Annotated in this window: 234 protein-coding genes, 5 pseudogenes, 2 riboswitches and 1 other annotated feature (2 of these 242 only partly in view); of the genes and pseudogenes, 74 read left to right on the forward strand and 165 right to left on the reverse strand. The window is 40.9% G+C overall.

Annotated features, from left to right (window positions below; translation table 11 throughout):
• Positions 1 to 2,153, reverse strand: the 5' portion of a protein-coding gene (gene helD, locus ACJ9PY_RS21140) for an RNA polymerase recycling motor HelD (RefSeq protein WP_411738923.1). Its footprint begins 187 nt before the window's first position; 2,153 of the gene's 2,340 nt are visible here — the first part of the coding sequence; it begins with the start codon at positions 2,151 to 2,153; its stop codon lies beyond the left edge, outside the window.
• Between the two features lie 410 nt (positions 2,154 to 2,563).
• Between helD and ACJ9PY_RS21145 the strand changes: the two genes are divergently transcribed.
• Positions 2,564 to 2,821, forward strand: a complete 258-nt coding sequence (locus ACJ9PY_RS21145) for a zinc ribbon domain-containing protein (protein WP_057276990.1) — start codon at positions 2,564 to 2,566, stop codon at positions 2,819 to 2,821.
• A 422-nt stretch (positions 2,822 to 3,243) separates the two neighbouring features.
• Here the strand turns inward: ACJ9PY_RS21145 and ACJ9PY_RS21150 are convergent, their stop codons facing one another.
• Both ACJ9PY_RS21150 and ACJ9PY_RS21155 read right to left on the reverse strand, forming a co-directional pair.
• Positions 3,244 to 4,158, reverse strand: coding sequence for a response regulator (locus ACJ9PY_RS21150; protein WP_187050009.1), 915 nt, complete (start codon positions 4,156 to 4,158; stop codon positions 3,244 to 3,246).
• On the reverse strand, positions 4,155 to 5,426 hold the full coding sequence (locus ACJ9PY_RS21155; protein ID WP_411738924.1) for a sensor histidine kinase: 1,272 nt from the start codon (positions 5,424 to 5,426) through the stop codon (positions 4,155 to 4,157). The genes ACJ9PY_RS21150 and ACJ9PY_RS21155 overlap by 4 nt, the downstream gene beginning before the upstream one ends.
• A 205-nt stretch (positions 5,427 to 5,631) precedes the next feature.
• Between ACJ9PY_RS21155 and ACJ9PY_RS21160 the strand changes: the two genes are divergently transcribed.
• The gene (locus tag ACJ9PY_RS21160) at positions 5,632 to 6,903 is read left to right on the forward strand and encodes a cation:dicarboxylate symporter family transporter (protein WP_145504437.1); all 1,272 of its coding nucleotides are present in this window, start codon (positions 5,632 to 5,634) and stop codon (positions 6,901 to 6,903) included.
• 373 nt (positions 6,904 to 7,276) lie between these two features.
• On the opposite strand, the gene ACJ9PY_RS21165 is transcribed toward ACJ9PY_RS21160, so the two are convergent.
• Together ACJ9PY_RS21165 and ACJ9PY_RS21170 are read right to left on the reverse strand one after the other, a co-directional pair.
• Positions 7,277 to 8,254, reverse strand: coding sequence for a 2-hydroxyacid dehydrogenase (locus ACJ9PY_RS21165; protein ID WP_411740304.1), 978 nt, complete (start codon positions 8,252 to 8,254; stop codon positions 7,277 to 7,279).
• A gap of 97 nt (positions 8,255 to 8,351) precedes the next feature.
• Positions 8,352 to 9,665 carry an Nramp family divalent metal transporter gene (locus tag ACJ9PY_RS21170; RefSeq protein WP_411738925.1) on the reverse strand — a complete coding sequence of 438 codons (1,314 nt, stop codon included), beginning with the start codon at positions 9,663 to 9,665 and terminating at the stop codon, positions 8,352 to 8,354.
• Positions 9,666 to 10,100: 435 nt separating this feature from the next.
• Between ACJ9PY_RS21170 and ACJ9PY_RS21175 the strand changes: the two genes are divergently transcribed.
• The gene (locus ACJ9PY_RS21175; RefSeq protein ID WP_057276994.1) at positions 10,101 to 10,361 is read left to right on the forward strand and encodes a hypothetical protein; all 261 of its coding nucleotides are present in this window, start codon (positions 10,101 to 10,103) and stop codon (positions 10,359 to 10,361) included.
• Between the two features lie 193 nt (positions 10,362 to 10,554).
• Here ACJ9PY_RS21175 and ACJ9PY_RS21180 read toward each other — a convergent pair whose 3' ends face one another.
• The 6 genes from ACJ9PY_RS21180 to ACJ9PY_RS21205 all read right to left on the reverse strand — a co-directional run bounded on the left by ACJ9PY_RS21180 (position 10,555) and on the right by ACJ9PY_RS21205 (position 15,538).
• Positions 10,555 to 10,824: an excalibur calcium-binding domain-containing protein gene (locus ACJ9PY_RS21180; RefSeq protein WP_034304099.1), complete on the reverse strand. Its 270-nt coding sequence runs from the start codon at positions 10,822 to 10,824 to the stop codon at positions 10,555 to 10,557.
• Between the two features lie 156 nt (positions 10,825 to 10,980).
• Positions 10,981 to 11,538: a competence protein ComK gene (locus ACJ9PY_RS21185; protein WP_034304100.1), complete on the reverse strand. Its 558-nt coding sequence runs from the start codon at positions 11,536 to 11,538 to the stop codon at positions 10,981 to 10,983.
• Positions 11,539 to 11,693: 155 nt separating this feature from the next.
• The gene (locus ACJ9PY_RS21190; protein ID WP_411738926.1) at positions 11,694 to 12,725 is read right to left on the reverse strand and encodes a DNA sulfur modification protein DndB; all 1,032 of its coding nucleotides are present in this window, start codon (positions 12,723 to 12,725) and stop codon (positions 11,694 to 11,696) included.
• On the reverse strand, positions 12,712 to 13,818 hold the full coding sequence (locus ACJ9PY_RS21195; RefSeq protein WP_411738927.1) for a DNA sulfur modification protein DndB: 1,107 nt from the start codon (positions 13,816 to 13,818) through the stop codon (positions 12,712 to 12,714). The genes ACJ9PY_RS21190 and ACJ9PY_RS21195 overlap by 14 nt, the downstream gene beginning before the upstream one ends.
• A gap of 314 nt (positions 13,819 to 14,132) precedes the next feature.
• Complete coding sequence (locus ACJ9PY_RS21200; protein ID WP_411738928.1) at positions 14,133 to 14,444, reverse strand: protealysin inhibitor emfourin; 312 nt, start codon at positions 14,442 to 14,444, stop codon at positions 14,133 to 14,135.
• Between the two features lie 32 nt (positions 14,445 to 14,476).
• A complete protein-coding gene (locus ACJ9PY_RS21205) occupies positions 14,477 to 15,538 on the reverse strand; it encodes a M4 family metallopeptidase (RefSeq protein WP_241635300.1) in 1,062 nt (353 codons plus the stop codon).
• Positions 15,539 to 15,889: 351 nt separating this feature from the next.
• Here ACJ9PY_RS21205 and ACJ9PY_RS21210 point away from each other — a divergent pair, with 351 nt between their 5' ends.
• Entirely contained in the window at positions 15,890 to 17,233 is a 1,344-nt protein-coding gene (locus ACJ9PY_RS21210; RefSeq protein ID WP_063575249.1) for a PepSY-associated TM helix domain-containing protein, read from the forward strand.
• A gap of 27 nt (positions 17,234 to 17,260) precedes the next feature.
• Positions 17,261 to 17,731: a FixH family protein gene (locus ACJ9PY_RS21215; RefSeq protein ID WP_063575248.1), complete on the forward strand. Its 471-nt coding sequence runs from the start codon at positions 17,261 to 17,263 to the stop codon at positions 17,729 to 17,731.
• 92 nt (positions 17,732 to 17,823) lie between these two features.
• Here ACJ9PY_RS21215 and ACJ9PY_RS21220 read toward each other — a convergent pair whose 3' ends face one another.
• Positions 17,824 to 17,961 carry a hypothetical protein gene (locus tag ACJ9PY_RS21220; protein WP_176548547.1) on the reverse strand — a complete coding sequence of 46 codons (138 nt, stop codon included), beginning with the start codon at positions 17,959 to 17,961 and terminating at the stop codon, positions 17,824 to 17,826.
• 804 nt (positions 17,962 to 18,765) lie between these two features.
• Between ACJ9PY_RS21220 and ACJ9PY_RS21225 the strand changes: the two genes are divergently transcribed.
• Positions 18,766 to 18,942: a hypothetical protein gene (locus ACJ9PY_RS21225; RefSeq protein ID WP_411738929.1), complete on the forward strand. Its 177-nt coding sequence runs from the start codon at positions 18,766 to 18,768 to the stop codon at positions 18,940 to 18,942.
• Positions 18,943 to 19,168: 226 nt separating this feature from the next.
• On the opposite strand, the gene ACJ9PY_RS21230 is transcribed toward ACJ9PY_RS21225, so the two are convergent.
• The gene (locus ACJ9PY_RS21230; protein ID WP_034304108.1) at positions 19,169 to 20,368 is read right to left on the reverse strand and encodes a phosphoglycerate dehydrogenase; all 1,200 of its coding nucleotides are present in this window, start codon (positions 20,366 to 20,368) and stop codon (positions 19,169 to 19,171) included.
• Positions 20,369 to 20,473: 105 nt separating this feature from the next.
• Positions 20,474 to 20,552, reverse strand: a riboswitch (ZMP/ZTP riboswitch).
• A gap of 148 nt (positions 20,553 to 20,700) precedes the next feature.
• Complete coding sequence (locus tag ACJ9PY_RS21235; RefSeq protein WP_411738931.1) at positions 20,701 to 21,129, reverse strand: ATP-dependent metallopeptidase FtsH/Yme1/Tma family protein; 429 nt, start codon at positions 21,127 to 21,129, stop codon at positions 20,701 to 20,703.
• Between the two features lie 150 nt (positions 21,130 to 21,279).
• On the opposite strand from ACJ9PY_RS21235, the gene ACJ9PY_RS21240 reads away from it, so the two are divergent.
• On the forward strand, positions 21,280 to 21,798 hold the full coding sequence (locus ACJ9PY_RS21240; RefSeq protein WP_411738932.1) for an N-acetyltransferase family protein: 519 nt from the start codon (positions 21,280 to 21,282) through the stop codon (positions 21,796 to 21,798).
• Positions 21,799 to 21,857: 59 nt separating this feature from the next.
• Here the strand turns inward: ACJ9PY_RS21240 and ACJ9PY_RS21245 are convergent, their stop codons facing one another.
• The 4 genes from ACJ9PY_RS21245 to ACJ9PY_RS21260 all read right to left on the reverse strand — a co-directional run bounded on the left by ACJ9PY_RS21245 (position 21,858) and on the right by ACJ9PY_RS21260 (position 24,096).
• Positions 21,858 to 22,274: a VOC family protein gene (locus ACJ9PY_RS21245; protein WP_098863860.1), complete on the reverse strand. Its 417-nt coding sequence runs from the start codon at positions 22,272 to 22,274 to the stop codon at positions 21,858 to 21,860.
• 109 nt (positions 22,275 to 22,383) lie between these two features.
• Positions 22,384 to 22,875: a PTS glucose transporter subunit IIA gene (locus tag ACJ9PY_RS21250; protein ID WP_411738933.1), complete on the reverse strand. Its 492-nt coding sequence runs from the start codon at positions 22,873 to 22,875 to the stop codon at positions 22,384 to 22,386.
• Between the two features lie 91 nt (positions 22,876 to 22,966).
• Entirely contained in the window at positions 22,967 to 23,359 is a 393-nt protein-coding gene (locus tag ACJ9PY_RS21255) for an iron chaperone (protein ID WP_411738934.1), read from the reverse strand.
• 86 nt (positions 23,360 to 23,445) lie between these two features.
• A complete protein-coding gene (locus tag ACJ9PY_RS21260) occupies positions 23,446 to 24,096 on the reverse strand; it encodes a hypothetical protein (protein WP_063577629.1) in 651 nt (216 codons plus the stop codon).
• 199 nt (positions 24,097 to 24,295) lie between these two features.
• Between ACJ9PY_RS21260 and blaOXA the strand changes: the two genes are divergently transcribed.
• Together blaOXA and ACJ9PY_RS21270 are read left to right on the forward strand one after the other, a co-directional pair.
• On the forward strand, positions 24,296 to 25,087 hold the full coding sequence (gene blaOXA, locus ACJ9PY_RS21265; RefSeq protein WP_057277005.1) for a class D beta-lactamase: 792 nt from the start codon (positions 24,296 to 24,298) through the stop codon (positions 25,085 to 25,087).
• A gap of 183 nt (positions 25,088 to 25,270) precedes the next feature.
• Entirely contained in the window at positions 25,271 to 26,005 is a 735-nt protein-coding gene (locus tag ACJ9PY_RS21270; protein ID WP_411738935.1) for a DUF1796 family putative cysteine peptidase, read from the forward strand.
• Between the two features lie 48 nt (positions 26,006 to 26,053).
• On the opposite strand, the gene ACJ9PY_RS21275 is transcribed toward ACJ9PY_RS21270, so the two are convergent.
• From ACJ9PY_RS21275 to ACJ9PY_RS21315, 9 genes are all read right to left on the reverse strand, one after another.
• Positions 26,054 to 27,811 carry a SulP family inorganic anion transporter gene (locus ACJ9PY_RS21275; RefSeq protein WP_411738936.1) on the reverse strand — a complete coding sequence of 586 codons (1,758 nt, stop codon included), beginning with the start codon at positions 27,809 to 27,811 and terminating at the stop codon, positions 26,054 to 26,056.
• Positions 27,812 to 27,827: 16 nt separating this feature from the next.
• Complete coding sequence (locus tag ACJ9PY_RS21280) at positions 27,828 to 28,421, reverse strand: beta-class carbonic anhydrase (protein WP_411738937.1); 594 nt, start codon at positions 28,419 to 28,421, stop codon at positions 27,828 to 27,830.
• 338 nt (positions 28,422 to 28,759) lie between these two features.
• The gene (locus ACJ9PY_RS21285; protein WP_411738938.1) at positions 28,760 to 29,494 is read right to left on the reverse strand and encodes a PepSY domain-containing protein; all 735 of its coding nucleotides are present in this window, start codon (positions 29,492 to 29,494) and stop codon (positions 28,760 to 28,762) included.
• Between the two features lie 28 nt (positions 29,495 to 29,522).
• A complete protein-coding gene (locus ACJ9PY_RS21290; RefSeq protein WP_057277010.1) occupies positions 29,523 to 30,866 on the reverse strand; it encodes a sensor histidine kinase in 1,344 nt (447 codons plus the stop codon).
• Entirely contained in the window at positions 30,863 to 31,564 is a 702-nt protein-coding gene (locus tag ACJ9PY_RS21295) for a response regulator transcription factor (protein WP_034304119.1), read from the reverse strand. Before ACJ9PY_RS21295 ends, ACJ9PY_RS21290 begins: the two co-directional genes overlap by 4 nt.
• A gap of 170 nt (positions 31,565 to 31,734) precedes the next feature.
• Positions 31,735 to 32,616, reverse strand: a complete 882-nt coding sequence (locus tag ACJ9PY_RS21300) for a PhzF family phenazine biosynthesis protein (RefSeq protein WP_063575238.1) — start codon at positions 32,614 to 32,616, stop codon at positions 31,735 to 31,737.
• 283 nt (positions 32,617 to 32,899) lie between these two features.
• Positions 32,900 to 33,619, reverse strand: a complete 720-nt coding sequence (locus ACJ9PY_RS21305; protein ID WP_411738939.1) for an alanyl-tRNA editing protein — start codon at positions 33,617 to 33,619, stop codon at positions 32,900 to 32,902.
• On the reverse strand, positions 33,588 to 34,664 hold the full coding sequence (locus ACJ9PY_RS21310; protein ID WP_411738940.1) for a threonine aldolase family protein: 1,077 nt from the start codon (positions 34,662 to 34,664) through the stop codon (positions 33,588 to 33,590). The genes ACJ9PY_RS21305 and ACJ9PY_RS21310 overlap by 32 nt, the downstream gene beginning before the upstream one ends.
• Positions 34,651 to 35,109 carry a MarR family winged helix-turn-helix transcriptional regulator gene (locus ACJ9PY_RS21315; protein ID WP_197483631.1) on the reverse strand — a complete coding sequence of 153 codons (459 nt, stop codon included), beginning with the start codon at positions 35,107 to 35,109 and terminating at the stop codon, positions 34,651 to 34,653. Before ACJ9PY_RS21315 ends, ACJ9PY_RS21310 begins: the two co-directional genes overlap by 14 nt.
• 349 nt (positions 35,110 to 35,458) lie before the next feature.
• On the opposite strand from ACJ9PY_RS21315, the gene ACJ9PY_RS21320 reads away from it, so the two are divergent.
• A complete protein-coding gene (locus tag ACJ9PY_RS21320) occupies positions 35,459 to 35,674 on the forward strand; it encodes a hypothetical protein (RefSeq protein WP_054399744.1) in 216 nt (71 codons plus the stop codon).
• 209 nt (positions 35,675 to 35,883) lie between these two features.
• Here the strand turns inward: ACJ9PY_RS21320 and ACJ9PY_RS21325 are convergent, their stop codons facing one another.
• The 5 genes from ACJ9PY_RS21325 to ACJ9PY_RS21345 form a co-directional block, all read right to left on the reverse strand.
• Entirely contained in the window at positions 35,884 to 37,179 is a 1,296-nt protein-coding gene (locus ACJ9PY_RS21325; protein ID WP_145504422.1) for a hypothetical protein, read from the reverse strand.
• 222 nt (positions 37,180 to 37,401) lie between these two features.
• Positions 37,402 to 38,721 (reverse strand): argininosuccinate lyase, encoded by a 1,320-nt coding sequence (gene argH / locus ACJ9PY_RS21330; RefSeq protein WP_411738941.1) that lies wholly within the window; start codon positions 38,719 to 38,721, stop codon positions 37,402 to 37,404.
• 33 nt (positions 38,722 to 38,754) lie between these two features.
• Complete coding sequence (locus ACJ9PY_RS21335; RefSeq protein WP_063575231.1) at positions 38,755 to 40,326, reverse strand: APC family permease; 1,572 nt, start codon at positions 40,324 to 40,326, stop codon at positions 38,755 to 38,757.
• 858 nt (positions 40,327 to 41,184) lie between these two features.
• Entirely contained in the window at positions 41,185 to 42,009 is an 825-nt protein-coding gene (locus ACJ9PY_RS21340; RefSeq protein ID WP_411738942.1) for an SAM-dependent methyltransferase, read from the reverse strand.
• Positions 42,010 to 42,506: 497 nt separating this feature from the next.
• On the reverse strand, positions 42,507 to 43,214 hold the full coding sequence (locus tag ACJ9PY_RS21345) for a DNA alkylation repair protein (RefSeq protein WP_411738943.1): 708 nt from the start codon (positions 43,212 to 43,214) through the stop codon (positions 42,507 to 42,509).
• A gap of 460 nt (positions 43,215 to 43,674) precedes the next feature.
• Here ACJ9PY_RS21345 and ACJ9PY_RS21350 point away from each other — a divergent pair, with 460 nt between their 5' ends.
• Positions 43,675 to 44,292, forward strand: a complete 618-nt coding sequence (locus ACJ9PY_RS21350; RefSeq protein WP_411738944.1) for a cell wall hydrolase — start codon at positions 43,675 to 43,677, stop codon at positions 44,290 to 44,292.
• 204 nt (positions 44,293 to 44,496) lie between these two features.
• Here ACJ9PY_RS21350 and ACJ9PY_RS21355 read toward each other — a convergent pair whose 3' ends face one another.
• From ACJ9PY_RS21355 to ACJ9PY_RS21370, 4 genes are all read right to left on the reverse strand, one after another.
• Positions 44,497 to 44,715: a hypothetical protein gene (locus ACJ9PY_RS21355; RefSeq protein ID WP_063575226.1), complete on the reverse strand. Its 219-nt coding sequence runs from the start codon at positions 44,713 to 44,715 to the stop codon at positions 44,497 to 44,499.
• 469 nt (positions 44,716 to 45,184) lie between these two features.
• On the reverse strand, positions 45,185 to 45,589 hold the full coding sequence (locus tag ACJ9PY_RS21360) for a YbaN family protein (protein ID WP_053536221.1): 405 nt from the start codon (positions 45,587 to 45,589) through the stop codon (positions 45,185 to 45,187).
• A 187-nt stretch (positions 45,590 to 45,776) separates the two neighbouring features.
• Entirely contained in the window at positions 45,777 to 46,421 is a 645-nt protein-coding gene (locus tag ACJ9PY_RS21365; protein ID WP_411738945.1) for an MBL fold metallo-hydrolase, read from the reverse strand.
• A 218-nt stretch (positions 46,422 to 46,639) separates the two neighbouring features.
• Positions 46,640 to 47,185, reverse strand: coding sequence for a TetR/AcrR family transcriptional regulator (locus tag ACJ9PY_RS21370; RefSeq protein WP_095393386.1), 546 nt, complete (start codon positions 47,183 to 47,185; stop codon positions 46,640 to 46,642).
• 270 nt (positions 47,186 to 47,455) lie between these two features.
• Between ACJ9PY_RS21370 and ACJ9PY_RS21375 the strand changes: the two genes are divergently transcribed.
• Positions 47,456 to 48,505, forward strand: coding sequence for an alpha/beta hydrolase (locus ACJ9PY_RS21375; protein WP_411738946.1), 1,050 nt, complete (start codon positions 47,456 to 47,458; stop codon positions 48,503 to 48,505).
• 306 nt (positions 48,506 to 48,811) lie between these two features.
• Positions 48,812 to 49,978 carry an MFS transporter gene (locus tag ACJ9PY_RS21380; RefSeq protein WP_411738947.1) on the forward strand — a complete coding sequence of 389 codons (1,167 nt, stop codon included), beginning with the start codon at positions 48,812 to 48,814 and terminating at the stop codon, positions 49,976 to 49,978.
• Positions 49,979 to 50,408: 430 nt separating this feature from the next.
• Here the strand turns inward: ACJ9PY_RS21380 and ACJ9PY_RS21385 are convergent, their stop codons facing one another.
• From ACJ9PY_RS21385 to azlC, 3 genes are all read right to left on the reverse strand, one after another.
• Positions 50,409 to 50,555: a hypothetical protein gene (locus ACJ9PY_RS21385; RefSeq protein ID WP_411738948.1), complete on the reverse strand. Its 147-nt coding sequence runs from the start codon at positions 50,553 to 50,555 to the stop codon at positions 50,409 to 50,411.
• A gap of 72 nt (positions 50,556 to 50,627) precedes the next feature.
• Positions 50,628 to 50,960 carry a branched-chain amino acid transporter permease gene (locus ACJ9PY_RS21390; RefSeq protein ID WP_063575223.1) on the reverse strand — a complete coding sequence of 111 codons (333 nt, stop codon included), beginning with the start codon at positions 50,958 to 50,960 and terminating at the stop codon, positions 50,628 to 50,630.
• Positions 50,957 to 51,712 (reverse strand): azaleucine resistance protein AzlC, encoded by a 756-nt coding sequence (gene azlC, locus ACJ9PY_RS21395; protein WP_095679027.1) that lies wholly within the window; start codon positions 51,710 to 51,712, stop codon positions 50,957 to 50,959. Before azlC ends, ACJ9PY_RS21390 begins: the two co-directional genes overlap by 4 nt.
• 188 nt (positions 51,713 to 51,900) lie before the next feature.
• On the opposite strand from azlC, the gene ACJ9PY_RS21400 reads away from it, so the two are divergent.
• Positions 51,901 to 53,289 (forward strand): PLP-dependent aminotransferase family protein, encoded by a 1,389-nt coding sequence (locus ACJ9PY_RS21400; RefSeq protein WP_053536227.1) that lies wholly within the window; start codon positions 51,901 to 51,903, stop codon positions 53,287 to 53,289.
• Positions 53,290 to 53,762: 473 nt separating this feature from the next.
• Here the strand turns inward: ACJ9PY_RS21400 and ACJ9PY_RS21405 are convergent, their stop codons facing one another.
• The gene (locus ACJ9PY_RS21405; protein ID WP_411738949.1) at positions 53,763 to 54,449 is read right to left on the reverse strand and encodes an MBL fold metallo-hydrolase; all 687 of its coding nucleotides are present in this window, start codon (positions 54,447 to 54,449) and stop codon (positions 53,763 to 53,765) included.
• A 176-nt stretch (positions 54,450 to 54,625) separates the two neighbouring features.
• The gene (locus ACJ9PY_RS21410) at positions 54,626 to 55,075 is read right to left on the reverse strand and encodes an NUDIX hydrolase (RefSeq protein ID WP_369315316.1); all 450 of its coding nucleotides are present in this window, start codon (positions 55,073 to 55,075) and stop codon (positions 54,626 to 54,628) included.
• Positions 55,076 to 55,304: 229 nt separating this feature from the next.
• Here ACJ9PY_RS21410 and ACJ9PY_RS21415 point away from each other — a divergent pair, with 229 nt between their 5' ends.
• Complete coding sequence (locus tag ACJ9PY_RS21415; RefSeq protein ID WP_411738950.1) at positions 55,305 to 55,712, forward strand: hypothetical protein; 408 nt, start codon at positions 55,305 to 55,307, stop codon at positions 55,710 to 55,712.
• Between the two features lie 40 nt (positions 55,713 to 55,752).
• Here the strand turns inward: ACJ9PY_RS21415 and ACJ9PY_RS21420 are convergent, their stop codons facing one another.
• The 3 genes from ACJ9PY_RS21420 to ACJ9PY_RS21430 form a co-directional block, all read right to left on the reverse strand.
• Positions 55,753 to 58,923 carry a bifunctional cytochrome P450/NADPH--P450 reductase gene (locus tag ACJ9PY_RS21420; protein WP_411738951.1) on the reverse strand — a complete coding sequence of 1,057 codons (3,171 nt, stop codon included), beginning with the start codon at positions 58,921 to 58,923 and terminating at the stop codon, positions 55,753 to 55,755.
• Positions 58,924 to 58,992: 69 nt separating this feature from the next.
• The gene (locus tag ACJ9PY_RS21425) at positions 58,993 to 59,568 is read right to left on the reverse strand and encodes a TetR/AcrR family transcriptional regulator (protein ID WP_034304153.1); all 576 of its coding nucleotides are present in this window, start codon (positions 59,566 to 59,568) and stop codon (positions 58,993 to 58,995) included.
• A 279-nt stretch (positions 59,569 to 59,847) separates the two neighbouring features.
• Positions 59,848 to 60,168 (reverse strand): MazG nucleotide pyrophosphohydrolase domain-containing protein, encoded by a 321-nt coding sequence (locus ACJ9PY_RS21430; protein ID WP_411740305.1) that lies wholly within the window; start codon positions 60,166 to 60,168, stop codon positions 59,848 to 59,850.
• Positions 60,169 to 60,265: 97 nt separating this feature from the next.
• Between ACJ9PY_RS21430 and ACJ9PY_RS21435 the strand changes: the two genes are divergently transcribed.
• Positions 60,266 to 60,847, forward strand: coding sequence for a TIGR00730 family Rossman fold protein (locus ACJ9PY_RS21435; RefSeq protein ID WP_034304154.1), 582 nt, complete (start codon positions 60,266 to 60,268; stop codon positions 60,845 to 60,847).
• Between the two features lie 61 nt (positions 60,848 to 60,908).
• Here ACJ9PY_RS21435 and ACJ9PY_RS21440 read toward each other — a convergent pair whose 3' ends face one another.
• From ACJ9PY_RS21440 to ACJ9PY_RS21450, 3 genes are all read right to left on the reverse strand, one after another.
• Positions 60,909 to 61,331: an NUDIX hydrolase gene (locus ACJ9PY_RS21440; RefSeq protein WP_411738952.1), complete on the reverse strand. Its 423-nt coding sequence runs from the start codon at positions 61,329 to 61,331 to the stop codon at positions 60,909 to 60,911.
• Entirely contained in the window at positions 61,331 to 61,756 is a 426-nt protein-coding gene (gene fabZ, locus ACJ9PY_RS21445; RefSeq protein ID WP_063575217.1) for a 3-hydroxyacyl-ACP dehydratase FabZ, read from the reverse strand. Before fabZ ends, ACJ9PY_RS21440 begins: the two co-directional genes overlap by 1 nt.
• A gap of 108 nt (positions 61,757 to 61,864) precedes the next feature.
• The gene (locus ACJ9PY_RS21450) at positions 61,865 to 62,479 is read right to left on the reverse strand and encodes an undecaprenyl-diphosphatase (protein ID WP_283929245.1); all 615 of its coding nucleotides are present in this window, start codon (positions 62,477 to 62,479) and stop codon (positions 61,865 to 61,867) included.
• A gap of 333 nt (positions 62,480 to 62,812) precedes the next feature.
• Here ACJ9PY_RS21450 and ACJ9PY_RS21455 point away from each other — a divergent pair, with 333 nt between their 5' ends.
• The 3 genes from ACJ9PY_RS21455 to ACJ9PY_RS21465 all read left to right on the forward strand — a co-directional run bounded on the left by ACJ9PY_RS21455 (position 62,813) and on the right by ACJ9PY_RS21465 (position 64,409).
• The gene (locus ACJ9PY_RS21455) at positions 62,813 to 63,331 is read left to right on the forward strand and encodes a histidine phosphatase family protein (protein WP_411738953.1); all 519 of its coding nucleotides are present in this window, start codon (positions 62,813 to 62,815) and stop codon (positions 63,329 to 63,331) included.
• Between the two features lie 52 nt (positions 63,332 to 63,383).
• On the forward strand, positions 63,384 to 63,746 hold the full coding sequence (locus tag ACJ9PY_RS21460; protein ID WP_411740306.1) for a VOC family protein: 363 nt from the start codon (positions 63,384 to 63,386) through the stop codon (positions 63,744 to 63,746).
• 69 nt (positions 63,747 to 63,815) lie between these two features.
• On the forward strand, positions 63,816 to 64,409 hold the full coding sequence (locus ACJ9PY_RS21465) for a dienelactone hydrolase family protein (RefSeq protein WP_411738954.1): 594 nt from the start codon (positions 63,816 to 63,818) through the stop codon (positions 64,407 to 64,409).
• Between the two features lie 15 nt (positions 64,410 to 64,424).
• Here ACJ9PY_RS21465 and ACJ9PY_RS21470 read toward each other — a convergent pair whose 3' ends face one another.
• From ACJ9PY_RS21470 to ACJ9PY_RS21510, 9 genes are all read right to left on the reverse strand, one after another.
• The gene (locus tag ACJ9PY_RS21470) at positions 64,425 to 64,619 is read right to left on the reverse strand and encodes a Fur-regulated basic protein FbpA (RefSeq protein WP_258249091.1); all 195 of its coding nucleotides are present in this window, start codon (positions 64,617 to 64,619) and stop codon (positions 64,425 to 64,427) included.
• Between the two features lie 25 nt (positions 64,620 to 64,644).
• The gene (locus ACJ9PY_RS21475; RefSeq protein ID WP_411738955.1) at positions 64,645 to 64,848 is read right to left on the reverse strand and encodes a Fur-regulated basic protein FbpA; all 204 of its coding nucleotides are present in this window, start codon (positions 64,846 to 64,848) and stop codon (positions 64,645 to 64,647) included.
• Positions 64,849 to 65,021: 173 nt separating this feature from the next.
• Positions 65,022 to 66,224: a M20 family metallopeptidase gene (locus tag ACJ9PY_RS21480; protein ID WP_411738956.1), complete on the reverse strand. Its 1,203-nt coding sequence runs from the start codon at positions 66,222 to 66,224 to the stop codon at positions 65,022 to 65,024.
• A gap of 34 nt (positions 66,225 to 66,258) precedes the next feature.
• Complete coding sequence (locus ACJ9PY_RS21485) at positions 66,259 to 67,131, reverse strand: MetQ/NlpA family ABC transporter substrate-binding protein (protein ID WP_098863891.1); 873 nt, start codon at positions 67,129 to 67,131, stop codon at positions 66,259 to 66,261.
• Positions 67,132 to 67,152: 21 nt separating this feature from the next.
• Positions 67,153 to 67,803 carry a methionine ABC transporter permease gene (locus ACJ9PY_RS21490; RefSeq protein WP_411740307.1) on the reverse strand — a complete coding sequence of 217 codons (651 nt, stop codon included), beginning with the start codon at positions 67,801 to 67,803 and terminating at the stop codon, positions 67,153 to 67,155.
• Between the two features lie 21 nt (positions 67,804 to 67,824).
• Positions 67,825 to 68,841: a methionine ABC transporter ATP-binding protein gene (locus ACJ9PY_RS21495; protein WP_411738957.1), complete on the reverse strand. Its 1,017-nt coding sequence runs from the start codon at positions 68,839 to 68,841 to the stop codon at positions 67,825 to 67,827.
• Positions 68,842 to 68,907: 66 nt separating this feature from the next.
• Complete coding sequence (locus ACJ9PY_RS21500) at positions 68,908 to 69,087, reverse strand: hypothetical protein (protein WP_411738958.1); 180 nt, start codon at positions 69,085 to 69,087, stop codon at positions 68,908 to 68,910.
• A gap of 221 nt (positions 69,088 to 69,308) precedes the next feature.
• Positions 69,309 to 69,420, reverse strand: a riboswitch (SAM riboswitch).
• 140 nt (positions 69,421 to 69,560) lie between these two features.
• The gene (locus tag ACJ9PY_RS21505) at positions 69,561 to 70,034 is read right to left on the reverse strand and encodes a GNAT family N-acetyltransferase (RefSeq protein WP_411738959.1); all 474 of its coding nucleotides are present in this window, start codon (positions 70,032 to 70,034) and stop codon (positions 69,561 to 69,563) included.
• Between the two features lie 67 nt (positions 70,035 to 70,101).
• Entirely contained in the window at positions 70,102 to 70,470 is a 369-nt protein-coding gene (locus tag ACJ9PY_RS21510) for a DUF4440 domain-containing protein (protein WP_411738960.1), read from the reverse strand.
• Positions 70,471 to 70,868: 398 nt separating this feature from the next.
• Here ACJ9PY_RS21510 and tnpB point away from each other — a divergent pair, with 398 nt between their 5' ends.
• Positions 70,869 to 72,074, forward strand: a complete 1,206-nt coding sequence (tnpB, locus tag ACJ9PY_RS21515; RefSeq protein WP_411738961.1) for an IS200/IS605 family element RNA-guided endonuclease TnpB — start codon at positions 70,869 to 70,871, stop codon at positions 72,072 to 72,074.
• 248 nt (positions 72,075 to 72,322) lie between these two features.
• Here tnpB and ACJ9PY_RS21520 read toward each other — a convergent pair whose 3' ends face one another.
• Positions 72,323 to 73,633 (reverse strand): amidohydrolase family protein, encoded by a 1,311-nt coding sequence (locus tag ACJ9PY_RS21520; RefSeq protein ID WP_063575207.1) that lies wholly within the window; start codon positions 73,631 to 73,633, stop codon positions 72,323 to 72,325.
• Between the two features lie 176 nt (positions 73,634 to 73,809).
• Positions 73,810 to 74,787: a zinc-dependent alcohol dehydrogenase family protein gene (locus ACJ9PY_RS21525; RefSeq protein WP_411738963.1), complete on the reverse strand. Its 978-nt coding sequence runs from the start codon at positions 74,785 to 74,787 to the stop codon at positions 73,810 to 73,812.
• 183 nt (positions 74,788 to 74,970) lie between these two features.
• Here ACJ9PY_RS21525 and ACJ9PY_RS21530 point away from each other — a divergent pair, with 183 nt between their 5' ends.
• A complete protein-coding gene (locus ACJ9PY_RS21530) occupies positions 74,971 to 75,309 on the forward strand; it encodes a YmaF family protein (protein WP_053537360.1) in 339 nt (112 codons plus the stop codon).
• 97 nt (positions 75,310 to 75,406) lie between these two features.
• On the opposite strand, the gene ACJ9PY_RS21535 is transcribed toward ACJ9PY_RS21530, so the two are convergent.
• The 10 genes and pseudogenes from ACJ9PY_RS21535 to ACJ9PY_RS21580 form a co-directional block, all read right to left on the reverse strand.
• Complete coding sequence (locus ACJ9PY_RS21535) at positions 75,407 to 76,195, reverse strand: ABC transporter ATP-binding protein (RefSeq protein ID WP_063575205.1); 789 nt, start codon at positions 76,193 to 76,195, stop codon at positions 75,407 to 75,409.
• A gap of 15 nt (positions 76,196 to 76,210) precedes the next feature.
• On the reverse strand, positions 76,211 to 77,224 hold the full coding sequence (locus tag ACJ9PY_RS21540) for a FecCD family ABC transporter permease (RefSeq protein ID WP_411738964.1): 1,014 nt from the start codon (positions 77,222 to 77,224) through the stop codon (positions 76,211 to 76,213).
• Positions 77,221 to 78,225 carry a FecCD family ABC transporter permease gene (locus ACJ9PY_RS21545; protein ID WP_063575203.1) on the reverse strand — a complete coding sequence of 335 codons (1,005 nt, stop codon included), beginning with the start codon at positions 78,223 to 78,225 and terminating at the stop codon, positions 77,221 to 77,223. The genes ACJ9PY_RS21540 and ACJ9PY_RS21545 overlap by 4 nt, the downstream gene beginning before the upstream one ends.
• 85 nt (positions 78,226 to 78,310) lie before the next feature.
• Positions 78,311 to 79,279, reverse strand: coding sequence for a helical backbone metal receptor (locus tag ACJ9PY_RS21550; protein ID WP_411738965.1), 969 nt, complete (start codon positions 79,277 to 79,279; stop codon positions 78,311 to 78,313).
• A gap of 769 nt (positions 79,280 to 80,048) precedes the next feature.
• On the reverse strand, positions 80,049 to 80,894 hold the full coding sequence (locus tag ACJ9PY_RS21555; RefSeq protein ID WP_411738966.1) for an HAD family hydrolase: 846 nt from the start codon (positions 80,892 to 80,894) through the stop codon (positions 80,049 to 80,051).
• A 118-nt stretch (positions 80,895 to 81,012) separates the two neighbouring features.
• Positions 81,013 to 82,281, reverse strand: coding sequence for a PTS ascorbate transporter subunit IIC (locus ACJ9PY_RS21560; RefSeq protein WP_063575201.1), 1,269 nt, complete (start codon positions 82,279 to 82,281; stop codon positions 81,013 to 81,015).
• A 31-nt stretch (positions 82,282 to 82,312) separates the two neighbouring features.
• Complete coding sequence (locus ACJ9PY_RS21565; RefSeq protein ID WP_053536259.1) at positions 82,313 to 82,579, reverse strand: PTS sugar transporter subunit IIB; 267 nt, start codon at positions 82,577 to 82,579, stop codon at positions 82,313 to 82,315.
• A 17-nt stretch (positions 82,580 to 82,596) separates the two neighbouring features.
• Complete coding sequence (locus ACJ9PY_RS21570) at positions 82,597 to 82,863, reverse strand: PTS sugar transporter subunit IIB (protein WP_098863911.1); 267 nt, start codon at positions 82,861 to 82,863, stop codon at positions 82,597 to 82,599.
• A complete protein-coding gene (locus tag ACJ9PY_RS21575; protein ID WP_411738968.1) occupies positions 82,860 to 84,926 on the reverse strand; it encodes a BglG family transcription antiterminator in 2,067 nt (688 codons plus the stop codon). The genes ACJ9PY_RS21570 and ACJ9PY_RS21575 overlap by 4 nt, the downstream gene beginning before the upstream one ends.
• Before the next feature lie 355 nt (positions 84,927 to 85,281).
• Positions 85,282 to 85,497: pseudogene (locus ACJ9PY_RS21580) on the reverse strand (NAD(P)H-dependent oxidoreductase); the annotation flags it as partial.
• A gap of 220 nt (positions 85,498 to 85,717) precedes the next feature.
• On the opposite strand from ACJ9PY_RS21580, the gene ACJ9PY_RS21585 reads away from it, so the two are divergent.
• On the forward strand, positions 85,718 to 86,809 hold the full coding sequence (locus ACJ9PY_RS21585; protein ID WP_411738969.1) for a low temperature requirement protein A: 1,092 nt from the start codon (positions 85,718 to 85,720) through the stop codon (positions 86,807 to 86,809).
• Positions 86,810 to 86,948: 139 nt separating this feature from the next.
• A complete protein-coding gene (locus tag ACJ9PY_RS21590) occupies positions 86,949 to 87,599 on the forward strand; it encodes an O-methyltransferase (protein ID WP_106026252.1) in 651 nt (216 codons plus the stop codon).
• A 415-nt stretch (positions 87,600 to 88,014) separates the two neighbouring features.
• Here ACJ9PY_RS21590 and ACJ9PY_RS21595 read toward each other — a convergent pair whose 3' ends face one another.
• From ACJ9PY_RS21595 to ACJ9PY_RS21615, 5 genes are all read right to left on the reverse strand, one after another.
• The gene (locus tag ACJ9PY_RS21595; RefSeq protein WP_065310844.1) at positions 88,015 to 88,170 is read right to left on the reverse strand and encodes a DUF1540 domain-containing protein; all 156 of its coding nucleotides are present in this window, start codon (positions 88,168 to 88,170) and stop codon (positions 88,015 to 88,017) included.
• A 143-nt stretch (positions 88,171 to 88,313) separates the two neighbouring features.
• Positions 88,314 to 90,107 (reverse strand): carbon starvation protein CstA, encoded by a 1,794-nt coding sequence (gene cstA / locus ACJ9PY_RS21600; RefSeq protein WP_411738970.1) that lies wholly within the window; start codon positions 90,105 to 90,107, stop codon positions 88,314 to 88,316.
• Between the two features lie 141 nt (positions 90,108 to 90,248).
• A complete protein-coding gene (locus ACJ9PY_RS21605; RefSeq protein WP_063575195.1) occupies positions 90,249 to 90,995 on the reverse strand; it encodes a LytR/AlgR family response regulator transcription factor in 747 nt (248 codons plus the stop codon).
• Positions 90,992 to 92,749: a LytS/YhcK type 5TM receptor domain-containing protein gene (locus ACJ9PY_RS21610; protein WP_411740308.1), complete on the reverse strand. Its 1,758-nt coding sequence runs from the start codon at positions 92,747 to 92,749 to the stop codon at positions 90,992 to 90,994. The genes ACJ9PY_RS21605 and ACJ9PY_RS21610 overlap by 4 nt, the downstream gene beginning before the upstream one ends.
• Before the next feature lie 226 nt (positions 92,750 to 92,975).
• Entirely contained in the window at positions 92,976 to 94,091 is a 1,116-nt protein-coding gene (locus ACJ9PY_RS21615) for an endospore germination permease (RefSeq protein WP_336058999.1), read from the reverse strand.
• A gap of 672 nt (positions 94,092 to 94,763) precedes the next feature.
• Here ACJ9PY_RS21615 and ACJ9PY_RS21620 point away from each other — a divergent pair.
• The 3 genes from ACJ9PY_RS21620 to ACJ9PY_RS21630 all read left to right on the forward strand — a co-directional run bounded on the left by ACJ9PY_RS21620 (position 94,764) and on the right by ACJ9PY_RS21630 (position 96,322).
• Positions 94,764 to 95,459, forward strand: a complete 696-nt coding sequence (locus tag ACJ9PY_RS21620; protein ID WP_411738971.1) for a response regulator transcription factor — start codon at positions 94,764 to 94,766, stop codon at positions 95,457 to 95,459.
• Between the two features lie 315 nt (positions 95,460 to 95,774).
• On the forward strand, positions 95,775 to 96,095 hold the full coding sequence (locus ACJ9PY_RS21625; protein ID WP_034304199.1) for a YbjQ family protein: 321 nt from the start codon (positions 95,775 to 95,777) through the stop codon (positions 96,093 to 96,095).
• Positions 96,095 to 96,322, forward strand: coding sequence for a hypothetical protein (locus ACJ9PY_RS21630; RefSeq protein ID WP_411738972.1), 228 nt, complete (start codon positions 96,095 to 96,097; stop codon positions 96,320 to 96,322). The genes ACJ9PY_RS21625 and ACJ9PY_RS21630 overlap by 1 nt, the downstream gene beginning before the upstream one ends.
• A 64-nt stretch (positions 96,323 to 96,386) precedes the next feature.
• On the opposite strand, the gene ACJ9PY_RS21635 is transcribed toward ACJ9PY_RS21630, so the two are convergent.
• The 5 genes from ACJ9PY_RS21635 to ACJ9PY_RS21655 form a co-directional block, all read right to left on the reverse strand.
• Entirely contained in the window at positions 96,387 to 96,848 is a 462-nt protein-coding gene (locus ACJ9PY_RS21635; RefSeq protein ID WP_411738973.1) for a carboxymuconolactone decarboxylase family protein, read from the reverse strand.
• Between the two features lie 84 nt (positions 96,849 to 96,932).
• Positions 96,933 to 97,802 carry an RNA polymerase sigma-70 factor gene (locus ACJ9PY_RS21640; protein WP_411738974.1) on the reverse strand — a complete coding sequence of 290 codons (870 nt, stop codon included), beginning with the start codon at positions 97,800 to 97,802 and terminating at the stop codon, positions 96,933 to 96,935.
• Between the two features lie 242 nt (positions 97,803 to 98,044).
• Positions 98,045 to 98,740 (reverse strand): hypothetical protein, encoded by a 696-nt coding sequence (locus ACJ9PY_RS21645; RefSeq protein WP_411738975.1) that lies wholly within the window; start codon positions 98,738 to 98,740, stop codon positions 98,045 to 98,047.
• Between the two features lie 316 nt (positions 98,741 to 99,056).
• Complete coding sequence (locus ACJ9PY_RS21650) at positions 99,057 to 99,233, reverse strand: hypothetical protein (RefSeq protein ID WP_164468801.1); 177 nt, start codon at positions 99,231 to 99,233, stop codon at positions 99,057 to 99,059.
• A gap of 372 nt (positions 99,234 to 99,605) precedes the next feature.
• On the reverse strand, positions 99,606 to 100,502 hold the full coding sequence (locus ACJ9PY_RS21655) for a LysR family transcriptional regulator (RefSeq protein WP_052137140.1): 897 nt from the start codon (positions 100,500 to 100,502) through the stop codon (positions 99,606 to 99,608).
• A 134-nt stretch (positions 100,503 to 100,636) separates the two neighbouring features.
• Between ACJ9PY_RS21655 and ACJ9PY_RS21660 the strand changes: the two genes are divergently transcribed.
• Positions 100,637 to 101,620 carry a DMT family transporter gene (locus ACJ9PY_RS21660; RefSeq protein WP_411738976.1) on the forward strand — a complete coding sequence of 328 codons (984 nt, stop codon included), beginning with the start codon at positions 100,637 to 100,639 and terminating at the stop codon, positions 101,618 to 101,620.
• Between the two features lie 10 nt (positions 101,621 to 101,630).
• On the forward strand, positions 101,631 to 101,774 hold the full coding sequence (locus tag ACJ9PY_RS21665) for a YrzO family protein (protein ID WP_134402094.1): 144 nt from the start codon (positions 101,631 to 101,633) through the stop codon (positions 101,772 to 101,774).
• A gap of 72 nt (positions 101,775 to 101,846) precedes the next feature.
• Here ACJ9PY_RS21665 and ACJ9PY_RS21670 read toward each other — a convergent pair whose 3' ends face one another.
• The 9 genes from ACJ9PY_RS21670 to ACJ9PY_RS21710 form a co-directional block, all read right to left on the reverse strand.
• On the reverse strand, positions 101,847 to 103,751 hold the full coding sequence (locus ACJ9PY_RS21670) for an endonuclease MutS2 (RefSeq protein ID WP_411738977.1): 1,905 nt from the start codon (positions 103,749 to 103,751) through the stop codon (positions 101,847 to 101,849).
• Between the two features lie 655 nt (positions 103,752 to 104,406).
• On the reverse strand, positions 104,407 to 104,559 hold the full coding sequence (locus tag ACJ9PY_RS21675; protein WP_153246156.1) for a hypothetical protein: 153 nt from the start codon (positions 104,557 to 104,559) through the stop codon (positions 104,407 to 104,409).
• A 186-nt stretch (positions 104,560 to 104,745) separates the two neighbouring features.
• Positions 104,746 to 106,464 (reverse strand): adenine deaminase, encoded by a 1,719-nt coding sequence (locus ACJ9PY_RS21680; protein WP_411738978.1) that lies wholly within the window; start codon positions 106,462 to 106,464, stop codon positions 104,746 to 104,748.
• Between the two features lie 15 nt (positions 106,465 to 106,479).
• Entirely contained in the window at positions 106,480 to 107,544 is a 1,065-nt protein-coding gene (locus ACJ9PY_RS21685) for an ABC transporter ATP-binding protein (RefSeq protein ID WP_411738979.1), read from the reverse strand.
• A 15-nt stretch (positions 107,545 to 107,559) separates the two neighbouring features.
• The gene (locus tag ACJ9PY_RS21690) at positions 107,560 to 108,348 is read right to left on the reverse strand and encodes an ABC transporter permease (protein ID WP_048687496.1); all 789 of its coding nucleotides are present in this window, start codon (positions 108,346 to 108,348) and stop codon (positions 107,560 to 107,562) included.
• 6 nt (positions 108,349 to 108,354) lie between these two features.
• Positions 108,355 to 109,179, reverse strand: a complete 825-nt coding sequence (locus ACJ9PY_RS21695; RefSeq protein ID WP_096340021.1) for an ABC transporter permease — start codon at positions 109,177 to 109,179, stop codon at positions 108,355 to 108,357.
• A gap of 24 nt (positions 109,180 to 109,203) precedes the next feature.
• A complete protein-coding gene (locus tag ACJ9PY_RS21700; RefSeq protein ID WP_098863931.1) occupies positions 109,204 to 110,133 on the reverse strand; it encodes a nucleoside hydrolase in 930 nt (309 codons plus the stop codon).
• A gap of 21 nt (positions 110,134 to 110,154) precedes the next feature.
• On the reverse strand, positions 110,155 to 111,192 hold the full coding sequence (locus ACJ9PY_RS21705; RefSeq protein WP_230135139.1) for an ABC transporter substrate-binding protein: 1,038 nt from the start codon (positions 111,190 to 111,192) through the stop codon (positions 110,155 to 110,157).
• Positions 111,193 to 111,384: 192 nt separating this feature from the next.
• A complete protein-coding gene (locus ACJ9PY_RS21710; protein WP_095679093.1) occupies positions 111,385 to 111,735 on the reverse strand; it encodes a DUF2294 domain-containing protein in 351 nt (116 codons plus the stop codon).
• A 360-nt stretch (positions 111,736 to 112,095) separates the two neighbouring features.
• On the opposite strand from ACJ9PY_RS21710, the gene ACJ9PY_RS21715 reads away from it, so the two are divergent.
• The 3 genes from ACJ9PY_RS21715 to ACJ9PY_RS21725 all read left to right on the forward strand — a co-directional run bounded on the left by ACJ9PY_RS21715 (position 112,096) and on the right by ACJ9PY_RS21725 (position 115,352).
• Complete coding sequence (locus ACJ9PY_RS21715) at positions 112,096 to 113,631, forward strand: maltose/glucose-specific PTS transporter subunit IIC (protein WP_057278334.1); 1,536 nt, start codon at positions 112,096 to 112,098, stop codon at positions 113,629 to 113,631.
• A gap of 31 nt (positions 113,632 to 113,662) precedes the next feature.
• Positions 113,663 to 114,355 carry an N-acetylmannosamine-6-phosphate 2-epimerase gene (locus ACJ9PY_RS21720; protein ID WP_098186299.1) on the forward strand — a complete coding sequence of 231 codons (693 nt, stop codon included), beginning with the start codon at positions 113,663 to 113,665 and terminating at the stop codon, positions 114,353 to 114,355.
• A gap of 154 nt (positions 114,356 to 114,509) precedes the next feature.
• Entirely contained in the window at positions 114,510 to 115,352 is an 843-nt protein-coding gene (locus tag ACJ9PY_RS21725; protein ID WP_057278473.1) for a MurR/RpiR family transcriptional regulator, read from the forward strand.
• A 121-nt stretch (positions 115,353 to 115,473) separates the two neighbouring features.
• On the opposite strand, the gene ACJ9PY_RS21730 is transcribed toward ACJ9PY_RS21725, so the two are convergent.
• From ACJ9PY_RS21730 to ACJ9PY_RS21805, 16 genes are all read right to left on the reverse strand, one after another.
• Positions 115,474 to 115,923, reverse strand: a complete 450-nt coding sequence (locus tag ACJ9PY_RS21730) for a YfmQ family protein (RefSeq protein WP_063575182.1) — start codon at positions 115,921 to 115,923, stop codon at positions 115,474 to 115,476.
• Between the two features lie 209 nt (positions 115,924 to 116,132).
• Positions 116,133 to 116,327: a hypothetical protein gene (locus ACJ9PY_RS21735; RefSeq protein ID WP_411738981.1), complete on the reverse strand. Its 195-nt coding sequence runs from the start codon at positions 116,325 to 116,327 to the stop codon at positions 116,133 to 116,135.
• A 1,139-nt stretch (positions 116,328 to 117,466) separates the two neighbouring features.
• Positions 117,467 to 118,897 (reverse strand): PLP-dependent aminotransferase family protein, encoded by a 1,431-nt coding sequence (locus ACJ9PY_RS21740; protein ID WP_411738982.1) that lies wholly within the window; start codon positions 118,895 to 118,897, stop codon positions 117,467 to 117,469.
• Positions 118,898 to 119,066: 169 nt separating this feature from the next.
• Complete coding sequence (locus ACJ9PY_RS21745) at positions 119,067 to 120,635, reverse strand: SagB family peptide dehydrogenase (protein WP_411738983.1); 1,569 nt, start codon at positions 120,633 to 120,635, stop codon at positions 119,067 to 119,069.
• A 23-nt stretch (positions 120,636 to 120,658) separates the two neighbouring features.
• The gene (locus ACJ9PY_RS21750) at positions 120,659 to 122,602 is read right to left on the reverse strand and encodes a TOMM precursor leader peptide-binding protein (RefSeq protein WP_411738984.1); all 1,944 of its coding nucleotides are present in this window, start codon (positions 122,600 to 122,602) and stop codon (positions 120,659 to 120,661) included.
• Complete coding sequence (locus ACJ9PY_RS21755; protein WP_411738985.1) at positions 122,599 to 124,542, reverse strand: putative thiazole-containing bacteriocin maturation protein; 1,944 nt, start codon at positions 124,540 to 124,542, stop codon at positions 122,599 to 122,601. Before ACJ9PY_RS21755 ends, ACJ9PY_RS21750 begins: the two co-directional genes overlap by 4 nt.
• Before the next feature lie 146 nt (positions 124,543 to 124,688).
• Positions 124,689 to 124,952 (reverse strand): heterocycloanthracin/sonorensin family bacteriocin, encoded by a 264-nt coding sequence (locus ACJ9PY_RS21760; RefSeq protein WP_082854532.1) that lies wholly within the window; start codon positions 124,950 to 124,952, stop codon positions 124,689 to 124,691.
• A 278-nt stretch (positions 124,953 to 125,230) separates the two neighbouring features.
• Positions 125,231 to 126,526, reverse strand: a complete 1,296-nt coding sequence (locus tag ACJ9PY_RS21765) for a uracil/xanthine transporter (protein WP_252267675.1) — start codon at positions 126,524 to 126,526, stop codon at positions 125,231 to 125,233.
• Positions 126,523 to 126,729 carry a hypothetical protein gene (locus ACJ9PY_RS21770; RefSeq protein ID WP_145504391.1) on the reverse strand — a complete coding sequence of 69 codons (207 nt, stop codon included), beginning with the start codon at positions 126,727 to 126,729 and terminating at the stop codon, positions 126,523 to 126,525. Before ACJ9PY_RS21770 ends, ACJ9PY_RS21765 begins: the two co-directional genes overlap by 4 nt.
• 222 nt (positions 126,730 to 126,951) lie before the next feature.
• On the reverse strand, positions 126,952 to 128,199 hold the full coding sequence (locus tag ACJ9PY_RS21775) for an amidohydrolase (protein ID WP_411738986.1): 1,248 nt from the start codon (positions 128,197 to 128,199) through the stop codon (positions 126,952 to 126,954).
• Positions 128,200 to 128,226: 27 nt separating this feature from the next.
• Positions 128,227 to 129,477, reverse strand: a complete 1,251-nt coding sequence (locus ACJ9PY_RS21780; protein ID WP_411738987.1) for an amidohydrolase family protein — start codon at positions 129,475 to 129,477, stop codon at positions 128,227 to 128,229.
• 24 nt (positions 129,478 to 129,501) lie between these two features.
• On the reverse strand, positions 129,502 to 130,749 hold the full coding sequence (locus ACJ9PY_RS21785; RefSeq protein ID WP_336058606.1) for an amidohydrolase family protein: 1,248 nt from the start codon (positions 130,747 to 130,749) through the stop codon (positions 129,502 to 129,504).
• 421 nt (positions 130,750 to 131,170) lie between these two features.
• A complete protein-coding gene (locus ACJ9PY_RS21790) occupies positions 131,171 to 132,736 on the reverse strand; it encodes a glutathione ABC transporter substrate-binding protein (RefSeq protein WP_411738988.1) in 1,566 nt (521 codons plus the stop codon).
• A gap of 100 nt (positions 132,737 to 132,836) precedes the next feature.
• Positions 132,837 to 134,336 (reverse strand): amidohydrolase family protein, encoded by a 1,500-nt coding sequence (locus ACJ9PY_RS21795; RefSeq protein ID WP_411738989.1) that lies wholly within the window; start codon positions 134,334 to 134,336, stop codon positions 132,837 to 132,839.
• A gap of 1 nt (position 134,337) precedes the next feature.
• Entirely contained in the window at positions 134,338 to 135,846 is a 1,509-nt protein-coding gene (locus tag ACJ9PY_RS21800) for an amidohydrolase family protein (protein WP_411738990.1), read from the reverse strand.
• 66 nt (positions 135,847 to 135,912) lie between these two features.
• Positions 135,913 to 137,469, reverse strand: coding sequence for a glutathione ABC transporter substrate-binding protein (locus ACJ9PY_RS21805; RefSeq protein WP_411738991.1), 1,557 nt, complete (start codon positions 137,467 to 137,469; stop codon positions 135,913 to 135,915).
• 210 nt (positions 137,470 to 137,679) lie between these two features.
• Between ACJ9PY_RS21805 and nikC the strand changes: the two genes are divergently transcribed.
• From nikC to ACJ9PY_RS21840, 7 genes are all read left to right on the forward strand, one after another.
• Complete coding sequence (gene nikC, locus ACJ9PY_RS21810) at positions 137,680 to 138,582, forward strand: nickel transporter permease (protein ID WP_063575165.1); 903 nt, start codon at positions 137,680 to 137,682, stop codon at positions 138,580 to 138,582.
• A gap of 12 nt (positions 138,583 to 138,594) precedes the next feature.
• A complete protein-coding gene (nikB, locus tag ACJ9PY_RS21815) occupies positions 138,595 to 139,515 on the forward strand; it encodes a nickel ABC transporter permease (protein WP_034304259.1) in 921 nt (306 codons plus the stop codon).
• A 15-nt stretch (positions 139,516 to 139,530) separates the two neighbouring features.
• Complete coding sequence (locus ACJ9PY_RS21820; protein WP_063575164.1) at positions 139,531 to 140,553, forward strand: ABC transporter ATP-binding protein; 1,023 nt, start codon at positions 139,531 to 139,533, stop codon at positions 140,551 to 140,553.
• The gene (locus tag ACJ9PY_RS21825; RefSeq protein WP_278089368.1) at positions 140,553 to 141,542 is read left to right on the forward strand and encodes an ABC transporter ATP-binding protein; all 990 of its coding nucleotides are present in this window, start codon (positions 140,553 to 140,555) and stop codon (positions 141,540 to 141,542) included. The genes ACJ9PY_RS21820 and ACJ9PY_RS21825 overlap by 1 nt, the downstream gene beginning before the upstream one ends.
• Positions 141,543 to 141,630: 88 nt before the next feature.
• On the forward strand, positions 141,631 to 142,395 hold the full coding sequence (locus tag ACJ9PY_RS21830; RefSeq protein WP_034304264.1) for a sensor histidine kinase: 765 nt from the start codon (positions 141,631 to 141,633) through the stop codon (positions 142,393 to 142,395).
• Positions 142,392 to 143,090, forward strand: a complete 699-nt coding sequence (locus ACJ9PY_RS21835; protein ID WP_268564236.1) for an AraC family transcriptional regulator — start codon at positions 142,392 to 142,394, stop codon at positions 143,088 to 143,090. The genes ACJ9PY_RS21830 and ACJ9PY_RS21835 overlap by 4 nt, the downstream gene beginning before the upstream one ends.
• A 3-nt stretch (positions 143,091 to 143,093) precedes the next feature.
• On the forward strand, positions 143,094 to 144,419 hold the full coding sequence (locus ACJ9PY_RS21840) for a transporter (RefSeq protein ID WP_411738992.1): 1,326 nt from the start codon (positions 143,094 to 143,096) through the stop codon (positions 144,417 to 144,419).
• A gap of 59 nt (positions 144,420 to 144,478) precedes the next feature.
• Here the strand turns inward: ACJ9PY_RS21840 and ACJ9PY_RS21845 are convergent, their stop codons facing one another.
• Entirely contained in the window at positions 144,479 to 145,066 is a 588-nt protein-coding gene (locus ACJ9PY_RS21845) for an NAD(P)H-dependent oxidoreductase (RefSeq protein WP_264639449.1), read from the reverse strand.
• 120 nt (positions 145,067 to 145,186) lie between these two features.
• Between ACJ9PY_RS21845 and ACJ9PY_RS21850 the strand changes: the two genes are divergently transcribed.
• Complete coding sequence (locus ACJ9PY_RS21850) at positions 145,187 to 145,615, forward strand: MarR family winged helix-turn-helix transcriptional regulator (protein ID WP_411738993.1); 429 nt, start codon at positions 145,187 to 145,189, stop codon at positions 145,613 to 145,615.
• A gap of 91 nt (positions 145,616 to 145,706) precedes the next feature.
• Here the strand turns inward: ACJ9PY_RS21850 and ACJ9PY_RS21855 are convergent, their stop codons facing one another.
• Complete coding sequence (locus tag ACJ9PY_RS21855) at positions 145,707 to 147,164, reverse strand: protein adenylyltransferase SelO (protein WP_411738994.1); 1,458 nt, start codon at positions 147,162 to 147,164, stop codon at positions 145,707 to 145,709.
• A gap of 1,013 nt (positions 147,165 to 148,177) precedes the next feature.
• Here ACJ9PY_RS21855 and ACJ9PY_RS21860 point away from each other — a divergent pair.
• Positions 148,178 to 148,876 (forward strand): FHA domain-containing protein, encoded by a 699-nt coding sequence (locus ACJ9PY_RS21860; RefSeq protein ID WP_268938455.1) that lies wholly within the window; start codon positions 148,178 to 148,180, stop codon positions 148,874 to 148,876.
• Between the two features lie 96 nt (positions 148,877 to 148,972).
• Here the strand turns inward: ACJ9PY_RS21860 and ACJ9PY_RS21865 are convergent, their stop codons facing one another.
• Entirely contained in the window at positions 148,973 to 150,733 is a 1,761-nt protein-coding gene (locus ACJ9PY_RS21865; RefSeq protein ID WP_411738995.1) for a hypothetical protein, read from the reverse strand.
• Positions 150,734 to 150,965: 232 nt separating this feature from the next.
• Here ACJ9PY_RS21865 and ACJ9PY_RS21870 point away from each other — a divergent pair, with 232 nt between their 5' ends.
• On the forward strand, positions 150,966 to 151,376 hold the full coding sequence (locus ACJ9PY_RS21870; RefSeq protein WP_411738996.1) for a hypothetical protein: 411 nt from the start codon (positions 150,966 to 150,968) through the stop codon (positions 151,374 to 151,376).
• Positions 151,357 to 152,355, forward strand: a complete 999-nt coding sequence (locus tag ACJ9PY_RS21875; protein WP_411738997.1) for a hypothetical protein — start codon at positions 151,357 to 151,359, stop codon at positions 152,353 to 152,355. The genes ACJ9PY_RS21870 and ACJ9PY_RS21875 overlap by 20 nt, the downstream gene beginning before the upstream one ends.
• A gap of 357 nt (positions 152,356 to 152,712) precedes the next feature.
• Here the strand turns inward: ACJ9PY_RS21875 and ACJ9PY_RS21880 are convergent, their stop codons facing one another.
• Together ACJ9PY_RS21880 and ACJ9PY_RS21885 are read right to left on the reverse strand one after the other, a co-directional pair.
• Complete coding sequence (locus tag ACJ9PY_RS21880) at positions 152,713 to 153,678, reverse strand: quinone oxidoreductase family protein (protein ID WP_098187588.1); 966 nt, start codon at positions 153,676 to 153,678, stop codon at positions 152,713 to 152,715.
• Positions 153,679 to 153,794: 116 nt separating this feature from the next.
• Complete coding sequence (locus tag ACJ9PY_RS21885) at positions 153,795 to 153,941, reverse strand: hypothetical protein (RefSeq protein WP_100298038.1); 147 nt, start codon at positions 153,939 to 153,941, stop codon at positions 153,795 to 153,797.
• Positions 153,942 to 154,100: 159 nt separating this feature from the next.
• Here ACJ9PY_RS21885 and ACJ9PY_RS21890 point away from each other — a divergent pair, with 159 nt between their 5' ends.
• Complete coding sequence (locus tag ACJ9PY_RS21890) at positions 154,101 to 154,625, forward strand: GNAT family N-acetyltransferase (RefSeq protein ID WP_411738998.1); 525 nt, start codon at positions 154,101 to 154,103, stop codon at positions 154,623 to 154,625.
• Positions 154,626 to 154,859: 234 nt separating this feature from the next.
• Here ACJ9PY_RS21890 and ACJ9PY_RS21895 read toward each other — a convergent pair whose 3' ends face one another.
• Positions 154,860 to 155,690, reverse strand: coding sequence for an STAS domain-containing protein (locus ACJ9PY_RS21895; protein ID WP_411738999.1), 831 nt, complete (start codon positions 155,688 to 155,690; stop codon positions 154,860 to 154,862).
• Positions 155,691 to 155,808: 118 nt separating this feature from the next.
• A complete protein-coding gene (locus tag ACJ9PY_RS21900; RefSeq protein WP_034304284.1) occupies positions 155,809 to 156,240 on the reverse strand; it encodes an Lrp/AsnC family transcriptional regulator in 432 nt (143 codons plus the stop codon).
• A 150-nt stretch (positions 156,241 to 156,390) separates the two neighbouring features.
• Here ACJ9PY_RS21900 and ACJ9PY_RS21905 point away from each other — a divergent pair, with 150 nt between their 5' ends.
• Entirely contained in the window at positions 156,391 to 156,975 is a 585-nt protein-coding gene (locus tag ACJ9PY_RS21905; protein WP_411739000.1) for a DJ-1/PfpI family protein, read from the forward strand.
• 561 nt (positions 156,976 to 157,536) lie between these two features.
• Here the strand turns inward: ACJ9PY_RS21905 and ACJ9PY_RS21910 are convergent.
• Together ACJ9PY_RS21910 and ACJ9PY_RS21915 are read right to left on the reverse strand one after the other, a co-directional pair.
• A complete protein-coding gene (locus ACJ9PY_RS21910) occupies positions 157,537 to 157,692 on the reverse strand; it encodes a hypothetical protein (protein ID WP_411739001.1) in 156 nt (51 codons plus the stop codon).
• A 61-nt stretch (positions 157,693 to 157,753) separates the two neighbouring features.
• On the reverse strand, positions 157,754 to 157,924 hold the full coding sequence (locus ACJ9PY_RS21915) for a hypothetical protein (RefSeq protein ID WP_156500248.1): 171 nt from the start codon (positions 157,922 to 157,924) through the stop codon (positions 157,754 to 157,756).
• Between the two features lie 321 nt (positions 157,925 to 158,245).
• Between ACJ9PY_RS21915 and ACJ9PY_RS21920 the strand changes: the two genes are divergently transcribed.
• Together ACJ9PY_RS21920 and ACJ9PY_RS21925 are read left to right on the forward strand one after the other, a co-directional pair.
• Positions 158,246 to 158,677 (forward strand): DUF1641 domain-containing protein, encoded by a 432-nt coding sequence (locus tag ACJ9PY_RS21920; protein WP_048687523.1) that lies wholly within the window; start codon positions 158,246 to 158,248, stop codon positions 158,675 to 158,677.
• 38 nt (positions 158,678 to 158,715) lie between these two features.
• Positions 158,716 to 159,897, forward strand: a complete 1,182-nt coding sequence (locus ACJ9PY_RS21925; RefSeq protein WP_063575153.1) for an NAD(P)/FAD-dependent oxidoreductase — start codon at positions 158,716 to 158,718, stop codon at positions 159,895 to 159,897.
• A gap of 112 nt (positions 159,898 to 160,009) precedes the next feature.
• On the opposite strand, the gene hxlB is transcribed toward ACJ9PY_RS21925, so the two are convergent.
• From hxlB to ACJ9PY_RS21955, 6 genes are all read right to left on the reverse strand, one after another.
• Positions 160,010 to 160,561: a 6-phospho-3-hexuloisomerase gene (hxlB, locus tag ACJ9PY_RS21930; protein WP_098184918.1), complete on the reverse strand. Its 552-nt coding sequence runs from the start codon at positions 160,559 to 160,561 to the stop codon at positions 160,010 to 160,012.
• On the reverse strand, positions 160,558 to 161,190 hold the full coding sequence (gene hxlA, locus ACJ9PY_RS21935) for a 3-hexulose-6-phosphate synthase (RefSeq protein ID WP_411739002.1): 633 nt from the start codon (positions 161,188 to 161,190) through the stop codon (positions 160,558 to 160,560). The genes hxlB and hxlA overlap by 4 nt, the downstream gene beginning before the upstream one ends.
• Positions 161,187 to 162,470 carry an MFS transporter gene (locus ACJ9PY_RS21940; protein WP_268565154.1) on the reverse strand — a complete coding sequence of 428 codons (1,284 nt, stop codon included), beginning with the start codon at positions 162,468 to 162,470 and terminating at the stop codon, positions 161,187 to 161,189. The genes hxlA and ACJ9PY_RS21940 overlap by 4 nt, the downstream gene beginning before the upstream one ends.
• A complete protein-coding gene (locus ACJ9PY_RS21945; RefSeq protein WP_106028579.1) occupies positions 162,452 to 163,423 on the reverse strand; it encodes a sugar kinase in 972 nt (323 codons plus the stop codon). Before ACJ9PY_RS21945 ends, ACJ9PY_RS21940 begins: the two co-directional genes overlap by 19 nt.
• Positions 163,410 to 164,180 (reverse strand): sugar phosphate isomerase/epimerase, encoded by a 771-nt coding sequence (locus ACJ9PY_RS21950; RefSeq protein WP_328136120.1) that lies wholly within the window; start codon positions 164,178 to 164,180, stop codon positions 163,410 to 163,412. Before ACJ9PY_RS21950 ends, ACJ9PY_RS21945 begins: the two co-directional genes overlap by 14 nt.
• A 72-nt stretch (positions 164,181 to 164,252) precedes the next feature.
• Positions 164,253 to 165,290, reverse strand: a complete 1,038-nt coding sequence (locus tag ACJ9PY_RS21955; RefSeq protein ID WP_098866303.1) for a LacI family DNA-binding transcriptional regulator — start codon at positions 165,288 to 165,290, stop codon at positions 164,253 to 164,255.
• 224 nt (positions 165,291 to 165,514) lie between these two features.
• On the opposite strand from ACJ9PY_RS21955, the gene ACJ9PY_RS21960 reads away from it, so the two are divergent.
• Positions 165,515 to 165,649, forward strand: a complete 135-nt coding sequence (locus tag ACJ9PY_RS21960) for a hypothetical protein (protein WP_411739003.1) — start codon at positions 165,515 to 165,517, stop codon at positions 165,647 to 165,649.
• A gap of 111 nt (positions 165,650 to 165,760) precedes the next feature.
• Positions 165,761 to 165,937, forward strand: coding sequence for a hypothetical protein (locus ACJ9PY_RS21965; RefSeq protein ID WP_411739004.1), 177 nt, complete (start codon positions 165,761 to 165,763; stop codon positions 165,935 to 165,937).
• An 82-nt stretch (positions 165,938 to 166,019) separates the two neighbouring features.
• On the opposite strand, the gene argS is transcribed toward ACJ9PY_RS21965, so the two are convergent.
• From argS to ACJ9PY_RS21985, 4 genes are all read right to left on the reverse strand, one after another.
• Positions 166,020 to 167,699, reverse strand: a complete 1,680-nt coding sequence (gene argS, locus ACJ9PY_RS21970; protein ID WP_411739005.1) for an arginine--tRNA ligase — start codon at positions 167,697 to 167,699, stop codon at positions 166,020 to 166,022.
• Positions 167,700 to 167,733: 34 nt separating this feature from the next.
• Positions 167,734 to 167,952 (reverse strand) — a binding site (T-box leader).
• A gap of 67 nt (positions 167,953 to 168,019) precedes the next feature.
• Positions 168,020 to 168,562 (reverse strand): response regulator transcription factor, encoded by a 543-nt coding sequence (locus ACJ9PY_RS21975; RefSeq protein ID WP_063575146.1) that lies wholly within the window; start codon positions 168,560 to 168,562, stop codon positions 168,020 to 168,022.
• Positions 168,563 to 168,655: 93 nt separating this feature from the next.
• Positions 168,656 to 169,687: a fatty acid desaturase gene (locus tag ACJ9PY_RS21980; protein ID WP_057276415.1), complete on the reverse strand. Its 1,032-nt coding sequence runs from the start codon at positions 169,685 to 169,687 to the stop codon at positions 168,656 to 168,658.
• Between the two features lie 269 nt (positions 169,688 to 169,956).
• Complete coding sequence (locus ACJ9PY_RS21985) at positions 169,957 to 170,466, reverse strand: DinB family protein (protein WP_411739006.1); 510 nt, start codon at positions 170,464 to 170,466, stop codon at positions 169,957 to 169,959.
• A 270-nt stretch (positions 170,467 to 170,736) separates the two neighbouring features.
• Here ACJ9PY_RS21985 and ACJ9PY_RS21990 point away from each other — a divergent pair, with 270 nt between their 5' ends.
• Complete coding sequence (locus ACJ9PY_RS21990) at positions 170,737 to 172,146, forward strand: LysM peptidoglycan-binding domain-containing protein (protein ID WP_411739007.1); 1,410 nt, start codon at positions 170,737 to 170,739, stop codon at positions 172,144 to 172,146.
• Positions 172,147 to 172,170: 24 nt separating this feature from the next.
• Here ACJ9PY_RS21990 and ACJ9PY_RS21995 read toward each other — a convergent pair whose 3' ends face one another.
• Complete coding sequence (locus ACJ9PY_RS21995) at positions 172,171 to 173,067, reverse strand: DMT family transporter (RefSeq protein ID WP_063590091.1); 897 nt, start codon at positions 173,065 to 173,067, stop codon at positions 172,171 to 172,173.
• A gap of 43 nt (positions 173,068 to 173,110) precedes the next feature.
• On the reverse strand, positions 173,111 to 174,244 hold the full coding sequence (locus ACJ9PY_RS22000; RefSeq protein WP_411739008.1) for an NADH-dependent flavin oxidoreductase: 1,134 nt from the start codon (positions 174,242 to 174,244) through the stop codon (positions 173,111 to 173,113).
• Between the two features lie 134 nt (positions 174,245 to 174,378).
• Between ACJ9PY_RS22000 and ACJ9PY_RS22005 the strand changes: the two genes are divergently transcribed.
• The gene (locus ACJ9PY_RS22005) at positions 174,379 to 175,245 is read left to right on the forward strand and encodes a LysR family transcriptional regulator (protein ID WP_411739009.1); all 867 of its coding nucleotides are present in this window, start codon (positions 174,379 to 174,381) and stop codon (positions 175,243 to 175,245) included.
• 64 nt (positions 175,246 to 175,309) lie between these two features.
• Here ACJ9PY_RS22005 and ACJ9PY_RS22010 read toward each other — a convergent pair whose 3' ends face one another.
• The 8 genes from ACJ9PY_RS22010 to ACJ9PY_RS22045 form a co-directional block, all read right to left on the reverse strand.
• Positions 175,310 to 175,513: a zinc ribbon domain-containing protein gene (locus tag ACJ9PY_RS22010; RefSeq protein WP_057276417.1), complete on the reverse strand. Its 204-nt coding sequence runs from the start codon at positions 175,511 to 175,513 to the stop codon at positions 175,310 to 175,312.
• A 432-nt stretch (positions 175,514 to 175,945) separates the two neighbouring features.
• Positions 175,946 to 176,488: a hypothetical protein gene (locus ACJ9PY_RS22015; protein ID WP_411739010.1), complete on the reverse strand. Its 543-nt coding sequence runs from the start codon at positions 176,486 to 176,488 to the stop codon at positions 175,946 to 175,948.
• 80 nt (positions 176,489 to 176,568) lie between these two features.
• Positions 176,569 to 176,724, reverse strand: a complete 156-nt coding sequence (locus tag ACJ9PY_RS22020; RefSeq protein WP_268565141.1) for a hypothetical protein — start codon at positions 176,722 to 176,724, stop codon at positions 176,569 to 176,571.
• Between the two features lie 152 nt (positions 176,725 to 176,876).
• Complete coding sequence (locus tag ACJ9PY_RS22025; RefSeq protein WP_411739011.1) at positions 176,877 to 177,833, reverse strand: ABC transporter permease; 957 nt, start codon at positions 177,831 to 177,833, stop codon at positions 176,877 to 176,879.
• Positions 177,830 to 178,762, reverse strand: coding sequence for an ABC transporter ATP-binding protein (locus ACJ9PY_RS22030; protein WP_057276420.1), 933 nt, complete (start codon positions 178,760 to 178,762; stop codon positions 177,830 to 177,832). The genes ACJ9PY_RS22025 and ACJ9PY_RS22030 overlap by 4 nt, the downstream gene beginning before the upstream one ends.
• Before the next feature lie 265 nt (positions 178,763 to 179,027).
• Positions 179,028 to 179,267, reverse strand: a complete 240-nt coding sequence (locus ACJ9PY_RS22035) for a hypothetical protein (RefSeq protein ID WP_411739012.1) — start codon at positions 179,265 to 179,267, stop codon at positions 179,028 to 179,030.
• Positions 179,268 to 179,316: 49 nt separating this feature from the next.
• Positions 179,317 to 179,811 carry a GNAT family N-acetyltransferase gene (locus tag ACJ9PY_RS22040; RefSeq protein ID WP_411739013.1) on the reverse strand — a complete coding sequence of 165 codons (495 nt, stop codon included), beginning with the start codon at positions 179,809 to 179,811 and terminating at the stop codon, positions 179,317 to 179,319.
• A gap of 113 nt (positions 179,812 to 179,924) precedes the next feature.
• Positions 179,925 to 180,578, reverse strand: a complete 654-nt coding sequence (locus ACJ9PY_RS22045) for an HAD family hydrolase (RefSeq protein WP_411739014.1) — start codon at positions 180,576 to 180,578, stop codon at positions 179,925 to 179,927.
• A 290-nt stretch (positions 180,579 to 180,868) separates the two neighbouring features.
• Between ACJ9PY_RS22045 and ACJ9PY_RS22050 the strand changes: the two genes are divergently transcribed.
• Positions 180,869 to 181,666 (forward strand): peptidoglycan-binding protein, encoded by a 798-nt coding sequence (locus ACJ9PY_RS22050; protein ID WP_063575137.1) that lies wholly within the window; start codon positions 180,869 to 180,871, stop codon positions 181,664 to 181,666.
• A 93-nt stretch (positions 181,667 to 181,759) separates the two neighbouring features.
• On the opposite strand, the gene ACJ9PY_RS22055 is transcribed toward ACJ9PY_RS22050, so the two are convergent.
• The 4 genes from ACJ9PY_RS22055 to ACJ9PY_RS22070 form a co-directional block, all read right to left on the reverse strand.
• The gene (locus ACJ9PY_RS22055; protein WP_411739015.1) at positions 181,760 to 182,293 is read right to left on the reverse strand and encodes an N-acetyltransferase family protein; all 534 of its coding nucleotides are present in this window, start codon (positions 182,291 to 182,293) and stop codon (positions 181,760 to 181,762) included.
• 11 nt (positions 182,294 to 182,304) lie between these two features.
• Positions 182,305 to 183,309, reverse strand: a complete 1,005-nt coding sequence (locus ACJ9PY_RS22060; protein ID WP_411739016.1) for a phosphotransferase enzyme family protein — start codon at positions 183,307 to 183,309, stop codon at positions 182,305 to 182,307.
• Positions 183,310 to 183,729: 420 nt separating this feature from the next.
• Positions 183,730 to 183,927: a hypothetical protein gene (locus tag ACJ9PY_RS22065; RefSeq protein WP_063575134.1), complete on the reverse strand. Its 198-nt coding sequence runs from the start codon at positions 183,925 to 183,927 to the stop codon at positions 183,730 to 183,732.
• A 63-nt stretch (positions 183,928 to 183,990) separates the two neighbouring features.
• Entirely contained in the window at positions 183,991 to 184,254 is a 264-nt protein-coding gene (locus ACJ9PY_RS22070; RefSeq protein WP_411739017.1) for a hypothetical protein, read from the reverse strand.
• A 480-nt stretch (positions 184,255 to 184,734) separates the two neighbouring features.
• Between ACJ9PY_RS22070 and ACJ9PY_RS22075 the strand changes: the two are divergent.
• A pseudogene (locus ACJ9PY_RS22075) lies at positions 184,735 to 184,923 on the forward strand (SDR family oxidoreductase); the annotation flags it as partial.
• Between the two features lie 52 nt (positions 184,924 to 184,975).
• Here the strand turns inward: ACJ9PY_RS22075 and ACJ9PY_RS22080 are convergent.
• From ACJ9PY_RS22080 to ACJ9PY_RS22105, 6 genes are all read right to left on the reverse strand, one after another.
• Positions 184,976 to 185,395, reverse strand: a complete 420-nt coding sequence (locus ACJ9PY_RS22080) for a VOC family protein (RefSeq protein ID WP_268589876.1) — start codon at positions 185,393 to 185,395, stop codon at positions 184,976 to 184,978.
• A gap of 26 nt (positions 185,396 to 185,421) precedes the next feature.
• Entirely contained in the window at positions 185,422 to 186,321 is a 900-nt protein-coding gene (locus tag ACJ9PY_RS22085; protein WP_411739018.1) for a DMT family transporter, read from the reverse strand.
• Between the two features lie 342 nt (positions 186,322 to 186,663).
• Positions 186,664 to 187,161: an SRPBCC family protein gene (locus ACJ9PY_RS22090; protein WP_063575130.1), complete on the reverse strand. Its 498-nt coding sequence runs from the start codon at positions 187,159 to 187,161 to the stop codon at positions 186,664 to 186,666.
• A gap of 26 nt (positions 187,162 to 187,187) precedes the next feature.
• Positions 187,188 to 187,499 (reverse strand): hypothetical protein, encoded by a 312-nt coding sequence (locus ACJ9PY_RS22095; protein ID WP_268938573.1) that lies wholly within the window; start codon positions 187,497 to 187,499, stop codon positions 187,188 to 187,190.
• Positions 187,500 to 187,569: 70 nt separating this feature from the next.
• Positions 187,570 to 188,214 carry a Type 1 glutamine amidotransferase-like domain-containing protein gene (locus ACJ9PY_RS22100; protein WP_411739019.1) on the reverse strand — a complete coding sequence of 215 codons (645 nt, stop codon included), beginning with the start codon at positions 188,212 to 188,214 and terminating at the stop codon, positions 187,570 to 187,572.
• Between the two features lie 128 nt (positions 188,215 to 188,342).
• The gene (locus ACJ9PY_RS22105; protein WP_411739020.1) at positions 188,343 to 189,545 is read right to left on the reverse strand and encodes a macrolide family glycosyltransferase; all 1,203 of its coding nucleotides are present in this window, start codon (positions 189,543 to 189,545) and stop codon (positions 188,343 to 188,345) included.
• 289 nt (positions 189,546 to 189,834) lie between these two features.
• On the opposite strand from ACJ9PY_RS22105, the gene ACJ9PY_RS22110 reads away from it, so the two are divergent.
• Positions 189,835 to 190,410: a pyridoxamine 5'-phosphate oxidase family protein gene (locus tag ACJ9PY_RS22110; RefSeq protein ID WP_411740309.1), complete on the forward strand. Its 576-nt coding sequence runs from the start codon at positions 189,835 to 189,837 to the stop codon at positions 190,408 to 190,410.
• 46 nt (positions 190,411 to 190,456) lie between these two features.
• Positions 190,457 to 191,086, forward strand: coding sequence for a DUF2306 domain-containing protein (locus ACJ9PY_RS22115; protein WP_411739021.1), 630 nt, complete (start codon positions 190,457 to 190,459; stop codon positions 191,084 to 191,086).
• Between the two features lie 341 nt (positions 191,087 to 191,427).
• Here the strand turns inward: ACJ9PY_RS22115 and map are convergent, their stop codons facing one another.
• Together map and ACJ9PY_RS22125 are read right to left on the reverse strand one after the other, a co-directional pair.
• A complete protein-coding gene (gene map, locus ACJ9PY_RS22120; RefSeq protein ID WP_063575125.1) occupies positions 191,428 to 192,168 on the reverse strand; it encodes a type I methionyl aminopeptidase in 741 nt (246 codons plus the stop codon).
• A gap of 168 nt (positions 192,169 to 192,336) precedes the next feature.
• Positions 192,337 to 192,522 (reverse strand): annotated as a pseudogene (locus ACJ9PY_RS22125) (potassium transporter TrkG); the annotation flags it as partial.
• Between the two features lie 405 nt (positions 192,523 to 192,927).
• On the opposite strand from ACJ9PY_RS22125, the gene ACJ9PY_RS22130 reads away from it, so the two are divergent.
• The 3 genes and pseudogenes from ACJ9PY_RS22130 to uraD all read left to right on the forward strand — a co-directional run bounded on the left by ACJ9PY_RS22130 (position 192,928) and on the right by uraD (position 195,275).
• A complete protein-coding gene (locus ACJ9PY_RS22130; RefSeq protein ID WP_400448839.1) occupies positions 192,928 to 193,269 on the forward strand; it encodes a DUF2294 domain-containing protein in 342 nt (113 codons plus the stop codon).
• A 209-nt stretch (positions 193,270 to 193,478) separates the two neighbouring features.
• A complete protein-coding gene (locus tag ACJ9PY_RS22135) occupies positions 193,479 to 194,744 on the forward strand; it encodes a nucleobase:cation symporter-2 family protein (RefSeq protein ID WP_411740310.1) in 1,266 nt (421 codons plus the stop codon).
• Between the two features lie 21 nt (positions 194,745 to 194,765).
• Positions 194,766 to 195,275: pseudogene (gene uraD / locus ACJ9PY_RS22140) on the forward strand (2-oxo-4-hydroxy-4-carboxy-5-ureidoimidazoline decarboxylase).
• Positions 195,276 to 195,354: 79 nt separating this feature from the next.
• On the opposite strand, the gene ACJ9PY_RS22145 reads toward uraD, so the two are convergent.
• Both ACJ9PY_RS22145 and ACJ9PY_RS22150 read right to left on the reverse strand, forming a co-directional pair.
• Positions 195,355 to 195,645, reverse strand: coding sequence for an isochorismatase family protein (locus tag ACJ9PY_RS22145; RefSeq protein ID WP_411740311.1), 291 nt, complete (start codon positions 195,643 to 195,645; stop codon positions 195,355 to 195,357).
• Positions 195,646 to 195,836: 191 nt separating this feature from the next.
• The gene (locus ACJ9PY_RS22150; RefSeq protein WP_411739022.1) at positions 195,837 to 196,070 is read right to left on the reverse strand and encodes a cyclase; all 234 of its coding nucleotides are present in this window, start codon (positions 196,068 to 196,070) and stop codon (positions 195,837 to 195,839) included.
• 270 nt (positions 196,071 to 196,340) lie between these two features.
• Between ACJ9PY_RS22150 and ACJ9PY_RS22155 the strand changes: the two genes are divergently transcribed.
• Entirely contained in the window at positions 196,341 to 197,798 is a 1,458-nt protein-coding gene (locus tag ACJ9PY_RS22155; RefSeq protein ID WP_411739023.1) for a S8 family serine peptidase, read from the forward strand.
• A gap of 555 nt (positions 197,799 to 198,353) precedes the next feature.
• Here the strand turns inward: ACJ9PY_RS22155 and catA are convergent.
• Positions 198,354 to 199,001 carry a type A chloramphenicol O-acetyltransferase gene (gene catA / locus ACJ9PY_RS22160; RefSeq protein ID WP_411739024.1) on the reverse strand — a complete coding sequence of 216 codons (648 nt, stop codon included), beginning with the start codon at positions 198,999 to 199,001 and terminating at the stop codon, positions 198,354 to 198,356.
• 796 nt (positions 199,002 to 199,797) lie between these two features.
• On the opposite strand from catA, the gene ACJ9PY_RS22165 reads away from it, so the two are divergent.
• Positions 199,798 to 199,953, forward strand: a complete 156-nt coding sequence (locus tag ACJ9PY_RS22165) for a hypothetical protein (protein WP_164468797.1) — start codon at positions 199,798 to 199,800, stop codon at positions 199,951 to 199,953.
• 189 nt (positions 199,954 to 200,142) lie between these two features.
• On the opposite strand, the gene ACJ9PY_RS22170 is transcribed toward ACJ9PY_RS22165, so the two are convergent.
• Positions 200,143 to 200,526, reverse strand: coding sequence for a VOC family protein (locus ACJ9PY_RS22170; protein ID WP_411739025.1), 384 nt, complete (start codon positions 200,524 to 200,526; stop codon positions 200,143 to 200,145).
• 107 nt (positions 200,527 to 200,633) lie between these two features.
• Positions 200,634 to 200,909 carry an ArsR/SmtB family transcription factor gene (locus ACJ9PY_RS22175; RefSeq protein ID WP_034304356.1) on the reverse strand — a complete coding sequence of 92 codons (276 nt, stop codon included), beginning with the start codon at positions 200,907 to 200,909 and terminating at the stop codon, positions 200,634 to 200,636.
• 372 nt (positions 200,910 to 201,281) lie between these two features.
• Between ACJ9PY_RS22175 and ACJ9PY_RS22180 the strand changes: the two genes are divergently transcribed.
• Positions 201,282 to 202,697 carry a PQQ-dependent sugar dehydrogenase gene (locus tag ACJ9PY_RS22180; RefSeq protein WP_411739026.1) on the forward strand — a complete coding sequence of 472 codons (1,416 nt, stop codon included), beginning with the start codon at positions 201,282 to 201,284 and terminating at the stop codon, positions 202,695 to 202,697.
• 56 nt (positions 202,698 to 202,753) lie between these two features.
• Here ACJ9PY_RS22180 and ACJ9PY_RS22185 read toward each other — a convergent pair whose 3' ends face one another.
• Both ACJ9PY_RS22185 and ACJ9PY_RS22190 read right to left on the reverse strand, forming a co-directional pair.
• The gene (locus ACJ9PY_RS22185; RefSeq protein WP_098866333.1) at positions 202,754 to 203,308 is read right to left on the reverse strand and encodes a hypothetical protein; all 555 of its coding nucleotides are present in this window, start codon (positions 203,306 to 203,308) and stop codon (positions 202,754 to 202,756) included.
• 158 nt (positions 203,309 to 203,466) lie between these two features.
• Positions 203,467 to 203,850, reverse strand: coding sequence for a cupredoxin domain-containing protein (locus ACJ9PY_RS22190; RefSeq protein ID WP_063575117.1), 384 nt, complete (start codon positions 203,848 to 203,850; stop codon positions 203,467 to 203,469).
• 412 nt (positions 203,851 to 204,262) lie between these two features.
• Between ACJ9PY_RS22190 and ACJ9PY_RS22195 the strand changes: the two genes are divergently transcribed.
• Positions 204,263 to 205,033, forward strand: a complete 771-nt coding sequence (locus ACJ9PY_RS22195) for a sporulation protein (protein WP_191929426.1) — start codon at positions 204,263 to 204,265, stop codon at positions 205,031 to 205,033.
• 578 nt (positions 205,034 to 205,611) lie between these two features.
• On the opposite strand, the gene ACJ9PY_RS22200 is transcribed toward ACJ9PY_RS22195, so the two are convergent.
• The 7 genes from ACJ9PY_RS22200 to ACJ9PY_RS22230 form a co-directional block, all read right to left on the reverse strand.
• Positions 205,612 to 205,839 (reverse strand): DUF3953 domain-containing protein, encoded by a 228-nt coding sequence (locus tag ACJ9PY_RS22200; RefSeq protein WP_411739027.1) that lies wholly within the window; start codon positions 205,837 to 205,839, stop codon positions 205,612 to 205,614.
• 420 nt (positions 205,840 to 206,259) lie between these two features.
• Entirely contained in the window at positions 206,260 to 207,327 is a 1,068-nt protein-coding gene (locus tag ACJ9PY_RS22205) for a DUF4030 domain-containing protein (protein ID WP_411739028.1), read from the reverse strand.
• On the reverse strand, positions 207,311 to 207,838 hold the full coding sequence (locus ACJ9PY_RS22210) for an RNA polymerase sigma factor (RefSeq protein WP_098866338.1): 528 nt from the start codon (positions 207,836 to 207,838) through the stop codon (positions 207,311 to 207,313). Before ACJ9PY_RS22210 ends, ACJ9PY_RS22205 begins: the two co-directional genes overlap by 17 nt.
• Positions 207,839 to 208,169: 331 nt before the next feature.
• Positions 208,170 to 208,334, reverse strand: a complete 165-nt coding sequence (locus tag ACJ9PY_RS22215) for a hypothetical protein (protein ID WP_411739029.1) — start codon at positions 208,332 to 208,334, stop codon at positions 208,170 to 208,172.
• 190 nt (positions 208,335 to 208,524) lie between these two features.
• The gene (locus ACJ9PY_RS22220; RefSeq protein WP_411739030.1) at positions 208,525 to 209,022 is read right to left on the reverse strand and encodes a hypothetical protein; all 498 of its coding nucleotides are present in this window, start codon (positions 209,020 to 209,022) and stop codon (positions 208,525 to 208,527) included.
• A 362-nt stretch (positions 209,023 to 209,384) separates the two neighbouring features.
• Complete coding sequence (locus ACJ9PY_RS22225; RefSeq protein WP_411739031.1) at positions 209,385 to 209,930, reverse strand: hypothetical protein; 546 nt, start codon at positions 209,928 to 209,930, stop codon at positions 209,385 to 209,387.
• 428 nt (positions 209,931 to 210,358) lie between these two features.
• Positions 210,359 to 211,414 carry a collagen-like protein gene (locus ACJ9PY_RS22230; protein ID WP_411739032.1) on the reverse strand — a complete coding sequence of 352 codons (1,056 nt, stop codon included), beginning with the start codon at positions 211,412 to 211,414 and terminating at the stop codon, positions 210,359 to 210,361.
• Between the two features lie 886 nt (positions 211,415 to 212,300).
• Here ACJ9PY_RS22230 and ACJ9PY_RS22235 point away from each other — a divergent pair.
• The 4 genes from ACJ9PY_RS22235 (at position 212,301) to ACJ9PY_RS22250 (ending at position 216,152) form a co-directional block, all read left to right on the forward strand.
• Entirely contained in the window at positions 212,301 to 213,257 is a 957-nt protein-coding gene (locus ACJ9PY_RS22235; RefSeq protein ID WP_411739033.1) for a patatin-like phospholipase family protein, read from the forward strand.
• 376 nt (positions 213,258 to 213,633) lie between these two features.
• Entirely contained in the window at positions 213,634 to 214,455 is an 822-nt protein-coding gene (locus ACJ9PY_RS22240) for an STAS domain-containing protein (protein ID WP_034304417.1), read from the forward strand.
• Between the two features lie 465 nt (positions 214,456 to 214,920).
• Entirely contained in the window at positions 214,921 to 215,868 is a 948-nt protein-coding gene (locus tag ACJ9PY_RS22245; protein WP_411738497.1) for an IS110 family transposase, read from the forward strand.
• A 92-nt stretch (positions 215,869 to 215,960) separates the two neighbouring features.
• Entirely contained in the window at positions 215,961 to 216,152 is a 192-nt protein-coding gene (locus ACJ9PY_RS22250; protein WP_101226107.1) for a hypothetical protein, read from the forward strand.
• A 280-nt stretch (positions 216,153 to 216,432) separates the two neighbouring features.
• Here ACJ9PY_RS22250 and ACJ9PY_RS22255 read toward each other — a convergent pair.
• Positions 216,433 to 216,840 (reverse strand): annotated as a pseudogene (locus ACJ9PY_RS22255) (Lrp/AsnC family transcriptional regulator).
• Positions 216,841 to 216,972: 132 nt separating this feature from the next.
• On the opposite strand from ACJ9PY_RS22255, the gene ACJ9PY_RS22260 reads away from it, so the two are divergent.
• From ACJ9PY_RS22260 to ACJ9PY_RS22275, 4 genes are all read left to right on the forward strand, one after another.
• Positions 216,973 to 217,737 (forward strand): MBL fold metallo-hydrolase, encoded by a 765-nt coding sequence (locus ACJ9PY_RS22260; RefSeq protein WP_411739034.1) that lies wholly within the window; start codon positions 216,973 to 216,975, stop codon positions 217,735 to 217,737.
• Between the two features lie 170 nt (positions 217,738 to 217,907).
• Positions 217,908 to 219,218 carry an MFS transporter gene (locus ACJ9PY_RS22265; protein ID WP_411739035.1) on the forward strand — a complete coding sequence of 437 codons (1,311 nt, stop codon included), beginning with the start codon at positions 217,908 to 217,910 and terminating at the stop codon, positions 219,216 to 219,218.
• A gap of 461 nt (positions 219,219 to 219,679) precedes the next feature.
• A complete protein-coding gene (locus tag ACJ9PY_RS22270; RefSeq protein ID WP_231892157.1) occupies positions 219,680 to 220,627 on the forward strand; it encodes an IS110 family transposase in 948 nt (315 codons plus the stop codon).
• Positions 220,628 to 220,719: 92 nt separating this feature from the next.
• Positions 220,720 to 220,911: a hypothetical protein gene (locus ACJ9PY_RS22275; protein ID WP_101226107.1), complete on the forward strand. Its 192-nt coding sequence runs from the start codon at positions 220,720 to 220,722 to the stop codon at positions 220,909 to 220,911.
• A 227-nt stretch (positions 220,912 to 221,138) separates the two neighbouring features.
• On the opposite strand, the gene ACJ9PY_RS22280 is transcribed toward ACJ9PY_RS22275, so the two are convergent.
• The 5 genes from ACJ9PY_RS22280 to ACJ9PY_RS22300 form a co-directional block, all read right to left on the reverse strand.
• The gene (locus ACJ9PY_RS22280) at positions 221,139 to 221,336 is read right to left on the reverse strand and encodes a hypothetical protein (protein WP_063575108.1); all 198 of its coding nucleotides are present in this window, start codon (positions 221,334 to 221,336) and stop codon (positions 221,139 to 221,141) included.
• A gap of 504 nt (positions 221,337 to 221,840) precedes the next feature.
• Positions 221,841 to 222,533 (reverse strand): aspartate/glutamate racemase family protein, encoded by a 693-nt coding sequence (locus tag ACJ9PY_RS22285; protein WP_411739036.1) that lies wholly within the window; start codon positions 222,531 to 222,533, stop codon positions 221,841 to 221,843.
• Positions 222,534 to 222,569: 36 nt separating this feature from the next.
• Positions 222,570 to 222,992 (reverse strand): FosM family fosfomycin resistance protein, encoded by a 423-nt coding sequence (gene fosM, locus ACJ9PY_RS22290; RefSeq protein ID WP_072273601.1) that lies wholly within the window; start codon positions 222,990 to 222,992, stop codon positions 222,570 to 222,572.
• Positions 222,993 to 223,006: 14 nt separating this feature from the next.
• On the reverse strand, positions 223,007 to 223,537 hold the full coding sequence (locus ACJ9PY_RS22295; RefSeq protein WP_191929433.1) for a PepSY-associated TM helix domain-containing protein: 531 nt from the start codon (positions 223,535 to 223,537) through the stop codon (positions 223,007 to 223,009).
• Between the two features lie 5 nt (positions 223,538 to 223,542).
• Positions 223,543 to 224,004, reverse strand: a complete 462-nt coding sequence (locus tag ACJ9PY_RS22300) for a GNAT family N-acetyltransferase (RefSeq protein WP_411739037.1) — start codon at positions 224,002 to 224,004, stop codon at positions 223,543 to 223,545.
• A 170-nt stretch (positions 224,005 to 224,174) separates the two neighbouring features.
• Here ACJ9PY_RS22300 and ACJ9PY_RS22305 point away from each other — a divergent pair, with 170 nt between their 5' ends.
• The 3 genes from ACJ9PY_RS22305 to nhaC all read left to right on the forward strand — a co-directional run bounded on the left by ACJ9PY_RS22305 (position 224,175) and on the right by nhaC (position 228,487).
• Positions 224,175 to 225,584, forward strand: coding sequence for a sigma-54 interaction domain-containing protein (locus ACJ9PY_RS22305; protein ID WP_283929349.1), 1,410 nt, complete (start codon positions 224,175 to 224,177; stop codon positions 225,582 to 225,584).
• A gap of 235 nt (positions 225,585 to 225,819) precedes the next feature.
• Positions 225,820 to 226,986, forward strand: a complete 1,167-nt coding sequence (locus tag ACJ9PY_RS22310) for an alanine dehydrogenase (protein ID WP_096340455.1) — start codon at positions 225,820 to 225,822, stop codon at positions 226,984 to 226,986.
• 49 nt (positions 226,987 to 227,035) lie between these two features.
• Complete coding sequence (nhaC, locus tag ACJ9PY_RS22315; protein WP_264639498.1) at positions 227,036 to 228,487, forward strand: Na+/H+ antiporter NhaC; 1,452 nt, start codon at positions 227,036 to 227,038, stop codon at positions 228,485 to 228,487.
• 80 nt (positions 228,488 to 228,567) lie between these two features.
• Here nhaC and ACJ9PY_RS22320 read toward each other — a convergent pair whose 3' ends face one another.
• Positions 228,568 to 229,047, reverse strand: a complete 480-nt coding sequence (locus ACJ9PY_RS22320) for a GNAT family N-acetyltransferase (protein WP_411739038.1) — start codon at positions 229,045 to 229,047, stop codon at positions 228,568 to 228,570.
• A 347-nt stretch (positions 229,048 to 229,394) separates the two neighbouring features.
• Between ACJ9PY_RS22320 and ACJ9PY_RS22325 the strand changes: the two genes are divergently transcribed.
• Both ACJ9PY_RS22325 and ACJ9PY_RS22330 read left to right on the forward strand, forming a co-directional pair.
• Entirely contained in the window at positions 229,395 to 230,390 is a 996-nt protein-coding gene (locus ACJ9PY_RS22325; protein ID WP_411739039.1) for a zinc-dependent alcohol dehydrogenase family protein, read from the forward strand.
• 253 nt (positions 230,391 to 230,643) lie between these two features.
• Positions 230,644 to 230,686, forward strand: partial view of a DUF421 domain-containing protein gene (locus ACJ9PY_RS22330; RefSeq protein WP_411739040.1) — the 5' portion only. 509 nt of this gene lie beyond the right edge of the window; the window shows 43 of its 552 coding nt (coding positions 1–43); it begins with the start codon at positions 230,644 to 230,646; its stop codon lies off the right edge, out of view.

Here is a 230,686-nt window from a genome sequence, read left to right on the forward strand (position 1 = left end):
CCTTTGGCTAAATAAGCCGGTATAACTACTACACCCTGTTCATATTCATTTGTGCCTTTCTGTACGAGTTTAATTTCACCGTGGGCATTAAGGGCATCGTATGCGGCGGCACTTTCGGCAGCAGATTTACAGATTATTGCGATTGTATTGTACTCACGGCTTTGAAAGTCTTTGACTTTAGACATAATCTTACAGTGCAATTCATCACGGCTGGACACTTGAGTGAGTACCGGCTTCTCGCCTTCACGATTGAATGCCTTAATTCGATGGCCTTCTGGAATTAGTTCACGTGTGAATTCTATAATCTGCTTTGTGGATCTGTAGCTTTGATCTAAGGTAATGCTCTCGGTTTCACTTATCCCGTATAAACTGGTAAGAGTCTGGAAATCCACCCGTTCGCTGGCATGAGCGAATATTGCCTGGTTAAAGTCACCGAGCACGGTCACCCTGGCATTAGGAAACAATCGTTTCAAGAACTCGAATTGAAATGGAGAATAATCCTGTGCTTCGTCTACAAGCACATATTTTATAGAAGTATTCGACTGGAATCCTTGAATTAACTCTTTCAGCAGCAAAAATGGAGTCGCGTCTTCATAATACAGTTTACCTTCGTCCAGCATTTTTTGGGTTGATAAGCAAATTTCCCTTTCGGCAGGTGTTTCACCCTCATTCCACAGTTCGATCCGTATTTGTTCGTCAAAAAGTTGCTTGTATATGCCCTTAATATTGATAAAATGAAGTGCTTTTATCCGTTTGCGTAACGTCTTCAATTTCTTTCGAACAATCATACGCGCAAGCATTTTATTTTCTATCTCATAATCGTCAAAGGAATCTTCATCATGGCCGCGTTTTTTCTCTAAATAGGTGTATACCTTTTGGTAGTCTTCTTTGCTAAGATACTCAATTTCCTCCTCGACCCAAGGTTGTTTCAACTCAAACTTTTCCCTTTCATCAAGTAGCTCACATAACCACTCTTTCAGCTTTTCAATCCTATTGTGAAATTTTAATGTGGTGTCTGTGTTATAAAATCTTTCCGAAATTTGTTTGGCGGAGACGAGCGTTTCCCCTCGGAACTTCACCCCTCTAAAGATCATTCCGGATTGCTCCAGTGATTGTCTATAGGTCTTGATGATTTCAAAGAAGCGAATGGATGCCTTAAATTGGATACTCACTGTCCTGGTGCTATAGGAAGGATCATCCGCTGCAGTAAGCAAATATTCCAGTTGCTCATAAGGATCCTCAACTTGAAACGAGTCAGTCAGACGATGATCCAGATATTCCTGGAATGTTACCTGCTGCATATTCTCTTCGCCAAGTTCGGGCAACACATTGGATACGTAGTTATTAAACATGGAGTTAGGAGAGAATAAAATGATTTGATCGGCTTTCAGCCTTTCACGGTTCTTGTAGAGCAAGTAAGCAATCCGTTGAAGGGCAGCTGATGTCTTCCCGCTGCCAGCTGCACCTTGAACAATGAGCAGACGTCCGCGATCGTTCCGGATGATCCTATTTTGCTCACGTTGAATGGTGGACACGATACTGTGCATATGCTTATCCGTTCCCTTGCCCAGTACCTGCTGCAGGATCTCATCCCCAATGGTGAGACTCGTATCGAACATTGATTCGATAACGCCGCCCTTGATGGTGTATTGCCACTTGTTCTCCAGCATCCCCCGAATTACGCCTCCGGGAGTGGAGTATTCTACAGGACCGGGAGGATAGTCATAATAAACACTCGAAACCGGGGCCCTCCAATCGTAGATAATGAAGTTTTCTCCTGTTGCATCAGTAAGAGTTGAAGTCCCAATATAAATTTGTTCCGTAAGGGGAGACCCTTCTTCAGTGATATCAATCCGGCCGAAGTAAGGCACTTCCTGCATGCGGCGTAGTGTTGACAGCCTCTTGAAGGCATATCTATGTGCGCCTTCGCTTTGTGACAAGTCTTGGGCCTGCTGCCTTAAGCCAATGATGGTCTCGAGGTAATCATCGAAAGTATCGATATTAACCTTGAGGTCATCCCAAAAGTGTTTACGGATATTAACAACTTCTTTTTTACGCTTTGAAGTTTCTCCTTCTATTTTGCTGATTTGTTTCGTGATTGTTTCTATCACCTCATTCAAACGTTCTTGCTCCTGCCGAATTTCATTGTTCATAACGGACACTCCTTTAAAAAATGAGAAATTAGGGGTTGACTAGAGGTGAGTTTTACCTTATACTTATAGTAAGGGGTAAACTGTTTAGTGTTTATTTAAATGTGTTTCTATACTAATTTATCATAAATTCCGAATGATATCAATGTATTTTGCACAACAGTTGCCATAATGAATCGTCATTTTAAACTTTAATTTAACATGTAAAGCCAGTAACCAGTTGAGCAATAGCTTGGCTGGTTATTTTTATGATTATTGAAGGCCTAAAGCTTCGCCAGTCTCGCCTTTCATAAGAACGGCAACACCCACATCAACGTTTGATTCGTTTCGATGAGATGTGATTCATATTGTCTTGACTTAACTTTGTTTGTTAGATAATGTTTAGGATAAAACTTTTTGTAGGAGAAATTATCATGAAAAATTATAAAGCATGTCAGAGTTGTGGAATGCCGCTATCTAAAGATGAATTAGGTGGTGGAACTGAAAAAGATGGTAGGATAAGTACTAAATATTGCAGTCATTGTTATATAAATGGTGAATTCACTCAAAACATTACTGCGATAGAAATGCAAAAAGTTGTTCAAAATCATATGATGGAAAATATGAATATGCCTAAATTTATTGCTAAGTTTTTCACTAGAGGCATCCCAAAGTTAGAGCGATGGAATTAATCAACGAATAGAAAACGAATGAACTTCTTTATCCTTTTTCTATAGATTTGAAACAATACTGTTTATAGAAAAGGCTGTTTTCACATACTTTGTTGCTATTTACCAGGTAGTGGGTTGTGGTTGATTTCCCCTCAAGATGCTCGCTTTCCGCGGGGCGGGCGGTGAGCCTCCTCGGCGTAAACGCCTGTGGGGTCTCACCTCTCCCGCTGCTCCCGCAGGAGTCTCGCACTTCCGCTCCAATCAACCTTAAATAGTTTCGTTTAAAAACAACAATCTTTACGAAAAGAGCCATAAAAAAATACGGAGGAAATAGCGATAAAGACAAATCCATATAAACGGATTTGCCTTTATGCTTCTTCCAACGAAAAATAAGAAAATGTTTTTGGGAATTTTCAATCTATTCCGCTTGTGTTACTGGTTTATTATTTCATCATCTGCCTTGCTTCCATAAACAGCACTTGGATAAATTTTTTCATATTATTCCGGCTCTGACTGCTTACTTTTTTGCTTTTGTCTTCTAGCTCCAGCATTTTTTTTCGGACTTCCGAGAAATCAAAAAATGTGGATGAATAGGCTTCGAATTTTGGATTCATATAATCCGTCAATCCTAATGAAGCGATATGGATGAGTGCCTGGTTAAGAGCGCGACGGACACGCTGCTCGGAAGCTTTCATTTCTTTCTGGATTTCGGCTTCTTTCGCTTGATCTCCCAGCTTTTCAGCAGCAATCCCAGCAAAAATCTCCTTTAAATATGGAAACGAGTAGGCAGGACCGAGTCTTTGCTTTTCATTTTGGAGGAATCCTAAAATGTTTAATAAATCCTCGCTTCCCCCTTCGCCAATCATACCTAAATCAGAAATTAAGGCCCGTCCGGCTTCCATGATATTTTTTGTATGAAAGGTTTTAGAAGACTTCGGGCGGTCCGTAAACACGTTCAACGACTTTTGAATGCCCTGGATCGATTGATCCACCAGTATTCGCTCGTTCACTTTGTTTAATATGCATGAAATTTCAACTTGGTTCAGCGGTTTTGTAATGTAGTATTCCGCTCCTAATCTATACGCCTCACCAATCATTTCTTTCGTTTCCACTTGCGAAATCATCACAAATCTTCCTTGAAATCCATCAGCAAGAGACCTGATTGTTTCAATTCCATCCCTTAATGGCATGAGCAAATCAATTAAGACAACGTCTGCTTTTTTTAAAAACAACAAGCCATTATTCACTAAAGCTCCGTCTTCTGCTTCTCCCACCACTTTGCCTAAATCTTCGTCTTCAATTATCTCTGTCAACATTCCTCGAATGGCAGGATCGTCATCTATAATGAAATAATTCATCTCGTTAGCCCTTTCTCCATAATAGCATCAATCGGAATTCCTACGATGAATACGGTTTCTTTATAGGTATCCATTAGCCTGATATGTCCTCCAAATTTTTCAACTGTTTGTTTCACATACGATAAGCCAATTCCCGTTGAAGGGTTTCCCGCCGCATCGAATTTCTTTGTATAACCTGCTGTAAAAATGATTTCCTTCTGCTTTGGCGCAATGCCGGGGCCATTATCACAGATGCAAAACTCCACGAATTGATCTTTCCTTTTCACATGCAGTGATACGTATCCTTCTTCTTCAATGGCTTCCACTGCATTGGCCAATAAATTATTTATTAATGATAATACCATATATACATGATAGTGGGGATGGTCATCATCTATATGCAAGGTAAATGTAATAACTTTGCCAAGGGACTCTGCATATCGTCTATTGGACACGATCATGATGTTACCAAGGTCTTCGATTTTCATATATTCCTGCAGGTTTTTGGATGACATAAGTTTCGAAAGCCCCGCATAAATCCTCTGGTTATCTTTTTTGATCTCATGTACGAGACCGGCAATCTGCAACGCAGTTTGCGCATCGCTTCCATTAGTCCCCCTTGTTTTTATCCGACGGTAAAAGTCATAACAAGTTCGGGTGATTTCTTCCGCATTTTGCATCGTTTTCTTCAGTTGAACCGATTCCTCATACAAACTTGAAATGAAAAGCAGCATTTGTTCCTTTTGGATGCGTTGCTCCGCTTCTGCGGATTTCGCTTCTCTCAGCTTTACTATATTAAAAAAGCCGAGAACGAAAAAGCTTCGAATAAAGGCGATTAAAACAAGTTGGTCAATGGCTAACAAGGGTGTGCCCTGATTCGCCAGGATGGATCGGATCGTCATCTCCGATACACTTGCAGAAAGCTCGATCAATACCCCTAAAAGCCCGATCATAAACGGCTGATCGTGCCGTTCGTTCAATTTCGTTTTATGAAAGGCCAACGCGTAAATGAAGTAGTAAAAAAAGGCGGGAACATGAAGATAGATCGCATCCTCAACGGATATGTCCCGTATCCCGACAGCCAGTGAAAAACGCAAAAAAAACACACTCACTCCCGTCACTATGCCTGCAATAATCGGGTGGATGCTCCTCCCCCATAGTAAAAACAAGAAGAAGACGGGGGTTCCCAAACTGACTCTGAATGTATCATCGAAGGGGTAAAACTTGAATTCGCCCGCAAGAGGCACCGCAATCATAATCAATAGCAATATCCTTATACTCTTTTTCAATACGGTCCCTCCCCAGTCATTATATTAAAAACATAACACATGAAAAGGGAAAAAAGTGAGAAGGGTTTGACTGAAATTATTATTTTTTATGGCCCTTGTAAGTATCCGTAGGATTCAGTAGGTTCCAGTAGGATGATCATAAACTTGAAATAATCTAAAAAATGAAAGCGCTAACAACAGAACGACTATCGAAGGAGGAATTCAAATGAAAAGGTTTGGCTTAGCTACTCAAATTTTTGTTGCACTTGTACTAGGTATCGTTGTCGGTGCTTTATTCCATGGTAATGAAACAGTCATGGCCATTTTGGTGCCTATCGGCGATATTTTCATTCATTTAATTAAAATGATTGTCATCCCGATCGTCATGGCTGCACTAGTCGTCTCCATAGCGGGAGTCGGCGATATAAAGAAACTGGGAAAATTAGGCGGGAAGACTCTTCTTTATTTTGAGATTGTCACCACAATTGCCATTGTTATTGGATTACTGGCGGCAAACTTGTTCCACCCAGGGTCTGGCTTAGATACAAGCAATCTTGAAAAAAGTGATATTTCAAAATATGAAGAAACGACAAATACCGCTGGCAGCAGTGGCTTTGGAGAAACAATTTCTCATATTGTTCCTTCAAATGTATTTGAATCAATGGCTCAAGCGGATTTATTACCGATTATCTTCTTTTCTGTTTTATTCGGCTTAGGTGTGGCTGCGATAGGAGAAAAAGGAAAGCCTATTCTTGGATTCTTTGAAGGTGTGTTGGAAGTAATGTTTTGGGTGACGAATCTAGTCATGAAATTTGCCCCCTTTGGTGTGTTTGCACTGATTGGTGTAACCGTTGCAAAATTCGGTATCGCAACATTAATTCCTTTAGGTAACCTAGTAATGGCTGTTTATGTGACGATGGTATTCTTTGTATTCGCCATTCTTGGAATTATAGCGAAAATGTCGGGGACAAGCATTTTTGTTATCCTGAAAGTGTTAAAGGATGAATTGATTTTGGCATTTACAACAGCAAGTTCAGAGTCGGTATTACCAAGGCTTATGGACAAAATGGAGAAGTTTGGCTGCCCGAAATCCATTACTTCTTTTGTTATTCCAACAGGCTATACGTTTAATCTAGACGGCTCATCGATTTATCAAGCACTTGCTTCACTTTTCGTGGCACAAATGTATGGTATAGATTTATCCATTACAGAACAGATCACTTTGTTACTCGTATTGATGTTAACGTCAAAAGGAATGGCTGGCGTTCCGGGTGCCTCATTTGTTGTTGTTTTAACAACACTTGGTTCTATGGGACTGCCGGTGGAAGGTGTTGCGTTCATTGCCGGTATCGACCGAATTTTGGATATGGGAAGATCAGCGGTTAATGTCATAGGGAACTCATTGGCGGCGATTGTCATGTCGAAATGGGAAGGGGAATTTGACCAGGATAAAGCAAACCATTACGTTGATTCAATTAAACAATCAGACGTAGCATAAACTTATAGAGGAGGAAATACGGTGTCAACAATCTAAATCATGACGATCGTATTAAGAAAGACTTCTAGGGATCAAAACAAGTACCAGTGCATGCATATATGTATCCAAACATTGCGTGCAGTCTCCGATTACAAGTTAGTCTTACGCGATGACAAACCCAGGTATTTCTTGTGCTGAACCGTTTGATAGATCGTAGTTTCCGATTTTGATGAAATGGCAGATGTGGTTGATGAATAACAAAAGTCTGGGGAATTGATATAAAAGCCCTCCTTTATGGGAGGGCTTTTTGTTTTGCAGGATGAGTAATAATAATAATCCGAAACAAAAAAATGGATAGCCCCAATTAAGGCTATCCAGCTTAATTTATAAAAGATCACTTCACCTTTACGCCAGCTTTAATCAACGTAGGCGGAGTTTCTCCCTGTAATCCGGCGACAAGGTTTGTTGCGGCCAGCATCGCCATTTTCAGGCGGGTTTCATATGTTGCGGAACCGATATGAGGCAGAGTGACGACATTCTTCATGGAAAGCAGCGGGTTGTCTTCCTGGACGGGCTCCTGTACAAAGACATCCAGTCCTGCCGCGTGAATTTCTCCGGTCTTTAGCGCATCGATCAACGCTTCTTCATCCACTGTTTTCCCTCTTGAACAATTGATGAAGATGGCGGACTCTTTCATGAGCTTGAATTCTTTTTCCCCCATCATCTTTTCGGTTTGAGGAGTCAGCGGTGTCATTAAGCAGACAAAATCAGATTGCTTTAACAGATCTTCCAGAGAACTGTATGTAGCTCCATACTTTTGTTCCGCGTCTTCGTTTCTGGATCTATTGTGATATAAGATGTTCATATCGAACCCAAAACGGGCCCTTTTTGAAACGGCAGATCCGATTCCTCCCATCCCGATAATGCCTAATACTTTATGATGGACGTCCAACCCAAACGATTTTTCTCCAATATTCGATGTCCATTGCCCTGACTTTACCATTTGATCCAACTCAGGCATTCTTCTCGCTGTGGAGAGCATCAAACCCATGATCGTATCGGCGACTGTCTCGTTCAATACCTCGGGAGTGTTCGTAGCCATGATTCCTCGATTGGACAACTCGGTTACATCCAAATTGTCGTAACCAACCGATGAATTACAGACGATTTTTAATTGCGGTGCTTGATCCAGTAAAGTTTTATCCACTTTTAATCCTGAACCTAATATACCTTGTGCGTTCTTCAGCTCCTGAAGAAATTCAGGATAGTTTTGTGAATCAAGACCCTCAAAATAAACGACATCACAAGTCTCTTGAATATAATCCAACACCTTTTGATCCACTTTCTTATAGACGATTACTTTCGGTTTCATCATTGATACCTCACTTCCAATAAAGTAGGACCCCATCGGGTTCGAATTCTGACATAACCTTTTTGTTTAACGCCTCTATCTATAATCTACCATTATTTCAAAAAAAGGTAGTAGCTAATTGAACGGCGGACCAAATCGCTAAAACGGAAGCTAACGTTAGAATAATATTTTCGAACCAATTGTTTTTATATTTTCCCATCAAGCTTTTTTTATTTGAAAGCACGAGCATGCCAATTGCGATTACCGGAAAGCCGATTATATTTATTGCATTTACGCCAATTGTCAATGCAATGAAACCAGGCATGCCGGGAATGGACCAAATAAGCGGCGTAACTAATACAAAAATCATAATCCATTTAAACATTGGATCTTTTTCATATTTACCATTGTATTTTTCGCGTCGGTTTTTATTTATTACGTAAAAGGCATCTACTATCAATCTTGGAAAACCAGTTGATTTCCCTACTATACTCGCGAACAATACTCCAAATACCCCAAGATAAAAAATGTACCAGCCAAATTGTCCTAACGACATTTGTAATGCCATTGCCAAGTCATCAATCGTTTCCACATGAATTCCATTCGGTTTTAAAATTTCTGCCCCAACCACCCAAATGGCTAAATTAATCACGATGCAAACTCCGATGGCAAACAGTAAGTCATTTCTTTGAACCTTGACATGACTCGGCTTCGTCCAGCCCTTTTCCTTCATGAAATATGGATGTACAAAGTTCGAAATCGATCCTGCCACTGCACCGATAATTGAAATCGCCACCAATAATGCTCCATGAACGCCAGTATCACTTGGAATGCTAAAACCAACCGTTCCTTTAATGATTTGCCCCACATCCGGTGTAGCTTGAATGGCCAGGAACAAGAAGGCAATGGTCAATAATGCCAAAAGCACTTTCATTACACTTTCAATTCTATTATAAATATTCCTGCCAATAAGCATAAACACTAATCCTACAACTACCATTGAAGCTAAGAACGGCTGATTGACATGGAAGAGTGTCGATAATACCTCTCCCGCTCCCTTAATCATATAGGCATTAAACAGGTGGCCCATGATTAATGCATAACCAAACATGAAATAACCGAAAATTGGGTGGATACGTCCATAGCCTTCAAGAATGGTTAAACCCTCTGTGTTACAAAGCTGGAACCGGGCAATAACATTAACGATAAGAAAACGAAGAATTAATGACAGAGCTAAAATCCACATTAAACTATATCCATAATCTGCACCAGCAACAGAAGAAGTCACCAGATCCCCGGCGCCAAGCCACGTTAACACGGCAAGAATTCCTGGACCATAAGCGGTTTTAAACTTCGTGAAGAAATTTGTTTTCTTACTTTCGACCTCCGGAGCAATCACAGTGGATTCAGCAAGATTTGATTGATTTTTCAAGTTATTCACTCCATTCCAAAGAGTATGTATTCGCTTTCATTTTTTCTAAAGCAATAATACTTAGATAACTCTAGACATTCAGATATTGAAATTATGACAGAACTTTACGTCATTTCCGGAATTGACATAAAGTTAACGCGCAGTATGTTGTCATGCTTCATGTTGAAGTGAATTAGCTCTTAAGTAAGTTCTCCTTCCATTTGATTGAATCTTTCGACTATTTACATTGAAATTGTAAGACAAATTAAAATGTAAGTCAATCATAATATTTAGAAGTTTTTTTAAAGCATAAAAAAGACCCTTCGTACTTGTTGATCATTCAAGAGAAATTGGCGTTGCTGCAAATTGAGGAAAACAGGATAAATAAAGGATAAAGTACAGCGTGCGAATAGATTCATGCCATCAGCGGATAATATAAGCGAAGGAGTGAAATATATGCCACAAGATAATAACAATGATCCAAATAATACTGCCGGGAACCTTGATGCTCGCAGAGACCCTAATAATGATAGTTTGAACCCTGGGTTTCAAAGAGAAGAACGTCCTATGCCTAATGGTAATATCCCAACAACAGAGGGTGTCGCAAATGTTAAAGAACGTTTTCCTTCTGACCATGAAAGACTTATGAGCAGAATCAATCTTGGGGATGCACTTATAAATCGGGAAAATACACATTTTGGACGGTTTGAAAGATAACCCACGAGAAAAAAGCTAAAAACCTGTTTAGGCTTTAGCTTCCATTTTTTTAGTTTTGTACAAAAATGAACTTTCCTCTCCAGGCACTTGCTTTCCGCAGGAGCCTCTCACACCCGCTCCAATCAATATGGAACACGTTTTATCTACAAAAATTCAAAGAGACCTTCCTATAAAAGGTCTCTTTGAATAATCCTTACTTTTCACAAGCGATAAAGTCTTTGTCGCGATCGCTTTTTTTATTGGCATCATAAAGCGCCTTTGAAACGTGAGGCTTGTATTTCGTTTTTCCTCCTTTATTTTTAACGGAGGATGTACGGGCTACGCCTCCTTTGTAGTCTTTATTCAATGCTGTACAGTTTTTATAAGTCTTCACCTTTGTTTTGGCACTGGCAACGTCATTTGCGCCAAACGAGAGACCTAAAACTAGTCCAAAAGATAGTAAAATAGCAAATATTCGTTTCAAAATACGTACTTCCTTACCTAAATATTAACTTTTTACTAATCATAATGTATCATTCCATTTTTTACAATAACTATTTTTCTGGATTTAAATAATACCCGCTCTTACTTAATCCATTCCTAAGAAAAGACCGCCAATTCAGCGGTCCCATAGATTATATTATTCCTTTCCCTTCACCCTGTAATGGACCTCCCCAGGTTCTTTGCAAAAGGTGATTCCGCTTCCCGGTTCGTAATAAAAGGTCTTTTTACCCAATGAGCGTTCATGGAAGGTCGTATGCAGATAGGCTGCTTGATCCCTTTTGAAGGCGAGCTGATTTTTGCTTAAGTTTACTGGTAAGCAATGACCGTAGTTTGTGTGGACCAGTGTTTCCTTTTCGTTCATTTCCTCTAAGTCACGAATGTGGATGTAGGAAAACCAGACTCCTCCTCTTTTCCGGAATGAGCGGGAGGAGAACCAGACCATCCCCAGTTGGGCATTTATGCAGACGGGCAGTCTGTATTTACCGCCCAGTACGGATTTGGCTGCTGCTAGTCCGCCATCCAGATCCAATCCAAAGTGGTTTAACGTATTATTCAGGATTTCCTGGCGCGGTTGCCTAACATGGAAAGTGCTATCTCCCTCCACTACCGTAGTCATCTCGACACCATTGGCGTCGTATCGCTCCATCATTCCTACCGTTTCCATATTCAATAAATAGTTTTTTCGTATCATCATTCCATTCACTCCCCATTTCACTATTCCTTTTTATGGAGTATACTGGACATAGAGGCAGGTATACTCCTGCTCGCAAGCCCTTAGGTGATTGTCTGACCGGACGTCCTCACCTAGGGGTTTTTCACTTTTTCATTATCACATTTCCCCTCACCTCCTCAACAGCTATACAGCCAGCGTACTAGCTCTTCGATATTGTTTTTATCTTTGCTTAGGTGAAATAATGGCGGCCGCCCTTTGTATGTTCCGTTAAACTCTTTCCAAATGGGATTTCCAGGGCTCCAGTCCACCTCTTTCAATTTTGACATTCTCGTGGCAATCAGCTGTTGTCTTTGTTCGATTGGCTGGTTTTCCATTTTGTCATTGACATAAAGGGCAACGGCAATGAAAAGCGGGTAACTGGCAAGCATGCATTTTGTGTAATCACCCATCTGTCCTGCCGGGTATATGTCGAATAGTTCATTAAGATAGAGATGAATGAGTGTGATGTATTCACTGTTCGATAGCGGACTTTGTGATACTTTCTCTTCGATGTTTACGTGTGCCTTCCCAGTCATGAAGATGCCGATGACCTGCCTCAATTGCGATAGCGATAAGAGGTTTTTATTGGCTGGACGATTGATGGAACGCTTTTCAAGTTCGACACCGGCTGTTTTTAGCGATTGATGGGTATGGAGCACCTGATTGGTAATGACGTTGAGGTTGTTTCGCGAGTCGAATGATATCCGTTTGGAAAGGGCCACTTTCTTGCCTTTTAGATTGAGATCCAGGTAGAGCTGGGATTCTTCCGCTCTTGTTAGCCCTTCAAATACTTGGATCGCAATCGAGCTGTCCTTCATGAGTGAATCCAGTTCGTATGCTAGTTTCACCTTTTCTTCACCCTTCTTTAACGCTTTAAGGATACTGTCCTCCAATTGCGCGAAAGCCGCTATTCGTTGTGTTCCGTCAATGATCGAAAGTTCGATAGGATTTCCATTAGGGGCTGCTCCTTCCCTGCTGCTGGCAACAAGTGGCGGCAGGTAGATATTTTTCGTTAACGCATTGTCCAAAAGATAGTTTTTGATTGATCGGACCCGCAGCTGGTTGATTTCCCTCGTGGCAATCTGACCGTTGCGATACATATGGACCAGCTCGATGATGGAGCAGGAAACCATCGTCCTTCTTTTCCGGTCCAATTCACCTAGAATCATTTAGCCATCCTCCTTCTTGTTCTATTTTTCGTTTGAACGCGAGAGCCGTTTTCTGGATGGCGTTTGTAGTCGAATGGTTTTTGACTCTTTTTTTCAAGGGGTCGTAAATGTGTGAATAAAGGGTATCATCATGCTTCCAAGTACAGGCTTTCTTCAAATGCAGCATATGATTTATTGCTTCTTCATAGGGGATTTCATGATGTTTTCGGAGTTGGTGGATCGTTTGGGCAAGGGCTATTTGAATGCCGGAATACCCTGATGTGAATGTAGTCCGGTCTGTCATCTTCTTCGGAAAGATTTCCAGCCATGACTCGAAAAACGCGGTCGCGGTGTTGATGATTTCGGCTTTGGTCATATCACCATAATTGGCTTTACCCGTTTTCGCGGTGACGTTTCCTTCAAATAAAGCAATAAGGCAGCGCCTCATGATCGTCAGCGTAGTCAGCGCCGTACATCTCACGGTGATCCTCGAAAGGGTGGCCTCTATCTCCAGCTTACTTTCTAATATCCTGGCAATGTTCCGTGTTAGTTCTGCATATTCATCGCGCTGGTCATACTTCATCACCAAGCCGTTATGCGGCTCTTTTCGCTTCGTATTAATATCATTGAATAGCTGTCTTTCTTCATGCGTTTCCAGATTTAAATAGATTTGAATCGTGACCGGATAGGTTTTCAACTTATCAATTTGGTTTTGGAGCTTTGCCGCTTCGGGAAAGTTTCCGATTTCTTCTTCCGTTTCCTTCCGTGCCCTTAGATGACTGATGGCTGAAATGAGGGCATAGGTCCTATGCTGCCCGTCAAGTATGTATATTTTACTTCCTGGTGGCAGTTCCCCGCCCACGGGCACTTCTTGGATCGCTCCCCTGCTCGAGAAGATGAATGGGGAAAAGTAAAAGTCCCCTTCCGATACAGAATCGATGATGAACTCCCTGATTTCAGTCCTTCGATTAAGATCAAGCTTTCTTTGAACCGCCTCATCGACTTCGAATATCGCCTCCAATGTCGAGAATTGAATCTGCGAGATTAATATTCTTTTCCCGAATTGAGTAAGGCTGTTTCCGGCTATCGTCACTTTCATTTCTTGATATGTCATTCACTTCACCTCTCTGCGACCATTATCCTATTTTATGCTTTTTTTGTAAAATCGCTCTTGTATGACCTCTTTCAAAATTGGTTCCCTTTTGTGACTGCTTTACCTGTTTGATTGGCTAACTCTTTACAAAATCTCATCAAAGGGCTATACTATCTAATTTCCGTTTCAAATTTGCTACTGCGGATCGCTATTTTGTGTCCATTTAGAGAACAAACAGCCAAAATCCAGATAAAAGTGAAACGAAATGACATTTTTGTGAAGTTTTACGACTCGTCAAAAAAAGTCTATCTGAATGATAGACTTTTTTGACGTGGTTATTCTGCCAGCTTTAGTTCAATTGCTAAATTCCGTAAATAATCCAATAAGGGCCGGACTTCCTCTGGAGCTGTTGTGTCTGTGAATGAGAAAGACTGCTTCTTCTTTTCAACGGCTATATCCAGCTTGTACGAAAACGAGTCGAACCCTTGCGTTTTTACCATTTTACTTTGGGTAGCATTATGAAGGTCAGCATGTTTCATTAAGTTCTGCAATTCCTCATACTTCTCTTTCGGCAATTCATCCGTATCTATTTCGAAATTCAAGTCGAGGTTGGCAAATCCCCCTATGCAGCTAAATTTGATATGCATGGTAGATGAAGCCTCCTATTCATGGAATATTTCTACTCAGGCAGTCCAACCGCTTTAAAAGCATTTTCAATTGTCTTGATGGCTGTTTTCGTAACATCACCGCTATCAACAAGTTTTTGCGCTGCCTTGATGACGATTTGCACGAATTGATTGAAATTCGCCGTCGCAAATAAATTCTGCATCGCATTGAACCAAATCAAGGCCGCTTTGTCCGTTCCAATTTCCATCGATACTAGATAAAAGGCCTTGTTTGGTATGCCGCTATTGATATGGACACCATGATTATCGCGTTCTCCCTTATAGAAGTTCTTCATATGATCAGGCTGAATATCCTTACCCATTAACTTATTGTCAAATGCCGTACCTGGTGCCTTCATCGAACGGAGTGCCTGCCCTTTCAGTGTCGGTCCCATTATATCAGCACCGATCAGCCAATCGGCATCTCCTGCAGTTTGCTTTAAGTGAAATTGTTTTATGGCAACTCCAAATACATCTGAAAGATGTTCGTTCAATGCCCCGGACTGACCTTCATACTCCAATCCACTTGTGAACTGCGTAACCCCATGTGTCAATTCATGCCCAATTACATCGAGTGAATTGGCAAAATTGCTAAAGATGACCCCATCGCCGTCACCAAACACCATTTCATCTCCGTCCCAATAAGCATTCGTGAATTTATTGCCATAATGAACGTTCAGAATGAGATCAAGACCTTGGTTATCAATTGAATTACGGTGCAAAACATCCTTGAAATAATCACGCACAACTCCGCTATAATCATATGCAGCGTTAACAATGGGATCTGCACTTGATCGGTCTCCTTCTTTCCTAGCCTCATTCTCCCGGAGTTTCGTTCCTCCCTTGCAATCGTAAACATGACGGGCAGATTCACCTTGACGTTCAGATCCTGCATCCGTCAGTGCGACAACACCGTCAATATCGTATTCTTTCAATATTCTGCGCCTGCGCATTTGACGGCTTTTCGCTAAACTGATCCGTGCTTCTTCCACTTCATTTTGTGCCATGTTCTCTAAGATATAGTTAGGTACGATGAAACACTGACACTTCAATTTGGAACAGCCTTTTTTATGCATATGCGTCACTCCTTCATGTTTTTTACGATCTATTATCATTTCGTTTCTCAAACCGTTCTTCATGCTCAATAGCCTGTTCATCTGATCCGTTCACATTTGCTGCTCATCCTATCTTCAACACATTTCTATAGACTACTTTCGCCGCAAGTACCTCATTTCCCTCCATTCCCCCCCACTGCTTGCTAACTCTTTCTCAGGAAGTTCACTCCTTAGTTACAGTTGTTCTTTTTAGTTGATATACTTAATTACTCTTTAACAAATACAAACTTCCTTTTTTTATAAATTTCATATTTTTCTCACAATTTTCTTTTATCATCTATATAGTGAATACGACTCGGAGGTTCTGTATAAATGGAAACTAAACAACCAAACACCTCTCTGTATAGAACAGTATGGAGATGGCATTTTTACGCTGGAATAATTTTTGCACCCTTACTTATTATTCTGGCAGTTACCGGCTCAATCTATTTATTTAAGCCGCAGATTGAACAAGTTCTTTATCAAGACTACCAAGGGGTTACACCGCTAGGAGATAGATTGCCGGCATCCCAGCAGATTGAGAATGTGAAGGAACTTTACCCTGATGCGGTGGTGACAAAATATCATCCCGGAGAAAATGCATCTCGTTCGAGCGAAGTAAGCATCACTTCTAATAAAGAGTCTCTTACGATTTTCATGGACCCGTATACTGGTAAATCTATTGGAGAGTTAAATGATGAAGACAGAATCATGGATAAAATCGAGGAAATTCATGGTGAACTGATGGCTGGCACCTTAGGAGATAGAATTGTAGAGTTAGCTGCGTGTTGGGCAGTTGTGTTAATTGTCTCTGGTCTTTATTTATGGTATCCCAAAAAGAAGCAAAGCCTTTCTGGTGTTCTTTTTCCAGGACTAAATAAAGGGAAACATATTTTCAGAAGAGATTTACATGCAGTACCTGCCTTTTGGATAACTGCAGGCATGTTATTTTTAATCATGACAGGATTGCCTTGGTCAGGTTTTTGGGGAAATAATTTTCAATTGTTAGCTACCAACTCCGGATCTGGGTACCCTCCTTCCATATGGACAGGAAGTGCTCCAACTTCCTCAATTAAGACAAAAGACATTGCAGATGTTCCCTGGGCAGCAGAAAATTTAGATGTACCACTCTCAGATATCCAAGGTTTTCTCCCACTTTCCATTGATGATGTAGTTACGATAGCCAATCGTGAAGGTATGCATCCAAGTTATAGCATTAATATTCCACAACAGACAGATGGCGTTTATACATTGTCAGCTTTTCCACCGAAAGCCCAAGATGAAGCGACCATTCATATTGACCAATATTCCGGTGCAGTTCTAGCTGATTATCGTTATGACCATTACGGTTTAATAGGGAAAATAGTTGCTTGGGGAATTACCTTGCACAAAGGGACTCAATTTGGTTTGATTAATCAAATCATCAGCCTTCTTATTTGTTTAGGAATCATGCTTGTTGCATGTAGCGGTTTTTATTTATGGTGGAAGCGAAAGCCGAAAAAAAGCTTAGGTGCACCAAAAGCTCCTCAAATAAAGAACATGAAACTCTTTCTATTTCTGTTAATAGGGCTTGGAATTTTGTTTCCATTGGTTGGTTTGTCCCTTATTGTTGTTTGGCTAATCGACTGGTTGATCATTAAAAGAATATCTGCAGTCAAAAAGTTTTTGAATGCCTAATTCAAAATGTAAAGGGTGGCTTTTGCCGTGAAAAAAAATATATGCATTTCTTTCATCTTTATTTTCAGCATATTGCTATGTGCATGTTCCCTTGAAAAGGATGTCACTGATCTATACAAAGAAGAAACACCTCTTGAAGCCGAAATAATTATACCAGCATCCTTTTCAGCTCATACACAGGAGACCATAAAGGCTGTGCTTACTCAAGGTGGTCAAATGGTTGAAAACGCAGATTTTGTTCATTTTGAGATATGGAAACAAGATGGCTCGCTCAAATATAGTATGGAACAGGCTGAGGAAGAGGGAAACGGTACTTATACTTTAAGTAAAAACTTTGATAGTGATGGCCTATATTATATAAAAGTACATGCTAGTAACGATGATTCAATCATTATGCCTCAAAAACAATTCATCGTTGGAAAACTGTCTGAAAGTGAATTGGAATTCTTGCAAAAAGGAATCCAAAAACAAGCAGAAAGTCATGAACATCATCATTAAAAGATTCATAACAAATCCGGTTTCAATTGAAATTCGGATTTGTTATGAATCTGAGAGAATGCATTTACAGTACTTCACCTTTCTTTATTAAATTATTCTGCTCGTGCTGCATATACTGCTTTAAACAAGGAATCTTCCTCGGAACATAAACGACCAGCTATTGGAGAGTGGATACCCCATACAGATGGGAATGGAAAGCTAACCGAAGCAGTTCCCTGTGAAGTTACCAATGCTATGCCCTCCCTTAAAATAGATAATAGGGTGGTTGGTACGGTTAATTTTCGCGGCAGACCCATTCCGATTAATGGATTTTGGAATGAAAACACCAAACAAATCGCATTTGATTCACCTTATGCCACATTCTCTGGCAACTTAACCATAATTGATGATCAACAGAGCAGAATTCGGCATTTCATTCTTCAAGGACGTTTTCTAATGAAGCCTCCCTCTCTGCAAGCAGGTGAGTCTGGATCGTGGATTGCCACTACAGATATAGCTCAGAATCAATTTCCTGTTAGCGGTAATGCGTATACCGGGTTGCCTCCTGTAGGAGCTTTTTTAACATCTGATTTCCTTCATCAGCACCAGAATTTTTTGGGAAGAACAATATAGGGTCATCCTTTTTTTGTAGAAAGGGTGTTTAACGTCTCTGGATTAGGGGCGATTCTTTTATTTAGATGCGCTGAAGTGAACGTAGGCAAGGAGGCATACAAGTGATTCCATTGTTCAGGGTCGCAGCACGTTGCTTCCCTGAGTTCAGTTGATCGCATTGCTTCCCCGTTTCGGTACCGTTTTGCCTATATATGAGATGGTTATTTTGGCTGATAACTTATGAATCCGTTAACTTAAAATGAGTACAGATGGAATATAGATTGACAGCATTTTCTCTGTACTTCATACTATTGTATTAATAGAAGTGACGGAATATTTAGTTAATTAGGAGGATGAAGCTATGAAATTAGCAGATTTTCTAGAAGAAAAGGGTTTTCAAGTGGCTCATGTATTGATATTGGAGGATAATGGGGGGATGACATGTGACTAAGCACAGAATCCTTTTAAGCATTCCCATTTTGCTATATGGAATGTACATATTTGTGGTCATTCAAAATGATAAAGATGTTCCACTTTATTTGCATCTCCTATTCGCAATCTACTTGATGTTTTTTGTACATTATGAAGATAACACAGAAGGAAAGCAGGACGGATTTTGAGAATTTCGATGCTAAGCAATGCGTGTGGAAGATGTTTGGACTTCAACTGAATGTATCGAGCTGCCCACAGGCTGAGTCCGTTGTAATCCCTAGGTTGTTAACACATGAGCCAGTTTAGTATAACCACCCCAATATTTATTCCAAAATCATTAATAAAGCCTAAAAAAGCCTCAACTCCTTAAAGGAATTGAGGCTTTCATATTTATCAGCTTTATTTTGGTTCCAATTAGATGATACGAGTTGTAACGATGCCCTCGATTTGTTTGATTTGATCTTCCAAGGCAGGAATGATATCGCCGTTTACTTCACCATCAATGTCGATGATCGTATATGCATATCCCCCACGGCTTCTGTTAACCATGTCAGCGATGTTCAAATTAAAGCTTGATACAGCCAGCGTGATTTGCCCAACCATGTTCGGAACGTTTTCGTGGAAAGTTGCCACACGACGGTTTCCTGTAAAAGGAAGGGAAGTATTCGGGAAATTCACAGAGTTCTTGATGTTCCCTGTTTCTAAAAAGTTCTTCAACTGACGAGCTGCCATGATGGCACAGTTTTCCTCTGATTCTAGCGTAGAGGCACCAAGATGCGGAATTGGAACGACATTTTTCATTTTCAACACGTTTTCATTCGGGAAATCAGTAATGAACTTGCCTACTTTTCCGCTTTCAAGTGCAGCTTGCATATCATTTTCATTCACTAGCTCACCGCGTGAGAAATTCAAGATATGTACGCCCGGCTTCATGATGCTGAATGTTTCTTGGTTAAACATTCCTTTTGTGTCGTCAGTTAATGGAACGTGTACTGTAATATAATCAGATTCTGCAAACAATTCTTCAATTGTCATGGCGCGCTGTACATTTCGGGATAAGTTCCAAGCTGTATCAACAGAGATGAACGGGTCAAAGCCAATGACATCCATGTCCAAATCAAGCGCGTCATTCGCTACAAGTGCACCGATTGCTCCTAAACCGATTACGCCAAGAGTTTTTCCCTTGATTTCTTTACCAACGAATTGTTTCTTTCCTGCTTCGACAAGCTTCGGAATTTGTTCCCCTTCGCCTTCAAGCGTCTTTGTCCAAGCCACACCGGCAAAAAGGTTACGAGATGAAGCCATCAATGTCGTCAGCACCATTTCTTTTACAGCGTTTGCGTTAGCCCCAGGTGTATTGAAAACGACAATTCCTTGCTCAGTGCATTTGTCGACCGGAATATTATTGACTCCAGCCCCTGCCCTTGCGATTGCTTTTAACTGATCGCCGAATTCCATAGTATGCATGTTAAAGCTGCGAAGAACGATCGCATCAGGGTTTTCACTGTCATTATCGACCTTAAAATCGCCTTTATTGAATACATTCAGCCCGCTTTCGGCAATATTATTTAACGCTTTGATCGTTTTGACTTTTTCTAAAAGTATTGTGCTCATTTTGTTAGCTCCTCTTTGATTGTGATATTTTTGAAATTTCAAAATATTGACTTTAAACCTTTACTATCTGTTAATATACAGAAAGAGGCAAGGGATAAAATCCCTTACCTCTGCCCAGGCGAACGGCTACGACACTATGTGTTCCCTCACGGTTATCCGTGTTTCGCCAGTTGCACATAGTCTTTTTCATTTATTTTATTCTATCAAACTATTCAGCAATCTTCAATACCATTTTAAAGGTTTATCTCTTTTTTTGCAGAAGCCATAACTCACTAGAAATATCGACGAAACTTGCAGTTTTATCTCCGAAAATGGGAATATATCGTCGAAAACTATCTTTTTATTATAACTCTAAATAGTAATAAGACTAAAAACAGGAAGGAAATGATCATGAAAGGAACGGTCGTTGTAAACAGGGTGACCCATCCGCTTACCTCTATGTATGGTGTAAACTCCATTTTTTCTATATCATTTTCCTCTGCAGCATTATTCATTCTATCTAGCGAAGTTTCACTATTTGGGACAGACGCGACAAAGTATTGATCCTTTTCATACCCTGCCAGCCGACCGCTTATTTCTATCACACTTTTTCGCTGCTCCACCTCTATAAATGTCACTTTTCTATCCGCTAAATTTGTAAAAAATTCATCGTCAGTTAATTTCTCAGTCGGTTCTTCGTCATTATTAAAAACCAGCACAACCCCCAAGATAATCAAGAAGCTTATTAAATAAAATATTTTACTACGGAAAATCTGTTTCATCTCATTCCTTCTCCCACATTAAGCAAACTATAGGAAATAGTAACATACAAAGTTAATTATTGGAATATCCTGGGCCGATTAGTTTCTAATTGGATAATAGTAGTAAAAAATAAGAAGTATAGCAAACTTAAAAAAAAAGGAGGAACCACTATGCTAATAAGAGAGGCGACGTTGGCTGATGCGGAAGGGATAGCGAAAGTCCATGTGGATTGCTGGCGGACCACTTATAAAGATATAATGCCGAGTGATTTTTTAGATAAACTTTCTTATGAGAAAAGGAAAGACATATGGATAAAGAATATAACTAGTAATGGCAATCATGTTTATGTCGCAGAAAATAACGAAGGAAAAATAGTAGGATTTATATGCGGAGGGAAAAGGGAGACGAATCAAGTTGAGGATTCGGGCGATTTAACTGCGATATATATCCTCGAAAATTCACAAAGAATGGGGATAGGTAAGAAACTCATCAAAGAATTATTCTTTAAATTCGAAGAACTGGGATTCAAGACAATTTTCGTAGAGGTGCTTGAAGATAATAAATCTCGATACTTCTATGAAGCATTCGGTGCTGAATTGCTTAAAACTGAAAAAATCAAAATAGCTGGTGCTGAATTGAATCTATTGGTTTATGAGTGGAAGGACATTAGCCCCGTATGTTATGAATGAAATTCAGCTAATATTGCTAAAAAAGGCACAGTCCTTCGTGAAGGATTGTGCCTTGCTTTTTATTCTTGATTAAATCCGCTTTCGTCCATGTAAAATACTTCCCAAGAATGGCCGTCGATATCCAGAAAACTCCAACCGTACATGAAACCATGATCAATGGCTTCATTGAAAGGCTTTCCGCCAACATCCAGTGCCCTATTCACGATCTCATCGACTTCTTCCTTGCTTTTAACGGACAGGGCGACGATGGTTTCCTTACTCGCAGCAGAATCAGGGATTTCCTTCTTGGTAAACGTTTTAAAGTATTCTTCCACTAACAACATGACATATATGGACTCACTTATAACCATGCATGTCGCATTTTCATTGGTCATTTGCTCGTTAAACTCAAAACCGACCTTTGTGAAAAATTCTATTGAGGCATCCAAATCTTTAACAGGCAAGTTTACAAAAATCTTTTCTGCTTGAATTCCCATCCAATTCACCCTCGCTTGATTTTATTTGTTCACTCACCTACTATTCGCTGCAATTTTCGATTTTCCTGCTTGCAGCCTAAAAGGAGAAATGAGCATGGAATCTTTCTTTTCATTTCAAATAAACACTCATGATCTCCGTATCGTTAATAGTTGCTTGGGTATTATTTGTTTTTTCCAGTTTTTCAACCAGCTCGCCATTCGTGACAACGATCGGAGTAACGATGCTTGGAGCGTTGGATTTTAGAAAATCGATATCAAATGTCACAAGCTTGTCTCCTGCTTTTACCCTTTGCCCTTCTACGACATGGACTTCAAATCCCTCGCCTTTAAGGTTAACTGTTTCCAAGCCAATATGAATCAACAATTCTATGCCATTCTTCGTACGGAGGCCTAGAGCATGTTTAGTATGAAAAACCTGGATCACTTCTGCATCGATTGGAGATACGACCAACCCTTCCTCAGGAAGAATCGCTATTCCGTCCCCCATCATTTTCCCGGAAAACACCGGATCCGGAACATCTTCTATTTTTATTACTTGTCCGTTTATAGGAGCAAGCAGTTGTTCCACACTTTCTTTTTTACTGAATAATTTTTTGAACATATTATTTCCACCTTTCTCTTTCGGTCCTAAAATCCTTGCAGTTCATACTCTCATATATTAAGCATTTTGTGAATTCTGATAATGATCGATGCTATTTTTTCTTTTGAGATTTGCCTTCTGCTTTTTTCCTTTTGTTCGCTTCCACTCTAAATATAACCATCTCGGTTATTAATTCATAAGGAATTGGCTTGCTTAGTGGAAACTGAACGGCCCCTTTTGAACATTTATATTCAGATAAGGCAGATTCAAACGCAGAGATCGCGCTTGGAGTTGGATAGAATCCTATATGTTTTTTATAGGCAGCGAAATGTACCAGATTTCCATATAAAACAAAGGTAGGCATTTGATAGCTTATCTTCTCTTCTGCATCCGGTGCTGCATCCTTTATGACTTTTCTTAACGTTTTTAATATCTCCTGAACTTCCTCGGGAAATTGTATGATATATTCATCAATTGAATGAAATGTATTGGTTCCCACCATCATTTCTCCTTTCAGAACTCCAAACTACAATACTCTTATTATAACATTCTTCACCTGCTAACTCCTGGATTGAATCCCTTTGTATTTCGCTAACCTATATTTTTTAAAAACTCTTCCATTCTATTCATTACACCTTCCAGCACGATGATCGTCCTTGAAGTATCGAAAGGTTCAATATCCAAGGAATGATTTGCATGAGGGATTTTATTCATGCTTATGTTCGGTTTATTTTCAATCGCTTGAATTTTATCTGGAATATAATGATGATCTTTTTCACCTATAACTATATGTGCTGAATGATTGCAGCTCAATAACCCATCAAAAATCGAATCGAACTTCAATAGAGGCGTCAGCAAAATCATTTTGGCATTCGTAAACCGCTCACTTTTCATGATTCCGTTGATGATGGGGATGGTGCCAAGTGATTTGCCTAGAAACACAGTTCCTTGATATTCATGATTTTGAAGCACTTCCGTAATGACCGGATTGATATCATTAACGATCACTTTTGTGATATCCACCAATGGATGCTTGAATATATCCTGGTCGTAGGCGTAATGAATATGCACGACATCATACTGATTTTGAAGCATGATCATCGTCGAATAATAGAATAGCGGCTTCTCATACGTGTACCCTGCACCTGAAAACATAAAACAAATGGCCGGACTTCCGGTTTCAATATGTGTGTATGTAATTTCTTTTTCATTACTATTTATTTTTCTTTGGTTAACCTCCATGATAGATTCCTCCCATTCCATCGTTTGCTTTATATATTCATTAGCTACTCGCTGCATTCCTCCTTAATCGATACTATCTAGATAGAGTCCAAGAATAAGGTTTCGTTTTTCATCAGGAATAGGTATACTTTAGCTATCAACCTATTTTATGGAAATTATTTGATGATCGATCAATCCATGCCTTAAAGGAGAGTGTGTAATGAAAATCAAAACGTTATGTTTCATTCTTGTCCTGCTAGTCACTGGTTCCATGGGCACAATTCATGCAAGTGCTAACGATCAAAAGGTGAAAGAACTGGATATCGGGGATTCCTTCGATGGTGCGGAAGGCACGATGGTACTTCAAAACTTAAAAAATGATAAGGTATTTATCTATAATAAACAGAGAAGTAAAGTACGCTACACACCAGAATCGACATTCAAAGTGGCGAATGCATTAATCGGTTTACAGACAAAAGCGGTGAGCGATGAATATGAAGTGAAGCGCTGGGATGGCGTAATCAGGGAATTTGAAGATTGGAACAGAGATCATACGCTTGCTTCAGCCATGAGGCATTCCGTGATTTGGTATTATCAAGCAATGGCCCGCGATATCGGGGCGGAAAACATGCAGCAGTATGTGAACCTGCTCGATTACGGCAATCGTGATATCTCCGGCGGGATCGATCAGTTCTGGCTGGATAGCAGCATAAAGATTTCTGCCCGGGAACAAGTCCAATTCATGGAAAAGCTTGTAGAGGAAAAGCTGCCTATCGATAAGCAGCATATGAGAACCGTAAAGAGAATCATGATCAATGAAGAAGCGGACTCATATGTCCTCCACGGAAAAACCGGTACACGCCTTTCTGATATGGGATTGGGCTGGTATGTGGGGTACATCGAAACGGACAAAGGGGAATGGGCCTTCGCAACGAACATGGACGGCAGCGGAAGCAAAGCCAAAACGATTACGCTTGAAGCCTTGAAAGAGTTGGATATCATAGAAGAATAAACGTTCACGCATGCTCTTAATTAGGGCATGCGTTTTGCTTTGTCTAAAAAAGATCGCTGAACCTATTTATAAATATTCATGTTGGCATTGCCTGATATAAAGCCTTTTTTTGGTTTGTCCAATCAGTAAAAAGAAAATTATCATCTAATATAGTATAGATAGTTATAGAAAGGGGGATTAATAGTGAAATTAACGGAAATCAAGAAATCTTATGATGTAATCATTCCTTCAGGCAGTGCTTGCACTCCCGCTTTGAACCTAAGAAGACTTGGCTTAAGAAGATTTTCTTTGCCTCTTGACTGGGTCTTTACCGAGTCATTTGCAGAAGTGGCCAGGCTATATAGTAATCAGTTCAAGGAATATATGGAATTGAAGAATTTGACTTTAGTAGATGGTTCCGGTACTTATTTTGACGATGACATAGATATAAATGCTGTAAATACCTATTTTGTAAGAGATAACCATTATAAAGTCACTTCAGTTCACGATTTCCCCATCCTGCCTGATAAAGAATGGTTTGAAACATATCCTGATTTCAAAGAGAACTTAGATAAAAGAATAGCAAGATTCATTGAAACGATCAAAGATAGCGATTCAATCCTATTTGTAAGATGGTCAACAAAATATGAGCAAGCCACTTTGTTTCAACAAGTAATGAAGGACATGTTAAAAGAAAAGGAATTTACTGTATTAATACTAATCCCCTCGGATGATGCAACAAGTATTTCTGATTTAGCATGGAACATAGAAAATGTTTGTGTTTTAGAAGTACCTAACCAAGTTTGGGATGAGGCGATTTGGGATCAGGTTTTTAGTGGCATACAATTAAATAGTCAGGATAAAACCCTGAGCGAACAAGCTCGATGTGTTAATGATTTCAATAAGTCGAAATCTTGCAGCAGAAATAAAAGAAGTTGAATAGAAAGGCATCCGCCAAAAGCAGATGCCTTTTCTTCTTGACGGAAATCAAGTTAACCCTATCTCCCGTTTTCTGCTTTGTTTTAATAACGCAGGCTTTTGAACTTGCTGTGAGAGTGAGGTACATTCAGCAAATGAAAACTGTTTACACCCTTTACAACGGTTCTCATCCAGTTTGGATAAAGCTTTATTGATGGCATCTCCCGTACTGGAAAAGAACTGTTGCTCACCAACCAGTTCAATAAATCCGGTTTTTCTCAGCATTTCTTTAGGTTCCTGTTGAATTCCTGAAATCAGCACTTGTAGGTTATGAAACTTGAATTGCTTCACGATGTCGGTTAGCAGTGCTTCCCCCGATGTATCGATAAAGGACACATTGCTCATTCTTAATAGCAGGACTTTTGGTTTTGATCGCATTATTTCCTCGATTTCTTCTTGCAGCCTTTCGATTGTGCCAAAGAATAAAGGTCCTTCTATCGTATAAATGTTAATCTGCGGGCAGCTTGAACCTTGTTGCACCATTTCTGGTTTAACTAGTTTATCAGCTGGATCTGGTAATACCTTTGATAATTTCAATGTACCGCTCATCAGTTTAACGAACGATAGAATGGCTAATAGTAATCCGATCCCGACGCCTGTTGTCAGGTCAATCACTACGGTTAACACGAAGGTAACGAGCAATACGACCGAGTCCATGGTTTTGGCTTTTAAAATATGCGAAAATTCTTTGCGTTCGCTCATGTTCCATGCGACAAACATAAGAATCGGGGCCATGCTGGCCAAAGGAATGGCCGAAGCATAAGGCGCCAAACTGACTAACACCAGCAATACCACCAACCCATGAATCACGCCTGATATGGGGGAGACTGCACCGTTTTTAATATTCGTCGCAGTACGGGCGATGGCACCTGTAGCCGGAATGCCTCCAAATAAAGGCGCAATCATATTGGTCAATCCTTGTCCCATCAGCTCTTTATTGCTGTTATGTTTACTGTTGGTCATGCCGTCTGCCACTACAGCGGATAAGAGTGATTCAATACCTCCAAGCATGGCGATGACCAAAGCAGCCGGAAGGAGTTCAATCACCAGACCGCCAGTGATATGGGGAAACTGAAAATGGGGCAATGCATTAGGAATGGCGCCATATGCCGATCCTATGGTCGCTACCTGACCTGGAAAGAATAAGCTGGCGACAAGAGTTGATACAATCAATCCCAGCAATGCTCCAGGGATTTTCGGTAAATATTTTGGAGTTAATATGACGAGAGTCAGACTTATGCTAGCTACCAGTACACTATAGATATTCACTGTATTGAAGTTCACTAAGATTTCTTTCATATTTAAAAGAAAGACCTCTTCTTTTTTTAAGTTACTGAGTCCAAAGAAATTGGCAATCTGCCCCGAGAAGATGATCACGGCAATTCCAGCTGTAAAGCCGATGGTAACTGGACGCGGAATAAACTTGATGAATCTTCCCAGTTTGAAGACACCTAAAAGAAAAATCATGATACCTGCCAGGAAACCGGCGATTAACAGTTTTTCATATCCGTACTGCATGACCACCCCTAACAAGACCGGGACAAAGGCTCCAGTCGGGCCTGCAATTTGATATTTCGATCCGCCAAAAAGGGAGACCATGATTCCTGCAATAATCGATGTGTACAGTCCGTATTCCGGCCTTACTCCGGAAGCAATGGCAAAAGCCATCGCTAAAGGAATCGCTACTATCCCAACTACCACCCCGGCAACCAGGTCTTTCTGAAAATGGCCTAAGTTATATCCTTCAAACCTGCTAGAACCCATCATTTTATCGCTCCTTCTTTTATTGAATATGCATTTCTTCCTTGCTGACAATATTGCTATATCCATCTATGATTCGATCCAGTTTACCCGTTTCGGGATGGATGACCATACCGTGGACGGCAATGGAATCCGGTAATAATGGATGGTTTTTGATCAAATGGACACTATTCCTTACACTCTCCTCAACGCATTGAAAGCCTGTCAGCCACTTTGATAAATCAATACCAGAGTTTGTAAGGATATCAATTTGCTCCTGGCTGATTTTCTTCTCCTTTGCGGCATCAAGCAGTGAAGAGGATTGAAGCCCCACCATACCGCATCCGTGATGTCCGATCACACACACTTCCTCCACTTTCAGCTCATAAATGGCGACAAGGATACTGCGCATAATGCTGCCAAATGGATGAGAAACAATGGCTCCGGCGTTTTTAATGATTTTCGCATCTCCATTTCTTAACCCCATCGCCTTTGGAAGCAATTCCAACAGCCGGGTATCCATGCACGTTATGATGACGATCTTTTTATCTGGATACTTTGTCGTTTCAAACCTTTCATATTTGTTTTGATCGACAAACGTCTTGTTGTAATCCAGAATGCTAGAAATAACTGACATTACTGATTCTCCTTTCTCTTTGCAAAACTTTGTTAAGGTGTAGAAATATGATGGAATGTTTTATGTACAATAATCCAGATGCCTTTCATCCACTCGCTTCTTTGGCTCTGTTTTATCATTTGGTGCTTTATTCCATGTTAGAGATAGTTAATTAGAGTTAAATGATAGAAGGATTAGAAATTGGTGAGAATTATTACAGTTCCTTCTCTTTTTTTTTGCATTTTCCTTACTCACCAAAGCCAAAAAGGGTGATGCATATTAGACAGCTAATAGCATCACCCTTTTTTTTGCTTTATTCAATTTACGTCTAGATTAGTAAACCCTTATGAGCCACTATTTTATTCAGGGCCATCATTATCGTTCTCTTCGTCATCTTCCCACGTGATTGTTTTTACTTCCTTCGTGTAGCCGTCCACTTGAACGACTGCGTCTCGATCGTCCTCCAATTCAACTTCGACCAAATAATAAGGTGTCTGATCTAGAGGTTGATAAAATTCTGTATCATCACCTGTTCCTTTTACATGTTTTTCGGCAATCGCAATTGCTTCGCTTTCTGTAATGATACTATCTGCTACCAGTGTCGAGTCAATTATAGCTCCTGTATATGGATCGAGTATCAAGGTGATTTTTTCGTTATTCTTATTTACCACTGCTTTATAAAAGGAGTTGTCTTTCTCCTGTACAAAATCAATTTGTTCCAGGTCACCTTGTGAGGAAATACGCGTCTTTATTTCGTTTTGGGTCAGTAGCTTTTGGTGTGCTTTTTCCGTAGTCGCTTCAGCTGTATGACCAATGGTTTCTTTTTTTATAGAACGGACTTCCCCACTTTTCGCATCCATCCTAATTTGATAGACCCCGGTTTCAAGCTGCATTTCAATCTGATATTCTTCACCTTCACTTTTCGTTGTCTTCATAATGGTTCCAGGAAATTTATCCTTTGCTGTCTGGTTCACTTCTTCTTTCGTCAAACTTTCCGCGGATAATGATGGAGCCCACCATTGAAATCCGACGAATGATAGCAGACCAAAAACGAGAGCCGATCCGGCTGTTATCAGCACTTTTCTAATCTTCATCGTATCCCCCATCCAACATCATTCTGGCTTAATTAAATAAAAGAGTAACAATCGTTCCCCTGCCTTCGAGACTGTCCATTTCAATCCGCACATCTATTGCATCAGCAATTTCCTTTGCCACGGAAAGCCCCAATCCAGATCCGCCTTGCTTTCTGTTTCTAGCTTTATCCACACGATAAAAACGATCGAACACTTTTGGCAATTCAGCCTTTGGAATTCCATCCCCTCTGTCTTCGATGCGGATATATGCTTCATTACTTGTTTGTCCTATGTAGACGGAGATTAGCTCGTCACTATACTTTCTGGCATTGTCTAAAAAAATAAACAAAAGCTGTTTTAACTTTTGAACATCCGTTACTGCTTCAATTGCATCGCCACTATAAATCTCCACTGTCCGATTGTACGCATTCTTATATACTTTCGCTAACTCTGCCATGATATCGGTCAGATTGACGTTTTCCTTCTCTATATTCCATTTTTCCTGATGCTTTGCAAGCAGGAGCATTTGCTCTGTCATCTCTCTCATTCTAATGGCTTCAGAATGAATGGCCTCTATGGATTCATCAAACAAATCAGGACGCTCCAACCCTTTTCTCTTCAAAAGGCTTGCATAGCTTTCGATGACAGTTAGCGGTGTTTTTAATTCATGTGAAGCATTCGATACGAATTGCTCCTGCTTTTCGAAGTTGGCCTGTAGTAAATCGATCATGTGATTAAACGTTTTTCCCATTTCCACAAGCTCATCCTTTGATTTTTCTTCTAGGCTAAGCCGCTTAAATTGGCCGCTAGTTTGAATTTCCTTCATCGTATCGATCATCGATCGAATCGGACGGGCGATGAAGTTACTAAGAATAGTGCTTGATATCAGAACTGGTATCATGGCAATGATGGTTACAGCGATTAATACGATGCGCAGAACAGCGAGCATTTCTTCGGTTGCTGACATGCTTTTGGTGATTTGAAGATTAACTACACTTCCATCCCCCCAAACGATCGGGTTTGAAACGAATACATACTTTTTCTGCTGATAAGTGATGATCTCGCTCTTCTCACCGGGGTAAAAACTGCTATTTCGATTGCTTAATTGTTTTTCAGAATTGGATGTAACAGCTGTTCCTTTTCGTTGACCTTCGATTACGATACCAATCATGCCATCTATAGGCAGATAGGCTCGAAGTAAATCATTTGGAGATATATTATTAACATTTTCACTAACATCAAAGGCAATTTTCCCTGTCTCCGCTTTCGCACGGTTCATTTCATTCACCATCATCAGATTACTGAAAACAAAATAAATGGAAACATTCATCAAAAGCAGCAGGAAAATGAATAACACCGCAGTATATAAGTTGATTTTCTTGCGAAGTCTCATTTTGCTTCCTTCATGACGTAGCCAACGCCTCTTACGGTATGAATGAGCGGCGTTTCAAAGCCATGTTCGAGCTTTTTGCGAACATATCGGATATACACATCCACCACGTTTGTTTCTCCCTGGAAATCATACCCCCAAACCGCTCCCAGAATTTGATCACGGCTTAGCACCTGACGCTTATTCTTCAGTAAATATAGAAGTAAATCATACTCCTTTGGCGTTAGTTCAATATGGCTATCACCTCTAATGACCTCGCGTGTTTTGACATTCACTTTTAAATCGGCAGTATTTAGCCATCCACCGATTTCAGCTTCCATTGAAGGTGCAGCAGGCCGCATTCTTAAAACCGCACGAATTCGGGCAAGCAATTCCTCAATTTGGAAAGGTTTGGTGATATAGTCATTCGCGCCGAGATCAAGACCGGAAACTTTATCTTCAACCGAGCCTTTTGCCGTTAACAGGATGACAGGAGTGATATTATTCTTCGTTCGAATTTTCCGAAGCAGCTCGATCCCGCTTATGCCCGGAAGCATCACATCCAATAAGATCAAATCCCACTTTCTTGATTGATATGCTTCAAGGGCCTCTTTGCCGTCCATTGCCTTTCCAACTTGATAGCCTTCGATTTCAAGCTCCAATTCAAGCAGTCTTAAGATCTTTTCTTCGTCTTCCACGATCAGTACTGATTCTTTATTCATTTGGAAGACCTCCTTTTGTGTGGGACACTCCCCATTAATTGTCATTCATTTTCAAATTAAATCGATTGGATTATCGGTAAGTATGCCTGTTCGTTCAATAAGAAAAAGGCTGCCTCAGCAACCTTCCCTGTTTTGAAGTAAAGCATTTGTCAGTTGAAAAGGTCAGGTTATTAAAGAAACCATTCACCTTGAGCAATTTTCACTACTTTACCTCCAACATGAACGTCGATTTCCCCATTATCATCACTTGCTTTTAAAAACAATAAAGAAGGTCTTTCGATTTCGTATCCTTGTTCTACGCGAATGTCTATTTCACTTCTTTCAAAATACCCGTATTTAACTAAGTAAGCAGCTAAACATCCATTAGAACTGCCAGTGGCTGCATCTTCGGGAATACCATAATAGTCCGCAAAGTCGCGAACATTCAAATCATTTTTCGAATCATATGTTTCCGGAGAAAAAACCATAATGGCTTTTGCATCCATATGTTCAATTAACTCAAAATATTTTTCTCTATTTATCTTTACTTTTTTAACGGCTTCCAATGATTTTAATGGGACAACAAGCACTGGAAGTCCCGTCGAAACTTCTTGAATGGGGAATCTATCATCTATGTTTTCTTTATGTATATTTAAAACTTCAGAAATTTTATCTGTATCTAAAATCCGGCCAAAAGTTGGTTGATTTTGTTTCATCCATAGAAGCTCTTCTTGATTATTGAATGATACTGTTATCTGTCCACCTTTAAAGTTTAAAATAATGTTATCCAATGGTGCTTCTAATACTTCGTTTTGAATGATATATGCAGTTCCTATAGTCGGATGTCCAGCAAATGGAACCTCTTCATTAGGTGTAAATATCCGGACATCATAACCGCCATCATTTTTTGAATCAGACAAGATAAAGGTAGTTTCGGAAAAATTAATTTCTTTGGCTATCTGTTGCATTTCTTTATCCGGAATATTCCCAGCGTTTTTAAAAACCGCGAGTTGGTTTCCTGTATATTTTCCATTTGAAAACACATCAACAATAGAATAATTAATCCTCTCCATCAGACTCCCCCTCGTTTACTTTTTAGTTATTTTAACGAATGTCCCAATTATTGCATGTAAATTTTAAAAATTAAAGTCGCTATTTGCCCAGTTAACTCCAAAAAAAAAGAGCTGCCAGAACAACTCTCATGTTAAAAGCCCTATTTACTTTGTACCTTATTTCAATCTGTTCCTGTCAAAATGATTTTTTTTGGATTTATATTTAGGTTCGATAAACTCCCACCAACTAAAAATAATTGGCGACTTCAAAGGATATGGAGTCCATACTTTTCATTAGCAGAACTTATTCCAAAAATTGAATTTTAATCCTTTTTTTCGTGGGACCTTTTTGTTGAATTTTCATAATGGAAAAGTCTTTAATTTCATTCGTGTTGCTGACGTGGGTTCCGCCACATCCTTGCTCATCAATATCATTTATTTGAACGATTCGAATTTCGTTAAGAGAAGCTGGAAGTAAGTTAATGACCGTTTTAATAACCCCTACTTTTTGCTCTGCTTCAGCTCTGCTAATTGTTTTCGTGTAAACATTATGGGGTTGTGCCAGTATCTTCTTTATCGATTGTTCCAATTGATCGAATGGTATTTCTTCCATTATGTCAGGAGAAAAAGACAGCTCTAATCTCGCATGTTCTTTTTCAATTTGACTGCTTGTAGCTAAAGCATTGTAATGTTGATAAAAATAACCTGAAATGACATGCAATAATGTGTGATACTGCATATTCTGATACCGCCAAGTCCAGTCAATCTGCATCTTTGCCGTTTGATTAATGTCCTTTAATGGCCGTTCCAATTCATGAATGATTTCACCATCTACTTTTTTTACTGTTAATATTTTATAAGTTTCATCACCTTGTTTTATGATTCCCCGGTCACAGGGCTGCCCACCGCCGCCTGGATAAAAAATGGTTTGATCGAACACAACAAACCGGTCTTGTATTGAAATAATATTTGCCGAACATTCTTTTAGATAACTATTCTCTAAATATAACTCGATCGTGGCCATTTTTTTCTCCTTTTATTGCCTTGATATCCTCTACGAGCATGTCAACATGTTCTTTTTTCGTAGCCCAACTGGTACAAAATCTCACAGCACTGTGTGTAGCATCGACTTTTTCCCAGAAGGAGAATGAATACTTTTTACCTAATTCCTGCATTACATCTTCCGGCAAGATGGGAAACTGCTGATTTGATGTGGAATCATATCGTAATGAAAATCCATTTTCAACAAATGCTTCCCGAATCATCATTGACATTTCCACGGCATGTTTAGAAATTTCATAGTATAGGCCGTCTTCAAATAAGGTTTCAAACTGGATCCCCAATAGTCTCCCTTTAGCGAGCATTCCTCCCCTTTGCTTGATGAAATAGCGGAAGTCCTTTTTCAGGGCATCATTCATGATGACTGCCGCTTCACCAAACATTGCCCCAACCTTCGTTCCCCCTATATAGAACACATCACATAGCCTTGCAACATCAGCCAAGGTTAAATCGCTGTCCTGCGAAGCCAAGCCATACCCTAATCTGGCGCCATCCAATACCAATGGCAAACCGCATTCCCGGCAAACTTCACTTAATGCTTCCAATTCGGTTTTACTATAAGTCGTTCCATTTTCTGTAGGGTTGGAAATGTAAACCAAGCCTGGCTGTACCATATGCTCATGGGTAACATCATTCCAGTGGGCATCATATAATTCTTTCACCTGTTCAGGTTGAATTTTTCCATCATCACTCGGCAAAGTAAGCACTTTATGGCCAGTTGCTTCAATTGCGCCTGTTTCATGTACCGCGATATGCCCGGTGATTGCAGCAATCGCCCCTTGATGCGGCCGCAAAATTGAAGCGATGATAGTTGTATTCGTCTGTGTTCCTCCCACTAAAAAGTGTACATCCGCATTCGCGGCATCACACTCTTTTCGAATGTAAGCTCTCGCTTTTTCACAGTGTTCATCCACTCCATATCCGGGTGTTTGTTCTTCATTGGTTTCTATTAATCGGTTCAGAATTCGCTTATGGGCACCTTCTGTATAATCATTTTCAAAACGTATCATCCTTTAATCTCCCCAAACCATCCAATTTCTTCTGAATGAACATCATAGAAGCATGGATTTCTTTAATTTCATTTTGTGATAATCCTTGGAATAATCTCACTAATTGTTCATCAGATCTTTCATTAAGCTGGTTAAAAAGAGTCATCCCCTCTGGAGTCAACCGAATCAGAATCGTTCTGTTATCCAAGGTCGAGTGTTCCTTCATAACCAGTCCATCTTTTCTTAACTTGTTAATTATTCTGCTCATATAGCTGCGATCAATTTCCAGTTTATCAACTAAGTTGTTTGCTATACACTGCTCCATCAAACCGATTTCCATAATGACCCGTGCCTCAGTGAAAGAATATCCGGTATCCAATATATGCTTATCCAACACACCAAGTATATTTGTATAAAATCGATTGAATTGCCGGATATCAGCCATGGTATTTTTATTTATATTCATGATTCACTTCCTTTTAGTGGACTTTATCCACTAATACTTTATTCTGATTAGTGGACTTTGTCAACATTTTTCATAAATCTTTGAATGTTTAATCGATACCGCTAGTTTAACCAATTTCAAAAAATTCACTTTTAGGTTGATTGTTTCTTTTCGAGGAAGTTACAATACTTTAGTTAGAAACACTTGTGAAATTTTCCACTTAAACTATCCTCCACCCATTGTTGAAGAAGAACATCCTTTGATCCATAACTTTTATCTATAAAATTAGAGAATATCGAACACGGGATAAGTTAAGGTGCATAAAATAGGATTGTGATATTTATCTATATTTTTGAAAGGATGTAATATTGTGTATCCTTCTTACACTAACCCGCACCATCTCAAACAAGAAACATTGTCACAGGTTGGCCCTTGGGTACAGTATGGTTTAAACGAAGCTCAAAAAACATCTGTCCCTCATGCAATGATGGAAATTGCAGCTATTGCCTATCTGATGGGTAAAGGATATGATCCAAGGATGGCGCATCAAATAGTCGAATCATGGGAAGTTAATGAAATGTTTTAACTGCTGTAGCTTTGAAATAAAGATTAATCAAAATGTCCTCTTTAACCCCCATATTAGCGTAAATAAAAAAAATCAGGCACCTGTAATGGATGCCTTTAAATAGTCGAGCTATCTAGTATTTCGTTTACTTCATAGAAGTTTTTAAGATCTAGTTTAATACTGCCAGCAGGGATAAAAGCTGAAAGTCTAAAAACACCCGAAAATGGGTCTTATTTTAAACGATAAATTTTACTCGGTCTTCCTCGAGAAGAATAAGATTCCTCACCAATGATTTCTGCTAAGTTAACTTCACATAAACTTACTACAATGCGCCGTGCATTGCTTTCATCCCAATAGAGATGTGTTGTTAAATCTTTTATTGTAAAATCTTTCAATTTCATTCTGTTGACTAAAGCATACAATTTATTATAATTTTTCACACTTATTTTAGCTTTTTTTAGTTTTTCCATAAAATTCTTGTCATCTATCCGGTATGAAAAACGTAATTCTTCCTCTTCACCTACAGACTCAATCATTGTTCCGTCCTCTTGTACAATGACGATGCCCTTGTCTGACTTTTCTTTTGAAAGTTGGATGGCACGTTGAGCGTTTATTTCTGCTGAGTGAAGTGTTTGCCCATATCCAATACCTACAGTTACAGTAGCATTGGATTCATTTGACAACAGAAAGACAGTATCTTTTAAATCTTTTATTTTGGATTCGATTGTACCCCGTGTACTAAAGATAAAGTAGCGGCCGTTTCCCTTCTCAACTAATGACCCCTCCAATTGTTCGCAAAATTTAAGAAGAGTTTCTTTTAATTTTATCTCTAAAAATTGCAGATGATACGAGCTTTTAGCTTTCTCAAATATTTTATCAAAATGTTCAATTTCAATAATTTGAACACCAATTTGGGTATCTCTAAAGTAAAAAGTTCTCGATTTTTCTGCAAGAATTCTTAATGATTGGCGAATTTCCATATCAGTTGTAGATATTCGATAGGTTGGTACACCTGCTTCTTTTAAATTTAGATATACAGCCTCGAAACAAGTTAGTGCACCTTCCGTTTTTCCAGCTTTCCATAAATCAAGATGGAATGCGATTAATTCTTCCGTGCTTGAATCGATATTGAAGTTTTTTATATACATTTCTTTTGGAGTAATATCAATTTGTTTTAACGCCTGCTCTAAATGGGTTGTAGTTATTTCGTCAATACTTACTTTACTCAAAAACTCCTTTTGAAAATATCCCATATGCAAAAGACTTTTATAGATGCCTGATTCAGTATGATCGATATATAATAGGTTTTCCCCTATTCCCACAGTATTTTTTGCAACCATATATGAAATTTGGCCTGAAAAAAACCAGACATCCACATTTTTGTTGTATTCCAAAACTATTTTTTCAGTTTCTCTGAAATCCTCATATGGGTAGGCTTTAAATTCCATGATCGACTCATATTCTTTACCTAAATTAATAATGCGCTCAACTGATGAATTAGGACCAACTACCCCAATTTTATACATATTTTTCTCCTTAGTTCAAAAACTTAATTACTTTAATCTTATCTTTAAAATGGAGGAAATTAAAGTTTAATCCTTCTTCTATTGGAAAAACATTTATCACAAAACATTGTATCTCATGATTTAAAGGGGAGTTTGATTATGTTTTTTTAAAAATATAAAGAGCTATTAGCATAGATCGTACTTATCTTCTATGCTATAGCTCTTCAATTGGAGAAAATTAGATTATTTTAATAAATTCACCTTAATGCCTTTATTTAATATATTTTGATAATCAATAAAGTCATATAAGTCCCCTTCAATTAATGGATTTAAGCTCTTCAATTCTTCCGGAGTCAACTCTTCTATTGATTTATTATGATCTTCACAATAAATGACAATAGAACCAACAATACTGTGGGCATCTCTGAACGCAACCCCTTTGCTGACTAAATAATCAGCGACTTCTGTTGCATTGAGAAAGCCATATTTTACAGCATTTTTCATATTTTCAGTATTCACCTTCATGGTAGAAATTATATTGGACATAATTTCCAGACAAGACAATACTGTATCCAATGCATCAAAAAATGGTTCTTTATCTTCCTGCATATCTTTATTATAAGCCAATGGTAACCCTTTCATCGTCGTTAAAAGCGAAGTAAGAGAACCATAAACTCGTCCTGTTTTCCCCCTTATAAGCTCTGCTGCATCAGGATTTTTCTTTTGAGGCATTATACTACTACCTGTAGAATATGCATCATCAATACTAATAAATTTAAACTCTTGACTACTCCATAAAATCAGTTCTTCACTTAATCTGCTTAAATGCATCATGATGATCGAAAAACTAGACATTAATTCTAAAAGGTAATCTCTATCACTAACACCATCGAGGAAATTGTTTACAGGTTTTGAAAAACCCAACTCCGCCGCTGTCATTTCTCGGTCTATATTATGAGTCGTCCCTGCCAATGCTCCACACCCCAGTGGACTTTCGTTCATAATTTCAATTGCATTAAGAACTCTTTTTCTGTCCCTATCCAGCATATTAAAGTAGGCCATTAAATGGTGCTTAAGAGTTACTACTTGAGCTCGCTGTAGATGGGTGTATCCTGGCATAATCACATTGTTTGCTTTTGCCTTTTCTTCCAGGTTATTTTGAAGCTCTTCAATATACTCAATCACTTCTAACGCCTTATTTTTTGCGTAAAGCCTGATATCTAAAGCAACTTGATCATTTCGGCTTCTTGCTGTATGGAGTTTTTTTGCTGTTTCACCTATTCGTTCTGTTAGTTTTGTTTCAACAAAACTATGAATATCTTCAAAATCGCCTTCGATCTCTAATGTTCCGCTCTCGATATCTTCCAATATAGAAAGAAGAGACTTTATAATGCTTTCTCCTTCTTCCTTGGTAAGCAATTCACATTTCACAAGCATATTCACATGTGCAATACTCCCTTTAATATCTTCAGAATAAAGTCTCATATCAACATGAAGAGAACTATTAAAGTCCTCCATTAATTTATTTTCTTCTTTTCTAAAACGTCCACCCCAAAGCTTCATAACCATTTCTCCTTTTGTAAAATGAAATTGATTTTAAATATCTGTGTTATCCATATCTTGCAATTCTTGGACGTTCCCCTTTTTTCGCATGTACCAAACACCGTTATAAACAGCAAAATAGTAAAAAACGAATCCTATTATTGCCACGATGTAAGACATAAATGGCTCTGGAATAATACCCTTACCACCAAAATTTCCGATTGATGATATCCCAACGAGCATCAGAATATAAATAACAAGATAGATCCCACCTAGGATTTCTACCGATTTATGTTTATTGATAAAATGAGTAATCAAATACCCAACAATTCCAATTGCCAATCCCCAAATTGCAAGTTGAACCCTACTCCAATTTGTCCAATAAATAAGTAGAGTGGCAAATATAAAGGCTAAAGGAGCAATAAAATTCATGCCTGGGATACCGTTGTCTTTTGTCAATCCAACCTTACGAAACACCATTACTGTGACACATGCTGAAGCGTATTTGAAAATACCAATTGCTCCAACAATTGCAACTATCGCAGTCCAACTCTTTAAAGGAAACAAGAAAAGCAACCCGATTAGGAAATTAAGAGTAAGTGCACGTGTTGGAACTCCAAATCTTTTATTAATGGTTCCGAAATAAGAAGGGAGGAATCCACTCTTCGCCATTCCAAAAACATGTCTTGAAGTTCCTGCTGTATAAGCAAGTGCTGATCCAGTTGGGGAAATCATTGCGTCCGCTGTAATGGTCCAAGAAAGCCAAACCATATTCGCCATCAGTGCTAAATTAGCAAATGGAGAGTCAAATTTAATTCCACTCCAACCATTAGCTAGCATTTCGGGCGGTACGGCTCCTATAAAAACGATTTGAAGTAAAACATATAAAATTGCCGAGACTGACAGCGATGTGATAAGAGCAAGTGGAATATTCCGTCTTGGGTTTACCACCTCGCCACTCATCATTACCACATTTCCGAATCCTGTATAGGCAAAAAATATACCACTAGTTAAGATTGCGCTTAATCCTGCGCCATAGCCATTAGGGGCAAACCCATGACTTGTATAATTCTCTTCATGAAAACCTGTCATAAAAAAAGCAATGATGGTTAGGACAGGGACTATAAATTTAATCGTGGTGATAATGGTATTCGTGACCGCAAATAATTTCACGCCAAAATAGTTCACCACAACAAAAAATACCATTAAAACAGTCGATGCTAGAATTCCTGTTGTCGTTAGTTGCTCCTTAGATATATCATATAGGCCTGGCCAAAACTCGTTAGCGTATTGAATAACTCCCGATGATTCAACAGGTGCAGTGGCGCAGTAGCCAAGCCAAATCGAATAACTAGTCACTGTAGCAAGCAATTTTCCATGGGAATAAAGGGGATAACGACCTAAACCACCTGTTTCTGGTCTGACCCTTGCTAATTCAGCATAAACAAGTGCTATAAGAGTAATGACGAATGCAGCAATAATCCAAGACATAATAGCAGCTGGTCCAGCCATTTTTGCCGTATTCCATGGTCCAAAAAGCCAACTTGATCCAATAATTCCTCCAAGAGATAATGCAGTAAGTGACCAAAAGCCCATTTTCTTTTTCAAATATCGTTCTTGATTCATGAAATTCCCTCTCTCTTAATGGGGTATATTATTATTCGCCAACATAGATAGCTTAGTACTGTACCTAAAATAATTAACTCCTTTCAAATTTTTACGTTCATTTGAGAAGCTAAATTTACCTAATGGTTACAAAATCCATAAAACAGCTAGGACACTTTAGCTTAACCCACATAGATTAGCTCAATTGCAAATCTATTTTAAGGTAATAAAAAAGTATTTACCTTAAAATAGATTTTATTTGAATTGTTTCCATTTTGCAATATCATTTTTTTGAAAATTCACAATACAACACTCTAAAGGAGTTCGTTCACTGAGTAAGGCGTGAACAACCCACTACATATGGCCCGTTCCAGGTGCTTTTTTCTGTTGTCCAATTCCAGACTTAAGACCCACTCCAAGGCAAAACATCCTTTTTTGTCCTCTTCCTATGCTTGTGCCATTTTCGGATGGAAAAATGCTGGCCAGCCCCTTTAGGTTAGGGAAAATTCGCTTTATTAATTTCTAAATTTGCTAAGAGTAATGTCCCTCGTAATGCTTCTACCTCATGCACATCAAGCTAAAATATCAAGTCGACCAAACGAAACCATAAACCATTCCGAAAAAAGTTGAGCTAATTCACTAGAAACTACTTTCTTCGGAGGGTTACACGGCCATTCCCCCCATTATCTAAAACATCGAGTGAGAGACCCACATATCTCATGGAGATCACCCCTCACATGTCTTTCTGAGTCGGTGCTACTACATTCCTTCGTTCAACCTTTCAGGAGGTGGATGTCGGTCATGATGCCCCGTTTTTAGTAAGCAAAAAAAGCAACCCATTAGGCTGCCCTGGATCTTGAATTCATTTGAGTACAGTTATTACTTTGCACAAACAACGAAGCTATTAAATGATTTCTCCTTACCATTCGAAGTGTTCATCAGTTCATAATAACCAGTTATTAACGTTTGTATCATGTTAGGGACTTTAATAAATTCTGCACGGATACTATTGGCATAATCTTTTTCCCATTGACCGTCCTGCAAAAATGTTGCATCCACTGTAAGTTGTTTTACCACTTCAAAATTTGCTTGCTGGAGCAGCTGGAGTATTTGAGTTTTATGAAATAAGTTTTGGATATTTCCTTCACTCTTTACGAAGTTTGAATGCAGTGCAAGAATGGAAACTGCACAAAAGTGGGAACGTTGAGAAAGGCAGGTGAAGTCGAGGTCCCATTCGGCAAAACATAATTGTTTTGCCAATCCGCGAATCTTTTTAAAGTATTTCAATAAATCCTCTGGTTGCTTGAAATACCATGAACAATGGGATAATACAGCTACATCAAATGGGATGGGTGATTCAAAAAAATCAAAGTCCATTTCAAAATGGAAGTCAATCCGTTCTCCTAATGAAGATTTCTTTATGCGTTCTGTTGCTTGACCTAATGTTAACGGTGCTCCGTAATCGGGACTGGCAATATCTATTGCGACAACAGATCCGCTTTCCCCTACTGCATCTGCTATTGCCACGGTTGTATCCCCTTGACCACAACCTATTTCCAATACACGCATTCCTTTTTGGATCCCAAATGCCGCCACTAATTCCAAACGGTGCTGCAACTGCACTTGTTGTATCAAATCATCTTCAAATAATTGATATTCCGCTAAAAAGGATCTTGTTTTTTCGTTTAGTTGAAATGACTTCAAGTATCATTCACCCCACATTTAGTGTGTATTGGTTCATCAACAAAGAAAAAGGCTGCCTAAGCAACTCCCAGACTGTAGACAAACTCGATGAAGAACAAGTTCATCTCAATTCTTATTTAGGTTTATAAAACCTAGAACGTCGATTGGAACGTAAGGCACTCGCTTTCCGCGGGCGGTCCGGGAGCCTCCTCGGCGCTTTTGCGCCTGTGGGGTCTCCCCATGACGCGCTTTTCCCGCAGGAGTCTCGCACACCCGCTCCAATCAACTTTGTTTTGAAATTTAGATAAAACCCCTTTTGTCTACAAACTCAGACCCGAAGCAACTCCCTTATTGAAAAAAAAACACACGTTAGTTGATGAAGGATATTTTGATGTAACCATTAAAATTATCGTGAAGAATATACTTATTATCCTCTAAGGATAAAGAAATTACGTTTAAATAATAGTGCTTTACACATTGATTTTCTTGGATTACACTTCCATTTTGCAAAACCAATCTTAACATCTTACATGCTTGCGTTTAAAACCAAGCCTTCCTCTACCGACTTCTTTTTGAATACTTTCGTATGCATTTAGAAAACTGTTTTTTTTCTTGTCCCGTTTGACTTCTACGTTCCCTATTGCCTTTGCGGTCTCGACTGCCTTTTCATGGAGCGGCAAATAGGAAATCCCCACGGTGGATAGAAAATTATTCATAGCGGATTTCGTTCGTTCTGGCGATTCGTGAATCGTATTCTTCACAAGGTCCAGCATATCGGAAATTTTGCTTTCTGAAAATTCAACGTCTTTTCGATTCCCCAAAAGCCAACAGTAGCAACTCCAGCCCGCTGACATTCTCAGCTCTTCACCGCTTGCAATCCATTTATCGGATACTTCTTGTGCAATATCTGCCTCCGATAAAGTTACAGCCACTACATAATCGGACAGCATATAAAAATAGGCAGCATCCATCCAACGACCATAATCAGACTCAGTCATGGCTTTTGGGTCTGCAATGATGCCTGCAAAGTACATGGCATCATAGTTGCCTGTCGAATAAAGCTCTTCAGCTAAATCCTGATTTATTTTAATTTTCCTTACAATTGGTTTCATGGCGCCTGTCGCCACGCCAAAAAGCGGCTCATGCGCACCATTGGATATGTACATTTTTTTAGTTCGTTCCTTGCCTAGGGCTTCAAGCTCCTGCATGACCATTTCTACATTCATCGTTAAGCACATCCTTCTATATGGAGTTTCCCCCTAATATTTTGCCCATCAAATATATATCCTCATTATCCTATAACAGACTGCCATTTGTCAGCACCGTCTAAGTACGTGTGTGTTACGCAGGGTTCCACTTGTAAACTTTATAATTCTCGATGTTTTGTTGAACTATCCTGCCTCGATAGTTCCATAAGGGGTCTTGTCGCATCCCTATCAAGTTAAAATTTCTTTACGCCCCAAAACGAAAAAAGCTATCTTCAGCAGCATATAGCTTAATTTTTCGTTTTGGGTATAATCCTTTTACTAAGCTTGATGGCGATAGACGGTACCCAGAAAACAGATGAATTTGTCTGAAGACCCCCTAAAATTTTGGTTTAAAATAGTAATAATGTAATATAAATCTATTTTTCTTGTATGATAAGGTAGAATAGTAGGAAAATGAATCGAAGGGTGGTATTACTTGATGGTAAATGTAAAAAAAATGTCGTTTGTTATTTTTATTTGTTTCATGTTTCTTATACCCAATTCAACCTTTGCTCAAGAAGTTTTACACAATGGAAGTCAAGGACAAGCAGTTTATGACTTACAAGAAAATTTAAAGGAAATGGGTTACTTTAACAGGCAACCAACAGGGTATTATGGTTCAATTACTGATCATGCGGTGAAACAACTTCAACTAGATTCTGGAATATTGCCAGATGGAGTTTTTGGAAACCAAACACAACAAAAATTAAATAGTATTGAAATGATGGCCAGGGTTGTTCATGGAGAAGCTCGAGGAGAAACTTATGAAGGAAAAGTAGCTGTCGCTGCAGTAATTTTGAACCGAATGTCAGCGTCAGGTTTTCCTAAAAATACTTACGATGTTATTTTCCAGACAAATGCTTTTACAGCTGTACATGATGGGCAATATTATTTGACCCCAAATAGCCATTCTTATCGAGCTGTTATTGATGCATTACAAGGTTGGGATCCTACTCATGGTTCTGTTTATTATTATAATCCGATGTCGGCAACAGATGAATGGATTTTCACAAGGGAAACAGTCATTAAAATAGGCAACCACTTATTTGCAAAGTAAAACTAATCTACATACATATTGAGGAATGATATTTATAGTTTCGAATTATTAATATCCCATTATCTATGTCGTGGAGTATAGTTGAAAGGTCGGACAGTATTTGCCCGACCTTTTTGGCGGTACACCAGAAGAAAAATCCTGCCCCTTTTGTTCCATAAGAACTGATCGACATAGCTCTTTATAGAAAATGCAAAGCCCTGGACTTTACATCCCCCTACTTATAGGGGCTTTTTCATGAGTACAGAGCAGGTATTGCCGGAATACATCATTAAAATATCCTACATCAATAATTGCTTTTTCTCCTTTATAAGGGCATTGAATATGCGTCAGCTGAAGTGATTCATTTATGATGACCAGGTCTATTGCGTCTAATTCTTTTTTGCAGCACGAACATTTCACAGCTAGTAATTTTTCTTTTTCCATTAAAGAAGCCCCCTTTTATAAATAGGTATTCTTTATGTCTAGTTGCTAATCCTACCTGTTCACACAACCGTCAAAAATTCCTTTTTCCATTAAGTATTCAGTTGGTTCATCATAGCTTGTTTAACTAACCTGCCGCGATAATCCCATAAGAAAAAGCTGCCTTAAAGGCGCTCTAACCTTCAGCTAACGCACCCATTATTTGCAAAAAAACCACCATTCGGTGCTTTGGTTCTCAACTTATGTACCTGTTTGTTGAATAAACTTTTATAATCCATTACCCTGGAATACCATTCTCATTAAAGCAAACGATATAACCCCTAAATATTTTTTCATGATTCCCCACCCTTCTTTACCAAATTTATATATATGTATTTTTTTATTATTGAAATATCCTACTTCTTTAGAACCATAAGAAAAAGAGCTGCCGAAGCAACTCTCTTATTGCAGTTAGGACCCGTTATTTGATGGTTCAAAAAGATCCTTGTTTCGTACCGTTTCGGTCAATTGTCTTAATTTTTTTAATGAAATAATAATGTTTGTAGAGGGCGAGTACGACCAATAAGATTTTCACCAATAGGATGTCCACATAAAATACAGAAATCACGATGAAGAAATCGGCAATTAAATTGATTCTTATTTTCTCTCTTCGGGTCATGCCTTTTTTTTGAAGGAATGCTTCAACGTATTTTTCATATAATGAGGTGCTCTTGAACCAGTTTTCAATCGACTTGGAGCTTTTAGCAAAGCAAAAGGCAGCAAATAAGTAAAACGGACCGCCTGGCAGAACTGGTAAAACAGTCCCTGCGATACCAATCAAAAGAGATATGGCCCCAAGAAGAAAGAATAGGATACTTTTTACTTTTTTTATTGTCATCACCTTTTTATTTATATTCTATCTCCTTATAACGTAAAGAGGAAGCTTAATTGATTCAATTCATTGATTAGTATCTTCCCTTTTTGTTCTTGAACTAACCTGCCCTTTCGTTATTAACAGGATCTCTTATCATTCGCAACATTTTTTAGACATCGCAATCATTGTGATCCACATCGCAGCCTTATATTCATTCATAGAGCATGGTAACGACACCAGCATATTCCGGCAAATTTTCTTTGGAAATATCCAATGTCTTAACTTCGGTTGTCCGCTTTCCGGAAATCTGAAGAAACTTATCTACCTTTGAAAACATCAAGCCAACAACCGACAATGACTTTGTTCTATAATGCATGGGAATCGTAATAGTAGATTTCAATTGACGCATTACTTGAGTGGCCTCTAAGGCATTAATCGTGACTGTACCTCCTACAGGAATGATGAGAACATCCACTTTTCCAATTTCATTTACTTGTTCTTCTGATAATAGATGCCCTAAATCTCCGCAGTGACAGATGGTCAGATCGTCCATTTGGAAACGATATAAAATATTGGGACCTCTCTTCTCGCCATTTACCTTGTCGTGAAATGTCTTAAATCCTCTAATTCTTACATCTTCGCGGATGTATTCCTTCGGCTCATTTACAAGCAAGTAATCACCTGTTGCAGCTTGAAATTTATTGTGATCGAAATGATTATGGGTAACGGCGACTATATCTGGTTCAACGCTTGGCATACGGTAACGGATGAAGCGATAATATGGATCAATAAGAATCCTGGTTCCTCTTTCGGATGTTAGTAAAAAGGCAGAATGTCCAAACCATTTTATTTTCATACTAAAATTCTCCTTACTATGCAATTGATTTAAAATCAAGCAACTTTTAAGGAACCTTGGACTACAGTTAAAAATATATTCCATTTATTATAATTCCACTATCCTGTAATAGTCCTTCTACACCCATCTATCCCTTTTGTTCCATAAAAAAGAGATGCCTTAAAGACACCCCTTTGCGTCAAGAGACCACTATCCCAGGTAAGTTTCTCATTAGCTAGTTATACAATCCTCTCTAACAAATCCCCCACTTTTTCTGCCATGACACGAGGTGGATAAGGCATTCCATTCTTTAACCACCATTCCACTACCCCTACGTATGCGTTTGCAACAAATTGAACAATTACATCTTCATTTTGATCGGCATTTTTCCCTTTTGTTATGTCCACATCTTTCTTGAACTCTTCGATATTGAACTTAAGGAACTGACTGCGAAAATATGGAGCTCCTTCACTCGCTAACATCGTCGAAAAGAATAAATAATTGCTCTTAAAATATTCCATACAGTGTACAGTCGATTCTATATAATCCATTTCAGTTGCCGATTCACAAAAATTACTCATGTTGTTTATATGTTCTTCCATGATTTTATCTAATAGATCAAATTTATCTAAGTAATGTAGATAGATGGTTCCTCGATTAACATTTGCTCTGTCTGCAATATCCTGAATGGTAATGTCATCAAAACTTTTTTCGGACATCAGTTCAATGAGAGCCTTTTTAATGGCTTCTTGGCTTTTGGTTATTCTTCTGTCTACTTTCGGCATGGTTTGGTCACCAAACTTTCCTAAAAATAATCAACAATTTTTATTGATTTGTTGTGTAATCAACGAATTGCATTCATTTAACCATTGAGAGCATTCTGTTTCTATTTAATAATTATAAACAGATGTTAATTAATCAATCAATGATGCTTTCTTTTTGAACGAGGGCAAAGTACACCATGATAGTCACCAAAGAATTTTTTTCAAAACAAAAATAAGAAAGGGTGTTGTTTTAAAAATGAAAAAAAAACGATTATCAGGCGTGTACTCACATTGATAGCACTGGGCTTGCTTTTATCCGTGACCATCATTGCACCCAAGACCGGCGTTGGCGCTGCATACACGTCAGACATGACGAATGGGGCAGACAACTTTTACAAAAGCAACAAGGTAACCATCAAGAAGGTTACGTTTAAAAACCAATACAACATGAATGTCGCAGGGAACCTTTTCATACCCAAAGGTTTGAAGAAGAACACCAAAAATCCCGCGATCATTGTCGGGCATCCTATGGGCGCAGTAAAAGAACAAAGTGCGAATTTGTATGCCGCTAAAATGGCTGAACGGGGATTTGTTACTTTGTCCTTGGATTTGTCTTTCTGGGGAGAGAGTGAGGGTCAGCCCCGCAACGCGGTTTCTCCGGATATCTATGCCGAGGATTTCAGTGCTGCGGTGGATTTCCTAGGCACCCGGCCGTTTGTTGACAAAGATCGGATTGGTGTTCTCGGGATTTGTGGCAGCGGGAGCTTTGCCATCAGCGCAGCCAAGATCGATCCGCGCATGAAAGCCGTTGCGACAGTCAGTATGTACGACATGGGGGCCGCCAACCGTAACGGGCTTAAACACTCGCAGACTCTTGAGCAGAGAAAGAAGATTCTCGAAGAGGCAGCGGAGCAACGCTATGTGGAGTTCACAGGCGGTAAAACCAAATACACCAGTGGGACAGTACATGAACTGAATGAAAACTCAACGGCGATTGAACGCGAGTTTTATGACTTCTACCGCACTCCAAGAGGTGAATTCACTCCCAAGGGCACAACGCCGGAACAGACGACACACCCTACTCTGACCAGTAACGTCAAGTTCATGAACTTTTACCCATTCGAAGACATTGAGACGATTTCCCCTCGCCCGATGCTTTTCATCACGGGTGAAAACGCTCATTCCAGAGAGTTCAGCGAAGACGCCTACAAGCTGGCTGCCGAACCGAAGGAACTCTACATTGTTCCGGGCGCAGGTCATGTGGATCTGTACGACCGGGTGAATTTAATCCCATTTGATAAGCTCGATTCCTTCTTCAAAGAAAATCTGAAGAAGAAATAAGGCCTGTATGAATCGCAGCGAGCTTTTCGTGCCAATGTTACTTTGAGTGAAACCACTGTGTGAGTCCTGTAAATCTTGTCGGGATTCACATTTTTTTGTCTGAATTCCATACGCAATGCATGGAATTCGGACATTTTATAAGGCCTTTGGATATGTCTTATTAAACTAGGGAAAATTGAATCTGGAGTAGACATCAACAGTGATTTTACCGTTACAATTGAAAAAGTTGACCTAATTGATAAATGTAAGATGACTCCTTATCGCTACTAGAAAATGACACTTTCCTGAAAGTAGGAAATCTATTTTATGACTAAACCAAATAACTTACTTATCTTTATATTAACCATCGGTGTTTTCGGAATCATCAATACTGAAATGGGGGTAATTGGCATCTTGCCTTCCATTGCCGATCACTTTCATGTCAGCATCTCAAAAGCAGGATTGCTTGTGAGTCTTTTTGCCCTTGCTGTAGCTGTATCCGGTCCAACTTTGCCGTTATTATTTACGGGGATGAACCGGAAGAAGGTCATGCTGCTTGTGCTAGGTGTTTTCGTTTTGGGGAACATCGTATCCATATTTACAACTAACTTTACCCTTGCATTAGTTGCCCGTATAGTTCCAGCCTTTTTTCATCCGATTTACTGTTCATTGGCTTTCACCGTAGCGGCAGACTCCGTCAGCAAGGAAGAAGCCCCAAAAGCTGTTTCTAAAGTTTTTATCGGAGTATCCGCTGGAATGGTAGTCGGTGTACCCATCGTAAGTTTTATTGCGAATGCCGTTTCGATTGAAATGGCGATGGCATTCTTTGCGATTGTTAATGCGATTGTATTTCTTTCTACATTGATTTTTGTACCATCCATGCCTGTTGAGGAAAAACTTTCTTACGGAGCGCAATTATCCGTATTAAAAAAATCGATTACTTGGCTTTCCATTGTTGCTGTCATTTTATTGAACTCAGCCATATTTGGAGTTTATAGCTATCTTACTGAGTATCTGAAAACTGTTACGAATATGTCTTCGAACACAATCAGTTTAATGTTACTCATTTACGGTGGTGCCAATATTATTGGAAACATCGCGGCAGGGAAGCTGCTTACTAAAAATGCGAACAAAACTGTAGTGATTTTCCCTTTTGCATTGGGAGCAGTTTACATCATATTATTCTTATTTGGACAGTTCACCATACCTATGGCTATCCTTACATTAATTTGGGGGATTTTAGCTGGTATAGGGGGTAATATCAATCAATACTGGATCATGTCTTCAGCCTCCGAATCTCCTGATTTCGCTAATGGACTATTTTTAACAGCGGTTAACTTGGGAACGACAATTGGAGCTGCAGCAGGTGGATTATTCATATCAGAGCTGGGTACACAATACGTGGTATTCGTGGGTTTACTATCATTGTTATTAAGTTCGGTAATGATTTTCCTAAGAAACTACAAGTTTACTCCTGCACAACAACTTTCCTGAGTATGTGCCCACTGCCTAGCCTGCTTGGAGATAAAAGGGGATCCATCTGAATTTTTAAACAAAGTTGAATGGAGCGGGTGTTCGGGACTCCTGCGGGAAAAGCGCGTCCAAGGGAGACCCCGCAGGCGCAAGCCGAGGGCGGACCGCCCGCGGAAAGCGAGTGCCCTACGTTCCAATCAACGTTCATATTTTACACTCCCTCAAAAAAATGTAGGCCATCTTAATTAATATCGCTACAGTCCGAAGCTAGGCATGCCCACTGCCTAGCCTTTTCAGCGATTCAGAATAACCGACCCATTTCAGGATTGCTGGAAAGAGGATTGATTAATGTTTCAATAACTTATAAAGAAATGCATGTAAACTGCACTGCCCTAAAATGCCATAAGAAAAAGCTGCCTTAAAGACAGCTCTGCTCGTAAACTATGAGTGCTTAATTTTGTTCATCAAGTTCTATAAAATAATGATCTTTTCGGTATGACACTGCCTCCATGGCTGCGAACAGGTTTTGCTCATACAGGACGTCTATCCGATAAAATCCTGTCCGATGGTTTCGTTTGACTTCCGTTGCACGGGCCACTATACCTGCCCCTTCCAATTCCATTGATATCAGTAATTGTGATGGGAGTTGGCTGTGCTGATCATTATCTCTTTAAAAAACCAATTGAATCAGCATCATGTAGACAATCGTTCCCCCCGCTATCGAGAGGAGCATCATTTTCTTCCAAATGTGAAGCAGGGCAACTACCGCCACCCCAATAAATTCAGGGATGCCATGACTTCCGGATTGCAGGCTTACATCCTTTAAACAATAAATGATTAAAAGCCCAATTACTGCGGATGGCAGCATTTTACCGAGATACTGTACATACTTCGGTGTGGGTTTACCTGATGGGAAAACGATGAACGGCAGAAACCTTGTAAGCATTGTACCTAAAACTACCATCGCAATTGTAATGATTTGCTGAGTTAAAGTCATTGTCATATGGTTCTCACCTCAACTTTCTCTAACGGCTTTCTAAGTAAGGAAAGTAACCCCAAAATGGCAAACATGGCAGGGATAATGAAGTTGCTTCCGCCAAATATAATTAGGCAGACAGCCGACAGGCCAAGCCCAGCAAGAGCACTATGATGGTTTTTCTCTTTCATCCATTGTTCAATGAAAATCACGACAAAGAGAGCCGTCATAACAAAATCGAGTCCTTCTGTATTGAATTTGACAAAAGAGCCAAAGATGCCGCCAATCGCTGCTCCTATCACCCAATAGCAATGGTTGAGCATTGTCACGAAAAACATGAACCAGCCCTTATCCACATCCTTCGGTACATCAACGGTACAATTGATGGAAAAAGACTCATCGCAAAGCCCAAAAATCAGATACAGCTTTTTCTTACCGGTCCCCCTATATTTATCAAGCATGGATATGCCATAAAACAAATGCCGTGCATTCACCATTAAGGTTAGAAAAAGGGCGTTAATCGGATTGAACGCGACAAGCAATAAATTGGCTGCAATAAACTCCATCGATCCTGCAAATATCGTTAGACTCATCAATATCGGGTAAATCGCGCTGAACCCTAATGAATTCATAAAGATCCCATAAGCGATGCCTAAAAATAAAAAGCCTGCCAAAATGGGCACTGTGTACGGAAAAGCCGCACGAAATGCTGGTATCAGTTGAGTTCGTTTTTTCATATAAATCACATCCTGATGGCTAAATTTATTTAAACTTAACATACAAAATCCGTACAAAAAACAAGTTAATTGTATGGATTACAATTAAAATAAAATTCCCCCATTTCATCAAAATGGGGGAGTCTGATAGGTTAATCACCTTATATTCTTTTAAAGCCGACCGTTTCAATATTAGAATTCCATACAAAAAATGATATGATTGTATGGAATAAGTCTAGGAGAGGTGAAATATGCCAGTAAATTCATTTGACAATTATCCAATGTCCTGGAAACCTGATAAGAACGCATTAAAGCGGCCTTTTTATAAATCTCTCGCATCATTACTTGAACAAGATATAACAAATGGCTTTTTAGCACCCGGAACCAAGTTGCCCCCTCAACGAGAATTGGCAGATTTTCTTGACTTAAATTTCACTACGATTACCCGTTCCTATAAAATGTGCGAGGTAAAGGGATTGATATATGCCGTTACGGGAAGCGGAACCTTTGTGGCACCCAATGCCACTCGTTCCATCACCATTTCCGCGGATAAAACGGCAAACAGCATCGATCTTGGTTTTGTGGCATCTTTTGAGCAAACCAATGATATCGTTTCAGAAACTTTACAAAAAACCGTGAACAAAAGTTATTTGGAGCAGCTGCTCAATTACAACGATCCGACTGGGATTCCACATCAAAAAACAGCAGCTCTAAACTGGATGGAATCTTTCGGCATTCACGCGGATCAAGAGCATATAGCAATCGTTTCCGGTGCCCAAAATGCATTGGCTGTTGCTCTCGCTGCTTTGTTTGAGCCTGGTAATAGAATTGCAACCGACTTATATACCTATTCAAACTTTATCGAGCTGGCAAAGATGTTTCATATTAAGTTAGTGCCCATTCACGGGGACCAGTTTGGAATGCTGCCAGATGAACTTGAAAAGCAATGCTGTCAAACAAATATTGACGGGATATTTCTGATGCCCTCCTGCAACAATCCGACCACAATCATGATGTCGGATATTCGAAAGCAAGAATTGGCAGCGGTCATCCGAAAGCATCGTTTAATTTTGATTGAGGATGATATTCATGCATTCCTGACGGCAGGCATTATCTCCGACTACCGGCAGCCGATGTTCCATTTGCTTCCGGAACAGAGCGTTTATATTTGCGGCACCTCTAAGTCCATATGTTCCGGATTAAGAGTTGCCTATATGGTTTATGGAGAAACATTACGCGAGAAAATTTCCCAGGCCATTTTCAACATAAATGTAAAGACCTCTTCTTTTGATGCAGAGGTTATCACAGAGCTAATCCTATCAGGAAAGGCTCATGAAATTGTTTCTCATAAGAAACGGCTTGCACAGACTGCAAATGATATTTATTCGGAATATTTCCCCTTAAGAAAGGATGTCGGACATCCTCTCAGTCTATATCGTTGGCTTCCAATTAAAGGGCATAACGATGCGTTACAGCTGGAAACCGATTTGAAAAGGCGCGGCATTCGGGTTTTTCATTCCAATCGTTTTCAAAGCGGGCAGACCACCCCTGATATGTATTTGCGTATCGCCCTTTCTTCCACAAACTCATTCGATGAGTTAAAAATAGGATTAGAAATATTAAAGCAGTATTTAGGCTGATTTAAGTCTAGTAAAAAAACATTCTAGTTGAATAGATCGATCGAGACTCCTGCGAGAAAATCGAGTATTAAGGAAATCCCCAGGCGCAAAAGTGCCGAGGGCGAGCACCCGCCGAAAGCGAATGCCTAGAGTGGAAATAAATGTTCAAGTTTTGACAACTTGATTATTATCGAGTTAGTCTACAAATCTCCGGAATGGTCTCACCCCGGACCATTCAAATGAAGACCCGTTTATCCTTCATTAATTTTCACTTTTCGATATGGTATGAAACCTTATTAGATTGAAGAAATTTGCAACACCCCTGCCGAATAACTGGCTAGCCGAAACCCCACAGCCGCTTGCGGTGAGGGGCTTGGCAGACAGTCGGCGGAAAGGGAGCGGATTTCTGAAATCAACTCCGAACGTTTTTTAATAATTGCAGACAGACCCAATTATCGAGTATATCGACAAAAAGAGGTTAAGCAAGGACCCATTTATAAAGTGAATGTCCCGCCATGATAACAGTAGTAGTTTTCAGCTTTTAGATCCTTAATCTTTCTTAAAGACTGTTCTGCTTTCTCGACATTTAAACAAAAATGCGGATTAGCAATGAGCAATTCATGATTCTCTATAACAGCTGCATCACCTGCTATTACACTTTTTAAACGTGGAAAATATAATGAAATATGACCTGAAGTATGTCCCGGTGTTGCTACTACTCTACATTCGTTATCCAAAATCCAATCACCATCATGTACCTTTTCATCAATTGAAACATGCTTTAAATTCTTTAATTGTTGGATAAACCATTTCCCGAATTCGATTTCTTGAATTGGCATATTTTCTAGCATTTCTTCGGCCTGAACCAATCTCTCTGACTTCATTTCACCACTAATATATTTTGACTCCACTTCACTTGCGATCAGGTTAATGTGGGAATACTTTTCCTTGAAATCATATAAGGAGCCTATATGATCAATATCATAATGAGTAATGATAATATTCTTTAACTTCTTCATGTCATAACCATTTTTTAAAAATTCATTTTCAATGAAAGGTAAAAAATTTGGATACCCTGTATCGACCAAGGTTAGTTCATCCTTTGAAATAATCAAGCTAGGATTAATATGATTTTTTTGTCCACTAAATTCAAATTCAATTGGCAGTTCCATTATCTTCATTTTCCTCCCATACACCTCCCGTTCATTCTATATATTTATTCTTCAACTTTTTATTTTAACCCTCCCCTTTAATTGCAAGGGTGCCGTAGTAATTAGCTTATAGGCATATAAAGCAACTATAATTCTGATGAATTTCGCCTTTAAGGATTCAAGTTTCAAAAGGGTACGAGATTCGTTCAAGATCTATGCATTTGACCATTTTTGTAAGTGAATGTATAGTTTCCTTCTTTTTTCAATAAAACCGGCAAGTACTGTGAAACCATCTCAGCAATTCCGAGATTAAGCGGATGAAGTATCCAATCAATGGATTTCCAATCAAGAATGCCTTCCCGCGTTTTTTTCGGTGTTTCATAAATTAAATCCTTATCCGCCATATACAAATATACATATATTCCATCCAATTCACCTTCTGGAGTCTCCCAGGTTACGGTTCCTTTTGAAAAAAAGGACTCAACCTCTATCCCCGTTTCCTCAAATACCTCACGCTGCGCACCCATATCAGGTGTTTCACCTTTCTCGATTTTCCCACCCACCCCATTCCAGACACCCATAATTGGAGCTTTCTCCCGGTTAAGCATAAGAAGTTCATTATTCTTCTTTACAAAACAAACAGTATACTTAAACATTTTAAAAAGAACCCCTTTATCGTTAGTTCTTGCCGCATCATGGCTAAGCTGGTTAATCAGAGTAAAGCAAAAAATACTTAACACAAATATAGTAAGAAGGATCTTGACCAAACATCCCTCACTTCCACTGCCTCCAAAGTATTAACACATTCTCAAATTCTAACAATGAATATAGAATCCGTAAACGCTCTCCGTCATCATTCGAGGTTTGAGCGATATATTCAAGAGTTTGATTGATATATTTGTGAGTTTGGGCGATATATTCAAGATTTTGGGCGATATATTCGAAAGTTTGAGCGATATATTCGAAAGTTTGAGCGATATATTCGAGATTTCTGCTGTTTACTCAGGTATTTGCACTTTTTTAATTAGTTTCGCTGTTTTACTCGTGAATTTGAGCGTTTTACTCGTGAATTCGAGTGATTTACTCGTGAGTTTCCGCTATTTACTCGTGATTTTTGCTGTTTTACTCGTGATTTCGGGCTTTACTCGTGAGTTTCGCTGTTTTACTCGTGAGTTCCCGCGATTTACTCGTGAGTTTCCGCTATTTACTCGTGAGTTTCGCTGTTTTACTCGTGAATTTCCGCTATTTACTCGTGAATTTGAGCGATTTACTCGTGAGTTCGTATTTTCATAAAGAAAGCAGCGATTCCTTTAAGGATCGCTGCTTTTCTTATTTATGCTCCTGCCCAAACATCTTTCGCATATCTGCCATTCTCCTCTAATGATTGCAGCCATTCTGTGGCTTCTTCTCTCTGAGTTTGATAGATATGCATATAGCTGTCAATTATGGTTCTTTCAACATCTGGCGCCATTTTGCTTCCGTCTCCGCAGATGTATAGGTGTCCTCCTTCTTCTTTTAATAAAGGAAGGATGTCATGGGCGTTTTCCGCCAATCGGTTCTGGACATATGTTTTTTCTTGACCGGGACATCTGGAGTAAGCGGTGTGCAGTGTTACAAGGCCCTCTCGTTCGGCTTGGACGAGTTCTTCTTGATAGAGGAAATCGTGTTCCGGATTACGGCATCCAAAGTAGAGGTGGGCCGTCCCTAGCGTTTCACCTTTTTCTTTTAAAGCGCGACGTGATTGTATGAATCCCCTGAATGGTGCAATGCCTGTTCCAGGGCCGATCATGATGATTGGTTTTCCTGTTTGCTTTGGCAGCTGGAAGTTGGATTGCGGCGTATTGATAAAGCAGGCTATTTTGTCTCCTTGGGAGCGTTCTGCCAAATAATTCGATGCAATTCCTTTGTATTCCCCGTTGCCGCTCAAAGCTTCTCCACGGACGACGCTTACGGTGATGCTTGCTTCTCCTTCGTTGTGGAGTGGTGAGCTTGAGATGGAGTAGTATCTTGCTTTTAAAGGTGGCAGTAAAGCCAGGAAACGTTCAAACGGGATTTCACATGCAAGATACTTTTCGATTAGGTCAAGCATGGTTATGCGCTTGTTCAGGATTTCTTGTTTATAGGTATTATCCAATAGAAGATCTTCAAGTTCTTTTACATGTGGAGGACATACCGTATGAGTGGCAAGCGCCCGTATTTGAGACCGGGTGGCGGGTTCTTGGAACTCCACATGGTTTGATAGTAACTCTTCCAGTTTTACCGGTTTTCCTGTAGGAAGATGGGCAGCTTTTCCGGAATCCCCAGTCAGATTCACGTAATCTTGGCCGTTTAGGTTAAATCGATTGAGCACTCGCTCGACAAGTTCCGCTGGATTTTGCGGAAGCACCCCAAGATGATCGCCTTCCTGATAATGTATTCCCTCTGGGAGCGTTAATTCTATATGCCGTGTACTTCTTCCGCTATCTTCATGTTGTAATTCAGTATTCCTTTTTACAATGGATGTAAACGCATGATGGGTGCGGGCAAGCGGTGTGCCGCTCACATCACTTACGAAGTTCATCGTAATCGAGCTGACTTCCCGATCATTCTTATTCACTTCAATGTTCAGGGTTTCGGCAAGATTAGGCCAAAGGGCTTCTGACCATTTCTCGTAATCCCCTTCAAAGTCATCGCTTGCATCCCCATAGCCTGTTTCTGACAGCCGCACTGCTCCTTTTTGTTCCAGCCGCTCATCAATGAGGTTTGGAATGCGTTGGTACGTATTGGCCCAATTCCGGTCCCCGCAGCCGAAGACCGCATAGTGAACACCATCCAATGTTTCACCATGGCTTTCCTTCAGCCATGAAACGAAGTCACCTGCATTATCAGGGGGATTTCCATTATAGGATGCCGTGACTATGAGAACAGCTCCCTCTTTTGGAAGCCGATCGGTATAATCATTTAAAGGGGCAACTTCGGCATGGAAGCCTTGCCGCTTCCCTGTTTCGGCAAGGTCGCGAGCAATCCCTTCCGCTGTTCCCATGTTTGATCCATACAGGACGAGTAATGGTGTTCCATGTACTGATTCGGTTGGAGATACCGCGGCACCTTTTTCCGGAGACTTTGGTTCTGAAGAAGCAACGGTAAACGATAACGCCTTCTTCCTCGGTAAAACGCGCATGGTCAATCCGTCCGGTTTAAGAGTCAATGTTTCTTTAACTTCCAATTGATATTCTTCATGATCGATCAGGTCAAAGTGCTGTAAAACCATGCCAAGTACCAGTGTCGCTTCATGAAGGGCAAACTGCTGTCCGATACAGGCGCGCTGCCCGTTTCCAAACGGTTTATACGCATGATAAGGGATGGAATCCAAATCCTCGAACCGCTCAGGAATGAACGATTCAACGTCATCACCCCAAACGGATGGATCACGGTGAAGCTCGGGAATGAGCAGCGAGAACACATCATCTTTCTTCACATTGTATTTTCCATCCAGCATGGTATCATCTTTTGCATAAACAGAAAACGACGGAGCTGTCGGCCACAGACGAAGCGTTTCATTCAGCACCATCCGGACATATTTCAGCTTTTTCACCTGTTTGTAATCAGGAACATCATCACCCAGCACTTCATCGACTTCCTGCTGCGCTTTTTTTAACTTGTCTCTGTTATTCATGAGGAAATAGATGGCGAACGATAGAAGACCGCTCGTCGTTTCATGCCCAGCTATTAAAAAGGTAATGATTTGGAAACGAATATTTTCATCATCCAGTGATGCACCCGTTTCAGGATCGACTCCTTTCAACATATGGGAAAGAAGGTCATCTTCTCCGTGATCGCCATTTTGTTTTCGTTCGGCAATCAATTCATCCACTAGAGAGAACATATATTGAATGTCTTCCCTGAATTGTTTTTTAGATTTGATCATCAGTTTATCTTGGATGCCAAGCCGCTGCGTTTGGCTCATCGCTTCATCCAGCGCACGCACCATACTGTTGACGAATGGATGGGTGGTCTCCCGATAAAAACTGTTAAAGCGGTAATTGAACCCGCATAGTCCGATCGTATCCAAGGTCAATCGTGTCATATCCTCAGGAACATCTATCTCATCAGCCGGATTCAGGCGAGCCCATTTTTGAATGAGCTGGGTAGCAAGATCCACCATTTTAGCATGATAGCCCCTCATTGCCTGCTGGCTAAAGCTGGGCAGCAGGATGTTATGGGCCTTTTTCCAATTCGGTTCCTTCGTTTCACTTGTGAAGAGACCATCACCGCCAAACGCCCTCACTTTCTGCAGGGCTGGACCGACTTTCTTATCAAATCTTGTTTCATCACATATTTCTTTAGCGAGGGCAGCACTGGAGACGAATGTAGTGATTCGACCCGGAAATTGAAACTGAAAAATCGGCCCAAGTTCTCGTGCCAGCTTCATGAAAGACTGAAGCGGCTTATCCTTATCAATGATAGGCAGGCTGCCTAGGGGGCCATATGTCTTTGGCTGTGGAAACTGAGTTGTATTTTCCATTTTATTAGCACCTCTTTACGATAGTTAGATTGCGGAATGAACATTCATTCCGTTTATATTGAAAGTGTCTCAAACGTGCAATCGCACTGCATCCCAAAAGCTTTCTTCTACATCTGCCAAAAGTTTTGGGTCAGGTTCTAACTCCCCGATGCGAACAAGTCGCTCAAGCTCAAGAAAAGCTCCGTAAATGATGGCAATCAAAGCTGAAGAAGGAAGCTCCTTAATTTCTTTTTTCTCTTTTCCTGAATCAAAGAAGTTTTTGAATATATTCAATAGCCCTTGAAAGCTGGCATGACTATCTTCATTTAAAAAATGGGCTCCACTATGGATTTTAATAAAATAAAGAGCTTGGTCCTGCTCGGTTGTAAAGTGAACCATCGTTTTAAAAATATGGTGAAACTGCGTGCGAATTGAATCATCATGAGGAAATCCATTCTTGACCGTTTCAGTGAAAATATCCAAGTACTCTTGAAAGATCTTGTTGCCCAGCACTTCCTTATTCTCGAAATAACGATAAATGGTACCCGCTCCAACTCCGGCCGATGCAGCAATCATCGGAATCGTCGTCGCATCATATCCCCGTTCTGCGAAAAGCACTAAAGCGCTTTTTACTATACTGTCTCGTTTATTTGCTGCCGTGATCATAATGATCCCCCCTTTTTTCAAAAGATGCGGAATGAACGTTCATTCCTTTAATCCAAGTGTATACCCAATAAAATCCAATCTCAATCGCGCATACTACCCATATTTTGTGAATTCTTTATTAATGGAGGGGGATAAAAGTCTGAAATTATTTCTTTTCCAGGAATAAAATGGGATGATGAACTATCGTTTGCCCCATAAGAAAAAGAGCTGATAGTCACAGCTCTTTCACAGGTTTACTAAAATTATATAGGCAAACTTTTTGTTCACACAAAAAAAAACTTATGCTTGATTATAGCGTTCAGATAGTTTCTTTTTATGGGCATTGAACACTTTCTCCAAGGGGATATTGTATTTGTTCGCAATCACAATCAAGTTTCCTAACACATCTCCCAATTCTTCGGTTAGTTCCTGTATGTTCTCTTCAAAAGAACCAATCACTTCATCAGGTCTATCCCTGCCGATCTCAAGGGAGCGAATGGCTCGTGCAACCTCTCCAGTTTCTTCTGCCAAAAAGCCAATGCGAATGAAAATGTCCAATTCTGACCATCCCCGTGCTTCATAATATTCTTTTACCCATTGTTGAAATTCAGTGACGTCCATATCCATCCACCCTTCTTTTTTATCATTCAAGTTTAACAAATCCCCTTTAATTTTGTATGATAAGAAAGCAAGATTACTAAATGGGAGATGTGATATTTTGAAAAGTCTAGCTGTATTTTGTGGATCAAGCAAAGGTGCATCTGCTGTCTATGTAGAAGAGGCTAAAAAACTGGGTGCGGAACTGGCAAAACGTAAGATTACCCTAGTTTATGGAGGATCAAGTGTAGGAATCATGGGTGCAGTTGCAGATTCCGTCTTGGAAGCAGGCGGAAATGTAATTGGCGTAATGCCGGATTTCCTAGAAAAAAAGGAAATAGCACATAAGAACTTAACCGAGCTGATCGTCGTGGAATCCATGCATGAAAGAAAAGCAAAAATGGCTGAGCTTGCAGATGGGTTCATGGCTTTGCCAGGCGGGCCTGGAACATTGGAAGAATTCTTTGAGATTTTCACTTGGGCTCAGCTTGGTCTTCATCAAAAACCTTGCGGACTCTTAAATATCAATCACTATTATGATCCCTTGGTCGCTTTATTCAACCATATGGCCGACGAACAGTTCCTTCATGAAAAGTTCCGTTCCATGGCGCTGGTAGATGTGGAACCTAATGGACTTCTTGATCAATTCATTACATATGAACCGCCAACCGTCAAAACTTTCATTACCGAGAAACAAACCTGATCATAAAAAAACAGCCGGCCAAGATCAATAATGATCTTGGCCGGCTGTGATAAACTGCAGGTTAGGTAAATATCCGGTTTAAATAATCTCCATGCCCTTTGATAAGTTGCACTTCATGTTCGGATGAAATCCAGAAGAAATGAAATGTCAGCCCCGCTTCATCTCCTCCACCCGTCGGCTGATGGTCCCATTCATCAGGAACATTCGATACACTTATTTGATAAAAATATCTATTATGTATGGCACCATCGACGTTCTCCCAAAAATCTTCTGTTATTAATTTCTCCACATGAAAATGTTCCAGACCTGCTTCTTCTTTCATTTCCCTAATGACTGCTTGGTAAGCATCTTCTTGAGGCTTCACCGTTCCCTTGGGTATCTGTATACCCGCTTCCTTAATGGGATGTTGAAAAACCAATACCTGTTTTTCTCCATTATTGACTCTTGTCACATACCCGTAAGCTTTTTTTATCGGTATCATCATCAATCACCAAAAGCAAAAATGAGCTCTGTCTCGCATACAGTTTCCCCCTCGACAGTAGCCCTTCCTGTACCTTTACCGATAGGACCTTTCAAGCGAGTAATCTCCACTTCTAAACGTAATTGGTCCCCTGGTTTTACTTGCCTTTTAAAACGGCATCCATCGATCCCGGCCAAAAGCCCAATCCGCCCTTTATTTTCTTCTTTTGTAAGCATGACAACAGCACTTACCTGTGCTAATGCCTCTACGATCAACACACCTGGCATCACTGGGTAATCGGGAAAGTGACCAGAAAAAAACTCTTCATTTGCCGTGACGTTTTTAATGGCCACCGCCCTCTTTCCTTCTTCCAGTTCCAAAACTCTATCAACTAAAAGAAATGGATAGCGATGCCTGATAATGTCTTTGATTTCTTGGATATCAATCAATATTAAGTCCCCCATTGCGCTGGATTGCTTTCACTTAATTTTACCATCAGATTCATGATATGGATATTTTTGTATTAAAAAAGGCTGCCTTAGCAACCCTGTTTTCGCTTACAAATCCTTTGATTTTTTTTCCTTCGATTTAGTTAACGGGGATAGAACCATTTCTTCATACCTCTTATATCCCCCTAATAATTTATGAATCAAGCTTATTTTAGGAACAATAAGGTATACCGCCAATCCTGAAATGGTGCTCAGTATTGCTCCTGCCAGCACATCCGCCGGAAAGTGGACACCTACCCAAATACGGGAAATGCCAACAAGGAAAGCCAGCATGATCCATAATAACCACCATCCTCTTTTGAAAAGCCAAAACGATACACAAAACGAGAAAAACAAGATCGTATGGTCGCTTGGAAATGAATTATCCACTGCTTTTTCAATTAACTGATTAACATTGGCCAATTCGGCAAATGGCTGATTATTCGAATGTAATCTCCCTGCCATTTTTCCCATCATTTCAGCCATTACAAACGTAATCATCCCACAAACAACCATCATCCTACTCTGTTCATTTCGAGTGAACCATATTACGATGACTGCCAAAGCTAATAAAAATACCATGTACTCGGCAATGAAAATGGCAGAAGGGTTTAAATAATCGTACTGTTTCCCTAAATCATTGATCATTCTGAATACATTGGTATTCACCTCAAAAAAGTCCATTTCATACCCAACCTTCCTCTTTTTCTTACATATTAAAGAGAAAGGAAATATATCGCCATCGTTCTTCCTAACAGTTTAAGCTGCCGTCTTACAATTTTGTCACGCGGTTGTTTTGCTATTTCAAGGGTTAACTTATCTTCAGGAGTGCTGAAGCTTACTTGTTAACAGCACCACAATCATATAAACGTGTGAAAAAGGGCATGATACGATCTTATAACATTAATGTAGAGTTTAAAGATATAACTAATAGCTCAATTTTTATTCTTTTAAAGGTTTTATTAAAGTTGAGTAGAATTATAAATTGGGATAAACAAACAAAATTGAGGTGATATCTTGCAGATATTATTAATTCGGCATGGTGAGTCAGAAGACGATTTTCTAGAAGAAAATTACAAAGGGACTACTGACTTACCACTAACTGTTAAGGGAGTTAAACAAGTAGAAAAAATGTGCAGACGGGTATCCGTTGAGTTTCCACCAGAACTTATATGGTCAAGCACCTTGCTTCGTGCTAGTAAAACTGCCGAAACTTTATCAAATACTATCAAATGTCCAGTAACACTTCTGGAAGATTTACGAGAGATGCAGGATAGGGAGACTAATTTAGATTTTAGATTACGAGCTCAAAATGTACTCGCTTATATTAGAGAGAACAGTGCTAATTATAAACGAATTGCCATTATATCCCACGGAGGGATGATTACTAAAATAATTGAAAGCTTTCTTCAATTACCACCCACAATTAATGATGTGTGGTTCAATTCTGATAATACAGGAATACATCTTCTTGAGTATACTGATCATCCATACAAACTTATAAGATTTTCAAATAGTACTACGCATTTGGAATAGCTAACGATAAGGGCTGTCTTAAACAACCTTTTCTTTATCTATAAATTCTCCTATTTACCCTAAAGTTAACAATGTTTTCATTCATGTTAAAGATTTAAAAAAATCAGTTGGATGGTATAGTAATCTCCTCGGCATTCCTCATAATAGTGATTCTGTAGAATCGCCGGTTTACAATATTCCTATAACATATGAAACTGGATTAACGTTAGATGACCATACATTAGATCCTGATTTTAGATTCGAACCATCCAACAATGTATTGTTTAATTTCTACGTAAAGGATATAGACGAAGCCTATAAATTCATTAAGGGTAATAACATACGTATTGTTAAAGAAATAGAGCGTATTGGAGACTTTGCTTATTTTAACTTTCAAGATCCTGATGGTAATGTACTTATGATTTGTAATAGTTAAGGATGAAAAGAATTGGTTGGCTTTTATCTATCTAGTTTTTAATTTTTACACAGTTTTAGGAGGTTATACATGCTGAACATACAGAAAAAGTCCGATACTGTCATCATTGTCATTCACGAAATATATGGCCTGAACCGACATATGCAGGATTTTTGTGAGTTATTATCAAAACAGGGTTTTGATGTGATCTGTCCGGATTTGTTAGAACGTGAGAGGCCATTTGATTATTCCGAAGAGGATGCTGCTTATCGGCATTTTATGGAGAACGTAGGTTTCACGGGTGCTTTATATAAGATAAAGGATATAGTATCGGATATAAAAGATGCATACCAAAAGATTTTCATTCTTGGATTCAGTGCAGGGGCAACTGTAGCTTGGCTGTGCAGTGAGGAAGAGTGTGTCGATGGAATTGTTGGTTACTACGGTTCGCGTATTAGGAATTATGCAGAATTGGCGCCACGATGCCCTGCACTGCTATTTTTCCCACTAGAAGAGCCATCATTTAATGTCGACGAGTTAATTTCAGCCTTAGAAATTAAGGATGTCGAAGTTCATAAATTCATGGGGGGACACGGATTCAGCGACCCTTACCATTCAAAATATCATGCAGAATCAGCACAAACAGCCGTTAGCAAAATGCTGGAATTTTTTATGGTGAATTAAGGTTCCACATTCACCCTACAGCCGTTTTGTATGGATCCAATGTATGGAACCCGCATCACTATGGGGGTGACAGTCATTTTGAACCTTTTTATATTCTGTTTCCAATTCTTTCAAGGTTAACTTCATAAGCTGTTCCACCGTTTTATTTACAGTATGGATCATAAGTTTATAGATTAATTCCTTCCGCCTTTCTTCCACACCCTTCCTCATTTCACCCTCTCCTTTTATTCTGATATTATATGAAATGTATCCCTAGACAGGGGGAATGATCGGATTCCTTCTCTTCGATTTTACTTATTTTAATATATTCATTCTCTAAATCGGTTAAGGTCAATTCAAATAGATGGATGTCATTCTTTTTATAAACTCCCTTGTTAATCAACTTATTGATCAGGAAATTCCTTTTTTTCTCAATGGCTTTACGCAATAATATCCCCATGATAAATCCTCCTTTTTAATGCGTATTGACAAAAAACCGGAGACACCTCTTTACATGAAAGAAAAGTCTCCGGTTTTCCGGTCAATTAACCTATAATTCCTATTCAATTACTTGGTATTATTATAATACTAACTACATGCTCCGTAGTCAACTATTTTTTTCCTTCATCTTATTTATTTTTGCTTCGCTTCATGAAATGCCGCTTTCACTTGATCCAACAGGTCTTTATCCGAAAGCAATTTATACCCTGTAAGTGCTAGAGCTTTTGCTCCGGTCAAGATGGCTTTGTCTCCAGCAGGAGATTTGGCACAGTCGCGGAATTCATTCGTATGGGCAATCAACTCATCATGTCCAATTTTTATATAAGGATGTGCTGTCGGCACTGCATGGCTTACATTACCTGCATCCGTCGAGCCAAAGCCACTCTCTTTTCGAGGAGCCACCGCTTCCCCTAATTGAGTCAGTTCTTCTTTTAGCAGTTCATCCAGAACTGGATTGATGACAAAATCGAGTACTTCATTTTGGAAACGTTCCACTTTAACCGTGCTTCCTGTGGCAAGTGCTGCCCCTTCAGCAACTGCACGTATTTTATTGGATACTTCTTGGCAAAGTTTCCATGTTGTTGCTCTAATGTAAAATCTGGCGGAAGCATATTCAGGAATGATGTTAGGTGCTTCCCCGCCATTGGTGATGATTCCGTGAATTTTGACCTCGGCCGGGAGCTGCTGACGCAAAGCATTAATGCCATTGAACAGCTGAATCACACCGTCAAGTGCATTCACGCCTTCTTCAGGTGCAGCTGCTGCATGGGCTGACTTCCCGTAAAAATGAAAATCAAGGGGGTCGACAGCCAAAAACGGACTTGTTACACCCGTTTTTCCTGCAGGATGGATAAGGATGGCCGCATCCACCCCATCAAATAGACCGTGCTTCACAAAGCTTCCTTTTGCACTTCCATTCGGCCCACCCTCTTCAGCCGGTGTTCCGAAAACGATCACCTCTCCGCCCGTTTCCTCCAGCACTTGAGCCAGGGAAATGCCTGCCGCAACACTCGTTGTTCCGATGATATTATGGCCGCAAGCATGGCCTAAACCCGGCAATGCATCATACTCGGCTAAAAAGGCAATTGTAGGTCCTTTCTTTGAAGAGATTTTTTTGGCGATGAATCCTGTTTCATGCCCGGCAATATTGCGGGTCACTTCAAATCCTTCATTTTGAAGTATTCCGGTTAATGTATCCGAAGCGAAGAACTCTTGATTCCCAATTTCAGGTTTGGCATGAATGGCTTGGCTCGTTTCGATATATAATTCGGAATGAAGGTCGATATGATCTTCAATGATCTGCTTATGCTGCTTCAGCACTGATTCTCTCGCCATGCTCTTAATCTCCCCTTTTTCTTGAATGCATCCATTACTTTTCATTAGCTGGTTTTGTCCAAGCGTCTTGATAATTCACTAATTCATCTACAGAAACATAGGCAGGAATGGTGTTTCCTTTAAACGTTTTTTCAATGAACGCTTCCACTTCTTTCGATTGATAAAGCTCCACTAATTTTTGCAGCTCAGGACGATCGGCATTTCCCTTTTTAACTGCAATGATATTAATATATGGTTTCGCCGTTTTACTTTCATGGAATAAAGAATCTTTTAATGTAAGGCCTGCTTCGACGGCAAAGTTATTATTGATGGCTGAAGCATCGGCATCATCCAATAGACGCGGTGTATTGCCGGCAGCAACAGGTTGGATTTTCAAGTTTTTCGGATTTTCCTTAATGATTTCCAAAGATCCCGATCCATTGAATTCTTCTTTCAATGTAATCAATCCAGCTTCCTGAAGCAGGAGCAGTGCACGGCCAAAGTTTGTTGCTTCATTCGGAACGGCTATCGTAGCACCATCCGGAAGATCTTTGAGACTTTTATGTTTTTTCGAATAAAGGCCCATAGGTGCAATGACAGTCGACCCGATGGCCTCCAATTTCAGATTTTGATCTTGAACGAATTCATCGAAATAGGCGACTGTTTGGAATGAATTGGCATCAATTTCACCTTCGCTTAACGCAAGGTTCGGTTGGATATAATCATTGAAAGTGACCAGTTCGATATTAAGTCCTTCCTCTTTCGCCAAATCGACAATGTATTCCCATGTTCTCGTATCCCCGCTACTGACACCGACTTTCACAGTTTTCACATCATCCGAACTCCCTGATGCACCCTCATCGTTCCCGCATGCTGCAGCCACGATGGCCAATGCCAATACCATGATCGTTAATAAGATTTTTTTCATTTTTCCTGCCTCCTGTTCGTTTTATCTTCTTCTTATTTTTCTTGAAACAAAGTTCCCGGTGGATTGCAATAATTGAACGATGATCACGAGCGCCGCCACTGTGACGATCATCGTCATCGTATCGAACCTTTGGTAACCGTAAGCCAAGGCTAGATCCCCGACCCCGCCTGCACCGACAGCACCTGCCATCGCAGTAGATCCAACAAGGCCGATTGTCGCTGTTGTAAATGTAAGGATCAACGAACTAAGTCCCTCGGGAATCAAAAAGCGGTATATGATTTGCCATGTCGTCGCCCCCATCGCCTGAGCCGCCTCAATGATCCCTTTGTCCACTTCCAACAGCGAGTTTTCCACAAGCCGGGCAATATAAGGAGCCGCGTAAAAGATTAGCGGAACAATGGCCGCATTCGTTCCAATCGCACTGCCGACAATCATTCTTGTAAGCGGAATGAGTGCTACAAGCAAGATGATGAAAGGAACGGACCGCAGGATATTGATGATCGGGTTCAATACATTAAAAATCCATTTATTCTCCAGGATGTGACCCTTTCTTGTAATGACAAGCAGGATACCGAGCGGAAGCCCGATCAATCCGGAAAATATCAATGAGATGGCTACCATATAAAGTGTGTCACCGAAAGCTGTCGACAGCTGCTCTGCCGTTATTTCCATACCCCAAAGCGTATTACCCATTTATACTTGCACCTCCTGGACGAGAATCCCCTCATCTTTAATATATTGATAAGCCTTGTCGACCTCATTTTTGCTCCCTGTCACTTCGATGATCAAATTCCCGAAAGGCGTTTCCTGGATTTCAGAAATATTGGCTGATAAGACACTTAAATGAACATCATATTTCTTCGAGATCGTTGAAAGTAAAGGAGTACCCGAAGTAGTCCCAATAAAATTAATTTTCCAAATAATCGGGATATGCGATCCTATGCTTTTTAAGAAACTTTGTGGAATTTCGTCATGTATGACCGTTCTCACGAAGTTTTTTGCAATATCCGTTTGCGGCTTGGCAAAAACTTCGAAAACCGAACCTTGTTCAACGACGCAGCCGCCCTCCATGACCGCTACCTTATTGCAAATTTCCCGAATGACAGACATCTCATGAGTGATTAGCAGAATGGTAATATTGTATTCTTTATTAATTTTCTTTAAGAGCTGCAGAACTGCACTCGTTGTTTGTGGATCCAATGCCGACGTAGCTTCATCACACAATAAGATCGATGGATTCGTAGCCAACGCCCTCGCAATGCCGATTCGCTGCTTTTGCCCGCCGGATAATTGTTCCGGATAACTCTTTGCTTTGCTTGATAAGCCAACGAACTCCAATAGCTCGCCTACACGTTTTTTGATTTCCTTAGCCGGAGTTCCCGATAAAACCAGCGGCATGGCGATATTATCAAAAACAGTCTTTGAGTTTAGCAAATTGAAATGCTGAAAGATCATCCCGATTTTTTTCTTTTCTGCCCGCAATTCCTTCGCGTTCAATTTGGTTAAATCCTTGCCCCCAACAATCACCGAACCATCTGAAGGATGTTCAAGCAAATTGACCAACCTGATCAACGTACTCTTTCCGGCCCCGCTATAACCGACTACCCCGAATATATCCCCCTTTTCCACTGTCAAATCAATGCCCTTCAAAGCCTCGACAGTCTGTTTCTTTGTTTGATAAACCTTCTTAACATCCTGAAACTCAATCATCCAATCTCCCCCCATGCTGTTTATTTGTACGAATTCCTTATCCAGAGAGAAGAGCTTTGCAACGTTTCATAATGATAGGGTTACATTTTCGAAATTCACGAGTAAAACTGCAAAATTCACGAGTAATTGCGCCAAACTCACGAGTAAATCTGCGAAACTCACGAGTAAATCCACCAAACTCACGAGTAAGTCTGCGAAATTCACGAGTAAATCCACCAAACTCACGAGTAAGTCTGCGAAATTCACGAGTAAACCCACCAAACTCACGAGTAATTACACCAAACTCACGATTATTGCTCGAAATTCACGAGTGAGTGCACGAAACTCTCGAGTATTTGCACCCATTCTCAAAATAACCATATACATTTGAATAAACAAAAGAGGCCTCTTCCGTCATCAGACAGAAGAGGCCTCTTTTAGACATAAAAAAGAGTAAACTCTTAAATTAATTATCTAAGAAAAGCTCCTTCTTATCTTTCAAACTTTCGTCCGTTGGAATTAGCACAGTATTTTTACAAAAGTAAAAACCCGCTGCCGAGGTATCATAGGGCCAAGTCCCTCCACATCTCTTGATAAGAATTAACGTTATATTTAATTATGTCCTTCACTATATATTCTAATTTCGCTAAAGTCAACTATATTTTTCATCGCGATAAATAGTTTCATAGTATAGTGAATCGATACTTTTTTTATTATATCAATATATTTTATATTTCTACTTATAATGATTTGCTCATTCTCCATACAGGGTATTTTTCATTTTCTTCCCTTATCTTCACCATGCCTGAATTCGTATATAAAGAAATCGCCCTTTGATTATCCGGAGAAACCCTTAAGTGATATTCGGTTACATTAAATTGCCTGAAAAAGTTTTCTGCGTAGCGAACCAATTCCTTGCCAAGGCCTTTCCTGCGGTATTCGGGAATAAGATAAAATAGATTCACATAGCCAATTTCAGTTCCTTCGTACTCCCGAATTTGAAGTTCCATTTGTCCAATCGGTTCTTGGTCCTTTTCAATGATCACCTGTCCATCCGGAAATTTGCGGACCCTTTCTTCCATTCGTTGCAGATAGGCATATTCATCTCCAAAACCCGCATCAGTTCCAAAACTTACAATAAAGGAATCTTTCCGGAATTTAATGATAGTATCTTTATCTTTGTCCGTATCAATGGTACGAAAGATCAACTTCATCCACCCCTATCATTTTAGTAAAATAGTTTTCAAGCAGGGAAAACTTTCTTTTTCATAAATAAAAGTCTTAAAGGGGCCCTTTTGTTTTTGTGCCTTGATGAAAAAACATCTGCCATTTTCCATTCGCACATTTCCAGATTGAACTTCTTAAGGTATGTTCCAGCTCATCTTCATCAAAAATCCGGTATGTAGTTAGCACGGTATCATCAGACAATGGATGCATCTCAAATTGACTTAGTGTCATGTTCACCGCTCCGGCTCCCTCTTGTCCCATAAAATCGCTTTTTGACCATATGTTACCCGAACTGCCGAACTCAAAGAAATCATCTTTCAATAAGGATGAAAGCTCTTCTGGAGATGTACGAACTTCAGATTTTAACAATTTCTCCTCCAGCTGATACAAATGCTCTTTTAATAATGAAGATTCCCTGTCCATTCATCTTGTCCTCCTTTTTCAACCATTGGTGAAACATGATCCATGCGGTTAAAGATTTTTTATCCAGCTGCTTGCTGATTAGCAGTTGGCTCATATTTGCGGTAAGCGGCATTTTTTTCATATTTTCGTTTTTAACCGTTTTTGCCATCCCTATTTTCTTATTAATATTTTTAACTTGCTTACTTTGTTTATATATTTCAAAGAAACTGGACTCACGACGGATTTCTAAGTGCTAAGAACAATTTTATCATTTCCCGCCAGAAGACTCCCTCTTCAAGCGTGTGAAGGGCGAGAGCCCAGCGGTAAGGGGGAGATGAATGGCGGTTGGCCTAAACCAAAGTATCCTTTTGACAAACGTACGTTCTCTGGTTGATAATAACAATAAGGGGGTGAAACCAATGGTCGTAAACAAAGCTTATAAATTTCGAATCTATCCAACGAAAGAACAATTAGTTCTCATCAATAAAACATTTGGCTGCTCTCGTTTTGTCTATAACTTCTTTTTAGGCAAACAAAATGAGAAAGATGCTTACTGGTATATCTGTGAAGAAATGAAGCAGAACGGCCAATTACCTTTTAATAAATGGAAAGGATCTTTTGTGAATAAATACGCAACAATCAAAGAACTTCCAGCTTTAAAGAAAGAATATTCTTTCCTGAAAGAAGTAGACAGTATTGCCTTACAGAAATCGGTGGAAAATTTAGCAGATTCCTATAGTCGATATTATAAAAAGCAAAACAAGTCTCCACGCTTCAAATCAAAAAAGAATCCGGTCCAGTCCTACACGACTAAACATACGAATGGAAATATCGGAATGATTGGAAACCAAATCAAATTGCCCAAACTCGGTTTAGTTCGTTTTGCTAAAAGCCGCGAAGTCGAAGGGCGAATCATCAATGCCACAATCAGGCGGAACCCTTCAGGTAAATACTTCATTTCCGTTTTAGCCGAAACCGATGTACAAGTACATCCTAAAACGAATCGTTCGTGCGGTGTAGATGTTGGTTTGAAGAACTTTGCAATTCTTTCAGATGGTACGGTCTATCAAAACCCAAAATTCTTCCGGACGGTCGAAAAAAAATTGGCCAAAGCACAACGGATTCTTTCAAGGCGACAAGAAATAGCTTTGAATCGAAATAACCCATTGTCTGAAGCTAAAAACTATCAAAAACAAAAACGAAAAGTGGCCATCCTACACGAAAAAATTTCAAATGCCCGAATGGATTACTTACATAAAGTCTCTACCGAAATCATCAAAAACCACGATGTTATTGGAATGGAAAACTTGCAAGTGTCCAATATGATGAAAGATCACAAACTAGCTAAAGCGATTAGTGAAGTATCTTGGTACCAATTCAAAAAAATGTTGGAATACAAAGCAAGATGGTATGGTAAACAAATCGTGACCGTATCAAAAACGTTTGCTTCTAGCCAATTGTGTTCTAGCTGCGGGTACCAAAATAAAGACGTTAAACATCTGAAACTTCGTGAATGGGATTGTCCTTCTTGTTTTACTCACCACGATCGAGATATTAACGCAGGACTTAATCTAATGAACGAAGCCATAAGGCTTCTAACCGTCGGAACGACGGGGTTAGCCTAATTAAAAATTGGCCTATAGGCTAATGTTCTTAGGAATCCCCCACTTCAATCAGACCATAAGGTCGATTAGTGGCGGGTAGTTCAATCCACAATACTAGCGGTAATTCCTTTTTGACTGCCATCCGATGCGAACTATTCCTTACTAAAACATAATAATAAGTTCCTCAAAATGAATCATCGAGTCCATAAAAAAAGGAGCTGCAATAACAGCTCCTTTCTTCTGTGCATCCGGTTGTTTTCCCATCAGTGTTATCGTGATAGGGTTCCTTGCAGACGATTGGTTTCGGCGATTACTTTTTCTTCATCGATCGTTAAGCAGCGGCCATCTTTCACTACCACTTTTCCATCAATGTATACATCACATACGTCATTTCCGCGTGCTGCATAGAGAAGGTGCGAATAGGCTTCACTCAGTGGCTGCAGGTGTTCTTTGTTATATGGGTAAATGGTGATGAAATCCGCTTTTTTACCAGCTTCCAGTGATCCTGTGTGACCCATGCCTATCGCTTCGGCGCCCATTCTTGTGGCCATGGCGAGTGCTGTTTGGGCAGGGAATTTTGTGGCATCCTTATACATTCCTTTTTGCAGTAATGCGGCTGTCCTCATTTCTTCGAACATATCGAAGTTGTTATTGGAGGCAACGCCATCCGTTGCCACTCCCACTTTAATGCCTGCATCAAGAAGGCTGACGACATCTGCTATCCCAGATCCGAGCTTCAGGTTACTGATTGGATTATGGGCAACGCGAACATCATGCTGTTTTAGGATCGCCCGCTCTTCATCATTAAGGACCACACCATGTGCCATGACGGTGGGCTGATCGAACAGGCCTAGACGGCGGAGGTGCTCGACTGGACGGGATCCGTAACGTTTTTCGATGTCGAGGATTTCAAAGTCCGTTTCCGATACGTGGATGTGCACCATCAAATCATTCTCTTTCGCAATTCGTGCACTTTCCATGATCGCTTCAGGCGTGCAGGCATATGGGCTATGTGGTGCGACCATGGTAGTCAGGCGGCCATCGGCAAATGCTTTATAGTTTTTTGAAAACTGCTCAGCCCCCATGAGGTTCGCTTTTTGATCTTTTTCGGTACCCAAGCTGAAAATTGTATAGGAAAAGGCTCCACGCATTCCTGTTTCGCCTATCGTCTCCATGACGGCACCGGCATCTATTCCATTAGGATTGAACATATCCGAAAATGTCGTGGTTCCTGATTTCATCATTTCCATAATGCCTAGCTGTGAACTTACAGTGGCGATTTCCGTTGTAAACTGGCTTTCGATCGGCCATATTTTCGTTTCAAGCCATGGCTTCAGCAGCATATCGTCCCCGATACCGCGTAAAAGGGTCATTACAATATGCGAATGGGCATTCACAAGGCCTGGCATGATCCATTTCCCGCCAAGGTTGACCACATGATCTGCATCTGCCAATTGCTGTTCATCATGCTGGCCGATGTAGGATATGGTATGATCTTGTACAATCATCATGCCGTTTTCAATGATTTGGTTTTCCTTGTCCATCGTAAAAAATGTAGCATTCACATATATTGTTTTCATAAGTATTTCCTCCAAAGTCGTATCAGTATCAACATGTCCTATTCCGCATTCTAAACTAGCACCTTACAGGTAATCAAGTAATTCCATATTATCAGGGGCCATTTCACTTTACCTTAGGAACCTATTGGAAGAGCACCAAGATAAATGCTTCAATTAAGTGGTTATCCTTTGTGAAATCAGCTGCTTAAAAATATCTTCCCTTTATTGCTCGTGACAATAATCGCTTCCTTAACATCTTGAAGGCTGTAGTGGGAATCGGGCATCATGATCTTCAACTTTTCATCAGCAATGAACCCCATCAAAAGGTTAAATGTTTCCTGCCAAGTTCGAACGGAAGCCTGCTGATTCCAATGCCGAAGATGAAACATTTTAACATCCACTTTTGTCCTTCGTGAAATTTCCGCCCAATTCACAGGCTGTCCTGATAAAAGGCCAATCGTCAATAAGATGCCATTAGGCCGTACACAAAAAGCCAGTTCTGAACCATCGATGCCGCCCACTGAATCTATGGCCGCTTTCGCGCCGCGCCCATTCGTCATTTCAATCACAGTATCATGCAATGATGATCGGGATGTATCGATCACATATGAAGCACCAAGTTTAAGCAGTTCTTCCGTATACTTATCGTTTCTCGTTACAGCAATCAGCTTAAATCCAAGAATCTTGGATAACTGGGCGAGTATACGGCCAATGGAAGATCCGCAAGCATTTACGAGTAATACATCATCCGGTTTCAAAGTTAATACTTCTGTACAGATTAGCCATGCGGTTACCGGATTTATATATAATTGCGCTGCTATATGCTCTTCAATCGAATCCGGAATGACGATGGCCAGCTCCGCTGATGTTTTAACAAAATCCTGCCAGGTCCCTTCACCGCGCAAGGGCAGAACACGCTTGCCTATCAGCTCTTTCGAAACTGCTGGACCCACTTCTTCAACAATGCCGACCCCTTCATAACCAGGTATGGAAGGCAAGGGGATTCGGTGGGAATAGGCGCCGCGAATGGGCAGCAAGTCAGACGGATTAATGGGACGTGTGATCATCCGGACGAGGACTTCCCCCTCGAAAGGTCTTTGAATACATTTATTTTCAACCTTTAAAACCGTTTGCGGATTCCCAAACTCATAGAATTTAATACATTTGGCTTCCAAAATAATAGTCTCCTTTAATATATAAGTCTTTCCATTTTAACATTTAACTGTGGAATTATTATATTATGATTCTGGTTTTCCACGTTTTAATCCCTCCTTCATAAATTTGTCGTTAAGAATCTTCTTGTTGTTCCAAGCATATGTTTTATAAAAGTTTTTTTATTAGTACAAGGGGTGAAGAGATTGAATAAGGTAGGAAAAAATGATTTTGTATCTGGGTTTGTACCACATCACAATCATGGATCTGTTGATTATACTTCCATAGCGGACGGCCATGTCCATCAATGTTTAGATGTAACATCCCCGCCAATTTCATCACAAGAGGGAGGACATATTCATTATACTGAAGGATATGTGTTATTTGAGGATGGACATTCCCATTATTATAAGGCATATTCGGGACCGCCCATTCCGGTTGGAAATGGAATGCATGTTCATTACTATGATTTCTATACAACGGAAGATGATGGGCATAGACATAGAATTACAGGGGTCGATCAACCTGCCCCAGGAAATAAATAAGAACAAAAAAACATCAGGGGGATGGGAAATCCCCCTGATGTTTTTTTGCCTTCGATAGACTCTAAATGCATCTCTAACTTTATTAGAAATAGTTTTTCTAATCCTGAGATAAACCTATGGGAATGCATAGAGGCGTTTGATCAACAGGGTTTTCAATAATGCAGCATTCCAGTCTGAAAACGTCCTTGATCATCTCTTTTGTGAATACCGTTTCAGGCGGTCCCTCTTTATAGATTTTTCCCTGCTTGATGCTAATCAGATGATCGGCATACTGTGCCGCTTGATTCAAATCATGCAGAACCATGACAATCGTGCGTCCATACGTTTCGTTTAAATCGCGCAGTAATTCCAATATTTCAATTTGGTGCGCTAAATCCAGATAGGTTGTCGGTTCATCTAACAGTAAAAGGTCGGTTTCTTGTACCAAGGCCATCGAAATCCACGCTCTTTGCCTTTGTCCTCCAGATAAGGCATCCAATGTCCGATCAGCGAACTCCGTCATTTTTGTTGCTGATAAGGCACGTTCGACAATCCTATGATCTTCTGGGGTTTGTCTGGAAAATAAGCCTTTGTGCGGATGCCTGCCATAATAGCATAGTTCTTTAACGGTTATATCTTCCGGAGCTTCCGGAGCTTGGGGTAAGATGGCCAATTTCTTGGCCACTTCTTTGGAAGATTGCTGATGAATGGACTTTCCATCTAAATAGATCGTGCCTTGCTGCGGCATCAATAATCTAGCTAGGGACCGCAGAATCGTAGATTTGCCACAACCATTGGAACCAATGATTATACTGATCTTACCTTCAGGAATTTCCAAATCGATATTATCAATGATTTGAGTTGCCCCATAAGAGAGCGAAAGATGCTCTGCTGATAATGTTGTCATGATATTCAGCCTTCCTTATGTTATTTTTCTTTCACGGCGCAATAGATATAAAAAATATGGTACACCAATCACCGCAGTGATAATACCGGCGGGGATTTCTATTGGAGGGAACAATCCTCTTCCCAGGCTATCGGCAACAAGTAGAAAGATAGAACCAAAAAGAGCTGAAGCGGGAAGTAAAACCTTGAATTTTGACCCTACCACTCTCCTTGCAATATGGGGAGCGATCAAACCAATGAACCCGATTGAACCAACCGCAGCTACACAGACTCCGATCAATATGACTGAAACGCTTAACAATATATAACGCAGTAATTTTGACCTTTCACCGAGACCTGTGGCCATATCGTCTCCAAGGCTCAGTACATCCATTTTTGAAGTTAATGCAATCAATACCGGTACAAGCATAAGACATGGTAGCAAAATGAATACTTGATCCCATCCTCTTCCCCATAGACTGCCAGTCAACCACAGCAGTGTCGTGTTTACATCATCCGGGAACTTGACCATGAAATACTCTATGCCAGCTTGACATATTGCCCCTAAAGCGATTCCGACCAAAGCTATCGTATTTGGTTGAGCTCCTTTTTTATAAACAAATATCATCAAAATGGCAGCCATGACCGCCGCTCCGATAAATGCTGAAAGAGGCAGTATGATAATGGGCGATTGCGGAAATAAAACAATGACGATAACTGCTGCCAATCCTGCCCCTTTTGTTACCCCAATCACATCTGGAGAAGCCAGCGGATTTCGAAGGACTCCTTGCAGAATGGCTCCGGCCGTTGCCAATCCGGCCCCCACTATCACGGCAATCAGAATGCGCGGTATGCGATAGTTGTGCAGAATGAATGTCTGACTTTGCATGCCATTTCCAAGGAAATTTTGGAGAATTTCTAAAGGTGAAATATAAATGGCCCCTAAGCCCAGGCTCACCATTGCTAAAATCAGCACGGTAACCGTCAGCAACAGGATAATAGCATAAGGGGGCAAAGTTGATTTCAACCCAAATGTCCGTTTTAGTTTCATTGCTTAATATTCCTCCCTCTCTTCGCTAAATAAAGGAAGAATGGCGCACCGATCATAGCGGTTACGATGCCTACCGGCGACTCAAAAGGATAAGCGATGAAACGTGCTAGAATATCTGCGTACACTAAGAGTAAAGCGCCGAATAATGCAGAAAAAGGGATGATCCTTCGATAATCCCCGCCCACCAGTCTCCTGACGATATGAGGAATGATCAAACCTACAAAGCCTACCGGTCCTGCGACGGCAACCGAAGACCCTGCCAAAATGATCACCAATATTCCTGCTAAAATACGGATTCGGTTCACGCGCTGCCCAAGTCCCTGCGCCATATTTTCTCCTAAGACAAGGATGGAAACAGATCGAGAGAACATGGCAGCAACAAGCAGCCCGAAGATAGACCAAGGAAGAATCATGTTCACGTGGGCCCATGTTTTTCCATTAATTGACCCGACTAACCAATAGAGCACATCTTTCGCTTGTTCATTAAAGATGATCATGCCTTGCGTTAAAGAAGATAAAAAAAAGTGAACAGCCATTCCAGCCAATGCCAGCTTCACTTGGGTCATTCCTCCTCCCGAAGCAAAAGAATAGACTGCCATCCCTCCCACTGCTGCACCAATGAATGCAACGCAAACTAGAGACACGGAAGAAAGGTTAGGAAAGAAAACAAAAGCTGACACAATAAAAAATGAGGCACCGGCATTAACACCAAACACTTGTGGAGAAGCTAATGAATTCCGGGTAATAGCCTGCATGAGAGCACCCGCTACCGCTAAATTGGCACCGACCAATGCTCCAACTAAAGCTCGTGGTAATCGAAGAGTCCTTATAATAGTCTGTTCCTTGGACGAGTCGGCCTCAAAAAAGGACTTCAAAACCATTGATGCATCAATATCGGACGCTCCCACAGAAATACTCGTCAGGATGCCTAAAATTAACAAAACGATCCCAGCTATAGCCGTACATAATACTTTCAGTTTACTTCTACCTACAGTTTCCATTTTCTATACAACACACTTCCTGACAAAATTTAAACCTAATGGAAAGCGAAGTAAGAATGGGATCTCTTACTTCGCTTTTGTTCGTCTATTCTTCTCCAAGCATGTTTAAAGTGTCTTTAGCAATGGCCTCCGCTGATACAACACCGCGGTATCTCGTCCATAAGTCTCGATCAACACTATACACTTGTCCGTTTTTTACAGCTTTCAAGTCTTTCCAAAGTGGATTGTCTTTCCACTCATCAGTAAGTAACTTACCCTCATTGTTCGCTAAAAGCAACACATCCGGATCGATCTCGACAAGCTGCTCAAGGTTCATCTCGGCATGTGGCTGTTTCTGCTGAATGGCATTTTTCAATCCCATGCGCTCAAGCAATTCTCCATCATAAGAAGATGAAGTATGGGCTTGGAATGAAGTATCTCGTACAACTGCAGGTAAAACCGTCATATTTGAATCAACAGTAAGTTTTGCTTTAAGTTCCTTAATCGTTTTTTCATGCTCGCTCAATCTTTTTTCTGCAGCATCTTCCTTATTCACTGCCTTTGCAATCGTTTTAAAAGAATCCAGGTTTTCTTGATAGGTAGATTCCCGGCTTTTTAAGACGATGGTAGGAGCAATCTTCTGCAAATCTTTATAAATCCCTTTATGCCGCTCAGCATCTGCAATGATTAAATCCGGCTGTAAAGAACTGATCACCTCTAAATTAGGCTGCTCACGTGTCCCTACAGAAGTATAATCCATTTCTTGACCTACAAGTTTTGTAATCATATCTTTTTTGTTGTCATCTGAAATCCCGATAGGTTTTATCCCTAGGGCATTTAAAGAATCAACGAAAGATAACTCAAGCGTAACGATTTTTTTAGGAGTATTTTTCATTTCCGTTTCTCCCATTTCATGCTTAATCGTCCGTGTTTCTTGATTACTTGTTTTGGCAGAAGTCTTCTCTGCTTCTGTTGTTTTTTGGGAATTATTACATCCTGATAACATCACCATAATCGCAATTAACAGGATGAATGCTCCTCCCCCAAACGTTCTTACTTTTCTAAATTCCCTCATATTTTGCACCCTTCCCGTCATCTATACCTTCTTCACGAGTTAATCATAATTGAAAATGATTATCATTATCCTGCTGTTATGATAAAGTCATAGATTGATACCGTCAATATTAATGAAATTTTGTGAATAAAAATCATTATGGCCATTAAGACAACCTGCATGCATTTTATTGATAACGTGAAGTTGAACTTTAAAAAAAGTAAAAAAAGAGCAAACCCGCTAAGGTCTGCTCTTTCCTGTTTCGGAAATTATTTTCTATTAATCAGCATCTCTTCAAGAGGAAATTCTTCTTTGGAAGCTTCTTTTTTTGAGCGTTTTATGGAGGTTTTGATAAGAATGGTTGAAGCAATTGATAATGCCCCCATGATCAGGTAACCTGTGGATCTTGAAAACACTTCAATCAAGATGCCAATTAGGACGGGACCTAAAAACGTTCGGTGTTGATTTCAGAAATCCGCTCCCTTTCCGCCGACTGTCTGCCAAGACTCCTCGACGCAAGCGCCTGTGGGGTCTCGGCTAGCCAGTTATTCGGCAGGAGTGTCGCAAATTTCTTCAATCCTTTGAGGGTTCCATAAAACAATAAAAAACCATTAGGGATAATCTAGTTTTGTTTTAAAATCATGGTTCGGGATGAGACCAGACTAAAAAAACAATCCAGTTGATTGGAACGGAAGGTACCTGACTCCTGCGGAAAGCGAGTGCCCTACGTTCCAATCCACGTTCAAATTTCATAAGCAAGATTGGATCTTCTTTTGCCTTCCAGAATATTTTAGTGAAACTTTGCCTTTAAAAAGCGATACAGTCCATCTTCTCGATATGAATACTCCGTCACTTCATCGGCTTGTTCTTTGACAAGGTCAGTGGCGTTTTTCATGGCAACGCAATGTCCGGCGAGTTTAAATAGCGGGAGGTCATTTTCGCCATCGCCTACTGCCAGGATCTCTTCGGGTGCTAGCTGAAAATGTTTCAGCAGCAGTTGAACGCCTGTTGCTTTTGTGATGCCTTCCACGGTCACTTCTACATTATGATGGGTGGAGGAAGCTGTGGTAAAGGCATTGTACTGCTTGATTTTCCCCAACTCCGCTTTCCATTTTCGAATCGTATTCATTTCATTGCTGAAAAAGTAGATTTTGGCGACGCTCTTTATATCCAGTTGTTCTGACCATCTTATTTTGTCTTCGACTGCATCCTGTCTTGATAGCCATTCATTTTCATCGACTGTCCCAGGTTTTGGTATCAAACCTTGTTTAACCATATAGTCTTTATCTTTAAGTAATGCCATCCGTGTTCCTTCGTTCGGATGAACTTCGTAAAAAATCTCTTCCGCTCCTGCTTTGGCGACCAATTCTTCGACAAGTTCCGTCGACAGGGCGTGTTCGACAATCTGTTCCTTTCCGATGAATACGGACATTCCATTGGCGGTCACCATTCCGTCGGCCTCCATGCCGGCCGGCAAAACGTCCCTCACCTCTTCCAGCGTTCTTCCTGTTGCAATGAAAATCAGCTTACCGCTTTCCCTAAGTACGCCTATGTATTGTTCCAGCGTCTCATTCACAGTATTTCTTTCGTTCAATGTCGTGCCATCCAAATCAAGCACAATTGCCTTGTTGGCCATGCCAATCACCTCAAAAATCAGAATGATGATAAAATGCCAACAGCCCATTATCTATAAGATCTTAGGCTGTTGGTTTCATTCATATATTTTTATTTCTGTACCTTATCAGTATAACAGTTTAGGATAATCCTAAAAGTTTCATGACACTCAGGATCAAGAGACCTACCACACCGAAGTCCGAATCACCAAATGTGGTGCCTTCAAACCCTACATCCCCCAAGAAGACCAGGAGTATTGCCGGCAGGAAACTGATGATGAGTCCGTTTGCAAACGATCCAAGCATCGCTCCGCGTCTGCCTCCCGTGGCATTTCCGAAAACACCTGCTGCAGCTCCGGTGAAGAAATGCGGTACGAGCCCAGGAACGATTACTTTCAATCCAAGTGCCGGAAGGAGGAACATGGATAGTAGTCCAGCCAGGAAACTGAATAGAAACCCGATGATCACTGCATTTGGAGCGAATGGAAAGATGGTCGGACAGTCCAATGCAGGTTTTGTATTCGGCGCCACTTTATCGGCAATTCCTTTGAATGCAGGGACGATTTCAGCAATTAACATCCGTACTCCTGCAAGGATGATGTAGACTCCCGCAGCAAATGTTATCGCCTGGATGAAAGAGAATACGATGAAGTTCGAACCGCCGGATAATTCCGTTTCAATATAGTTCTGCCCGGCAAACAATGCGACGATCACGAAGAACATCGTCATCGTAAGCGATACAGCGACCGATGTGTCCCTCAGGAATCCTAAAGACTTGGGAACCTTGATTTGCTCTGTCGTTTTTTCCTTATTTCCAAACCATTTTCCCACATTCGCGGATACGAAATATCCGATAGTCCCAAAATGGCCGATGGCAAAATCATCGCTGCCGGTAATCTTCCGTACGTATGGCTGAAGGAGGGCTGGGAACAACACCATGCATACTCCTAATAAGATGGAGCCGACCAAGATAAGCGGAAATCCGCTGAGCCCGCCGACGGATAGGGTGACTGCAAGTAAACAAGCCATGAATAAGGTATGGTGTCCCGTTAAAAATATATATTTAAATGGCGTGAAACGAGCAAGCAAAACATTGACAACCATCCCAAATACCATGATAAGTGCAGTCGAAGTCCCAAAATCACTTTGGGCGGCTGCGACAATGGCTTCGTTATTCGGTATGACGCCTTGTACGTTGAATGCATGATCGAACATTTTACTGAATATATCAAGGGCGCCAATGAGCACTGCCGCTCCCGCTCCAATGATAATGAAGCCCATGACGGTTTTTAGCGTTCCGGATACGACATCCGCACTGGATTTCCGCTGTAACAGCAGTCCAATGAGGGCAAACAGCCCCACAAGTATGGAAGGTGTACCCAAGATGTCATTCATGATAAGTTCCAGCATTGCCTCTCCCCCTCTTCTTTATGTTTTCTTCTTATAGATGTGAAGTTAATTTCGATGTGATTTCAGGAATGCTCATCATGTTTTCCAGTGTGACGATCGTCCGGGTTCCATCATCCAGCTGACCGACAATATCCGCCGCTCCCAGGAAAATATCAGCCTGAACCGTTTTTGCGGATGCCAGATCCGTATGGTCCACCTCGGCAGTCTTCCCCATTTCCGTCAATGCTTTCTTCACATTCATCTCCATGATGAAGCTGCTTCCCAATCCATTTCCGCATACTACCATGATTTTCTTCATATCAATCTCTCCTTTTTTTATCCTACATGCATTTCCAATTTAGATTTGATTTCAGGGATGCTCATCATGTTCTCCAGTGTGACGATCGTCCGGGCTCCATCATCCAGCTGGCCGACAATATCCGCTGCCCCCAGGAAAATGTCAGCTTGAACCGTTTTTGCGGATGCCAGATCCGTATGATCCACCTCGGCCGTCTTCCCCATTTCCGTCAATGCTTTCTTCACATTCATCTCCATGATGAAGCTGCTTCCCAATCCGTTTCCGCATACTACCATGATTTTCATTCCGCTTCCTCCTTCGAATATTTATGAACGTACTCCATAAGGACCGATTTATCTGAAGTGCTTACTATTTCTTCTATATTGGCCGGATCATTCAATAATTGAGTGAGCTGGATCAATGCCCGCAGATGCGAATCGTTATCTACGGCCGCCAAAATGATAATCAGGCGGACCGGTTTATCCGGAGCAAAGTCCACGGCTTCGTCCAATTTCAGCAAACTCATGGATAAAGACCTGACCCCCTGCTCCGGGCGTGCATGGGGAATCGCCACTCCAGGCGTTATCACTACATATGGTCCATTCGTTTCTATGGCCTCGATCATGGCATCCACATATCGTTCTTCGACGGTACCTAAGTCCACGAGAGGCTTGGCCGCGACTTGAATCGCTTCTTTCCAATCGGAAACTTGCTGCTGTAATTGGATCGTTTGCATATTGAGCAGTTCTTCTAACACGGGCTTCTCCGCCTCCTTTAAAGAAAATTGGGTTATTTTTGGTGTATGGGTATACACATTCGATTTCAAAGCCTTTTCAAGCTGATCCTGTTCATGGATGGTTGCATACTTGGAAATGATCTTTAATAAAGCTGCAACATCCACACTTTCCGTCGTATATCCATACAATTCCTGCATGACCTGCTGGCGCAATGTATGTTTGTCCTGCATTTCCAAAATCGGCGGTACAACGAATAATGCCGCTTTTGTTCTCATATGCACTGTCGAGAAAACAAGATCGTACGACAGCGGGTATTCAGCCGCATTTCTAACGGACAAAACATCCAGGAACAAAATATCAGGAAATAACTCCCTCAATGTATAAATGAGGATATTGCTGATGCCGATACCATTCGGGCATACGACAATCGCCCGTTTTCGATCATCCAATGTGGTTCCTTGCCTGCGCAGCCATCCGCCAAAATAAATCGTGAAATAGGCAACTTCTTCTTCCGATACTGGATAGCCAACCTCTTTCTCCAACACCCACAGGGATCTTTTTGTCAAATGATGCAGTTCGGGATAGACCTTCTGCACCCGTCCCGTCATCGGATTCATTTGCGGGAGACCATACCGCAGGCGATAATATGCCGGTTTAAAATGAACGTATAATTGTTGGCATAGCTGCTCTTTGTCTTTCAGGTGAACAAATGCCAGCCTCTCGAACTCTTCCACGATTTCCTGCAAAAGGTGTTGAATGACTTCATCATCCTTAAGAGGGGAAATATCCTTCGTTCGATTCATGCTCAATAAATGTAAGGCTGCATATAAGTTTTCCGTTTCGCTCCATACTGATTGAAAGGCATCCGTCCCGGTCATCTCCTCGACCAGTTTGTATTCTTCCGTCGCAACAAACGGCGCCCAGCTCTGGTCGGCCTGTAACTCTTCCCCTTTTCCTATGAGCTGATCTGTACATAGAAATAAATAGCTCAGTTCATGAAGCCGTTCATCCGTAAAGGTGATGCCCAATTTACGTTCGGCCCTTTCAAGCTGCAACCGGATCGAGCCGATTTGCTTTTCATGATTTCCCCATATGCACTCCATGATCCATTCACTATTGGGACTGTTCAGTACATCATGCACGAGACGTTCAATGATATATCTCTTTGTTCGGCTGTCCCCAATCACCACGTAGCCATCTTGTTTGGAATACTGGATCTTGAGCGATATGTCCCTGTTTTTCTCTTTAAGTCTTTTTAAATCCTTCAGCACCGTATTTCGCGAAACCCCGGTGATCGTCTGGAAATGATAGACGGATAATTCTTCTTGGCTTAACAGGATCATGAGGTAAAAAACCTTTTCCCTATCTGTCTCTGAAAATATATAATTGCGTTTTGTCAGTTTTACATTCAATTCTTCATCCCTGATTGTTTCAGAAAAGGAGTAGCCCATTTCACGATTATATTGAATCGGTTGATATCCATGAAATTGGAGCCAGTCATTCGCTTTGCTCAATCCATATTGAATCTGCCTTCTCGTCAGACCTGTTTGGGCTTCAAGTTCTTTCATTTTTGAAATGGGCGAATGCTGTAATAGTTTTAGTAAATTGGCGCTTCTTTCATCTAAAAACATTCTCAATCCCTCTCCCTGCTTCTACGATATCTCACTTCTTATTAAAAATGTAGCGTTTCTCAGTCCGAATGTTGTCATGGTTACTGCACAATAATATACTCTTTAAACATTTGTGCACAATACTGCATGTAATCAGTTTTCAATACAGGCTATATTTGGAAGGTTTGTACATATGCAGTTTGGAGGCAAGTGAGGTCATGAGGACAAGGTATAAAGGGGATTCGGGGATGAAAGTTGAGGGGGTGGAATGAGCGTTTTAAAGGGCATCATCTAATCAAAATGAAAGGGAAATCAACGTTCATATTTTACAAAACTTTATTTCAGAAATCCGCTCCCTTTCCGCCGACTGTCTGCCAAGGCCAACTGGTTTTTTGGTAAGAACGGCGGACTCAGGAGGTCTTGATGCCCAGCATTCCAGAACCGTACTCAGGACTTACGATAAATACGTCGACGTCCTGGATGGCGGATTTAAATGATGCGAATCAGCCATATCTATCAATGATTGAGCAATGATTCGATTATAAGGATTTTCCCGTAAACTGCCGCAAATAAGACCGATGGTTCGGGTCATCTACTTCCCTCCCTGTTTATCTCATGCGGCACCACAATATACCAAAAGTAAAAAAGTGACGTTATTCCTAATTACAAGCTTGTATGTACTAAATTTTGCTTAACTTAATATTTTTAAAAAAAGAACTTCATATCTTCCCCCAAAGTTATATTGGACCCCTTCCATTTTCTGAATGTTTCCAACATACTATAACCTATAAGGCGTTGGGAGGAGTACAGAAATGGAAGAAAAGAAAGTTACATGGTTAGAGCTCTTTTATGATTTGTTATTTGTGGCGGCCGTTGCGGGCGCAACTCATGTTTTACTGCATGTTGAAGATGGATATATTCATCCAGAGTATTTATTAAAGTTCGTGCTGATTTTTATTCCTATCTGGTGGGCTTGGGTAGGGCAAACCATATTTATTAACCGGTTTGGAAAGGATGTATTTCATCAACGGCTATTTTTGATATTGCAAATGTTTTTTGTCCTGATCATGACATCAAGCTTATCTGCAGATTTTGATCCTTATTACCTTTCTTTTTTAATTGGTTATATTGGTTTAAGAGCCGTTACTGCTATCCAATATCTCGTTGTACAGCGGATAGAAGAGGGATTTCGAAAAAAGGCAGCACTCTTTTTGGGAAGGTATTTTTGGATTGGAATCGCCATTTCAATATTGTCCGTCCTTTTTGATTCTTGGCTTCGGTATGCTGTGTTGTATTTGGGCATCCTGGTCGATATCATTGTCCCGATCCTTGGAAGAAAGTGCTTGGAAAAGTTTCCTACAAATACGGCCCACCTGTTGGAGCGCTTTGGCCTATTTACCATCATTCTCTTTGGGGAAGCTCTTGTAAGCACGCTTGCGGTCATTCAACCTAAACAAGGAAATTGGGATTCGATAGCCTTTTCCATCATTTCATTTGCCCTGATAATAGCCATGTGGTGGCAATATTTCGATAATATGGACAAGAAAGTCGACAAGTCTGTACAATCTTCCGGCCAAATCATCATTTACGGTCATCTGTTTATTTTAATGTCTATAAGCATGATTGCAGCAGCCATCAGGTTATTGTTTTTACATGAGGTCCATTATTCATTTATCCTCTATTTTGTTTTTGGTTCCGTATTGCTCTATTTCATGTCAGCAACGTTTGTTTTCCACCAATATAGACATAAGCACCAGCGGTTGCAAATATATCATTTAGGGTTATTTTTAGGGATTTTAGCCGTCTTTTTTATTTTTAATTTGTTTGTCGGTGTACCGAATATTGTGATAATAGCCGAATTAACACTGTTCTTTATCATCTATGCTAAACTAACGACTACATAAAATCTTAGTCGGTGAATTAAAAGCGATTGATATGTTAATCAACGAATTCATTCAATTTTTGAAATACAAGAAAATGAAGAAACAGCCGAAAAGGGCAGTGAAGAAAAGGAAACTTCCAATGAGAAAGGAATGGAAATGAATGAAACAAATTAACAGTTATATCGATTCATTATTTTATACTGAAGATGATCTTTTGGAAGAAGTCATTGCGTCCATACAAGAAAACGGAATGCCGTCCATTTCGGTATCTCCCTCATCTGGAAAACTTCTTACCATGCTTATATCCATTTCAGGAGCTAAAAATGTGTTGGAAATAGGCGCTCTTGGAGGCTATAGCGGGATTTGCCTTGCCAGGGGATTCGGCAGCGAAGGTAAATTAACCTCCCTTGAGTTACAGGAGGAATACGCAAAGTTAGCTTATCGCAATCTATCCAAAGCTGGCTTTGGCGATCAAGTATCCTATATGACCGGAGAAGCCCTGCTAAGCCTTGAAAAACTCGCTCATGATAACAAGAAATTTGATTTCTTCTTTATAGATGCTGATAAGGACAATTATGAAAATTACCTGCAATATTGCATTAAACTGGCAGAGCCAGGCGCTTTAATCGTCATGGATAACGTACTTGCAAGGGGCAGTGTCGCAGATCCGGATGCTGAACCTAAACGTCACACTGCCTTTATGAAGGCATTCAATGAAACCGTGGCCAAACATCCTCAACTGGAATCCATGCTAATCCCAATCGGTGACGGGCTGACCCTTTCAAAAGTAATCAATCAAACTCACGAGTAAATAGTGCAAATTCACGAGTAAACGGCTCAAACTCACGAGTAAACTGCCTAAATTCACAAGTAAACTGCCTAAATTCACAAGTAAACTGCCTAAACTCACAAGTAAACTGCCTAAACTCACAAGTAAACTGCCTAAACTCACGAGTAAACGGCGAATTCACGGTGTTATCGCACGAATTCTCGTGGATATCGATCAAATTTTTGATTTTATCGATCAAACATTCAACTATATCGATCAAACTCAGTTTATATCTGCCAAAATCACGAATAAATCGCTCAAACTCACGATATTGTCACCCAAATATCCTTTTCATGAAGAAAAATAAAATGAATTTCTATATTCTTGAATGAAAATGATTTTTATTATCAATAATAAAATGAAAGAGGGTAACCAGTTGATGGTTACCCCCGATGTTTTAAATTTCTGGATCAAATGTTTTGCAATCCGTTTCTTTGCTATTTGATGCTTGGTTCCCTTTATGGCTGACAACATAAATAGCATCTGCACTGCATTTGTTTCCAGAATCCCAATATTTACAATTATTCACTTCACATAGAACATCTTTTGCCATCTTATCACACCTCCTCATTTGCTATCATTAACAAAGTTGTGGTGATTGATACTTTCCTTTTTCAGGTTTTGGGGTCTTAATTTTAATTGCGGGCGTCATGACGTACAAAAATCCGGGCAGTTTCCGCCCGGATTTTTGTATGCTTATGCTGATCTTTTCAATAGTTCTGCTTGAGGGATTTTCCAAAGCTCCCGCCATTTTTTCAAGGCGGCAACCAGGATGATCAAGCCCAGGATTAACATGGTGATCGATAATATTCCGTTCAGGATGCTGAATCCTGCAGAGTCCGGGTTCAGGTATACGTTTTTCACCATCCAGTACCCTGCGACATTGACTGTTACATATAAGTAGGCAAGGGGTACGAGGCATGTCCAGATATACCAGCGTTTGTCTGCGATTTTCAGTACGACGGTCGCACCGATGATGAGTCCAATCGAAGCCATGAGCTGGTTGGATACGCCAAAGAGTGCCCAGATCGAACCGATGTCCCCAGAGTAAAGCAGGTATCCCCAGATAAAGCAGGCTAATGCGCTGGCGAAGATGTTCCCCGGCAGCCAGTCGACTCGTTTTAATGGTTTATAGAACTCCCCGAAGAAGTCCTGGATTAAGTAACGGGCAACACGTGTCCCTGAATCGATGGCAGTCAATATGAACACCGCCTCGAACATGATGACGAATTGGAAGAAAAATGAAGCCAGTTTGTCAAAGAAGGGGATTTCGGTGAAAATATAGGTCATGCCGACAGCAAGTGTAACTGCCCCGCCTGTCCGTCCCTCCAGATTAATGCCGATTTCTTCACTGAGTTCGTCAAGATGTACGGTTTCCATACCTAATGTTTGAAATACTTCAGGTGAGGAGTTAATCGCAAAATAATCTCCTGGCTGCAGTGAAACCGCAGCAATCAATGCCATGATGGCAACGACACATTCCACAAGCATCGCTCCGAAACCAACGGATTTGATATCACTCCAACGGTTTAACATTTTTGGAGTTGTACCGGATCCGACAAATGCATGGAATCCTGAAATCGCGCCACAGGCGATGGTGATTGAAATGAATGGCCAAACAGGACCGGCTACAATCGGGCCCCCGCCATTAATGAATTCGGTAAACGCAGGAAACTGGATTTCTGGATTCACTACGAAAACGCCGATAATCAATGCGGCAAATACACCGATTTTCATAAATGTACTCAGGTAATCACGAGGTGCCAGCAGCAGCCAAACAGGCAATGCGGCAGCGAAGAAAGCATAGATCGGCAAAATGATGGCAAGTGTGCTCGCCTCAAGTGTCAATAAGTCACCAAGTGCCGTTCCTTGAATGTTCGGACCAAGTAAAATCGCGGCCATGATAAGCGCAAAACCGACGATGGTCGCACCTTTCAGATTGCCGGTTTTTTTATGGTAAAGCCCTACTCCCATGGCGATGGGAATGGTGATCCCGACTGCAAACGTCCCCCATGGATTATTTTCCAAAGCATGCAGAACGACCATTGAAAGTCCTGCCATTGTGATCGTAATGATAAAAAGCATCGCGAGTCCTGTACAGAAGCCTGCTACAGGTCCAAGTTCTTCTTTCGCAACTTCCGAAAGGGATTTGCCGTCTTTACGCATCGACGCGAAAAGCACGACGGCATCATGGACGGCTCCGCCGATTACAGCCCCGATCAGAAGCCATAATAAACTTGGCAAATACCCGAATTGTGCAGCAAGGATGGGTCCCACCAAAGGACCAGCCGCTGCAATGGCTGCAAAATGGTGGCCGAATGCCACCCATTTATTTGTTGGAACATAATCTTTTCCATCTTCTAATTTATGGGCCGGTGTCGGCTTGGAATCATCAAGTTTTAATACTTTGAGTGCTATGAATGTCCCGTATAAACGGTAGGCAATCATTAATATACAAATGGAGCCTATGACAATTGTAACCGCATTCATATTTAAACCCCCTCTATTACTTACATCGTAAAAAAATGATATCACAATGAAAGCGAATTCAATGGGTTTTCAAGTTATAATGCAAATATCGAGGGATGGACTGCATTATGATGAAGGTAAAATGCAGAATTATGAAAATTTTTAAAAACCGATCAGCTGCTTTAGCTCCTTCACATACGTCCGGCTTACCGGGATGTTTGATCCGTCACTCATAATGAGATTATAAGTCGAGTTGAACCAAGGCTGTATTTCGGATATATGGATGACATTCACGATAAAACTGCGATGCACCCGTAAAAATGAGGGCTTATCGAGCTTCTTTTCAAGCACGATGAGAGGGTCGCCGATTTTATATTCATTTTTCCCGGTTTTAATGACCGTCTTTCCTTCCACGAGACCTATGAACAAAATATGATCTCGGTCGATCAAAACGATCCGATCATCTATCTCTACAGCCAATTTACCTGTCTGTTCCACCGCCATTCGGCTGGCGGGAGCTGCTGTTCCGGATTCGTCTTTCCCGATTTGACGCTGCTTCATGAGCTTATCCAATGTTTGACGTATCCTTTTTTCATTAAAGGGCTTTAATAAATAATCAAATGCATATAACTCGAAGGCTTGGAGGGCAAACTCATCATAAGCGGTCGCAAAAATGAGCGAAGGTGCGGGGTCAAGTTCCGCCAGTTGCTTAGCCAACTGCAAACCATTGCCATCTGCAAGCTCAATGTCCAAAAAGACAAGTTCAGGTTTAAGGCGGGAGATATCCCTCATGGCATCTTCTATCCCCTCGGCCTCACCCACGACTTCAACTTGCCTGCTTCTCTTCAATAGATATTTCAATTCATCTCTAGCCAGTGGTTCATCCTCTACGATAAATGCTTTCATCATCGTTGCCATACTCCTTTCTCGTTGAGTGGTATTGATATGTTCACTTTGGTTCCGTGTCCCGCTTCACTTTCGATCGAGAGGCTGGCCTGACCTTTATAGATCCCTTCCAGCCGTTCACTAATATTATGAAGGGCCGTTCCTGTTCCCTTAGCCGATTCTACAGCATGCTTGCCCAATTCATCTATTCTCCCGCCCGGGATCCCTTTTCCGTCATCCTCGACAACAATGTGCATCGCATCGTCTTTAAAGTATGCGCGGATGATGATTTGACCTTTGTTTTTCACATGTGGAAATGCATGGTGTACCGCATTCTCAACAAGTGGCTGCAATGTGAATGGAGGGATGAGAACTTCCTTAAGCCTTGGCTCAATGCGATAATCGATATGATATTTATCTGGAAAACGCGCCTGCTCCAGTGATAAATATGCGTTAACATGCTCTAATTCCTTTTCCAGCGGCACCAGTATTTGGCGGGCCCCTTGTAAATTAGAGCGAAAGAAGGCACTGAGCTCCTGCAATAAACTTCTTGCCTTCTCGACATCCGTCCGGCATAGAACGGATATCGTATTGATTGCATTGAATAAAAAATGAGGATGGACCTGTGCCTGCAAGGCCTTAATTTCAGCATCTTTCAATAATTTCGTTTGCATTTCCGCTTTTGCCAGTTCCAATTGAGTGGAGAATAGTTTGGCCAATCCTTCAGCTAACTCTTGTTCCACTTGGCTTAATTTATCCGGATGCTTGAAATACATCTTCAAAGTCCCGACCGTTTTCTGTTGGACCTGTAACGGCAGGACTACGGCCGCTTGCAATGGACATTGATCATGAAAGCAATAAATGTCCTTTTTTGTTTTGGCCACGATGATTTTCCCTTGTTCAAGGGCTTGCTTCGTTAAGCCTGTCGCTATCCCCACCTTAGGGACATGGTGATCTGACGCAGCTCCAACATGGGCAAGCACGCTATGTTCATTGGTAATGGCCACGGCATCGGCTTCAGTCAGCCCCAAGATGATTTGGGCTATTCTCTTGCATGAAGTTTGATTCAGGCCTTGCCGGAAAAAGGGCAAAGTCTGATCCGCAATCAGGAACGCAAGATTGGTTTGTACGGCCCGAGTCCGGTCTTCGTCCCTTGTGATCGACTGAATGATGAGCATGAAAAGTAAAGTCCCGAATCCATTGATGATGATCATGGGAATCCCGATTACTAGTACGAGCTCCCACGCCCTTTCAAAGGGTTTGGCCGTCACCAGGATGATACCCATTTGGATCGCTTCCAATGCCATGCAAATGGGCAGGGCAAACCAAGGGGTGATTGTCCCATGCTTTCGCCGCCTTTTCCCCAAAAGACCCGATAAAACCCCAGCCAAAATTGCAGCGACCGCACAAGCCCCCGCCGTAAAGCCCCCGAGAAAATAACGGTGAAGCCCCGCAATCAAACCTACTCCCAACCCAACAAAAGGTCCTCCCAGCAGACCGCCGATAGCCACTCCCATAATTCTTGTGTTGGCAATCGCGTTATCGGGATCAATCTCAGCATGCCAATCACCATCCGGCATGGCATGGTTTCCGATTTCGATTCCTGTATAGTTACTTATGATCCCGAATGTTCCAAAAAGTGCGATAAGCATGATTTTCTTCGACATTTCATGTTCATGGCCTATCATTTGCCGAAAGGGTTTCATATAAGAAAGCAGGAAGGCAGCAATCACGATGATCCCCACTTTTTCAAACAGCGACGGTAATAAATCAACCAAAGCATTCATCCCTTTTCTGGCTTTTTCATTCATCTTACACCAGCCATGAAATCCTTGTCGAATTTTGTTTTTACGATTCCAAGAACGGAGAAAAAGCTAGAATATGATTCAATCTAAAAAAAGCCTATAAATACCAAGGCTTTTTCAATAGAAAGAAATCATTTTATCCGAGTCGTTTTTCAAGGAATCGGACATCAGGGACCAAAGGCAGTAATTGGATCATTTATTAACATCCTTTGGCCGCCTTTGAATCAGAACGCTTTTTTCTCACTATTCCGATCACTAACAATAACACCGGGAGAAGAAAACAAATGGTTAAGGAAAAGGGCGTCCATGCTTTTACAGTAAAGTTTTGACTATGTACTGTATTTGGATGTGTAATGATGGAGAAGGCAAAAATTAAAAATGCTAATGGAAAATGAAGAAGTTTGTGATTTTTTAATCCCAGCACTTGAGCTAACCCGAGAGACAGTCCATAATAACAAATCGTTAGCTTGAAATATACGGAGAGAATCCAAATGAAGGCTACAGTGACTTCAATACGCTCCAAAAATCCACCAAGACTCATCCTTTTTCCCAATCTATAAGAAGGATGGTTTTGAATTGCAGTTATATCAATGCCCAATACGAGGATAGAGAAAATGATCACTAAGAATAGAACGAAGCCTCCTAATAATGTTCCTCGATAAAAGTTCTTTTTCATTTCATCCTTTTCATTTACATAGGGCATGATCATTAAAAAGAAAATGAGCTGTACATAAGGGAGCGCTAAAGTGTGATAGGAGCCCTTAATAATTGGTTTCATGCCTTCTTCAAAAATAGGTTGAATATGTTCTACTTTGATTTCAGGGATAAGAAGTAAAAATAACATGAAAAGCATAAAGACAATCCAAGGAAAAAAGATTAATGCAGTTCGACTGATGACTTCCAATCCTAATCGTACACCGATTATGCATGTCAATAAAAAAAGAATCATAATCATTTCAATAGGTGTTCCAACCAAAATTTGCGTCGTTGAAAAACTTCCAATTTCATACAATAAAGCGGACAAAAGGTACAAAATATAAAAAAGAAAGAGCAGTGCCGAAACTTTCCCAACCCATTTCCCCAATATTTTTTCATTAACTTCGACATAAGTCTTAGAAGGATAAATCGAGGCTAATTTATTATATAAGAAAACAAAACACAAACTGACGAGAGTAGTTATTATATAGGAAATCCAGGCATCCTGCTTTGCTAAATGGACAAGCAGAGCAGGTACATTGAGTATCGAACCTCCTATTGTAAAAATGATGACCAATATAAGAAATTCTCCTGAGCTAATTTTGCCTTTCTCAAGCATAATCAATAAATACCCCCTAAGACAGAATCCGTTCCATGAAAGATGTGAAGGGATTATATAATTTTGTTATCCAGTCTAAGGGATTAGGAATGGTAACATCTTTAATTAATAAAATACTCAACGTCATGCCAACTAAAAGCAATAGAATAAAGACGGAGATTTCCCTCCAGCATTTATTTTTAAAAAGTTGAGGTATTTCAAAATATGAAATAATTGCTCCAGTAAACACGGTTCCAATGATTGCCCACATAGATCTTTACTCCTCGGCTTCTTTTTGAAAGGATTCTGTTATGGTGCCTAAATGGCGAATCCTTTAACGGTTACATTCACTTCCGAATGCATATCCACCTTCTGTTTCATCCTCAAGGCAGTAACGATGGCAAGTTCATTCAACTCATTGCTGCTTCAACACCCGGGCAGACATATGAACGTTACGGTTATGTTTTCACCTTGGATGGAAATATATCCATTTAAATGTAATAACTTGTCATGAATTCCTTAAAGCTTTTGTCACGCTTACTTCTGCTCTACCTGATTGGAAGGTTATGATCGATATCATTTCTGAAATAGCAATCGTCATTTTTGGAACCCTACACGCCCAAAAACAGTTTATTGTTAAACGAGGAAAGTAAACAGGTTATATCATTTTAGGAACGAGTATGAGGTATGAATATGGAATTGAGAAATCAAATCATTTATATCAGTAAAAAAGTATTGAATAGCATTAAGAATTTCGAATTTAATTTTGAAACTACTATATTTATCTTTGATAAAGAGCTAAATGTTTTATACGCTAAAAGTAATGAGGAAAATAAGGATTTATGTAAATTGGTTATAGAAGAATCTGTTGAAAATAATGCATTTATTTTAAGTTCATTGCAAAATACTACTGTAAAAACGAAAAATCAAATTTCCGGAAAGGATTTTAGTGTTATATCTTCCCCGTTCCATGAAATTAAAAATAAGGAATTGCAAGGCTATGTAGGTATATTCACAACGGATGATAGTGAAAATTTCAAAATGATTACTGAAATGCTCGCTAATCAAATCTCCTACGAGTTACATGTCTACCGTGAGAAATTATTAATTGAAGAAATAATAAAAACAGATAGATCGTCTTTATTCACCAGGGAACCGCATAATGTTGATTTGCGAATCATCCAGAATATAACGCAAGGTCTCAAAGATAAAGAAATAGCTGATAATCTGCATATTAGCGTTTCTACAGTTCGTAACCATATAAATAAACTGTTTGAAGAATTAGACGTGGCCTCCAGATCACAATTAATCAGCTTGCATTATGAAAATAAATTGCATGAAATTCTTCATGAAGTGAAGATGGAAAACCGGAATTTAAAGTACTTTTAGAACTAAAAAGCGAAATTCATTTTGAAGGTATGCAATGAGCATTATAAATCTACACATATATAACAATCAAAAAACAGCAGTAAAAACACTGATGAATTTAATCCCATTTCTTTTCTGCGAAATGGGATTTTTTATGCTTACCCGAAATATGTTATCCATTGTTAAGAGGGGTAAAGCTTATATTATGTTAAAATTTAAAGGAATGATTATTGCGCTTGATAAAAAAGGAACTACATATAATATATAAGCTCATTTGTTTATGCTTTCAGTTCAGGAAAATTTCATAATAAAGTAAATAAGTCGGAGGCGATTAATGTGTTGGTAGTTACCACAGAAAAAATTGAAGGATACAAAATTGTAGAGGTAAAAGGGCCTGCCTTCGGTCTAATTGTAAGAAGCAGAGGGATTGGCGGCGATATCATGGCAGGGTTAAAGTCCCTGGTAGGCGGAGAGATCAAGCAATATACAGCGATGCTTGAAGATTCAAGAAAAGAAGCTATGGACCGTATGATAAAAAATGCCAATGAAATGGGTGCAAACGCAATTATAATGATGAGATATGATTCTGGGGAAATCGGTACGAATATGAGCGAAATCGTTGCATATGGAACTGCCGTCATTGTGGAGAAAATATAATGAAATTCATCATAGGGTACTATATATTACAAATTATTATAGCTATCTTATGCATTTTACTTGGATACTTTATCTATGATAAACGGTTTAAACGCAATCACGGTGTAAAAGTTCCTGATGGATTTCAATCGACAGATGAAATAAATATAGACCCCGTGACAGGAGAAAAAACAAGGGTGTATTATAATCCTGTCACGGGTGAACGCTTTTATAAAAAAGAAAAATAATTTAAAAGCCACGATTTTACAATTAAACCCCCTTGTAATCATACAAGGGGGTTTGATAACGACATTATTTTTCCATTACAGGCTTATAGTGCCCTGGTATGTTTTGGGCTGAAATGGCCAATCGGTTCCAGCCGTTGATGGTGATGATTATGGTAACGAGATCGATATATTGTTTTTCATCAAAATGCAGGCGGACCCTCTCATACAGTTCATCGGGTACACCGTTTGCGGAAATGGCCGTGACCGCTTCCGTCAATTCCAGCGCTGCCCTTTCCGAATCAGAATAGAATGGTGTTTCACGCCAAGCACTCAAACAGTAAATTCTTTGTTCCGTTTCACCCATTGCCCGGGCATCCTTTGTATGCATATCCAAGCAGTACGCACAGCCATTGATTTGGGAAGCGCGAATTTTAATCAATTCGATTAATGCGCTATCGATATCCGTTGTTTTCTTGTACTCCTCCAAACCCATCATTAATTTGACCACTTCACGATTTGTCTTCATGTAGTTAATCCGTTGTTCCATGTCTATCTCCTCCATTAAATCTTTTTAGGTTCCACTTATAAGACAAAATAGAGGTTTGATTTGTGACATTCAAAAAAAGACCCCTCAATCTATATCAGGAATATGATTTAATTTATCAGGATTGGTAACAATGAAGATTTTGCGGATATTTTTTTGTTTTGGATCTAATTCAAAGCAGATGACTTTGATAGGCTTTCCTTCTTTCATTTGCAAAATTCCCTCCTGGCCATTGACCATCACCGGAAGAAGTTCTCCTATGAAGCCTCCTTTAGCGGAAACGCCTTTAAGAAAGGCGGATACGCGCTGTCTGGTTACAATTGGGTTTAATGCAGAAAGCACTTTTCCTCCGCCGTCAGTAACAAGGACAACATCTTCTGTAAGAAGATCCAAAAACTCCTCAAAGTTTCCTGTCGCAGATGCTTTTATGAATTTTTTTGCCAAAAGATCGACATGTTTCGTATCCTCCGGATGGACGGGCCTATCATTCTGTAATTTCCGCTTAGCCCGGCTGTAGATCTTTCTGCAGTTCACTTCATTCTTTTCCAGCATCTCGGCGATATCTTCATAGCTGTAAGTGAATGCTTCCCTAAGCACGAAAACCGCTCTTTCAACAGGTGAAAGCTGTTCCAGCAAAACGAGGAAGGCATATGCAACCGTTTCATCCGTTACGACCTTATCTAGAGGCTGATCTGTTTCGTTTATCCGAGGTTCTGGCAGCCAAGGACCTGTGTAAACCTCTCTTCTCTTACGGGCCGATTTTAAAAAATTCAGACAGCGATTTGTCGTCATTTTCGCAAGATATGCTTTCATGTCCTTAATTTCGTCGGTATCAAGCTTAAGCTGCAGGAATAAATCATGAACGATATCTTCTGCATCTGTAACCGATCCGAGCATCCGGTATGCGATGGAAAAAAGAAAAGGTCGATATGTCTTATATAATGTATCCAACTCCACCTGCTTCACCTATTTTCTATCAATTTCGTTTTTCGAAAACCTATCACTAATTATTCTCTAACCCAATCATTAATCCTTCAGCATTCCATCCTATAATTCAAACAACTTAAAAAGAGCAGCAAAAGAGCTGCTCTCAGACTGTAGACCAAACTAGCTCCCTACCTTTCAACAGGATTCCTTACCGGACAAATATATTACCACTCTCTGTTAAAATGGTGTACCCAATTTCGGATACTCATTGATCAAGTTGCTTCATACCATACGATATCATCAAACATTTTTACAACCCGCGGTATGAAGCCTTCTTCATAATCTTCCGGGTATTGAACGATCGCATAGTAAACACGGTCGCCATGTTGAAAAACGGACACTGTACCCAATATGGAGTAATTACTGCCATTCTGACTAATGTCAAATTCCACCTCAGACCAATCAAATCGGTTAGGGTCAGATCGCTGTTTTATCTCAAAGCCGTTGCTTATCACAACTTCCCTCGCAAACTCCTTCTTTTCTTCTATTGTCGCATTCGCACCCTCACTGGAAAAAATCTGAACTTTGGCATCCTCATTTCTCTTGCCTGCAAAATTTGCAAAAACAATCATTGCATCTCCTTCACCAGAACTAGCCTCTTCAACGACCATATCATCCACGATGTAGGTTGAGAATCCCAATGCCTGACTATGATGAAGCGTGAATTGGAATGGTTCTTCCATACCTTCTAATATGATCGTATCAGTTTTCGTATTTGGCAGATCTTTTGTCGGCTCTTCAACCGATTCACCTGAAGAATCTTCATCTTGCCCGTCGGTTTGCTTAGGATTATCATTTTGCTTTTCTGAAATTGGCGGAGATTCCTTATTTCCCTCCTGGACTCCTTTACAAGCACTAAGTCCTGTTACCCAAAAAACGGCTGCCAAAATCAACAATATCTTTTTCATTGGAACCCTCTTTTCTTGTGTTTTAACAAATTATTATACGGTCCCATATGGAAAAGAGTTACACTGCGCTTCATTGAAATATCAGACTTTATCGACTAAAAAAGATCGATACTCCACTCGTTCCGAAAAAGAAAATATGAGATTGATTCACTTTGATGCGTCTATATCTTTATTTAACTAAACTATTCAATAGATAGTTTGAGTAGGAGTGCTTGAATGTATGATAATGTAAAGAATCGCACGTTCAAAAGGCCGCCAATTGGCGGCCTTCACTTCCCTTGCCTTATATGTACTAATTGAAAAATATATGTTTTGGTTAAGATCCAATGCTATGTTCTACTGCAGTATCCCAATTGGGAAAATAATACAATGCATTCTTCATTAACTCCGGATCTGACTTCTTTACCTCTTTCTTTCGAGGTAGCTTCCCTTCTTTTTCTACTAAGTCAGAAATTTGATTCACGACTTCTTCAACACTCATATTTACTTCCATCTCTGTTCCCTCCTTCTAGTTCTTATTTATATTTTTTCCCAATTGATGAAAAGTAATACAATTTTTCTGTAGCTAAACTACCAGTTTAGTTTAAGAAGGTTACATGAATGTATGATAATTGAAAGGATCCTACAGACAAAAAGCCAACGAAATCGTCGGCTTTTTGTCTAAATAATTCCCAAAATACTTTCTAGAAGTAACATGATTAATAAACGACAAGCATAAGGAGCCGAAACAATAATAAATGCCATACCATGCTATATCGCTGTCCCAGTTTCGCCATGTTTTTTATGTTTTACTTTTTATGAATAGTTTCGCAGCCTATTCAGCAATCCTCTATCATTCTATGCAAAGCGATTTGCTGCTCACCCTTCATATCACCTCAGGAGCTGTTTCTGGATTTTGCTTGAACCGGTCTTCATGATGAGCTTCAATCGTGTGCAGAAAGCTTTTCATGGAGTTTGTCATATAAGCATCTTTACGGTGAATGAAGACTGTCGAGATATTGCGGTATTCTTCCGGAATTGGATGCACGTGGACTTTTTCATTGGCTGTTAGGTGATTTACCGCCGATTGTGGTACGAGGGTAATGCCAAGGCCGAGTGTTACGCTGGTTAGGATCGTTTCCAATACATTGAACTCCATGATCCTTTTGGGCATCACCTCTTCTTCCCTCAGCCATTGTTCCAATTTGGAGCGATAGCCACACCCCTGACTGAATACTAAAAATGGTTCTGTTATGATTTCTTCAAGGTTAAATGTTTCATTTCTTGTAACTAATACAAGTTTTTCTGTACAGACATCGTATGGCTGAATGAGCGGATGTTTGATCGGTCCTGTAACAAAAGCGCCATCCAGCCTGTGTTCAATGACATCTTTGATTAAGTCTTCCGTTAACCCCGCCTTTATGGATAAATCGACATTTGGATACTGTTTATGATAGGAGGCTAGAATCTTGGGAAGATCGCTGACCGTTTCAACTGTACCTATGTTCAATATCCCTGTAGGTGTTTCACTATCCAGGAATACTTGCTTGAGTTCTTCTACATCAAGCAAAATTTTGTTTACATACTCCAGCATCTTTCTGGCCTCCGCAGTTAGTGACATGCCACGTTTATGCCTATTGAATAAAGGCGTCCGTAACTCCTGCTCTAAATGCTTAATCCTCGCCGTTACATTGGATTGGACGTAATTCAACTCAACAGCCGCCTTACTTACGCTGCCATATTTAGCGACGCACTGGAATATTTGCAAATCCCTCATTTCCATAAAAGTGCCCCCCTTTCTCAACTATCATTAATAATGATGATTATATTCATTTTAAGTCATTTTACATGATAATGACTTTATCATAAGGTGTGTATAGGAATTAAATCAATCATTATTTTTGAGGGGAAGCTTTTATGAAAAAAAATCAAGTTTTAATCGGTGCACTTTTATGTTTGACTGCCAGCATTTCTTGGGGAGCGATGTTTCCAGTTGCAGAAAGGGCCTTAATGTATATTGATCCTTTTTATTTCGCTTTTTTGCGATATTTAGCTGTTAGCATCATTTTAGGGATATTGCTTTTAATGAAAGAGGGTAAGAAGTCTTTTAGCCTGGAAGGGCAAGGAAAGAAATTATTGTTTTTTGGGACGATGGCGTTCACTGTCTACAACTTTCTCATTTTCGCAGGTCAAGACTTACTGGGGCATAACGGGGTGATTGTTGCTTCCATCATGGAATCATTAATGCCCATGATTTCAATTTTAATTCTGTGGGTTTTCAAAAGTGCCAGACCCATGAAGTATACAATCGCCAGCATGTTCCTTGCCTTGATAGGGGCCATTCTTGTCATTACCAATGGCAGCTTATCATTCATATTTTTATTGAAAGATAGTGTCATCCCTATCCTTTTCATTCTTATCGGGGTTATAGGGTGGGTTATTTATACGATGGGCGGCAACCATTTTAACGGATGGTCAACACTCCGCTATTCGACTTTAACGTGCATTTTAGGAACAGCCGTATCAGCCATCATAACATTCCTCGCAACGGCAATGGGCCTGTCCATCCCTACGGCAGAGGTTATGCAATCCATTTATGGCGAGATGATTTTCATGATTATTTTCCCTGGTGCCATAGCCCTTTTAAGCTGGAATTTAGGCATTAAACTTTTAACGCCGATCAATGGAATCCTATTTATCAATTTAGTTCCAATCACCACGTTGGCCATCGTTTTCATCCAAGGAGGATCACTATCATCCTACGAATTACTCGGATCTTTTTTAGTGATATATGCTTTGATTCAAAACAATTATTTTCAAAGAAAGAACTTGCCTTTCCGGGTTGAGAAAATGAATCCAAGTGAAAAGAATCATTTAATTAAGGGTACACAACATCAATAGGAGGGCAACAATGGATTTACTAACGCTTATGCTAATCCTTGGATTGGCTGTTCTTTGGGAATTGGCAACGATTAATAAGAATGTGAAAAAGATGAATGAGCAAAATGCAGAATTGATCAATCTGTATAATGAAAGAAGGAAAAGAATTCAATAAAGTGGACTTTTGGCAATACAACGCAAAAAAGCCTCTCATTTAGAGAGGCTTTTTTGCATTTTGATGATCGTACTATTCACCAAGCTTCTTCCGGATATCCGCTGCTACGTTCTTTAGCGCCTTTTTCGATCCCCGCTCTAAGTCATGGTTCAATTTCCTTTCTTTGTAGCTGACAAATAAAGAATCGAGATCATAGCCTTCAGGATATAAATCGACGGCCTTTATTTCAAGCTCGAGCTTATTGGCATGAACTTCCTTGAAGGTATCTTCGAAAAGTACGACGACATTATTGAAGGAGTCCTTTTTCTTATAAACGATCGCGTGCCCATTCAGTTCGCTTACCTTCACTTTGTCGCCGACTTCATATTCATAAGATGATTCTTTAGGAACGGCCGCTGGCTTCGCTTTTTTGATTTTACTTTCCTGGACACGCTCCAAGTCGTAGTCTTTATTTTCGATATAGAGCTTTGCCTTTTGCAGAACCTTTTCACGGACATTCATTTTTTTGGCTATCCAAAGGGCATTGCTTTCCCCGGATTGACCGATCAACAGTTTGTATTTTGGCTCAAGTGTTTCGCTGTTGAATTGCATGGCGGCATTCATGAAATCACTGTGTATTTCCGAGTAGCGTTTGATTTCGCCATAATGGGTCGTCGCAACGGTTATGCACCCCCTTTGATAAAATTCCTCAAGGATGCTAATTGCCAATGCGGCTCCTTCATTCGGTTCCGTTCCGCTCCCGATTTCATCGAACAGCAGCAAGGAGTTATTGGTTATTGCCCCCATGATTTCCGAGATGTTTTTCATATGCGATGAAAACGTGCTCAGTGCATTTTCCATGCTTTGATTATCACCAATATCGACGAATACCTGGTCAAAGACGGCAAGCTCCGTCCCCTCCTTCCCGGCAACATGCAGTCCTGACATGACAGCCAATGTAAGGATTCCGATCGTTTTCAGTACGACAGTTTTACCCCCGGCATTTGGGCCTGTAATAATCAAGCTGCGATAGTCCTTACCGATTTCAAAATCCAAAGGTACGCTGTCTTGCGGCAATAGCGGATGCTTACAGCCCGTTAATTTAATATACCCGTGATCATTGATTTTCGGTTCGATGGCGTCCATGCTTTTACTGAACTTGGCTTTTGCGAAGATCATGTCATATTGACTGATCAACTCGATGTTTATCTTGATCGGTTTCAGCTGTTCGAAAACCGTTCCGGATAATGTGGCCAAAAGTTGATACTCTTCCATCGATTCCTCCGCCTTTAAGCTGGCCAATTCTGCATTCAATTTCGTAACAGAGGCAGGTTCAATGAACACGGTAGCCCCTTTTGCCGATACTTCCACGATTGTTCCGGCCACTTGATTTTTATAGGAGGCTTTGATCGGGATGGTGTAGCGATCATCCTTTTTACTGATGAAAAATTCCTGAATGAACTCTTTATTGGCTCCGCTCTTCAAGAACTTATTCAGCCGTTCCTCTATTTTACTTTCTGTCTTGATGATTTGGTTCCTGATCCGTTTCAGGTCCTTGCTTGCTTCGGAAACGACAGCATTTCCCTTTATGGTGAATTGGATTTCTTCTTCAATGCTCCTGAATTCAGTCATGGAGCGGGCGTAGGAATGCAGTGTCGGTGCAAAGAACTCTTTATCGGTCATGAATTTCTTAATATTCCTGCAGCCCCTTAAGAAGTCTGCTATCGCCACTAACTCTGACGGCTCCAAAATCATTCCTTTTTCCAGTTTGTCGATATGGAGGCCAATATGTGAAATGCCCTTTAAGGGAATATGGCTTTCCGCATTCAGTAAGTTCCTTGCCTCCGTGGTCTCGTTCAAACGACTTTTAACGACCTTCAAGTTGCCGCTCGGCTTAAGCCGATCCAATAACACTTTCCCTAAACCGCTTACGCAATGGTTTTTAACCATTTCCTTGAGTTGGATATATTGTAATTTTTCATAAGTCATTGTATTCATCTAATGATCCTCCTTGAATGAGTGAGTGATTAAAAAATTCCCGAATCCAAAAAATGCCCGCAATGGTCCCCCTACCTTTACAAATGAACAAGCCATTTGAGTAGAAAGCTCCTGCGGGCATCGGCCTTATCCATGGATAAGTACCTGAAATCGATAACAAATAGGGCAGCTCGAATAGACCTGCGTACACAAAAAAGCATGATAGGACAAATCCCACCATGCTTTTCGCCGTAACACCTGCATGTTACACGAATTATGGAAAAGGAAGCAGTCTTAAGGTAGGTATTCACAATGCAGAATTGCACTGTGAAAAAAGGCATACGTAATCCACTGACAAATCAGTGATTAAATACCTTATTCAACTAAATTAGTTGATACCTACTCCCGACATAAAACACCACACCTTTTCTTAGATTGGAATTAACATACCATATAAGTAAGAAAGAGTCAATTCGTTTTTTGCGGTTTTCCAAAGTTTCATTAAAAGATTCAAGAAAAAAATGCAGCCAAGCCCATGGTACTCCCCTTTTCATTGTCTGAATATTTACTTTAAAATCGGGGTATGTTATCCTTATATTGACATAAACTAAAAACAGCCTCATGCGCTAACATGAGGCTGACAACTAGCAAGAGTGGTTGGTCACAACTAACTTAATTAATCGTCAGAAGAAGAACCATTGCCATCTTGGGAGGATGAGTGGTTCTTTTTCCGTTTCTTGGCGAACATAGACAGGATAAGACTGGTTGCTACAGCAACAAATATCTCTTTACCCATATCTGTAATCAAGTTCAATAAGAAATGAATCAAGCGGTCACCTCCTTTCCAATCTATCATTAGATGGAAAAGCAAAGCGTGACCTACCACTCTATCCTCAGTTGTTCCTCTATTTTATCATATTTTCCTATAATGGTAATTATATGAAAATAAACAAATCCAGCTAACATTTGATGCATTAAGAAAGGGGATTATCCATTGGATAATCCCCTTTTCGGTTTAAGCTTCATCACTCATCATGAGAGGGACTGTTTTCCCTTCGTTCACGTTGATCAATCCATGGTCGGTTATTTTTAGAGCCGGGCTGACAGGAAGCGATAAGGTGCTTAATGACATGATGACATTATAATGTTCGTAGCCTAACGACTTAAGTGCATCTGTCAGGTGCTGAACTTGCTTTGATACGATGTCCATCGGCTCTTCGGAAAGAATCCCTCCAACCGGAAGAGGAATCATCGATAGGACCTTGCCATCGTGGACGCAGCAGACACCGCCTTGCTTCCTTATCACTTCGTTAGCGGCAATCATCATATCCTGCTTATTATGGCCTATCACCAGAAGATTATGGTTATCATGCGAGTAGGTTGTGGCGACAGCTCCACGCTTCAATACATCGCCGGTGATCAACCCGTGCGCCCGATTACCGTTTTTCCCGTATCGTTCGAATGTGGCGATTAAACCATAAGGACTTTCTTCCCAGCTTAATTGACCATTCTTCCCTTCGATACGATCATGGGTTTCAGAAGTGAAAGTAGAACCGTTCTGCACGTTTATGATCCGGCACTTGCTGCTTTCAAGACCCTCCGGGATCGTGATGTTAAAATCGTTTTCGGTAAGTTCCGCAAGCTTCACACTTTGATAGAAATGCTCAGGAAATTGTTCTTCCTTCATTTCTTGGACATATGGCCGTGCAGATTCATAAACTAGCTCACCTTTTTTGTATACTTGTTCAATTTCAAATGTTTCCAAGTCCGATAGCAGCAGGAAGTCTGCTGTTTTCCCAGGTGCAATGGCGCCGCGGTCATGCATCCGCATCCGCTGTGCAGGTGTATAGGTGCATGCATAAATGGCTTTTTCCGGAGTCATCCCCATTTGAACGGCTTTCTTTAAAAGGACGTTCAGATGTCCTCTGTTTTGGAAAGAGTCGGTCATGACATCATCGGTGACAAAGCAGAAATGTTCATCCACCTGATTTTCCTTCAAGTAATCTATCACTTCTTCAGTCATTGATTTCTCTTGAATCTCAATGAACATGCCGGCAGCGATCCTCGCATCCATCCCTTCCACGGTCTGGTGTGTATGATCTGAATTCACTCCGGCATTAATAATCTTTTGCAAGTCCAAGTCGAGCAGCTTTGGAACGTGCCCTTCTATGATCAAATCTGGATAACGAGAACGGATATGGGACAAGATCTTATTCGTTTTGCAATCCGGGTCGGTTATGACCTCATAGTAATTCATGATCTCGCCGAGACATATTATATCCTCGGTTTGCATCAATTCGTCAATATCATCTATTTCGATCGAACCGCCTGTTGTTTCCATCGATGTCGCAGGAACGGAACTCGGGATGGCATAAAACATATCCGCTACGCAATCTTGACTTGCTTTGATCATTTCCTTCACACCGGAAATACCGAAAACATTGGCCATTTCATGCGGTTCCGGCACGATCGTCGTCACGCCATTTTTGATTAACCCGTAGGAAAAAGTCGCAGGCGTCACCATCGTACTTTCAATGTGGAGATGGATATCGATCAGACCTGGAACCATATACTTCCCCTGTCCATCGACGATTCGATCCGGCTCGAAGGCATCCAATTCACGTTCTCCAATATAATAGAACTTTCCATCATTGATGGCTGCATTCCCTTTAATGAATCTTTTAAAATAGCTGTTAAACACGTTGATATCCCTTATAAGCATATCCATTCGCATAACTTCCCCCCTAAGCTAGTCAACAAGCACCATCTGGTTTCTCGGAATTTCAAGGATGATTTCCTGACCCGTCCGGTAGGATTCCGCCATTTCCTTGTTCACAGTGAAATCCCCTATTGGAGTTTCAACTACATATTGATAGCTTCTTCCAAGATACGTACTTACCTTGACTCGGCCAGGTAAACTATTTTCCTGAACAGCTCCTGTGTTATCTTTTTCCCTGATCAACAGATCGTCCGGCCTGATGGCGCCTATTTTTCCCGTTGAATTGCTCATCTGCGGATCTTTGTGCAGCACAAATGAGTATCCAGATTTGTTCAGTTCGATTTTACCGTCATGATCTGTGCGCTTATCGAAGTCAATGAAGTTCTTGAAGCCGATGAAGTCCGCGACAAATTTCGTTTCAGGAAATTTGTAAATGGTCGCAGGGTCACTAAGCTGTTCGATGATCCCTTTATTCATGATCGCCACCTGGTCGGATATCGAAAAGCATTCTTCCTGGTCATGGGAAACATATACCGTTGTAATCCCCAGCTCTTGTTGGATACGGCGAATCTCGACTCTCATATTCACCCTTAAGTTGGCATCAAGATTACTCAATGGCTCGTCAAATAAGAGGATGTCCGGCTCAATCACCAGCGCCCTGGCAATCGCGACCCGCTGCTTTTGCCCTCCGGAAAGCTCTTGGGGATATCGTTTTTCAAAACCTTTCAAATTAACGATCTCGAGTACATTCATTACTTTTTTTTCGATTTCACTTTTTGAATTTTTTCTCAGACGGAGACCGAATGCAATATTATCGAATATCGACAAATGCGGAAATAATGCATAGTTTTGGAACACAAAACCAAAATTCCGCTTGTTGACGGGCACTTTCGTATAGTCCTTTTCCTTGAATAAAAACTTCCCTTCATTCGCTTGTAAAAACCCGGCAATTAAACGCAGGGTCGTCGTTTTCCCACAGCCGCTCGGGCCAAGAAGGGATACCAGTTTCCCTTTTTCAATCTCAAGATTGAAATCCTTTAATATATTCTGTTTGTTATAGGCTACAGATATATCTTGTAAAGTGAATAAAGCCACCCATCATTACCTCCTTTATCGTTTTGTGAAATAAGACAATCCCATAAGCCGTTCCACTATAAACATGAAGAAAGCGGTTATGAACATGAGCAATACGGAAATGGCCGAAATGGTGGGATCGAAGTAGTTCTCCACATACGTCAGCATCTGAATTGGAAACGTACTTACGCCAGGGCCTGTCATATAAACTGAAATGTCTACATTATTGAAGGATTCCAAGAAGGCGATCATGACTGCCGCCAGAATTCCTGATTTTATATTCGGGAGGACGACTGTAAAGAATGTGCCCAATTTACTCGCTCCGAGACTCTCGGCCGCTTCTTCAATGGAAAAGTCAAAGTTTGATAAGCTTGAAGAAATCACACGGATGATGAAAGGCAGCATGATAACAGTATGTCCCACAAACAGGGCCGCATATATCGGAAGCTGATAAGTCCCCACAATGTAACGTAAAAACGCAAAGCCCAGCACAATTCCCGGTATTAATATCGGAGAAACGAAAAAGGCATTTATCACGCTTTTCCCTTTGAAATCAAACCGGCTTAATGCATAGGCAGCCGGCACTCCCAGTAACAGTGCCAAAAGGTTGCCACCCAGTGAAACAAGGATGGACGTTTTAAAAGCGACCAAAAACATGTCCACATTAAAAATATTTTCGTACCATCTGAAAGAAAACTCTTCTGGCGGGAACTTCAAAATATTTCCGCCTTCAAATGACGTAACGGATATGATAAGCAAAGGCCCTAGTAAAAAAAGGAACACCAGGAATGTAAACAGGGCCAATCCTCGATTTTTTTCCTGCATACACCTCTACCCCTTTGGATTTAATTTTTTTGCCAAACCATTCATGATCGATATGATAAGGACGGTCACGGCAATCATTATCGTAGCGACTATCGATGCCACTTGCCATTCGTTCAATGTAATCGCGTTTTGATAAAGAAAGGTCGAAATGACACGCTGTTTCCCGCCTAATAAAGCAGGCGTAGTATAAGCCGTGAAGCTTCCTACGAAAACAAGGATGCTGCCAATGACCAAACCTGGAACCGAAAGCGGAATGATCACTTTTGAGAATACGGCCAATCTTGATGCTCCAAGGCTCTCCGCCGCTTTTAATAAGTCCGTCTCGATGTTCTCCATCACACCCACCAGCGTCACGATGATCAATGGCAGGAATAAATGGACCAATCCGATGATGATGGCAGTGGGCGTGTACAATATATCAAGCGGCTTCTCAATCAAGCCCATGCCCATCAGCAATTTATTCACGACACCGTTTTTACCGATGATCACCATCCAGCTGAATGAGCGGACAACAGGGCTTGTTAATAGCGGGAAAATCGTCAGCAAAAGCATGATGGCTTTTTTTCGTTGTTTCAGTTTTGAAATATAATAAGCTGCTGGAAATCCCAATAGTATGCAAATGATTGTCGTGAACAGACTCACCCTAAGTGTCGTCAGCAGAATTTCAATAAAGTATCGGTCTTGGAAAAAATCGAGATATCCTTGTACGGAAAAACCGCCGCCTTCATGAAAAAAGGTCGTGCCAATCGTCATTAGGATCGGAATGATCATGAAAATCGTTAAAAATAGAACGCCTGGTAACAGCAACAGGTATAGATAGCGTTTCTTCACCTCGGAACCCCCTGTTCGTATTATTTATGAATTGATTATGCGAATGAACAGGTCGAAAAACGCTTCCGCATCGACGTCCAGACAAACTTGTGCATTCGGCTGCTTCATCAGCCTATTTTGAAAGTCGCAAACCATCTGTCCGTCACAAAGCTCGCTTTTTGTTTCAACATCCACATAATATTCTTCTCTGGTGACAAGATCTTCTTGCAACGCAATGGCTACAGCTAATGGATCATGCATTGCACATGCCCATATGCCGTTACGTTCAAAATACCTTTTCCGGTAATCTGATGTACTTTGCCTTATATAGTCAGCAAGTTCATGATTTTGAATCAATTGGATATGCTCTTCACCCAATAGAACCTTTCTCGTGACATCAAGACCAACTTGCGTGATGGATGCGAATCCCGCCTGTAATACGATTTTGGCTGCTTCAGGATCGACATACGTGTTATATTCAGAGGTCGGCGTGACATTGCCAACCCCTTTGATCACTCCGCCCATGAAAATGACTTCTTTAACGAGCTTTGTGATTTGCGGACATTTTTTCACCGCCAATGCCAAATTCGTAAGAGGTCCCGTCATGACAAGCGTCACTTCACCAGGAAAATTCAAAATGGAATTGATGATGAAATCAGAAGCAAATCCATCATCAGGCCGCTTTTTGACTGGCACATCCTTCAAAGCTCCGCCAATCCCGTCTTCGCCATGGATCCGGTGTTCAAAAAAGGGGCTCCTGATAATTGGGCTATCTGCCCCCTTTATGACTGAAATGTCCTGTTCATTCAATAAATCCAATATTTTGCATGTATTCAATGTTGCCGTATCAAGGGATACATTCCCGTTCACCGTTGTGACCGCCAATATGTCGAATTGACGGCTTTTAACAGCAAGAATGATCCCGATCGCATCATCTATTCCAGTATCCACATCAAGAATCATTTTTTTCTTCATCAAGCACACCTCGTTTCTTTCTTAGTGTGTAAGCTCACGATTCCAGCGATCGATCCATTGTTTCGAGTTTTCATTAACAAACTTCATGTCCAATACACGCAAGCTGTCAATGACGTCATCTCCATAGGTTAAGCCTTTCGCTTCCGTTTTAGAGAGCTTGACTTCCGTATTGACAGGAGAATCCACTTTCGCTTTCGCTGATTTTTCCTGAACTTCCTTGCTTAAGATGTAATTCATGAATTCGCCGGCCAATTCTTTTTGATCGCTGGCTTTAACAATATTCACCGTATTCATTACTGCGTAGCCGCCTTCTTGAGGGGAAATGAACTTAGCATTGGGAACGGCTTCCTGTAAATCGCCAAAATACATTTCCATGATCGGGCCTGCAGCGATTTCCCCTTGCGAGAACATGTTGACGAACTCTGATGTTTGCCCATATTCCTTCACCGCATTCGGCATGATTTTTTTCATTTGATCGAACGCTTTATCCTCATTGAACTCTTCACTTCCGCTAGCTTTTGAAGCGGCATCCAAAAACATCGGTCCAGTTGTCGAAGTGATGGATGGGATCGTGATCTTCCCTGCCATATCCTTGCTCCAAAGATCCTTCCAAGAGGTGATCGGTTTACTCAATTCATCGGGATTATAGGCAATCCCAAATTGTGCAATGGTATAGGCTGGTCCATACTCAGCACCATTCGGCGCTTTTGCTTTGTCGTAGATATGATCAATATTCGGAATTTTGCTATGGTCAACTTTCTCAAATAACCCTTCATCGATGCCCTGCTGTGCATAGTAGTCGGATAAATAGATAACATCCACATCGCTATTCGCTTGGCGCACTTTGTTCAATCGATCTGCATTATTTCCTGAATCAACGACAATCTCGACATTATGCTTCTTTTCAAATGGCTCATAGACTTCAGGACGGAAGAAATCATCGGCGAATCCCCAAGTGGAAACGACCAATTTAGCTGGTTTTTCCTTTCCATTGTCCTTTGAAGAACATGCAGCTAAAACTAATGTGAACAGTGATAACATCATCAATATTTTTTTCATCATCCAAACCTCCAAGTTCATATTGTTTAAAATTTCCTTTTTACTGATTTACATGTAAAAAAAGACAATCTTAAATAGAATTGAAATTCTACCCAAGATTGTCTTTTCTTTGTAAACAAAGATAAAACTTATCATTTGGTTCTCTAGCGGCGTCCCCTCCAGATAAATCCGAAGGGAAATCCACTTATATGATTAAATAATTTTTTCCTTCAATACTATATTGGTGAATGCCAGCTGAGTCGCTGAGTCATAATCCCTCAGGACAGCTTCGATATCCCAATTCGTTTGCGTTTCCAGCTTTTGTTTCAGTTTCTTTTTATAAAGCAGGGACATATGGAAGTCAACCTCCTGCTTCAGGCTGGGAACTTCCCCTTCTAAAGCTTCAGAGCGCGGGGCACGTCGATGTTTGGCCTGAAATGTAATCACATTCTGCTCAACAGTAACCTTCAGCAGCGTCGTACCAAAGCCGAACAATTCCTTCGATACCTCATTATACATATGAGAAAGCAATTTCTTCGTTTCGTTAGCGTTTATCGGTAAGATGACTATCACCTGCCAAACTATCGTTTGAGGTAATTATATATACTTTTTTTTGATTGCACAAGATAATATTCGGATTTTGCACAAAAAAAATGTTTTTTCTTATTAAATAGTACGTTTACTCACCAATACACGAATTATAAAAATAAGCAATAAAGATTTCAATATATTCATATAACTTTTTATCCAATCCAGCACCTTCTATTATTGAAAACTTTTTCAGAGAAATAAGCACAAGATTGAAAACAGTTGATATAACCTTGCATCGCATTGAAAACGCTCTCAAAGGGATTTAATATAGCTAGTATAGAGCGATAAAAAATAAAGAGTATCAAAGGCTCGTTAAATGAGGGAGGAATTTTTATGAAGAAAGCATTCGAGAAAGCGCAACAATTCGGTAAATCTTTTATGCTCCCGATTGCCGTTTTGCCAGCGGCCGGTTTATTACTGGGAATTGGCGGTGCTCTTTCCAATCCAAATACAGTTGAAGCATATCCATTTTTAGACTTTGCTTGGCTGCAGGCCATTTTCACGATCATGAGTTCTGCAGGAAGCATCGTATTCGGCAACTTGCCGGTTATTTTTGCCGTAGGTGTTGCAGTAGGCCTGGCACGTTCGGATAAAGGGACCGCTGCATTGGCAGCCATGATCGGCTATTTCGTCATGAACAGTTCAATCAATGCACTGCTTCAAATAACCGGGGAACTTGCCAAAGAGAATTTGGCAGGTGCCGGACAAGGAATGGCCGTCGGGATCCAAACACTGGAGACCGGTGTGTTTGGCGGTATCGTAGTAGGGATCGTTGCCGCACTTTTGCACAATAAATATAATAAAATTCAGCTTCCGCAAGTGTTAGGATTTTTCGGGGGTTCCCGTTTCATTCCCATCATCGTTTCCTTCGCATCCATCTTGGTTGGAGCCGTGCTTTTTATCGTATGGCCTTATTTCCAACTTTTCATAAACCAATTAGGTGCGCTGGTAACGAGCACAGGTACGATCGGGACTTTCTTTTACGGATTCATATTACGGATGCTCGGGCCGTTAGGGCTGCACCATATTTTCTACCTTCCCTTCTGGCAAACAGCTTTAGGCGGAACGATGGAAATTAAAGGGCAGCTTGTCAGCGGGACCCAGAACATCTTTTTTGCACAATTGGCCGACCCAACTACCGTCAAGTATTATGAGGGTGTTTCCCGCTTCATGTCGGGACGGTTCATCACGATGATGTTTGGTCTGCCTGGCGCGGCATTGGCCATTTACCATTGCGCTAAACCTAAAAATAAGAAAGTCGTGGCCGGTTTGCTGCTTTCAGCTGCCTTGACCTCTTTCTTAACAGGCATCACCGAACCGCTTGAATTCAGTTTCTTATTTGTCGCACCGATCCTTTATGTTTTTCATGCCTTGTTTGACGGACTTGCCTTCATGATGGCAGATATATTCAATATCACGATCGGTCAAACCTTTTCTGGAGGATTCATTGATTTTACTTTATTCGGGATACTCCAGGGCATCAGTAAAACAAACTGGATTTATGTACTTTTCGTCGGAATTCCGTGGTTTTTCCTATACTACTTCACTTTTAAATTCTTGATCAGGAAGAAGAATTTGAAAGTGGTTGGCCGTGAAGATGATGAACAGGCCGCTGTTACACAAGTAACGGCATCAGAGAGAACCCAGACCATCGTTAACGGATTGGGCGGACAGGAAAATATCGAGATCGTCGATTGCTGTGCAACCCGTCTCCGTGTCACGGTAAAGGATGAAACATTGGTGAAAGAAGACGTCATAAAACAAACCGGTTCAAAAGGTGTCGTAAAAAAAGGAAACGGCATTCAAATAGTTTACGGTCCCCAAGTGACGATCATCAAAAATGAAGTGGAAGAATTCTTGGGACATTGAGAATATAGACAACGAGAAGGACGTGTTAAACATGCAACAGGTGCTGGATAAAATTCACAAGGGCTTAATTGTATCATGTCAAGCATTGGAGAATGAGCCGCTGCACAGCTCTTTTATTATGGGACGCATGGCCATTGCTGCCAAAGAAGGCGGTGCGAAGTGCATTCGCGCAAACTCTGTAGCTGACATAATGGAAATCAAGAAAAATGTGGACCTTCCAGTCATAGGGATCATTAAACAGGTGTATGGACAAAACGATGTCTATATCACTCCCACCATGGCCGAAATCGATGCATTGATGGAAACCAAAGCGGAAATCATTGCGACGGATGCTACAGCCCGGGTAAGGCCGGACGGTAAAACGTTAAAGCAGTTTTATGGTGAAATAAGGGCAAAATATCCGGATGTCCTGCTAATGGCGGATGTATCCACCATTGAGGAAGCCAAATACGCTGACGATTTAGGATTCGATATTGTGGCGCCCACTTTATACGGCTATACGAACGAAACTCTCGGAGAGAAAATATATCAGGATGACTATGCTGTGCTCAAAGAGATTGTAAAAGCAGTGAAAAAAGCGAAAGTGATCGCGGAAGGAAATGTCATCACACCAGAAATCGCCCGCTCTGTATTGGATATGAACGTCCATGCAGTAGTGGTGGGCGGTGCCATTACCAGGCCGCAGCAAATCACCAAAAGATTCGTGGACGCCATCCAAGAATAGAAAATGACACATGGTAATGAAAAGACCCAGACTGGCAACAACAGTTTGGGTCTTTTCTTTTTCATATTCCTGTTTCCGTTCCTCCGGTTATTGACGTCCCTGCTGGATACATTAAACTATAAATACAGATAAGAAATCCGAAATGGGTGATCAAATGGAATACCTAGCAGAAAACCTCATATACGGCATAGAGTGCAGCATGGACAAGTTCACCAAAACAGAGGAAGAATTGGCCCATTATATTCTGCAGCGCCCTGAAGAAGTAAGTCAGTTAACGATCAGTCAAATAGCTAAAAAGCTCCATATTTCACCTGCAACCATTACGCGTTTCTGCCAGAAATTAGCCTTTTCTGGGTTTAATGAGTTCAGGCATGAGTTAAAAAGGTTCGTCGATCTCCGAAATACGCCGAAAAACATGAAGAACATCAAGCAGGTGGATTATTTCGCTAAACTGTATCAAGATCACTTAGGTATCATTGATAATACCTTTCATATAACGACATATGACAATATCCAAAAAGCTGTCTCTTTCCTTACAAAGGCAAATAAGATTCATGTATATGGAATAGGGAGTTCTGGTATAGCGGCCCAGGAGTTCAAGTCCAAGTTCTTTCGTATCGGCTTAACTGTCGAAGCCATTACAGACCCCCATCAGTCCATGATGGATGCAGCTTTAAGTAACGAGAATAGTGTTGTCATCGGCATTTCCATTTCCGGAACGACGAAAGAAGTGATTTCTGCAGTTAAAATCGCAAAGAAGCAAGGCGCATGCATCTTGGTCTTTACTGGAGATAAGAATTCCGCACTCTCCCAGCTTGGCGACCTAACACTATTGGTCACAAGCAAAAACAGCATGCATATGGGACAAAACATCTCTCCATTGCTTCCGCTCCTTTTACTTTTTGATTTATTATATACAGAGTTGGTAGCTAAAGATTATAAAAACCGGATAAGCATCAGGGAAAAGACTTTAAAGGTATTAACCGAGACCGACTGACTTTCGGCATCTGAAAGTTATCAGTTTGCTTGCTTAGCTGAACCTTGTGCAATAGTCCTTGTCGTTATTCTTCATAAAAAAACTGCATCTCCAATTGGGGTGCAGTTCACTTTTATTCCTTTTAAACTAAATTCCTTATTACTGGCATGGAACGTTCTTGGAGGCTCTCGGAAAGAAGACTATACGCCACTACTTTATTCTTGTACTGTTTGACTACGTCCACATGGTCGTTGTACATGTACACATATAATCTAACATCGTTTTTTCCTCTTTTTACATCCATTATAATGGGAGTCCCGCTGTTCTCTGGATGTAAAAACAATTTCTCGTTCCCGGGAAATATATGATTTTTTTTCAAAAACTTAGCTTCGTTAAAATAATGAAGCACTTGAACTTTATCTTCACCTTCCAAACGCTTTCCATCAAAGGTCACGATTGCATCCGCGTCACTAATTTCAGAATGTATTTTAAATTTACTCATAATCCAATTCACGGCATCGGTTGGAAGACATGTAACTAATAATTTAAGCAAACTTAAGATAATTGTCAAAATCAATACTGGCCATGTCATATTTGATCATCTCCGCTACTCTATTATTTAATGATTCATCTATATATTTTTCATCCATAATTATGTCGAAAGGATTGTTCACTCAGCTTACAAAGGTATTGTTTCCAGGTATCGATCAGATTCTTTTCGTTCATATTTCCGAAACATTTGTGAACAAATTCACATTTCCATTCATTTTGATAGGCTATTATATAATCATTCACGGTATCTTAGGCTGATCTTATTACGAAGTAGATGATGCCCACAGTTAATATTAGGGCGAGACCGATATAAATATAACTAAGGTTCAATAAATTCCCTCTCGTTGCTGCAGAATAATCACTATCACTTTTCCCCGTTAATGAAAGGGTGCCGACCAGGGCAACTAAACAAATGACCACCACTGCTATTACACTCACCGTCATGAATCAACGCCTCCCAATATTATTTTCTATTTCCTTGAACCATTTAAAATCCTTCCGCTTCTCATCCTATTTCGCAGTGTAACTACATGAAAATCGCACCTAATTTGCATGTCAAAATGACAGGTAGATCGCTCTTTGTGTTTACTGAGTAAATATATTAGTAAAACCCTTCCCCTCTATAATAAAAGAACAACCATTTTTAGGACCATCCAATTCAGTAAAATTTCCACCATCCACTTGTTGATTTCCACTTCAGGCACTCGCTTTCCGCGGGCGGTCCGCCCTCAGCGCAAGCGCCTGCGGGGTCTCCCTTCGACGCGCTTTTCCCCCAGGAGTCTCGTACCTTCCGTTCCAATCAACTTTGTTTTAACATTCAGATGAAACCTTTTTTGTCGATAACAGGAATGTGCCATGATGCACCTTACATACTGTAGATAAACTCGATAATACTGGCGTTGCCTACCCTTTTTATATGGCTTGTACAAAGTAGATATTGATTTCCACTCCAGGCACTTGCTTTCCGCGGGCGGTCCGCCCTCGGCGCTCGCCTACGGGGTCTCCCTTCGACTCGCTTTTCCCGCAGGAGTCTCGTACCTTCCGTTCCAATCAACTTTGTGTTTTAAAATAAGAAACTGTTGGCTCGTCTTATTCCAAACACTCTTTAAGACTAGCTTATCCTTCATGTTTTTTCTCCTGTACTCCTTAATGGATGGAAGAAATTTGCGACACTCCTGCCGAATTACTGGCTAGCCGAGACCCCACAGACGCTTGCGTCGAGGAGGCTTGGCAGACAGTCGGCGGAAAGGGAGCGGATTTCTGAAATCAGCTGGATATTTATTTAGATAAGAACGTATGAAACTGATTTTCTTCGAGTTTGTTTACAAAAGGAGATTTCGGAATATCTCAGGATTTACCCTTCATGTTTTTTTCCTGTAACACTTATTGGATGGAAGAAATTTGCGACACTCCTGCCGAATTACTGGCTAGCCGAGACCCCACAGACGCTTGCGTCGAGGAGGCTGGGCAGACAGTCGGCGGAAAGGGAGCGGATTTCTGAAATTAACGGAAATTTTTTAATAAAAAAACTGCAGGCAAACTTGAGTTTTCATCAAGTTTGTCTACAGTCTGGAATCATATGATTATAAACTTTTTACCGCCTCTGCAAACCTTTTGATGCCTTCGTGAATGGAATCCTCATTTTCCCTTCCAAATGTAAAGCGTACGTATTCCTTATTTGTACCTAGCGTTGAACCCGGAACATATATGACTCCTCTTTTGATGGATTCCTCCAGTAACTTTATTTCGTTCAATGGCACTTTCAGCTTACACCACAAATGAATTCCGCCATTTGGCGAATGATAATCTACTTCCTTTTGCAGGAATTGTTGAAGACTCGAAACCATTGCATCCCTTCTTTTTTCCAGTTGCCCCCTTAAGCCGGCAAGATGGGCAGGAAAATAATCTGAATCCAAAAAATCATTCGCTATCCATTGAGTGAATGAGCCATGACCGAAGTCAACCTGCTGCTTAGCATCCGATAGTCTATCTATGACTGACTTCGGTCCAATAATCCACCCAATTCTTAAACCGGAAGCAACAATTTTTGACAAAGAGCTTATGTATAAAACATTTCCGTTGTTGTCCATCGATTTAAGAGTGGAAATTTCTTCCCCTGCAAAGGACGTTAAACTATAAGGATCGTCTTCTATGACCGGTATTCCATATTCGGATGAAAGCTCAAGAATCCTTTTACGGCGGTTGATATGAAGGACAGTTCCTGTAGGGTTTTGAAATATAGGGTTCAAAAAAATCATCCTGATCCGATGTTTTTTATGGAGTTCCAGTAAATCCTCTGGGTTGATGCCATCTTTATCAACCGGCAAAGGAAAGGTTCTTAGCCCTGCGGATTGAAAGATGGGAAGGTTGTAACTATATGATGGATCTTCCAATACAACGGCATCCCCTGGCTTTAACAAGCATTGGACCACCAGATGCAGGGCTTGCTGTGCACCAGAAGTAATGAGTATAGAAGATGGATCCGTGTCAATTCTCCTATACTGTTTAACATGATTGGCTATCGTTTCCCTTAAAACCGCATTGCCTTGAGGGTGATCATAACCTAAGCTACCAATGAAGGATCTATTGGAAATGATCTCACGTAAGGATTGGACTGGAAATAAGTCTTCTGAAAGCTCCCCGCTAGCTAAGTTAATAAGGTTATGCCCTTCCGTCTCTTTACGTATTTTTTGGGTTACTGGCATATTGGGCAAAAAAGAACCCGCTTCGATATATCTATTCCAGCTAGGGATACGTTTTCGGGTAATTCCCCAGATATCTTTGCTGATCATCGTTCCGCTTCCTTTTTTTCGTTCAACCAGCCCATTTGCTTCCAATTCATCATAAGCCGCAACAACTGTGCTTCTGTTAACTCCCAGTTCACTTGCCAGGAAGCGTTCAGACGGTAACGGCTTATCCAATAGGAACGTTCCATCAGCAATGCCACTCTCGATGTAAGCGGCTATTTGTTTATATAAAGGCTTCTTGGATTTTCTGTCCATTTTCCATTCCATAAGCTACATCCTTTAAAATGTTTAGTTAAAAGCGTACTGCATTAATAACTTTATCTACTTATTCATTCAGTATAATCTTCAGCAGAGATTATTGCACTCTGCCATACTGCAATATAAAAATGAAAGCCTCCATTCCTTAAATGAAATGGAGACTTTCATTTCATCTTCTTCAACTATGCAGACTCCCCTTCAGCCAAGGGCGATTCAGAAAGTGTCCGATAGGGATTTGAATCAGGCTCGTTTTCCTTTGCGGACCGTCTATCTTATAAAGCTCATCACACATATTCACATCAAAGCCGAGCAGCGGGTGCCCATTCATTCCAAGGGCTGACGATGCCAGCAGTAATTTCTGAACGAGCATCCCCGCCTCCATTTGCTGGATGCGGTATCCTCTATATCCAAGTTGCGTTTTGGAATGGTCCCGCTCACCAACTACATGTATGCAGATCGGCACTTGCTGAAAATTCATGATATCGAGGGACATTCCGTATTGCAATAGGAGCCGATGATCTCCTGGTTGTATCTGCCGTAATGAATGTGTGGTGCTGTCATAATGGTAGGCACCATCTTGTATGTCTTCCACATTATATAAACAAGCATAGAGGGAAACGCGATTTCCGTTGTTTCCGTATGTTCCATCCAAGTCATTTCGATAGGAGAACGAAGCGGTTGCCTCCTGCAGGAGAGCGGCCAGTTGCGATTGACTGACTTTCCCGAGCACAAAGTCCATTTCAGGTGAGAAGCGCTTCCGGCAAACTGATGCCAAGTCATAGGACAACCGTTTTACGATAGGAAGGGCTATAATTTTCCCTTCTGATTCCGCCCCATTCTTTGGATGGATCCGCCGGAATGATTGGGTGGATTCGATCATGGATGCTTCATTCATTTTGGTCAGCATCGGAAATTCCTTGATCCTTTGCGACCGAACATAGTGCTCAGGCTGAATTCTCTTCAATTCCAGCAATAATTCCGTCGAAGTGACAGGTCGGTCCATACTCCTTTCTTCCCTAAATCTCCAAGAAGGCTCTGATGATAAGGGGATCGCCGCATACGTGCTCTCTTCGTCCTCCGAAAGCCCGAGCAGATGATTGATGGCCCGATCAAGGAATTGGAAGCACACCCCGGCAGCGATTCCAAAGCGTTTCGCCACTTCGAGCAACTGTCCAAGAAGCACCCCTGCATCAAGACCTTGCAGACGGTATGAAAAGTTATTATATTTGTAGAAGTTTTTCCAAAACATCGTCGATACGAAAACCGTGCCAAAGCAAGCGGACATATCAATGGTTCCACCAAGAGCCTTTGTTACATATGAATCGAAATTCCCTTCCCGCAGCAAAACCAGCCGGTGGTGTGCCGCATCATAATGGTATACGCCAGCAGGTAATCCCTCGATCTTCAAGTATACGTACAATTCGCTTGGATACAAAGCTCCCCCTGATGGCGGAAAACGCCGGAATGACTGCATGAGGTCCTCAGATTCCGAGGATCTCGGTACCTGACTGACTTGGGTCAGGCCATAGGCATACCAGAGGAAGTGACCGATTCCTTCGAGGTCCTGCTTTGTAGGACCGCTTTCCCCCTCAAGCGTCAGCGGCACCTCCAGTGATAGCGGAAAAACAGGCAAGTCACGGTAAAGCTTATACGTTAGCGGTGCATCATCCCAATCCACTTCCCAATCCGGCGGACTTGCCTTTTCGATATCAAAATGTAAATTGTGCAAAAATGCCTCTAGACTCATCCTCCAACCTCCTACGTCACCGCTTATGGAAAAGGATGCGGATGCGGATTGAGCTGTTCGAAATCAAGCGGCCGTTCAGCATATCCAAGTTCCATCGGAACCCTCAGTATTCTCTCAAGCCCCGTTATGCGGGTAAGATGATGGCCAAATGTCATCGGCAGCATCCCCGGGATCAGGACTTTCACGCAATGTAATCCATTCCGTGCAATCTCCGGTGTCGTCTGATCCACCACAATCACCTCGAGTTGCAATCGGCGAAACTGCTGAAGGATTTCCTGCAAATCTTCCGTCAAGTCCGGATGGTTCACCTTTTCCCCATATTCTTCAGCGAAGGTTCGCATCGGGCGGTCATCATCCAGCAGAAACTGCAGTCGCTCTTCGGCTTGCGGTAAACCGTACAGCATGCCATGATCATCCATTTTCCGTACCAGTGAGGAATTCTGCAGCATTTTCTCAACCTCATCCCGGTTCTCTTCCAATTTATCGTCAAGTGTCAGCATCATGCCGGCCAACTCGAAGACTGCGCTTTTCACAGCCCGGACTGGGTCGAGATGGGCCCCTGCCGCACAGATGATATTCAATCCTTTTTGTTTCCTGTTTTTCGCCAGCGCCCATACGCTCGGTATACCATGTTCCATTGTCGCATTAAACAAATGGATGTCATATCCCGCTGCCGCCCTTGCCCTGTCAATCATCAGCTCAAGTTCTTTGTCATTTGCAGAATAAGGGTCAAGGCGTGTGAGTGGCAGCTGCGCATACCAGGTCAGCAGGAACGAATCACGTTCGACCACTTCCATGATGCCGTAGAAAATGGCCTCCTCCAAACTTCCCCCTAAAGCACAGCCATTGGAAGTTTCATAGACAAATCCATGACCGCAGCCCAAGCTGTAATAGGAAAGCAATTCCGGGACCAAGATCGGCCTCTCTTGCAAGAATGAGTGGCCCCATACCCAATCTATCGAGCGGTCGGGATTAAACGGTTGAAACGGGAAATCATGCTGTGCGTAATTTTCCCTCGAGTGCACCCCGATCCTGGTGGGGTCGAGCGCAGAATCTTTCAGGTTGTTGTAGCTGTCATGTATGACTGTCCGTTTACCTCGGGGCTCCATTCCGCAATACCTTTCCAATCCCTCCAATATGGCCGTCATCTCACTGACCGCATATGAGAGAGTCCGGCCAGCCGCCCCCTCATCGCCTATGAATAAAGGCAAATTAACACTTACATCGGCAAATGGCGGCACAAGGTCTATCATTTTATTATTCAGGAATCCTGTGCGGTGGTCCAAGTAATCCTTGGCCAGCACTTCATTCAGCTCATCCATTGAACGGGTTCGGTAACTGTCGGGACTGATTTTCGGACTTGGCTGCAACGAAATTCTTGCACGCTCTTTCGAGTCATCAGGTAATGTTGAGCAAACCGGACACAATGGATCTGGTAAAAAGGAATGCCAAGAACCATTCAGCGTTTTCAGGCTGATTAATGATACATGCCCTTCCGAACGGGCGCGTTCTCCTTTCATCACCTTCCTTACCTCTGCACAAATCAAGTGGGCCATCTGTAAAAGCCCAGTGCGGGATGCCGCCGGATCACGCTCCATCCCCCCATTTTCCTCCAGCTGTTGGCGGATTCCCCACATTTCTTTTCGATCACGCCCGGCCATGAGATGCCTTTGGTCCGCACACTGTGTACAGCCAGGAACACCAGGGTGCACCAACGGCCCTACCACTCCCTCTCCAAATGATACGAACCCCCTCAGCCATGGAATGCCCGCTTGCCTTATCACCTCTTCCGCCTTAATATGGACAGCGGGATTCCAAGCATCTTGCAGCAGAAGGACCATCGCCGTGGTTTGCGGGATTCCTGCCTCGAAATCGATTTGGCGATTCACCTGATATTGGCCGGACAGGTCCCCATGAACATGGTCGGCCAACACTCCTTCCCCGACAACCAATACGTCAGTTTTCACCCTGATTCCTCCTCTCGCAAAAACACCCCGAACACACCTGCAATTTCTTCCTTCAAGAAAGGTTCCAGATCCATTTCGAAAACGTGAATTCGCTTACTGTTCTTCTTCAAAACTTGAATGGCGGACTGTACCAGTTCGGAATTCCCTTTCACCCCGCATGAAGGAATCACAAGATCCACCTTTTCTTCTTCAAGAACAGGTGATGCCACTAAACCTGGAGCTGTTAAGCAAACGGTCTGGTTTTGGACTTTCATGACGGCCTTTTGCAATGCGTTCCGTAATGCGATCGTTACATTCAAACCGACAGCGCCGGACCAGCCATCGCTCGTTCCTGCCCAAACTACCGGGAAGCCTGACACTCCCTCACCCAAGGCGATGATCGGATCTCCCTGCAGCCGGGTCAACGCTTGTAGATAATACCTGCAGCGCTCATCTTCCACTTGAGCCAATTGCACCGTCACAAGTTTCTCTTGGTTGAATCGCTCATTTAAAAACTCTGTATCCAAACTGCTTTGCAGTCCACGGCAGACACATTCAGCAAATGTTTCCCCTGCTCCGACACCGATCGATTCCTTTATTTCATCTACTCCCTGAACCGGAGGAAGAGTCGCAACGAGCTGGCTGAGCGTTCTGGATGCATATGCTTCAACTCCTGCAAGACCGGTTTCCCTCCTCGCTTCCTCATGCGTCAGATCTGAACGGATGATTTCGGGCAGGAGTCCGGCCGGACCGGATGATAGCGGATCCACGACCTGAACGCGGCATTGAGCCAGCGGCAGCTGTTTTAAATCCCCCTCATCCCAACGATGAAAGATACCGGATTCCGCGGATGTCAACCGGGTGAAATACATAAATACTTTCCCCGGTTCAACCGGGTCCGAATTCTGTTCAAGCCGCCGTTCAAAATCTTCAACCCATGCAGCAGTCCCTTTACCCGTCACGCCAGGGTGGGGAATGAACGGATGCCATTTTCCCTCCAATGTATCCATATCCAACAGATAAAATTGATTGGCTTGTTCTGCTGTCGTAAGTCCCGCAGCGTCTTTAAACCATTCGAATACCATTATATTGGCTAACATCGCTCCGGCTGTGGCGGAAAAAGAAGATGATGCCTGATTCTTTTCCAGCTCAGCTTGATGTAAACGATGCCACGCTGACTCCCAGCACCCCTTGGAATCCGGATGGACGAGCGGTCCAGCCATGCCTGCTTGATTGATGATCAACGCAGGAAACAGGATCTTTTCCCCTTGCCTGCAAACCGAATGAAGTTCTCTTAATTCCTCTATATCACCCTCCTGTGACACATATAAGATCGAGTCAAAAGGCCGCACGATCTCCCGCCATTCAATCTCATTTCCCTTTTCAAGCATGACCTCCTCTATGGCAACCTCGTCGTCTGTCTTACGGGCATGTGCCACGATCTCGTTCAATCTTTTTCTATTGGTCGGTACCGTGTCCGTAATGAAGATATGGAAAGCAGGCAATCCGGATTCGATCAGGGAGGACACCAATGAAAGGAACAAGGGGCCAGAGCCTATAGCCAACGCCTTTTGCTTTCGATAAGTTTCAAAACGGTGAGCCCCCGAATCGCCGCAGCTTTCCAGGAATTCGATTTGCGAAGCATACCTTTCAAGAACTTGTTCCCTTAATTGATGGGGACTGTCCTGGCTTACATCCCGAACAAACCCATTCCCGTACAAAACCTCGGCGATTTCCATCACCCGCTTCCGGTATGGGTCAGGCAATCCATCCGTCAACTCGCTTAATGTATGGTTCCCGTTGAACATCGGCAATAACTTTTCAATCCACTGGACGATCGAGCTGCCTTCCATACGGAACGAACTTATGTTATTCCTGAAATACACTCCTCTGTTTGGTTCCGGAAGAAAAAACGTATCCCTTTTCACTTTCAAACGCATAGAAGGGGTCAAATTCACCATTCCGCTCCTCCTAACCCGAAGCATTCTAAGTTCTGCTTCATCAATTCACTATCATCCTATGTACGACAATTTGTCTCTTATGTCTAATGCCATAAAGAAAAGTCCCTGCTGCACCGCAGGGACTTTTCTTTAGAAGACCTGAAACCTTAACCGCCGCAACGTCCGCAACGACCGGCGCACCCTCCGCAACGTCCGCATCCACCACAGCGTCCACAGCGTCCACAGCGACCGCCGCAACCAAAGCAACCGAAGCACAAGAAACAGCCAAAACAACCAAAGCAACCGCCCACACCAATGAATTGCCGAGACGAATCATCCAAATTGTACTGGTTTTGTTCCCAAGGAACTGGCTGAGTCACCTGGAAATCATCTACATTCAGGTTTTGCAATTGATTTTGAAATTCATACATTTTATATAACCTCCGTTTATTATTTATAAGGTAGAGCTTAGATTAGAAAGGGAAGCCAGAACGAAATGGTCAGGGAATTAACACCACGTCAAGTATTCCCTCCAACAAAATATGTAAAGGGAGTGGGTATTGCTACTGATTAAAAGGCCCATTTCACATTAAAAGACCCATGAAAAAACAGAAAACCGGAAGGGTAATACCCTTCCGGTTTTCTTGATCGCCTCTTCAATTAGCATTGTCGTTTCCCTTTATGTATAGCCTTTTCAATCAAAGTCCCATTAGTTATGCAGTTGTTCATAACGAGTCCAGTTGACCGATTTTTCCAGCACGATTGATATCAATACTCCCATTATGAGCCCATTCGTCAAAAAGGGCTGTAATAGCGCGGGCAGGTTCGAAAATGCAGTAGGCAGGACATTCATCAAACTCACGCCAATCAATACTGGCACGGCAAGCCTGAATATCGTGTCTGAAGTGAAATTCTGACCCTTGACGCTGTTGAAAGCCGTACCGAACAGCTGAAGGTACGCAACGAACAATACTGCATTCCCGACTGTTATCGGCATCGTGGCCAGGAAAGAGATGAAAGGGGGAATGAGCCCGATTATGGTCAATAACATGCCTCCAAGCAAGAAGGGCTTCCGCTCATAGATTTGGGTGCTCTGCAAAAATCCAATCGATGAAGTAAAAGGTGTATACGGAACAAGGCCAAGCAGCGGAGCGAAAATGGTAAATCCGCCAGTCATGAATAAAGAATTTCGATACTGCTTATGTTCAGCTTCATCACCGATTAATTCCGATGCAGCCTGAATGGAAGCGAACGTGTTGCACAAATTCAGCAATCCTGCAAAAAAGGAAATCGCTATGATCCCGAATTGAAGGTTTGGAGCACCTAATGGGAAAAATGAAAAAGCGGCACCCGTCGATCCCATTTCTCCCCCGGCCACCGGAAATAGCAGCTCGTAAAAAATCCATCCCACTATAATCCCGATCAATATGGAGAAATTGCTTATTGTCCTTGGTCCTTTTATTTTTAATATACTGACTAGAAGTACAATCCCCACTGATAGGAAACTGACCGGGATGTTGATTTCGCCATTCTCCGTAATCCCCAGCATCCCCTTAAAGAAGACAAAAATGAGCTGGAACGTCAAAAGGAATAAATAAACCGTCATGACCATGGGAGTGAAAATCTTCTGGACATGAGATATCAGGTTGAAGGCAGAAATAATGAGGGTCACGACACCCGCAGCAATGAGGCCAGTAGCTATGCCCCCTCCTATCTCAGCATAACCGAGCCCTATGGATGGTGCAGATAAACCTAAATTAAGCATCACTCCCCACAATAGACCGGAGTGACCTTCCATAAGCGGATACTTATGCCCCTTCCACCCCTGAAACACGCAAGCGATCCCCGTGAAAATGAGCGAGCTTCTCATGGTCATTTCCGTAACATTGGGGGGAAGATCAAAAGCTGCGCCAATCGATATGGGCACAACTACCGTATTTGCAAAAATAAAAAACAACCATTGAAAAGAAGAAAATAGAGTCACAGAAGATCTCCAACTTTTCATAGATTCCATCTCCTTTGAACATGATACTTTTCAAACTCATGGTGAATTTCACTTGTCCTTCCCTTGAAAATGGCGAAAGGACAGCACCATGTTAATAGACGCGGTCCCGGATGGTCCGCTTCTGCATTGCTGGACACATGATTTATGTCATATGACCTTTGCAGATGCATGAGAAATGATAACGTTCCCATTAATAGTAACAAAGACTGCGGCTCCCCGCTAATTTGTTTGCTTGGATAAAGGATGCAAGGCAGGCAAGCAGAGCGTTTTAAAATATAATAATGATAAAGACTGGGGGGGTAATTCATATAGCCAAAAAAAATCACTTCCACAGCATATAACATATGTAAATAAAAGTACACGGAAGCCGCCAAAAACGAAAAAGGAAATCCGGAAATATCCAGAAATCCTTTTTTGGTTCAGCCCTACCGTTCAATGGACTGCTTTTGTTTATATAGTGAACCGGAAACCAAGTTCCCCTTGTAAATGACCGCTTTACGTTCCGAACGCCTGGCAACTGCCTCTGCAGAACAGCTTGCGTCAATTAACACCAGACTTCCGGCATCCCCAACTTTCGGCCATGCCTGGTTACCCTTATCATCCAATGGGGTTTTTCCGCCAGTTATATATCCGAGTGTCCGGGAAAGCGAGACTTCATCAATCCATTTGAAACGTTCTGCGAGCCTTCCTGCCCTCTCCAAAATGTCACCATTCCCAAGAGGTGACCATACATCAAAGATATTATCATTTCCTACTGATACTTCAACCCCTCTTTCATGCAATAAATCAACAGGGGGCATCTGCCTGTTGATCGGGACACTGGTGACGATGGAAATCCCCGCCTCCCTAAGAATGTCAGCCAGTTCATAGGCTTCTTCCCTGGATACGTCCCCGATTCCGAACGCATGGCTTAATGCCACCCTTCCTTCCCAGCCCGCTTGCTTGGTCAGAGCTGCCAAACGTTTCATGGTGAACGTGCCCAGATGGCCGGGATCATGTAAATGCAAGTCCACATCAGCATTAGCTTCCACTGCTAAATCCATCAATTGCACGAGCGATGCTTCAATATTGTTATCGACTGTGGCCGGATCCACCGCCCCGACGATTCCTGCTCCGTTTCGCAATGCCTCCCTGACAAGCTTGACAGAGCCGGACCGCAGCAAACCGTGCTGCGCAAATGCGACGATTTCTGAACTGAGTCGATTGGAATAGCCAGCAAGCGCCTGCTGAACTTGCTCTAAGTTTTGCAAGCCCGCTTCCGGATAGATATCAACATGAGTCCGAATATGTGCAGAGCCGGAAGCTAACAGGATTTCCAGTAAAGATTCTGCACGTTTACATGTACTTGTTGCAATGGAAGGCAGAACCCTCTTCTCATTTTCAAAGCGTTCAATGACACTTGAAGAAGGAGTGCACGCTCTCCAAACATCCCCCATCAGCGTCTTATCAAGATGGACATGCTTTTCAATGAAGGATGGAAGCGCCAGCAATCCTTTTGCATCTTCCACTGGTAAATCATCACGTATGGCTTCCCCATCTTTGACAATCTTCGTGATCCTGCCATCCTCCATCAACAGATGAAATAACCCGGTGATCGTTCCTGTAACTCTTTCATTCTCTTTCCGATAACCACATTCCAAACGAACATTCTTTAACCAATAGATTCTATTCATGATCTTCTCCCTTCTTGAACCATATCTTCAATTCGACTTCAAGGCAAATTCGCGATCAAGTCCGCCATAAACCAGGTTTCCATCGACCATGACCGCAGCCCGCGTCGATCTCCTGGCAACTGCTTCGGCAGCACATGATGCATCCACAAAAACCATAGTTGCGTCATTTCCCGCTTTCGGCCATAAACGATTTCCTTCATCGTCCAATGTCTTGACTCCGCCCGTAATGAATTGGAGCGATTGAGACAATGCATACTCGTCCTTCCAGTTGTACCTCTCAGCCAATCGGCCTGCCTTTTCCAGCATATCCCCAGTACCGAATGGGGACCAGGAGTCGTAAAAGCCATCGCAACCGAGAGCAACATGGACACCTTTCTCATGCAGTGAATCAATCGGGGGCATGACCCGGTTGATCGGAACTGTAGACATGATCGCTATCCCCAGGTTTGATAATTCACTGGCCAGTTCATTCGATTCTCCTATTGAAACATCACCAAGTGCAAAAGCATGACTGATGGCCGCTCTGTTTTTCCATCCTGCTTCATCGATCAAAGAAGCCAGTTTCTTGATCGTATATAAACCAAGGTGACCGGGATCATGTATACGAATATCAATATCTGCATCAAATTCAACAGCCAAATCGACCATTTCATACAGGGAAGCTTCTATATTATTATCCACCCCGCCAGGATCCAGGCCGCCCACCAAGGACGCCCCTTCTTTCATTGCTTGTCTCATCAACCCTTTTGAATTCGTTCTTAGCAGTCCGTGCTGCGGGAAAGCCACGATCTCGTATGTCATTTTCCCTTTGAAACGATATAGGGCACGTTGAATCTCTTCCAAGTTCTTCATACCAATGTATGGATCGATATTTACATGCGTCCTTACATGCGTTGCCCCGCCGCTTAATAATAGTTGAAGCATCCGTTCAGCCCGGAGCTGTCCAGTTTCAGCCAGTTCTGCAAGCTCTTTTGCTTCTAATTTTAAGCGTTCGATTAAGTTCGGAACCGGAGTGCATGATTTCCATGGCAGTCCTAAATACGTCTTGTCGAGATGGTTATGCATCTCTTTAAAAGGAGGAAGTGCAAGCAGCTTTCTCGCGTCGTGAACAGGACCATCCGTTTTCAAAGGCATAGTTGAAGCCAATTGCATGTCCTCTATGATCCCATTTTTTATATACATGTTGTATGTAGCTGTTTTCGTCCGATCAATTCGTTCATTCTCAAAAACAAATCCACTATCAAGCGTAACGTTTGTAAGCCAGTATGCTTCATTCATCCAATCACTCTCTTTATTAAAAGATTAAACACCTGTCGTCTCAAAAGATGAAATGGATCCGCTAACAACATTGCCCCTGAAGATGACAGCAGCACGCTTCGCCCTTCTAGCCACCGCTTCCGCTGAACAGCTGGCTTCAAGCAAAACGATATTCGCCTCATCCCCGACATTAGGCCATGCCTTGACCCCGTCTTGGTTTAATGGGGTCTTCCCTCCTGTTATGAATTGCAGGCTTTTCGCCAAGGAACGTTCATCAATCATGCGAAACCTCTCGGCAAGGCGACCGGCCTTTTCCAGATTGTCCCCGATGCCAAAGGGTGTCCAATGATCAGTGATGCTGTCATTACCCAATTCCACTTTCACCCCTTTTTCATGAAGCAGGGGGATGGGGATCGTTCTGAAGATGGGCACTGTGGATGTAATCGATATTCCTGTTTCCGAAAACCTTTCGGCTATGCCCGTAGCCTCCGGGACTGAAAGATCTGCCAACCCGCTGGCGTGGCTAACCGTGACCCTTCCTTGCCAGCCTGCGTCTTCCGTCATTGAAGCAAGTCGCTGCATGGTGAAGAGACCAAGGTGATCCGGATCATGTAAATGGACATCGATATCGGAATTGGATTCAACCGCGATATCCATGATCGTTTCAAGTGACCGCTCTATGTTTTCATCAATGGTGGCGGGGTCTACGCCTCCTACCAGATTCGCCCCATTCTTCATGGCCTCCCTTATTAACCGAACGGAATCGCTGCGTAAAAGTCCATGCTGTGGGAATGCGACGATTTCATATGTCAATTTATCCTTATAGCCTTCCAGTGCCTGAATGGTCGCTTCCAAGTTCTTCAGTCCGATGACGGGGTCGATGTTGCAATGTGTGCGTATATGGGTAGATCCGAAGTTCAATAATAAATCGAGCATTTTCTCTGCTCTTACTTTAGCGGTAGGCAATAATTCGGGCAGCAAGACCTGCTCTTCCTCTATCCGGGTTTTCACGCCATTAATGGCAGGCATGCAAGCCTTCCACGGACCGCCATAGTACGTTTTATCAATGTGGATATGCATTTCCTTAAACGAGGGAACCATCAGGAGACCGTAAACATCATGCTGCGGATCCTGATCCGTTATCGATTCCTTCGCCGATAAAATGGAAGAAATTTTCCCACTTTCAATCTTGATGTGGTAATTGCCGGTTTCAGTGCCGGTGATCGTTTCATTTTCATTATAAGTAAAACCATTTTCCAAGCGGACATTCGTTAACCAATACGATTGAGACATTACACTCACCCTTTCATTCCAGATTGACTATGCATCACTTTCATTATAGTTTTAAAGATCAACAAATAATTTCAGTATTTTTACTCGTTTTTATGTTATTTTTACTTATTGTGCCAAAGAAAAAGGCTCACCCTAATGGATGAACCCTTTCAGACTGAAGACAACTCGATGAAAAACTCAGTTTGCCTGCAGTTTTTTAAAAAGTTCAATTGATTGAAGATATCCGCTCCCTTTCTTTTATAGACGTTGATTTTCACTTCAGGCACTCGCTTTCCGCGGGCGGTCCGCCCTCGGCGTCTTTGCGCCTGTGGGGTCTCCCTTGGACGCGCTTTTCCCGCAGGAGTGTCGCAAATCCCTTCCAATGAGGATTACAAGAAAGAATCATTCCTCAGACTCCTAACACCTTTCCTCTACACACTGCTCACTTGATCGTTACGTCATTTATCTCCAGGTAGCCTGAAGGGCTGATTGAAAATCCTTTTACTTCTTTGGCTACTGCAGCAACATTTTCTATGACCCTTACAGGAATGTACGGGGTGTCAGCCATTTCGATTTCCTGTGCCTCTGCGTATAGTTCTTTGCGTTTCCCTTCTTCTTTTTCCTTCCTGGCGGCATCTATTAAACGATCAACCTTTTGATTGCTGTAAAAGAATGTGTTACCTGCCGCTCCCTGTGATCCCGTATGAAAAAGGTTATATTGATTATAATCAGCATCCCCGGTCGCGTTTCTCCAACTGATGATGAACATTTCCGATTGTCCTTTATTCACTTGTTCCACGAATGAACCGTACTCCATGACCTGCACTTTCAAATTAATCCCGATCCCTTTCAGTTGGGATTGCAGGACCTCAGCCAAGTTGACTCTTTCTTTACTGTCCATTGTCAGGATGGTCGCATCCAAGCCTTTTGAATATCCTGCTTCTGCCATCAGTTTCTTTGCTTCCTTTAAGTTGTAATCATAGGCTTCAAGATCTTCGTTGTACCCGAATACTTTAGAGCCCATCAAGGAGTTCGCCTTTACTCCCACATTATTGAAGACACCCTTGATAATCGAGTCCATCTCAATGGCATGGGCAATGGCTTTACGGACCCTTTCATCATTGAACGGCTCATTATTGACATTGAACCCTAAATATTCGGTACCATACCCTTCACTGCGGTAAACATCCATTGCCGGTGATGATTCCACCTGGTCCATGACCGATACAGGAAGCGGCTCGGCGATATGTGCTTCACCGGTTTCTATCATCGATATCCTCGTAGAGTCTTCCGGGACGACCTTGAAGATGACCTTGTCCACTTTTGGCTCGTCTCCCCAATAGCTGTCGTTTTTCGTCAATGTGATTTCCTGGCCTGGGGACCATGAATCAAAAGCGAAAGGACCGGTTCCATTCGGTTCCTGGATAATCTTTTTGCCGTACTTTTCAATCGTTTTCGGACTGATGATTCCGCCCTCGTGATTCGCCAATATGGAAAGGAGAGGGGAAAAAGGCTCCTTCAGGATGAATTGCACGGTAAATTCATCAACCGGTTTCACCTCTTTCACCATATCGAATACTACCGCTCTGGGAGAAGCGACCGCCGGATCCAATAGTCGATCAAACGTCTTCTTTACCGCATCTGCATTAAATGGTGTGCCATCATGAAACTTTACATCTTCCCTAAGCTTGAATTCCCAGGTCGTGTCATTTATTTGCTTCCATTTTTCTGCTAGCATTGGCTGTATCTCACTATTCTCATCCCGCTGTACAAGACCTTCATAGATTTTATGGTGAGTGACACTAGCGGCGTTAATCGTGGACATGAACTGCTGATCCAAGTTCTCAGCGTCGGATAGGCGGGCAATGACCAATGTACCCCCTTCGTTTGATGCTCTGTTCGGATCACTTTCTGTTGTGCTTACGTCATTGTTAGAAGAACAGCCTGTAATGATGATAGCCATGATCATGACTAGAAAAAGCTTTTCTGCCCCACGTTTTACCCCCATGGTCTTCTACCTCCCAATTTCATTTTTCGAACATTTATCTAATTATAGGAAATATTCTGACTATTTTTTTCGAATATCTTTACTATGTTTTTCATTTTCTTTACTTGTTTTTACAAATGGCTTCTGTATCGCTTATCGATTCCACGACCTTGAATGATGGCTTAAACAATTCTTTCTCGGGAAGCTCCTGATAATCCCTTTCCATATAGCCTCTTCTCATCTTATTGAAATATAGCTGCCCTTTATATTTGATTTCCGTTAAATCAAGGTCGGGGATTATTTGATCCTTCATGACCACCTTTCCATTGATGATCGATAATTTAACGTCCCTCCCGGATCCGCTTGCGAACATGGTTCGAATCGGATCATCGATTACCCCCATATGGAAACCGTCCAGGTCAATCGCGATGATATCCGCCTTGGCCCCCGCGGCGATGCGTCCTAGATCGTTCCTGCCAAGAAAAGCGGCCGCATCAAGTGTGGCTGACCGGAAGAAATCGGCATAGACAGAGCCTTCCGTTTCTCCTGCCGCCAGCCGTGAGAGCATGCTGCCTGTCCTGACGTTCTGGAACATATCAGGAGGGAATGTGTCCGTTCCAAGGGCTATATTGATCCCAGCCCGTTTATATTTGGCAAAAGATTCTAACGCTTCCCCATGCCTCCCGATGATCAGCGGGCAATGGATCACCGTTGTATTCGTTTCCGCAAGCAGCGCCAAGTCATCACCCTCGCCATATTTCGCTTTGCTGTATCCTGAAATAAAATGGGCGTGCGGGATCCCTGTTCTTGGACCGAGAAAGCCAAGGTCGTACAAATATCTGATCGGTGTAACATGATGGGCTTCCCAGATGGTGTTGAATTCAAAGCTTCCTTGTGCAGCATGAAGCTTTATGGGTACATTCAATTTTTCGCTGTAATATTTAATCTGTTTTAATTGATCGGCCGTTTGAGACTCAATCCGTTCTGGAGCAAGCATCCCCCTGACCATGCCTTCATGGGCTCCATCGAACTTTTCCACAAACTCAACCGCTTTCCGTAACCCCGCTTCACCGGCTTTTTCATCCCATTGCAGTTTGATTTTCCCGTCAGGCTGGACGGTTCTCATTCCTGATTGGAAACTCGGGCCAAGGTAAATCCTTAATCCCAAGCAAGCGGCATGTTCTGCGGCAGCTGCCAATTCATCATAGGTTTCAGCCCACCTTTTATAAAAGACGGAAGTAATGGGCATCGCCGTCGTCACGCCATGCAGTATGAGCTGTGAATAAGCATATAGTGATTTAAACGCTTCTTCTTCCTTGGTCATTAATTCAGGATGTCCGCTTTTTATATAATTCTCCGACCAAAGAAGGTTTTTCTGTCTGTCGGCACCGGCTTCAAAATGTAAAATATCATGGTCAATGTCCCCTAATGCATTTAAATCTATTAACCCGGGACTGATAATCGCATTACCGGCATCCATTACCTCGTCCACTTCTTCTGGATAATTTTTTCCGACATACAAAATCGTGTCTTTTTCATAAACGATCTCCGCGTTTTCCAAAATGACATGATCGCACCCATCATACCCGATTACATATCTTCCTTTAAGTTTGGTTTTCATCTTATTCCCCTTTCACCATCGCGGCAGCGTCTTCGCGTTCGTCATATCGCTTTTCATCTACATAGGCCCTGGCATGGCCCCAGAAATATTTAGTCGGCTGCATATACTTTTCGAGCCCTGCACGCTTTATCGTTGAAAAGGCCTCCTCATTTGCTTCATCAAGCACTGTACTTTCATGGACCGTCCGTACATTCCTGCCTTCCATGATCAATTTCCCATCCACGATGACATGCTCCACATCATTCGCCACAGCTTGAAATACAAGCCGGTGAACATGCATGAATTCAGGGGTCAGGTGAGGCTGATGAAGATTGACCGTAATGACATCCGCTTTTTTCCCGATCTCGAGGGAGCCTATTTCATCATCCCAGCCAATACATTTCGCAGCATCTATCGTGATCATTTCCAACAGCTTGCCTGGCGGTAAATAATAGTAGTCCCTAAGGGCGGCCTGGTGAACGAACTGTGTTTTCCTCATTGCCTGAAACATATCGAAACTTGTCGAAGGGGACGTCCCATCCGTGGAGATTGCCACAGTTGCACCCATCTCCAATAATTCAGTTATCGGGGTACGGGCATGAACCTGGCCAAATCCAGGTGATGTACTGACGTTGGTACCTGTTTCTGCCAGTATTCTTGCCTCATCGAAGGAAATGCCCCGACAGTGCTGTAAATGGACATCCGGACCCAATAGAGCATTTTCTTTATCCTGTATCGCTAAATGGATCATCCCGCCAAAGGCATCTGAGTGAATGCGTGTGTTATATTTCCTGGCAATCTCCCTTATTTTCTTCGCTTGATACAGGTCATGATCAGTAAGCCCATAAAGCCTGTCAGGAGATGTCGGATTGGAGGGATCCACTGATGTAACGATGACAAATGGTGTAATGAAGGCTCTCGTGCGGTCCTCATTTGCATGGTTCAGCGCCTCGATTACCGCTTCCGCCCCCTGTAATACTTCTTCATAGGTAACTTCCTTTACCACTCTCTTTCCGTCGATCCATCGGCTGAATGAATGGGGCCATGGAGGATTGCAAGGACCCGTGCATACCACTTCCCTGATTCCCACTTCGGCGTATGCTTTTGCATGATTGATGGCGAAAATCGGTTCATCGGACCGCGGCATGGAGCCTAACACGCTCACCCCAGTCGTCACGCCTGCCTTTAATCTCTCAAGGGCGGATAGCTTTCCTTCGTAATACCAAAACTCATCCGTTACAAAATGCTTGTACGTATTCGTCATGATCGGCATCCAAAAATCAATATTCTCCATGGCAATCGTTTTGAACATGGAATGTCCCCCATGCCCATGAACATCTATCAATCCGGGCAATATGCACTGATGGCTGCAATCGATGACTTTTACTGCCTCATACTTCCATTTAAGTTTTTCGGTCGCATCTACAGCTAAAATCCTTCCTTGATGTATGGCGACGGCGCCATCTAGCAGAATTCTCCTGTTTTGATCCATGGTAATGACGGTCCCATGGATTAGCAGTAAATCTATCATACTTTCCCCTCCTAATTGAGAAGACAGCATAACATCCTTATGCTGCCTTCCTTTTGTGATGAATTCCTACTTCACGGTTACGTTATCAAGCATTAAATAATTTGCCGGATTCAGCCAAAGCCCTTTAACTGTCCCGCCATATACGGCCAAGTGTTCATAGTTACGGATAGGAACATATGGAACTTCTTCTCTTTCAATTGCCTGTGCCTTCGAATATAGTTCCTTACGTTTATCGCCATCCGATTCTTTACGTGCATTTTCAATCAATTTATCCACTTCCGGATTGCTATAGAATGAACTATTTCCCGCAGCACCTTGGGATTTACTATTGAAAAGATTGAATTGATTATAATCTCCATCCCCGGTAGCATTGCCCCAGCCGCCTATCGATACCTGGTGCTCGCCCTTGGCTGTCGCATCAATGTAAGCCCCATACTCAAGGACTTGAATCTTGACCTTAATTCCAATTCCTTTTAACTGGGATTGAATCACCTCGGCCATATTGATCCTTTCCTTACGGTCACTCGTCGTCAGGGTAAACTCCAAACCATCCTTGACCCCCGCTTCAGTCAAGAGCTTCTTCGATTCATTAATATCATAGTCATAGCCTTTTATATTCGGATCATAACCAAACACCTTTGGGCTCATTGTTGAATTTGCCCTCGTGCCAACGTCGTTATAAACCCCTTTGATGATGGAATCGACCTCGATGGCATGAGCGACCGCCTTACGGACCCTTACATCATCAAAGGGCTTTTTCTTAACATTGAAGCTTAAGTATTCAACGGCAAGTCCCTCCGTGCGATATAAATCCATCGTGCCCGACGCTTCGATCCTATCAATCTCCGTCACTGGCACTTGATCGGTCACATGCGCTTCACCCGTTTCAATCATCGCAATCCTCGTGGCATCTTCAGGGACCACCTTGAATACCACCCCATCAATCTTAGGCTTATCCCCCCAATAGTCCTGGTTTTTCGAAAGGGCGATTTCTTCACCAGGCTTCCACGATTTAAAAACGAATGGACCTGTCCCAACCGGGTTTTGCCCGAGTTTGTCACTATTTTCCTTAATCGCTTTAGGGCTGATGATGCTTCCTTCATTACTGACTAAAATCGATAACAGCGGAGCATAAGGATATTTCAGCTTGAATTGTACAGTCGTTTCGTCAATCACTTTAATTTCCTTGATCATTTCCAACTTACCAGCCTGCGGAGAAGCTGTTGCCGGATCCAGTATCCTGTCGAAATTGGTTTTCACCGCTTCGGCATTGAATGGAGCTCCATCATGGAATTTGACTCCCTCCTGCAATTTAAACTCCCAAGTGACATCATCCAGTTGTTTCCACTCTTTTGCGAGCAGCGGTTTAGGATCCATGTTCTTGTCAGGAACGACCAATGTTTGATAAACCTTTTCATAAACGACGTTTGCAGATGGAATGTCTGTTATGAAATGGGGGTCAAGTGTGGTCGCGTCAGATAAGCGCGCGACGATCAGCGTACCTCCTTCTTTCGCTTTTTCTACTGTTTCCTTACTGCCGGTTTCTTCTGTTGCACACCCTGATAAAACGGATGAGATGCCCAATAAAGAAGCAAAAAGCAACCCAATCATACCTTTTCTCATTCTATTTCCTCCCTTTTTAACCTGCCTTTGTTTCTCCAAGTAACTTACAGCTATGAGTACATCGGGCTTACTGTAAATTATAAAAAAAAACCGAATTTTATATTTTCAGAATCTTTACTCTTTTTTTAATTATCTTTACTGCTTTTCCGCATCATATTTACTTCAATCCTTTTTTTGAATAAATTGAATGAAAGAAAAGGAGGAAATCCAATGAAGCCAGAGGTCGTCATCAATAATACCGAATTGAATGTAAAAGAAAGAAAATCTCCGAAACTAAGACACTGGAAAGCCTTTTATAAAAAATTCAAGCGAAATAAATTGGCATTGGTAGGCGGGTACATCGTACTTTTTTATATTTTATTGGCTATCTTTGCCCCTTTGATCTCACCGCAGGATCCCTATGAAATTGATTTGGTCAACAAACTCCAGACTCCATCAGCCGAACATTGGATGGGTACGGATGATAAGGGAAGGGATATTTTAAGCAGATTGTTATATGGAACACGGCTTTCATTAACGGTTGGGTTTGTCTCTGTTTTCTTCGGGGCGTTCATTGGCATACTCCTCGGGTTAGCAGCTGGTTATTACGGGAAATGGATCGATACCGTCATTATGAGGATTGTCGATGTGCTGCTGGCTTTCCCGGGAATACTGCTTGCTCTTGCCATCATTAGTGCCCTTGGTCCGAGCTTGATCAATGTTATGGTGGCGGTCGGCGTCTTTTCGATACCGATGTTTGCCCGGATTGTACGCGGTTCCACACTGTCAGTCAGGAAGCTGGAATATATCGATGCCATTCGTGCATTGGGAGCGACTGACTTCACGATCATATGCAAGCATATTTTTCCGAATATTCTATCACCCGTCATCGTACAAGCTACATTACGTCTGGCAACGGCCATTCTGTCGGCAGCCGGATTGTCGTTCCTGGGACTGGGAGCCCAGCCGCCCTCACCAGAATGGGGAGCGATGCTGAGCAGCGGACGGGATTATTTGTTCAGTGCCCCCCACATCGCTTTGTTTCCGGGGATAGCGATATCAACACTGGTACTTGGTTTCAACATCTTCGGGGACGGACTTAGAGATGCCCTGGATCCAAGAATGAAAAAATAAGGAGGAGAGAAAATGTTCGTATTCATTATCCGGCGGGTACTTCAAACGATACCGGTATTACTGGGAGTAAGTCTTGTTGTTTTCCTCATCATGCAAATGGTCCCGGGAGATCCGGCAACACTGCTTGCAGGTGAAGGAGCGACTAAAGAAACGATTGAATCGCTGCGGCATGAGCTTGGCTTGGATCGTCCAATCCTCTATCAGTATGTTGACTATGTCCTTCATGCCGTTCAAGGTGACTTTGGGGAATCACTCCGAAGCAGCCGCCCAGTTTTGGACGAAATCATGGTCCGCTTGCCCATCACCCTTGAACTGGCACTTGCCAGCATATTCATAACCGTTGTGCTTGGAATGATCGCAGGAATCATCTCGGCCACCAAGCAATACTCGGCAGCTGACATTTCCATCATGATCGTTGCTTTATTGGGAATCTCGTTACCTAGTTTTTGGCTGGGTCTCATGCTTATCTACTTCTTTTCCGTGAACCTTCATTTGTTTCCGGTTTCAGGTTGGGGAACCTTCAGCCACATGATTCTCCCTGCCATAACCCTTGGGGCCGGCGGAGCGGCCATCGTTGCCAGGATGACCAGGTCGAGCATGCTTGAAGTCGTTCGCCAGGACTACATCCGGACCGCGAGAGCCAAAGGATTGAAAGAATATATCATCATTTATAAACACGGCCTGAAAAATGCACTCATCCCCGTCATTACCGTCGTTGGCCTCCAGTTCGGTGCACTCCTTGGCGGCACGGTATTGACAGAGTCCGTTTTTGCCATCAATGGACTTGGAAGATTGATAGTCGATGCAATCAGGACGAGGGATTTGCCGATGGTCCAAGGCGGGGTCCTCATCGCTTCCGTCATCTTCGTATTCATGAACTTGGCAGTGGATGTCCTCTATCGGTACTTTAACAAAAGAATAGACTTGAACTAAGGAGGTATGATGATGATGAATCAGGATGCTGATAAAATACTGGAGGTAAAAAATCTGCAGACCCACTTTTTCACTGATGAAGGAACGAGTAAAGCAGTCAATGGGATCAGTTTCTCCCTCAATAAAGGGGAAACGCTTGGAATCGTCGGGGAGTCGGGAAGCGGGAAAAGCATAACATCGCTCTCATTGTTAAGGCTCATTCCATCGCCACCCGGCAAGATTGCCGGCGGCAGCATCCTTTTTAAAGGGGAGGATCTGCTTACAAAGTCTGAAAAACAGATGCGGTCCATACGCGGGAATGAAATTTCGATGATTTTTCAGGAGCCGATGACGTCATTGAATCCCGTATATTCAGCGGGCGAGCAAATTGCGGAAGCGATCCGGCTCCATCAAAAGCTGGGAAAAAAGGAAGCATGGGATAAAGCCGTCGACATGCTTCGGCTCGTCGGGATCCCTTCACCTGAAAAGAGGGCAAAACAGGAGCCGCATGAGCTAAGCGGCGGAATGAGGCAAAGGGTCATGATTGCCATGGCACTTGCCTGCCACCCTGAGGTTTTAATAGCCGATGAACCTACAACAGCACTGGATGTGACGATCCAAGCCCAAATCCTCGAACTGATCAAGACGCTGCAAAAGGATTTCGGGACGGCTGTCATTTTGATTACACATGATTTGGGTGTCGTATACGAAACCTGTGATCGGGTCGCTGTCATGTACGCAGGGAAAATCGTTGAATACACCTTGGCCAAGGAAATATTCACGAACCCTAAACATCCTTACACCATTGGTTTATTGAACTCCCTTCCCCGTCTGGACATGGACCAGGAAGAACTGACCACAATTCCCGGGACCGTTCCAAGCCCTTACAACATGCCCAAGGGATGCAGCTTCGCTCCCCGCTGTGCACATGCGAAGAGCATTTGTGAACAAGCCGTACCGGATCTCCAGGCCATCGGCCCAAGCACGGAGGTCAGCTGCTGGATGTTCACCCCCCAATGGGAGAAGGCATATGAAGCTCAAGAGAAGGTGGGGATTTAATGATGGGTGTACAAGCTGCAGAGAAAAAGGTTCTGCTTAAAGTGGATCAATTGAAGCAATATTTTCCGATCAAGGGTGGATTTTTCGGAAGGACCATCAATCATGTAAAAGCCGTTGATGACATTACCTTCGATATCAAACAGGGTGAAACCTTAAGCATCGTCGGCGAATCCGGCTGCGGGAAATCGACTACCGGAAGGGCCATCCTTCGATTGGATGAACCGACGAGCGGGAGCATTCACTTTCAGGATAGGGATTTACTGAGTTTAGGCAAAAAAGAAATGCGGCGTACCAGGAAGGATCTGCAGGTTATTTTTCAAGACCCCTTTGCCTCCCTCAACCCAAGACAGACGATCGGCAAAATTCTCGGGGAAGCTTTGGCGATTCAAAATGTAGTCCCTAAAGAAAACCGGAAGAGCCGGATTGAAGAATTATTGGGACATGTCGGGCTGAGACCTGAATCCATGGAAAGATACCCGCATGAATTCAGCGGCGGCCAGAGACAGCGGATCGGGATTGCGCGGGCTCTGGCCGTGGACCCCAAATTGATCATATGTGACGAAGCTGTATCTGCACTGGATGTCTCCATTCAAGCGCAAGTGCTGAATTTATTAAAATCCTTGCAGCGCCAATTCGACCTTACCTTTCTTTTCATTTCGCATGATTTAGGTGTGGTCAGACATATCTCGGATCGGGTCATGGTCATGTATCTCGGAAAAATAGTCGAAATAGCCGATAAAAAGTCCATTTTCGAACAGCCGCAGCATCCATATACAAGGGCATTGCTATCGGCCATCCCAGTACCGAATCCTGTACATGAAAGGGAACGGATCCTATTGACGGGTGATGTCCCGTCACCCATCGACCCGCCAAACGGCTGCCGCTTCCATACACGGTGCCCGTTTGTACAGGATATCTGCAAAACACAGCTGCCCGAACTGAAACGATCGGCACAAAACCATCAAGTGGCTTGTCACATTGTGTCTTAAGCTGTAGATTTCCGGAGGGGTCTTTAGTATGATACTAATAAACAGAATCATTCAAGTTATTTAAAAATATAACAAGCAGAGGTTCTCCATGCTAAGTTACGAGGGATTCACGTTAATTATCATGCTCTTCATTTTAGCTCCCATCATGGGAGCTATCGCTCTTTTATTTCTATTCATATTCGAGAAAAGGATCGATCTTCTTGAAAATAAAAACAAGGAGATCCGCCTGGAGCAAGCACTGCAAGAAGCACAATATAATAAATTGAACCAGCAGATCCAGCCGCACTTCTTGTTTAATACACTGAATGTCATTCTGGGCTTGGCCCGCCTGAACAGGACGGCAGAATTGATACGGGCCTTAGAGGCTTTTTCGCAATTCCTGAAATTCAAGTATAAAGCATCGGAACCATTGATCCCCCTTTCTCAGGAAATCCAGTATACCCAGCATTATCTCGACATCCAGACCCTTCGCTTCGGTGATCGGCTCAAGATTGATATGGAGTGCCCGGAACCGTTATCAACCGCACTGGTCCCCCCTTTCATTCTCCAGACCTTGGTGGAGAATTCATTTAAACACGGGTTGGAAAAAAAAGTGGGTGAAGCCCTGCTGCATATCCGGTTCTATCTGGAATCGCAGATGGTGTATCTGGAAGTGGCGGACAATGGATTGATGGGAAATGAATCTTCCGTTACGGACGATGGCGGCCATGGCCTCGATAATATCCAAAAACGTTTATATTTGTATTTCAATGACCGTGCACAATTGCATATAGCTTCCAATGAATCGGGAACAAAGGTAGAGGTATCATGGCCGCTGGTTTTTGATAGGAAAATGGAGGAGGCGGAGGAATGAATGTATTATTAGTTGATGACGAACCATTGGTCCTTGAACAAATGGAATATATGATTCAGTCCATATACCCTTTTTGGAAATTTCACAAAGCTGCTGATGCTTGTCAGGCACTGACCCTCAACCAAAATCATAAAATCAACCTCGCTTTCCTGGATATTAATCTGCCGGGGAGATCGGGTCTTGAATTTGGTGAAGACCTAAGGGCGCTGAACAAAGAAGTCGAAATCATCATGGTGACCGCGCATCAAAGTTTCGATTATGCCCAGCAATCCATCAGGATAGGCGTGGTTGATTATTTAACGAAACCTGTAATAGAAAGCGATTTGCATAAAGTCCTTGCCAAGTATGACAAAAGGGAATCTTCCCATAACTATTCAACACTTATTCACCATTCGCTTTCATTCATTCATGAAAACTATGCCGAAAAACTCTCCCTTTCGGACATCGCCCGTGAAGTGCATACCAATCCGACTTATTTAAGCAGGAAATTCCATGAAGAAGTCGGCACTTCGTTTTCGGAATATTTAATCCATTATAGAATAAAGGCCGCAAAAAGGGCCTTGACCAATAACACCAGCTGGAGCATATCAGACGTCGCTGAAAAATCGGGTTTCAATAGCCAGCATTATTTCAGCACTTTATTCCGGAAGATAGAGGGAATCACGCCCAAGGAGTTCCGCGAGAAAGGAAAATGAACATTGCGATCACGTACATTTCAAGAATACGTACAAGGCCCCATTCAAATCGGGATGGGCTTGGGGATCATCTCCCTCCTGGCACGCTGGGTGACAGGCACCACAATATTATCCTCCCCTGAATCGATGGTGAAGTATGGAGTTTTCGGGGGAATCGGATACGCCCTGATGGGAGCGATCGCCCTGTTCATGTTCAGCTTCATCGGGAAGAGGGTCCGGCAGGATTTCCCCGAGGGCTTGACCATCGGGGACTATTTAAAAGCCCGGCTCCATCCCCTCGGATATTGGATATTGATCGTGATCCTGGTCATAACCAGCTTACACATTTTATTCATTCAGGGAATGGCCGCGTCCACCCTATGTCAGTTTCTTTTCGATACGCCCCTCTATGTCGGGCTGTTCTTTTTTTTCGCCTTCTGTGTCCTTTATGCTGGATTGGGCGGGTTAAAGCTCATTCATGGATTCGCCGCTTTTCAGGTCATATCCATGTTTGCCGCAGTTATCTTGATTCCTTTATACTTTTTCGTCAAGGAAGGGATTCAGCCTGTTTATGATGGGATTCGTTTATACCATCCATACATGCTCGTAATCAATAAGTATGATCTATGGAGTTTTCTTTTTGCAGGACTTCTTGTCGGGTTCGGCCAGTTTTTCTTTGACCTGACTTCGTGGCAGCGATTATTCATGATAGAAATGAAAAAGGTTCGATTGACATTCTCTTTATCCGGCCTTATATGGATCATATTCCCGCTCTCCTTTTCATCCCTGTTCATCATGGTAATCTTTACGGGCGGCTTCACTGATATACACTCGATTCTGGCTGGATTGGCAAATAAAATAACGACACCATTCTTTTTCATCCTTTTTGTGCTCTGCGCCATCAGTGCAATCACCTCAACATTCGGTGCCTGCCTGCATTCATTGGTAAGCCTGATCGTAGCCAATATACTTGAACCATTACAAACAGAAAAAAGCGACCAGCAAAAAATAAGGATGGCCTGCCTGCTTTCGATCTGTATTGGAGGATTGGTTTTCGTTGCTACACTCTTCTATTCCCCAAACCTATTGGAGCTCTTATTTTATTCAGGCAATATATATTCAGCATTGCTGGCTCCAATCCTGGTTATCGTATTCAGTAAAGGAAAAGTCGCTGATTACATACCGATAAGCGCGGTCCTGGCGATTGTGGCTTCATACATCATCCAGCCTCATGTAAGTGAATTCCAAAGCATATGGTTCAGCGGATTGGCTTCATTGACGATCCTGTTGATTTGTACGATCCTAACCCTCATCAAGAACAAATGGAGGATCGTGAAAACAAAACCATGAATACGGCCACCCCCCATTCATTATGCATGAATGGGGTTCTTCTTTAATCTCGTAAAAACTTAGCTAGCCACCTTCCTGAAATACCGATAAACCTTTTCTAGCTTTTGCGTTTGTTTCCCCTTTGGGCTTTCCATATTACCGAATTCGAAAAACTTCACTTTCTTGATCCCGACAAAATTGAATAGTGCTCTTTTCATCAATATTTTATGCGCATCATTCAACCAGAGAAGCGGATACTTTGCAGGTCCCTTCATCGTGGACACACATACGACCGACTTTCCTTTCAGAAGGCCTTCCGGGAACAAGCCCTTTTTATCCCTGTAGGCAAAATTCGCAGAAAATAATTGATCGATGTATCCCATCAGCATGGCCGGTGGCCTCCCCCACCAGATCGGATAGACAAAGACAATCTTGTCGGCCCAAATAATTTGATTTCTATATTTTTCAAACTGAGGATCACGATACATATCACGCCTTCGTTTATGCTCATTGAACTCCAAGAGCGGATTGAAGCCCTCTTCATATAAATCCAAGACCTGCAGCCCCTTTATGTTCGGGTTCTCCTTACTTCCTTTGACGACTTTTTCTAAAAAAGCATGGCTTAGGCTTTTATGATTTGGATATGTGTAGATGACCAGCATGTTCATGACGTACCCCCTATTTACTTATCATTTGATAACAATCATATAACACCATCTTTTTTATTGTCAAATGATAATTGTATTTTGATAATATTTTTGATATCTTCTCAGTAAGAGGTGAAAGTTATGGACAAAAAAGCTCTTTTTGAAAAAATGGTCACATTTACAACTTCCGTACATCAAGTGACACATGAATTGACACAAAACGCCAAATCCGATTCCATCACGCCGGTACAATATAAAATTCTTGAATATATAACCGTCAGTCAGCCTGTCACACCAAGTGAAATCAGTGACTGTCATCATATCTCCATGCCTAACACGAGCCGTGAACTGAAAAAATTAAGCGAAAAGAATTTAATTGAAAAAATAAGTGATTCGGAAGATAGACGGAAACAATACATCCGACTCTCCAAAGAAGGGGAAATGATGATGAAAGAGGCTTTTGCAATCGTGGAATCCCGTTTTCAAAGCCGGCTGCAACATGCATCAAAGGAAGATTTAGCGGAGATTGACCGTGCCATGGACATTCTTCAAACAAAACTTTTTTACTGATGAACACAAAAAGGGCCCCCGCAATTGAAGTTGACGAAGAATCGTCTTCAATCGCGGGAGCTCTTACATTATCTCCATGCATGTTTTATGATCAGGTACCGCAAAAAGTCCGGTAAGGTTTTGTTGACTCAGGCAGTGCGGCGTATTCTGCCTGTTTTTCGCAGTGTGCATAAGGATTTGCAAGAACATCCAACAGCCGTTCCATCACGCTGTAGTCCTCTTGTTCCACTGCCGCCTCCAACGCCTCTTCCACCCGGTGGTTCCGCGGAATCACTGCAGGATTGCTGTTCTGCATCAACTGATTCGAAGACTCTTTCGATTCCTTCTGCCTCCCTAGTCTCGCCTGCCAAAGCTCCTGCCACTGGGCGAATTCCGGTGTCCCGAAAAGGACCGTATCCTCCATTTTATCAAAGGTCAGAGCACGAAAAATATTAGTATAGTCGGCACCATGCTTCTTCATCATACTGAGGATGCCATTAACAAGGGCCTCATCCTGAGTCTCTTCGTTGAATATCCCCAGTTTCGCCCTCATTCCCGCTAACCAATTGGAGTGATACAGATCATTAAAAACGGAAATCTTTTCTTGGGCCAGTGTAACGGCCTGATTCTCGTCATCATGCAACAGCGGCAATAGGGATTCAGCGAACCGTGCAAGATTCCAACCCCCAATTACCGGCTGGTTACCATAGGCATAGCGCCCTTGCCTATCAATTGAACTGAATACGGTTGCAGGGTCATAGGCATCCATGAAGGCGCAAGGGCCATAATCGATGGTTTCCCCGCTGATCGTCATGTTGTCGGTGTTCATCACTCCATGAATGAAGCCGACCAGCTGCCATCGGGCAATGAGCTCAGCCTGACGCTTGACCACTTCCTGCAGCAGCGAAAGATAACGGCTTTCATCTGCTTCAATGTCTGGAAAATGACGCTCAATGGCATAATCGGCAAGTGTCCGTAGTTCCTCGATCGTGCCCCATTTTGCAGCGAATTGAAAAGTTCCGACACGAAGATGACTCGAAGCTACACGGGTCATGATGGCACCGGGCAGCCCTGTTTCACGGATCACCGTTTCACCGGTCGTCACCACTGCCAGACTTCGGGTGGTAGGAATGCCGAGCCCGTGCATCGCCTCGCTGATGATGTATTCGCGCAGCATCGGTCCAAGTGCAGCCCGGCCATCGCCCCCGCGGGAATATGGCGTTCTTCCTGGACCCTTCAGCTGGATATCGACCCTCCCGCCTTCTGGCAACACCTGCTCGCCAAGCAATATCGCCCGGCCGTCCCCTAACATGTTAAAATGACCGAATTGATGCCCAGCATATGCTTGGGCAAGAGGCGAAGCACCTTGCGGGATCTCGTTTCCGGCAAACACCGCCACACCATCTTCACTTTGCAGAGACTTCACGTCCAAACCAAGAGAATCCGCCAAACCCTCATTGAGAATGATCAACTCCGGTGAACGTACAGGAGTCGGGTTCGTGCTCGTGAAAAACTTTTCCGGTAGACGTGCATAGCTATTGTCTAAATTCCATCCTGTTTCATTAGTCATGGTTTCTCCTTTTCTTATTTTGACTTTTTTATAAAAGATATTTCGCTCAAGATTCAGTTAAAACACGCGATAAAACTAAGTTGCAGTCCATTTTTTAATGTCTGCTTCTAACAATTAATTATACCTTTTTTGCATAAAAATGGCTCTTTTAAAGTCGTGTTAAATCCATAACCTCCCGGGATTTGATAAACCGATTGCGGTTCCTTAGAATGAAAAAAAGCAGGTACCCTTAATGGGTTCCTGCTTCAGACTGTAGACAAACCCGATGAAAATCATTCCACCCGAGGCACTCGCTTTACTCCTGCGGGGCCTTCCCTAGACGCGCTTATCCCGCAGAAGTCTCGCGCCTTCCGTTCCAATCAATTTTGTTCCATTTGCCTATAAACTCAAGTACGCACCCTTTAGGTCCCTGCTTCTTTTCCTAAGATGCCAATAGTTAATTCCATTATGAAACATTATGCATCAAACAAGCCTGCCATTGATTCGGCAGGCTTGTTTCTTCTCTTCTTATTGGTACCATCCTCCACCCATTCAAGGATATGCTTAATTCAGTAAAGTCAGGCTGATAAAGGCAATGCCAAATATACAGTACAGAATGAGGGTAAAGGGCTGGGGAAAAATAATATATACGATCATACTGATGATCATCAGCAGGATGCTGAAGGCATTTATCCTATCTCTCCACATACTCACCTTTGGTCAACTCCTTTTCCACAAGCGTAAGGTACATTTTCATCGCAAACTTCTTCCGGTGCTGCCTGGCCGGCTTTGAGGAACCACTTCTCCCACAGTCAAAGCGAACATCAGCAAAAATAGAGTTTCTTCTTCATCCTTCGTTCCTCTTTGTTATAATGGCTGTGTGCCTAATTTGGATTTTTTTCATTTTTCGTTAGTAAGTAAGCGACTGATAATTTATAATTATAAAATTGAACCCACTAAACAGCCATGTAGCCAAAATGATAAATTCATGAAAATAATTTAAATTTTCAGATTTTTTAAGGGGTATGAAGTGAATGATCTATAAAACTTTCAAGGTTGTATTGAGGACCATGCACAAAGGCCAAACCGAGGAATTCGCCTATGTATATGAAGGGAAAAGCCTGCTGATCGGCCGGGCAAGCCAGCACTCCAAAGCTGATTTCAGGCTTTACAATGACTTTGTTTCCAGGGAACATTGCCGGATTTATATGGAGGAAGGGCAGCTCCTCATTGAGGATTTGGCAAGCAAACACGGCACCTCCGTGAACCAGATGCCGCTCGTACCGGGCAATCCCTGTCACATTGAACCGGGGGATTCGATTACGTTGGTCAATGGATTGATTGAATTCATAATCTCCATCGACAACGATTTAACAATGGATTTCACGCCGGTGAACCCCGCCGAATTCCTGCAAACCGTCGCTATCAATGAGCACCTTCAGACCGTGATCATCAATGAAGAAGCACCCATTAAAATGCCGACCAAGGAATTCAATTGCTTTAAGCTGCTATATGAAAATTTGGACAACCTTATTTCAAAGGAAGAAATTGTCCAGCAAGTCTGGCCAGAGCGAGTCGGGGATCCCGAGCAAATTGTGACGGCAGAGGAAATCGCTTCACTGCTGTACCGCGTCCGGAAACGATTAAATGGGCACTTTGCAATAAAGGCCGTCATTCAAAAGGGATATTATATGGAATCCATCCATTCATTCAATTTATCGGACTTATCATGACAATCATTCGAAAACATGAAAAAAGCATTGTGGATAACAATGCTTTTTTTCATGCTTATATTGGATATGGAAAGTGTATATGTCCACGGTCCATTATCATTTCTTTGGCAAATCCAGATTAGTGAATTCATCGACTGGAACGATGTCTTCTTCCATATCCATCACCTTCAGCACAACCCGGTCTCCTACATTAGTCAACACAACATCAGATAGCGCATTGACACCTGGGTCCACCGAGAACCTCTTGGCATTGCCTTCGACGATTAAATGGAATACGTATCCATTCGAGAGATTGGCATCATTGATCCTCATTACCTTCCCCTTTATTTCTTTCATCTCAAATCCTTTTTGAGGCGTCACACCGCTTACTTTCCCTAAAGAGGCAATCAGTTTTTTATAATTGCGGAAAGCTTCGTCTTTCGTTTTCCCAAAGACCACTTGGGGATTATCGCTATTGGCATAAACGATCGCCACACCTTGGAACTTGCTGCCCTTTGTAACCGGAATCACATATGTGGGAGCACCGTAGATCGTATAGAAAATTCCATTAGTGGCTTTCCAGCCTGGATATTTGGACAAAAACTCACTCGCATTCGCGTTGGATTTTGCTTCCTTTCCGGTCAGAACGGACGTGACGCCTTTGTAGTACGTCATTTCACCGGTTTTGGCATTGAAAACACCATAACCTACAAGGGTTTTGGAGTTGCCTTTTGATTTAGCCCGGGTAAAGTCCACTACATAAATCAATTCGCCTTTTTCGTTAAACGTAACCTGCATATTATCCTCATTAGGAATCAGGACATCTTTCTTCGGCCCAATCAGGGACTGGTTTTTCCACCCGTGAATATATTTTCCCCAGTAAGTCCAATATTCCAGGGCTGTTTCCAATGTGAATGTCCGATCTACCCATTTAGGTTCTTTTCCTTTTGGATAGTATTTCGTGTCCCCCGTTTCCGGATTCACCAATACCACCCCGTCCACCACGGGACCGCTGCGGTATTTCAAATAATGTCCGACTGAAGCTACGAAGAAGGGCTTTCCATCTTCATTCGGTTCCAAATATGAATCATGGATGATTTTATTCGGATATGCCTTGCGGATGGTCCTTTCCAAATCATGATCAAGGTACTGTGAGGGAGCATACAGCATCTTCCCTTTGACAGTACTTGCCCCTTTATCCGTCGATACGGCGGAAATCAGATTATAACCTGGCGTGTATTCCGCTTTCCCGGCTTTTAAAAAACCGTCCATTTCAATGGGTGATGTATAAGCCAATTCATCATTGATATTGGTCAGACGGTATTCGCCTTCAGTGAAATATGATGCATTTTCTATTTTATTAATCGCCGCATCGCCTTTTGCGTCAGCCATTTTCACTGTAACGAGCGGCATGGTTTTTATATCTTGAACTTCTTCCAGCTCTTTTTTCTTATTGACCTTCGCCAATCCATGCAGATCTGCGGCAAAAGTGAGCGGGTAGAACAGCATGATGACCCATGCGGCAATCAACACGACACCCATCAAACTGTTGAAATGTACGTTCCAAGGTGTTTTTGGCTGCTTTGCCGCTTCATTTCCCCTCCGATTCCGTCGGGTGCTTGAAGATTCAGTGGCCCTGTACATATACATGCTTGAATCGATGATGAGAATGAGCCCGAGAATAATGGCAAAACACGAAAAGAATGCAGCGGCAGTAAGATCCAGCAGCATGATATCGATAACGAAAAACAATATCGCAGCAGAAACTAAAAGTCTCAGCACTTGTTCTATGAAAAAAGGTATATCTTTTTTGGTGATGGCATTCGTCCATCTCTGCGGAATCAAGGAAAGTCCCAATATGGCAAATGGTATTTTCATTAAAATTCCTTTTAAGATGAAACCGAGTAGTGAAAGTATCATGGTTTGAAAAATCTCTCCTTGTCATGTATGTTCCTATTTACCCATTTTACCACTTTTGTGCAACTAATTTACTATTTTTTAAATCTAGCGAAATTACGTCAAAACTATTTGCTCCACCGATGCTACTTTTTCCGATTCAATGTTTATATAGACTCTAGAAAAGAATCGATGCCAAAGGGGGCGAAGCCTTATGATTTATGAAGAAACATACCGATACTTATTAAGAAATGTATCCTCCACTGAATTCGATACGTGTTTGTACGCCTTGCTCCACAGTGATTGGGATGGGGTCATTCAGAGCCCGCTTCATATGATGGCCCGGGGAGTCGGAACGACAGAAAAGTACTTAAGGCAGATCATCCATAAATTCACCGCACCACAAGGATCACTAAAAAAAGTGTTTGTGCCTGTTTATCTAGGTGAAGATGTTTTGTACAAGTTTAACCTTGGTCCTGCAAGTAATCTAGGCTATAACAGGAAGACGGACCGTTATTGCAAAAAGTACCGTTTCTTTTATAGTGCTGCTTTCAAAGCCCTAACGATTCATGGAAAAAGGCTGCTGCTTATGGGTGCCTTCCCGAATGTCCGTTTTGAAGTCTGAAGAAGTACTGTTCGATTATGATGAAATCGTTCCTGATTCCCGCTCGCCATTCACAAGGCAGCGCTTATTGGATGCAGTCGCTGCAATCCATGACGCTTTAGGCCATATCGTAAAGATTTCTTTTGCGAGCAGGGCTTTTTCAAAAAAAGAAATTCTGGTATTCACCTTTACCGAAGGCGTCTTGGATGAGTATAAGGAAAATAGGGCGGAACGGACATTGTTGCGGAGAACGATTTTTAACTCTGGCTACCTTGGGCATATCAATGATTCTGTATGCAGGGAATTGGAACGGGTCGGCAAATATATTTTCCGTTCATTTCTGCAAGAAGCGACGAACATCTCCCATGATATCCAAAAGGAACTGCAGAAGTTAGCCCGTTTCATCTATTCTCATTCCCTTAAGAAATTTGGCCAGGCCCTACCTGCCAATAAGCAGTTGCTTCTAGCCCCAAAACAAGCCTCTGCTTATTTAAGCAAAATCATGTACAATGAAGCATTGGAACAGATGGTCAAGTATGCCCACCAGGCAGAATCCATCAAAAGCCTGCTTGAACGCGACCATTTTCATAGAAACATCTCCGAGAAAGCTCTCCGCCGGGAAGTGAATGATTTGGAAATGGCTGAACATATCGAGCCCATTCTCCGTAAATACCATCAAGCGGACTTCATCCGCCATGTGCTGAACGACTGGTGCGAAACATGGCTCATTTCCCGTGTAAAGACAGTGACAGATGAATTCCGGGCGGAGGGAAAAGGGAAAAATACCGAAGATAAACAGGTCGCGGCCGAATATATGGCCCGCATTAGAAACGATACATATGGCCAGTTGGACAGGCTTCTGACCTTGCTTCTCCAATTCGGCAATCATGCAGTGGCCCCGGACGTCCGGAACTTCCCACTCACAAAGAAAAAGGAAACCCTCCAATCCTATTTCGCGATCCAAAAGGAGCGTCTCGATGTTCTCTCCATTTCGTCTTAAAATAGTATGTTTTCCAAGAGAACGGATCCGTTCTCTTTTTTTTGCTTGTAACAAATGCCGACTGTGAATTGCAGAATGACGATTGTGGTTTGGTGATTGGCGCACTGTGGATTTCTCCTCTGGACTCGTGTATTGCATATGGCTTTTGTGGATAAGGGGACTTGGGAAGCAAGTTGTTTTGACGGCAGGCCATAACACTTGTAATGGCAGGGGCATTTATTATGGAGTTATTCCAAGGGTCTAAGTATGGGTTTATATAAAGGAACTGAAAAAGGTTTTAATCATCAGTATGAATAAGGGGTTGAATCTCGGCAGACAAACAGGCCCCCATTTAGAATGGAAAGCCCTCATGATTTGTTATGGTATTAATAATAGTTTCCCCGAACTTTTCCTGCTTTCAAGAAGTCGATGTGCATCCGCCCCATTTTCTAACGAAAAAAGAGTCGGTTCTTTGATGTGGATTTCCCCTGACAGAATCCATTGGAACAGCTCTGCTGTTCTTCTTGTCCGTTCTTCATGGGTAGTCAGGACGTTCCAAAGGTCTCCGCCTATTAATGCCTTGGATGTATCCATTAACATCCTGGGATCGATTTTCTCGGGATCACCGCCTGCCATCCCAAAGAATACGACAGCTCCTCCAGTCTTGGTCGCACGGAAACTATCCATCAAAGTTTGGCCCACTGATTCATAAACGACATCAACGCCTTTACCGCCGGTAACATCCTTAATGGACTCCACCCAGTCCGATCCGTAAAGGAAAACATGATCCGCACCCATTTGTTTGGCAACAGCCGCTTTATCATTTGATGAGGTCAACCCAATGACCTGACCGCCCTTCATCTTGATCATCTGTGTCAGTAATTGACCGACTCCGCCTGCAGCGGCATGGACCAGAATGGTTTCCCCTTCTTTAACTCGATGGCTGTCATGCGTTAAATATTGGGCAGTCAATCCTTGAAGTAAAACGGAAGCGGCCGTTTCGAAGGTAATGCCCTCAGGCAGAGGCAACAGCTTATCAGCTGGAACTGAAACCAGCTCCGCATTGGCATGGGGAACATCAGCGAACCCGACACGATCTCCTGCTTTCACATGATGGACATCTTCCCCGGCATATTCGATGACCCCTGCCCCTTCATACCCTAGAATGAATGGGGGATCACCCACCAAATGATAATTCCCTTTTCTTCTATATACATCAGCAAAATTCAATCCAATTGCTTTCATTCGAACGATCACGGCTGATTTTGAACGTTCAGGTTCTGCAATTTCCCTTACAGACAGAACTTCCGGCCCGCCGAAATCATCAAAGACAAGTGCTTTCATCATCCTAACTCCCTTCAATGTATCTTCATTCTTTAAGATATAGGATGGACCCTTCGATGGCAAGAAACACAAAAGACCGCCCAGCCATTAAAGGCAGGAGCGGTCACTACGTTTACTCAATCTGTATTGGAACCAGGACCGTTCTTTCGTTTATTTGCAGAATATTCCTTACCGTGTGCTTCATGTTCTGCAATGATATCCGCTTTCGGTATATGGTTATTCTTTTTTGGTGAAGCGATGCGGTTGCGATGTTTTTTTCCCATGATCTATCTCCCCTTTATCCAATGTTTTTTTAAAATTGAACTAATGTTAGCTTGTCCGATTACCACCGATAATACCGGCAAAATAAGCACTTCATAATAAAGGAAAAACCTTTATCGAGACCGAATAGATAGAAAACTGATTTATGAGGAGGAAAAAAAATGTTTCCTGTATTGAACACAGAAAGGTTACGCTTACGGGAAATTCGTGAAAGTGATGCGGAAGCTCTTTTCCAATGCTTATCAAAAGATGAAGTCACCCGCTTTTATGGACAGGATTCATTGGAAAATGTCGAACAAGCCAAGGATATTGTAGCAGCCTTTGCGAAAAACTATCATGAAAAACGAGCCGTTCGATGGGGAATTGAAAGAAAAGATACACGGGAATTGATTGGCACCATCGGTTTTCATGCCCACAGTCCCAAATACAGGCGGGCGGAAATCGGTTATGAAATCCATCCAGCACATTGGCGTAAAGGATTTGCGTCAGAAGCGCTTAAGGAAGCTATCGCCTACGGTTTCAACGACCTTGATTTAACCCGTATCGGCGCGGTCGTTTTTTTGGAAAATCAACCATCAAGTGAGCTCTTGCTTAAGCTGGGTTTCATCCAGGAAGGAGTATTAAGGAGTTATATGTACCAAAACGGGATCCCTCATGATACATATGTCTATTCCTTGCTGAAGTGAAGCCAACTTCTTTGGAAGGTTGCACCTGAAGAAATTCGCGACACTCCTGCCTATAATAGTCAGTCGGCGGAAAGGGGGCGAATTTCCGGTACCAAGATTCGGTTCTGTCCGGAGCATCCTTCCCCCATTCCATTTACTTATTTTGGTAGAATAAAATCGCAAATAATCTTCCTTAATATTCCAAATTACCTACAAAAAAAAGTCACCAAAACATGGCGACTCCCACTTCACGATTTAGGTGACTACAAGATAGTCCTTCAAGGCCTGCTGCAGCGTACCCTTTGTTTCTGCTTTATTATCGAGCTGAATCCCTGAACGGATCATTTTCGTAACAACCTCTGGGCGTAATCCAGTCACCACAGCTTTACACCCCATCATTGCCGTTCCATCAAGGATTTTCATCAAATCAGTGATCATTTCAACTTCGATTTCGATGATACCAGACAAATCCAAGATCAAGGTTTGTATCCGAAGTTTACCTATCTCCATCAATACCTTCTCTTCGATTATCTGTATCCGTGAATAATCGATTGTCCCAATTAACGGAAGGACACAGGTGGTGGAAGTGATGGGAATGATCGGGACGGATAGATTTTCCACCAAGTTTTGCTGAGCGAGAATCAATTTGTCTTTGTAATCGGAGTAACTGACGAAAAAGGATTTAAGAAATTCATCAACCTTTTCATTCACTATTTTTTCTAAATCAAAAAAGACCTTGGAATCCTCAATAAACGCTTTCTTTTCTTGTTCGAACTTATAAAAAAAGGTCCAAAGCGTTCTGCGGAGGGCCTGAATCCATTCCAGCTTGAATGAAAGCGTCAAGGAGTGGGTTGCCCACGTAACTCCCTCTTGTTCGGCAAAGGCAATCAAATCCGTTTCATTCTGCTCCACTATATAACGGACGAGCTTATGTGCATTATTCAAAAGGTCGACATTTCCAATCAGAAGGATTTCTTCGATTTTATCCCTGACATTGACCGCTGCTGATAAAAGATATTCTTCAAACTCACTTTTATTCTGCAAAAGGAATTCCATTATTTTATCTTCATCATAAACAAAACTCACTCTTCTCCACTCCCTTTTTGAACATCCAACTGTGATTTTTGTTACTATTTACTTTCTATATGTGTGGAGTTTTTTCCTGCTAATCGCTCATATATTAAAGAGAAGGTGTTGAAGCTGGTTAAATCTCCTCTCCCGAAAAAACATTTTTCGATGCGGAAGAAAAGATCAGATGGGTGGAAGACTTCCCATATTTAATGGCTTCATCGACGAAGTCTTCCAGCGTTTCCATCGAATATGTACTTATTTTAATAAGATAACTGTATTGACCGGCTAACCGGTGGCATTCCAGAACTTCCGGATGGCTCAAGCTAAATTGATAAAAATCTTTGCATCTATCCGTTTCGAATAATATGAATGCCGTAATGCTCCTATCAAGTTTTTCAAGTGATATTTCCGTTTTATACCCCTTTATCACTCCGCTTTCCTCTAATTTATTCACACGTTCTTTCGTTGCTGGTGCCGTTAAGGACACTTCTTGCGCCAGTTCTTTCATGGACATGCGCCCATTATTCTCAAGCAAGGAAAGTATTTTTTTATCCGTTCGATCCATCTCAATCGCCCCCACTTTTTATAATTAACAGAATCCTTTCAAATACATTATAAAATAAAAAGAAATGTGATGAATACGTAATTAATCACATGTATAAAGGAATTTGCTTTTTATATAATTAATTCAAATATAAATAAGGGGGATGCTGTTATGAAAAAAGTATTGATGCTGCTATCCAATGGATTCGAAGCGGTTGAAGCAAGTGTGTTTACAGATGTATTGGGGTGGAATAAATTAGAGGGCGATGGCACCACTGACCTGGTTACGGTGGGACTTCACGAACGATTGAAATGCACCTGGAATTTCATCGTGCAGCCCGAACTGACCCTCGATCAAGTGAACCTTGATGACTACGATGCTCTGGCCATTCCAGGAGGCTTTGAAGAAGCCGGTTTCTATGAGGATGCCTATGATCAGAGGTTTCTTAATGTGATCAAGCATTTTCATAATAAAAACAAAATCATCGCAACCATTTGTGTAGGTTCCCTCCCACTAGGAAAAAGCGGGATATTGAATGGAAGAAAAGCCACAACATACAACCACCCAACCAGTAAGAGACAGGGGCAGCTAAAAGATTTTGGGGCGATTGTCGTGAACGAACCGATTGTCGTCACGGACAATATCATTACATCCTACAATCCATCCACAGCATTCGATGTTGCCTTTACGCTCTTGGAAATGCTCACTTCCAAAGATAATTGTGAACATGTGAAGGAATTGATGGGCTTCCATTAAGAATGTCACTATTGGGATGTTGATTTCCGCTCAAGAAACTCGCTTATCCGCGGGCGGTCGGGGAGTCGCACTTTGTTACAAAATACAGATGGAAATCATACTTGGAGTCGAAGGTAATACTTTAGGTCAGTTGGTTCAAGAACATTATTTAAATACGTTTTCCGAACTCTTTCTCCTACAGTCTTTTTAGAAGGATGAAAACTTGAAACATGGAAGATATCAAAGCAATTATGAAGTACAACGGACCATGAAAGCAGCGGCAAAAAGAGGTACGGAATGGTCTAATTCCAGACCATGATTTTAAAAGAAACCTTTGGTTATGTTTTTTACTATTTTATACGGATGAACCCCTTAAAAGATTGAAGAAATTTGCGACACTCCTGCCGAATAACTGGCTAGCCGAGACCTCGCAGCCGCTTGCGGTGAGGAGGCTTGGCAGACAGTCGGCGGAAAGGGAGGGGTTTTCTGAAATCAACTGAAAAAAAACTGCAGGCAAACTCGTTTTTTTTTCGAGTTGATCTGCAGTCTGGGGTTCCGAGTGAATTCGGAACCTGTTTCACGTTATTTCCAATAAGCCAATGAACGGGTTTTCATGGATGCACGGTACTGTTTTGTTGATTCCGGCAAGGCTTTATTCGTTGCATAATCGATGATGACACCATACCGGCGAATGACATCGAGACTATCCAGCTCGCCATTGGCGAATTTATCTTCCACGCTTTGTATGTTTTCCTCAAGCCTGTTGTTCCTGCTATTTAAGTATGCTTACACAACAATATTATTTATCAGGTGTTTCCGATGTGCCTTCCTCGCTGTTTTTGAGGTAAACTTCAGAAATTCCATTCATACCTTCCATTAGTTGCGTTTTAGTATATTCCATACTGCCAACCAGTTTATGAAGCTTCTTATCATTATTCTCTTCTGTAAGTTTAGATTCTGGATCAGTCACATTTTTTCACCTCCATCATTTAGGATGGCAAATCAAGATGGAAATATGTACGACAGGCGTCGATGGCAGACACCCTCTTACAGTACACTTTAGGTAAAAACAGGTAACTTTCATTAATATCTGTACTTCAAATAAGCAGGAAAAGATGATTTTATGAATCTTTTTTAAAAAATCAGCTGTTTTCAAGCCACTAAAGGGATATACTATAGTTTAGCTTTTATTACATTTTTGTTAGTATTTTTTCTCGTCTCACATTGTGTAATATTTTACAAGTTTTTCTAATTACATCAACAAAATGCTTATTGCAAAGGAGAATTGGATATGTCAGAAACGATTACCCAATCACAAACTGAACAACTTAATGCCCGCCAAAAACAATTAGATGTACTGGACCAATTATTAAAGCCTGAGGTTCAGGAATCATTGAACACTTTAGTCGAGCAGTTACCAAAGCTAACTGAGTTAGTGAATATTTTAACAAAGTCTTATGATTTCGCTCAATCGGTTGCGACTGATGATGTGTTGAAAAATGATACGGTCAGCGCCATTTCGGAGATCGCGACACCTGTGGTCCATTCAGTGAAAGGGCTTGCTGCTAATGCCATCGAGGCTAAGGATCGTGCAGAAGCGAATAATGATGTGATCGGTCTTTTTGGTTTGTTAAGGATGATGAAAGATCCGGAAGCACAAAAGCTTTTCCGTTTCGCCCAAGCATTTCTTGAAGTCTCTGCAGAACGTAAAAACCAAAAATAATTTGATAACTTTCAATCAGTAAGGACGGGGGATTAACTATGTCAAAACAAATCGTCATCTTAGGTGCAGGTTACGCAGGATTACTATCTGCCTTATCCGTACGTGAATATTACAAAAAGGATGAAGTGCAGGTTACAGTGGTGAACCAATTTCCAACGCACCAAATCATCACTGAATTGCACCGTCTTGCAGGCGGATCCATTTCTGAACAAGCCGTTTCCATTCCTTTGGAAAAGCTTTTCAAAGGAAAAGATATCGACCTTGTCATTTCCAAAGTGGAGTCATTCTCGGTCGATAATAAAGAAGTGAAACTTGCCAATGGTTCCACATTATCTTATGATGCCCTGGTTGTTGCTTTGGGAAGCCAAACAGGATTCTTCGGCATTCCGGGACTTGAGGAAAACAGCATGGTCTTGAAATCCGTAAATGATGCTAACAAGATTTACAAACATATCGAAGATCGCATCCGCGAATATTCTCAAACGAATAATGAAGCGGACGCAACCATCGTGATTGGCGGCGGCGGATTGACGGGCGTTGAGTTAATCGGTGAAATCGTGGATCATTTCCCTAAAATCGCCAAAAAGTTCGGAGTGGACTTCAAGGACTTGAAAATCAAGCTTGTGGAAGCTGGGCCAAAAATCCTTCCGGTACTGCCTGATCACTTAATCGAACGTGCCATGACAAGCTTGGAAGCACGCGGCGTTGAATTCCTGACAGGTCTGCCTGTAACGGGTGTTAAAGGAAATCAAATCGAATTGAAAGACGGACAAACGATAACGGCCAATACGCTTGTTTGGACAGGCGGAGTTGCGGCTCTTCCTATCGTAGGCGAATCAGGCCTTGAAGTGGATCGCGGCAAAGCAACCGTCAATGAGTATTTGCAATCCAAATCCCATAAAGACGTATTCGTTGTCGGCGACAGTGCCGTTGCTTTCCCTCCAGAAGGCGGCCGTCCATATGCTCCTACTGCACAAAATGCTTGGCAAATGGGTGAGCTTGTTGGATACAACCTATATGCAGCATTTGAAGGCAAGAAACTTGAAGAATTCTCACCTGTAAACTCAGGTACACTTGCGAGCCTTGGCCGTAAGGATGCAGTGGCAACCGTTGGGGCCAATAACACGTCCCTTAAAGGCCTTCCGGCTACATTGATGAAAGAAGCAAGTAATGTTCGTTACCTATCACACATCAAAGCCCTATTCAGCCTGGCTTATTAATTCATGATCACCGTGACATGTTCACGGTGCATGCCCTTTATTCCCGTTTGGGAGTAAGGGCATTTTTCATATCAAAAAAGGCGGGCACCCGCTGAAAGGGTCCCGCCATATTTCACTCTACATTACTATGTTTGGAATAAGTAAGCTCGTGGCTGATGGACTCGGTTAATGAATAGTCCAAGCATACTGCATCACATAAAACATGTACACATTGATCAAACAAAGAACTTAAAGGCTGGACGCTTTTCGTTTCATGTTCCAAGCGATTTTTCGTTGCTGCCGGTATCACCAAGACCTCATGAGAGACATTCGCCAATTCCGATTGGTCATTCGTCGTGATCGAAAACACCTTGCATCCCACTTCCCTGCCTTTTGCTGCAACTGATATCACACTTTTGGTCGAGCCGCTCCCGCTAATGGCTATGATCAGATCGCCTTTCGAAATAGAAGGGGTAATCGTTTCCCCGACTGCATAGACGTTTAAGCCAAGGTGCATCAATCTCATCGCAAAGGCTTTGGCCATGAAGCCCGATCTGCCTTCACCAACGATGAAGATCCTGGTGTCGGTCCGTAAATTTTTTAGGAGCACATCCGTTACCCCTTCGTCCATTTTGTGAAATACACCGTTCATTTCTTCTAAAATAACCCCAATTTCCTTCTTCAAACTTCCTTCACACCTTTCTTTCCATTCACCGTTTCCTTAAATAGACGGGCAGCTTCTGCTGGATTCTTTGCTTTTGTAATCGCCGAGCCAATGATGATGACATCCAGCCCCTTCCTGACCATTACAGGCAAGGACGAAAGAGTGATCCCTCCTGCTGCAGCCCTCATGGACCCAGCATGATTTCTCATATTGATCATGGCATGACCTGAATTCTCCTGGCTGTCCTTGCTTACATGCTCACAGAATATCGCCTGACAGTAAATCCGTAATTGCTCAAGCCGGGTATCTGATACATTCAATAAATCAATCATGATCTGTCCCTTGTATTCACGCGCTTTTTCCAGGCACTTTTGGATGGTTACATCCGATGCAGCCCCCATTACCGTAGCTATATCAGCCCCACGTTGAAAACAAAGATCCATTTCATAAGCCGCATTGTCCATCGTCTTCATGTCGGCAACGATTTTTTTATCCGGAAAGTGATTTTTCATTTCTTTGATGCTACTCACTCCGAACTCTTTAATCAGGGAAGTCCCCACCTCAATCCAATCAATCGACGCTTCCACGCTTCGTGCCATTTCAATGGCTTCCTCCATATTCATGCGATCCAACGCCAGCTGTATTTTCATGACGAAGCCACCTTCATTTGCTTGACTGACGTAACCGCAGGCTTTTTAACCATCAATGTGAGTAACGCTGAAATCAATAAAGATCCCGCCATGAAAATATAGGATGCTCCAGGCCCGCCGGTCAATCCGTTTAAATATCCGACGAAATAAGCACCTACAAATGAGCCAAGCGCTCCCATGCTATTAATCAGGGCCATTGCTCCGCCTGCCACATTCCTTGGGAGAATTTCAGGAATGATGGCAAAGAACGGTCCATATGGCGCATACATCGCACCGCCTGCAATAACCAACAGGGCATATGAAAGCCAGAAATTCGATGTGCCGAGCATGAAAGACCCGAAGAATGCGATTGCCCCCACAAGCAGCGATGTCCAAACGAACGTTTTTCGATTCAATGTTTTATCCGAAAAATAGGATAGTGCCAGCATCGAAATGACCGCTAACAAATAAGGTCCGGCTGAAAGCCAGCCCGTTGCCACTATATCCATGCTCGACGCTTGTTTAATAATGGACGGCAGCCACATGACGAACCCATAAACCCCGATGCTCCACATGAAGTATTGGATACTGAGGACGATGACCTGCTTTGACTTAAAAGCTTCCCTATAATTTTTCACAGGTTTTAATGCAGCCTGTTCTTTCTGGAGGGTCGCTTCCATATCTTGCTTTTCCTGATCTGTAAGCCACTTGGCATCTTTGGGACGGTCATTGACGACCTTATACCAGATAAACGCCCACAGGACAGCCGGAAGTCCTTCAATGATGAACAGCCATCTCCAGTCGAATGCCTTCAATAGGTAGCCGGAAAGTATCGACATCCACAATACAGTAACTGGATTCCCCAGAATCAAAAAGGTGTTGGCCCGGGAGCGTTCTTCTTTTAGAAACCAGTGGCTTAAGAAGACGAGCATCGCGGGCATAACAGCGCTTTCAACAACACCAAGCAAGAAGCGAATCGGATAGAGCCATGCCACACTTGTCGCCATCCCCGTCAAGGTCGCCAGTCCTCCCCAGAGAATCAAGCTCCAAAAAATCAGGATTTTGGCACTTTTCTTTTCTGCGTAATGTGCACCTGGAATTTGAAAGAAGAAATAACCAAGGAAAAACAGCGCGGCCAGAAAGGAGGATACCCCGGCTGTGATATTAAGGTCTTCCCCCATTCCTCCCGCTACGCCAAACCCATAGTTGGCACGGTCGAGATAAGCGAGACTGTATGTGATGAACACTAAGGGGATCAATCTCATCCACCTTTTTCTCGAAGCTACTTGTAATTGAGACATGATTGAAGCACTCCTTTTTTCATAAAGTGTTCTAGCTCTTCCATATCAGGAAGGCCTTCGTGATCTCCGGAAGACATCACGGCCTTGGCCCCTATTGCATTTCCGCGTAAAACTGCTTCTTCATTCGATGCCCCTTCCAGTAAAGCGCTGATTACCCCGACAGCAAACCCGTCTCCTGCCCCTACGGTATCCACGACTTCCGCTACGGTAAAACCCGGTACCTCCTTCCTTTCATCTTGGGTTGCAAAGTAGGCTCCTTCTTCCCCGAGTTTAATCACCACAAGCTTAACACCGAGTTCGAGGTAGTAACTGGCGATATCCTCTTTGTTGCTGTATCCTGTAAGAATTTCACCTTCCTGAATTCCGGGAAGCAGCCAATCCGCCTCCTCCGCAAACATATTGACGATGCTGATCATCTCCCTTTCATTCGGCCAGAGTGATGGACGCAGATTTGGATCGAATGAAACGGTTACACCCTTTTGTTTCAGATGTTTCAAGACTTGCCATGACAGATCTCTGAAACTGCCGGAAATGGCAGGAGGTATCCCCGTTAAATGCAGGTGCTGAGTTGAAGGGAGTTTCTCCAGGGGAAAGTCCTCCAGGGAAATCTTACTGGCGCTTGAATTCTTCCTAAAGTATTCAACGACCGGATCTCCTTGTTCGACTTTGGATTTTAACTGGAACCCAGTTGGATTGAATGGATCCATCAAAACATGGGAGACATCCACCCCCTCATTTGTGAGCGTTTTCATAATCATGCGCCCGAACGAATCATCGCCCACCTTGCTCATCCATGCAGTTTTAATCCCTAACCTTGACAGGCCAATCGCTACATTGGTTTCGGCCCCTGCCACATAACGCTTATAACGCATGCAATCATCAAGGCTGCCCGAATCCTCAGCGATGAACATCGCCATTGCCTCTCCCATCGTCAGTACCTTAAGCTCGTTCATGGCTGACCTCCTGTTCCATTTTCATAAGTGAAATATAAGTCGCTGCATTTTCCAATGTTACCGGGAATTCAATCGCTACCGGACAAGCGCCATTAAACTTTTCCAATAACTCCATTACCTCAGGCAGCAGCGGCATCGATACCGGCTCAGTCACCCAACCCTCTTTCTCGCGTTTCACTTGCTTTAAATGAATATAGTCCACATATCCCGCTAAACCTTTCGCAGCTTCCATTGGAACTTCTTCTGTATACAGCCAATTGCCCGTATCAAATGTCAATCTTATCGGGATATCGAACTTTTCGGAGCAACTCAGGAAATGAGCGATCCGGTTTACGTTTCCACCGCCAAGCGTCTGATCATTCTCGATGGTGATTTTCATTTCACGGTTTTGCAGATTTTCCACCAAGGCTTCATTCATTCGAAACATATCTGTTTCAAAAAAATCGTAGTTTCCTAGAGGCATCTTCAGCAATTCCGCTCCCAATTCATCCGCTTCCCTTGCCAAGCGTTTAAAACCTATTTCATTCATTTGATGGTTCGAGCCGATCAGGAATTCAGGAGCGGAATAATAAATGTCCAAGTTAAGCTCCCTGCATAAGGCACCCAATTCTTCCAGAGAATCATCCGGCGTCAATAATTCTTTTCTGATTTCGATTCCATCAGCTCCTGCGGCTGCTACCAGTTTTATGATTTCAAGATGTCCGAGCGCTTGAAGCTTTTCGGCCGGTATTGAATTCATGCATACAAAGACTTTCATATTAATCCTCCTGACCCCAAAATGGTATCGGTACCATTTTGTGAGTTAATAAAGTCTTCAAGTTTAGAAGACTTATGATTTTTGTATAAATGGAGTCGTTTTCCTTATATTCAATTTCGCTTGATACGCCATTGTCTGCGCTGGGGAAGCCTGTCCATCAATGCGGCGCAGGATCATTTCCATAGCAGCGACCCCGATTTGGTATGTGGGCTGTTCAATCGTTGTAATGCCCGAATAAACGATGGTGCTCCAATCCGGATTATCAAATCCCATCATTGCTAAATCTTCCGGGACCGACAGTTTCTTTTCTTGTAAAAGTAGAATTAATTTTAATAGCACGACACTATTTGCCGTCAATATAGCTCTTGATACGCCTTTTGAGTCATCTAAAAAATGCTGGAGCTTGGACTCGACATCTTTTAAATCATCGACATTGACCTCATAAACATCACCTGAACTCGGATGGCTGTGGCTCATCAACGTTTGCTGAAAGGATAGCCGCCGCTCATGCCTGGTACTGACATTGCTGGCAGGTTCGCTGAAAAATGCAATTCGTTCATAATTTTGGCCAACCAAATAATTGACAGCTTGTGAAGTAGCCTGAAAATTATCCAATCCTACCGTATCGATTTCAAGATCTGGCACCTTCCGATCCAAAAGGATGATCGGGGTCTTTTGCTCTTGCATCTGTTTTAGCATGTCGTGATTACCGCCAGTCGTATGAATGATAAGCCCGTCGATGCGATGGGATAAAAGCATATCAAAATAGCCTCTTTCCTTCTCTGGGTTATTATCCGAATTGCAAATCATAAGATTATATCCATTCTGGCTGCATATATCCTCAGCCCCCCGAAGGATGGCCGTCGTATATGGATTGTTGATGTCCGCCACGATGATTCCAATCAAATAACTCTTATTGCTTTTGAGCCCTCTTGCCATCGTGTTTGGGCGGTACTCCATTTTGGTGATCGCCAGCTCGATTTTCTTACGGGTCTTGTCAGAGAGTTCATCAAATCTACCCCCTAAATACCGGGAAACAGAGGTCTTTGAAACACCTGCTTCTCTAGCAACATCATAAATTGTAACCTTTGCGTTTTCTTGTTTAACCATTACATTCATCCATTCGCGAATTTTGGAACCGGTTCCATTTTTATAAATATTAACACATTACCAATGAATGTCAATCCATTTTATTCAAATTCTTTTTCTTCCACTGAAAATGCGTAGCTAAGCTAACAGCCTGCTTTTTTCACCGCACTCCTTCATTTCCCTATACTGAAATATATTAATTAAACTGTATAATATAAACAGTTACAGAGAGGGGAAGGCTTTTTTTGATGAAAAATAAATATTCAAAATGGTTACTTGTTGTAGTTATAGGTATGGGTGTTGCTATCGGAGGTTATTGGAATTATTCCAGTATTGCAATTGGAGGCACATCTGATAATGGTATGTGGAAAGCAAATTAAAAGAAAAACTCTGATGAAACAGTTGGCGGATGGATTGGACATCTTCAACAAAAGTCTGGTGGCAAGGTCAAGATAAAAAAAGTAAGCTTTACTGATAATGGAAAAATAGTAGTGGAACATAAGGGATTTACAGAAGGAAAAAGTGAAGATGGCTCTGTTACAAAATTAAATCCGTTATCAACGGATTTTTATTTGGGTGATCCTCCAAAAAAAGAGCATGTGTACAAGCTGCATATTACATGGGAGAAAAAAGGACAGCCCAAGACAGATACTTTTCTTCTAAAATAAAAGAGCTTACGTTCATGCAAGGATATATCTGATAAATTATGGAGCCATTTTGAAACAAAATGGCTCCTTTTATAGACATGGATTACATTTTATTCGGCGTTGAAATGCCCAATAAACTTAGCGCATCCTTCAAAACGATCGCAACGGAAAAAGCGAATGAGAGCTTCATTTGTTTCCATTCATCTTCCACTAAGATTTTCGAATGTGCATAATACTTATTGAATGCACGCGATACATGCAAGCTGAATTTCGCGATTTGTGATGGATCGGCTTGTTCAAATGATTTTTGGACAACGATCGGGTATTGCTCCAGCAGCTGGATGACTGGCCACGCATATTCGCCTAAAGCTTCATATTGGATCGCCTGCTCTTTAAAATCACCTTTTTCAAGCAAGGAGGAAATTCGCGCATATGTGTACTGTACATAGGGGCCCGTTTCTCCATCAAAATTCATCATTTGCTCTAATGAAAAATCAATATCGTTCATGCGGTTATTTTTTAAATCATTAAAGATTACCGCTCCGACACCGACTTGTCTTGCAACCAGTTCTTTCTGTTCAAGCGCTTGATTTTTTTCTTCAATATTGCGCTTTGCAGTTTCGATCGCCTCTGCCAATACATCCGCAAGCAGCACGACTTTCCCTTTACGGGTCGACATTTTCTTACCGTCTTTTAGCATCATGCCAAATGCTACGTGCTGTAAGTCTTTTGACCACTCATACCCCATTTTTTCAATGACGTTAAAGAGTTGTTTAAAGTGCAGGGATTGTTCATTTCCGACCACATAAAATGTTTTCTTTGCCTCATACTGTTTTTTACGATACATGGCCGCAGCTAAATCACGTGTGGCATAAAGTGTCGCACCATCGGTTTTCGTAATCAAACAAGGCGGCATATCTTCCAATTGCACGACATAGGCACCTTCTGAAAGGGCAAGCAGGCCTTTTTCTTTTAGTTCCCCGACAACCGCATCCATTTTATCATTGTAAAATGCTTCGCCGGCATAGGAATCAAAACGGATGCCCAATAAATCATAAATCGTCTCGAATTCTTTTAAAGACGCATCCCTGAACCATTTCCACAATGCCAGTGCTTCCTCGTCCCCGTCTTCAAGCGACTTGAAGCTTGCGCGTGCTTGTTCATTCAATGATTCATCGGTTTCTGCTCTTTCATGGAACTTCACATAGATTTTCAATAATTCCTGAATCGGCGAAGCTTCGATTGCCTCTTTGTTCCCCCACAGCTTATACGCGACAATCAACTTACCGAATTGCGTGCCCCAATCTCCTAAATGATTTATACGCACGGCATTGTAGCCGTTTTTTTCGGCAATGTTGGCCAGTGCATTCCCTATGACCGTAGAGCGTAAGTGCCCCATGGAAAAAGGCTTGGCAATATTCGGGGAGGAATAATCAATCACGACATTTCCCTGTCCAGTCTGCATCGAACCATATTGATCCTTTTCCCTTAATATCGTTTGCAGCACGTTTTCCGTCACCATCTGTTGATTGACGAAGATATTCAGATAACCTCCCACTACGTTCACTTCTTGAATCAACGTACTGTTTAATTGTTGGGCTATTTCCGACGCAATCACCTGAGGCGATTTTTTGAATTTTTTCGCAAGAGTAAAGCACGGAAAGGCGACATCACCTAACTCCATCAATTTCGGCTTTTCCATTAATTTTTCTATTTCACTTGCTGGCATTTCATTGTTCAAAGCAGTTGAAATCAATTCTGCAATTGGTTTATTCATCGTCATTTTCCCTCCTAAACAAAAAAGCCCCCGCCTCTAAATAAGAGACGAGAGCATGAATTCCCGTGGTACCACTCTAGTTGCCACAAATTGCGGCCACTTTCCATTGTCAACGAGGTGACTCCCCGATATTCCCTACTGAACGGTTCAAGAAATTTCTCCAAAGTGCGCTTCATTCATCCGACCTGCATTAGGCTCCCACCATCCCTAACTCGCTTTCCATTTCAAAATGAACTACTCTCTTCATCACAGAATTTTCAATATTATAATTTAATCCATCGTACACAATTTAAAAAAACGTGTCAACAGAATTTAAGAAACAAATCCTAACCAGCCGGTAACTTCATTTTATCCTTGATCGTCGTAAAATACTTCCGTACTGTCCCAATTGTGCCGCTTTGATTGGACGGCTCAATATTGGATGGACCATCGGCTAACAGCCCTAACACTCCCATTTCCCGGCCATTATGGCTGGAAGGCCCATCAATAAGCTCTGGGGAGTATATTCGCTTGCCATCCATTATGCTGCGAATCGAGCAGACTAACTCTTCACCCGGGTTATCCTTCAATAAATAACCACTTACATCAGCCTTTAATGCGAGTTGAAAATAACCAGTCCTTCGAAATGTCGTTAAAATGACCACTTTGCATTCAAATGACCTTAATGCTTCCGCTGCCTCAAGTCCGCTCATTACAGGCATCTCCATATCCATGATACACACATCAGGCCGTAATTGGTGTACAAGAGCCATCGCTTCTTCTCCGTTACTGGCTTGCCCGACAATTTCTATATCTTCTTCAAGATTGAGTAGAGAACTTATTGCCTCTAATAGCATTTGCTGATTTTCTGCAATGACAATTCGAATCATTTTTAAGTTCTCTCCTTTATCGAGTTCCTTATATGAAACAAAGACTCCCCAAATCCGAGGATTATTAAGGGAGTCTGGAATGATACATGAACGTTACAGTTCAGATTTCACTTGAGTGGGAACACTTTTTTTCGTTAAATATTTTATGTCCTTGAAACCGACGAAATTCTTGGATTCCTCATCCCATAAACGGAAACGGAGTGAGCGCAAGCTTGTCGCAAGAGTGATCGTCGGAACGTTCTCTAAAGGCTGCGTATTATTATGCGCCATTTCCAATTTATAGTTAGGCACCCTTGGACTTAAATGGTGAACATGATGGTAACCGATATTGCCAGTAAGGAACTGCATCAGTTTTGGAAGCTTATAAAAAGAACTTCCCTCCACTGCTGCCAATACATATTCCCACTCTTCGTTTTCTTCAAAATAAGAGTCCTCGAATGTGTGCTGGACGTAAAACAGCCAAATGCCGATTGAACCGGAAATCATGAAAATGGAACCTTGTACCAGAAGGAACGACTGCCAGCCTACTGCCAGGCAAAGCAATGCCGCAAAAACGACGATTAATACATTCGTCAAATACGTATTATTTTTTTCCTTCTTTCTAGCACCTTTACGGTTAAATCTATTTTTAAGAAGGAAAACATAAATCGGCCCCAAACCAAACATGACCAATGGATTACGATAAAAACGATAAGCAAAACGAAGTTTAAACGGTGCAGCCAAATACTCATCTACCGTAAGGGTCCAAATATCACCTGTACCCCGCTTATCCAAATTACCGCTTGTTGCGTGATGCACAGAATGCTCATGTCCCCATTGATCAAACGGGAATAAAGTCAAAACACCCATGATCGTACCGACGATTCTATTCGCACGGCGGTCTTTGAAAAATGAATGATGCGTACAATCATGAAAAATGATGAATATTCTCGTCAAGAATCCTGCAGCAAACACAGCTGGGATTAAAGCTAACCAATAAGAAACGGAAAGACTTATATATGCTAGGTACCATAAAATGATGAACGGCCCCAAGGTATTGATGATCTGCCATATACTTTGCTTTGTCGTTGATTGTTCAAAAGGAGCAATTTGTTTTTTCAAGGATTTCGTATTTTGCAAGGTCATATTTCAATTGCACTTCCTTTTTTTTGTCGTTATCCATAGTATAAAGAATCCAACCTGATTTTATTAGTACCAGGTGTCATGACTAGAAGATGACAAATGTCATGTACAAGTCAATTCCAGTGACAAACGTAAAAAAAGGCCAACCAGGAAGAACCGGTTAACCTGTACACATATATAGGATTTCTTTATCTTCAAAATAACAGGCGGCCTTACTTTAAGAACAGGACTGTCAATGCTTACAGTCCCATCAGTAAGCAAATGAAGACCCGTTACTCTCCTTTTAAAAATAAATAAAGACCATAATCCGTCGAAGTTGAGGCATAACCCATTTGGCGCAGCATGGCCGTGATATTGCCGCGATGATAGGTTCCATGATTCACGACATGCGGTACCAGTTTTGCTGCACTTGTATTCATTTGTCCTCCAGCTGGATTCTCAATCATTAGAGGCTTATCTAAATTTTCTTTTTGGCCAAGCAGCGATTTGTACCGCTCGGACAACTCAATAAACATGGCCTCCATTTCCTCCAATTCCTTTGACTCCATTTGTTCCTTCCGTTGTTCAGCCAGCTCCAATGCATGTTTCATGCTTTTACCGGAAAAAACCTCCGCCCACCCCAGATCGGAAAGATAAACATGGGCCATCACACTCGATATTGATGAAAACACACTTTGAACTTCTTGATGGTATACATCCTTTGGAAGCTCTTTTAAACGGTTGAAAATCTGAGTATTTGCCCATATGTTGTAATCATAAAACTGTAATGCAAAATTTGACATATAAACCCTCCCCTTCTACTTACAAATCACTTGTCCTTCTTACGGAATAATTCGTCCCACACGATGGTTAGAAATGCCTTTCCACAATGTACCTCTATTTATATGGCTATTCTCCATAGTAAACTAGTAAAGTTAAATTTTACAAAGGGGAATAAAATCATTGTGAAAAAATTCTTTGGATGTTTTATTATGTTAAGCCTTCTTTGTATGTGTCTCTTTCCAACCAGTGGTCATTCATCAAGTAAAACCCAATCCATAGGTTTTGTTAAAGTGGACAATACAAAAGTTTTTAGTTCTCCTAAATTAGGTTCCACTCTATTAAAGACATTAAAGAAGGGCGAAGAGTTTCCCATCATTTCTTCTTCCGTTGGGGATTCCGCGGGGCCCATCATTCATAAAGTGAAGTCTGGAAACACACTATGGAAAATAGCAAATCAATATGGTGTTTCAGTAAGTGAGCTGCAAAAAGTAAATAAATTAACTTCTTCCGAAATAACTGTTGGCCAAAGCCTGAAGATTCCCCAGAAATATAAGATCCATAAGGTTGTATCAGGCGATACATTGTGGAAGATTTCTACTAAATACAAGGTAACAACAAATGATTTGACGAAATTAAATAACTTACGTACGGTTACCCTTAAAGTGGGCCAAAAATTGAAGGTTCCTGATTATTACTACCAGATTCAATTGCTTGGCGGAAAAAAGGGCTGGATAAAGAAATCCCAGCTTCAAAATAAGGTGCAAAATCGTATCGTCATGGGCTGGAAGCATAACGGATCGAAAGAAAGCTATACCCAGCAACTTAAACACCCCAATTTGAATGTAGTATCTCCCCGTTCTTATACGCTGACTGATACCGGTAATTACGTTTCCGTTTCTGTAGATACAAAATACATCCAAGCTGCACATAAACAAGGAAAACAAGTTTGGCAGCTTATCGGGAATAAATTTGACCCTGTATTAACTGGTTCTGTACTAGGCAATACAAAAAAACGCCAGAAATTAGTTTCAGCTTTACGCGATTCACTTGTTAAAACGAAAAGTGATGGAATAAATGTAGATTTCGAAAACATCGATCCAAAAAATAAGAAGCACTTTGTACTTTTCATAGGCGAACTGAAAAAGGCACTAAAACCGCATGGAATTAAAGTGTCTGTGGATGTCACCCGAGAAAATGAAGACCCTTATTGGTCAAAAAGCCTAGATAGGAAAGCACTTGGCAAAGTAGCGGACTATATAATCATAATGGGTTATGACGAGCATTGGGGAGGGAGCCCAGTAGCCGGGTCCGTTTCCTCGTTACCGTGGATCAAAGAAGGAACCAAGCTTTTAATGAAAGAAGTTCCTGCTCATAAGATCATATTGGCTGTACCATTTTATACGAGAGAATGGGTGACCGATTTGTCGACCAAAAAAGTGAAAAGTCATGACCGTACCATGGCTGAGGTCAACAAAATCATTTCAACTCAAAAACTTAAAAAGGTATGGGATAAACAGACGCAACAAAATTACGTGGTGTACACTTCCAAAGGGAAAAAACATCAAATTTGGATAGAAGATAAAAAATCGATGAAGCTCCGTATGGACCTGGTTAAACAAAATCATCTAGGCGGTGCAGCTGCTTGGTACATTGGATCAGAAACTCCTGACATTTGGGATGTCTATCAATTTAATCAATAGGTACATGCATAAAGGAAAAAGGCCTCACATTGTGTGCGGCCTTTTTTGCATGACATCATTTTCAGTCGGTCCAGTCGTTTTAAGTGAATAGACCACCCCAATAAATATCAAGGAAATACCCAGAATTTGAATCCCGTCCGGTTTAAATCCTGAAAGCAGAATATCCAAAAGGATGGCAACTGCCGGATCGACAAAAATCATGAAAGAAACTACATTTGTAGGCAAATGGCGAATACTATTAAAAAACAGCAAATACACGACGCCTGTATGGATGATGCCGGTAAGCACCGTATAAAACCATTCGGAAGATTTTAACGTTGTATATACGGAATAATCGACAAAAGGAATCAGTAATAGAAATCCAATGAACATTTGCAGAAATGTGGTCGCATATACACTGGTCTTTGTAATGCTCTTTCCTAAAAGCATGGTTGCCGCATAGAAAAAGGCAGCAATGATCCCATACATGATGCCCTCCCATTCAGGGGATGATGATCGAAATCCATCTGTTCCCATAATGAGTAATGTGCCAATGAAGCAAAGGGAAATGGCCAAGATGGAGAATACATTCATTTTCTCCCTAAAAATGAGGCTCCCTATAATGAGTACAAGGATCGGCGCTAAATGATAAAGCGAAATGGCGATTGTCACCGATATCAGCTCAAAAGATTTAAAGAGGAATATCCAGTTTAACAAGTTGGCCACCGCGCAGAAAATGATGAGCATTACCTCCCTGCCATTCCATATTTCGTTCTTGAAATGTCCGGTAATCATCCAGGCTGCACATAAGAAAACGGCAGCACAAATGCAGCGAACAAAAACCAGTTCCAATGCAGGAAGTCCTGATAGTTCCGAAAAGAAACCGACAGAACCAAAGATTGTCATGGCTAGAGACAGTTGAAGAAGTGCTATTTTATTCATTTAATTTCCCCTCATGAAATTTCCATTTTTTACATTTATACTATCATTTCTCGGGCATGCCGTCACGAGTAATGATATTCGCCCACATTTGATCCGGAATCATTAATGCACACCTGCTATCGCGCGGCAAGGCTGTCATGATCTCGTCTTCCCTGCCTTCCTTTATTTTGGCGGCCCAGTCCGGTTCCATCAGCAATTCCCTTCCTAAAGCGAAAAGCGGTATATTTTTCTCAAGCACAGCATTTGCTTCCTCTGGAGTATGAATCGATCCAAGTGATATGAAACTGGTCCTGCCAGCAATGACATCGCGGAGAATTTCGGTCCTTGTCAATCCCCTGTTCAATCCGCTTCTAGGCATGGACCAGACATTTTTAACAGAAAGATGTAAATAGGAAAGCCCCTGAGTTGCCAATTCATCTACCAATGCGGCTGTATCATCCATTTTCAAACCTCCTTCTTCCGGTTCTTCGGGGGAGAAGCGATACCCAATAACGAATTCCTTGTCTGCATAAAGATCACGGATCCGCTTCACCTCCGCGATGACGGCAAGTGGAAAATGCATTCTATTCTTCAAACTCCCTCCCCAATGATCTCTCCGTCTGTTAGAGTGGGGGGAGAAAAACTGCTGCAGGAGATAGCCATTCGCTCCATGGATTTCCACACCGTCGAATCCTGAACGAATGGCATGGCGGGTGGCTCTTCCAAAGTCTTGAATAGTGGATAGAATCTCAGTGTGGCTCATTGACCTTGGAATGTACTCTTCGCCCATTCCTTTATAAACGCTTGCAATGATTCCGCTCGGACTAACCATTTTTTCTCCGCCTGTACAGCTTGGAAGGCTCTCGCTTCCGCCATGATGAAGCTGGAGAATGGCTTTTGCACCTTTGGATTTGATGGTTTTTGAAAGCTCAGTGAGTCCAGTGAGGCTTTGTTCATCATATACTTTCATTTGCCGGGGAAAGCTTGTCGCAACAGGGGAAATGGCGGCAGCAGCAGTAATGAACATGGCAGGTCCATCCGCCCTTCTTTTATAGTAGGCTAATTCCTCGTCAGAAACCAAGCCATCCTCTTGACCTGAATAAGTGGTCATCGGCGCAACTACAATCCTGTTTTTAAGAACCGTTCCATTAGAAAGCGTGTACGGTGAAAAAATTTGCCCGTATTTCCGTTTCATCATTTTCCCATCACCCATTCGTATTTTAATTTGTAATGTTATTGTATTCTCGACCACATCATAAGTAAAATGAATGTTTTTCATTACTAGGATTAGAGTTTCTCATGTATAATTCATAAAAGAAGGGTGTGGGGCATTTGAATTTTTTTCAACTGGAAGTCTTTTTACATGTTGTTGAACACGGAAGTTTTACGAAAGCGGGAGACCGGATCGGACTGACTCAATCAGGCGTGAGCCATAACATTACAGCACTTGAAACGGAACTTGGTGTGACTCTATTGAAGCGTGACCGAAAAGGTATAACACTCACGACTGCGGGAGAACAAGTCATTCCACATATGCGGGCCATTGCTGCCAACCTTGCACATATCGAACAAAAGATTGCAGCTGTGAATGGAATGGAAATCGGTAAAATAACGATTGGCAGTTTTCCAAGCTTCACTGCCAGATTCATACCAAAGCTATTCTCCATCTTTAAAGAAAAATACCCTAATATCGATTTGCTGATTCATGAAGGTGGATATGAGGAAATCTTAACATGGATCGAAGAAGGAACAGTGGACATCGGCTTTGCAGCAAAACCAGTAAAGAACGTGGAATTCATCCCTCTGCTAACAGATCCTCTATCAGCTGTCGTGTACGAAGACCATCCGCTTTCAGGGAAAATCTCATTGAACCTGGAAGACTTCGTTGATCAACCATTCATCATGCTGAGATCTGGCTGTGAAACACTCATAGAAGAAAGATTCCTGGAAGCTAGGATAAAACCAAACATTTCATACGACATTAAAGACAATCAAACGGTGCTCTCAATGGTAGCAGGAAAATTAGGCATCACGATTATGCCAGACCTGGCCTTACCGGAAAAACCCGAACGCATCAAAAGCCTGCCCTTGAACCCGGAACTTTCCCGGGAGATCGGATTGGTCATGAAATCAGCTAAACACCTTTCACCCGTCGCCAAGGAATTTACAAAAGTCGTTCAAAATCACTTCATCGGGTAATGGGCAGTATGAAAAAAAACAAGAATCCTCTTTTAATGAATGGGGATTCTTGTCGTGCCGATGATCATCCAAAGAATAGATCCAGCAGATTACTGCCTGCAGATGATTGCCTATTATAAAACTCCGAATAACCGCACTGCTTGCAATACACAACCGTAAATTGATTATTTTGGACATCGAACATTTTTGACAAGCCTGTTCCTGTCATGGCTACATCCTTCTTAGCAGCATCATTGCTTCCGCATTTCATACAACCCTTTTCGCTCATGATCCTTCATCTCCCAAATTTATTAAAATGATAAATGCTCATAAATACCGGAGCTTCCCGGCACCGTTCATAATTACATATACGGATAACGTGGATAAATGGTTTCGGAATTCATGCAAAAATATGTAAATTCCATTGAGTACTGTTTTTATTGGCTGCCTTTTTTATTACGGTTAGATTTTATGGTAGGCAAGGCATTATACACACTAATTGCAAAATAATAGATTAAAATCATATGCATAGCATCACTTATAGGAACGGGGGTATCATCAAGCTTAAAAATAGCAAATAATGCATATACCCCAACAAATATGATCGGATAAATGATGTAATGATAGATGAAATTTTTTATCCGATCATATTATTTTATCGCATCGCTTTCTTATTCACTTAAACAGCTAAAACCGATAATCGGGGACGCTGGTGAAATCATTAAATGACATCTGCATCATCCAATCGTATTTCGGCGACCCTTCCACCTGGTACACACCAGAATTCCAAGGTAATATTTCGTTTATGGTCAATGTATCCGATAATATCGGCTCCCTGTTCATAACTTTTATAATAATGTTCTCCGTACTTCGAAAGGACGTCCGCTTTCTTACTTCCTAATTTAATGCCTTTGCTTGTTTGAAGGGAGTTTTCAAATTGGGCGTCGTCCGTACTTGAAATGATCAACCGCATGATTTTCCCTTTATCCTCGTCTGTATTGATAGAGGCCGTTTTCAACCCGCCCTTCCAATAATAATAATCATAAGCCTTATTATTATCCTGATCGATGGGTTCTTCATATTCCCTGATGAATTCCGGACTCGATATGTTATCAAACACTTTAAATCCCCCGATAGATTCATCAGACAAATCTGTTGATTTTGTCAATTTTTGAGAGAATGCCGAGTACACATAGAACCCTAACGCTATTCCAATAATTATAAAAACAATGACTAACTTTCGTTTATAATGCATTTTCCCCATCTTTAAACCTGCTCCATCTCTATCAGATTATTTCCGCGAAGTCCGCAATTAACCAGTGTATTGTTCATATGTACATGGAGCTACTGACTAGCAAACTGGTAGGAACTGATCCCCATTACGAACCCTCCGCCTATCCCGATCACTACGCCAGCAACTGTCCATTGTGATATCACCATGCCCATTAGAAATAAAGAAAATCCTATAAGTCCAATTAATAGAACCTTGTTTTTATTCATTTTCCACCCCTAAGCCTAACTGAATATCCTCATATTATCTTATACGGATAATTTTGGATAAAGGTTTCACTTTATGCCAGATTCAAAGCAGCAACATTCCTTTTACATAAGAAAAACCGAAATCAGCCACTGATTTCGGTTTTTCGCTCTATTTAATTAGTGATATCTTTTTTCTGGAAGAAGAAGAAAGTTAGCGCTAAAAAGATAAGATAATAGATTCCCAGTACACCCATCGAGAATCCAAGTGTAGCTCCATCGAACATGTCTATCGTTCCGGAAATATAGCCCCTTAAATCGAGATGGGGGAATAGGACGAATTTTAACCACTCGTATTTTCCAATGAATGATTGAATGACCATATTTAATGTCGAAGAGGCAAATAGGATGAAAATGGATATACCTACTGCAAGTGCTTGGTTTTTAAATAATGTGCTTAACATGAAAGCGATGGTCGTGATGACCAGGAATCCTGGTATCCAGTAAACGATCATGTCCACGAAATATTCGCCGACTACCACCGGACTGAATTCGAAAGATGCAGGATCCATGATCTTGTCTGAATACGAACCATTGCCAAAGAATATGATTCCGATTAGATAACTGAATATAAGCAGGCTCGCAAGTAATAACGCTGCAAATAACAAGGAAGTAATATATTTGGAAAGAAGGATCTTCCAACGTTTATAAGGCCTGATCAACAGTTGTTTAATGGTCCCATCGGAAAATTCCGAGGAAACGAGCGAGCTGCAAACAATAACGACGAATAAAGTGACAAATGATGTTAATGATGTAGTCCATTCAGCCATATAGGTCCAATTCGTGTTTAAGTCAGGGTTTATATTATCAGCCAACAGTTGCTTGTTGTAAGTAATTTCTTCCATGATGGCGGCTTTTTCTTCTTCACTGATTTCCTTAGCTCCCAAAGCCTTTTCCTGTTCTTGGATATCGGCGTTTATCTCTTGCTTCCAATCTTTATTCGTTTCGTCAGGACTTAGTTTATAATCGATGACCGCAGCCCCTAATGCTGCCAATAATAGAAAAGCGATGAATATATAAGTTGATACTTTTGAAAAGATTTTCATCCATTCATTTTTTACTAAGGACATCATACAGACTCCCTCATTTCCTGCTCAGTGATTTCGAAGAATTTATCTTCCAGCGATTTTCTGGTTATGCCTATTTCAAAGACATCCAGATCATTTGCATTAAAACTCCTGTTTATATGGGCTGTTTGTTCTCTGGTGGCCGATACGGAGATTTTCTTCGCACCATTTTTTAGGATCGTGATATCCGCAAACTGTTCTTGAAGGATTTTTTTAGCTAGCTTCCCATCACTGACGGTGAATGACACTTCATTGATCGTTTCAGTTTTTTCATCAACAATATGTTCTTTCGTATGGATCAGTTTTCCCTTTTCGATAACGGCAAAACTATCACACATCAATTGCATTTCCGATAGTAAATGTGATGAAATCAATATCCCGACGCCTTCACTTGCCAGTACTTTCAAATAATCACGAAACTCGCGAATCCCTTGCGGATCCAAGCCATTCGTCGGTTCATCAAAAATCAATAACGACGGTTTATGTAAAATGGCCTGTGCCACGCCAAGGCGCTGGCGCATTCCCAATGAATAGGTTTTAACCTTCTTATCGATGGCATGATCCAGTTTGACAAGCTTAATGACCTCTTCTATTCTCTCATTGGATATGTCATTGGATGACATCCGGGCATAATGCAGGATATTCTTTCTGCCTGTCATATATTTATAGAACTCCGGATTTTCAACAATGGCCCCCAATTCATGCATCGCACCTTCGAAATCATGATCGAGGTCACTGCCATTGATCATGACCGTACCGCCCGTACGATTGATGAGACCTGTGATCATACGGATGATCGTGGTCTTCCCAGCACCATTCGGACCTAGTAAACCAAATATTTCATTGCTTTTTATTTCAAAGCTAACATTGTCTACGATGGTTGCTTTTCCAATTTTTTTAGTTAAGGATTGAACCTTAAGAACCGATTCAGACATATAATACCTTCCTTTTTTATGAATTTCCAAAATCACACAAATTCAACATTACCATATTATGCATATTATTACTATACTGATATTCTTCTAATTAGGTATATTGAACCAATGCCTCCGCCGGCGTCAACTTCCCGCCCCCATTATCCTAAACACTGCCTTCACTTTTTTTCTTCGAAATAGCAACAACTCCTATATATCGTTACCATTTTATACGATTACGTAAGGAGAAAGTTTCAGGATTATTTTATCTGATAAGGAAAATTCATTATAATTTATACAATATATAGGTAAATCCGATAGAAATGGCCAGACCCAATGCAAATAGAAGGATTTTTCTAATAATGGAAGGTAAGAGCTTATATATCATCATTAAAATTACATCGATGAAATTTGTGGGTATTCCGGAGCCGAACTCTTTGATTTCTTTCTTTTTGCCAAATATGGCGAACCACATTATAAAAAGACCGCATAAAATAAAAATGATGGAAAAAATCTTATATCCCATTGAATGTCACCCGTTTCCTCATAGGCTAAACGATATTGTTATTATTATCTTAACTTTCAAGTTTCAAAATGAATTCTTCAACCTCTTTGCCTCTTGCATGGGAATATCCTTTGTCCTCATCGTCTCTTTCAAATCCGCATTTTTCCAGCACCCGGATGGATGCAAGGTTATCCTTGGCTGCACGGGCATAAACAGGGCGGACTTTTATTTTCGGCAAAAAATGGAGCAGTGCACATGTAGCGATCCCTTTACCCCAAAATTGTTTCCCGATCCAATAACTCACTTCCGGGTTACCAAACTGTTCAAACTTGAGAATGCTGCCTGCCACACCCCCATTGCAGAGTATGGTCATTTTTTGAATATCCCGGTTCGATAAGATGTTCTTCCAGTGTATCAAAAAAGCCGCCTTGTCCGATGGATCCTTAGATGTGAAAGCAGCCATATAGTTTGCGGCAGGATCCAATTGCTGCTCGAAAAAGATAGGAAGATCACTCTTCTTGACCTCCCGCAGGCGGACTCCTTCGTCATTTGTTTGCAATCCCATAAACTCATCCCCCACACCAATATATAACATGCATTAAAACCAGAAAAACCGAAGACTCTGCCATCTTCGGCGCGGTTTCATTCATTCATCTTACTATAATTGCCGTTGAACTGTTATTGCTCAATATGCTTGATAACGTCAGACAAGCTCTTATCCGCCATGGATCGGAGGCGTAAATGATGATTTTCCAAAGCTAAAGCGCCCGTCACGGGATTTGGTACGATTACACACTTTAACCCAGCAGTCAGGGCCGCTTGAAGCCCATTTAACGAATCTTCAAATGCTACGGCTTCTGCAGGCTGAATGCCTAGGACTTCAATTGCCTTTACATACAAATCGGGCGCTGGCTTAACTTTATCAACATCATCCCCTGTGATCATAACTTCAAAATAGTGTAACAGCCCGAGTTCCCCTAAATGATGAGTGACCCATTCTTTTGTCGAGCTTGAAGCGAGGGCGATTGTATATCCATTTCTTTTTGCTTCTTCTAGATAATCCTTCACACCTTCACGTGCCTGTGCTGTTTTCATCTTTACTTCATGGAGGCTTTTTGCTCTGGATTCAATTTCTTCAATATTATACCTTTCCCCCAGCTGATCTTTGAAGTACTGATTTAGTTCAGTATTATCGGTTCCGATACATGTAACAAAATGTTCGAGAGGCAAATCAGATTCATAAAAAGCCATCGTTTCTTTATAGGCCTCATACCAAACCGTTTCCGTGTCTAAAATTAAGCCATCAAAGTCGAAAATAACTGCCTTAATCATATGATTCCCTCCTTTATCCTTACAATAGAATTTATATTAACTTAAACGTACATGAATGAATGCCCCTGTTCAACCAAACGGTTCCGTTAGTTTCATATGAAACTTGATTTTTTCCCATAATTCGACAATTGATAAGGATATGGTAACCCGATGTCCGCCTCATTTCTTTTCTTTTTGTTACATGTTTTAACAATTACTTAGTGCCTTCGCGGTGTTTTTCCTTAACTGCGCCTAAAAGAGTGATAGTTTAACGAATGGTTTAATTGCAGGAAACAACGAGGAGGATAAACATGAAGAAAATTTTATTAACGATCCTAACGGCTTCTGTATTCATTCTAGGAGTTTGCATGCCAACTAAAGGCGAAGCCGCTGCTTTGGATCGCACACTTTCATTTGGAATGAGTAATAGTGATGTTAAAGAATTACAAGAATTATTACTGACAAAAGGGGTTTTTCCCTATCATGAAGCAACAGGTTACTACGGCCCGATTACAAAGGAATCCGTAAAGAAGTTTCAGGAAAAATCAGGGCTGAAAGTCGATGGAATATCAGGAACACAAACGAATCAGAAAATACAGGTACTAAAAAGCGGGGATATGGGAAGACCTGTAGCTGAACTGCAAAGGCTATTGAAAGCCTGGGATGTTTACTCATCAACGGTCGACGGCATTTATGGATCAGGTACAAAACAAGCAGTCATGAACTTTCAAAAGCAAAAGGGATTATCCGCTGACGGTATAGCCGGTGCACGGACCTTCAGTAAATTAGAAGAAAGAGCCAGTTTAGCAAGCTCAGCCGTTAAAGAACTGACGGTCACAAGTACAGCTTATACAGCAAGCTGCGAAGGATGTTCAGGCAATACAAGAATGGGTGTCGATTTAGAAAAATATGATGATGCCAAACTGATAGCAGTCGATCCGAACGTGATTCCGCTAGGCTCCATCGTGGAAGTCGAAGGCTACGGACAAGCCATCGCTGCAGACACGGGCGGTGCGATCAAAGGAAACAGAATCGATGTATTCATCGCAAAAGAAGCGGATGCTCTAACGTGGGGAAGAAAGCAAGTGAAGGTAAGAGTCATTAGATAATGCATGACATAAATATCGATTTACTATAAAAATAGATACATAACCAAACCGCAAAGAGCATGTATGGAATCCATTCATGCTCTTTCGGTCTGTTTAAACCAATTTGTACATGATAATGTCATCAACGTATTCACTTTCGCTCATCTTGAATTCTTTGATTTTACAGCCTTCTTCTACAAACCCCAGCCGTTTATACAATGATATTGCCCGATGATTCGTTGAAAAAACCCCCAAACTCACCTTTTCAATCAACGGATTGGCTTCTGCCCAATCCAATAACGCCTCAATAAGCTCTTTTCCGATTCCCATCCCTCTGAAATTTTTTCTGATCATCACCCCAAATGAGCCCTTGTGGAACATTCTCTTCCTAGTTTCCGTTTGAAAGGCTATCCATCCAACCACTTCATCGCTCATTTCGGCCACGATGATGGTTTCCCGTTCATTTTCCAATAACCTTCGTATCCAATCTCGTTGCTGTTCAGGTGTTTTATTGAACTCCTCCGATACGGCAATAAAATACTCGCCTTCGGAAATAACGGAATTCTGTACATCCAAAACCGCTTCCGCATCTTCCAATACACCAGTCCGGATCATATATGCAAGCCGATTATTTTTCATTCCTGGCATACCAATCCCTCTTAATGAACCATGTTCGGATCGAAGTGAACAATAGTCCGGCCTTCCATGATTCTTTGTTCAATTTTTTGAACGGTGTTGGATAATGAACGATCCGCATTCTTCAAATCATACTTTTTATGAAAAAAGTTATATAACGTTAAATCCCTTAGCTTTAAAAATAGAGGAATCGTTTCGTATTCTACAGGTGCCAGGATATTTTCCGTCTCATACCCTTTTATGAATTCCCTCATGAACTTGGCAGCATATTCATCGAGCCCTTTTATCCCTTCACGTTCCAAACTCCACATCAGATAGTACAGAGGGATCGCCAAATCGCTGGCAAACCAGTGATATGAACAGTCATCAAAGTCAAAAACATGAATCCTCCCCTCATGATAATGGAAATTGCCGTTATGTATGTCAGAATGAATCAAGCCAAAATTATCTTGATGAACGGAAAGGGCATTTAAATGCTTGTTGATTATTTCTTGTTGGCGTATCACTTGCTCCGGTACATCGGATTGATAGAGCTGGACATTCAATAATTCCTCTTCATACCAATCCAGCCGTTTATATTTCGCTTCAGGCTTATAACTTTTTGTTTGTTTATGCATTTGGCCAATGGTTCTTCCCCATTCAAAAAATAAAGGTCCATCGAAATTTTCATCAGTGACTTTCATCCTAACACCAGGAGCTTTTTCAAACAGGCAACAATAAAATTCCGTACCATCCGAGCCCTTTACAATTTCAACTAAATTCTTTTCTTTCGAAAAGAGAACTTTAGGAATTTCACTCCCATTATTCTGTAAATGCTCAATCCACTTTAGCTCCGCAAGCACTTGATCTTTTGTACGATGTGATTGATGGGTCATTCTTAAGATATATGGCGTTCCATCCCTGTAAACCTCAAATACGTAGTTCTCTGCATCTCCAAGTTTAACCGGATTCCCAGCATTCACTTGAAAAAAATCCCCCGCCAATTTCACCAATTCATTAGAAAAAATTCGTTCTACCGCTGCTTCCATGATCTTCACTCCTATTGCCAACATTATTAATAAAAACGATTTATACTATGCTTTATACGATACTAAGATACCATTTCCCTTTATTTGTATTTTATAAATTTAAAAAGTAAAGATATGTTCTTTTGCATAATCATTTATTAACGGCTCCTTCGTCTTTCTCAAAGGCTGTTTTCACATACTCTGTTGCTATTTACCAAGTAGTGAGGTGTGGTTGATTTCCCCTCCAGATGCTCGCTTTCCTTGGTGCGGGCGGTGAGCCCCCTCGGCGTATACGCCTGTGGGGGCTCACCTGTCCCGCCGCTCCCGCAGGAGTCTCGCACTTCCGCTCCAATCAACCTTAGATAGTTTCGTTTTAAAAACAACAACCTTTACGAAAAGAGCCTTCTCAAAAAAAAAAACGCCCTATAGGGGCGTCCAAAATCAAGTTTCCTTTTCTTCTTCATTCGCTATTTTATTGAACTTCAAGATTGTTTCTTCGATTACCGGATTATTGAATTCCTCTTGGATGGCTGATTGTACAAATTTATCTTCTTCACCATTCATTTCATCCCACTCATTAACTCTGTATTCTGGATCCCGACGATTTGATTTACCGTTTTGTTCCTCATTATTTAGCAACTATCTTCACCTCTTAACCATAGTAGAGTTCGAACCATTCATAAGCAGAAAGAATATATCCTTTCAATCATCATCCTTGATTGAAATGGGTGAACCCGTTGAGGTATGTTGATTGACCCAGTCAAGCGATACTTTTGAAACGGCATCCCATTCAGGTATTTGGGCTTTATGTTGTTCCACCCAGCTCATGCAATATTGCGGGTCAATATTGCTTTCTTCAGATTCTGCCAAAAATGACTGAATTGTGGCTTCCGTACAGTTTTCCCATGATCCACATGTATCCTGCCAAATATGTTCCATTTTCATTTGGATATTTTCATTAGCCATTGGGATTCCTCCTTAATTAAATATTACTTATTGATATCTTCATTAAGTATGTCCAAGGCTAAATAAATCATTACAAAAATTAGGGTTTTTTAGCGAAAGAATGAATTTACAGTCGTAAAAATGATGAATAAACTGATTACGATAAACAAAATCCGCCAAAACCAATAGCTGCTTACGAAAGGAAAATCATTGCCTTCTTCAATCTCCTTTACACCTTTATACAGCCAATTGTATTGAAACAAACCAGTTTTGGAGCATTTCCAGTAAGTTTCGGGCTATTATGCGTGAATTGGGGCATATACTCGTGAATTTTTCACGCTTTTATTTGTCGAATCGGCGTTTACTCGTGAGTTTTAGCGTTTTACTCGTGAATTTTAGCCATTTACTCGTGAGTTTAGCCGATTTACTCGTGAATTTCAGCGTTTTACTCGTGAGTTTCACGCTTTCCCCATAAAATGGCACAAAAAAAAGCTGAATGCTTGGACTCCGCTGATCCCGGCGACGTTCGACGAACAATCCGTTGCCGAGTTCGGTACAGAGGCACCGCTTGGCCGTCCTAGGCAGCCGGCAGATCATGCTGGCGCCTATGTGCTGCTGGCATCTGATGAAGGTGCTTATATAACAGGACAGTGCATTCATATCAATGGCGGGATCACGATGTCCTCATAACACCAAAACGACCGAAAAGCATGGTGCTTTTCGATCGTTTTCTGTGTGAAATTTAATTTCCTATGCCGGGCGAATTCATCAATACAATTCTCCAACCATCCGGATCTTCAACGGTAACACCTGATTTTTCCCAATATGGATTTTCCGGAGAAACCGGTTCATAGCCCATACCTTTCAACCTATTCGTGATTTCCTCAATGGTTTTACGTTCAGGAATATAAAAGACAAGCAGATTATCTTTTGATGGGGCAGGACAAGGACTGCCATCCTTATGTTGGGTAAACTCCAGATGATAGCTGGAATCCGGAAGCCCGATCATGATGCCGTCATATCCCTCGTGCCCTTCGAAAGAACCGATTTTTTTCAATCCTAATCCTTCACAATAGAAGTTTACTACCTTTTTTAGTTGATCAGTAGGACGTGCAACCCGGATCTGCGCTACTTTCATTTCAGTTGGCCATTTACTTTCCATTGTCCCATCCCTCTCTGTAAATCGAATTACATTTCTTCTTTCAAATTACTTTTACCAATATTCATGCCAAAACCTAATGCAATCGCCGCACCTAAACAACTGAAAAGACAGCCGGCTCCCAAGAAAATGGTTGGATCTGATTCACCAATCATCACTGAAGCTATACCTCCAATCGCCGGAAAAAGGGCAACCATGTATCCACTTTTCGCCCCGCCTATCTTTTCTACAAGCTTGAGGTAGAATAGCCAAGCTCCAAAGGAAGCAAATATAGTTAAATAGAACAAAGCAGATAAATATGTAATGGATGTCGGTATAGTGACTGCTTGTCCTTGGATGAACACAATGGCCGCCAAAAGAATTCCACCTGCTGCAAATCCAAGTACATTGGCATAGATTGGGTTCACTTTCTCCCTGGCATTTCTAGCAGAGCTTGCATCGCCCAATGCAGTGAGGATGGTACCAAGAACAGCCATCATGATGCCCTTTATATCATTGAACCCATGAATATCATGTAAACTCGGATAAATAACAATACAAACAGCCAGCACACCAATTATCCCGCCAATTAAGATACGTGAATGCAATGGTTCCTTCAAAAAAAAACGAAGGGCAATGGGCGTTAAAATGACTTTCAATGAAAATATTAACGTAACCATTGCTGCTGAACTTAAGATAGTGGCGTAATAAAGGCATAAATAGCTTAAAGCAAAATTACAAATTCCAAACACAATAATGAATGGAACATCCTTTTTCTTAGGTTTTCCTTTAGGTCTAAGCATGCACAATAAAATGAAAAATAGGATGGCCGTCAAACCTAAACGATAGGTTAAAGATAATTCTAAACTCACAGGTGTACCTTGAATCTTAACGGCAATAAAATTAAGACCCCATACTAATAAACAAAATATGTACATAAAGTTAGTCATAATAACATGACCAATTTGCGATATTGCCCACTTTCTATCAGTTTATGAAACTCGTCGTAACTGCTTTTCCCATCCATAATTAAACCGCCTTCTATTAAAAATCACATATGTAATAATAAAGTAAATATTACCAATCAAAAGGGGATTGTCAATATATCAAACTACATTCCGAAAAGCCCTCCAGTTAATTTGGAGAGCTTTTCATTGGCAAACGGCTATTAGCACAAACTCGTTAATTGAGTTTCGAAAACGTTCCAGCTGATTCCTTCAATCCATTCCAACCTTCAGGGTTCGGGATGCGATTCCGATTTCCTATTGTCTAAAAACTGTGGCCAACGACTATTAGCCTTTATAGCTGACTTGTCCAGTTTCAACCAATTCTTTCAGTCCCATAAACATTAAATTCCAGCCGTGTTCAGATCCATCGTGATACTCTCCGAGTGCTTTTTCGATATCGGATTGTGTCCAATTTTCTTCATGAGGAACGGTGATGTTTTGTGAAAATGTCATTTCACAGCCCTTTTGAAGTTCTTTCAGCTCAACTGTAATTGTATCTGCCGCTTCACTGAATTGCGGCATTTTAAAAGTGAACACTAATTTATTGGGACGGTCCATTTCAAGGTACTCCCCTATCGCCCGATAATCTTTTCCATCGCGATGATCAATAATCTCCCAAGTTCCTCCCACTTGCGGATCATTTTGTGCCACTTTATTTGTCCCCTCCAATGTAAAAAGCCATTTTCTCATCATCCCGGGATCCACCCATGCAACAAATACCCTTTCAGGCATTACATCAAAATTTCTAATCATCTTTAAAGTGGTTGTCGAGTATTTTTCCATTTTCATACTCCCTCCTTATATCATTTTTATATACTTTTCAATTCTTCTTTTGAGACAGCACGCCAACCGTGTGCTTCCAGTTTCTCCAAATAAGTTTCCATCCTGATTTCCTCGATTTCGATCGCAAGCGGGTGCAGGGATACCAAACATTCATCCGAAGCATAATTTATCGTAACCTTTACAACCTCATATCCATTATGAAATCGTGGATCGAATCCGGGATCATCGATTATATCCCCTGTAACAGGACGAATATCAGATTCAAATGTTTTCATCATTAACCTATTCTTTTCTTGTTCTTTTATTGATGTAAAGAAGATCATTAAATTTACTTTCATTGCAGTCTCCTTTTCTCTATCCTTAACTTCCTGCGACCTTGCTCCAATTGGGATAAAGCACCTGCCCGTTTTATAAGACTTTGGAATTCACTATTTCCTTTTTCATATTTTGAAAGGAATAGATATCATTTATACCTTTATATAGTTCCCCGTTCTTGGAGAAAACTGCACTTCCATTTGGTATTGCATATATCTTTCGTTCATTTGATAGGGGAAATAATTCTCCATCTATATTATCCTCGTAATGGACCTCAACGCTAAACCCCACTAATCCTAAGCCCTTGATCACTATCGTTTCTCGATAGTCTTTATCTTTTATGATTATGCAATCATGGCCGAAAGCTAATGAACCCGCACTATATCCAATGATTAAACCTTGAAAGTTTTTGATAATTGCGGTAAGTCCCTTTTCTTCAATTACATGGATTAACCTTTCTGGCTTTCCACCTATAAAATAGAGAATATCATGTTCCATTATAGAGTTTTTCATTTCTTTGCCTGAAAGGTCTTCATTTAATAATTCAATACTTACATTCTCCATGATTGAAAAGGCTTGTGTAATACTTGCCATCCAACTTTCATACCTGGAATTGTCGGTTGCAAAAGGGATTATTAAAATCTTCGCTTCAGGTTTAATCTTTTTTGAAAGTTCTAGGAACACTTCACGTAATTCATTATTCGTGTGATTTCCGCCACCAATTAAACAAATTTCCATATATGTCCCCCATTTTATTTTTCTATGTAAAAAGGACAATACCTTTTTAGGTCACCGTTCTTCATTCCAAGTGCCATAAGAAAAAGAATTTCCATACCCGCTAAGAAAATGCTGCCGATCATACATTTTTAAATATCGTATTGTCTTTTAAATTCAAAAATCTCATCAACAGCTTGGTGATATCCACCCGATCTTTGAAAGGATTCTTTTAATTTTGAAACAGTTTTATGGAAGGTTGGGTCGTTTAACACATGATCTGCGGCCTCACGCAGCTGATTTGCAGTCAAGCTTTGCATTTGTAATGTAATACCGGCTCCGATATTGGCAACTTGCCCTGCAATCATCGGCTGATCCGCGCTTTGCGGGATGACAATTAGCGGAACTCCATAGTAGAGACCCTCATTGGTACTATTCATTCCGCCATGTGTGATAAATAATTTAGTGTATTTTAGCACGTCCGTTTGTGGAACGTATTTTTTCACAATGAAGTTTTTGGGGATCTCTCCTAATTCAATTAGCGGGGTTTGTTGACCGACCGACATGACCACCGTGTGATCGCTATTTCCAAATGCTTCAAAACAAAGCTTATAAAAATCAAGAGACCGGTTAAAAACCGTCCCAAGCGAAATGTAAAGGGGACTTTTTCCTTTGATATCAGCAAGGTCAAAGTTATCCTGCTTTATTCGTGAAGAAATGGACGGACCTACAAATTTGTAAGTTTGGTCGAATGCTTCTTTAAAAGGTTGAAACTCCCTAGTTGTATAAACGATTGAAAGTGGTGCAGGATTACAAAAAACTTCGTAAGCAGAATGGATCTCCACATCATATTTTTCCTTCACCATTGCCGTCAGTCTTTGAAATTCATCTTGTATAGGTTTACCTATTTCTGGAGTGATTTCTTTAGAAAGCTGTTCCAGCATTTTATCGAATGATGCTTTTGTCTGCGCAAAAGAAGTACAAGAATTGATTGCGGGAAGCTTAAGGATTTGGGCAAGCATACGTCCACAGCCAAACATGGAGTCATGGATGATGTAATCGAAATGCTCTCCTTTGATCTGTTCGAGCACGCTAGGTATGACGATATCTATCGTATGTAAAAGACCGTTGATTCTTTCGAGTAAATAATTTCTTCCCCCTGAGAGAAAAGCTTTTATAAATTTTTCACCGTCAATTGTTCGTACAGTAGCTCCCGTCCTCTCTATACGTTCCCGAAAAGACTCTATCGTAAAGTACACTACCTCTTCTCCACGCGAAATAAGCTCTTGCACAACTCCAATAGTTGGATTGATATGTCCTTCTGATCCAGCATTAAGAAATAAAACACGTGCCATTCTACCACTCCTTAAATGATTCTGTAAGAGTATGGACACTATCCCATACCCTTCCAAATTCAAACAATATAAATTTATCATAGTACAATACTGGAAAATCTCAAATTCTTAATCACCCTTGTAATCTAAAATTAATATCGTTCATAAAGGTCAGCCGGATTCTTAAAGGGAAAATGAGCGCTGTATGTAGCTGTCGCTTTTTTCATCAGGGTAGTATAGCTGAAAAAGGTAATCCACTCATTAATAGAGAACTTATATTTTAAAATGGATTTCTTTGGAGGGAATAATGATGGCAAAGTATTTTCCGGAAATGTTAGCTGAGCATCAAAACTTCATAAAGAAACAGCATTTGTTTTTTATTGCAACGGCACCTTTGGATGCGGCGGGGCATGTAAACCTTTCTCCAAAAGGGTATGATACCCTTCGCATCCTATCATCTACCGAAATTGCGTATTTGGATCTAACCGGGAGTGGTAACGAAACAAGCGGACATATTAATGAAAATGCCCGGATTACCTTTATGTTTTGTGCATTTGAAGGTCCGCCGATGATCTTGCGCTTATATGGTTCAGGCAGGGTGATTCTGCCTGAAACAGATGAATGGGATCGGATGATAGGTCATTTTGAAATGATGCCTGGTGCAAGACAAATCATTTTAGCCAAAATTCATAAAGTCCAAACCTCTTGCGGATATAGTGTCCCCTTCATGACCTACTCCAATGAACGTGAAACATTGAATCGGTCCAACATGAAAAAGGGTGAAGCTGAACTGGAAAATTATTTGCGTGAAAAGAACTCCTTCACCATTGATGGCATTCTGACACCATTAGGGAAAAAATTATCGAATGACTCTAAAACCACCTAAAATTCTGCTTGTCACGTACAAACATAATAAAGGAGTTAAAAAAGGTATGATGCAAAAAAAGGGTTGGTGGATTTTAGTTATAGTCTCGGTTGGGATTATGATTCCTTTCATGATCCCCTATCTAACTTTAAATCCTGCTAACAGCCGTGTAGATATTACTTCGACAACACAATATTCTATACTGGTTACACATATTGGTTGCGCCTTTATTGCCTTAATAACAGGTTTTCTTCAGTTTATGGATCGTATTCGTTTGAAAAACCCAAAGGTTCATCGCTATGTGGGGAGGATTTATGTTGTCAGTGTTTTTATTAGTGGAATTCTTGCTCTTGCCGTTGTCTTCTATATAGAAAGTTTCACAAAAGCAGCAGCTTTTCTTACTCTGGCCATTCTGTGGTTATTCACATGTTGGAAGGGTTACCGTACAGCTGCTAAAGGGCATTTTCATGCACACCGAATATGGATGATGCGTAGTTTTGGAATAACTCTAGTAGCAGTCAGTACACGTGTACTAGTCCCCGTCCTTCTCATTACTTATTACACTTTTAATGGATTTATGCTTCCAGAAGGAAGAGATAAGATGATCGAGGAAGTATTGAATGTAAACATTTGGGCAGGGCTCGTTCTCAACTTTGTCATAGTGGAGTGGATGATCCTTAATAAAAAAAACGGGTAGAGAAATCAGCTAATTGACTTGTTTGGCGAAGATTCTTTGTAACTAAAAAAAGTAACTATTCGCCGCTAAGAATAGTTACTTCAAATGAACCGGATGGGAATAAATAGGACAGGAGAGAGTTGTCCTATCTGCTTCCAGTATATGAAGTAACGATTACAAGGTGAATAAATTATCTGTTAGAGAAACAGTTTGAAGAAACTTTGCTTAACCTGCCCCTTTAGTTCGATAAGAAAAGGAGCTGCAAAAGCAACTCCTTTAGATGCGAGAAACATTTCTTTTAAACTGTTACGAGTTTATATAACTTCAGACGAACTACGCGACTTTTTCCGACTATGCTTGAATTAAAGCGTGACAATGATCGGTCCATTTTTAGTAAGGATAATCGTATGTTCCACTTGAGCTACAAAGCTTTTTTCAGTAGCATAGGTCCAACCGTCTTCTTTTTGGAATACTTCTTCTTCAAAGGTTGAGATGAATGGTTCGAATGCGATAACCATCCCTTCCTTTAATATTTCATTATCCCATGGATCATAATAATTACAAATATGGTCAGGTGCTTCGTGTATTCTACGTCCAACACCATGTCCTGTAAGGTTTTTGATAACCGTGAATCCATGCTGTCTCGCTGTTTCGAACACCGCTTTTCCGATTCTGCTTTTTTTGGAACCGGGTTTTGCTTTCTTAAGACCCGCCTCAAATGCCTTTTTGGCGACGTCGCATAATTTCGTTAATACTTCTTCTCCTTCGCCTACTACAAATGAGATTCCTGTATCTGCGAAATAACCGTTCTTTGAAGCAGATACATCTATATTTACTATATCCCCTTCACGAATAACCCGATCACCCGGAATGCCATGTGCCACTTCATCATTTAGGCTGATGCAAGTATAGCCAGGAAAATCATATTCACCTTTTGGAGCTGAAACTGCACCCGCTTTTTCTAAACGTTCCCCGGCTATATCATCAAGTTCTTTGGTCGTTATGCCCGGAATTGTTCTTTGTACCAATTCATCTCTAATGGAGGCAATAATTTTGCCAATTTCCTTCAAACCATTAAAATCATCTTCTGTTTTTGCAATCATTTTTTTCTACCTCATTATCTTTAATCATCAATAAACTATATAAGCATTCATTATACCCTTTATTTTAGCGAAAAATTAAAGCAATGTACATAATTGGGTACGATGCCCCTCAGCTTGAATTTTTCTTCAATCAGGAAAAAGACAACAACATTTGCAGCAGTACCTTATTTATCCTATAATGATGCGCTCTTTGGGATAGTGATACGCATGTTTTAATGGTTTGCCCTCCATACTGAATAAGAAGGTAAAAATCCCGATTTTCCCTATAAACATTAAAGTCATGATTACGACCTTCCCGGTAGCACTCAAATCCGGTGTAATGCCAAGCGAAAGGCCTACAGTGCCAAAAGCAGAGGCGCCAATAGCCCTTTCTGGTATTTTCCCCATTCATATGCTTTTCCAAATGGGACACCGAGTCCTTTGAGTTTTCTTACTCTCGTTCTTGGCAACTTCCATTGTTTCCATAAGCTCTGATTATCACGAAAATGCTAGATTAAAGCATGAACCCCCAACAGGCATTTAGTAAATCCAGGTTTAAGTATTGGAGGAGTTGAATGAGATTATGGTCATGTTAATGCCATTCTTATCGAAGATCAAGGCTTCTTTTTTCGGGAGGTGTTGATCCCAAGACGGATGGAGCTGCTATGGACTGGTAAGCAAATGTAAAATAGTATGTTAGATTTCCTTACATTAATAGTGACAAAGGGCAATAATATTTATATGATTAATTCAAGAACTACAAGCAGCAGGTGAGTATGGATGAATTCTTCTTTTAAAAAGCAGCTGTCGCAGTTATATAATGACATCAACCAAGAAATTTATAGTGCGGGAGTTAGTAAGCAAACAATTGACATCCAGGATAATCGCATTGTCATTTTTGCGCAGACGAAGCGCTCGCCTTTAATCTCAGTATTAAGTGAAAGGTATTCTGAGCTGACCTTATCCGTCGATGGGGCTTTAGCCATGGAATATAAAATTCGATTAAAAGAAAACTTTGAGAAGCGATTTGGAATGAAGGTCAAGACCATATTTAAGGATTACGATTTTACAAGTGAGCATGCTTGTACGGTGATTTACCTAGAACAATCGCTTGGTATCTAACCAACCTTATTATTGGAGAAATTTTGATTTATCATTTTTTCTTCACGGACTTGTTTCAAGGATTCAGGAGCTTAAATTTCGTTATACGTGGTTTAGGAGCCGTAGATATAGGAGGAGACCCCTTCTATTTCTGCGGCTTTTTTTATAAAGCAAATTAAGGGGGAATAAAGGTGAATTCAAAAGTATTCTCGTTAGGATTCCAGCACGTCATGGCGATGTATGCTGGGGCGATTCTTGTTCCATTGCTTGTTGGGAGGGCATTAAACCTTACTCCGGAGCAATTGGCTTACTTGGTCGCCATTGACTTATTAACCTGCGGTATCGCTACCTTACTGCAAGCGTGGAAAAACAAATATTTTGGAATTGGTTTACCCGTTGTATTGGGTGCTTCGTTTGTTGCCCTGTCGCCGATGATCGCTATCGGATCACAATATGGTATTCCTGCCATTTACGGATCCATTATAGTAGCAGGACTCTTCATTTTTTTATTTGCTCGCTATCTTGGAAAACTCGTAAAGTTCTTTCCACTTGTTGTCACGGGAACTGTCGTCGTGATCATTGGACTATCGTTAATTCCATCGGGAATTAGAAATATGGCTGGCGGAGCAGGGAATCCGGACTTCGGTAGCTTAGATAACTTGATGTTGTCCTTGGGTGTCATCGCTATTATTCTTATTATCAACCGTTTCTTTAAAGGGTATGTCCGCTCTCTTTCCGTGCTCTTAGGGATTGTCGCAGGTACAGCTCTAGCTGCGATGATGGGGAAAGTAGATTTCCATGAGGTTTTAGAAGCTTCATGGTTCCGTATTCCTCAACCGTTCTATTTCGGTGCCCCATCCTTCGAGATCGCTCCGACACTGACGATGTTAATTGTAGGATTAGTCATTGTAGTTGAATCAACAGGTGTATTTTTTGCCTTAGGGGAAATTTGTGATCGTCCTGTTACACAAGATGATCTCACTCGAGGATATCGAGCAGAAGGCTTGGCTATCACCTTAGGAGGAATCTTTAATGCCTTTCCCTACAACACCTTTGCGCAAAATATAGGGTTAGTTCAACTATCTCAAAACAAATCAACGAACGTTGTGGTTGCAGCAGGTAGTATCCTAGTATTTCTTGGTTTAATTCCTAAAATTGCGGCCCTTGCTACAATTATTCCTGCCCCCGTACTTGGCGGTGCTACGGTTGTGTTGTTTGGTATGGTCGTGTCTTCAGGAATTAAAATGCTAGGTTCAGTAGATTACAACAATCAACATAATGCACTTATTATTGCTTGCTCAATTTCGTTAGGACTAGGATCAACCGTCGTACCTGAGTTATTTAGTCAATTGCCTCCATCCCTTCGAATCATCGTTAGCGATGGAGTGATTACCGGAAGCCTAACTGCTATCTTTATGAACCTATTTTTTAATTTCCGTACTGTTCTAGCTCCAGCATCCCTCCAGCATGAGGAAGCTAACGAAGCACATGTTTAATGAAAAAAAGATAAAGGGGTTATGATACATGCAACTTTGAATGCATTAAATGAAATTCCATTGTCTGAGTTTGTGGAAAAGTTAAAGGACATATTTGAACACTCTCCTTGGGTAGCCCAAAGGGCAGGGGAGTTTCGTCCTTTTAGTTCCTGTGAGTCGCTTTATGAGAGGATGGTCAGCGTTGTCCAAAATGCGAGTGAGGAAGAAAAGTTGAACTTAATTCAGGCCCGCCCCCATTTAGGAACACGAAAAACGATGAGTTCATTTTCCCAGAGTGAACTAAAAACTGCTGGATAGAGTCAGCTATCAGAAGCAGAATATGAGCTTTTGCTGGATATGAATAAAGAGTATGTCCATCGATTTGATTTTCCCTTTATTTTAACTGTTCGTGGAATAAACAAAGATGAAATTCTTCAAGCGATGGAGGACCGATTGAACAATTCAAAGGAACATGTTATTCACCACTTCTCCCTTCAAATAATTTCCATCATACGGAATTGTTTGCTTCTTCGCAGAATAACTAACGACTAGTAACCGTCCTCCTTAATCTGCTCGGCCCTTCCTTATCTTCTCGAGTAGACAAGTACAATATGGTCTACATTGTTATTACTTAAACGTTCGTGTAATGGAGTGCCATAAACCGAGTTTGTGGCAGCTTTATCAAATATGATAGCAGTTGATGGTACCTTAATATCCCTGTGTATCTGGAATCCAGGTCCTTCCCATGTGAAACATCTAAATCTCTTATAAAAACAACAGGGATATCTTCATTTATCGCTTTTTCAATGACAGTATTAATGTTAGTAACGATTTTTTCTTTTTCAAAGACTCCTTGTTCTTCCTTATTACCTTCTATTAATTCCTGTTGAGCATCGATTATCAGTAATGTTTGTTTCAGTATTCCCCCCTAAAGTTATTGGCAGCTAGACTTTTCATGTTTTTCATCAGAAGCAATTCTTACTAAGCTCTTTATATTTTCGTCACTGATTTACCAATACCTTCTTGAACGATCCTGCCCCTTCTCCATAAGAAAAAGCTGACTTATTGACAGCTCCAATCTTCACAAACGCACTTGTTAGCTGAAGAAGCAGGTTACTTTCCAGAGTTCTCATCAAACGGTTTTCGTTTATGTTTTTCATTAATGATCTTTTTATTAAATATCTTAACTTCTCCAACCATTAGTAACCTCATATCCTCTACAATATACTTGGCTAACTCTTGGTCAGTGATGCCATCTCCATCAATATCAAGGCGGAATTCCTGCCCTTGAAGCCCACCGCCATTAGTAAACTTGATTTCAAAGTCAAATTGAACTCTTTTATCCATTTGAAACCTCCTCATATATTGATTGATACTGGAATTGCATTGATATATAAACCTTTTGGCGACACAGGGTTTTTACACCTTTCACAGTTCCCACTATACATATTCCAAACAAAAAAACCATTCCCTTCTTCAACTAACTGCCCCGATCATTTCATAAATAAAAAGAGCTGCCAATTTCAATAATAGATTCATTAGAAAAACTTGGAATTTTAGTTGTTGTATATTAAGATAGTAAATGGTTAATATTTTCCATTATATAGGAGGAGACATATGAAAAAGAGAATTCTACATACGGTACTTTCGATTGCTGTAGGAGCAGGGATACTTTCCGTTGGTGATGTTCCTGCCCAAGCAAAGAGTCAAAATCAAGAGCTGAATGACTCATACGCAATAGCCTTTAAAGGTGGTTTACCAGAGAATTATCAAGAGGTAATTCGGAAAGCCGGTGGTAAAATAACCAAAATCCTTCCCGAGGTTGGCGGAATAGAAGCTCAATCGGACGAGCCTTCTTTTCTTAAAAACCTAAAAGCTCATTCTTCAATAGAAGCTGCTAACAGAGAAATTCCCCTAACCTTAGACAAAACAGCAGTCAGCCCTTATAACTATGGATCCAGTATCATCAGCCAGCAAAATTCTGAGAGTTATTGGGACTCCCAATGGGATATACAAAGGGTGACCAACGACGGGAAATCATATGATTTAGAAACAGGCGGATATAAAAATAAAGATGGAAGCATGACTCATAAAGCAGTGGTGGGAGTGATAGATACCGGAATTGATGAGTCTCATCCTGACTTAAAGAATAATATATTAGGCGGACGTAATCTTGTTCCTGCTGGAATGGATGAATCTGAAACAGGTGATCCCACTGATATTAAAGACCGCAATGGGCATGGCACTCACGTTGCCGGGATCATTGGCGCAAATGGTAAAGTAAAGGGTGTAGGGCCGGATTTAGGAATCAGATCCTATCGCGCATTATACTCAGAGCAAGCCCTTGGATTACCAACTTGGATTATAGATGGAATCATTGCAGCAACAAATGACAAGGTAGATGTTATTAATATGTCTCTACGTTTCTATAATAATAACAAAATGACAATTGAGGGAGAAAGTTATAAATCAATCGCTGAAACGTTACTTTGGAAGAGAGCCATTCAATATGCAGTAAAGAATGGAGTAACTGTAGTGGCCGGCAGTGGTAATGAAAGTTTAAATTTAGATGATAAGAAGGAAGTTAACGAATTTTTAAATAAATTGTATGAACCATATGGTATGAGCGTGAAAGGGCCTGCAACCGTGGTACCGGCACAGCTGCCAGGAGTCATTAATGTGTCTGCCTCCACAAAATGGTCAACTCAACAGCTTGCTTTCTACTCTAATTATGGAAACAGTGCCATTGACGTGGCAGCTCCCGGAGGGGATTTCGGGCCTGAATATGCAGAAACCAATGACCCTGCGGCGGCTGATCCAAGTAACTTAATCCTTAGTACTTGGCCTACCTATTTAGGTACTTCATATGAGTTTAATGCTGGTACTTCCATGGCCACACCTCAAGTAGCTGGAATTGCAGGGGTTATTAAGGCAGCTCATCCGGAGTATAAACCAGCCCAAGTAACGGCTCGCATTAAGCAAACCACTCTTGACTATGGAAAGAAAGGACAAGATGCTTTATTTGGTTCAGGAGAAGCAAATGCATATAGAGCATTAGAAAATATAAAGAAGTAGCTTATTTAAAAGTACAAGGAAAGAATCTTAATCAGAATCTGTAACCCAAACAACAATTGGGAAAAATATATCCATAACAAAAAAGGCTATTTGCCCGAAATATAAAAAACGGAAACACATAAAATGCGTGAGGCCATATTCTAATTAACACAACTCACCAGTTAAAATTCATCCCCTGCTTAATTGCAGGGATTTTTTGTTTTATCGCTTAATTACAATTTCTAGTCCAAGTAAAAAAACATTTTCCAATGGAATTATCCTGCCCTTTATTTTCATAAGTAATGGCAGCCGGTTAGCCTCACCTTTTTATGAGTTTGGCAATCTTGAAAATTCCAAAACCGCAAAGAATTATGAGACCCATTATAATAATTGGTATCAAAATATTAAATGACATTGAATCATCTCCCTTTAATTATGTAAGTCATTATTATATCCATATAATACCAAACCAAAAAACATCTACTTATTGAGCTAACGGTACACAAACCTTTTTTTAATTCTATAAAAAAAGGAACTGCTTTCACAGTTCCCCTTTTTTATTTTCCCAATGAACAACTAGAGCCAGTCTGCACTTTCATCAGCAAACCTCTGGAAGTCATTCATAAAAACACTTGCATGATACCCATCACAAACTGCATGATGAATTTGCAACGAAACAGGCAAGAACCATTCATCTTTTATTTGCGAATATTTCCCCCCGGTTATAATGGGTAAGAGAAAATCGCCGCCATTATTAATATTTAAATTAAATGCTGTAAAAGAACTCCAAGGGATCATGGATATCGGAATATGATTATCTGGTATTGGGGTCTTTGGAAATAAACTACCCGTACCATTGTATTCTTCTACATCTTTTTCATACTGGGAATGGAATTCAGAAAACCTACTTGCATTTGGTGACCAGATGCTAGAAAATGTGTATGTCTTCTTATCGAAAATTGTATAAGAAGGCAAAACTTCTGACCAATAACCTAAATTCCCTTCTTGGTTAAAGCTTGTTCTAAATTCTCGATGGGAATTAACTATTTTTGTAACCATGAAAATAAACGCGGGATATAACTTATAATTTTTCTTCTTTAAGTTTTCCATAAGAACAGTAATATTCATTTCATTCGTTATACTGAATGTTGTTTGTTGTTGTAAATAGTGTTCAAAGTACTCTTTTCGAACCCAATTTTCACGATTAATCATATTGAATTTCATATACAACGCCTCCTAAAGTGTTTTATTTGATTTAGGAGGCTATTTCCTCTGCTTTTTTCATGACAGTCATCCTTTTGTAAACGAATTTATACCCCTACATTATCAAATATTCCCAGACTAAAATCAACTTACAGAAATTACTTTCTTTAACGATCCTGCCCCGTTAGCCATCCATGCAGCACAAAATCGGTGCTGCACCACAGAGAATGAAAATGGGGTTCGGGGTCAATTATGTTTAATGGCTGGCGAAGAAGGTCGTTGAACTATGGTACCTTTGAGCCCATCCGTTAGTCTGACTCTGACGACCACGGTGTACCACCGACTGTCGCGCCCTTTATGGGTAGCACTCATGGGAGATTAATCCTTTTTTGGTCGTCGCGCTAGCCTCTACTTAATTGGCTATAATTGGAGGTTTTTGTTTAACGATTTACCAAACTCAATCAGATCACTCATAAGGCCCAGCCCTTTTTTAAAAAGCGTTTTTACTGGATCTGTTGTGGCTTTTTCTGGCCGCCAATTGCGGCCCTCTATGGCGCTAAAGCACCCTTTAGTTTAAGTACAATAATTAACAGACTTAAACTAATTTCTTCTTTTTTGATAAAAGAAGCTGCCGATTAGCAGCTAAATTCACTGCAACTCCCTTCAAGTTAGACACCGAAGAAGAACGAAAAAACACCTAATATAATAAGAACTATTAGTAAGTTATTAAAAGAATTATTTTTTAAATAATAATACGTATTTTCCTTATACTTGCGCATATTAAAAACAATAATATTGAAAGCGAGATGGATACGTATTGTCTAAACAAGGGATGCAAAACAAGGATCAAACGAGAAAGCAAATCGAGAAACAGGATAAAAGAAATGATGTTGAACTAGGTAATGAATTTCAAATTGGAAACACAAGTTCACAGAGCTCAAAAAAAAGTGGACGTCAAGTAAATAAAAAATAACCCCGATCTTTCGGGGTTATTTTTTCGATTTATAAACTTTTTTAAATGTTACATTTCTATTGGAGAATGACAACAATGTCATTTTTACACTCCCAAAATATAAAACCCTGTCCTAGGACAGGGTAAACTTAAAGATGAACACACTTCCTCCAACTTAAAAACATTACAATAAAACTATCTCACATAAAATTACTGCTGCACTATCTGAATAAGGTTGCCACATGTATCATCGAAGACCGCTATAGTGCTTTCTCCCATTTTTGTCGGCTCCATCGTAAACTTCACGCCGTTTTCCAATAGCCGTTTGTACTCATTATGAATATCTGCAACGCCAAACATTGTTGCTGGGATGCCTTCGGCTACTATCTTCTTTTGATATTCCTTTGCGGCAGGATGCTCATTCGGTTCGAGTAAAAGCTCGGTACCGTCATGAGCATCGGGAGAAACAAGCGTAATCCACCTGAATTTCCCCATGGGAATGTCATGCTTTTTTACAAATCCCAGCTTTTCTGAATAAAATTCCAGTGCCTTGTCTTGGTCTTGTACGAATAAACTGGTAACAATGATTTTCATAATCTTTTGCCTCCTTTAATATTTACCACGCTGGTGCTCTGCAAACAATCTGGTTCCAAGCCGAAAAACCCACACATTCTTCAGAAGCCTGTTCCGATTTTATAAAATTACTCTATCCATCCTTTCAGCAAGTCTTTAAGTGGTTCGTTGTTGAACATTAGTACTCGATATTTTCCCTTTCGTTTTGATTTTACGAGTCCTGCATCTTCCAATGCAGCTAGATGTTTAGCGATTGCCTGTCGCGAAATGGCAAGGTCGTGCTTTGTAATGAGACGTACCGTAAGTTCATACAACGTCAGCTCGTTGCGTTCAGATAGTTCGTCCAATATCAGCCGCCGAGTCGAATCGCCGAGTGCTTTGAATATAGCGTCTTTATCCCACATACATCGATTATAAGCAACTATATGGTTGCATGTCAACAAGTATAAGCAACTGTATAGTTGCTTGTCAATGGCACCTATTCCTGATGGACGAAAGCTACAAATACATATGTTGATCTATTATTTCCATCATCAGGCCCCATCATGTATAACCCCAACACACATTCATTTCCCATAATTGCAGACAATTTAAGTATTGGTTTTGGTTTTTCACCTTAATCCGCCCCGTCACGCAACGCACTCCATCAGATTCCTTACGCTCCTGCGGAAAGTGGTGCATTGCCTTATCAGTTTCCCCCTGCCTAAATTGGTACTAATGGACAGTTCTAATCATATTCTAATTAAAGAAAACAATAAGAAGGGGGGCAAAATCAATTGATAAAAGTGAAGGTTGGTTTACGGCCCATTGTAAGTAAGATAAATTTACCTACTGTTTTGAAAACGACTATACTTCCGGGTGACTCCATTGAAAGATTATTTATTGCAACCCAGGTAGGAGAGATCTTTTACATAGGAAACAGAGAGATAAGGACTTTTTTAGATATTCGCCCGCGAATCCTAAAACTAGGTGCTTCTGGTGGCGGATATGATGAACGGGGATTGCTGGGGCTGGCGTTTCATCCCGAATTTTATTATAACGGTCTGTTTTATCTTCATTATTCAGTGGCCGGAACACAAGGACCAGGTGCTCTTTCTGAATCTTTTAAGCCTGACCCGTGTGATCCCAAAACATTAAACCTAAGGTGGATGAAAAGAGAAACTAAATATGACCATATTGATACAATTGAAGAATGGATTTTACAAGCGAATGGTCAACCCCAAAAACGACGGACTTTACTTAACTTAAGACGGCCATTTTTAAATCATAATGGGGTCAATAGTTTAAACTTTTCACCTGAAACAGGAAAACTTGTATTAACAACCGGGGATGGTGGATCAGGCTATGATCCATTTAACTTAAGCCAGGACGATCTGGAAATCGCCGGTAAGATAATTGAAATGGATGTAGATAAGAATATCTCCTACAATAATCCACCCATTGTCACACGTTTTAATGAACTTCCCACAACTATTCAGGAAACGCTCATGGTAATGGCCAAAGGGGTGCGCAATATACCAGGCATTTCATTTCAAAGGTTTTATAATCAGTATATTAAATATGCGGGAAATGTCGGCCAGAATTTGGTCGAGTCGATTTTTTCATTCGTTCAGTATAAACCAATACCGGTTACTGAGCTTGTTCAAGCTCCTTTCATGAATTCTGAACCTGACAAAGAAGGGTTCATTAACTTGGGCTGGCGAGGCTGGGAAGGTGCTTTTCCTGCATCGATTATCAGAAGGTGCACGGATAATCCGGCATTGGATGAGAAAACCATTGCTTATTACAATGAAGCAGCTGCGCTTTCAGGGAGCCGTCTTCAGCCTTTGACTAGTTATTTTCATGAAGATTCCAGACCCGATAAGTTTGGAGGAACTGCACTTACAGGGGTGCAAGCCTATATGGGGGAAAGAATCCCTGCTTTGACAGGAAGCGTTGTGTTTACCGATCTTGCCCGGATAGAATCTCAACCTCAGGTAAGAGGGGCTTTAGCTTATACCACCGTAAGACCAAATGGTGAACAAAATGAATTTAGTGTGATACAGACCGATTATGATTTTGGGTCTCAATCAGCTTATTATGTTAATTTGGGAACGAACCTGGATCAAACCAGACTATATTTAGGGGTTTATGGCTCTATGAAAGTGACTGATTTTAACCAAGGTACGATTTTTGAAATCGTTGAACCCTAGCTAAAATTCTACTTAATCATGAATGAATTGAAATTAAAAACGAGTGATGGAGACCACTAAACTATAATCGTTTTTAATCTTTTATAAATCATCAAAGCAACTTCAACCCAAAACCAGCTATAAATGAAAGCTAATAAAAAACCAGTTATCAGAATTGAAAAGGAAACAGGCACGGCTGGACCTAAAACCGGAAAGTGAAAAATAAATAGTAGACTCATAATTCCTGACATTAAAAGAATGGCACCAGCAGCAATAACACTTAATCTCTTCCTCAAAAAAGAAAAAGATGCCCCTATGCCAAGTCCCAACAATCCTGTTGTAAAAGGAAATACAATGAGTTCAGTTGGCTGTAGGATGAATAACAACATAATTGTCAAAAGGTAGGTCACCACTCCAAATGGAATGGAAAACATGGAACCTAACAGAATGGGTGCAGTGGCTAGGGGACTTATAAAGTATCCGATACCTGGTAAAAAGCCACCAGCAGCCTGAAGTATGGCAGCAATGCAAGCAAAAATGGACACTAAAATGAGCTTCATCGTTTTTTTATGTTTATTGAATATGATTTGAGATAAACGAACCTCATCAGAAATAGGTTTAAAAAAATACACATTTCCACCTCATTCTAAATGGTTTATACGTTACCCTACATTATATTTGCCATTCATTAGAGGTGGAACCATTATTAATGAACCACCACCCCTATCCTTAAATGAAAAAGGATTTTCCTTTGCCTAATAAAAAAACAAGGCCATATTGGCCCTGCCTTTTATTCGACGATCACTTTCCCAACCATTCCTTCCTGGAAATGGTACCGGCATATCAGTTCATATGTACCCGGCTGTTTCGGTTGCACGGTAATGGTTTTTTCTTTACCTGCCTGAACCTCTGCGTCTATTCCGAGCTTTTCCACTGTGAAGGTGTGCTCTTTCTTACCTTTGTTTTTCAAAATCAATGTTGTGGCTGTTCCATTCGGAATAGTGATGGCTTCCGGATTAAAGAAATCATCGTTCAACTCGACCACAATCGATTTCACCGCAGGCTGAGCTACAACACGGGATTCGGCAGATACGCCGAATGATCCTAGAGTTGTCACAACTACAACCGTTGCAAGCATAACGACCAATCCTGTTACCCACTTTTTCACTGACATTCGCAATCCCTCCTTCCCTTACCCTATCTTTTTCTAATTCATAAAATATTATTACTATTAATTTGGTTACAGTGCGCGTTCAAATAGGTGAAAAGAAAAAGATCGCCACTAATGACGATCTTCTGGAGTCCAATCTTATGATTTTGCAATGGTCATCATAGCCCTTTTTGACATTTTACCATTATAAATTTAAATAGAAGGAAGATACACTCTCCATTCTTTCCAAGCTTTAAGATAGCCACTTAAGTCATGCGGGTGAACTCTAATACAAACGCCTATAAGTGTGTTATATATGCTTAAATTTTTGTGGTTTCACTTTTTCATGGCCCATTAAACTTTGAACCCCTCCTAGAGGCGCCCATGAACCTATTATGCTATGCTATTTATAGACTTACAAAGGGGGAATTATGACATGTCATTTTTTGATAAAATGAAAGCAAGCATCGGAATCGGTGCGGCGAAAGTGGACACAAAATTAGAAAAAGATTCATACAAACAAGGAGAAACGGTAAAAGGGAACGTGTTTGTCCTTGGCGGAAACACCCAACAGGAAATCAATGGGCTGTACATCCATGTGATGACACAGGTTTTGAGGGAACAGGATGACCGTAAGTATTTAGATGATGTTACCCTTTACAAAATAAAGGTTTCGGATGCATTCGTCATTGAAAAAGGCGAAGAAAAGGTGATTCCGTTTTCCTTGCAACTTCCGTACGAAACGCCAATCACGATAGGGGACGTGTCTGTGTGGATGAAGACGGAAATGGATGTGACGTTCGCATTGGACCCTAAAGATAACGATTATATAAACGTATTTGGAAATGAAACAGTCAGTAGCTTCCTAAAAGCAATCGAATCATTAGGGTTTTACTTGAACAAAGTGAAAAATGTACCCTTCAAACGTAGCAAAACGGGTGTCTTTCAGGAATTCGAATACAAGCCAAAGGGCGGTCCATTCCAAAGAAGCCTTGATGAGGTTGAAATCGGATTCGTCGCGGACGCTCAATCCGTAGATTTATTCATCGAAGTGGATAGAAAAGCAAGAGGACTTTCTGGGTTTTTGGAAAGTGCAGCAGGAATGGATGAATCCAAGATCCGAGTGCAATACAAACATTTCCAAAAAGAAAGTGTAGAAACAGCCAAGCAAGAACTGATGGATATACTATCCCGTTATTCTCGATAAATGGATTTGCTTATCTGCCTTATATAAACCCCATACATCAGTTAAGATCATACCTGTTACTCTCCAATCTATACCATATTAATAGACAATATAGTCAAAAGAATAACTATTATACTAGATTATTAGATTTTTCATTAAACAATAACACCTATTAGTTCATTAAAGGCTGTCGAGGGTTTCTCAACAGCCTGAGCCAATCACTGTATTAATGATCAGCTTTTTTCTTACCAGAATCTCCAAATAACCAAAGTAAAAGTGAAAGAAATGCTACGAAATAGAATGCGTATGCTACATTCCCTAACCAATTTATCGTTTGTCCCCTGAAGTATTGCAGACCAGAGCTTGCAAGATACTTGAGTATGATACCCACTATACAAATAATGAAGAATCTTTTCTTTGATATTGCCATAAATTCAAACCACTCCTATTCTTTGGCTGGCAATCCAACTAAACAATCCCCTATTTTTTTATGATTATAACAATAAATGAACTTTTTCCTTGTTAAACTAATCTGCCCCGATAGTGCCATAAGAAAAAGCTGCCTTAAAGACAGCTCCGATCTTCAGCTAACGCACCCGTTAGTTCATTAAGAAACCCTGTATTGAAACAAAGAAAAGAAATAATGAGACAACTACGCACCCCCAAAATCCTCCTTTTCTATCTTTTTGAAGTTCGACTAGTCCTGTTACCAACATAAATGCCCCCACGATCAACATTAAATACGGCATTACAAAGGTTTCAGTTATTAGCTGATAGGCTGATAAACCAAGAACAATTATTGCTAAGATAATTCTAACTATTTTCAAGAATATATTTCCCCCTAAAAATCAAGTTCGGTACAATTTTTTATTAAATCATACCATTTAACACCTTTTCATTTGTGTGGAAAATGGAATTCCTACTTCAACTAACATGCCCCGATAGTTCCATAATAAAAAGCCGCCTTAAAGACAGCTCCGATCTTTAGCTAACGCACCCTATAGTTTAAGTAGAAACCTTCACAATCTCTTCTAAACTTCAACAGAATCCAATCCCTAAAATGTGTTGTTCCAGAATCTGCTGCAATACAAAAAGACGCCTTCTTATTAAAGAAAAGCACCCGATTGTTGAAGTTTAAAAGTCAGCTGATACACTTGAGAATATCGAACAAAATGAACTGGACAGTTTAAACTAGATAAAAGATAAAGACGATACCTTTATTTCAATATCGTCCTACCTTTATCCAATTAATTTATTATCTTGTCGTCTTTATCAAATATTGTAATGTGGTAAGGATCGTTTTTAACTCTTGATTTCATCTGTTCGGATTGTAGAAAATCGTCAATAATTTTTTCAAGTTGTTGTGCAAAAGCTTTCGCATTTTCGTCTGAACGGGATAAAGTGATAAACATTTGGATTTCTGGTTCTGGATGAACGGAATACCCTACCATTCTAACGTTGTAATCCTTTTTCCCTAATAAATCTTCACTCACAGTGTCAAGGATATCCGACCATCTTCCTTCTTGCTCTCTTTTCTTCATGTTTACTTTTTTAAATTTTACGGTGTATTGATCATTTGTTTTAAGCTGAATTATATTCTGAACATATTGTTCTATCTCATCTGTTCTTTTTTCGGTATCAGGTATTTCAACTTCTACTATTTTTTGAGCAAGTATTCCTATTCCTAACAACTTATATTTTTCACTGGCTTTGTCAAGTGAGAGTAGAATTTCTAACTGTTTCTTATCTTCCTCGCTATGAGGAACATCAACACGTTCCGTATATCTACTTACTTTAACTGTATAGGCATCATAACCCTTAGATTTTAGTATATCTTTTGTAATATCATCTACATCACTTTTAACGTCATTAAAATACTTTTCTGAACCCTGAATTGCAATTTCGATTTCCTTTTTCGGAAATGAGACTCCTACTCCAGTCTTTTTGTAACCTTTTGCTCTTAGTTCCTCGGATATGAGTAGAACTATATTATTCTTATTTTCAAAAATTTGTCCTAAGTAAGGAATTTTGGATGCGACTTTTGCCATTGCTGGTGAAACAAATGCAGAACTTATAAATAAACCAAATAATATAATCAGCGCGATACTAGAGTATGCTAACTTCCGAATCAGACTTACTTTTCTGATACGAGTTGGTAGGATAGGATTCTTATTTCTCTCTTGGGACTCCAACTTTTCAATATCAGAAATGATTCGTTTTTTCAGTTCTTGTTTTTGTTTGGTTTTCCACAGTAGATCGGCATTTAACTTCTTTAAGGAGATATCTAAATCAGTATCTTCATATTGTTTTTTCATCCAAATACCCCTCCTTTATTAGTTGTTTTTTTAAGGCTGGAATAGCTCTAAAAAGAGTTGATTTAACTTTACTCTCAGTCCAACTCAATATCTTTGCTGTATCCTCAATCGAAAAACCTTTGATTTTTCTTAAAACGATCACCTTTCGATATGTATCTTTGATTTCCCCTAACGCTTTATATAGTTCAGATGATTCCTCTTTTATTCGAATCATTTCTTCAGGTAATGAGGTATTGTCCTTTTGAAAAAGAAATACTTCTTTAAAGAACCTGCTGGGTTTACGTTTTCTTAAAAAATCAACCGTTAAGTTGTGAGCGATACTGAATAGCCATGTTCTTTCACTGGAATGCTGTTTAAATGAATTATGATATAAGTACGCTTTTACAAAGGTATCGTGGGTCAAATCCTCTGCTTGTTGATAATCCTTAACCATCAATAAAATAAAGCTTAAAATGGATTTACTATGTTGGTCGTACCAATCTGCAATTTCTAATTTTCTGTTCTCCGACAAGTCTCCACCCCTCCTTTTCTTAAATTTTCAATACTTAGACGTACTAACTAAATAAAAGTTGTGTTTTTGCGTAAAAAAAATCTCTAAAAGTTTAGATTAGAGATCTTTTTGTTTTTATAGAACTGATGGTTATCAGTTGTCTTAGAAATAAGGTAAAAATCATGCTCTAAGCTCATGATGATCAAGGAACTATCCTGCCCCTATGGTTCCATAAGAAAAAGCTGCCTTTAAAGACAGCCCCGATCTTCAGCAAACGCCCCTGTTAGTTCTATCAGAAATACGGTATGTAAAAAATGAAAATAAATAAAGAGATAACAATATTCATATATCCCTAAAATCCTTTTCTGTCTTTTTGAAGTTCGATAAATCCTGACACTAAAATAAATGCCCCAAGGATAAACATATAATAGGGCATTAACTCAAAGGTTTGAGTTATTAGACTATAACCTGATAGAACAATAACCACTATCGCTAAAATAGTTCTAACCACTTTCAAAAATATATTTCCCCCTAAAAATTAAATTCTTTTCCAATCATACCATTTAACACCTTGTCGTTTGTATAAAAAATGGAAATTAATTCTTTCATTATCCTGCTCCGTTAGTTCCGTAAGAAAAAGCTGCCTAAAAGACAGCTCCGATCTCCAGCAAACGCACCCGTTACCTGCAGAATAACATTGTATAAAACTACCTCATTGCACTTCCCAACATAACCATGCCAATAAATCCATATACAACGGTAACTCCCAAACCATACAAAATTAAGTTATCTTTTTTAAATAGTCTGATCAGTTCAAAGAAAGAAATGGCAATCCGTAAAACCAACAATAGTCCAAATATACATAAAAATGACATCCCGAAAGCCATTGGAATCTCTGTCACTAACCTCATACCATCTGACTCATCATTTGAGATTACTCCAATTCCCATCCCAATATAAATCCACAAAAATGACCTCAATATCAATGTAAAGAACAAAATGTAGTAACGATGAACATTAGGTGCTAAAGAAGAATCCACAGACGTTATCCATTTTATAAAATACTTGATACATAACCTACACGAAATAATAGGATGTAACCACGCAAATATAAAATCTGTTTCATCGTCCTTAACATAAGAATTCTTTCCAAATGTCATATTAATTGTATTTGATTCGTTTTTCTTGTTTTTTTTCCTTTTCATCTTCAACAACCAATCTAATAGTCATAGTATAAATCGAAATTATAACATAAACGAGGTTAAAACTTTTTCTGTGTTAAAGAGTCATTTAGGTATAAAACAACATTGCATCAACTGCGTTCACCTTCCTCAGGAATACGAAATACTTAGCTCCCAATTTTTACATTTCATTGTTGTGGAGTTTATATAGAAAAGGTGCTGCAACAACCCCATAATGAAATATATTTTCCATTCCTTACTTTATTGAATTGATTTAGTGCAAAATCCAATTTCGTTAAATTTTTTATAGTCCTCAACAAACGGGGCGCTTTAATTAAATAAAACGAGAGCACACTTGCATAATATGACTCTTCATTTATAAGCTCTTATAGGCCACCATCTAAACCGTCAATTTTCACCCCTCTACTCCAATCACGATCGATTTTTAATTCATTATTTGTAGTGGATATGGTTAATTCTCCTTCTTTTTCATAAATTTTAGATGAATTCTCGTCGTAAACTTTTAATGTTGTTGTATATAAGTAATCTATTGTGCCATCAGCATTTTTTCTTTGTTCTTCAAGTTTCACATCTTGTACTTCTATACTTTTATTAATTTGTTTGGATACCAATTCTGGTATTTGAAATTTCCGGTTAGCGATTTCAGCATTATATTGTTCTTCTGTTAAATATAATTTAATCTTTTCTGCGATTTCATCAAAAGTTGGGGGATTGGATGGATCTTTAATAGTATATAGTTCTTTACTATAGTTATTAAATAGTATTTCTGCCTCTTCTACTTTGACCATATTTTCCTCTTTTAGGGGCTTTTCTTCACTGTTTTCTTTGATCACATCTTTGTTACAAGCAACTGCACCAATAAACAATACAAACAAAAACAATAAACTAAGAATTTTCTTTATGATAGCCACCTCATTTCCTTCAAATGAACCTACACTCTACATATTCTATACATATTATGAATTAACCTTGTTAAACTAACCTGCCCCGTTAGTTCCATAAAGAAAAAGCTGCCTAAAAGACAGCTCTGATCTTAAGCTAACGCACCTGTTAGTTGAAGAAGGGTGGTTTTTACTTTAACTTAAATATCCTATTTTTCTAATTTGGCACATTAATAAGACCAAATTTGGCAACCTTCTTCTTGGACTTCGTAACCGTAAGTTCAATATAAGAACAGTTGGGATTCTAATAAATCAGGCTAATCCGATTTGCTCCTTTTTCATATTATTGGGAGGTTTGATTTCTTAAACTTTATTTAACGAGTTATTATTGAGAAAGATACTACCAAACCAGTCTACACCTTGGTTCGGTATAGAGCAGGTCATTCTATTTTCCCCATCTAGCGGAGTCGCGTGATAACAAGGTGTGCTGAAACAGCCCTTGTTCCACCAGCAAGAGGAGTGATGGTGAGTGCCGGGGAATTTCCAGCAGGATTTCGTACAGTCAGTATTGAATTGATGACTGACGTTTGCACAAGAGCCATTCCTACTATCTGAGAAGAACCGGTTGCTCGCCCGACCACCGTATAGGGTAGGTCAATGCCATTGAGAGTTAAAATCAGTTGGCCCGGTTCGCTCACACTCACCTGAAAAAAGACCTGATAAATGCCAATAGCAGACAAAGTAAATGAATCGACAGTAGCCCGGACAATACCACCCGAACTAGTAGGTCCATTTTGCGGAAAATCTACATCTTGACCGCCTCCAACTGTTGTTGCATTATCACCAGGCATCAACGCATAAAAATCCGCAAAATCTAATACTGATCCAGCTGGTCCTGTAGCTCCTTGTGGCCCAGCTGGTCCTGTAGCTCCTTGTGGACCTGTAGCTCCTGCTGGTCCTGGAGGTCCTGGAATTCCTTGTGGCCCTGTTAACCCCGGAACCCCTTGTGGTCCTGTTGGCCCTGTTGGTCCTTCAGGTCCTGGAATTCCTTGTGGCCCCTGTGGTCCCCCTGATCCCCCTGCTGGCCCTGGAATTCCTTGAATTCCTTGTGGCCCTGTTGGTCCTGTTGCACCTGTTGGCCCTGCTATTCCAGCTGGCCCCTGTGCTCCTGTGGATCCTGGAATTCCTGGCGGCCCTGTTGGTCCTGTTGCACCTGTAGGTCCTGCTGGTCCCGCTGGTCCTGCTGGTCCTCCAGCTGGTCCTGCTGGTCCCGCTGGTCCTGCTGGTCCCGCTGGTCCTGCCGGTCCCGCTTGTCCCGCTGGTCCCGCTGGTCCCGGAGGACAATCACAATCAAAAGGAAAAAAATCGCATTGCTCCGGTGGTAATCGTTTATCAAAGCAGCTTAATGAGTTCTTTATTCTTTGCGGTTCCAAGTTGATATGTGGTTTCGAGTATATTTGTTGTTTCCTAAGCTTAGATGAATTGTGGTTGTTTCTTTGTTGTGGGTTATCCATATTACAAACTCCTTTCTTATTAAATTATTCGTTACTAGTGAATTTAATCTTTTTCCACTTCAGTAGAACTTAAACCCCAATAGCAGCTTTTATTGTGCGTTTAAGTGCAAAATTTTACTTAATGGGTTATAAGAACCATCGGTATTAGCTTCTATTTTCCAAGATGGATGGTTAACAACATATCCCATACTCTAGGCAAAGCTTCAAAAATTTCTTTCTATTTATAACTCCTCCTCAAATTGTTTCAAAAATAGTGTATGTGTCTCTGTTCAAAAGGGAATGGTTATTTACCCATTTTTAGAAGTATTCCTGGTTGTATTTACTACATTTCATAACCTTTGATTGTACTAGCTCTACACAAGATAATTAGCAAAAGGAACCGTAAATGTCTTCTTATGCAACTAACCTGCCCCGTTAGTTCCTCAAGAAAAAGCTGCCTTAAAGAAAGCTCCGATCTTCAGCTAAAGCACCCTTTAGTTTAAGTGTAATCCTTCACAATCCTGTTGTTGGAAAAAACGATCTCCATCTGGAGGGGTCGCAAGATATTTAATAATAATCAATAACCTTTTGTGCACAGATTGCAAAAGAACCTGTTTGAGGACGGAACAGGCAGCCGTAGCCTACCGGTATGGATTTTTTATTTTCTTTCAAGTTTTTTTGTTGTACTTTCTGTCTTTCTCATCACCCATTACAAACAAAGTCGTGCATAATAATTCTGTTTGGCTTGCCCGTACTGCCACTCAAACGTAGTCTCCTCTATCCTCGTCGTAGTTTTTTATATACTCGGTGAAGTCTTTCCTTGGATGTTTAGCTACATAATCCGGCTCCTGAAAAATAAACATATACTGAATGATATTTGTGACCACATTAGAAAGGAGAAATAGCTTTGACAAAATATCGGATCATGTCCTTTGATGGAGGCGGCACTTTAGGTGCTTTAAGTTTACAACTTTTGAACAGACTGGCTCGGCAAAACCCAAAATTAATTAGTCGAACCAATGTTTTTTCGGGAAATTCAATCGGTTCATTCACTGCCCTTGCGTTAGCAAGTGAAAGATCGCCGAAGGAGACACTCCAGTTTTTTAAGGATAAAATCCTGCCGGCTTTCAGCGTTTCTCGACCAGGTGGACCTGTTTTCAACCAACAATTGCCATATTCTGGTTTCATTAAAGCGGTACAAACATTTTTCCCATCAGATCTTCTCCTCAAAGACTTAAAAAGACGAATTGTTGTACCTGCATTTCATTTATTCTCACCGGAGCTGAATCGTTGGACTCCTGTGTTATTCCACAACTTTCCTGGCTCTCCCTATTTAAATGAGAAAGCGAGTGATGTAATACTACGGAGCAGTGGTGCTCCCGCGACGCAACGAGCCTATCAAAACTACGTGGATGGGTATACAGTAGCAACCAACCCCAGTACAGCCAGTATCGCATTTGCGGTGGGGAAGGCCAAACAGCCGTTGGATCAAATTGCGGTATTATCCATTGGAACAGGTGAAGAGCCGACTCGATTAAGAAGAGATACGAAGGGATGGGGGATGGTAAGTGCAGATAACATACGTCCCGAAAATATGAAGAACCTTCCCCCAAATTGGGGAGTTCTTTTGGACCGATCTCCCAATGAACCCTTACTGCCATTTCTTCAGATTGTCGCTAGTGGATCCGGTTACTATGAATCCATGGTCAGTTCTCAGCTTCTAGGAGATCGTTTTTTTCGGTTAAATCCACGGATCCCTAATTTCTCCAAAACGGACCCTTCTGTGGTTCCAGCTCTCATTTCAATTGCTAACAAAACAAATTTAAATCCTGCAGTTCAATTTATAGAGAAAAACTGGAATTAATAAAGTTATCCCATAAATCTGATTGAATTTTGGTTTTTATTTCAAGCATTCGGATTTTTTACAATAAAAACAGCCAGAACCTGGCTGTTTTTATTTATTCAGTTCTTCTTCAACTAAACTCTCTACTAATGTAAGGAAAATATGCCAATGTACATTTCTTTAATCGAACAACCTGCCCCGTTAGTGCCATACGAAAAAGGCTGCCTCAGCAACCTTCCTTATTGAAGTAAAGCACCCGTTAGTATCTTCACAATTTTAATTTACATAAATATCATCCATTTTCCTTTAAATTAGAAGTTTTTTGTGTAAATGGGTTTAGTAATTATAATAATAGGGTATATATGATTTGGCATATTTTAAAAAAGGAGATTAAATTATGGATTTGTCACTTGATATATATAAATTAATGAAATTCATCGAAGAAAATAACGAGGATTTTGAAGATTCATTATTAAACGAAGCATCTAATGTGAAAGACAAAATTGAAGAAATATTAATGGTCGGTAATATTGACCTGATAAATAATGCCCGTAAGCTGGTTCGATACATTATTGAGGGTGAAGAACAAGAGCTTCAATCATTTGCTAAACAAGAAGGTATAGCTTGGGCGACACACGAAATACCATTAACTTTCAAATTAGAGTGGGTGCAAGCCATTCGAAGAACTTTATGGAAGTTCCTACAAGGATATAACGAGGTAACGAATCACGTTATAAATGAAGATTTTTTTTCGGTAGAAAAACAAATAAATAATCAAGTAGACAGGTTTTTAAATGTTTTTTTTATCACATATTCTCAATACAAAGATTCATTGATAATGGCTCAAAGAGAATTGGTCGAAAATCTTTCTGTGCCAATAATCCCAATAACACCCACTATATGTATTTTGCCTTTAATTGGTGCGGTTGATCTTTACCGAACGAATATTCTAGAGGAAAAAGTTTTAATAGAGATTGGAAAATTACGTATTCAAACATTGATAATGGACTTATCTGGAATTATGGAAATGGAGACTGAGGTAATTGATCATTTAATGAGGATTATTGACGGCACTTCATTAATGGGATGTACCACTGTGATTACCGGGTTAAGAGCTGAAGTGGCTAGCAATATGATACGCTTAGGAATGAGATTAAATGAAAAAGCACAAACATTAGGAACTTTACAACAAGCGTTGAATAAATACTTAATATGTTAAATACGGAGAATCTTAGAGGAGGGTCGCTTTGCCGACTCTTTTTCCTTATTCAATATATTTTGACCAACTGTCTAAATATTTTTCCTGCCTAGCAGTTACATCTTTGTATAAAAAATATAGTTAGGCATTTAATTCAACACCAATCAATTCGTTTTCTTCTTCAACTAACCTGTCCTATAGTTCCATAAGAAACTCCTATGGCGGCGCTCCTCGCCGCCACCATCTACTACGAAAATCTAAACTCAAAATAGAGTCTAACCCATTAACCCCTTGACAATAATGGAAAATAACAATACAACCAGGCTGAACTTTTTTTGGTGGATCTTAAGGAAGATACCCTGTATAAGAAACTGGTTGTGACAGTATGGAAGAACCATTTAGTGTACTGCTAGTACGTATACAAAAATTTTTGTAACAAATCTCCTGTCATATGTATTGTTAATCTTTTTTGAGGTGATTTCTCCTATGGAAGCAATGATTGAACGGTGTGCTGGCCTAGATGTACACCAAGAAACAGTAGTAGCCTGTGTATTATTTGGTCCATTAAATAAAAAGCCAAAGACCTCTATTGAAACTTTTTCCACTACAACAACAGGACTCTTGGCTTTAAGTGATTGGCTCGCTACCCTTCAGGTATCCGATGTTGTGATGGAAAGTACCGGAGTCTACTGGAAACCAATATGGAATATACTCGAAGGTTCTTTTCACCTTGTTCTTGCCAATGCCAGACATGTCAAAAATGTTCCAGGGCGTAAAACTGATGTGAAAGATGCCGAATGGCTTGCCAAGCTTCTAAGATGCGGACTTATTGAAAACAATTTTGTCCCACCAGAGGATATTCGTGATTTACGAGATCTTACTCGTTATCGAAAAAAATTGATTCATCATCGCACATCAGAGCAGAATCGCATTCACAAAATCCTTCAAGATGCTAATATCAAGCTAACATCCGTTCTATCAGACATTTTTGGTTTATCGGGACGTCGTATCCTTGAAGCGATTCTAAATGGTGAAAAAATAGAGACCGATGGTCTTCGAAAAATGGTGGATTGGCGAACAAAAGCAAGTATAACTGACATTGCCAGTGCAATTAATGGTCGTATTCGCCGTCATCATCGTGATATGTTGCGTTACCATTGGGATCATATGGGTTATTTAGAACAAACCATAGAAGAATTGGAAAAACAAATCGATCAACTCCTGTCCCCCTATCGTAAGGAAGTAGAATTATTGGATGGTATACCTGGTGTGAACAAAGCTGCCGCAGCCACTTTTATTGCGGAGATGGGTGTTGATATGTCCGTATTTAAGTCAGCTAAACATCTTGCCTCTTGGGCTGGTGTGAGTCCTGGAAATTACGAAAGTGCTGGTAAAAAAAAACGAGTAAAACCACACAAGGAAATAAAGCTTTAAAAACAATGGCCGTAGAATGTGTATTAGCAACATCAAGGCAAAATAATCGAATTGCTTCACATCGAAAAAGGATTACTAAACGACAGGGGAAAATGAAGGGACGAATCGCATCTGCCCATTTACTATTAACAATTACTTACAACATCTTAAAAACAGGAGAACCTTATCATGAACTAGGCTCAAATTACCTTGAAGAAAAACAAAATAACAAAGAATTAAAAATGATCGAATACCTAAAAAAGAAAGGCTATACAATCGCTCCATCTGAACAACAAACTGCATAACCAGTTAAATAACGACATAGTACATTTACCCCCATCAAAAAAATGAGAATATGGAGGGTTTATTTTAGCATGGCTTTTTTACTATTGTGTTTTCATACAAAAAAGCTGCCTTAAAGACAGCTCCGATCTTCAGCTAAACCACCCATTAGTTTAAGTACAGTTCTTCATATACTAACTTGTGAATAAGAAAAAGAGGTGTCCCTGCTGCCTTCGTAGCCTCAATTCAAGCCCCCTATAGTTTAAATGTGACTATTCACAAATATCCATGTTTATTCATGCCCTATTTACTTATAACGATCGATAATTTATAGTTTGCATATTTGTTTAACTCTAATAAAAATTGATTTAACGCTTCATTACTTGGAAACCTTCACTCCAAAAGATAACAGCTATCTCCACTGATTTTATAATTATTGATGACATATCCCTCCTTTGTTTGGATAAATGAGAGATAAGGTTGATGATGTGTACCCTCTATATAGATATTGATAAAGGCATACGTAAAGCACCCTAATTTCGCTTGATTCACTTTAATGCTATAACCCTCAATAACCCCATTGTCCTCTAATTTCTCCACTCTAGCTGCGGCTGCCGGTCCTGTTAAGTAAACTCTCTCCCCTAATTCTTTCATCGTAATCCGGCTATTGCTACATAACTCCTCTATAATTCGCTTATCTGTTTGATCCATCTGAACGTCAACTCCTTTCAAAAATAAAGTCAAACGCCTAAAACACTTTAATTTATCTGTGTATTTGAATACTGCTCATATTATACACTTAACACTGTTAAGGAACACATGAAAAGAAAGGGAGTTGTAAAGATGAAGATTACACAAATTCGAAATGCAACGATAGTTGTAGAATATGCAAATAAAAAGTTTTTAATTGATCCTATGTTAGCAGAGAAAGGTGCGTACCCGTCTTTCCCTGGTACGATTAGGCAAGATCAAAACAATCCTTCAGTGAGTTTACCAACCTCTGCTGACGATATTATTAGTGGGGTTGATGCAGTCATTGTGACTCATTTACATTTAGACCATTTTGACGAAGCAGCGCAAAGACTATTACGAAAAGATATTAAAATGTTCGTTCAAAATGAAGAAGAAGCAAAGGAAGTCCAAAATACCGGGTTCCACAATGTAGAGGTATTAACAAAGGACACTGTCTTTGAAGGCATCCAATTAGTTAAAACAAGAGGCGAGCATGGAAGAGGAGAAGAACTATTAAAGCGTATGGGGGAAGTATGTGGCGTTGTCTTTAAACATCCAAGTGAAAAAACATTGTACGTAGCTGGTGATACAGTCTGGTATGAAGGTGTACAGGAAGAATTGGATACCCATAAACCAGATATAATTGTTGTCAATGGCGGAGATAATCAATTGATAGAATATGGTTCTCTCATTATGGGAAAAGAAGACATCTATGAAGTACACAAGGCGGCTCCTAATGCTAAGGTTATTTCTGTTCATATGGAAGCTGTTAACCATTGGACACTATCTAGAGAAGAATTAAAAAGCTTTAGTAAAGAAAAAGGATTCTCAAGTAAAATGTTAGTACCAGAAGATGGTGAATCCTACAAATTTTAATATGAACACCGACAAATAGTGTCACGTTCCTATTTAAAAATAAGAAATAAAAGAAGCTCATAATTATCGAAATTTAATTATGAGCTTCTTCTAATGACGATATGAAATGTTCCAAGGATGACATCCAAACATGAAAAGCTACAAGGATATTTCATTAGGAGGTAAAGTTCATGACAATGTCAGCAAAAGATACAAATGCCTCAACACACCAGCCTATATGGCTGCAAGAATATATTGATTCACCAGAAAGACAAATACACCTTTATAAAAAAACATTAAGAATTTTGATTCTTTCACAAATCTTTGGGGGAGCAGGACTTGGAGCCGGTATAACAGTAGGAGCGCTTCTTGCACAAGACATGCTAGGGACTGAAAATGCGGCAGGAATTCCAACTGCCCTATTTACTATAGGTTCTGCAGGAGCTGCCCTGCTTATAGGCCGGTCTTCACAACGTTTTGGCCGCAGAGCAGGACTTGCAGGTGGTTTCCTTGCAGGTGGGTTAGGCGCTATTGGTGTTATAATTGCAGCCTTAACCAACAGCATCCCACTTTTATTTATTTCTCTTTTTATTTATGGAGCTGGTACAGCGTCTAATCTACAAGCGCGATATGCAGGGACAGACCTTGCAACAGATAAACAAAGGGCAACTGCTGCAAGCATGGCCATGGTTTCCACTACCTTGGGTGCTGTTGTTGGTCCTAACTTGGTCAATAGAATGGGGGAATTTGCTGATTCAATTGGTGTTCCAACCTTGGCTGGCCCCTTTATCTTGTCAGCAGCTGCTTTTATTATTGCCGGATTATTTATCTTAATTTTACTTCGTCCAGACCCTTTGGTTGTGTCCACAGCTATTGCGAATGCTAAGAAAAAAGGCGATAGCGTACAGACAGGGACAAACTTAAAGAATGCTACCATAAACAAAAAGGGTGTTGTTGTAGGGGCTTTAATTATGATTTTGACTCAATTTGTCATGGCAGCCATTATGACAATGACACCAATTCATATGGGACATCATGGTCATGGTTTGGGAGAAGTAGGATTAGTTATAGGTTTCCATATAGCAGCTATGTACCTTCCTTCACCATTGACAGGTATACTGGTAGATAAGCTTGGCCGTATTACTATGGCTGTTGCTTCTGGTGCTACACTCCTAACCTCAGGATTGGTGGCAGCTTTTGCACCCGTAGGTTCAATGCCACTGCTTACCCTTGCGTTAGTACTGCTAGGTTTGGGCTGGAACTTTGGTTTAATAAGCGGGACTGCTCTCATTATAGATTCAACGCACCCATCTGTACGTGCAAAAACACAAGGATCAGTCGATGTACTATTTGCACTGTCAGGAGCTGCTGGTGGGGGCGTATCAGGAATGGTAGTCGCTCATTCTAGTTTTGCAGCATTATCACTTTCTGGAGCCATTCTGTCACTAGTGCTTATTCCTGTAGTTGTTTGGTCTCGGAAAAGTCCAAGCAAAGAGCTATGATAGTTAGACTAATGTAGATATAAAATATTAACAAGGCAGCTTTCAGTAAAAAACTGAAAGCTGCCTTTATTCATATAGGAAGGTAACTTATAAAAAACAAGCTTCTAAAGAAGCCCAGGAGCTGTATAAGAAAATGAGGTTTTATGGAATCTCTTGTTCAACTAACCCGCCCCGCTAGTTCCATAAGAAACTCCTATGGCGGCGCTCCGCCGCCACCATCTACTACGAAAATCTAAATTCAAAATAGAGTCTAACCCATTAACCCCTTGACAATAATGGAAAATAACAATACAACCAGGCTGAACTTTTTTTGGTGGATCTTAAGGAAGATACCCTGTATAAGAAACTGGTTGTGACAGTATGGAAGAACCATTTAGTGTACTGCTAGTACGTATACAAAAATTTTTGTAACAAATCTCCTGTCATATGTATTGTTAATCTTTTTTGAGGTGATTTCTCCTATGGAAGCAATGATTGAACGGTGTGCTGGCCTAGATGTACACCAAGAAACAGTAGTAGCCTGTGTATTATTTGGTCCATTAGATAAAAAGCCAAAGACCTCTATTGAAACTTTTTCAACTACAACAACGGGACTCTTGGCTTTAAGTGATTGGCTCGCTACCCTTCAGGTATCCGATGTTGTGATGGAAAGTACCGGAGTCTACTGGAAACCAATATGGAATATACTCGAAGGTTCTTTTCACCTTGTTCTTGCCAATGCCAGACATGTCAAAAATGTTCCAGGGCGTAAAACTGATGTGAAAGATGCCGAATGGCTTGCCAAGCTTCTAAGATGCGGACTTATTGAAAACAATTTTGTCCCACCAGAGGATATTCGTGATTTACGAGATCTTACTCGTTATCGAAAAAAATTGATTCATCATCGCACATCAGAGCAGAATCGCATTCACAAAATCCTTCAAGATGCTAATATCAAGCTAACATCCGTTCTATCAGACATTTTTGGTTTATCGGGACGTCGTATCCTTGAAGCGATTCTAAATGGTGAAAAAATAGAGACCGATGGTCTTCGAAAAATGGTGGATTGGCGAACAAAAGCAAGTATAACTGACATTGCCAGTGCAATTAATGGTCGTATTCGCCGTCATCATCGTGATATGTTGCGTTACCATTGGGATCATATGGGTTATTTAGAACAAACCATAGAAGAATTGGAAAAACAAATCGATCAACTCCTGTCCCCCTATCGTAAGGAAGTAGAATTATTGGATGGTATACCTGGTGTGAACAAAGCTGCCGCAGCCACTTTTATTGCGGAGATGGGTGTTGATATGTCCGTATTTAAGTCAGCTAAACATCTTGCCTCTTGGGCTGGTGTGAGTCCTGGAAATTACGAAAGTGCTGGTAAAAAAAAACGAGTAAAACCACACAAGGAAATAAAGCTTTAAAAACAATGGCCGTAGAATGTGTATTAGCAACATCAAGGCAAAATAATCGAATTGCTTCACATCGAAAAAGGATTACTAAACGACAGGGGAAAATGAAGGGACGAATCGCATCTGCCCATTTACTATTAACGATTACTTACAACATCTTAAAAACAGGAGAACCTTATCATGAACTAGGCTCAAATTACCTTGAAGAAAAACAAAATAACAAAGAATTAAAAATGATCGAATACCTAAAAAAGAAAGGCTATACAATCGCTCCATCTGAACAACAAACTGCATAACCAGTTAAATAACGACATAGTACATTTACCCCCATCAAAAAAATGAGAATATGGAGGGTTTATTTTAGCATGGCTTTTTTACTATTGTGTTTTCATACAAAAAAAATGAGAATATGGAGGGTTTATTTTAGCATGGCTTTTTTACTATTGTGTTTTCATACAAAAAAGAGCTGTCACAGCAACCCTTTTATTAATGTAAAGCACCCGTTAGCCTAGGATATTAATATTTATTGCTTGTCATCTGGTTCTTCCGCATTGCCCATTGTTTTTTGATTTTTACTAAAATGATTAGCTATATATAAAAGTAAACCAAAACTTCCGCCAACAAGTACCCCGAAACCTGAACCAACAGCTAACCATTCCAAGGCATAAAAAACTATTACTCCGAGAAGAACATATGAAAAAACTGTATCAATCTTAAGCAAATCCCATCGTCTCCTTTACTGAAATATAAATTCAAAAGTGTTTTACTGTATCAAATGACCTGAAAGTAATGTATCCAAGCAAAGATACATGGAATGGAGAGATAATAAATATTCATTAAACACCCCTAAAATCATTACGTACTTTATGACTCTCTTCTTAATAGGAATTGACAAAAATAGTCCAATAACCGGTAATAGAATAACCGCTATTTGTATCGTTATATTTTCAAAAGTGTGCATCCCCCAAGGACTAACATTCAACAGACCCTTACTATGGATGAACAAAAAAGTTCCTGATAAGATCCAAATTAAAATGGTTATACATATATATATTACATTTCTCACCTTTATCTCCCTTTAAATTCGAGTCCCATATCTTCTAGTAAAATATTAACACATAATTCCATTTATTTGGCTCTTTATTACCTGAATTACCCTTCCCCTCATCTCCACAAAAAAAGGCCGCCGCAGCAACCTTCCTTTTTAAAGCACAATGTGATCACTTCATTTTTCCAATGCCATATTAACGGATTCGATGGCATGTATGACAGCTGTATCGAATAATGGCACTTCGGAATCCTCGGGTTTTACTAGTAATCCAATTTCTGTGCAGCCTAGTATTATTCCTTCCGCTCCATCATCAACTAACCCCTTGATAACCTTTTTGTAATAAACCCTTGATGATTGTTGAATTTCACCTAAACATAATTCTTCATAAATCACTTTATTGATGACTCTTCTATCCTCTTCATTTGGTATCAGGACCTTGATACCATTAGTCTCAATTCGTGTTTTATAAAAGTCTTGCTCCATCGTATATTTAGTGCCAAGTAAACCAACCGTACTGATTTTGGACTTTTGAATTTGTTTTGCCGTTGAATCAGCAATGTGCAAAATCGGTAAACTGACTTTCCCTTCAATATATCCAATCACTTTATGCATCGTATTTGTACAAATTAGAATCATTTCGGCACCTGCCTTTTCCAAAGACAGAGCTGCATCGCCTAATAATTTGCCGGAGCTTTCCCAATCCCCTTCAGCTTGGCAGCGTTCGATTTCCTCAAAGTCCACGCTATATAAAATGCATTTGGCTGAATGCAATCCTCCTAATTTGGCTTTTACCTCTTCATTGATGATTCGATAATATTCCAACGATGACTCCCAGCTCATGCCGCCAATAAGGCCAATAGTTTTCATGAACATTCCCCTTTTCATTTGAAGATGGCTTACTTATCAGTCGAAAAACTCCATATGGGCTTTTTCTTGTTTGTAGTAATCTATTCTATTTTGTAAAGTCCCTGTATGAAACTCAAACTTATGACCATCTGGATCAGTGAAATAAATGGATTTCTTATCTTTTTCATCTCTTGGACGTCCTGACAGGATGTTTACATTCAATCCGATCAGTTTCTCGTACATGTTCATGAAGTCGGCTTCTTCTATGGAAAAGGCGATATGTGTGTATGATTGGCTTATTTCATTACGGGGAATATCTTTTTCTTCATTCAGGGCAATCCACATTCCATTCAAATCAAAATAGGCTGTGGTTCGACCCTTAACTAATAATTTCGCATCAAAAACCTTTTGATAAAATTCTATGGAACTGTCTAAATCAGAAACTGAAAATAAAAAGTGATTCAAACCTTTTATGGACACATTACCACCTCATATTAAGATTTCCTCTTATTCGCCATTAGACGCTTATAGAGAGGATACCCGAACATGTAATACCCGGAAAATGACAGCAGGATTAAGGATAAACCCGTCAGTGTGAGGATACTGTATCTATACCAATCACCAAAGAAGGTTCCATCATGCAAGGTAATGAGGAACGTCGAGTAATCTGGATTTGTGGATAACACTTTTCCCGTACTCACATCCATTTGAACACCTTGACCGTTATTAAAGCGAACCTGGTACACATTTGCACTTGGCCTATATTCAATTCTAAATATATCTTCAACCGAATCCGCACCTGGTAGATCCTGAGACACAGCAATGGACACGACTTTCTCCATGGGTATCGCTTGATCTGGACTTGCCTCTTTCCCCGTCCTGAGCTCATCAGCCACTCCGAGTGGAATCATATAAACAAGCACGAGGCCCGTGACTGCAATGAACATGAAAAAAATGGATAAAACCAATCCAGTCCATTTATGTACTTTTCGGCTTAATTGATACAACTTTACAGATTTCGACAATTCCATCACGTCCCTTGACTAGTTTTCAAAAAATTTTTCTTCATGACCACCCTATCTTCGTTTACAACATAATCATTTTTCAGATAAAATGCTTCTGCAAGCCCGTCATTGGCCGTTAATAGATATAGACTTTTAATCTCTCTCTTCTGCAGTTCAGCTTCCAAAGCTCGAAGCATTTTTGAGCCATGCCCTTTGCCTTGCATTTGATTATTCACACAAAGTTCTGCCAAATAATACGTTAAACCTTGATCAGACACTTTACTATTTCCAGCAATGAAACCAACTGGTTTATGATCAATATGAAATAAAAACCCAAGAAATTTAGGTGTATGCAATAAGTCGGAAAGTCTCTCTTTAGCCGTTTCATAGGTCCATCTTTCATTCCATGGTTCACGATTAAAAACGTTCATGTAGAGTTCGATGCATAGCTCCAAATTCTCCGATGTCAGTGGTATCATTTCCGTCATTTTCATGCTTCCTTTCTATTTTTCTTAAAATTTAGTATATTAATCCAAATTATATCTTATCCTTGTTGAACTATCCTGTCCCTATAGGACCATAAAAGAAGAGGTGCCTAAGAAGAAGAAGAAAATCACCAACAATACTAGTCAACTACAATATCACGGAGGGGAATACAATGAGCAGATTAGATAATTACGAGGTTTTAAATCAACTGAAATACATTGATGGCATTACCATTATAGATAATAAAGGGACAATCTTATTTACAATCAAATTTAATCCTATATTTCACTCTGAAATTCGTGAACGGGAGGAAATATTAGGAGAAAGCTTATTTACTGTATTTCCTTCGTTAAATGAAAAATCGAGTACATTATTAAATTCACTGAAAACAGGCCGCCCAATTTTTAAAGGCAAGCAAGAAATTGTTGATTTCATGGGACGAAAAATTGAAACCACAAATATTTCTTTACCAATCAGGGCCCATGGGAAAATTATCGGAGCAATTGAATTATCGAAAGAAAGAAGTAAAGAAGATTCAATTTCAAATAATGCAATCGAGATAAATTCGGAAATGTTTAGAGGTGATAAACGATTACTGGAAAGCATTCGGCCGGAACGGGCAAAATTTACACTAAAAGATATTATTACAGATAATGAACAAATGAAGAATTTAAAGCGTTTAACCGAAAAAACTGCTAAAGGAAGCTCACCCGTCTTTATATATGGTGAAACAGGAACAGGAAAAGAATTATTCGCCCAATCACTGCATAATGCCAGTAATCGTGCAGAGAAGCCTTTCATTGCGCAAAACTGTGCTGCCATTCCGGAAGCACTAATTGAAAGTATTTTGTTCGGTACAATAAAAGGAAGTTTTACAGGAGCGGAAAATAATCCAGGTTTATTTGAAATCGCAGAAGGAGGAACTATTTTCCTGGATGAGATCAACTCAATGCCCATTCATCTCCAGTCCAAGTTATTGAGAGTGCTGCAGGACGGATATATTCGAAGATTGGGAGATAGAAATATTAGAAAAGTTGATGTAAGAATAATCACCGCGTCCAATAAACGCCCTGAAGATTGTGTAAAGGATAAAGATATGCGGCTTGATTTATATTACAGATTATGTGTAATGACGCTCAACATTCCGCCATTACGTGAACGGATAAATGATATTAAGCCTTTATTGGATTTCTTCATCTCTAAATATAATGTGCTTCTGCACAAAAATATTACCAACGTATCGAAAGAGGTATATGATTTTCTCTTAAGGTACAACTGGCCAGGGAATGTTCGGGAGTTGGAACATATAGTTGAATTTGCGATCAATCAAATAGATGAATGGGAAGATACACTTCAAATGAAAGATATTGAAGACCGTGTGAAAAATTTCATTAAACATAGTGAAGAAGAGTTTCAGATTGAACCATTAAAAGATGCTGTTGCCAGATTGGAAAAGATAATGATCGAAAAAGCGATCAATAAAACAAAAAACAACGTATCACAAGCAGCTAAATTACTCGAAATCCCAAGACAGACTCTGCAAAATAAGATCAGATTGTACGAAATAGTGCCCAAAAGCTAACAATTGATAAATAAACGATGTAGAAAGTGCCCAAAAAATAACATCTATCGCTTAAATATTAACAATTTAATCATTTTCAATATTTGAAATCACTATTTTCATAACGGGAAACTCTTATTTTCCTACATAAAACAGCGGAAAATGATGAGTTCCCTTGGCATGCTTCTTGCTAAGTTTACAGATGTAACAAAAAGCATTTCCTCTCTATAAAAAAATAGGAAGAAGGGGTTTAGTTATGAAAATTGGTATGCCAAAGGAAATCAAAGCCGGAGAAGATCGCGTTGTTTTTACGCCAATAGAAACTGCTGAGTTAGTTGGAGATGGGCATTGCGTGTTAATTGAGACAGAAGCCGGTTTGAAGGCTGGCTTCACTGATGAAGATTATATTGAAGCAGGCGCACAAATCAGACTGACCATGGACGAAATATATAAGGAAGCTGACTTTGTTGTGAAAGTTAAAGAAATTTCACCTGAAGAATATGAGCTGTTAAGGGAAAATCAAATGATCTTCGCCTGCCTCCATCCGGCTTCAAACAGAGAAGAAGTGGACTTATTAATTAAGAAAAAAGTGATTGCACTTACGGCAGAAGATTCCCATAGATACGGTTCCCCGAATTGTGAAGTTGCAGGCAAATTAGGTGCTTTAATGGGAGCTCATCATTTGCTTAGTATAAATGGAGGAAACGGACAGCTTATATGCGGAGTTGGCGGCGCATCTGGAGCGAATGTCTTGGTCCTTGGAGCTGGGATTGTTGGAAAAGCAGCTACGGAAATTGTTTCCGCCTTAGGTGCAGACGTTACCCTTATGGATATTAATATAGGTGCATTAAGGCATTGCCAAGAAATTTTCCCCAAAAATGTAAACACAATGATCTCCAATCAACAAAGCATTAAGAAAGTCCTTCAGGATATAGACTTAGTCATCAATTGTGTAAAATGGCCAAAACATAGAAAAGACCATTTAATTACTAGAGATATGTTAAAAATCATGAAAAAAGGTTCAGTGATTGTAGACATCAGTGCAGATGTAGGCGGGGCAATTGAAACCTATAAACCGACAACACATGCAAACCCTACTTATGTGTTAGATGGTGTCATTCATTACGGAGTGGATAATATACCTGGAGCTGCACCTCATACTACTTCTAAAGCCTATGCTGCATCCGTGTTGCCACATATCCGATCCATCGCGAACAACGGTGTAGCGGAGGCGTGTAGGAAAGACGGGTACTTAAGAAGAAGCTTAACCGTATATAAAGGAATTCTTACACATGAAGAAACGTGTGTTGTTCAAGGCAGGGAATTTACATTGCCGGAAGATGCATTGGGTTTAACGGATTGCGATGATCTCGATATTGTACCTAATGCCACAACTACAAAATTACCGATGAAACTGAGTTAGCCCATCGACTATATAAAAAGAAAGAAGTGTTAAGGGGGGAGAAAAATCCATGAATGAAGTTGAAAAAAAGGTTACACTCAAGGTGGCATTGCTTACTATTCTTGTATTAATAACGGTTTTATCAATCGGCAACGGCATTTTGAAACTGCCTACTGATATAGTATTTATTGTCGCAACCATCGCCATTTCTCTCGTTCTATTAACCCAGGGATTTAAAGGCAAGGATCTGCAAGAGTATTTTGTTGATGGCTGTAAGAAATCATTGCTAGTCGTGTTGATTTTAATGAGTGTAGGAATGGTTATAGGTTCCTGGATTGTTTCGGGAATAGTTCCCTCCATTATTTTTTATGGGCTAAAATTATTGTCCCCTACCGTGTTTTTAGTATCAGGTTTTCTGATATTATGTGTTACTTCCTTTTTTATCGGCAGCGCTTATGCATCAGCCGGAACACTTGGAGTCGCATTTATGGGCATCGGCTATGGAATGGGAATACCACCTGCATTAACAGCAGGCATGGTTGTGTCAGGGGCCATATTTGGAAATAAAATCTCGCCATTTGCCGACACTACAAACTTGGCGGTCGCTGTTACGGGTGTTGAACTCACGAGCCATATTCGGTCCATGCTTTATTCCGTTCTCCCAATACTGGTCATCAGTACTATCTTGTATGGAATTCAAGGAATGAGGTTTTCCCATAATTCTTTGGATGTGACCAAAATAGATTTAATTACAGATACATTGTCTAAACACTTTGTGATCAGTCCCTTTTTGCTGCTTGTACCGGTTTTAACGATTTTATTAGCTGCCAAGAAAGTTCCTCCATTAATTGCCTTGTTAATATCAGCCTTAAGCGGGGTGATCGCTGCTGCTTTAATTCAAACAAATTATGATATAAACACCATTTTCACCGCATTATCTAAAGGATTCCAAATACAAACCGGGGTGGAACAAGTCGACAACCTTCTTAATAGAGGCGGTATAGCAAACATGATGCCGACTGTTACTCTCTCAATTTTAATTCTCGGTTTTGGAGAGATTTTACAAAGAACAGGTATTGTAAGTGCTATTCTGGACAGCATTAAGAATGCGATCAAAAGTGCACGAAGTCTTGTTTTAACAACCTTATTCTCAGGATTGATTACAGATATGCTTACAGCAAGTCAGTATATGTCCATTATATTGCCTGGTCAAATGTTTAAATCCGCTTATAAAAAACATAACGTATCGCTAACCGTTCTTTCCAGAACATTAGAAGATGGCGGAACCATGTTTTCCTATCTCGTTCCTTGGTCGCTAACAGCCATTTATTTATCAGGGGTATTAGGAGTCTCGACTTTGGATTTTTTCCCTTATGCTTATCAAGCCGTCTTAACGCCTATTCTTGCCATAATTTATGCAATGACAGGGTTTGCCATATTTAAAGAAAAAGGAAACTTGAATGAGGATAAAGAAAATCCAGAAGAAAAAACGTTTATGCACAAAAAGATTAGCAATGAATAAAACCCGCTTTAGCTGACAGTCCAGTCCTGCCTTAGTGGATTCTATAAGAAAAAGGTCGACCGGATTTTTACTGGTCGACCTTAGTTCATTGTTAACTGTTTCACGAATAAAACTCTATCTTGATTATGTCCGTCATAGTCAGAGTGGACTGAAACACCATCAATGAATGTATCTCCCTCTTCCATTTCAAATCCCATCTTGGTATGATAGGCGATTGAAGATTTGTTGACTGGAGACGTTACACAACGGACAACATTGCGGCCATTTTGATAAACGACATCGAAAAATTGATTATATAACTGTCTTCCGATATCATTTTTTCTGTATTCAGGATGAACTCCGACAAAGTGAATATATGCCTCATCAGGCTGAGATTGAGATAGAATCCCTATTAGGAAACCGACTATGCTCCCTTCCTTTTCGGCTATGAAACTTGTATTTGTAAAATGATCAAAGAATAATTTCGGTAGCATATCAGACATTTGCCTTCCTCCCCACCATTCATTGATTAGTGGCGATATGGAATAGTAATCTGACCCTTTCACTGAACGAATTTCCATCCTTCTCCCCCTTTGATCATTAAAGCCTTTTTCACGAATTCATTCAATAATTAACATACCCCGTTAGTTCATTAACTTTTCATACGATAAAATTACAATTCCACATATTACTGAAACTTCGCCAAATACCTTGATAGCCCTTAATCATATTATATTTTAATGATTTAAGAGACTTCTCTTAAATTCCCTTTAAAAAATGTGCGTAACTTTTAATTTTATAGTAGATAAAGTATCATTGATTTTACAAGTAAAGACTAAATATTCTTACATTTCATCCTATTCCCTGAGATCCTTAATAGGCATAGGCAATGAGAAATTCCCCATAAAAATAAATAGGAGTGACTAAAGTGAAAGCACAAATCATTCAATCTTTTGGCGATCCATCCGTATTTCAGCTTGAAGAGGTTTCAAAACCCGAATTAAAACCTGGACATGTCCTTATTCAAGTCAAGGCTTCAAGTGTAAATCCTATTGATACGAAAGTCCGTGCTGGTGCAGTTCCAGCCGTTGCCCCTGAGTTTCCAGCCGTTTTACATGGTGATGTCGCAGGTTTGGTATCTGCAGTGGGAGAAGGAGTGACTGAGTTTAAAGTTGGCGATGAAGTGTTTGGATGCGCAGGTGGTTTTAAAGGGACTGGCGGTGCACTTGCAGAGTTCATGCTTGCAGATGCTGATTTACTTGCTCACACGCCGAAGAATTTGACGATGGAAGAAGCCGCTGCTTTACCACTGGTTGCCATTACCGCTTGGGAAGCATTATTCAATCGGGCACATCTAGTCCCTGGTCAAGATATACTGATCCATGCAGCAACCGGCGGTGTAGGCCACATTGCCATTCAGCTAGCCAAATGGCAAGGCGCGACAGTCTATACAACTGCCTCTTCGCAAGAGAAGCTGGAGATTGGCACGCGCCTTGGGGCAGATGTAACGATCAATTATCGAGAAGAAAGCGTTCGCGACTATGTACAAAAGTATACAGACGGAAAAGGATTTGACGTTGTGTTTGACACGGTAGGCGGAGAAAACCTTGATCGCTCTTTTGAGGCGGCTGCGGTACATGGAACGGTGGCAGCCATTGCTGCCCGTTCGACTCATGACCTCTCCCCAGTGCATTCGAAGGGACTTTCCCTCCATGTTACCTTTATGTTGTTGAAGATATTAAATAAGGACATGCATAAGCAATATGGAGAGATTTTGAAGAAGGTTGCCAAGGTGGTTGAGGAAGGTAAGCTGCGCCCGCTTGTGGATCAAAACATGTTTACGTTTGATGAAGTCTCAAAAGCCCATGAGTATTTGGAGTCAGGCAAGGCGATAGGAAAAATTGTTTTGAAAAATGATTGGTAATGAATAGGCATTTTAACAACTTTATGTTCATTTAAAAATAGGCGGTACGGTGAAAATCTCTATAGATTCTCGCTGTACCGTCTTCTTTTATTAAATAGACAATACCGCCTCTGATGTTGGGTATTCTTATTTAATAGAATTGCAGAAAACGGTACTCTGCCGTGTGATATAAATACCAGGTGCAATTTGGTTTAAATGATTGTTAAAAGGGAGAAAGGGAAAAAAGGTGAGGTGATAAAGTGGACTCCTGGCAGTGACAAGACTTCTTGGAAAAAAAGAAATGTCTCAAGTGACCC

Source organism: Peribacillus sp. S4 (genome assembly GCF_046715815.1).
In the GTDB taxonomy this organism is placed as follows: domain Bacteria; phylum Bacillota; class Bacilli; order Bacillales; family DSM-1321; genus Peribacillus; species Peribacillus frigoritolerans.

Coding starts and splice junctions, on each gene's coding strand:
- ACJ9PY_RS21410 (WP_369315316.1), bottom strand. CDS start 55,075: ATGTTTAAGTATACTGTTTGTTTTGTAAAGAAGAATAATGAACTTCTT.
- ACJ9PY_RS21955 (WP_098866303.1), bottom strand. CDS start 165,290: ATGGTTAAACAAGAAAACGCAAAGGTTACAATTTATGATGTTGCTAGA.
- ACJ9PY_RS21790 (WP_411738988.1), bottom strand. CDS start 132,736: ATGGGGGTAAAACGTGGGGCAGAAAAGCTTTTTCTAGTCATGATCATG.
- ACJ9PY_RS21165 (WP_411740304.1), bottom strand. CDS start 8,254: ATGAAACCGAAAGTAATCGTCTATAAGAAAGTGGATCAAAAGGTGTTG.
- ACJ9PY_RS22030 (WP_057276420.1), bottom strand. CDS start 178,762: ATGTCTGAATCGGTTCTTAAGGTTCAATCCTTAACTAAAAAAATTGGA.
- ACJ9PY_RS21645 (WP_411738975.1), bottom strand. CDS start 98,740: ATGAAAAAGATATTGTTGATTTTGGCAGCCGTTTTTTGGGTAACAGGA.
- ACJ9PY_RS21400 (WP_053536227.1), top strand. CDS start 51,901: ATGCCAGTAAATTCATTTGACAATTATCCAATGTCCTGGAAACCTGAT.
- ACJ9PY_RS21985 (WP_411739006.1), bottom strand. CDS start 170,466: ATGTCAAATTTTGCATTACAGTTTTATGATTACAACATATGGGCAAAT.
- catA (WP_411739024.1), bottom strand. CDS start 199,001: ATGAAATTCAATATGATTAATCGTGAAAATTGGGTTCGAAAAGAGTAC.
- ACJ9PY_RS22245 (WP_411738497.1), top strand. CDS start 214,921: ATGGAAGCAATGATTGAACGGTGTGCTGGCCTAGATGTACACCAAGAA.
- ACJ9PY_RS21730 (WP_063575182.1), bottom strand. CDS start 115,923: ATGACATGGCCAGTATTGATTTTGACAATTATCTTAAGTTTGCTTAAA.
- ACJ9PY_RS21780 (WP_411738987.1), bottom strand. CDS start 129,477: ATGAATGAAGCATACTGGCTTACAAACGTTACGCTTGATAGTGGATTT.
- ACJ9PY_RS21235 (WP_411738931.1), bottom strand. CDS start 21,129: ATGAAACAGATTTTCCGTAGTAAAATATTTTATTTAATAAGCTTCTTG.
- ACJ9PY_RS21570 (WP_098863911.1), bottom strand. CDS start 82,863: ATGAAAATCATGGTAGTATGCGGAAACGGATTGGGAAGCAGCTTCATC.
- ACJ9PY_RS21800 (WP_411738990.1), bottom strand. CDS start 135,846: ATGATAGATTTACTGCTAATCCATGGGACCGTCATTACCATGGATCAA.
- ACJ9PY_RS22050 (WP_063575137.1), top strand. CDS start 180,869: ATGAAGAAAATTTTATTAACGATCCTAACGGCTTCTGTATTCATTCTA.
- ACJ9PY_RS21420 (WP_411738951.1), bottom strand. CDS start 58,923: ATGGAAAATACAACTCAGTTTCCACAGCCAAAGACATATGGCCCCCTA.
- nikB (WP_034304259.1), top strand. CDS start 138,595: ATGTTCGTATTCATTATCCGGCGGGTACTTCAAACGATACCGGTATTA.
- ACJ9PY_RS21590 (WP_106026252.1), top strand. CDS start 86,949: ATGAAACAAATTAACAGTTATATCGATTCATTATTTTATACTGAAGAT.
- ACJ9PY_RS21350 (WP_411738944.1), top strand. CDS start 43,675: ATGGTAAATGTAAAAAAAATGTCGTTTGTTATTTTTATTTGTTTCATG.
- ACJ9PY_RS21255 (WP_411738934.1), bottom strand. CDS start 23,359: ATGATGGTGGGAACCAATACATTTCATTCAATTGATGAATATATCATA.
- ACJ9PY_RS22060 (WP_411739016.1), bottom strand. CDS start 183,309: ATGGAAGCAGCGGTAGAACGAATTTTTTCTAATGAATTGGTGAAATTG.
- ACJ9PY_RS21360 (WP_053536221.1), bottom strand. CDS start 45,589: ATGACAATAAAAAAAGTAAAAAGTATCCTATTCTTTCTTCTTGGGGCC.
- ACJ9PY_RS21775 (WP_411738986.1), bottom strand. CDS start 128,199: ATGAATAGAATCTATTGGTTAAAGAATGTTCGTTTGGAATGTGGTTAT.
- ACJ9PY_RS21250 (WP_411738933.1), bottom strand. CDS start 22,875: ATGTTCAAAAAATTATTCAGTAAAAAAGAAAGTGTGGAACAACTGCTT.
- ACJ9PY_RS21150 (WP_187050009.1), bottom strand. CDS start 4,158: ATGAATTATTTCATTATAGATGACGATCCTGCCATTCGAGGAATGTTG.
- ACJ9PY_RS21495 (WP_411738957.1), bottom strand. CDS start 68,841: ATGATTGAGTTTCAGGATGTTAAGAAGGTTTATCAAACAAAGAAACAG.
- ACJ9PY_RS21900 (WP_034304284.1), bottom strand. CDS start 156,240: ATGGATCGAACGGATAAAAAAATACTTTCCTTGCTTGAGAATAATGGG.
- ACJ9PY_RS22100 (WP_411739019.1), bottom strand. CDS start 188,214: ATGGAAATTTGTTTAATTGGTGGCGGAAATCACACGAATAATGAATTA.
- ACJ9PY_RS22055 (WP_411739015.1), bottom strand. CDS start 182,293: ATGCCAGGAATGAAAAATAATCGGCTTGCATATATGATCCGGACTGGT.
- ACJ9PY_RS21280 (WP_411738937.1), bottom strand. CDS start 28,421: ATGTCAGTTATTTCTAGCATTCTGGATTACAACAAGACGTTTGTCGAT.
- ACJ9PY_RS22230 (WP_411739032.1), bottom strand. CDS start 211,414: ATGGATAACCCACAACAAAGAAACAACCACAATTCATCTAAGCTTAGG.
- ACJ9PY_RS22025 (WP_411739011.1), bottom strand. CDS start 177,833: ATGATGTCCTTAGTAAAAAATGAATGGATGAAAATCTTTTCAAAAGTA.
- ACJ9PY_RS21145 (WP_057276990.1), top strand. CDS start 2,564: ATGAAAAATTATAAAGCATGTCAGAGTTGTGGAATGCCGCTATCTAAA.
- ACJ9PY_RS21715 (WP_057278334.1), top strand. CDS start 112,096: ATGAAGAAAGCATTCGAGAAAGCGCAACAATTCGGTAAATCTTTTATG.
- ACJ9PY_RS21995 (WP_063590091.1), bottom strand. CDS start 173,067: ATGAATAAAATAGCACTTCTTCAACTGTCTCTAGCCATGACAATCTTT.
- ACJ9PY_RS21980 (WP_057276415.1), bottom strand. CDS start 169,687: ATGACCTTGCAAAATACGAAATCCTTGAAAAAACAAATTGCTCCTTTT.
- cstA (WP_411738970.1), bottom strand. CDS start 90,107: ATGAATGCGGTTACAATTGTCATAGGCTCCATTTGTATATTAATGATT.
- ACJ9PY_RS22035 (WP_411739012.1), bottom strand. CDS start 179,267: ATGGGATATAAGATTTTTTCCATCATTTTTATTTTATGCGGTCTTTTT.
- ACJ9PY_RS21275 (WP_411738936.1), bottom strand. CDS start 27,811: ATGATGGGTTCTAGCAGGTTTGAAGGATATAACTTAGGCCATTTTCAG.
- ACJ9PY_RS21190 (WP_411738926.1), bottom strand. CDS start 12,725: ATGATTCTAGGTGAATTGGACCGGAAAAGAAGGACGATGGTTTCCTGC.
- ACJ9PY_RS21865 (WP_411738995.1), bottom strand. CDS start 150,733: ATGAAAATACCATTTGCCATATTGGGACTTTCCTTGATTCCGCAGAGA.
- ACJ9PY_RS21160 (WP_145504437.1), top strand. CDS start 5,632: ATGAAAAGGTTTGGCTTAGCTACTCAAATTTTTGTTGCACTTGTACTA.
- ACJ9PY_RS22305 (WP_283929349.1), top strand. CDS start 224,175: ATGAGCAGATTAGATAATTACGAGGTTTTAAATCAACTGAAATACATT.
- ACJ9PY_RS22080 (WP_268589876.1), bottom strand. CDS start 185,395: ATGGAAAGTAAATGGCCAACTGAAATGAAAGTAGCGCAGATCCGGGTT.
- ACJ9PY_RS21370 (WP_095393386.1), bottom strand. CDS start 47,185: ATGCCGAAAGTAGACAGAAGAATAACCAAAAGCCAAGAAGCCATTAAA.
- ACJ9PY_RS22265 (WP_411739035.1), top strand. CDS start 217,908: ATGACAATGTCAGCAAAAGATACAAATGCCTCAACACACCAGCCTATA.
- ACJ9PY_RS22135 (WP_411740310.1), top strand. CDS start 193,479: ATGGCGATGTATGCTGGGGCGATTCTTGTTCCATTGCTTGTTGGGAGG.
- nhaC (WP_264639498.1), top strand. CDS start 227,036: ATGAATGAAGTTGAAAAAAAGGTTACACTCAAGGTGGCATTGCTTACT.
- ACJ9PY_RS22175 (WP_034304356.1), bottom strand. CDS start 200,909: ATGTGGGATAAAGACGCTATATTCAAAGCACTCGGCGATTCGACTCGG.
- ACJ9PY_RS21210 (WP_063575249.1), top strand. CDS start 15,890: ATGGAAACTAAACAACCAAACACCTCTCTGTATAGAACAGTATGGAGA.
- ACJ9PY_RS22250 (WP_101226107.1), top strand. CDS start 215,961: ATGAAGGGACGAATCGCATCTGCCCATTTACTATTAACAATTACTTAC.
- ACJ9PY_RS21690 (WP_048687496.1), bottom strand. CDS start 108,348: ATGCAGGAAAAAAATCGAGGATTGGCCCTGTTTACATTCCTGGTGTTC.
- ACJ9PY_RS21550 (WP_411738965.1), bottom strand. CDS start 79,279: ATGAGGGAATTTAGAAAAGTAAGAACGTTTGGGGGAGGAGCATTCATC.
- ACJ9PY_RS21520 (WP_063575207.1), bottom strand. CDS start 73,633: ATGAAAACAATATATGTGAATGCTACATTTTTTACGATGGACAAGGAA.
- ACJ9PY_RS21315 (WP_197483631.1), bottom strand. CDS start 35,109: ATGAATATAAATAAAAATACCATGGCTGATATCCGGCAATTCAATCGA.
- ACJ9PY_RS21860 (WP_268938455.1), top strand. CDS start 148,178: ATGATCTATAAAACTTTCAAGGTTGTATTGAGGACCATGCACAAAGGC.
- ACJ9PY_RS21925 (WP_063575153.1), top strand. CDS start 158,716: ATGTCAAAACAAATCGTCATCTTAGGTGCAGGTTACGCAGGATTACTA.
- ACJ9PY_RS21490 (WP_411740307.1), bottom strand. CDS start 67,803: ATGGAAATAACGGCAGAGCAGCTGTCGACAGCTTTCGGTGACACACTT.
- ACJ9PY_RS21470 (WP_258249091.1), bottom strand. CDS start 64,619: ATGAGGAAGGGTGTGGAAGAAAGGCGGAAGGAATTAATCTATAAACTT.
- ACJ9PY_RS22000 (WP_411739008.1), bottom strand. CDS start 174,244: ATGATGAAACGGAAATACGGGCAAATTTTTTCACCGTACACGCTTTCT.
- ACJ9PY_RS21825 (WP_278089368.1), top strand. CDS start 140,553: ATGATGGGTGTACAAGCTGCAGAGAAAAAGGTTCTGCTTAAAGTGGAT.
- ACJ9PY_RS22260 (WP_411739034.1), top strand. CDS start 216,973: ATGAAGATTACACAAATTCGAAATGCAACGATAGTTGTAGAATATGCA.
- ACJ9PY_RS22275 (WP_101226107.1), top strand. CDS start 220,720: ATGAAGGGACGAATCGCATCTGCCCATTTACTATTAACGATTACTTAC.
- ACJ9PY_RS21700 (WP_098863931.1), bottom strand. CDS start 110,133: ATGAAGAAAAAAATGATTCTTGATGTGGATACTGGAATAGATGATGCG.
- ACJ9PY_RS22240 (WP_034304417.1), top strand. CDS start 213,634: ATGGATTTGTCACTTGATATATATAAATTAATGAAATTCATCGAAGAA.
- ACJ9PY_RS21465 (WP_411738954.1), top strand. CDS start 63,816: ATGCTGAACATACAGAAAAAGTCCGATACTGTCATCATTGTCATTCAC.
- ACJ9PY_RS22040 (WP_411739013.1), bottom strand. CDS start 179,811: ATGGGATTGCAAACAAATGACGAAGGAGTCCGCCTGCGGGAGGTCAAG.
- ACJ9PY_RS21795 (WP_411738989.1), bottom strand. CDS start 134,336: ATGAAAACCAAACTTAAAGGAAGATATGTAATCGGGTATGATGGGTGC.
- ACJ9PY_RS21240 (WP_411738932.1), top strand. CDS start 21,280: ATGCTAATAAGAGAGGCGACGTTGGCTGATGCGGAAGGGATAGCGAAA.
- hxlA (WP_411739002.1), bottom strand. CDS start 161,190: ATGAAAATACAGCTGGCGTTGGATCGCATGAATATGGAGGAAGCCATT.
- ACJ9PY_RS21295 (WP_034304119.1), bottom strand. CDS start 31,564: ATGAATAAAGAATCAGTACTGATCGTGGAAGACGAAGAAAAGATCTTA.
- ACJ9PY_RS22090 (WP_063575130.1), bottom strand. CDS start 187,161: ATGGAAAAATACTCGACAACCACTTTAAAGATGATTAGAAATTTTGAT.
- ACJ9PY_RS21975 (WP_063575146.1), bottom strand. CDS start 168,562: ATGATTCGAATTGTCATTGCAGAAAATCAGCAAATGCTATTAGAGGCA.
- ACJ9PY_RS21670 (WP_411738977.1), bottom strand. CDS start 103,751: ATGAATACAATGACTTATGAAAAATTACAATATATCCAACTCAAGGAA.
- ACJ9PY_RS21575 (WP_411738968.1), bottom strand. CDS start 84,926: ATGTTTTTAGATGAAAGAAGCGCCAATTTACTAAAACTATTACAGCAT.
- ACJ9PY_RS21480 (WP_411738956.1), bottom strand. CDS start 66,224: ATGGCGAGAGAATCAGTGCTGAAGCAGCATAAGCAGATCATTGAAGAT.
- ACJ9PY_RS21290 (WP_057277010.1), bottom strand. CDS start 30,866: ATGAGACTTCGCAAGAAAATCAACTTATATACTGCGGTGTTATTCATT.
- ACJ9PY_RS21380 (WP_411738947.1), top strand. CDS start 48,812: ATGACTAAACCAAATAACTTACTTATCTTTATATTAACCATCGGTGTT.
- ACJ9PY_RS21760 (WP_082854532.1), bottom strand. CDS start 124,952: ATGTATGAATTTCAAAATCAATTGCAAAACCTGAATGTAGATGATTTC.
- ACJ9PY_RS21475 (WP_411738955.1), bottom strand. CDS start 64,848: ATGGGGATATTATTGCGTAAAGCCATTGAGAAAAAAAGGAATTTCCTG.
- ACJ9PY_RS21735 (WP_411738981.1), bottom strand. CDS start 116,327: ATGACGGTGAGTGTAATAGCAGTGGTGGTCATTTGTTTAGTTGCCCTG.
- ACJ9PY_RS22105 (WP_411739020.1), bottom strand. CDS start 189,545: ATGGCACGTGTTTTATTTCTTAATGCTGGATCAGAAGGACATATCAAT.
- argH (WP_411738941.1), bottom strand. CDS start 38,721: ATGAAGCTTTGGGGTGGACGTTTTAGAAAAGAAGAAAATAAATTAATG.
- map (WP_063575125.1), bottom strand. CDS start 192,168: ATGATTGCAAAAACAGAAGATGATTTTAATGGTTTGAAGGAAATTGGC.
- ACJ9PY_RS22115 (WP_411739021.1), top strand. CDS start 190,457: ATGATGCAAAAAAAGGGTTGGTGGATTTTAGTTATAGTCTCGGTTGGG.
- ACJ9PY_RS21300 (WP_063575238.1), bottom strand. CDS start 32,616: ATGGAGAGGATTAATTATTCTATTGTTGATGTGTTTTCAAATGGAAAA.
- ACJ9PY_RS22320 (WP_411739038.1), bottom strand. CDS start 229,047: ATGGAAATTCGTTCAGTGAAAGGGTCAGATTACTATTCCATATCGCCA.
- ACJ9PY_RS21655 (WP_052137140.1), bottom strand. CDS start 100,502: ATGGAAATGAGGGATTTGCAAATATTCCAGTGCGTCGCTAAATATGGC.
- ACJ9PY_RS21880 (WP_098187588.1), bottom strand. CDS start 153,678: ATGAAAGCACTTGTCTTTGATGATTTCGGCGGGCCGGAAGTTCTGTCT.
- ACJ9PY_RS22285 (WP_411739036.1), bottom strand. CDS start 222,533: ATGAAAACTATTGGCCTTATTGGCGGCATGAGCTGGGAGTCATCGTTG.
- ACJ9PY_RS21635 (WP_411738973.1), bottom strand. CDS start 96,848: ATGGAACAACGGATTAACTACATGAAGACAAATCGTGAAGTGGTCAAA.
- ACJ9PY_RS21335 (WP_063575231.1), bottom strand. CDS start 40,326: ATGAATCAAGAACGATATTTGAAAAAGAAAATGGGCTTTTGGTCACTT.
- ACJ9PY_RS21450 (WP_283929245.1), bottom strand. CDS start 62,479: ATGGACTTTTTTGAGGTGAATACCAATGTATTCAGAATGATCAATGAT.
- ACJ9PY_RS21805 (WP_411738991.1), bottom strand. CDS start 137,469: ATGAGAAAAGGTATGATTGGGTTGCTTTTTGCTTCTTTATTGGGCATC.
- ACJ9PY_RS21390 (WP_063575223.1), bottom strand. CDS start 50,960: ATGACAATGACTTTAACTCAGCAAATCATTACAATTGCGATGGTAGTT.
- ACJ9PY_RS21510 (WP_411738960.1), bottom strand. CDS start 70,470: ATGGACAGGGAATCTTCATTATTAAAAGAGCATTTGTATCAGCTGGAG.
- ACJ9PY_RS21345 (WP_411738943.1), bottom strand. CDS start 43,214: ATGAATGTAGAAATGGTCATGCAGGAGCTTGAAGCCCTAGGCAAGGAA.
- azlC (WP_095679027.1), bottom strand. CDS start 51,712: ATGTTAAGTTTAAATAAATTTAGCCATCAGGATGTGATTTATATGAAA.
- ACJ9PY_RS22205 (WP_411739028.1), bottom strand. CDS start 207,327: ATGAAAAAACAATATGAAGATACTGATTTAGATATCTCCTTAAAGAAG.
- ACJ9PY_RS21185 (WP_034304100.1), bottom strand. CDS start 11,538: ATGATGATACGAAAAAACTATTTATTGAATATGGAAACGGTAGGAATG.
- ACJ9PY_RS21620 (WP_411738971.1), top strand. CDS start 94,764: ATGGAATTGAGAAATCAAATCATTTATATCAGTAAAAAAGTATTGAAT.
- ACJ9PY_RS21485 (WP_098863891.1), bottom strand. CDS start 67,131: ATGAAAAAAATCTTATTAACGATCATGGTATTGGCATTGGCCATCGTG.
- ACJ9PY_RS22150 (WP_411739022.1), bottom strand. CDS start 196,070: ATGGATAAAAGAGTTCAATTTGACTTTGAAATCAAGTTTACTAATGGC.
- ACJ9PY_RS21665 (WP_134402094.1), top strand. CDS start 101,631: ATGGATTTACTAACGCTTATGCTAATCCTTGGATTGGCTGTTCTTTGG.
- ACJ9PY_RS21560 (WP_063575201.1), bottom strand. CDS start 82,281: ATGCTGGAACTTATCATGAATGACATCTTGGGTACACCTTCCATACTT.
- ACJ9PY_RS21920 (WP_048687523.1), top strand. CDS start 158,246: ATGTCAGAAACGATTACCCAATCACAAACTGAACAACTTAATGCCCGC.
- ACJ9PY_RS21505 (WP_411738959.1), bottom strand. CDS start 70,034: ATGAAGTTGATCTTTCGTACCATTGATACGGACAAAGATAAAGATACT.
- ACJ9PY_RS21365 (WP_411738945.1), bottom strand. CDS start 46,421: ATGAAAATAAAATGGTTTGGACATTCTGCCTTTTTACTAACATCCGAA.
- ACJ9PY_RS22010 (WP_057276417.1), bottom strand. CDS start 175,513: ATGAGCGAAAAGGGTTGTATGAAATGCGGAAGCAATGATGCTGCTAAG.
- ACJ9PY_RS21845 (WP_264639449.1), bottom strand. CDS start 145,066: ATGAACATGCTGGTCATCTACACATATCCAAATCATAAAAGCCTAAGC.
- ACJ9PY_RS21765 (WP_252267675.1), bottom strand. CDS start 126,526: ATGAAAAGTTGGAGATCTTCTGTGACTCTATTTTCTTCTTTTCAATGG.
- ACJ9PY_RS22170 (WP_411739025.1), bottom strand. CDS start 200,526: ATGAAAATCATTGTTACCAGTTTATTCGTACAAGACCAAGACAAGGCA.
- ACJ9PY_RS21260 (WP_063577629.1), bottom strand. CDS start 24,096: ATGGAGGTTAACCAAAGAAAAATAAATAGTAATGAAAAAGAAATTACA.
- ACJ9PY_RS21740 (WP_411738982.1), bottom strand. CDS start 118,897: ATGGAATGGAAAATGGACAGAAAATCCAAGAAGCCTTTATATAAACAA.
- ACJ9PY_RS21535 (WP_063575205.1), bottom strand. CDS start 76,195: ATGACAACATTATCAGCAGAGCATCTTTCGCTCTCTTATGGGGCAACT.
- ACJ9PY_RS21540 (WP_411738964.1), bottom strand. CDS start 77,224: ATGAAACTAAAACGGACATTTGGGTTGAAATCAACTTTGCCCCCTTAT.
- ACJ9PY_RS22045 (WP_411739014.1), bottom strand. CDS start 180,578: ATGATTAAGGCAGTTATTTTCGACTTTGATGGCTTAATTTTAGACACG.
- ACJ9PY_RS21195 (WP_411738927.1), bottom strand. CDS start 13,818: ATGACATATCAAGAAATGAAAGTGACGATAGCCGGAAACAGCCTTACT.
- ACJ9PY_RS21855 (WP_411738994.1), bottom strand. CDS start 147,164: ATGACTAATGAAACAGGATGGAATTTAGACAATAGCTATGCACGTCTA.
- ACJ9PY_RS21585 (WP_411738969.1), top strand. CDS start 85,718: ATGGAAGAAAAGAAAGTTACATGGTTAGAGCTCTTTTATGATTTGTTA.
- ACJ9PY_RS21615 (WP_336058999.1), bottom strand. CDS start 94,091: ATGCTTGAGAAAGGCAAAATTAGCTCAGGAGAATTTCTTATATTGGTC.
- ACJ9PY_RS22070 (WP_411739017.1), bottom strand. CDS start 184,254: ATGGCTAATGAAAATATCCAAATGAAAATGGAACATATTTGGCAGGAT.
- ACJ9PY_RS22300 (WP_411739037.1), bottom strand. CDS start 224,004: ATGACGGAAATGATACCACTGACATCGGAGAATTTGGAGCTATGCATC.
- ACJ9PY_RS21650 (WP_164468801.1), bottom strand. CDS start 99,233: ATGGAAGTAAATATGAGTGTTGAAGAAGTCGTGAATCAAATTTCTGAC.
- ACJ9PY_RS21355 (WP_063575226.1), bottom strand. CDS start 44,715: ATGGAAAAAGAAAAATTACTAGCTGTGAAATGTTCGTGCTGCAAAAAA.
- ACJ9PY_RS21905 (WP_411739000.1), top strand. CDS start 156,391: ATGAAAAAAGTATTGATGCTGCTATCCAATGGATTCGAAGCGGTTGAA.
- ACJ9PY_RS21205 (WP_241635300.1), bottom strand. CDS start 15,538: ATGCATAAAAAAGGCTGTTCCAAATTGAAGTGTCAGTGTTTCATCGTA.
- ACJ9PY_RS21680 (WP_411738978.1), bottom strand. CDS start 106,464: ATGCGAATGGATATGCTTATAAGGGATATCAACGTGTTTAACAGCTAT.
- ACJ9PY_RS21440 (WP_411738952.1), bottom strand. CDS start 61,331: ATGATGATACCGATAAAAAAAGCTTACGGGTATGTGACAAGAGTCAAT.
- ACJ9PY_RS22270 (WP_231892157.1), top strand. CDS start 219,680: ATGGAAGCAATGATTGAACGGTGTGCTGGCCTAGATGTACACCAAGAA.
- ACJ9PY_RS21200 (WP_411738928.1), bottom strand. CDS start 14,444: ATGCATATCAAATTTAGCTGCATAGGGGGATTTGCCAACCTCGACTTG.
- ACJ9PY_RS21755 (WP_411738985.1), bottom strand. CDS start 124,542: ATGGTGAATTTGACCCCTTCTATGCGTTTGAAAGTGAAAAGGGATACG.
- ACJ9PY_RS22310 (WP_096340455.1), top strand. CDS start 225,820: ATGAAAATTGGTATGCCAAAGGAAATCAAAGCCGGAGAAGATCGCGTT.
- ACJ9PY_RS21850 (WP_411738993.1), top strand. CDS start 145,187: ATGGACAAAAAAGCTCTTTTTGAAAAAATGGTCACATTTACAACTTCC.
- ACJ9PY_RS21405 (WP_411738949.1), bottom strand. CDS start 54,449: ATGAAGATAATGGAACTGCCAATTGAATTTGAATTTAGTGGACAAAAA.
- ACJ9PY_RS22155 (WP_411739023.1), top strand. CDS start 196,341: ATGAAAAAGAGAATTCTACATACGGTACTTTCGATTGCTGTAGGAGCA.
- ACJ9PY_RS22220 (WP_411739030.1), bottom strand. CDS start 209,022: ATGAAAAGGAAAAAAAACAAGAAAAACGAATCAAATACAATTAATATG.
- ACJ9PY_RS21285 (WP_411738938.1), bottom strand. CDS start 29,494: ATGAAGATTAGAAAAGTGCTGATAACAGCCGGATCGGCTCTCGTTTTT.
- ACJ9PY_RS21305 (WP_411738939.1), bottom strand. CDS start 33,619: ATGGCCACGATCGAGTTATATTTAGAGAATAGTTATCTAAAAGAATGT.
- blaOXA (WP_057277005.1), top strand. CDS start 24,296: ATGAAAATCAAAACGTTATGTTTCATTCTTGTCCTGCTAGTCACTGGT.
- ACJ9PY_RS21430 (WP_411740305.1), bottom strand. CDS start 60,168: ATGGACGTCACTGAATTTCAACAATGGGTAAAAGAATATTATGAAGCA.
- ACJ9PY_RS21565 (WP_053536259.1), bottom strand. CDS start 82,579: ATGAAGAAAATCATGGTAGTATGCGGAAATGGATTGGGAAGCAGCTTC.
- nikC (WP_063575165.1), top strand. CDS start 137,680: ATGAAGCCAGAGGTCGTCATCAATAATACCGAATTGAATGTAAAAGAA.
- ACJ9PY_RS22195 (WP_191929426.1), top strand. CDS start 204,263: ATGTCATTTTTTGATAAAATGAAAGCAAGCATCGGAATCGGTGCGGCG.
- ACJ9PY_RS21830 (WP_034304264.1), top strand. CDS start 141,631: ATGCTAAGTTACGAGGGATTCACGTTAATTATCATGCTCTTCATTTTA.
- ACJ9PY_RS21660 (WP_411738976.1), top strand. CDS start 100,637: ATGAAAAAAAATCAAGTTTTAATCGGTGCACTTTTATGTTTGACTGCC.
- ACJ9PY_RS22095 (WP_268938573.1), bottom strand. CDS start 187,499: ATGAAAGTAAATTTAATGATCTTCTTTACATCAATAAAAGAACAAGAA.
- ACJ9PY_RS22085 (WP_411739018.1), bottom strand. CDS start 186,321: ATGACTAACTTTATGTACATATTTTGTTTATTAGTATGGGGTCTTAAT.
- ACJ9PY_RS21595 (WP_065310844.1), bottom strand. CDS start 88,170: ATGGCAAAAGATGTTCTATGTGAAGTGAATAATTGTAAATATTGGGAT.
- ACJ9PY_RS21950 (WP_328136120.1), bottom strand. CDS start 164,180: ATGAAAGTCTTTGTATGCATGAATTCAATACCGGCCGAAAAGCTTCAA.
- ACJ9PY_RS21545 (WP_063575203.1), bottom strand. CDS start 78,225: ATGGAAACTGTAGGTAGAAGTAAACTGAAAGTATTATGTACGGCTATA.
- ACJ9PY_RS21885 (WP_100298038.1), bottom strand. CDS start 153,941: ATGGGAAAAAAACATCGCAACCGCATCGCTTCACCAAAAAAGAATAAC.
- ACJ9PY_RS21720 (WP_098186299.1), top strand. CDS start 113,663: ATGCAACAGGTGCTGGATAAAATTCACAAGGGCTTAATTGTATCATGT.
- ACJ9PY_RS21245 (WP_098863860.1), bottom strand. CDS start 22,274: ATGGGAATTCAAGCAGAAAAGATTTTTGTAAACTTGCCTGTTAAAGAT.
- ACJ9PY_RS21555 (WP_411738966.1), bottom strand. CDS start 80,894: ATGGCCAACAAGGCAATTGTGCTTGATTTGGATGGCACGACATTGAAC.
- ACJ9PY_RS21940 (WP_268565154.1), bottom strand. CDS start 162,470: ATGTCTCAATTACAAGTAGCTTCGAGAAAAAGGTGGATGAGATTGATC.
- ACJ9PY_RS21310 (WP_411738940.1), bottom strand. CDS start 34,664: ATGATACGTTTTGAAAATGATTATACAGAAGGTGCCCATAAGCGAATT.
- ACJ9PY_RS22020 (WP_268565141.1), bottom strand. CDS start 176,724: ATGAATAAAAACAAGGTTCTATTAATTGGACTTATAGGATTTTCTTTA.
- ACJ9PY_RS21325 (WP_145504422.1), bottom strand. CDS start 37,179: ATGTATAAAATTGGGGTAGTTGGTCCTAATTCATCAGTTGAGCGCATT.
- ACJ9PY_RS21630 (WP_411738972.1), top strand. CDS start 96,095: ATGAAATTCATCATAGGGTACTATATATTACAAATTATTATAGCTATC.
- ACJ9PY_RS21870 (WP_411738996.1), top strand. CDS start 150,966: ATGATTTATGAAGAAACATACCGATACTTATTAAGAAATGTATCCTCC.
- ACJ9PY_RS21425 (WP_034304153.1), bottom strand. CDS start 59,568: ATGATCACGGCAGCAAATAAACGAGACAGTATAGTAAAAAGCGCTTTA.
- ACJ9PY_RS22110 (WP_411740309.1), top strand. CDS start 189,835: ATGGCAAAGTATTTTCCGGAAATGTTAGCTGAGCATCAAAACTTCATA.
- ACJ9PY_RS21875 (WP_411738997.1), top strand. CDS start 151,357: ATGTCCGTTTTGAAGTCTGAAGAAGTACTGTTCGATTATGATGAAATC.
- ACJ9PY_RS21745 (WP_411738983.1), bottom strand. CDS start 120,635: ATGAGTCTAGAGGCATTTTTGCACAATTTACATTTTGATATCGAAAAG.
- ACJ9PY_RS22190 (WP_063575117.1), bottom strand. CDS start 203,850: ATGTCAGTGAAAAAGTGGGTAACAGGATTGGTCGTTATGCTTGCAACG.
- ACJ9PY_RS22015 (WP_411739010.1), bottom strand. CDS start 176,488: ATGGGGAAAATGCATTATAAACGAAAGTTAGTCATTGTTTTTATAATT.
- ACJ9PY_RS21890 (WP_411738998.1), top strand. CDS start 154,101: ATGTTTCCTGTATTGAACACAGAAAGGTTACGCTTACGGGAAATTCGT.
- ACJ9PY_RS21605 (WP_063575195.1), bottom strand. CDS start 90,995: ATGATGAAAGCATTTATCGTAGAGGATGAACCACTGGCTAGAGATGAA.
- ACJ9PY_RS21725 (WP_057278473.1), top strand. CDS start 114,510: ATGGAATACCTAGCAGAAAACCTCATATACGGCATAGAGTGCAGCATG.
- ACJ9PY_RS21175 (WP_057276994.1), top strand. CDS start 10,101: ATGCCACAAGATAATAACAATGATCCAAATAATACTGCCGGGAACCTT.
- argS (WP_411739005.1), bottom strand. CDS start 167,699: ATGACGATGAATAAACCAATTGCAGAATTGATTTCAACTGCTTTGAAC.
- ACJ9PY_RS21945 (WP_106028579.1), bottom strand. CDS start 163,423: ATGAACGAGCTTAAGGTACTGACGATGGGAGAGGCAATGGCGATGTTC.
- ACJ9PY_RS21785 (WP_336058606.1), bottom strand. CDS start 130,749: ATGTCTCAATCGTATTGGTTAACGAATGTCCGCTTGGAAAATGGTTTT.
- tnpB (WP_411738961.1), top strand. CDS start 70,869: ATGGTCGTAAACAAAGCTTATAAATTTCGAATCTATCCAACGAAAGAA.
- ACJ9PY_RS21820 (WP_063575164.1), top strand. CDS start 139,531: ATGAATCAGGATGCTGATAAAATACTGGAGGTAAAAAATCTGCAGACC.
- ACJ9PY_RS21835 (WP_268564236.1), top strand. CDS start 142,392: ATGAATGTATTATTAGTTGATGACGAACCATTGGTCCTTGAACAAATG.
- ACJ9PY_RS22130 (WP_400448839.1), top strand. CDS start 192,928: ATGAATTCTTCTTTTAAAAAGCAGCTGTCGCAGTTATATAATGACATC.
- ACJ9PY_RS21230 (WP_034304108.1), bottom strand. CDS start 20,368: ATGAGCACAATACTTTTAGAAAAAGTCAAAACGATCAAAGCGTTAAAT.
- ACJ9PY_RS21705 (WP_230135139.1), bottom strand. CDS start 111,192: ATGAAAAAAATATTGATGATGTTATCACTGTTCACATTAGTTTTAGCT.